The organism is Nocardioides sp. Soil796, from assembly GCF_001429525.1.
Classification (GTDB): Bacteria; Actinomycetota; Actinomycetes; order Propionibacteriales; family Nocardioidaceae; genus Nocardioides.
Map to the genome: position 1 here is coordinate 117,163 of NZ_LMSQ01000019.1, position 227,286 is coordinate 344,448.

Here is a 227,286-nt window from a genome sequence, read left to right on the forward strand (position 1 = left end):
CGAGAGCATCAGCAAGAGCAAGCTCAACCCGGGCAACTGGCATCTCTGACCGAGGAGGCAACGATGGCGACACGCATGACCGAAGAGGCGGCACGGGTGGTGCGCACCCGGTTCAGCTCGACCAGCCAGTCACTGAACGGCGCCGCGCTCGACCTGCGCGCGCTGCAGGAGGAGATCTCGTCCGGCGCCGGGGAGTTCCGCCCGGAGATCTCCGACGACGCGGGAAACTTCCAGCGGTCCTGGCGAAGCGTCCTGGAGATCCTGAGCGACAGCTCGGCGGTCATCGCCGGCAACACCAACGCCCAGTACCTCGACCTGACCGACGTCGACAACGGCAGTTGACCTGTCGCCAGTTCAAGTCGATCCGTCGCCAGTTCAAGTCGACCCGTCGCCAGTTCATCCCGAACAGGGAACATTCGCGACGGGTCGATCGAAACTCACGACGGGTCGACCGAAACTGGCGACAGGTCGACCGAAACTGGCGACGGGTCGATCGGAACTGGCGACGGGTCAGTGTTCGTCGTACGCGGCGAGGATGCGGTCGGCGGCCTCGGGCGCGGCCATGTCGCCGGCCAGCACCGCGGTGCGTACGTCGTCGCGCACGGCGGCCACACCCGGTGAGCGTCGCAGGCGCTCGGCGAGCTCATCGCGCACCAGTGCCCAGGTGAAGTCGAGCTGCTGGTCGGCACGCTTGCGGGCCAGGCCCTTCTCGCCGAGGTGCTCGCGGTGGTCGAGGATGCGCTGCCAGACGTCGTCGACGCCGATGTTCGTCAGGCCGGAGCAGGTCACCACCGGAGGCGCCCACTCCCCCTTGCCCTGCACCAGGCGCATCGCGCCGGCCAGCTCGCGGGCCGCGACCCGGGCCTCGCTCTCCCCCGCGTTGTGACCGCCCGCGTCGTCGGCCTTGTTGACCGCGATGACGTCCGCGATCTCGAGGATGCCCTTCTTGATGCCCTGCAGCTGGTCGCCGGTGCGGGCCAGGGTGAGGAACAGGAAGGTGTCGACCATGCCGGCCACGGTCACCTCGGACTGGCCGACACCGACGGTCTCGACGAGCACGACGTCGTGTCCAGCCGCCTCGAGGATGATCATCGCCTGCGTCGTCGCGCGGGCCACGCCACCGAGGGTGCCCGCCGACGGCGACGGACGGATGTAGGCGCCGGGGCTGGCCGAGAGCCGCGCCATCCGGGTCTTGTCGCCGAGCACCGAGCCGCCGGTGCGCACCGACGACGGGTCCACGGCGAGGACGCCGACCTTGCTCCCGGCCTCGACCAGGGTCATGCCGAGCGCCTCGATGAAGGTCGACTTGCCGACGCCGGGCACGCCAGAGATGCCGACCCGCACTGCGCCACCGGAGTCGGGGGTCAGCTCGGCGAGCAGCTCGCGCGCGGCCACCCGGTGGTCGGGGCGCGACGACTCGACCAGGGTGATCGCCCGCGACACCGCGGCACGCTGCCCCTCACGGACGCCTGCGACGAGCGCGGGTACGTCGACCTGCCGGCGAGACATCAGTGGGAGAGCTTCTCCAGCAGGTCGATCGCGGACTCCGCGATGACCGTGCCGGGGAGGAACACGGCGGCCGCGCCCATCTCCTTGAGGGTCTCCACGTCGTCGGGCGGGATGACCCCGCCGATGACGATCATGATGTCGGGACGCCCGAGGTCCGCCAGTGCCTGCTTGAGGGCAGGCAGCAGCGTGAGGTGGCCCGCGGCGAGCGAGGACACACCGACGATGTGCACGTCGGCGTCCACGGCCTGCTGCGCGACCTCCTCGGGCGTGGAGAACAGCGGGCCCACGTCGACGTCGAACCCCATGTCGGCGAAGGCGGTGACCACGACCTTCTGCCCGCGGTCGTGGCCATCCTGGCCCATCTTCGCGACGAGGATGCGGGGGCGACGGCCCTCGTCCTCCTCGAACTTCTCGGTCGCGGCGACGACCGCGTCGACCGCGGAGTTGCCGCCCTCGGAGGCTTCGGACCTGTACACACCGCTGATCGTACGGATCACGGCCTGGTGCCGGCCGTAGACCTTCTCGAGAGCCTCGGAGATCTCGCCCACGGTGGCCTTCGCACGAGCCGCGTCAACGGCCAGGGCGAGCAGGTTGCCGTCGAGCGAGCCCTTGCTGGCACCCCGCTCGGCCGAGTTCGTCAGGGCCTCCAGCGAACGGCGTACGTCGTCGTCGTTGCGCTCGGCACGGAGCCGCTCGAGCTTGGCGATCTGCTGCTTGTAGACGTCGTCGTTGTCGACCCTGAGGACGTCGAGCTGGTCCTCGGCGGCGAGCCGGTAGGTGTTGACCCCGATCAGCTTCTGCGCGCCCGAGTCGATGCGGGCCTGGGTGCGGGCCGCCGCCTCCTCGATGCGCATCTTCGGGATGCCCTGCTCGATCGCGGCCGCCATGCCACCGGCCTTCTCGGCCTCCTGGATGTGCTTCCAGGCGCGCTCGGCAAGGTCGTGCGTGAGCCGCTCGACGTAGTAGGAACCGGCCCACGGGTCGATGATCTCGGTGGTCCGCGACTCCTGCTGCAGCAGCAGCTGGGTGTTGCGGGCGATGCGGGCCGAGAAGTCGGTCGGCAGCGCGATCGCCTCGTCGAGGGCGTTGGTGTGCAGCGACTGGGTGTGGCCCTGGGTCGCGGCCATCGCCTCGATCGCGGTGCGCTGCACGTTGTTGAAGACGTCCTGTGCGGTCAGCGACCAGCCGGAGGTCTGCGAGTGCGTGCGCAGGCTCAGCGACTTCGGGTTGGCCGGGTCGAACTGGCGCACCAGGCGGGCCCACAGGGCACGCGCGGCACGCATCTTCGCGACCTCCATGAAGAAGTTCGTGCCGATCGCCCAGAAGAAGCTGAGCCGCGGCGCGAACTGGTCGATCGTCATACCGGTCTCGAGGCCCGCGCGGATGTATTCCACACCGTCGGCCAGCGTGTAGGCGAGCTCGAGGTCGTTCGTCGCCCCGGCTTCCTGGATGTGGTAGCCGGAGATGGAGATCGAGTTGAAGCGCGGCATCTTCGCCGAGGTGTAGCTGAAGATGTCGGAGATGATCCGCATCGACGGCGCCGGCGGGTAGATGTAGGTGTTGCGGACCATGAACTCCTTGAGGATGTCGTTCTGGATGGTCCCCGCGAGCTGTTCCGGCTTCACCCCCTGCTCCTCGGCGGCGGCGATGTAGAGCGCCAGCACGGGCAGCACGGCACCGTTCATGGTCATCGACACCGACATCGTGTCGAGCGGGATGCCGTCGAAGAGGGTGCGGGTGTCGTAGATCGAGTCGATCGCCACACCGGCCATGCCGACGTCGCCGCGCACCCGCGGGTGGTCGGAGTCGTAGCCGCGGTGCGTGGCCAGGTCGAACGCGACGCTGAGGCCCTTCTGCCCGGCCGCGAGGTTGCGGCGGTAGAACGCGTTGGACTCCTCGGCGGTCGAGAAGCCGGCGTACTGGCGGACCGTCCACGGCTGGGTGGTGTACATCGTCGGGTAGGGCCCGCGCAGGAACGGGCTCAGGCCGGGCCACGTGTCGAGGGCGTCGAGGCCCTCGAGGTGCTCGGGGCCGTAGACCGGCAGCACCGGGATGCCCTCGGGGCTCTGCCAGGGCTCGGCGGCGCTCTCGGTCCGTTGGTCTCGAGACGGTTGCTGCGCAACCTCCTCAACCAGCGGCAGGCCAGCGAAGCTCTTCGGGACGGTGCTCATGCGAGGTGCTCCCTCGTGGTGTTCAGGAAGGTGAGTGCGTCCACACCGACCGCGGCCGAATCGTCAACCAGGTCTGGGGAAACGGTCTTGTCGCCGGCCTTGCCGGCCAGCACCACGTGACGCGCACCGGCCTCGCGCAACTTGGCGACCAGGTCGGCACCCCACTCGGCGTACGTCGGGTCGGCGCCGGCCAGGCAGACCACCGGCTGGCCGTCGTACGCCGCGAGCACGGCGTCGACGCCGTCGGTGGCACCGGCCACGACCACACTGATGCCACCCGCGGCGAACAGGTTGCTGGCGAACGTGGCGCGGGCGGTGTGCGAGGCGACGCTGCCCATCGTGGCCAGGAAGACCGGAGTCGCGGCGGGCTCGTCGCGCAGGGCCTCGAACGGCGCACCGTAGCGGCGTACGGCGTCCATGGCCGGGTGCCCCGGACGCTCGGGCAGGGCCTCGCCGAGGTTCGGAAACTCGCTGATGCCGGTCAACGGGCGGGTGCGGTGGGCGATCTGGTCGTCACGCTCGGCCACCACCGCGTCGATCCGCGACTGGAACGAGCCGTCCTCGAGCGCGGCCAGGATTCCGCCCGCCTCCTCGATGCGGCCGAACTCCGCCCAGGCCGCCTCGGCCAGGTCGTCGGTCAGCTTCTCGACGGCGTAGGAGCCACCGGCCGGGTCGACGACCTTGGCGACGTGGGACTCGGAGATCAGCAGTGACCCGGTGTTGCGGGCGATCCGGCGACCGAACGCGTCGGGGATGCCGAGGGCGGAGTCGAACGGCAGCACCGTCACGGCGTCCGCGCCACCGACACCGGCGGCGAACGAGGCCACCGTGGTGCGCAGCATGTTCACCCACGGGTCGTACTTGCTCATCATCGGGCGCGAGGTGACGGCGTGCTGGCGCTGGCCGTCGCCTTGGTCGGCGGGGGCCAGGCCGCTCAGCTCCGCCACGCGCGACCAGAGGCGGCGAGCCGCCCGGAACTTCGCGATGGTCGGGAACTGCTCGTCGGTGGCCGCATAGCGGAACTCCACCAGGCGCAGCGCATCGGCCACCGAGCGGCCGTTCGCGGTCAGGTGGCGGAGGTAGGTCGCGCCGACGGCGAGGCTGTAGGCCAGCTCCTGCGCGTCGGAGGCACCGAGGTCGTGCACGGCGGTCGCGTCGACGACGACGCCCAGGGCACCGATCTCCTCGGCCTTGGCGGCCACCAGGTCGAGCACGTCGAGCGAGATGGCGCCTTCACCGCGCACCTGCGCGGCGATCGGGTCGGCGGCCAGGTTCGTGCCCTCGGCCGGGGTGACGCCGCGGTCGGCGTAGAGCGCGGCCAGCGCCTCCGCGGCGGCGAACGGGTCCTCGGCGGCGTCGAGCACCACGGGGGCCAGGTCGATGAACACGCCCTCCAGTGCGGCCTCGAGGTCCGCCGGCGCGAGCGTCGTACCGACCTCGAGCCACAGGGACGTCGAGCCGTTCTCCAGGTCGACCAGCGCCGCCTCGTTCAGGGCCTTCGCGTCCAGACCGAAGAGGTAGGGGCGGATGTCCCAGCCGATCTCGGGCCGTGCGGCCAGGCGGCCGCGGGTGAAGGGAGCCGCGCCGGGTACGCCGGTCGGGGCGAGGCCGGCGACCGAGTCGAGGGTGCCGATCGGTGCGACCGAGATGCCGTCGAGGGTCCGCCGCGCGAGCTTCTCCCAGACGGCGGCGTCGGGGGCGTCGTCGGCAAGCTTGCGGGTCTTGCGCAGCACGGCCGCGGTGCTCTTCTCCCAGTCCGCGGCGGAGTGCTGGTCCTCGGGACCAGCCAGGGCGAGGCGGTCCGGATCAGGGCCAGATGTCATGGTCCGCACAATAGGGAACCCACAGCCTGACGGCCACTCGATGTGAGATCTCCCATCAACTGGACAGTAACTGCCCTCGGGTACCTGGCCGACGTCCGCAGGCCACCCCGTGTTCGCGTCGCGTTGTCCAGGACCGGTCACGATCGACCCATGGAACCTCAGCGGATCTCCATCGTCACCGAGTCGTTCTACCCCGCCGTGGACGGCACGACGCGCACCACCAAGCAGGTGGTGGACCGGCTGGTCGACCTCGGTCACCAGGTTCAGATCATCGCGCCCGGCCCCGGGCTGGCCACCTACCGCTCGTCGCCGGTGGCCCGGATCCGCCCCCTCGACAAGCCCGGTCGCCAGGTGGCCGCCGCGCTCGCCGGCTTCGGCCCCGACCTGGTGCACGGGGCCTCCCCGGGCATCCTCGGCCGCAAGGCGCTCAAGCACGCCCAGCTCCAGGACCGGCCGACCATCGTCGTGCAGCAGTCGCCGGTGCCGGCCCTCACCGCGGAGCACTGGCTGCGTACCGTCCACGCCCGCGCCGACCAGGTGGTCGTGACCTGCGAGTGGATGCGCGCCCGCCTCGGCGTGCTCGGCGTCGAGGCCCCGGTGTGGGCGCCGGGCGTCGACGTGGCCGCGTGGAGTCCCACCCTGCGCGACTCCTACCTGCACGACCGCTGGTCGCGCCGCACGGTCGAGCCGGTCCCCCGGGTGGTCGTCGGGTACGTCGGCAGCCTGCACAAGCGCCACGGCGTACGCCGACTGGCCGAGCTGGCCTCCCTGCCCGGGATCCGGCTGGTCGTCATCGGCGACGGACCGCAACGCCACTGGCTGGAGACCCACCTGCCCGACGCGAAGTTCACCGGCGCCGTCGAGCCCGGCGACCTGGTCACCGCAATGGCTTCCCTCGACGTGCTGGTGCACCCCGGGGAGTTCGAGACCTGTTCCCACGCGTTGCGCGAGGCGGCCGCGTCCGGCGTACCGCTCGTCGCCCCTCGTTCCGGTGGCGCCCTCGACGTGCTGCGCCACCTCGAGACCGGCCTGTTCCACGACCCCACCTCCGCCACCGGATTCCGTGAGGCCGTCGCCAGCCTCGCCGCCGACACCCGACGCGGCCTGCTGGGAGCCCGTGGCCGCGAGCTCGCGGTGCAGCGCAGCTGGGTCGACGCGGTCGACGAGCTGCTGGCCGAGCAGTACGGGTGGTCTCGAGACGGTCGCCGCGCGACCTCCTCGACCAACGGGCGTGGGAGGGGCGTCCGCGTCGCCTGACCTGCACTCGGGCAGGATTCAGCCATGGCCGGTGCACACAGCTCTCACTCGAAACGCAGCTCCGGACCCGGACACGGGCACGGGCACTCGCACGGTGGCCCGGTGCCGGACGTCGCGGTGGGGGTGCTCCCCCGGCTGCTGCTCCTGGGCCTGCTCGGACTCGTGGCCCTGGGCACCGTGGCCGGGCTCTTCGCCCTGTGGCCCGGGGACGGCGACCGCCCCGAGGCCGTGCAGTACTCCGCGGCCGGCACCACGTTCCCGCAGGCGACGGTGGTCTCGGTCAGCGACCCGTGCCCCGTCATCGTGGCCGACCCCTCGTTGCCACCCGGCGAGAACGAGTCGTTCCCCGAGCACTGCAACGAGCTGACCGCCTCGGTCGACGGCGCCGACGTCGTGATCCAGGTGCCGCCGTACGTCGCGAAGTCCGGCCTCGAGAAGGGCGACAAGGTCAAGCTGGCCAAGACCCCGAGGGAGGGTGCCGAACCGACGTACGGCTGGGTCGGTGCCGAGCGCAACTTCCCGCTGGGCGCGATGGCGCTGGCCTTCGTGCTCGTGGTCGCGATCGTGGCCAGGCTGCGCGGAGTGATGGCCCTGCTCGGCCTGGTCTTCGCCGGGTTCGTGGTCGCCAAGTTCATGCTGCCCGCACTGCTCGAAGGCGGTTCCGGGATCGGGGTCGCGCTGGTCGGCTCGAGCGCGATCATGTTCGTCGTCCTCTACCTGACCCACGGGGTGTCGATCCGCACCAGCACCGCCCTGGCCGGCACGTTGAGCGGCATCGCGATCATCACGCTGCTCGGCCTGTGGGGCGTCGATGCGGCCCGGCTGAGCGGCGTCGCCGACGAGACGAACGCATACCTCATGCTCAACGCACCGGACTTGAACTTCCAGGGGCTGCTGACCTGCGCCGTGATCATCGCCGGCCTCGGCGTGCTCAACGACGTGACGATCACGCAGTCGTCCGCGGTGTGGGAGCTGCGGGCCGCGGCACCCGGCATGACGCGGACGCAGCTGTTCACCAGCGGCATGCGGATCGGCCGCGACCACATCGCCTCCACGATCTACACGATCGTGTTCGCCTACGCCGGCACGGCGCTGGCGGTGCTGATGCTGCTCTCGCTCTACGACCGGCCGCTGATGGACACGTTGTACGACGAGAGCATCGCCGCCGAGGTGGTCCGCACCCTGGCCTCGGCAATCGGTCTCGTGCTGGCCGTGCCCGCGACCACGGCGATCGCCGCGCTGACCGTGTCAGGCCCGGTCGACTCCGAGCCTGTTGAGCCCGGCTAGAGGGAAATGCTGATCAGGACAGTCGCCGTACGACGGCCGCGGAGCCCGGCTGGCTGCCCCAGGTCCGGGAGCCGGACACACCGGCTCGTTCCTCGCCGGCACTCGACCAACGAAGTGGGTTTCGGTGGTCGAGTAGCGAGCGTCAGCGAGCGTATCGAGACCCAACCCCTCAGGGCTCGACGCGGCCGTCGTTGTCCTTGTTGCGGAGGCCGATCTTGTCGCCCAGCCACACCAGCGGGTCGAACTTGCGGTCGACGACGCGCTCCTTCATCGGGATGATCGCGTTGTCGGTGATCTTGATGCCCTCGGGGCAGACCTCGGTGCAGCACTTGGTGATGTTGCACATGCCGATGCCGGCCGCCTCCTGGGCGAGGGCCCGCCGGTCGTGGGTGTCGAGCGGGTGCATGTCGAGCTCGGCGTACCGGAGGAAGAACCGCGGCCCGGCGAAGGCCTGCTTGTTGTCCTCGTGGTCACGAATGACGTGGCAGGTGTCCTGGCACAGGAAGCACTCGATGCACTTGCGGAACTCCTGGCCGCGCTCGACGTCGACCTGCATCATGCGGCGCTTGTTGTCTGCGTCGCGCGGGCCGAGCTCGACGCCGGGCAGCTCGCGGGCCTTCTCGTAGTTGAACGAGACGTCGGTGACCAGGTCGCGGATCACCGGGAACGCCCGCATCGGGGTGACCGTGATCGTCTCGGACTCGTCGAAGTCGGAGAGCCGGGTCATGCACATCAGCCGGGGGCGGCCGTTGATCTCGGCGCTGCAGGACCCGCACTTGCCGGCCTTGCAGTTCCACCGGACGGCGAGGTCGCCGGCCTGGGTCGCCTGCAGCCGGTGGATCGCGTCGAGCACGACCTCGCCGGTCTCGACGGAGACCGTGTAGTCCCCGAGGTCGCCGCCGCCGCTGTCGCCGCGCCACACGCGCATCTTGAGGTCGTAGCTCATGACTGCTTCCCTTCCTCGGGGGTCTCGACAGGTTCGACCGACGGAGCTTTGGGCTCCCCGGCAGCTGGCGGCTCCTCGAAGAACGTCCGCAGCTCTGCGGGCATCTCCGGCAACGGCTTCTCGTGCAGGTCGACCCCGGAACCGTCGGCGTCGAGCGTCACCACCAGGTTCTTCGTGCCCCACACGGGGTCGGGTCCGGGAAAGTCGTCGCGGGTGTGTCCGCCGCGGGACTCCTCCCTTGCCAGGGCCGCCTTGGCGATGGACTCGCTGACCAGCAGCATGTTGCGCAGGTCGAGCGAGAGGTGCCAGCCAGGGTTGTACTGGCGGTGTCCTTCGACGACCATCCGGCTGGCCCGCTGCTTGAACTCCTCGATCGCGCCGAGCGAGGCGCTCAGCTCCTCGGCGGTGCGGATGATGCCGACGAGGTCGTTCATCGACTGCTGCAGGTCGTGCTGGATGGTGTAGGGGTTCTCCCCGCCTCCCTGGGCGTCGGCGGCGACGTCGAACGGCGCCAGGGCGCTGGCCTCCGCGGCCTTCACGTCGACCGGGTCGATCGCGGGTGGTGCGCTGGCCGTCGAGACGGCGTACGCCGCAGCGCTCTCGCCGGCGCGCCGGCCGAAGACCAGCAGGTCGGAGAGCGAGTTGCCGCCGAGCCGGTTCGACCCGTGCATGCCACCGGAGCACTCGCCCACGGCGTACAGGCCGGTGACGGCGCTCAGCTCGGTGTCGGCGTCGACCTCCACACCGCCCATCACGTAGTGGCAGGTGGGCCCGATCTCCATCGGCTCTGCCGTGATGTCGACGTCGGCCAGCTCCTTGAACTGGTGGTACATCGACGGGAGCCGGCGGCGGATGAACTCAGGGCTGCGCCGCGACGCGATGTCGAGGTAGATGCCACCGTGCGGGGTGCCGCGGCCGGCCTTGATCTCGGAGTTGATCGCGCGGGCCACCTCGTCGCGTGGCAGGAGCTCGGGTGGGCGCCGGTTGTTCTTCTTGTCGTCGTACCAGCGATCGGCCTCCTCGATCGTGTCGGCCGTCTCCGCCCTGAAGAACTCGGGGATGTAGTCGAACATGAAGCGGGTGCCCTCGGAGTTCTTGAGGATGCCGCCGTCGCCGCGGACCGACTCGGTGACCAGCAGGCCCTTCACCGACGGCGGCCAGACCATGCCGGTCGGGTGGAACTGCACGAACTCCATGTTGATCAGGCTGGCGCCGGCCCGCAGCGCCAGGGCGTGGCCGTCGCCGGTGTACTCCCAGGAGTTCGAGGTGACCTTGAACGACTTGCCGATGCCCCCGGTCGCGAGGACCACGCTGGGTGCCTCGAAGGTGACGAAGCGGCCGGTCTCGCGCCAGTAGCCGAAGGCCCCGGCGACCCGGTCGCCGTCCTTGAGGATGTCGGTGACGGTGCACTCCATGAACACCTCGATGCCGAGGGCCACCGCTCGCTGCTGGAGGGTGCGGATCATCTCGAGGCCGGTGCGGTCCCCGACGTGCGCCAGGCGCGCGTACTTGTGGCCGCCGAAGTCGCGCTGGGAGATCAGCCCGTCGTCGGTGCGGTCGAAGAGTGCGCCCCAGTCCTCGAGCTCCATCACCCGCTCGGGTGCCTCCTGCGCGTGCAGCTGGGCCATCCGCCAGTTGTTGAGCATCTTGCCGCCGCGCATGGTGTCGCGGAAGTGCACCTGCCAGTTGTCGTCGGGGTAGACGTTGCCCATCGACGCGGCGATGCCGCCCTCGGCCATCACGGTGTGGGCCTTGCCGAGCAGCGACTTGCACACGATCGCCACCCTGGCGCCGGCGTCGTGGGCCGCGATGGCCGCCCGCAGCCCGGCGCCGCCCGCGCCGAGCACCACCACGTCGAAGGTGTGGTGCTCCATCCCCCCTCGGGAACTGCCCGACATCTCGTTGCCGGTCATCGGGTGCCGCGTTCCCTCGTGTGCCGAGCCCATCAGAAGAACCTCACGTCGTCGATCGTCCCGGTCGCCAGCAGGTAGACGTAGAGGTCCACCAGCGCGACCGAGAAGAGGGAGTACCACGCGAACTTCGCGTGACTGCCGTTCAACCGGGACACCCAGGTCCACAGCTTGTAGCGCACCGGATGCTTCGAGAAATGTCTCAACCGGCCGCCGACCGCGTGGCGGCACGAGTGGCACGACAGGGTGTAGAGCCAGATCAGCGCGACGTTCACGATCATCAGCAGGGTGCCGAGGCCCATGTGGCCCCACTCGTGGTCCTCGTTGCGGAACGCGAGCACCGTGTCGTAGGTGAGGACGACGGCGACCACCATGGCGGCGTACCAGAACCAACGGTGCAGGTTGTTGAGGATCAGCGGCAGCCGGGTCTCGCCGGAGTAGGACTTGTGCGGCTCGGCGACGGCGCACGCGGGCGGCGAGAGCCAGAACGCCCGGTAGTAGGCCTTGCGGTAGTAGTAGCAGGTCATCCGGAAGCCGAGCGGGAAGATCAGGATGATCAGGGCGGCCGAGAGCGGGAACGCCCGGAACGGCTGGCCGAAGTCGGACGCACCGTCGACGCAGTCACCCAGGCAGGGAGAGTAGAACGGCGAGAGGTACGGCGAGGCGTAGTAGTCGGAGCCCATGAACGCCCGCCAGGTGGCGTAGATGACGAACGCGGTGAACACGATGAACGTGGCCAGCGGGGCGAGCCACCATCTGTCCTCGCGCAGTGTCTTCTCTTCGATACGCGCCCTGGTGGGCCCAGTCACCCCTGCGTCGGTCGACGCCATCGCCACCTCCGAGTTCATGTTCTGAATGACCATGGCAGGAAGTCGCGTCGAGTGGAAGGGGCCGCGCGCAAAGAACGAACCGACCCGGCAAAAGTTCCAACCCACGAGTAACGGGGGGAATCTCACACCCGGTTAGGGCGGCCTCAACTCCCATGGCCCGATCTGGAGCGGTACCGTGCCACCGTGGCAATCCCGACTCTAGTAAAAGGCAGCCGGTCGACGCGATCGACGATCGCACTGAAGCTCCTGATGGCCGTCACCGGCCTGGTCTTCATCGGCTACGTGCTGCTGCACATGTACGGCAACCTCAAGGTCTTCGCCGGCCAGGAAGCCTTTGACGAGTACGCGCACCACTTGCGGACCTTCGGGGAGCCGATGCTCCCGCACGAGGGACTGCTGTGGATCATCCGCGCAGTACTCCTGCTGTCGATCATCGGCCACGCCTACGCGGCCTTCACGCTCTGGGGCCGTGCCAACAGGGCGCGCACCCAGAAGTACGTCGTGAAGAAGGCCGTCGCAGCGACGCTCAGCTCGAAGATGATGCGTTGGGGCGGGGTGACGCTGCTGCTGTTCGTGATCTTCCACCTGCTGCACTTCACGACCCGCACCATCAACGTCAACGGCGACAAGGACTCGCCGTACGAGCGCGTGGTGAGCTCGTTCCAGCCCGAGATGTGGTGGGTCACCGTGATCTACCTGCTCGCCATGGGCGCCCTGGCCATGCACCTGCGCCACGGCGTGTGGAGTGCCTGCCAGACCCTCGGCCTGACCAACAACGCCAAGAGCCGTGCCCGCGCGAACTTCGCCGGTGTATTCCTCGCAGTGGTGATCGCCGGCGGCTTCGCCCTGGTGCCGCTGTCCATCCTCCTCGGCATCGTCGACTAAGGACTGATCGCACAAATGACTGACTCTCATTCCGAGTTCTCCTCCGACGTCGACTCGCACGCGGACGCTCCCACGATCGACCCGGACCTGATCGACGACGCGATCGACTACTACACGCCGGGCGAGCCGATCGTCGACGCCAAGGCACCGACCGGCCCGATCGACCAGCGCTGGAGCACGCGCAAGTTCGAGGCCCGCCTGGTCAACCCGTCCAACCGTCGCAAGCTCGACGTGATCATCGTCGGCACCGGTCTGGCCGGCGCCTCGGCCGCGGCCACACTCGGCGAGGCCGGCTACAACGTGAAGTCCTTCTGCTACCAGGACTCCCCGCGTCGCGCGCACTCGATCGCGGCCCAGGGCGGCATCAACGCGGCCAAGAACTACAAGGAGGACGGCGACTCGGTCCACCGTCTCTTCTACGACACCGTCAAGGGCGGCGACTACCGCTCGCGCGAGTCGAACGTCTACCGCCTCGCCGAGGTCAGCACCAACATCATCGACCAGTGCGTCGCCCAGGGCGTCCCGTTCGCCCGCGAGTACGGCGGCCTGCTCGACAACCGCTCGTTCGGTGGCGTCCAGGTCTCCCGCACGTTCTACGCGCGCGGACAGACCGGACAGCAGCTGCTGATCGGCGCCTACCAGGCCCTCGAGCGCCAGGTTGCCGCCGGCACCGTCACGACGTACACCCGGCACGAGATGCTCGAGGTCATCGTCGCGGAGGACGAGGCCGGTCAGAGCCGGGCCCGCGGCATCATCGTGCGCGACATGGTGACCGGCGAGATCGAGACCCACCTCGCCGACGTCGTCGTACTCGCCTCCGGCGGCTACGGCAACGTCTTCTACCTGTCGACCAACGCGATGGGCTGCAACGTCACCGCCGCGTGGCGGGCACACCGCAAGGGCGCCTACATGGCCAACCCCTGCTACACGCAGATCCACCCGACCTGCATCCCGGTCTCGGGCCCGCACCAGTCGAAGCTGACCCTGATGTCGGAGTCGCTGCGCAACGACGGCCGGATCTGGGTCCCGAAGAACAAGGCCGACTGCGCCAAGGACCCGCGCGAGATCCCCGAGGAGGACCGCGACTACTACCTGGAGCGGATCTACCCGAGCTTCGGCAACCTGGTCCCCCGCGACATCGCCTCCCGCGCCGCGAAGTACCAGTGCGACGACGGCCGTGGTGTCGGTCCTGAGGTGGAGGGCGTACGCCGTGGCGTCTACCTCGACTTCGCCGACGCGATCGGCCGACTCGGCCGTGACGCGGTCGAGGAGAAGTACGGCAACCTCTTCGACATGTACGCCCGGATCACCGGCGAGGACCCGTACGAGACCCCGATGCGGATCTACCCGGCCGTGCACTACGTCATGGGCGGCCTGTGGGTCGACTACGACCTGCAGAGCTCGATCCCGGGCCTGTTCGTGACCGGCGAGGCGAACTTCTCCGACCACGGCGCCAACCGTCTCGGTGCCTCCGCACTGATGCAGGGCCTGGCCGACGGGTACTTCGTGCTCCCGCACACGATCCGCGACTACCTTGCCGACGGACCCTTCGAGAAGCTCGAGGAGTCGCACCCGGCCGTGGTCGAGGCGAAGGCCGCGGTGGAGGAGCGGATCAACCACTTCCTCACCGTGGGCGGCACCCGGAGCGTCGACTCCTACCACCGCGAGCTCGGCCACATCATGTGGGAGTACTGCGGCATGGAGCGGACCGAGGACGGCCTGAAGAAGGCGATCGACCTCATCCGCACCCTGAAGGACGACTTCTACCGCAACGTGAAGGTGCTCGGCACCGCCGACAGCCTCAACCAGAGCCTCGAGAAGGCCGGCCGGGTGGCCGACTTCATCGAGCTCGGTGAGCTGATGTGCATCGACGCGCTGAACCGCCGCGAATCCTGTGGTGGACACTTCCGTGCCGAGAGCCAGACCGAGGACGGCGAGGCGCTGCGTCACGACGACGCGTTCGCCTACGTCGCGGCCTGGGAGTTCGTCGCGGACGGCGAGAAGCCGATCCTGCACAAGGAAGACCTGACCTACACCGCCATCGAGATGAAGCAGCGGAGCTACAAGTGAGCGCGCCAGACGGAACGAAGACCGGTATGAAGCTGACCCTGAACATCTGGCGCCAGCCCGACGCCACGTCCCCCGGCAAGATGCACACCTATCAGGTCGAGGACGTCTCGGAGGACATGTCGTTCCTCGAGATGCTCGACGTGCTCAACGAGCAGCTCAACGCTGCCGGCGAGGACCCGGTCGCGTTCGACTCGGACTGTCGCGAGGGCATCTGCGGCATGTGTGGCCTGATGATCAACGGCCAGGCGCACGGACCCGTCACCACCACGACCTGCCAGCTGCACATGCGGTCGTTCAAGGACGGCGAGACGATCACCATCGAGCCGTGGCGTGCCGACGCGTTCCCGGTGCTCAAGGACCTCGTCGTCGACCGTGGCGCGTTCGACCGGATCATCCAGCAGGGTGGCTACATCTCGGTGAACACGGGTTCCGCACCCGAGGCGCACTCGGTCCAGGTGCCCAAGGAGGACGCGGACCGCGCGTTCGACATGGCCACCTGCATCGGCTGTGGCGCCTGCGTGGCCGCGTGCCCGAACGGCTCGGCCTCCCTGTTCATGGGTGCCAAGATCACCCACCTCGGCCAGCTCCCCCAGGGCCAGGCCGAGCGCGACAAGCGCGTCGTGAACATGGTCGCCCAGCACGACCACGAGGGCTTCGGTGGCTGCACCAACATCGGTGAGTGCACGTCGGCCTGCCCCAAGGAGATCCCGCTCGACGTGATCTCCCAGCTCAACAAGGACCTGCGCACCGCGATGAAGCACGGTCGCTGAGCAGTTCAGCATCGATCAACCAGGGCCATCCGGATCTCCGGATGGCCCTGTGTTGTCTACGGGCTCCGTGCTGTCTACGGGCCTTGTGCTGTCTGCCTGTTCGCGGGCCACTCGCGCGCGAGGGCATGCCGGTCTCCTACTACGTCTGCCGGGCCGATTGGCTCCTTCTGTCATGCGTAGTTGAGGCCAATCGGCCCATCAGACCGAGTGCACGCCCGACTGCTCCGGGGCCGAGCAGACCGCCGGCGCCGGTGTCGGTGTCGGTGTGGCTGTCGGTGGCCATGCCTAGCGTGTCGGGCCATGACAGCAGACGACGACTCGGCAACACCCCACGCATCCGAAAAAGCTTCAGATTCCGATGCCGTGATGATCAGCGAGCGGGAAGCAACGACGATGCTGGGTGCACTCGGCCTCGCCCGGGAGCCGGCCCGGCGCGCCCTCAAGGCCGGTCTGGCAGGAGACGCCCTGCGACTGCGGGGAAGCCTGCTCTATCGCGCTGCGGCCGTTCAGGCGCTCGTGCGGCCGCCCGTCCCCGAGTCCGCGCTACCGGCGGAGCTGCAGCAGGGATGCTTCGTCGCCCGCATCGACCCGTCGCGTGTTTCCGGACTCGTCACGGACTCCGAACGACGGGCGGCAGTCTGTGATGGGTGGCGGGTCTCTGCCATCACCCGGCTCTTCTTCCGGCTGCGCGCACAGCGTGTGGACCCGATGCCGTTCCTCGCCACGGTGAGTGGCTTCGTCGTGGTCGGAGGACTGGTCACGGCGGCCGTTCCGCACCGTGACGTGGCCGGAGCCGAGAGGACCCGGTTCTCCCTGGACCCACCGGGTCCGTGGTACCCCAGCCTGCACGGGCGGCTCGTCCCCACGCCCCCTGGCGGGCCATGGACGTTGATCCCTACGGCCGCAGGAGCCCTTCCCTGGCTCGGGTCGTCCCTGCCCGCCGGCTGAGCAACCTCGGGAGGCGGTGAGGGCGGCGGGGGTCGTGGGGCCGCGGGGGATCTGACGACTCAGCCCCGCTTGCGACGCACCACACCGATCACGGCGAGCATGGATCCCGCACCGGCGGCGAAGGCGGCCTTGGGACTGCGCACGAAGGACCTGGACCCGGTGGGTACGACGAACTGCCCGATGGGTCCCTCGGCCGCAGCCTCGATGGCCTCCTGCTCGCGGGCCTGGGCCTCCCTGATGGTCCGCGCTGCCGTCGAGGTGTAGGCCCAGGCGGCGGCGTACATGACGACTCGCGAGAAGTAGTTGATCCAGACCACCAGGATCAGCGCGATCCCGAACGCCTGGAACGCCGGCTGCGACTTGGTCGAGGCGATCAGGAACGTCGAGAGCTGCTTGAGCACCTCGAACCCGAGCGCACCGAGCAGGGCCCCGGACCACAGCGAGGGGCGCGGGACCTCCGGGTCCGCGAGCAGCTTGAAGATCGCGAAGAACAGCACCATGCTCGCGCCCACCCCGACCGCCACCGAGATCACCTGCAGCAACGGCGCGAGGCCGACACCGAGACCCACCAGATCCAGCAACTCCCTGGAGAACCGGGCGATCACACTCGAGACCGCCACGCTGAGGATCATCACCAGGCCGATCAGGGCGAGCGAGACGAGGTCGCGGAGCTTGCCGACGACGAAGTTCGGCTGTTCTCGCTGCGGCGTCTCGAACATCACCAACAGTGCCTCACGCATGCCGGACAACCAGCCGAGTCCGGCGTACAGCACACCGGCCAGACCGATCAGCCCGACGGCACCGGCCGAGTCCTGGATCGCCTTCAGCGAGATCTGGCCGTCGGCGTTGCCGATCATGCCGGGCAGCACACCGGTCAGGGCGTCGGTGAGGTTGTCCTGCGCGTCGGGGTAGACCTTCGCGACGTAGCCGACCACGAAGAACGCCAGGGCCAGGATCGGGAAGAAGGACAGGAACGCGAAGTAGGTCACCGCACCGGCCTGAAGGTTGCCCTTGACGTTGCCGAAGTGCTCCACCATCCGCATCAGGTGGTCGAAGATCGGACGTCGGGCCCGGAGTCGGGTGATGCGCTCGTCGAGGCGTTCTTTCAGTGAAGGCACGCGTTCAGGCGATCACGGCGGAGCCGCCCAGCGCAAACGATCTGTCCACCTGCCAGCCGATCTTGTCGTCGTGCACGTAGAGATGGAACTCGTCCGCGGGGAAGCGGCACTCGAAGCCGGCCAGCTCGGTGAACGCACGATCCAGCGTCTGGTCGTCGAGGTGGTGGGCGATCGTCACGTGCGGGTGGTAGGGGAACTCGAGCTCGCTGGCCAGCGGGCCACGGCGTACGGCGAACGCCAGCTGCTCGCACGCGGAGATGCCTTCCACGACACCGACGAAGACCACGGGAGACACCGGACGGAACGACCCGGTCCCGCGCAGGTGCACGGTGAACGGGGCCGCGGACCCGGCCACCGAGCGCAGGTGGTCCTCGACCAGGTCGAGGTCGTTGCACTCTGTCGGCGGCACCAGCGTGATGTGCGTCGGGATCATCGTGGCCGTGGCGTCGCCGATGGAGGTTCGGTAGTCCTGCAGCTGGGTGGCCCAGGGCTCCGGGATGGCGATCGCAACACCAATGGTCGACACGGAACGACCCTAACGCCTGCCGGGTGCCACGAAGCCCACCCGTTCATAGACGTCGGCGAGGGTCTTCTCCGCGACCGCGGACGCCTTCTCGGCACCCGAGGCGAGCACGTCGCTGAGGGTGTCCTTGTCCTCGAGCAGCTCGAGGGTCCGGTCCCGGAACGGCGTCACGAACTCGACCACGACGTCGGCCAGGTCCTTCTTGAAGTCGCCGTACCCCTTGCCGTCGTACGACCCCGCGATGTCGTCGATCGCGCGACCGGTCAGGGCCGAGTAGATCGTGAGCAGGTTGGAGACGCCCGGCTTCTCCTCGACGTCGAAGCGCACCTCCGACCCGGAGTCGGTGACCGCGGAGCGGATCTTCTTCGCGCTCACCTTGGGGTCGTCGAGCAGGTCGATGATGCCGCTGGGCGAGGACGCCGACTTCGACATCTTCGAGACCGGGTCCTGGAGGTCGGTGATCTTCGCGGTCGCCTTGAGGATGTAGGGCTCGGGCAGCCGGAACGTCTTCTTGTAGCGGTGGTTGAACCGCTGGGCGAGGTCGCGGGTCAGCTCGAGGTGCTGGCGCTGGTCCTCGCCGACCGGCACGTAGTGCGGCCGGTAGAGCAGGATGTCGGCGGCCTGGAGGATCGGGTAGGTGAACAGCCCGACGGACGCGGCGCCCTCTCCCCCCTTGGCTGACTTGTCCTTGAACTGGGTCATCCGTCGGGCCTCACCGAAGCCGGTCAGGCACTGCAGCACCCAGCTGAGCTGCGAGTGGGCGGGCACCTGGCTCTGGATGAAGATCGCCGCACGGGACGGGTCGATGCCCATCGCGATCAGCTGGGCGGCCGCACGAAGACACCGCTCACGCAGCACCTTCGGGTCCTGCTCCAACGTGATCGCGTGCTGGTCGGCGATGAAGAAGAACGGCTCGTAGTTCTCCTGCAGGTCCACCCACTGGCGCAGGGCACCGAGGTAGTTGCCGAAGTGGAACGAGTCAGCGGTGGGCTGGATGCCGGAGAGAACCCGCGGGCGAGCAGTGCCCGTCCCGGCGCCGGCCACAGCAACCTGAGGGGTGGTCGAGGTGGACATGCGGGCATTCTGTCAGGACTGCGGCAGTGCCTCGACGTGACCCTCGCGGCGGTGCAGGACGAGCGAGACCACCAGCACGACGAACCCGGCAACCGACAGCGCCACACCGACCAGCGCGGGCGAGCGATAGCCCCACCCGGCGGCGATGACCAGGCCGCCGAGCCAGGCGCCCAACGCGTTGGCCACGTTGAGCGAGGCGTGGTTCATCGCGGCACCGAGGGTCTGGGCGTCACCGGCCACCTCCATCAGCCGCAGCTGCAGGTTGACCACCAGCACCGAGCTGATCGCGGAGATCGCGAACGCGAACGGCAGGGCCCACCAGCCGTACGGCGTGACCGCGGCGAACAGCAGCAGCACCACACCCATGCCGAGGGCGGAGCCGAGCAGCGAGCCGAAGACCGACCAGTCGGCGAGCTCGCCGGCCAGCCAGGTCCCGAACGTCATGCCCAGGCCGAACATCAACAGGAAGATCGGCACCGCCGACTCGCGGAGCTCCCCCACCTCGGTGATCGTCGGCGAGATGTAGGAGTAGACCGCAAACATGCCGCCGAAGCCGACCGCACCGGCCAGCAGGGTCAGCCAGACCTGGACCCGGGAGAACGCCGCGAGCTCGCGCCGTCCGCTCGCCCCGGGGTCGGCCGGGATCGAGGGCACCGAGGCCAGGATCATCGAGATCGTCACGACGCCGAGCACGGAGACCGCGACGTACGCCGAGCGCCAGCCGAGGTTCTGCCCCATCCAGGTGGCCGCGGGCACCCCGATCACGTTGGCGATCGAGAGTCCGAGCATCACCAGGGCAACCGCGCGGCCCTTGCGGCCGGGGGCGGCCAGCTGGGCGGCGACCAGGGAGGCTACTCCGAAGTACGCGCCGTGCGGGAGCCCGGAGAGGAAGCGGGCCGCGGTCAGCAGCTCGTAGTTGGACGCCAGGGCGCTGAGCCCGTTGCCGATCGCGAAGGCAACCATCAGCGAGACCAGCAGCGCCCGACGCGGCAGCCTGGCACCGAAGAACGCCAGCAGCGGCGCGCCCACCACGACACCCAGGGCGTACGCCGAGATGACGTGGCCGCTGGTCGGGATGCTGACGTCGACGCCGTCGGCGATCTGCGGCAGCAGGCCCATCGTGACGAACTCGGTGGTGCCGATCGCGAACCCGCCCATGGCCAGGGCGAGCACGGCCAACCCGAAGTGGGTCGACGTCTCGGAGGACCGGGTCGGGGTGCGGGGTTCGGCGGCGGGGCGCTCTGTGGCTGGCATGCTCATCGCATTCTCCAACCGGCTCACGCCGACCGCCTATTCCGTGTCGCTGGGCACACACGCCACCACTACCACCGTTGGTTGAGGAGGTCGCGCCAGCGACCGTCTCGAAACCACGCTCAGCCCGCCAAGTGGTTGATCGTTGGTTGAGGAGGTCGCCCCAGCGACCGTCTCGAAACCGCCCGTGGTTGAGGTGGCCGTCTCGAAACCACGCTCACCCGGCCAGGTGACCCCACCGTGGAGCGAGCTCGCTCCACGGTCCGACCGCGGCGACCTCGCCGTCGACCAGCACGACCACCCGGTCGGCACGCGAGAGCGCGGCACGCTTGGCGGTCGCGCCGATCACCGTGGCCCCGCGGTCGCGCAGCGCCTGCCAGAGCTCGACCTCGGTGCTGGCGTCGAGCGCGCTGGAGACGTCGTCGGCGAGCATCAGCTCGGCGTCGGTGGCCAGGGCGCGGGCCAGGGCCAGACGCTGCACCTGTCCGCCGGAGAGCCGGACACCTCGGTGACCGACCAGGGCGTCCTTGCCGCCGGCCTCCTCGATGTCGGAGCCGAGCCGCGCCACCCCGACCGGGGCGTCGAAGGCGCGCTGGTGGCCGAGTCGCACGTTCTCGTCGAAGGTGCCCGACAGCACCCGCGGCACCTGGGCCACGTGGGAGACCTGGCCGGGGCGCAGGAACCTCTCCGGGTCGTCGACGTCGCGGTCGTTCCAGAGGATCTCGCCGCGATGCCCGATCAGCCCGGCCAATGCGGCGAGCAGGCTCGACTTGCCCGAGCCGACCTGACCGACCAGCAGCACCAGTTCTCCGGCCTCGACGGTGAGGTCGACCCCGGAGACACCGAGCGTGCCGTCGTCGTGCAAGGCCGAGAACCCCCGCAGCTCGAGCTGTTGCAGAGGAACCCGGCTCGACGGAGCGGGCTCGGGTGCGGCACCGGAGACGAGGTCGACGCCGGGCGGCAGGTCCATCAGGTCGACACCACCAGCGAACCGGCTGGTCTCGACCTGCCAGGCGCGGGTGCCCGGGGCCTCGGTGACGACCATGCCGGCGACGCGGCCGAACCAGTCGAAGCCGGCCACGGCGTTCGCGACGAGGAGCGCGGTGGCCAGGCTCCAGCCGCCGCCGAAGTAGATCGCCCAGGCGGTGACCACACCGCACTGCACCATCACGATCGGCACGCCGTCGAGGAACGCCTGGACCCGGTGCTCCTTCACCGCGGCGTTGACGCGTCCGGCGTCGACGTCGCGCAGGTGTCGGTGCACCGACGGGGTCGCTGCGGCGAGCTTGACGGTGCGGGCCGACTCGAGCGCCGAGACCAGCGCACGGCCGAACCGGGCGCGGGCCGCGGACGCCTCGGCTGCGGAGCGTCCGGCGATCGGCCGGCCGATCGAGGAGGCCAGGGCCGAGGTGACCATCACCGCGAGCAGCACGGCACCGGCCACCCATGTGCCGGCCAGCAGCGCGGTGAAGGCGGCGATCAGCATGCCGTTGATGAAGTCGACCCAGCGGTCGGCGTAGCGGGCGTAGCGGTCGGCGTCCATGGAACGCGCGACCACCTCACCGGGAGGCGTACGCACGAGGCGCTCCTGGGCGGTCTGGCCGTGCAGCACCGACATGCGGGTGCGCAGCATGACCTCGATCCACCAGCGCGGGTAGCGCCAGAACGCGTCGGCCAGCATGAACGGCATCGCCAGCAGGCAGGCGACCAGCGCCACGCTGAGCAGCCCGGGGGTGTCGCCGTCCTGGAGGTCCTCGACGATGTGGCCCCAGACCAGGCCGGTCACGGCTCCCTGGGCGCCGATCACCGACACCATGAGGAACAGCACGGCCCCGGCGATGCCCCAGGACGGGCGCACCAGCAGCGCGTGGAAGATGCCCTTGGCCAGCGACGGTCCGTTGCCGACCTCGCGCACCGGGGGCGGCGTACCGGTGCGGCGTCGGCCACCGACTGCGGCGGCCTCGGCGGCGCTCTGGGCCGCGTGGTCGAGGGTGGAGTGCTCGACCGGCGCGGGGGCGTCGTCGTCCTCGTGGTCGACCAGGTGCTGGATGCGGCTGTCGTGCAGCAGGTCGCGGAACGCCCCGGGCTCGAGGGCCAGGGTGGCGCGGAGCCCGTCCTGCACGACGCGACCGTGGTCGAGCACCGCCACGTGGGGTGCCCGCTCGATGGTGCTGAGCCGGTGCGCGATCAGCACGCCGGTGCGCCCGCGCAGCAGCCGGTCGGCGGCGGCGACGACGCGGTGCTCGGTGAGGGGGTCCATGCGGGCGGTCGCCTCGTCGAGTACGACGACGCGCACGTTGCGGATCAACAACCGGGCGAAGGCGACCAGCTGCTCCTCCCCCGCCGACAGCGAGGTGCCGCCCGGGCCGAGCAGGGTGTCGAGGCCAGCGGGGAGGCCCGCGACCCAGTCGTCGAGGCCGAGCTCGGCGACCGCACGCTCGATCTCGTCACGGGAGGTGTCGCCGAAGAGCGTGATGTTCTCGGCGAGGGTGCCGGCCAGGATCTCGGTGCGCTGGGTGACCACGCCGACCGCGGAGCGCAGCTGCTGGAGGTCGAGGTCGAGAACGTCGACGCCGCCGAGCAGCACCGCACCGCGCGGCGGCTCGACCGCACGCGAGATCAGCGAGGCCAGCGTCGACTTGCCCGAGCCGGTGCGGCCGACCAGCGCGATCGTGTCGCCGGCCGGGAGGAACAGGTTGATGTCGCGCAGGGCGAAGGTGCCCTCGTCGTACGCGAAGGTGAGCCCGCGGATCTCGAGCTCGAGCCGGTCGGCGGACGGGAGCGGCCGGCCACCTTCGGGCTCGGGCTCGGAGGCCAGCATCTGGCGCAGCCGGATGACGGCACCGAGGCCGGCCTGGAGGTCGGGCAGGTGGTTGGCCAGCATCGCGATCTGGCCGACGAAGGTCGACGTGACCAGGAAGAGGGTGACCAGCTTGGCGACGGACAGGTCGCCGTTGCCGGCCAGGGCGATGCCCGCGACGCCGATGCCGGCGAGGAGGGCGTGCAGCAACAGGCCGGCGCGCAGGGCCAGCCGGCGCTCGATGTCGAGCACCGCCCGGAACTTCGTGTGGACGGCGGAGGAGAGCTTGGCGACGCGTGCGATGACGTGGGCCTGGCCGAGGCTGGTGCGCAGGTCGTCGCGCCCGGCGATGCCCTCCTCGAGTGCGGCGGCGTGGTCGGTCCACGCCATCTCCTCGATCACCTTGCGACGGGAGATCTCGCCCAACAGTGGCTTGATCGCGAACCAGGTGACCACCCCGAGTGCCGGGAACAGCAGCCACGAAGGCCACCAGGTCACACCGGCCACGATCCACATCGGCACCACCCCGAAGACGGTGCGGGCGAACATCCACAGCTGCCAGCGCACGAGGTTGCCGACCTCGTGGGTGTCGTCGTCGACCCGGTCGAGGATCTCGCCCACGGCCTGCTCGGAGAGGGTGGCCAGCGGCTGGCGCATGGCCGCGCTGAGCAGGTCTTCACGGAGCCGGCCCTCGGCGCGGTCGGAGAGCCCGACCCACACGATCTTGCCGAACGTGTCGATGATCGAGGCCCCGATCACGCACGCCGCCAGCAGCCACACCAGGCCGCTCGTCGGGTGCTCGGCGAGCCGGCCGATGACGACCGTTCCGAAGGTGGTGGAGATCGCCGCGATGGCCGCGCACACCAGTGCCGCGGCGGCGATCGGCGACTTCATGCGACGCCAGTCGACCCGCCGCGCCCCGTCGACGGGTGCGGGTCGCGACGGGGCGACGGGCGGCCGGTCGGGGGCGGTGGTGAGGGTCTCGGTCATGACCTGTCGAGACTACGTCTCCGCACCGACAGACTCATCTGGTTTTCGGCACAGGTACGGCGTCCGCCAGGTCCACCGGCGGAGCCACCCGTCGGGTCAGATGCCCCAGTCAGATGCCGCAGTCAGATGCCGCAGTTCGGCGCGCTCCACGTGCGACCGGACCGGATGTCCACGTGCACGTGGTCGTTGTGGTCGGGATAGCCCGGACCGAAGATCGTGCCGTAGCCGATGTAGCGCGCATTCTGGGCGATCCGGCAGTACGTCGAGTTGCCGTTCTCTGGCACCAGGTCGAGGGCGCGACCATAGGTGTGCTGACCGGTGCCCGAACCGCCGACCTGGCGGTCACAGGCCTGGGAGCGGAAACCTGACGTGACGCGGATCGGGTTGTCGCCCATGCGGTGGCGGAGTGCCTCGGCGCGCCACATCGACCGCAACAGGTTGGTCTTGACCGTCGTCGCACTCACCGAGCCACCGCTGTAGCCGCCGGCCCCGCAGCCCCCGTCGACCTCGCTCCACGCGAAGTGGAGCGGGGAGCAGTCGGCGTCCTGCAGCGCATAGATCTTCGACTGGGTGGCCGGGCCGGCGACACCGTCGGGGCTCAGTCCGTAGGCGGCCTGGAAGTTCCTCACCGCCTGGGTGGTCTGCGGGCCGTAGCTGCCGTCGATGGCCATGTTGACGCCGTAGCCGGCCCATCCGGCGACGCGCTCCTGGAGCTCGGCGACGTCGGACCCGGTGGTGCCGGAGCGCAGCGTGCGACTCCACGTGTAGCAGGCGTCAGCACTGGCCGGTGCGGAGCCGAGGAGGACGAGGCTGGAGAGGGCCAGCACCAGGGCGGCGACGAGGCTGGACATGCGGATCGGCATGGTTCACTCCTGTTCCCGAGAACGGCCCGAAGGCCCGTGGCCGACAGTTCATCGTGCTCCGGGCCACTTGTGAAGAGCGCGGGGGTGAACAGTTCCGGGGCGGAGAACGAGAACGGTGTGGATCACAGTCACTGGGTGACTGCGATCCACACCGTTGGTGGCGCGTGGTGATCAGACGCTGAGCGAGCCGATCAGGTCGTTGAGCGTGGCCGAGGGACGCATCACGGCGTCCGTCTTGGCCTCGTCGACCTTGTAGTAGCCACCGATGTCCGCGGGCGAGCCCTGGACGCCGATCAGCTCGGAGTTGATCGCCTCCTCGTTGCTGCGCAGGTTGCCGGCCAGCTCCGCGAACGCCGCCGCGAGCTCGGCGTCCTCGGTCTGCTTGGCCAGCTCCTCGGCCCAGAACAGCGCGAGGTAGAAGTGCGAGCCACGGTTGTCGATCGAGCCGACCTTGCGCGACGGCGACTTGTTCTCCAGCAGGAACGTGCCGGTGGCGCGGTCGAGGGTGTCGGCCAGGATCTGCGCACGGGCGTTGTCGTTGACCTGCGCGAAGTGCTCGAAGCTGACCGCCAGCGCCAGGAACTCGCCGAGGCTGTCCCAGCGCAGGTAGTTCTCCTTGACCAGCTGCTGCACGTGCTTGGGCGCCGAGCCGCCGGCGCCGGTCTCGAAGAGCCCACCACCGTTGATCAGGGGGACGACGGAGAGCATCTTCGCCGACGTGCCGAGCTCGAGGATCGGGAAGAGGTCGGTGTTGTAATCACGCAGCACGTTGCCGGTCACCGAGATGGTGTCCTCGCCCTTGCGGATCCGCTCGATGGAGAACGCGGTGGCCTCGATCGGCGCGAGGATGCGGAGGTCGAGGCCCTCGGTGTCGTGGTCCTTGAGGTACTTCTCGACCAGGGAGATCAGGTTGCGGTCGTGGGCACGGGTCTCGTCGAGCCAGAACACGGCCGGCGTCTTCGAGGCACGGGCCCGGGTGACGGCGAGCTTGACCCAGTCGCGGATCGGCACGTCCTTGGTCTGGCAGGCGCGCCAGATGTCACCGGCCTCGACGTCGTGCTCGATCAGCACCTCGCCGGCCTTGTTCAGCACCTGCACCTTGCCGGCGGAGGCGACCTCGAAGGTCTTGTCGTGCGAGCCGTACTCCTCGGCCGCCTGGGCCATCAGGCCGACGTTGGGCACCGAGCCCATCGTGGTCGGGTCGTAGGCGCCGTTGGCCCGGCAGTCGTCGATCACGGCCTGGTAGATGCCGGCGTAGCTGCTGTCGGGGAGTACGGCGAGGGTGTCGGCCTCGTTGCCGTCGGGACCCCACATGTGGCCCGAGGTGCGGATCATCGCCGGCATGGAGGCGTCGACGATGACGTCGCTGGGCACGTGGAGGTTGGTGATGCCCTTGTCGGAGTCGACCATCGCCAGGCGCGGGCCGTCGGCGATGCCCTTCTCGAACGCGGCCTTGATCTCCGCACCGTTCTCGAGCTTGTCGAGGCCGGCCAGGATTCCGCCGAGTCCGTCGTTGGCGGACAGGCCGGCCTCGGCCAGCTGGTCGCCGTACTGCGCGAAGACGTCGGGGAAGAAGGCCTTGACGACGTGGCCGAAGACGATCGGGTCGGAGACCTTCATCATCGTGGCCTTGAGGTGCACCGAGAACAGGACGTCGTCAGCCTTGGCCCTGGCGATCTGCGCCTTGAGGAACTCCTGCAGCTTGGCGACGTGCATGACGGTGCCGTCGACGACCTCACCGGCGAGCACGGGGATCGACTCGCGCAGCACGGTCGTCGTACCGTCGGCGGCAACGTGCTGGATGCGGAGGTCGTCGTCGGCCTCGAGGATCACGGACTTCTCGTTGTGCCGGAAGTCGGCCTCGGCCATGGTGGCCACGTTGGTCTTCGAGTCGGCGCTCCAGGCGCCCATCGAGTGGGGGTTCTTGCGGGCGTAGGCCTTGACCGACGCGGGCGCGCGACGGTCGGAGTTGCCCTCGCGGAGCACCGGGTTGACCGCGGAGCCCTTGACCTTGTCGTAGCGGGCGCGGATGTCCTTCGCCTCGTCGGAGTCGGAGTCCTCCGGGTAGTCGGGCAGGTCGAAGCCGGCCGCCTGGAGCTCCTTGATCGCGGCCTTCAGCTGCGGGATCGAGGCGCTGACGTTGGGCAGCTTGATGATGTTGGCCTCGGGCGTCTTGGCCAGGGCCCCGAGCTCGCCGAGCGTGTCGGGGACCTGCTGCTCGGCGGGGAGGCGGTCGGTGAACTGCGCGAGGATCCGGGCGGCCAGCGAGATGTCGCGGGTCTCGACGTCGACGCCGGCGGTGGAGGCGTACGCCTGGATGATCGGGAGGAACGAGTGGGTCGCCAGCATCGGCGCCTCGTCGGTGTAGGTGTAGAGGATCTTGGCCATGGGTGCGGCGACTCCTGATCGGTCTGTGCCCCTGGGTGGGGTGTGCCTGTGCGGTCAGTGGGTTTCTTGACATCAAGATACCTGACACGGGGTCGCGTCCAGCCTCGCACCCGACACCTCATCGGTCTAGAGTTCTGGGTGCGCCCTGAAACGTCAGGGGTCAACGTCGTGCGACAAAGGGGTTCTCGGATGACCGACACACCAGCCACACCTGAACCGACACTGGTCCAGAAGCTCTCCGCCGAGGTCCTCGGCACATTCGTCCTCGTCTTCGTCGGCGTCGGCGCCGCGATGTCCCTCGCACCCGATCTGGAGGGTGGGGGGACCCTGGGCGTCGGCATCGCCGGTGTCGCCCTGGCCTTCGGCTTCGCGGTCCTCGTCATGGCGTACGCCGTCGGCCACATCTCCGGTGGCCACTTCAACCCGGCCGTCTCGGTCGGTGCCGCCATGGCCGGCCGGCTCTCGTGGGTCCAGGCCGGCTTCTACGCCGCCGCCCAGCTCGTGGGCGCGATCGTCGCGGCCGCCGCACTGTTCATCGTCTTCAAGGGCATCGACGGCTGGGACGCCGAGGGCGCCATGGGTCAGAACAACTACGGCGACGAGAGTGGCAGCGGCATCGCCCTGTGGTCGGCACTGCTGGTCGAGGTCATCGGCACCGCGATCTTCCTCTACGTGATCCTCGCCGCGACCGACAAGCGCAACCCGAGCACCGCTGCCGCTCCGGTCGCCATCGGCCTCGCCCTGACCGGCATTCACCTGGCCCTCATCCCGCTGACCGGCACGTCGGTCAACCCGGCCCGTTCGATCGGCCCGGCGCTCTTCGCCGGCACCGACTCACTGGTGCAGGTCTGGGTCTTCATCGTCGCCCCGCTCCTCGGTGCCGCGATCGCCGGCTTCACCTACGCCCTGATCTTCGGCAGCGACGGCGAGCCGGTCGCCGGCTCCGGCCTCAACTTCGGTGGCGGCAACGCCCAGGCCACCGGTTTCGCCGGCGGCTGGGACCCGAACGCCCAGCACCAGCAGGGCGGCTGGGACCAGAACGCGCAGCAGGGCTGGGACCCCAACCAGCAGCAGTGGGCCGGCCAGGCACCGCCCCAGCAGGGCGCCCCGGACCAGCAGTGGGGTCAGGGCGCACCCGAGCAGCAGTGGGGCCAGCCCGCTCCGGAGCAGCAGTGGGGCCAGCAGGCGCCCGAGCAGCAGTGGGGTGCCCCGCAGGCACCGCAGGCTCCCGAGCAGCAGTGGCCCGCGCCCCAGGCGCCGCAGGCACCGCAGGCGCCCGAGCAGCAGTCGTGGGGCCAGCCGGCTCCGGAGCCCGAGCCGTGGACTCCCCCGGAGGACGACGGCTCGCGGACCCAGATCCGCCAGCCCGACGACCCCAGTTGAGAAGACCCAGCTGATCCGGGTCAGCTGACACAGAACAGACGAGGGGCCCCGACATCGCAGCCGCGGTGTCGGGGCCTTCGTCATGTCGAGGACGGAGTCAGCGCTGCACGTCCACCAGCTCGAGTCCTTCGGCTCCGGTGCGGTCCACCTCGACCAGGCCGACGCCCTCGGCGTACGACGACACGTAGGGCTCCGCTCCCTCTTCGACTCCGGTCTCCTCGACCTCGACGACGTCGTCGAACTCGCCGTACGGCGTGTAGGTGGTCGCGTTCGTCGCACGCACCTCCGCGGCGCGGGTGATCGCTCCCCCGACGAACTCGGCGGCGTACCCGTCGCCGTGACGAGGCCCGTCGGCCATCGCCAGGGTGGCCTCCGCGCTGTCCTCACCGGCCCGCCAACCGTCGGGCCCGGTCGTCCCGAAGATCCAGACGTTCCCGTCGCGATCCTGGGCGTAGTAGGAGTCGGTCGTCTCGAGCACCCGACCGCGCCGCCCCAGCGTCTCGTGTCGTACGACGACCGTCCGCACGCCGGCGATCGTCGACGTCTGGTCGGTGACCGTGGTGGTCGCGGTGCTGGCCCGGGCGCTGCCGGTGACCTCGTAGGTCCACGTGGTGCCCGGAGCCAGCGGCAGCCAGCGGTTGTCGATGCGCACGGTGAAGTCGGACGGGTCCGGCGACGGGGTCGGGATGGTCAGGGAGTCGATGCCGGTGGGGTCGATCCGTTCCGGCGCCGAGCCGCAGCCGCACAGCAGGGCGAGGGCCAGGCCGGGGGCCACGACCGGGCCGACAACTCGGGCAACCAGGAGACGCATGGCGCACAGCATCCCATCCGTGAGACCCCGGCGGTCGGGGGCTCCCGCCCGCTGCTAGCGTCAGGAACGATCACCCGCATCTTCGAAGGAGACCCCCTGTGAGCACACCGCTCAAGGTGGCCGTGACCGGCGCAGCCGGCCAGATCGGCTACAGCCTGCTCTTCCGTCTCGCCAGTGGCGCCTTGGGCGACCGGCCCATCGAGCTGCGACTGCTCGAGATCACGCCCGCGCTCAAGGCACTCGAGGGTGTCGTCATGGAGCTCGACGACTGCGCCTTCCCGAACCTTGCCGGCGTCGAGATCGGCGACGACCCCAACAAGATCTTCGACGGCGTCAACCTCGCCCTGCTCGTCGGCGCGCGCCCGCGCGGACCGGGCATGGAGCGTTCCGACCTGCTCTCCGCCAACGGTGCGATCTTCACCGGCCAGGGCAAGGCGCTCAACGAGGTCGCCGCGGACGACGTACGCATCGGTGTGACCGGCAACCCGGCCAACACCAACGCACTGATCGCGATGACCAACGCGCCCGACATCCCGCAGGAGCGGTTCTCGGCGCTGACCCGTCTCGACCACAACCGCGCGATCTCGCAGCTCGCCGCGAAGACCGGTGCGTCGGTCAACGACATCAAGAAGATGACGATCTGGGGCAACCACTCGGCCACCCAGTACCCCGACATCTTCCACGCGGAGGTCGGTGGCAAGAACGCCGCCGAGGTCGTCAACGACCAGGCCTGGCTGGCCGACACGTTCATCCCGACCGTCGCCAAGCGTGGCGCCGCGATCATCGACGCCCGTGGCGCCTCCTCGGCCGCCTCGGCAGCCTCGGCGACCTGCGACGCCGCCCGCGACTGGCTGAACGGCTCCCCCGAGGGTGACTGGGTCTCGATGGCCGTGCGCTCCGACGGCTCCTACGGCGTGCCCGAGGGCCTCATCTCCTCGTTCCCCGTCACCACCAAGGACGGCAACTGGGAGATCGTCCAGGGCCTCGAGGTCAACGAGTTCTCGCAGACCCGCATCGACGCCACCGTCGCCGAGCTCGCCGAAGAGCGCGCCGCGGTGACCGAGCTCGGCCTGATCTGAGGCAGCACCCGCATCACGCACGAAGCCGGCACGAGTTGGAGACAACTCGTGCCGGCTTCCTGCATTTCAGCCGGGCTGCGGTTCAGCCGGGCTGGTCGGGGATCGAGGCGACCAGCACCAGCAGGGACACCGCCATCACCACCAGGATCGTGGCGTCCAGTCCCTTGCGGCGCACCCGCAGCATGCCGGCGTCGTCGTCGTTCAGCGCCAGACGGGCACCGGCGGCGACGAGCAGTGACAGGGCCAGCCAGCTGACCCCGGAGCGCCACGACCCCGTCGCGGCCACGACGACGCCGATCAGGGCACCGGCCAGCGCCACGAGGTAGATGATGCCGCCGAGCGTCGACGGCTTCTTGATCTCGGTGACCGCGCGCGGCGCCGGGGGTTCGGCGACAGGTCCCGCCACCGGGTCAGCCGCCGGATCTGCCACCGGTCCAGCCGGCTCCGCCGCCGGCTGGCCCGCCGGGTCTTCCTGTGGCGACACGTCCTCGGGCTGCTCGGCCACGATCAGGCCAGCGTGCTCTCGGCGATCGAGACCACGTTGGCCAGCAGCATCGCGCGGGTCATCGGGCCGACACCGCCGGGGTTCGGCGAGACCCATCCGGCGACATCCCAGACGTCGTCGGCCACGTCGCCGGCGATCTTGCCGTCGACCCGCGAGACCCCCACGTCGAGCACGGCGGCACCGGGCTTGACCATGTCCTTGCTGATGATGCCGGGCACGCCGGCGGCGGCCACCACGATGTCGGCATTGCGCACGTGGGCGGCCAGGTCGACGGTGCCGGTGTGGCACAGCGTGACCGTGGCATTCTCGGAGCGGCGGGTCAGCAGCAGGCCGAGTGGACGACCGACGGTGACACCTCGGCCGACCACGACCACGTCGGCGCCGGCGATCGGCACGTCGTGGCGACGCAGCAGCTCGACGATGCCGTGCGGCGTGCAGGGCAGCGGCGCCTCGTTGCCGAGCACCAGCCAGCCCAGATTGGTCGGGTGCAGGCCGTCGGCGTCCTTCGCGGGGTCGATCAGGCCGAGCACCCGGTTCTCGTCGCGGCCGCGGGGCAGCGGCAGCTGCACGATGTAGCCGGTGCAGGCGGGGTCCTCGTTGAGCGTGCGGACGGCGTCCTCGATCTCTGCCTGGGTGGCCACCTCGGGGAGGTCGACGCGGATCGACTCGATGCCGACCTCGGCGCAGTCCTTGTGCTTGCCGTTGACGTACCACCGGCTGCCGGGGTCGTCACCGACCAGCACCGTGCCGAGCCCGGGGGTGATGCCCCGTTCCTTGAGCGCGGCGACCCTGGAACGCAGTTCGTCCTTGATCGCCGCAGCAGTGGCCGTCCCGTCGAGCTTCTGTGCAGTCACGCCGACCATCCTAGGGAACGGCCCCGCACCCGCGGTCACGGGTCGAGCCGCCTGTCGATCTGGCCCGCGCCGGGCGCCACGGACAAGTCGTCCGGGCACTAGGTCTGCCGGGCCGATCGGCTCCTTCTGCTCTTGGTAGATGAGGCCAATCGACCCACCAGACCGAGCAGCCGTTGGGTTGTCCCGCGCCCAGGACGGCGAGCATGGGTCGGATCACACCAGGTCGAGGTACATCACGTGCAGGCCGACGTAGCCGTGCGCCTTCGAGTGGAACGCGCCCGGCACGGTGCCGATGATCTCGAAGCCGAGCGCCTGCCACAGCCCGACCGCCGCGGTGTTGGTCTCGACCACCGCGTTGAACTGGATGCCTCGGAAGCCTTGGTCGCGGTGCCACTGCACGACGTACTCCCCCAGCCGGCGCCCGACGCCCTTGCCGCGGGCCCGCGGCGAGACCATGAAGCTGGCGGTGCCGATGTGGGCTCCGTACGACGGCCGGTTGGGGCCCATCTTCGCGGTGCCGAGGATCGTGCCGGACTCCTCGAGCACGACGGTGTGGCCGGGCTCCGATTCGAGCCAGAGCGCCTGAGCCTGCTCGGAGGTGAGGTCGGTCGGGTAGGCGTAGGTCTCGCCGGCCCGGACGATCTCGTCGAAGACCGGCCAGATCTGCGGCCAGTCGGCGACGGTTGCGGGGCGGATCATCGTCGGCTCCGTGCCCGGGGCCAACCCGGATTGGGGATGTGCCGTCTCGTCGGCCGCGGAATCATGGGGACATCAGGAGGAGGTGCCCCATGGCCCTGGCAAAGAGCGCTGTCGCCGTGATGCTGCCCATCACGGACCCCGACCGTGCGCAGAAGTTCTACGGAGAGACCCTCGGGCTGCCCTACGAAGGGATGACCTCGGAGGGCGCACCGCGGTTCACGCTCGGCGGCGGATCCGAGCTGGTGCTGCTGCCGCGTCCGGCCGGAACGCAGTCGGAGAGCACCGCGATGAGTTGGGAGGTCCACGGGATCGAGTCGGAGGTCACCGGGCTCGCCGAGCGCGGCGTGGTCTTCGAGGACTACGACCTGCCCGACCTGAAGACCGTCGACCACATCTGCGTGATGGGAGCCGAGAAGGCCGCCTGGTTCAAGGACCCGGACGGCAACGTGCTGTGCATCCACGAGTCGACCTGAGCCGCTGACCGCCGTCCTCACTCGCCGGTGGCTCCGTCGATCGACTCCCGGAGCAGGTCGGCGTGGCCGTTGTGTCGTGCGTACTCCTCGACCATGTGCAGCAGGATCCAACGCAGGCTGAACTTCTCGCCGGTCCTCCGGTCGAGGCGCACCGACAGCAGGTCGAGACCGTGCTCGGGGATCACCCGGTCGAGGATCGCGTTCGAGGCGGCGATCGCGTCGTCGAAGAGCGTGCGGATCTGCTCGGGGGTGTCGTCGACGGCACTGTGCCAGTCCCAGTCGACGTCGGCCTCCCAGTCGACGCCCTGCCAGTAGTCGGCGTCCTCGTTGCCGAGCAGTCGCCCGGAGAACCAGCTGTCCTCGCACAGCGCGAGGTGCTTGAGCATGCCGCCGAGCGTCATCGTCGACGGCGCCAGCGTCTGGTTGAGCTGTTCGCTGTTCAGGCCGGCGGTCTTCGCACGCAGGGTGTCGCGGTGGTAGTCGAGGTAGGCGCGCACCATGGTGGCTTCGTCGGCGGCCAGGGGCGGATCCAGACGTTCAGTGGCTGTCATGCGGCTCACCGTAGCGTCGCTCGCTCGGGCCGGGACAGCGCTTTTCGGCTGGGCGGTTGCGCTGGATCCTCAACCACCGAGGTTCGGTCGGCGATCGGTGATGCAGTACGCCGACCCGGCGGGGTCGCGCATCACGGTCCACTCCGACTCTTCCCGCTCCAGCTGGCCGCCGAGCTGCGCGTGGCGGCGTACCTCCGCTGCCCGGTCCTCGGCGGCCAGGTCGAAGTGGGCCCGCACCGGACCGGAGCTCTCACCCAGCCGCTGGAGCAGCAGCCGCAGTGGTGAGCCCAGCGGGCGCTCCAGCGCGGAGAACTCGTCATGTCCCGGCGACGGCACGTGGGCCCAACCGGTGACTGCCGCCCAGAACGCGCACTCCTGGTCATGGCCTCGCGACGGGATGTCGAGACAGACTTGGTCGACCGCGCTCGACCTGTCGCCAGTCCCGCTCGGCCTGTCGCCAGTCCCGCGCGACCTGTCGTGAGTTCTGGTCGACCCGTCGTGAGTTCCGTGCTCCACGAAGCAGAAGACGAAGCCACCCGGCGAGCTCAGCACCAGGTAGCCCTCGGGCAGGATCCGGTCCGCCACCACGGTCGCACCGAGGGACACCGCCTCTGCCGCGGCCGCCTCCGGGTCGCCGACGTGGAGGTCGAGGTGCAGCCCGGGCGCACCCTCGTCGAGCCGCTGCACCTTGAGGTACGGCTCGCCGGTCGGCGGCACCAGCGTGGCGAACTCGCGGCGCGCGCCACGCGGGGCGGAGACGCGGCAGCCGGCCACCTCGCTCCAGAACATCACGCCTCGTTCGAAGGACGACCCTGGCAGGTCGAGGAACGCTGAGATCCACAACGGTGAGTCCATGCGGCTACCGTACGAGCATGTTCGGTGTCGATGCGTGTCCCTGCGGCTCCGGTGCGTTGTACGACGCGTGCTGCGGGCGTTTCCACCGCGGTGCGGAGCAGGCCTCGACCGCCGAGGAGTTGATGCGCTCGCGCTACGCGGCGTACGCCGTCGACGACCTCGACTACGTCTTCCGCACCTGGCATCCGCGGACGCGTCCGGCCGACCCCAAGCCGCAGCCCGGCACCACATGGACCGGCCTCGAGATCGTCGACGTCGTGGCCGGTGGCCCCGACGACGACTCGGGCATCGTCGAGTTCCGGGCGCACTTCACCACGCCCTCAGGGGTCGACGTGCTCCACGAACGCAGCACCTTCGAGCGCCGCGCAGGTCGTTGGTTCTACCTCACCGCCGTCTGACCCTCTCGGTGGTCGAGTGCCGCCGAGGATCCCCCTCGGTGGTCGAGTGCCGCCGAGGAACGCCCCCCTCGGTGGTCGAGTGCCGCCGAGGAACGAGGCGGTGTATCGAGACCACACCCACCCAGGTCTCGATACGCTCGCTGGCGCTCACTACTCGACCACCGAGAAAACTCGCCCGCGCTCACTGCTCGACCAACGAATCGACCCAGCGCGAGCCGACCTCGACGGGCTCCGAGGCTCCACCGGTCAGCTCGGCGACCAGCGGGACGAACGCGTCCGATGAGCCGGCAGGTACGCCGAGCAGCAGCGTCACCGAAGCGCCGTACGCGACGTCGAGCACCGTGATGCCACGGGCCCGCAGCTCGGTCTCGAGTCGACCGGCGGCAGCGTGCTCGACGACCAGCGAGTGCTCCACGACCAACGCGCGCTGCAGCGTGCCGACCGCGTCGAGGCCGGCGCGCACCGCGTCGCCGTACGCCCGGACCAGGCCGCCGGCGCCGAGCAGGACGCCGCCGAACCAGCGAGTCACCACGACCACGACGTCGGAGACCTCGCGCCCGCGGAGCACGTCGAGCATCGGGGCGCCCGCCGTACCGGCCGGCTCCCCGTCGTCGGAGGAGCGCTGCACGTCGGCGGCCGGCCCGAGGACGAACGCCGAGCAGTGGTGCCGGGCGTCCCAGTGCTCCTTGCGCAGCCGGTCGACCACGGCACGCGCGGCGGACTCGTCGGCCACCCGTTCGACCGTGCAGAGGAACCGCGACCGCTTGACCTCGATCTCGGCCGACCCGTCGCGGGCCACGGTGAGGTAGGAGTCAGGCACCCAGCATGCTCTCGCGTTCGGTGGCGCACTGGGCGAGTCCCTGGGTCACGGCGGCACGCCGGCGCTCGATCTCCTGGCCGACTCCCGCGACCGCGGCAAGGGCGCCACGCACCCGGGCGGTGGAGTCGACGATCCGGTCGCGCACCGCGAGGTCACTGAAGAAGTTGTCGAACCAGACGTCGAAGGTCTTCGTGAGGTCGGAGATGCCGACGTCACCGACCGGGGCGACGCCGACGTCGTTCAGCTCGGTCGCCAGCCGCCGCAGCGCGCCGTCCGCAGCGCGCAGCCGGTTGGTCGCGTCGTCGAGCCGTTGGTGCTTCTGCAGGTCGGAGATCAACCCGCCACCGAAGAACGTGTCGTACGTCGACCACGACTGCGCCGATCCCAGCAGCTCGGCGGCCTCGTTGAGCGCCCGGAACGCCTGCTGGCCGGCCTGGTCCGCCTCGGCGAGCTCACGCTCCTCGTTGCGCAGGGCGCCGACCCTGGTGGCGAGATCGGCGAGCGACGCCCCCACCTGCGGGTCGACGGTGGGGATCCACGCCTCCTTCTCGGCGAGCACGCGTTGCCAGTTCTCCTCGACGTCGCCCAGGCCCTGGAGCCGCTGTCGCACGTCGGCGCACTCGGCCTCCAGCTGTGACTCGCGTGCCTCGGCGGTGGCCGTGGCGTACTCGGCCTGCTGCTGCTCGGCCTTCTCACGTTCGAGCCGCTCGACCCGCTCACCCTTCAACCCGGCCAGGATCCGGGTCGGGCTGAACGACTCGAGCTTCGCGACGTCGGCCCGCTCGTCCTCGAGGCGGGCCCGCGCTTCGGCCACCGCCCGCGTCGCCACGGCGAGGTCCTGCTCCAGACCGGTCAGCCGCTCGCGCAGCGTGCGCCTCTCACTGCGGGCCTGTTCGGCGTCGGCCAGTCGCTTGGCGATCTCGTCCCCGTTGGTCATGTCGGCATCGTAGGCCGCGGGTCACCACACGCCGAGGACGTCGCCGCCGATCTTGACGATGAACGCGGAGACCACGACCACGAAGAAGACCCGCACGAACCCGGCACCCTTGTGGACCGCCACCCGGGCGCCGAGGTAGCCGCCGACCAGGTTCGCCACCCCCATGAACAGCCCGATCTTCCACATCACCGCACCCTGCGGAATGAAGATCACCAGCGAGGCGAGGTTCGTGGCCCAGTTGGCCAGCTTGGCCTTGGCCGAGGCCTCCAGGAAGTTGTAGCCGAGCAGGCCGACCAGGGTGAAGACGAAGAACGAGCCGGTGCCCGGCCCGAGCGCACCGTCGTAGAACCCGATCGCCAGGCCGGTCAGCGCGGCCAGGATCGTGTGCCGGTGCCCGGAGAACCGCAGCTCGGTCAGCTCCCCGGCCTCCGGCTTGAGCAGCACGTAGGCGCCGACCAGGATCAGCACGGCGAGGATGATCGGGTTGAACGCCGACTTGGGGATCAGCGTCGCCACCAGCGCCCCGCCCATGGCCCCGGCGAAGGCCGCCAGCATCAGCGGCAGGAACGTCTTCGGGTCGGGCTTGATCCGGCGGTAGAACGTGGCCGAGCTGACCGTCGTACCGCAGATCGAGGCGAGCTTGTTGGTGGCCAGGATGTGCACCGGCGCGGCCCCCGGCAGCCCGATCACGAGGGCCGGCAGCTGGATCAGTCCCCCGCCGCCGACGACCGCGTCCACGAAGCCCGCCGCCAGGGCCGCCAGCACGAGCAGGCTGATGACGGTCAGCGTCGGCTCGGGCACCACGCCACCCTAGACCGACCGGAGACCGGTGGAGTCTTGCGGATCTCTTGAGGATTCGCTGAAGGTACGCCGAGCCCGTGCTTGAGGTGCGACGACCAGAGTTCTGGTTGTCGCAGAAGAAAGACCAGCGGGGCTGGTCACTCACACGAAGGAACACACCATGCGCAGCATCTCCAAGCCGGGCCGCAAGCACTCCGTCAAGATCCTCGCCTCGGCCGGACTCGTGATCGCCGCGGCCGGTGTCGCGGGCCTGGGCACCTACGGTTCGTTCACCTCGACCACCAGCGCCAGCACCAACGTCGGCACCGGCACCGTGAAGCTCGACCTGGCCAACCAGGCCACCCGCGGTCTCGACATCGCGGTCACCAACATGGTGCCCGCCGACTACGCCCAGCGCGCCGTCCAGTTGACCCGCTCGGCCACCTCCGAGAGCTTCGGCAGCGTCACCCTCAAGACGAGTCTGACCACCGACAACCTGCTCAAGACCGGCGCCGACGGCCTCAAGCTGCAGATCGACGCGTGCTCGGCCCCGTGGGTCAAGGCCGCCGGCAGCAACGACCTGACCTGCTCGGGCACCACCACCGTCGTGCTCGCCTCGGGTGCCGCCACCCAGACGGACGTCGCACTGCCGAAGGCGCTGGCCGACCTCGACAGCGCCACCAGGGTCGCGAACCTGCGCATCCAGCTCTCGCTCCCCCAGACGGCGAACAACGACTACCAGGGCCTGAGCAACGCCGTGAACGTCGACTTCACCGCGACCCAGCGCGCCGGCCAGGCCCAGTGACGCAGGCCCGCTGACCCAGGCTCGACCAGACCACGAACAGGAGAAGACCATGACGCTCCACCGCCTGCGCCTCGCGCTCACCCGGTTGCTCAGCCTGGCCGTCTCCGCGGTCCTGGTCGGGTGCCTGTTGGTCTTCGGCCTGATCGCCCTGGGCCCGCACGTCTTCGGCTACCGGACGGCCACGATGCTGACCGGCAGCATGGACCCCGGCATCACGCCGGGCGACGTCGTGGTCTCGTTGCCGAAGCCGGCCGACGAGGTCGAGGTCGGCGACGTGATCAGCTACCACATCCCCGTCGAGGACCACCGGGTCGAGACGCACCGGGTCATCGAGGTGATCGGCAACGACGACGGCACGATCGCCGTCCGCACGCAGGGCGACGCCAACGCCGCCGCCGACCCGTGGGTTGCCACCCTCGACGGCGACACCGTCTGGGAGAAGAAGGCCGTCGTGCCGTGGATCGGCAACGGCATTCGTGCCCTGCGCAGTCCCTTCGTGCAACGACACGTCTTCTGGGGCGCACTCGCCCTCATGCTCCTCGTCGGCCTCAGCATGATCTGGAGCCGCGACGACGAGCAGCAGGAGCAGACGGAGCAGCCGGTGGTCGTGACGATCCTGGAGCCCGACCAGTGGAGCTACACCGCGGCCCTGGCCGCGCTCGCCGAGGACCTCGACGCCGACTACGCGCTGACGTACGCCGGGCAGTGGTCCGACCTGTTGCCCCGACGCATCGACCGGGTCCACGCCGCGGTCCGGGCACGGGACGCGCTGACCGCCAACGACGCCGTGCTCAGCCTCAAGGTGTCGTCGGCCAGCATCGGTGCCGTCGACCTGGCCGAGACCGCCGCACTGCTGGAGGAAGCGATCGCCGACTCCGCCTGGGAGCTCGCGGACGACCTGCTCACGGGACTTCCGCAACTGGCCGACCGAAGCCGCCACGACCTGCAGACCTGCATGGCCGCGTGAGGGTCAGGCCGGCGTCTCCATGCGATATCCGACTCCCCGCACCGTGCGGATGAACCGCCGATCCGGCTGCTCCCCGAGCTTCTTGCGCAGGTTGCCGACATGCACCTCGACAAGGTGGGTGTCGCTGGCCCACTCGTTGCCCCAGACCGTGCGCAGCAACGCCTCGCGGCTCCACACCCGGCCGGGGCGGCGGACCAGCTCGGTGAGCAGGTCGAACTCGATGCGGGTCAGCTCGGTCTCCACCTCGTCGACCCACACCTGGCGGGCGTCGACGTCGACCGCGATCACGCCGTGGCGCAGCACCTCGTTCTCGACGTCCGGCTGTGCCGCCGGCTCGGCAGTGGGCGTCTCCGTCGCGGGCGCCACCGGCGCGGCCTGCTCCGTACCGATCTGTGCCGTACCGATCTGCGCCGAGCCTGACTGCGTCGTACGGCGCGGACGCCGGAACAGCGCACTGACCCGGGCCCGCAGCTCGCGCGGGCTGAACGGCTTGACCATGAAGTCGTCGGCACCCGTCTCGAGGCCGATCAACTTGTCGATCTCGTCGCGGCGGGCCGAGATCATCACGACGTACGCGTCACTGTGCTGGCGGATCCGCCGACAGGCCTCGATCCCGTCGAAGCCGGGCAGGCCCAGGTCGAGCGTGATCAGGTCAGGGTCGAGGCTGAGTGCGGCTTCGACGCCGGCCGGCCCGTCCTCGGCCGTGCTGACGGTGAAGCCCTGGCTGGTCAGGGTGTGCTCGATCAGCCCGCGAATGTCCGAGTCATCCTCGATGACCAAAGCTGTCCGTTCCATTCCTCGATCCTGCCAGCATTCCTTGAGGAAACCTTGAGGCCCGACGCGCGTCGGCCTTGAAGTGCCGCCACCAGACTTGAACCCGAGCCACCCACCGAGATGACTGGAAACATGACTGCCTCCGACTTCGTACGCCGCGCACTCACCGTGCTCGCCGTCGCCGCCTGCCTGCTCGTGGTGAGCGGCGCCGCGGAAGCGAAGTTCACCGGCAGCAGCAGCGCCGCCGTCCAGGTCGGTACGGCGAGCATGGTCGCGCCGACCGCAGTGACCGGCAAGTGGGCCTGCCGTTCGTCGGTCCTGACCGAGGGCACCACCTTCACGGTCACGGGATTCGTCGACGCGGGCCCCGCCGGCGCGAGCTATCACTACCAGGTGTTCCGCAACCAGGGCACCACCGCGGTCTACACGATGACGTCGACGACGAGGTCGGCCACGGTCGCGACGCCGACGATGGGCGTGGACGGCGCGGCGACCACGTGGACGCTGACCGTGCACGCGGTGCTCGGCAACTGGACCAGCCAGGTGTGGAGCAAGACCATCACCTGTCCCGCACTCAGCGCGGCGAACGGCAACCTCTGACCACTGGTCACCTCTGAACCGCATGGCACATCCGGGGGGATGGCAAAAGGGTGGAAGGGCTCGATGAGCCCTTCCACCCTTTGTTCACTCAGGTCTTTCACTCAGGCGCGTGACCCGAGCAGGAGTCAGCCGACCTTGATCGCCGAGACGTCAGCGGTCACGGTGAACGAACCGCTGCCGGTCGAGCTCTGGTCGTCGTTGTAGCCGAAGCCGATGACCGTCAGCTCGGTGGCCTCGGTGACGGTGATGACGCGCACCGACTGGCAGGTGGCCTCACGGTCGCCGGCCGGGAAGGCCGAGGTGAAGCAGGTGCCGAAGTCCTGGCCGAAGGCGTCGGCCTCGGAGACCGGACCGCGGACGGCCAGCTGCAGGTGCGTGCCGTCGGTGCGGACCGAGTCGGCAGCGACGGTGTCGAAGAAGCCGAAGGCGTTGATCATGTAGGTGCCGGCCTCGGGCAGGTTGATCGTTCCGACCTCGGTCTTGCGGGTCTTGAACGAGCCACCGAGGTCAACGATCGTGCCGCCACCGGCGAAGGAATCGGCCAGCGCAGCGCCGTCCTTGCCGTCCTTGCCGTCAACGCCGTCGGTGCCGTTCTTGGCGCTGGCGTTGACCTTGGCCTTCAGGTCGGCGTTGAGGTCGGTCGCGGAGATCGTGCCGTTCTGGATCTTGGCCGAGGTCACCGAGCCGGACGCGAGGTCGGCGGAGGTGATCGAGAAGTTCTTGATGTCGGCGCCGGTGATGGCCTTGGCGGCGACGGCGCCCGTGGTGGTCGCGAAGCCGAGAACGGCGGTGCCGGCGACGACCGCGATGACGCGGTTCTTGAGAATCGACATGGAGTAGTACTCCCCCAAAATTAGGTATGAATGAATGCTGGGGAAGCAGAACACGCAGCGTCGCCGTGGCGCGCCTCGTACTCGCCAGTTCACGAGATCGACTACGGCAAATGACCCGGATGGTATCCGCGGTTGACCGATCGTCCGATGACAAAACGGACATCGCGTCGCCCCGGACGTCCCGGGGCGACGCGATGTCGAGTCCCTTCCAGCGGCCGGTTGCCATGGGCCGGAGTCAGAGGATCAAGGCACGGACGTCACAGGCCGCGGCACTGGTTCTCCTTGTTCCCCTCGACCCGGTTGTTGCCGCCGATGGGGCGCGGACTGTTCGACTTGCACTGCAGGTTGCCGTCGACGACGTTGCCGCGCACGGTGAACCGGCCCCGGTTGGAGAACAGCTGGATGTCGCCGTTGACCCTGGCTCCGGCGACGATGCCGCCGTACGTACCGCTCTTGAGCTGGATGTTGCCGTCGACACGTGAGCGCACCCCGTCACGCATCCGGACCACCACGCGCTTGGCATTTCCGGCCTGGATGTTGCCGCCGACCTTGACCCCGCTGGCGACCAGGCGGGCGTTGCGATAGACCTTCACGTCGCCGTCGACGCGCGTTCCGTTGAGCGCGCAGACCGCACCCCTGGGCACGATCACGTTGCCGTCGACGTACCGCGCCCCGATCGAGCCGCGACAGACACGGTCGTCGCCGGCCTGGGCCGGGCTTGCGGTGAGCGAGACGAACGAGGCGGACAGGGCGATCGGGAGTACGGCGGCGAGAGTGAGCATGCGCTTCATGACAGAACCTTTCGTCGAGGAATTGCCTTGATCCTCGACAGCCACCGTGAAGCAGTCATGAGACGGACCTGAGAGCCCTCTTACCCGCGCCGTCAGGTCACGCCTTCGCGAGGAAGGCCAGCAGGTCCTGCCGGGTGAGCACGCCCACCGGCTTGCCGTCCTCCTGCACCAGCAGCGCGTCGGCGTGCTCGAGCAGGGCCACCGAGTCCCGTGCGGCCTCGGTCGAGCCGATCGTCGGCAGGGCCGGCGACATGTGCTGCTCGACGGTGTCGGTGAGCTTGGCGTCGCCGGCGAAGAGCGCGTCGAGCAGGGTGCGCTCGGAGACCGACCCGGCCACCTCGGCGGCCACGATCGGCGGCTCGGCGCGCACCACGGGCATCTGCGAGACGCCGTACTCCTGGAGGATGTGCACCGCCTCGGCGATGGTCTCGTTGGGGTGGGTGTGCACCAGGTCGGGCAGCTGGCCCGACTTGCCGCGCAGCACCTCGCCGACGGTACGGCGGTCGGCGTCCTCGGAGCCCGACGCGAAGCCGTACTGCCCGAGCCACTCGTCGTTGAAGACCTTGGTCAGGTAGCCGCGGCCGGAGTCCGGGAGCAGTACGACGATCACCGCGTCGGTGCGGCCTTCGGCGGCCAGCTCGGCGGCCAGCTGCTTGGCGGCGAAGGCGGCCATCCCCGACGAGCCGCCGACCAGCAGCGCCTCCTCGCGGGCCAGGCGCCGGGTGAAGGCGAAGGAGTCGGCGTCGGAGACCTCGATGATGCGGTCGGCGATGTCGCGGTCGTAGGTCTCGGGCCAGAAGTCCTCACCCACGCCCTCGACCAGGTAGGGGCGGCCGGTGCCGCCGGAGTAGACCGAGCCGGCGGGGTCGGCGCCGACGATCTGCACCTCCGAGTTCTGTTCCTTCAGGTAGCGGCCGATGCCGCTGATCGTGCCTCCGGTGCCGACGCCCGCGACGAAGTGGGTGATCCTGCCCTCGGTCTGCTTCCAGATCTCGGGGCCGGTGGTCTCGTAGTGGGAGCGCGGGTTGTGCGGGTTGGAGTACTGGTCGGGCTTCCACGCCCCCGGCTGCGAGGCCAGCCTGTCGGAGACGTTGTAGTAGGAGTCGGGGTGCTCCGGTGCGACCGCGGTCGGGCAGACCACCACCTCGGCGCCGTACGCCTTGAGCACGTTGCGCTTGTCCTCACTGACCTTGTCGGGGCAGACGAAGATGCACTTGTAGCCCTTCGCCTGCGCCACCATCGCCAGCCCGACACCGGTGTTGCCCGACGTCGGCTCGACGATCGTGCCGCCGGGCTTCAGCTCGCCGGAGGCCTCGGCCGCCTCGATCATGCGCGTCGCGATGCGGTCCTTCACCGACCCGCCGGGGTTGAGGTATTCGACCTTTGCCAGCAGGAGAGGTCCTTCGTCGGTCGACGGGTCCAGGTCCAGCGAGCGGGAAAGCCTCAGCAGCGGGGTGTTGCCGATGAGGTCAAGGAGTGAGTTCACGTAGTCCACTCGCTCAGGCTAGCGCCGGTCGCTCTGCCACGGCGACCGCCGCCGGTTGAGGAGGCCCAACTAGACTCTCGCCGTGGGGAAGACAGCGGCAGCCAAGAAGCTCGCCTCTGCTGCGATGTACGGCGGCGGGGGCCTTTCTGCGTTGGGGGCCGGCCTGTACGGCGTCCTGCGCGCCGAGGCGAAGCTCGCCAGGAAGGCGATCGGCGACGCCCAGGGCGTTCCGCCGAACGCCACCGGCTGGTACGGCCGCGGCCGGCCCGGTCCCGCCCTCAAGGTGGCGCTGATCGGCGACTCCAGTGCCGCCGGGTACGGCGTCGGGCAGGTCGTCGAGACCCCGGGCGCCAACCTGGCCAGCAGCCTGGCCGCCCGCGCGGACCGCCGCGTCTACCTGCGCTCGTTCGCGGTCGTCGGCGCCCAGTCCAAGGACCTCGCCGCGCAGGTCGAGCAGGCGCTGCCGATCGAGCCCGATGTCGCGGTGATCCTGATCGGCGCCAACGACGTCACCCACACCGTGCGCCCGTCGCAGTCGGTGGCCTTCCTCTCCGAGGCGGTACGCCGACTGCTCGGCGCCGGCGTGGCAGTGGTGGTCGGCACGTGTCCCGACCTGGGCACCATCAAGCCGATCAACCCTCCGCTCAAGCAGGTCGCCCGCAACTGGTCACGCCGTCTGGCCGCGGCCCAGTCGATCGCGGTCGTCGAGGCCGGCGGCCGCACCGTCTCGCTCGGCTCGATCCTCGGTCCGGAGTTCGCGGCCGCACCCGCCCTGCTCTTCGGGCCCGACCAGTTCCACCCCTCCGCCGAGGGGTACGCCTCGCTCGCCGCCGTACTCCTGCCGTCGGTGATGGCCGCACTCGACCTGATCCCCGAGTCGGAGGCCTCCCCCGAGGCGCTGCGCGGCGAGGGCGTCCTGCCGATCGCCCGTGCCGCGGTCGAGGCAGCCCGCACGCCGGGCACCGAGCTCGACGGCACCGAGGTGGCCGGCTCGCGGCGCGGCGTACGCGGTCTCTGGGTCGAGCTGCGGCACCGTCGCCGTCACCCGACCACGACCACCGAAGAGCCCCACGAGGCTGAGGCGGCCCACGCCGAGAAGTAGGCAACACCAACGCTTTGCCGCGCCTACTCGGTCGGGTTCTCGCAGTGGAAGGCGTCGCGCGAACCGCCGGCGTGGTACTCGTACTCCCGACCACCGGCCGACAGCACCACGCGCTGCCCGTCGACGAGCGCCTGGGTGTACATCGAGCCCGGCTCCGCGCAGCCGATGCTGCCGTCGCGCCAGGTGACCTGCTCGACCCGGACGACGTCGACCTCGCTCGCGTCGACGCCCAGCATTCCGGCCAGGTCCGCGACCGCGTCCTGCGCGACCTGCGGCAGTGCGGGCCCGGACGACGACGCCGATCCGGACATGGACTGTGACGCCGAGTCCGAGGGATCTGTCGAGCTCATGGTGTCCTCCGCGGTGGTGTCGTCGGGCTCGGATGATTCGGTGCCACACCCGCCGAGGGCCAGCGTGACAGACACGGCAAGCACTGCCCCGGCGTACTGCCAGATCCTCATCGCGTCCTCCAGGTGTCGGTGAGCCAAGGGTAGGGCCGACGGGGTGAGGACCGAAGAGTAGGGATTTCCCTACCCCGGTTGGCGGTTTGCGACCATCGATCCGGAGCCACCGCGCAAATAGCGTCAGAGGCATGAACTCACAGACCCACGACACCCGGCCAGCACTCGACCCCCAACCCGCCCTCAGCGTCCACGACCTCACCCGCTCGTACGGCGACGCAGCCAACCCGGTCCGCGCCCTCAACGGCATCGACCTCACCATCCCGACCGGCAGCTTCATCGCCGTGATGGGCCCCTCCGGCTCCGGGAAGTCCACGTTCCTCAACTGCGCCGCCGGCCTCGAACGCCCCGACGGCGGCCGGGTGCTGATCGGCATGGACGACGTCACCGAATGGTCGGAGTCGCAGCGCACCAAGCTGCGCCGCGACCGCATCGGCATCGTCTTCCAGGACTTCCACCTGATGCCCTACCTGACCGCCGAGCAGAACGTCGGGCTCCCCCGGCGTCTGGCCGGCGGTCGGGTCGACAAGCAGCTCGTGCGTGACCTGCTCGGTCGCGTCGGGCTGGCCGAACGCCGTGACCACCTCCCCGGCCAGCTCTCCGGCGGCCAGCAGCAGCGCGTGGCGATCGCCCGTGCCCTGGTCAGCCGGCCCGCCGTGCTGCTCGCGGACGAACCGACCGGTGCCCTCGACTCCTCGAGTGCCCGCGAGATCCTCGAGCTGATGCGGCACAGTGTCGACGAGCTGGGCCAGACGGTCGTCATGGTCACCCACGACCCCGTCGCCGCGTCGTACGCCGACTCCGTGGTGTTCCTCGTCGACGGCCGCGTGGCCGGCCGGATGGACCGACCCAACGCCGACGCGGTGGCCAGCCAGATGGCCCACCTCGACGACCTGGTGATGGCAGGAGCGGCGTCATGATCGGCCTGGCAATGCGCTCGCTCAGCGCCCGACGTACGGCGTTCACCGCCACGTTCGCGTCGATCTTCTTCGGCACCGTGCTGATCGGATCGTTCGCGACCCTGCTCGAGACATCGTTCACCGACATGGCCAAGGTCGACCAGGACACGCTCTTCATCATGGGCGCCGTGGTCGGCAGCTGGGGCACGATCATCGTGCTCTTCTCCCTCGCCTCGACGCTCGGCATCGCGGTCCGCCAACGCGACGGCGAGATCGCCCTGCTCCGCACGATCGGCGCCTCGCCGCGCCAGGCCCGGCGGATGATCCGCATCGAGACCTTCGTGGTCGCCCTGGTCGCTTCGGCCCTCGGCGCCGGTGCCGCCTGGCTCGGCGGACGCGCGCTCTTCACGATGATCCGTGAGGGCGGCATGGTCGCCGACACCGTCGCCTACGCCGGCGGCCCGGCCTCCCTGGGCATCACGATGCTCGCCGTGCTCGCCACCAGCCTGGTCTCGGCGACGATCGCCGGACGCAAGGCGACCAGCGGTGCCGCCACGATCGCACTGACCGACGGCAACGCCGGCACGCAGAAGATGCGTTGGTGGCGCGTGCTCGTCGCCGTACTCCTGATCGGCTACGGCGTCACGATGGCGGTCATCACGATCACCGTCACCGCCCACTCCGACGACCCGTACGACGCGATGGCCACCTCGGGCTCCAGCTCGATCCTGGTCGCGGCCGGACTGGCCTGCATCGCTCCCCTGCTGCTGCGCTGGGCGGCCACGCTGATCCGTCCGCTCGTGGGTCGCGCGGGAAGCACCGGCCACCTCGCGGCGTACAACACCTCACGCCGGGCACCGCTGCTGGCGGGCGTGCTCGCCCCGGTGATCGTCTTCACCTCCGCCAGCATCGGCACCCTGATGGCGGTCGGCATCGACGGCCGCACCCTGGCCGAGTCGAATCCCGACTCCGACACGATCAACATGCTCAACAACGTCGTGGTCGGCATGATCTCGCTGTTCGCCGCGATCATGGTGGTCAACGCGTTCGCGGCCGTCGTCTCGCACCGCCGCGGCGAGCTGGCCCGGCTGCGCCTGCTGGGCGCCACTCCCGAGCAGGTGCGTGGATCCGTGGTCGCGGAGGCCGCCATCGTCGCGGTGGTCGGCGTCGTCCTCGGGGCCGTCGCCGCGCTCGCCACGGTCGTGCCGTTCGCGATCGCCCGCGACGAGGGCATCGTCCCCGACGGACAGCTGTGGTTGCCGCCGGTGCTGGCCGTCGTCGCCGTCGCCATCACGCTGTGCTCCGCCGCGGTCGCCGTACGCCGCACCACGGCACGCCAGGCCCTGGCCGTCGCGGGTGCAGGGCAATGAAGGCCGACGCAGTGACAGACTCAATCACCATGTCCCTGCCCTTGCCGCGGATCGAGTCGATCCTCCCGAAGCCGGTGAACCGCGAAGCGTTCATCGAGCGGCTCCGCCTGACCGCCGTCGCGCTCGGCCAGGCCCTGCTGATGGTGCCGGCACTGGTGCTCGGCATCCTCACCCTGCTGGCCTGGCCGCTGCTGCTGGTGCTGGTCGGCTTCGGGCTGGCCCACCTCGCGGTGCCGGCCACGGCCCAGCTGACCCGGCTGCACCGCTGGGTCTCCGGTCAGCTGCTGGGCGAGACGATCAGCAGCGGGTACGCCGACACCACCGGCACGAACCCGCTGACCCGGGCGTTCATCTGGCTGCGCGACCCGGCGCGGTGGCGTGACTTCGCGTTCCTCTGGTTCTCCGTCACCGGTGGCTTCGTGCTGTCGGTGGTGGTGGTCGGCCTGCTGGTCTCGCCGATCACCTACCTCTTCGGGCTGGTGCTCGACACGAGCGTGGCGTGGGCGCTGCTCCTGCTCCTCTCGGGTCCGATGCTGGTGGTGTGGTGGCTGGTCACGCCGGCCCTGGTGCGGGCCCGGGCGCTGGCCGAGCGGGGCATCCTCGGCCACTCCCGCGTCGAGCAGCTCGAGCGCCGGGTCGAGGAGGTCGCGGTCTCCCGCTCCGAGGCACTCGACCACTCCGCCGCGGAGGTACGCCGCATCGAGCGCGACCTGCACGACGGTGCCCAGGCCCGCATCGCCGCGGTCGGGATGAACGTCGGCCTGGCCGAGAAGCTGCTGGCCACCGATCCGGGCGCGGCCGCGGAGCTGCTCAAGGAGGCGCGTGAGACCACGGTCTCCGCCCTCGAGGACCTCCGCTCCGTGGTGCGCGGAATCCACCCGCCGGTGCTGGCCGACCGCGGACTGGCCGGTGCGGTCGAGGCGATCGCGATGGCGATCCCGTTGCCGGTGACGCTGGCTCTCGACATCGACGGCGAGCTCCCTCCGCCGGTCGAGTCGGCCGCCTACTTCGCGGTGACGGAGTGCCTGACCAACATCGTCAAGCACGCAGACGCCAGCAGGGCCTGGGTGACCGGCTCCTACGACGGCGCACTGCTGCGACTCGTCGTCGGCGACGACGGACGCGGCGGCGCCGACCCGGCCGGCTCCGGGCTCGCCGGAGTGTCGCGGCGACTGCTGGCCTTCGACGGCACAATGGACCTGACCAGCCCTCTCGGGGGACCCACAGTCGTGACCATGGAGCTGCCGTGCCCGACCGCCCACGGATCGTCCTCGCCGAGGACCAGGCCCTCCTCAGGGCCGGCCTGACCCGGATCCTGGAGGCCACCGGCTTCGAGATCGTCGCGGCGGTCGACAACGCCCCGGCACTCAGCGCGGCCCTCGCGGGCCCCGATGTGGATGCCGCCGTGGTCGACGTACGCATGCCGCCGTCGTTCACCAACGAGGGCCTGGTCGCCGCGATCTCCGCCCGGCAGGCCCGTCCCGGGTTCCCGGTGCTGGTGCTCAGCCAGTACGTCGAGCCGCTGTATGCCCGCGAGCTCCTCGCCAGCGGAGAGGGCGCGGTCGGCTACCTGCTCAAGGACCGGGTCGCCGACGTCGACAACTTCGTGGCCTCGGTGCAGCAGGTCGTCGACGGCGGCACCGTGCTCGACCCCGAGGTCGTGGCCGCCCTCGTCGGCGGTGTCTCGCGCGACCACCCGCTCGAACGGCTCACGGCCCGCGAGCGGGAGGCACTGACCCTGATGGCCGAGGGCCGGTCGAACGCCGCCATCGCCGCCCGCATGTTCGTCACCGAGAAGGCGGTCGGCAAGCACATCAACAGCATCTTCACGAAGCTGGATCTCCCCCAGGCCTCCGACGACAACCGCCGCGTCCTCGCCGTCCTCACCTTCCTCGGCGGCTGAGCCCAACCTCTGGTGGTCGAGCAGCTCGCCGGCCTCGCTGGTTGAGGAGGGCGCTCCGCGCCCGTCTCGAAACCACGCATCCCTCGAGTCGCAACAACCACATTTCTAGATGAACTGCCCCGGAGACTGAGCGTCGTCACCAGCGCGGCGATGAGTTCGAGATCGTCGGGTAGTGATTGGTGCTAGACAGCCGCACCGACAACTTCTTCTTGATGCGCTCCCGATCGAGCTCGGCGCTCCTTCAACCTCAAGAAGGGCTCTTCCACGCACCTCCAGGACAGGTGCGCGATACCCGCTGTGATAACCCCGGCCACTAGGAATCCAACCAAGGTCCAAGGCCACGCGACGGCTGCGGCCATGGAGAAGATCGGATAGTGCCATAGGTACACGGCATAGGAGCGTTGTCCCAGAATGCGCATCGGCCAAGTCGTCAGCAAGCCCTCGTGCGACTGCTGTACCAGAAGCAGGATCGAACAAGCAGTCAGCCAAGGAACCAGTGTGGTGACAAAGAGAAGTTCGCTTTTCAGCCCCACCAAGGACAACGTGCAAGCACCCACCAATGCCACGGAGGCCAGCACTGGCCGGTTTCTGCCTGGCGTTCGCCCGGTCATCCAAGCTGCTGCCAAGCAACCCACCAACAGACCATCCATCCGACTGTCCGTACTGAACGCCAGCCGGAAACCATCCGCACCAGCCAGGTAGAGGTAACCCCGAATCAAAACCGCAAGCGCTGCGCCGGCGCCGGCGATCCCGACCAGGAGCCGGCGTCCACCCCACCGCATCACCACGATCAGGATCAGTGGCCAGACAATGTAGAACTGCTCTTCCACCGCCAGCGACCAAGTATGGAAGATGAGGGTGTCGTGACCGTGTATCGCTGAGGTGTAGTTGCCTACATAGAACAGCGCACCGAGGAAGTCCGTCGTGCTGGGTACCACCGGGCTGTCCAACGATGTAGCCATTAGACCGATGGCCCCCAAGAACAGACAGAGCGCAGGGAGCAGTCGGAGTGCCCGACGCGCGTAGAACTTCCGAAGGGAGACACGGCCGTTGTGCTTACGCTCTTCCAACAGGAGCGCAGTAATCAGGAATCCGCTGAGTGTGAAGAACATAGTCACGCCGACAGTTCCGGCAGCGTGCACCTGTTCGATCCTGGTGTGGGCCAGCATCACCAGAAGGATTGCGGCCCCACGAACACCATCCAGGACAGGTCGGCGGCCCAATCGCCAGCAGTCGGATGGCAGGCCGTTCTGAATCATGAAGGCGCCTTCAAGAGCACGTAGCCCTCATCGGTACCGAGGACGTTCCAGGACAGGCGATCCTCAAGGGCAACCGCAAGTGGCGAGGACTCGAGAAGCAAGGCGTGTTGAGCTCGAGAGTCCTGAACCACCTGCTCCCAACCCTCCGCAACATCGGTGACCTTTCCGTAGTCACTCAGCTCTTGAAGCGTGTATGCCTCAGTCAGTCCGTCGATGAGTGGGTCGAGTTCCGGATGCGCCCATCGCAGCCAACCTCCAACTCCATAGTCATTGAGTATCGGCGTGCCGTCGGCCAGGGCACTCAATTGCGGATCGAACTCTGATGGAACTCCTGCGGGCTCGTCGGCAGTCCGAGACACTGCGAGGAATAGCCCGACCAGGCACACCGCCGCTGTTCCGAACACGAAGGGCTTCTCCCAGGCAGCCCGAAGTTCGGGCTTCCGCCGCAACCACGTCTGAACAGCGGCCGCCAACAATGGCGCTGCAATGATCGCGCCCAAGGTCACAGTCCGTGCGGCGAGCAAGGTCCACCCCGTGGCCATCAGCAACAGCAACAGCATCGTCCACGGAACACGCTTTTCGGTCCGCGACCACGTGATCACTACCAGTGCAAGAACCAGCATCGCGACGGCGGGACCGAGAGTGCGAAAAGAAGGCGGTTGCCACTCAGTGACATAGGCGCTGATCCCACCCACTGCAAACGGTGCGGCAAGGAGTTGAGGACCGACCGGTGTAGCTGCCGCAAGCAGAATGGATCCGATCGGGATCAGGCCCAACTTCCGGAACTCCCTGCCGGTGACGCGACCGTCGAGACGAAGCCCGGCAACCATCACAAGGCCAATGAGCGGGCCGGTGAACCACATGCCGTGCGAACACGCCCATAGCCATGTCATGGGCAGCAACCACCAGCGCGGTCGAAGATCCGCTCCGGTTGACAACCAAGCACCGACCGTCACCGCGAGCAGGATGTAGGTGACCATGTGTGGCCTCGGGGACAGGCTCGCGCTCATTGCAATCATGCTGAGTCCCGCCGCGAACGCGCTTGCGAGCAAGCCAGCTTGTCGACGACACGTGAAGAAGACCGCCACCACGAGAGCCAAAAGGCATGCCCCGAACAGCCAAGCAACGCCCGCCAGTCCGAACCAAGCCTCGAAGCGGGATGCAACCACTTCCGGCAGCCACTGGGTCAGAACCCAGGAACGATCATCTCCAGTGGACCAGTCCGGGGTTGCAAGGGAACGAGCGTTCCAAATCTGCTCTCCCAACCGCAAGTGCCAGAAGGTGTCTGAGTCGGAGAGTGGCCGAGATGCCTGTCGAACGACCATGACCATCAAGAGTCCGAATACGGTCATGGGCATCCAGACGGGCAGCCCACGCCTGGTCGCGGCGACCACTTCCTGCTCAGCCGAGGAGCCCGAGTCACGCACGGTTGTCATTCGAATTTCTCCCAATCATTCTTTCAATGCAATCTCGATCGGCGCTCATGCCAGGCTCCTCCCGAAGAGGCTCATGTCAGGCATCTCCCGCCTTCGCCCGAGACATTCAGTTACTCAGAAAGTGAGTACTGCAGTTGCCAATCGATCAAAGACATCATTCAGCGCAGTCCCGAACAGGGTCACGGCGATGACGATCACGGCGGCGATGAAACAGACGAGAAGCCCATATTCAGTCGCGGTCGCTCCACGCTCCGAGCGGTGTGAACTCGGGCGGACCGACGCCTGCCTGATCTGCTTCATGTGTCCCTCCAGACGATGACAGTTGGTTGTGAAAGCAAACCGGCCGCCGCGACGAACCCGTCGACGGCGGCCGGCCACACGCAGCGTCAGATCACCAGCTGTTGACCTCGGTGACCATGTCCTGGAAGAAGTTGTTCAGCGCGCTACCGAACAGGGTGACGGCCACGATGATGACGACGGCGATGAACGCGACGAGCAGGCCGTACTCCGTTGCGGTTGCACCCTTCTCTTCGTCCTTCTTGGCCGGGCCGACGAGCATGAGGGTGATGAACTTCTCGAGCATTGGATTTCTCCCTTTGGTTTGAGTCCTACGGAAACTGAGTCCGAGCCCCCACAGGACTCGTTCTGGATCCAATACTCTCGGGAATCCGATCCGCGCGGATCGGGTGATCCGCTCGCACCCCATGGTCATTTCGGACTACCCGCCAACCCACCAAGTGGTCTGGTCCACTGACCGTCAGGGCGTGACTGAGGAGAGCAGGCCGGTGCGCATAGCAGTCACCAGGGCCTGGGCACGGTTGGAGGCACCGAGCTTCTCGTAGATGCGGGTGATGTGAGTCTTCGCCGTCGACTCGCTCATGAACAGCTTGCCGGCGATAGCCGCGGTGCCCAAGCCCTCCGCGAGCAGCTCCAGGACTTCTTGCTCGCGACCGGTCAGCCTTGTCGGTTGAGGTCCCGAAGTGCGTCTGATCATCGCCGCAGTCAGGCCGGAGCATAGAAAGTTGCGTGGCGACACTGCGGCGTGGGCGGCTGCCTGAACCACTTCACTCGCCTTGCTGTCCTTGCCGACGAAGGCGGATGCGCCGGCCTCCATGGCAGCGAAGATCTGGTCGTCGCCGGCATGCATGGTGAGCATCACCAAGCCGACCTCCGCGCTCTCAGCGCGGAGCGCACGGATAACCTCCAGGCCGGTTCCGTCCGGCAATTGGAGGTCGGTCACCACGACGTCCGGATGGAGCGCGGACCAAGCAGCCCTGCCTTCGGCGACGCTCCCGGCTTGACCGACGACTGTCATTTCGCCGTGGCGTTCGAAGGCTCGGGCGAGGCCCTGTCGGATCAACTCATGGTCATCTATGAGCAGGACGCGTGTGGTCATCTTTCGAATCCTCCGGGCTTGCACTCGTGTTCCTGGACTGCACTGTCACCACAGTGCCACCATCCGGTCTCGGCGCGATGCTGAAATCTGCGTCAATTCGCTCCGCCCGCTCACGCATCGTGTGCAGTCCGTAGTGACCTTGGCGTGCAACCGCTGCCCCGACCCCGTCGTCCTCGATGACCAACCGGACGCACTTTCCGTCACTGGTGAGGGTGACCCAAAGGTTGATCGCACGGGCATGCTTGCGCACGTTGCCGATCGCCTCCTGTCCTATGCGCAACAACTCCTGCTCAACTCGCTGGGAGAGCCTTGGCCCGCGTTCGTCGAAGAGGAGGTGCACACGCAGGCCGCTCTGGTGGCTGACCTCGCGGACATACTCAGCTAATGCTCCCGAAACACTGCTGGCCTCATCGAGATCATGCCGCAGGTCAAAGATGGAGAAGCGCAATTCACTGACCACACGAGTGATCTCGGCGCGCAGGTCATCGGCCAACTGACGTGTGGAAGCGTCGCCGCTGGTGTCTGCAATCTCGTCGGCCAGGTAGCCGAGTGAGACGATCTCCTGTGCCACGCCGTCGTGGATGTCACGTGCGAGCCGGTTCCTCTCCTCGGAGGTCGCCATTGATCGCACGTCGTCGAACAGAAGAGCCGTGTCCAGACGAACGGCCTGAGTGTCCGCAAGCGCCTGGAGATCGGAGAGCTCCGCCTTTGACCACGTAGCCGTGCGAGCGAGCAGGAGAGCACCGAAACAGTGCTCGCCCACTCGCAGCGGCAAGGCCACCAGTCCCTTGCCCACACGCGGTCGACCGGTCCACACACAGATCGAGGCCGTCTTCTCGTCGGCGTCGGTGACTGGCCCCTCGGCCACCACGGTGTCGAAGGTGTCGTCGCCGGTCTTGAGGATCAGTGCGGACCGCTCCACCGTTACAGTTAGGCGGGCCTCGTCGTGGAGCGTCCGAGCGACCGACAGCGCATCCAGCCCCACCGGCATTCGCGTGGCCAGCGTGTGCAACTGGGAGACGAGGTGGTGGGCTGCGGCGTACGGCGCCTGCGAGTCCTCCATCTGCCGCACTGACCGGCCAAGCCAAGAGGCCATGAGACCGGCACCTAGACCGAACGCCAACCATGGCAGGGAGGCGGACATCTGTGAACCCTGGTTGCCCAAGGCGTCAGCAGCGCCCCAAGCTCCCAGCATGGCCGCACCGGAGGCCAATGCCGTATTGGCGGTGGTCACCCAGCCATGACGCAGGCCCGCGATCACCGGCGGGGCTACGAGGTAGATCAGCAACGGCACGACAGGTGCCTGTGTGGTGCCCATCAGGATGGCTGCCAGCACTCCCTCGGCCACCGGTGTCCATGGTGATTGCGCACCGACCGGATCAAGCTCGAAGACGCACGCAACCGACGCCACCAGCACCAGCGAGAGAAGCAGGATGCCGACTGAGTCGAGGCTCCCAACCGCGAGAACTTGGCCGGCGGCCACGGCAAGCACGAACACCCTCGTCGCGGTCGTGACGCGCCAGGTTCTTCCAAGCGCGGAGCCTGAGCGAGAGCCATTCGGTGTTTGCAGTCGCATCAGTCAAAGATTCCGCTTGCTTGTAGGACTACCGGTCCGATGACGACGATGAACAGGCACGGCAGAATGAAGAAGATCAGCGGAAAGAGAATCTTCACAGGCACCTTCTGGGCCGCTTCTTCGGCGCGCTGACGCCTCTTGGTGCGCATCTCAGCGCTCTGGATGCGAAGCACCCTCGCGATCGGGATGCCGAGCTGATCGGCTTGCACCATGGCCAAGCAGAAGGACTTGAGGTCTGCAATGGTGGTGCGTTCGCCCATGGCGCGCATCGCTTCCATGCGACCGACGCCGATCTGCATCTCCTGGAGGAGACGGGCGAACTCCTGGGCAAGTGGCCCGGTGGTGTTCTTGGCGACACGAGCCACTGCTGCGTCGAATCCCAGACCGGCCTCCACCGAAATGGTCAACAAGTCGAGCGCGTCAGGAAGCGAGTTGAGCATTTCCAACTCGCGCTTCTGGCCCGCATTGTGCAGAAGGATGTTCGGCATCAGGTAGCCCACTGCCCCGACGCCACCTGTGATAAGGACAACCTTTGCGAAACCGGCTTCCGTTCCGAGCATGTAGAGGAAAGCAAGCACACCGAGAACGCCCATTCCGAGAACTTTCAGCCCGATGATGCGGTTGACGTCCCATCCGGCCGGGTTTCCAGCGATGTCGAGCTTGTGCCGGATTCGGTCGGCAGCATCAGAGCGCGTCAACTTCTTGCCGACACCCACGAGCTTTTCCCCGAGCGGGGCAATGACACGCTCGGAAAAGGGGCGGTCCAGCTCTTCCTTCAGCACGTCGGGTGCACTGTCGATGGCCTTGATGGCAGCCAGCGAGCGACCGACTGATCGACGCTCCGCCGTGGCGACTCCGATCACTGAAAGGGACAGTGCGAAGGCCGCGAACAGCAACAATCCGCCGGCGAGGAGGAACATTCCAGAAGACACGGTCAAACCTCGATCTTTACGATCCGGGACATGGTGAAGAAGCCCAGGCCCAACAGGGTGATTGCCGCGGCGCTCAGGCCAAGGCCTGCTGGTTCTGAATAGAGAATTCGCGCCGAGTCGGGCCGAACCAGAAGTAGATAGAGGAACATCATGATCGGCAGCCCTCCGAGAACCCAGCCGGACATCCGGCCTTCTGCGCTCAAGACCTGGACCTGCCGACGGAGGTAGTCGCGCTCACGCAGTGTGTTGGCGACTGTGGTCAGCAACTCGGCCAGGTTGCCTCCGACCTCACGCTGGATGCGGATCGCCATCACCACCCACGCGAAGTCTTGGCTCTCCATCCGTTGGGCGATCGCATCGAGTGCTTCCTCGATCTGCACACCAAGACGCGCCTCTACCAATGCGCGGCGCAGTTCGCCAGCGATGGGCTCGTTTCCTTCACGCACCACCGAGTCAATCGCCTGCGGCATGGACAACCCGGCCGACAACCCACCCGCCATCAAGGTCAATGTCTCCGCCAACTGCCCGTTGAAGGCCGTCAAGCGCTTCTTGTGTCGACGCTTCAAATACAGCCAAGGCAAAATGGCGCCCAAGAGCGTCAGGACCAGCATCAGGGCACCGCCGCGCAATATGAAGCCGACGAACCCCGCACCGATTGCGATCCCCGCATGGATCAGCAGCCATTCGGCGGCGGTCAACTTCACGTCCGCGCCAGCCAGCCGCTGATTGAGACGCTGCTCAAAGTCTCCCTTGACGAAGTTCTCGGTCAGAGCGACCGCGGAATCCTTGAGGCTGCCAGACGACGGCTCGCCGGCTCGCTTCCCCGCCCCGGCGGGCTTCGCCTCACCGAGGTAGGCGGCCAGCCGCTTCTGGTTCGCAGTCTGTCCCCTGGCACCCATCATCACCGTCGCAAGGACGACCGCAAGACCTATGCCGAGCGCAAGTCCCCCGAGGAGCAAGGCCCCCCTGCCCACCTTGGCCTCGCCGTGCGAGACAGCCTTGGGGCCCTGGTCTGCCACGGCAATGGTGACCAACGCGCTGTCGACGTACGTCGCGCCTCCGGAGCTCACCTGGACCCCGAGATTCACCTCATCTGAGGATGTCTTGGGGGCTTCGAAGGTGACCAGCACCTGGCTAGCCAGCGCGTCGGCCTGTGCGGTGAAGACGCCCTTCAGCGCCCTAGGGTCGGCGTCGATGACGCTGCCACCACTCGCGTCAGAGATCTGGGCGAGCAGGGCCCGGTTCGCGGGTCGCTGGTCGAGGGAGACCACGTCGACGACGACCTCACTGTCGGTAGCCGCTGCGATCGCGTCCTCGATCGGAGCACCGCCCCCCTGGTCCTTGCCGTCGGAGAGCACCAGCACATTGCGGGCACCATCCTCGCCGGCGAGGTCGACGGCCTCCACCACGGCGTCGTAGACGCGGGTGCCGAGGGTCAACCCGATGTCGTCGATGGCAGCCGCCAGCGTGGCGTGATCAGTGGTCGGCTCGATGGAGCTCTGCACGGTTCCGGAGAAGGTCAACAGACCGATCTTGACGTCGGCGGGCGCCGCATCGACGAACGCTTTGGCCGCGGCCTTCGCGTCTTCTATCGGGGCGCCGCGCATGCTGCGACTGGTGTCGAGTACGAGGACAGTGGTCCGGTCGATCTCACCCGCTTCAACGGTCTTGGCTGTCGCCTCGACCGGGTCGCCATTGACGGTGATCGCCATCGCGTCCAGGTCGGGAGTGGCTCCACCGGGAAGTTTGTCGACCGCGACCAGCACGGAGACCTCGCCGTCCGCGGACTCTACGTGGTCGATGTTGATTTCGTCGGCCGCATGTGCCGGAGAGGAGAGCAGCATGATCCCCACTGCCCCGAGAGCGGCAGATGCCCGAACGAGATTGCGCATGATCACCGGTAGGCCCCCATCGCAAAGATTGCGGGGTCGACGTGCACGTTGTGGTCAGCCAAGCGGTCAATGAAGCGCGGACGCAAACCTGTCGACTTGAGGTGCCCGCGCGCACGCCCGTGCTCGTCGAATCCAGCCGCGTAGTCGAAGAGGAAGACATCTTGGAGGGTGATGATGTCGCCCTCCATGCCGACAATCTCGGTGATCGCGGTGATGCGACGGGTGCCGTCCTTGAGGCGGGTCTGCTGGATGATCAGGTCGATGGCACTCGAGGCTTGCTCGCGGATGGCGCGCACCGGGAGCTCCATCCCTGCCATCATCACCATGGTCTCCACGCGCGCCAGGGCGTCGCGGGGGGTGTTGGCGTGGACGGTCGAGATCGAGCCGTCGTGGCCGGTGTTCATCGCCTGCAACATGTCGAGCGCCGATGCGTCACGGATCTCGCCGACGACGATGCGGTCGGGACGCATGCGAAGCGAGTTGCGCACCAGGTCGCGGATGTGAACCGCGCCCTTGCCCTCGATGTTCGCCGGTCGGGACTCGAGCCGGAGCACGTGCTCCTGGTGGAGCCGAAGCTCAGCGGCGTCTTCGATGGTGACGATGCGCTCGTCCTCAGGAATGAAGGAGGAGAGCACGTTGAGGGTCGTAGTCTTGCCGGCGCCGGTTCCACCAGAGACGAGGATGTTGAGGCGTCCCTTGACGCAGGCTTCGAGCAGTGTCGCCGACTCGCGACTCAAGGTGTCGAAGGAGATCAGGTCCTCGACGGTGTACGGGTCCTCCGAGAATTTGCGGATGGTGAGCTTGGAACCGTCCAACGCCAAGGGCGGGATGATCGCGTTCACACGGCTGCCGTCGGGCAGTCGTGCATCGACCATTGGGCTGACTTCGTCGACGCGGCGGCCGATCTTGCCGACGATCTTGTCGATGGTGCGGCGCAGGTGTGCTTCATCGCTGAAGATGGCATCGACTCGAGTGAGTTTTCCGTTGCGCTCCACGAAGATGTCGGTGGCACTGTTGACCATGACCTCGGTGAGGTCAGGATCGCGCAGCAGCGGCTCGAGCGGGCCATAGCCGAGGATGTCGTCGGCGATCTCCTGCGTGATGCGGGTGCGGTCCGCACCTGACATCGGCTGGTCTGTCGTCGCAATCGCAGTCTGCAGTGCGGCTCGCACCTGCACCTCGAGCTCGCTCGCCGTCATGTTGACGTCGTAGAGCTTCGGACCGAGCGCGGTCACCAACTGGGCGTGGACGACCTTCTTCAGGTCGGCGAAAGGGTCACGCAGCGTCGGGCGCTTCGCTCGGCCCCCGGCCGGCACACCCGCCTCCGGGTCGCTGTTGACCAGGGTCATGCTGCGCTGTGCCGCCTGGATGCGGTCTGCAAGTGCCATCTCAGCTCACCTTCTTCATCCGGAGCTTGCGTCGGCTCCCCCGTCGGGACCCGGACGTCGCATCCTGGGCTGGCGCGGGTGCCGCGTCGGCGTACAACTGTCCGGCGAAGCCGGCCAGGGTCTTGCTGATCTGGTGCCCCGAGTTCGAGCGGACGATGGCCTCGCCGCGGTTGACGGCAGCGAGCACGTCGCGACTCGATGGGAGGCTGATCGTGGCGTTGACGCCAAGGGTCTCCTCGAACTCCTTGGCGGACAGACCCACCTTGGAGTCGGCCCTGTTGAGCACCAGACGCCAGCGTTCACGCGGGAAGTTGAGCAGGTCGAGCGTTCCCGCGGCGAGCTTGAGGCTCTTCAACGACGGAATGTCGAGCGTGCCCACCACGATCAACATGTCGCTGTGGTCGAGGGCGGCGAGGGCGTGGTCGTCGAAGGCACCGGAGGTGTCGACAACGACGGCGTCGAACATGGTCTTGAGCGTGGCCAACACGGAGGAGACCTGGTCGGGCTGCACATGGGTCTCGAGCTGCACGGGCGCAGCCAACACGCTCAGGCGCTCCGAGTGCTGGCTCAGCAGTGACTCAATGCCGCTCGGGTCGATGCGCCCGGACAACTGGGTCAGATCGGCCAGGGTGTGCATCGGGGTCAGCTGCAACATGATGGCCACGTCGCCGCACTGGACGTCGAGGTCGACGATGCAGACTCGGTGACCCTGGTCTGCCAGCGAGGCCGCAACGTTCGTGGCGACCATGCTCTTGCCGACACCACCCTTGGTGGAGAACACCGTGAACAAGGCGCCGTCCTTGGCCTCGGCCGCACGATCCGCGGTTCCACTCATTGCGTGGGCCAGCGTGCGAGCCCTACCGACCGCGCTTCCGAGGCCGACCAGGTCATCAGCCGCGAGCACGTCGCGCATGCCCGAGCGCAGCGCGGTGGCCAGGAGGTCGGTGTCGACGACCGCTCGAAGCATGATCACTCCGAGCGCGGGGCGCTGGATGCGGCTGGCCTCGGCGAAAACGCAGGCGGCACCAGTCTCGACCGACGTGCCGAGCACCACGGCGAATTCGTGGATGTGCTGGTCCAAGTGCTCCTGCAACTTGTCCAACGAGTCGACCACAGTCACGTCAGCACCCAGCTCTTCACGCACGAGGCGGATCATCTCCGGGTCCTGCTCGACCAGGGTGGTCATTGCCCGATCCCCGCGAAGACTTCGGGCATGATGTCGCGGACGACGACGCCCGGGCCGTCCTTGACCTTGGACTTTTCACTGAGCAATGCAAAGGCGAGGTCACCGTTGCGGTCGGCGAAGATCAACTTCTCAGCTTGCTCCTGGTCGACCGCGAGAGTGAGGATCGTGCGTGGAATCTCCTCGGTGGTCTCGCCCTCCTTGGTCTTGGTGGTCTTCGAGGTGATCGTGGTCGTGCCGACGCCGATCACCTGCACCTTGGAGACCAGCAGCCGCGTGTAGGTCGAAAGCTTCTGAGTGCTGCCGTCGGCCTTGATCGCCTCCGGGTCGCCGGAAGCGAAGATCGCCACCTCGGAGCCGGGGATCACGAAGCCGGCCACACGGGCTGGGTCAGTGAGGTCGACGCTGATGGCCAGCTTGTCGTCGGGGATCGTCAGCGCCGCCTCGGAGCCGGCAGCACCGAACTTCTTGCTGATGATTTGCTCACCGGGGTAGATCGCGCCGAGGGCAACGTCATTGGTGATTGAGTTGGTCGAAGTCAATGCGCCATCGACCATGTCGTCACGAACCACCTCGGTGGTCTCGAACTTGCCGGCCGACTGCGCGTCCTTCACGGACTCACCCGCATCGATGGTGTCCGTGACGGTGAGCACCTCGACCAGTTCCTGGCCTTCGGTGGCCCGGGCATCGATGCCCTGCACGTACATCACGATCATCGCGGTGCCGAGCGCTGCAATGAACAGCGCCGCCATCAGGAGGATTGAGCGTCTTGCCATGAGTGTTGTCCTTGTCGCTTGAAGTCGTGTTCGCCCCGAGTCGTCAGTCGACGAGGACGATTACCTTGGTGCCGACGCCGAGATACGTCATGACGGGCCCACCGGCCATGCTTTCCGGCAGAGCGTCGGGGTCGAAGAAGACGACCTTCAGACTTTCGATTCCGGCACTTGCGAAACTCAGCCCGTTGTCGGTGCCGGAGTCGAACACGCTGGCAGCCTTGGTCGATCCACCCAGCTCGCCAGTGATGAAGGCCGGTCGGAAGTCGACGATGGAGTAGTGGTTCGAGTTGCCAGTGCTGGGTTGCACATCGAAGACCGGCACCCAGAAGAAACGCGGAGACTTGAAGACGTCGGCGTTGATGACCTCGCCGCTGTTGTAACCCGGAGTGGCGATCGTGCTGATCGTCGTCGAGGAGTTCGTGAAGAAGCAGGTCAACGTGTCGTCGTTGATCATGTACTTCGTGCCCTGGATCTTGGGCGTCTCGAAGTCACTCGACCCGCCGTTCCGATCGCAGCCGCTCGCGGTCGGTGTCTTGTCGAGCCGGCCAGGCGTCCCATTGGTGGGGCCGGTGATCAGTCCTGCCGTGGCGGGATTGCCCGCGAAGCCCGTTTGCGCCTGGACGCAGTTGGTGCCGTCGTCGGTGGGATCGACGGCCCCTCCAACGCCGGGTGTGCAGTAGCCGTTGGTGCCCCCTAGCGTGGTCAGGTCGAAATCGACCTTCGTCGCTATGTTCCACGCGATCGCGTTGGTCGCATTGGCGCTCGGGTCGAGGTGCGGCAAGTCGATCGTGCCGAAGTTGCCCTCATTGCTCGCCCCCGCGCACTCCAGCAGGGGGTCACCGACCCTGAGCGGCAGTGCGGTCTGCGGAGAACTCCAGTGGGCTCCGTTGTCCCTGGAGACCCGCACCCACCACACCTTCTCGACGGTACGGACCGCAGAGGGGATCTCCGTAAGATGGAGCTGGCCGGCCGTCACGGTGAACGGCACCGGCGAGGCCGTGATCGGGACCTTCACGATCGCCCCGTCTTCGGTCGAGAACGAGATGACATTAACTCCAGCCAGACTCTTGTTCGCCGGGTTCGCGGACGCATAGATGTCGAGGGCGCTGAACTGATTGAGCGTGATGACGGCTGGGCTGACACCGTTCGGCGCTGAGTTCAGGTTCACGTCCGGGTACGGCGTAAAAGCCCCAGTGGACTCGGGGAGCGTCGGAATATAGACGGTCTCGTGACCGCCGGGCGGGTCGAGCAGCGTCTGCGGACCGTAGTCGCACCCCGTGACGGCGAACGCCGGCATCACTCCCGTGGCCGGAGAGAAGACGCCCGCCTCGGCATACGCGGGTACTTCCACGCTCGAGACGTTGGAAACTGCCTTGGCCAGCCCGAAGTTCACAGTCGCATCCGGCGCCCAGAGCTTCACGTTCCAGCCCGTGCACTTGATGAAGCCCGTCGGGTCTCCCGGAGATCCGGTGAGATCGACGTTGATCGGGTCGCCGGAGTCGTCGATCCAGTTGTCGCGAAGGTATTTGGTCGCGGCGTCGACGGCGGCCTGAGTGCAGATGTTCGTGCCGTCGAGCTCCGCTGCTGCGGCCAGCACGGCATGGTCGGCTGCACTCTGCAGTGACGACCGCTTCGCGTAGACCTGACCCATGTCGACTGCCACGGCGCTGACGCCCATCAGAGCCAGGGCCAGAATGGCAAAGAGGATTGCGGACGCACCGCGCTCGTCGCGCGGGCGGTCGAGGCCGAGGACGCGCCTCATGAACAGTCCTGGACGTCTTCGACACGTGCCGACGCGCTCTTGGTCACGGCAGGGAAGTCAGGGAGCAATCCCCCGATTGACGGCGTGCTGAAGGTCACCGTGACGGTCACTTCATCGCCAGTCTCAGGTGGCGTGGAGCCGCTGAAGACGTGAGTCACGCCAATCGTGCCCGACGCGGCACCGCCCACGAAGTCGCGAACCTTGGTGTCGTTGTCGGTCGCATCGGCATTGCACGGATCCACGGCGTACTGCCGTGCTCCCTCGCGCGCAGCGTTGGCACCGGTCTGGTAGCCCCAGAAGAAGATGGAGGCCTGGATGATCCCGATGAGCAGAGTCAGCAGGATGACCGAGATCAGCGCGAACTCGACCGCAGCCGCACCGCGCTCATCGCGCATGCGTGCTCGTTTGTGTTCCCCACACATGTGTCCACCCCTAGGTCCCTGGCCATCCCCCGGCCAAAATGGACATTAGGGCGATGCAGGACGCGCCATACGCGAAACCCGGTAAAACGGTCCCCTTGGGCGCAGAGACCACCCGTATGGACTAGACCGGGGTGGCCCGAAATGGGTAGGCCCACTAAATGCCACGAGGCGCCCCCCGAAATTGGGGAGCGCCTCGCGAAGTCCGCCGTGGCGGAACTGGGGTGTCAGAGGTGGGTCAGTCCTGGCTGAAGAAGGCCAGGATGCGCAGCAGGTTGGTGTAGATCCAGACCAGGCTCACGGTCATCGCGAAGGCCGCGCGCCACGACTCCTTCTCCGGGAGACCGGCGGCAACGCCCTTCTCTACGAAGTCGAAGTCCATGATCAGCATGAAGACACCGAGGATCAGGCCGGCGAAGGCGGTGATCATGCCGAGGCCACTGACGCCGAACAGGCCGATCTGGGCACCGAACATGCCCAGCACGAGCTCCATCAGCGAGAGCCCGATCATGCCGAAGACAGCTGCGATCACGAACTTCTGGAACTTCGCGCCAACCTTGATGTTGAAGAACTTGTAGGCAGCGAGCGTGCCGGCGAAGGCAGCGAAGGTGCCGATCACGGCACCGCTGACCACGCCCTGACCGAACTGGGCGTCGAACAGCTTGCTGAGGCCGCCGAGGGCGACACCCTCGAACGCACAGAAGAGCAGCACGAGGGCCGGGCTGACGCTGCGCTTGAAGGAGTTGACCATGGACAGCGCGAAGGCGCCAAGGCTACCGATCGTCACCGCAGCAATCAGCTGGTTGAGGTCGCTCTGCGTCAGGTTGGCGTTGTCCTTGATCTCGGGCGTGAGGATCCACGTCGCGAGCGCGGTCACGATGACCAGGCCCAACGAGATCGCGGTCTTCTGCACGACCGAGTCGATCGTCATGCGGCCCTGGTCGACCTGGCCCTGTCCGTAGCCGGTCTGGCCGGGAGCACCGGTGCCCCACTGCGACGGGTCGGAGACGGGCTGCTGGCCGTAGCCCGGGTACGTCTGGCCGTTGCCGGCGTAGGTCTGATTGCCATAGGCGTTGGCCTGCCCGTTGAACTCGGGCGAGCGGTTGAACACCGGGTTGTTGCTCTTCATGGTGGTCTCCTCCTTGGAGGCCGGGCGGTGCCGTCGCTCTGACGACTCCCACGTGCATCTTCAGTCTAGGGGCTGCCTGCATCAGTGAAAACGAATGGCCTGCGTCGAATGTTCCGGATGGGGCTGGTGTTCTGTTGGTATCACGCTTGGTCTCGAGACGGCGCTGGCGCGCCTCATCAACCAGCGGGGAGGATCGGGACATGCGCGTGCGGATCGAGGGCCACCACCTGCCGGGCCGGGCGTACGCCGAGCACACGAACGTGCACGTCGCGCTGCAGGTCGGCCGGCTCCCCCACGAGCCGGTGCGGGGTGACGCGCGCGAGGCGAGCTAGGAGTTCGACGTACGCGTCGTGCCCACGGACGACGGCCCGGACTGGCGCGGCGAGGCCGTGCACGGTCGCCGCGGCGAGCGCTTCCTCTACCTGACGTGGGGCGACGTGTCGGACGGCGAGTGGGGCATGTTCCGCCGGGCCAAGCTGATGGTCGACGACATCGATGCCGCGCTGGTCTCTGTCGCTGACAAGGACGCAGACCGCGTGCTCGTGGCCCGGGTCCACCTCACCGACAACTTTGGCTGCCCGCGTTGCGCACGCGTGCGGGCACCGGCGATCGAGTGGAGCGTGGAGTAGCTACCTCTTGCGGCGGGCCCACTCGCCGTACGCCTGGAAGGTGAGCCCCATGACGCCGAGAAACAGGGCGAATGTCAGCAACAGACCGAAGACTTCGCTCACGGCTGTCCTCCTTGTAGTAGACCCCCTGCCCACCCGAAAGACTCGTTACCCAGAGTACGCCGGCGCCAAACCCGAGCGCGTTTTGGTTTCGAGACGGTCGCAGAGCGACCTCCTCAACCAACGAAGGCGCGGCGACCTCCTCAACCAACGAAGGTGCGTCGACCTCCTCAACCAGCGAAGGCGCGGTGACCTCCTCAACCAACGAGGGCCCCAGGAGTAGGTTGGCCGGGATGCGGATCCTCTTCACGTTCATCGGCGGACAGGGCCACTTCTGGCCGCTCGTCCCGATCGCCCGCGCAGCCGAGGCGACCGGCCACACGGTGGCAGTCGCCGGGTCGGGCAAGCTGCTGGACGTCATCCATGGCGCCGGGTTCACCGCCTTCGGCACCAGCGATCCCCACCCACCGGGCGGAGACCCGAACGCCGGTTTGCGCGACGACTCTCCCCACGAGCCGGCCGACCGCGAGGCCGCCGAGCGCGAGTTGGCCGACAACTTCGCCGGTAGGGGCGCGCGGCGGCATGCGACCGCACTGCGCGAGATCATCGGCGAGTTCGTGCCCGATGTCGTGGTGCGTGACGAGGCCGACTTCGGCTCCGCGGTCGCCGCCGAGCGCTGCGGGGTGCCGTGCGCGACGGTGCTGGTGCTCGCCTCGGGCGCGCTGCTGCGCCGCGACCTGGTGGCGCCGGTGCTCGATGAGGTGCGTGCCGAGCACGGACTCCCCGCAGACCCCGGGCTCGAACGGCTTCACGGTGCGTTGGTGCTCTCCCCGTTCCTGCCGAGCCTGCGCCACCCCGGGCATCCGCTGCCGGCCGATGCCTTCCTCTACCGACCCGGCGATCCAGTGCGGGTACGAGCCCGTCACCCCAGGCCGCAGGTCTACTTCACCCTGGGCACGGTCATGGGTGGCGCGTCGGGCGACCTGATCGAGCGGGTGCTGGCCGGGCTGAGCAAGGTCGACGCCGACGTGGTCGTCACCGTCGGCAGCAAGCTCGACCCCGCTTCCTTCGGACCGCAGCCGCCCCATGTGCGGATCGAGCGGTTCGTGCCCCAAGCCACGTTGCTGCCGAGCTGCGACCTCATGATCTCGCACGGCGGATCCGGCAGCCTGATGGGCGCGCTCTCCCACGGGCTGCCGTCGGTGCTGTTGCCCCTGGGCGCCGACCAACCGCACAACGCCGACCAGGCGGTGGCGATGGGCGTGGCCGTCGAGCTGGACGCGGTCGAGGTCACGGCAGCCGACCTCGCAGACACGGTCGACGACGTGCTCAACGACGACCTGTTCCGCTCCGCCGCGCAGCGCGTCCAGGCCGAGGTCAACGCGTTGCCGCCGGCCACTGCCGTCGTACCGCTGCTCGAGGGCCTGCTGCACTGACCTCGGGCCGACGCGGTCGGCTGCTGAGCGACCACGATCATGCAGGTGGGCTGTTGTGACGCAGGAATTCGCGAAATCGTGGTCACAGCTCGACGTGTGCACGATCGTGGTCGGTCGGCGGCGCAAGCCGCGGCCGAGCGGGCCGGCCGGTCGATCTGACGTACCCCCGGTGGGGTTCGAACCCACACTGAAAGGTTTTTAAGACCTCTTCCTCTGCCAGTTGGGATACGGGGGCTCCCGGGTCCCGACTATAAGTAGGTCTTGCGGGCGTGGATGGCGTGCGCGCCGGCGGCCCGGTCCAGGAACAGCAGGCCGTCGCAGTGGTCGATCTCGTGCTGCAGCGCACGCGCCTCGAAGGCGTTGGCGCGCAGGGTCACGGTCTCGCCGGTCCCCGGCAGCTGCCCGCGTACGACGACCCGCGTCGCCCGCTTCACGTCACCGGTGAAGTCGGGGACGCTCATGCAGCCCTCCCGGGCCTTCTCGTTGCGGGAGGACTCGACGACCTCGGCGTTGCACAGCACGAAGGTGCCGTGGTGGTCGCGGGTCTTGGGGTGCTCGGAGACGTCGACGCAGAAGACCTTGACCGACTCCCCCACCTGGGGCGCGGCCAGGCCGACGCAGCCGGGCGAGACCCGCATCGTGGCGACCAGGTCGGCGGCCAGCTGCACGATCTCGGGCGAGGTCGGGTCGACGTCGGCGCCGACGGTGGAGAGCACGGACGCCGGGGCGGTGACCACCTCGAGGACGCGCCCCTCGACAGCCAGCGAGGACTCGGTCCACGCGGCGACTTCGTCGTTGAGGTCCGCCGAGCTCACAGCTCGTCGGCCTCGACCTCGTGCAGGCTCACGCCCACCCCGAGCTCGGCGGCGGTCTCCCGCAGCGACACCAGCAGTGCGTCGGAGTCGACGTCCTTCGGCAGGTCCACCTCGGCGACCAGGACGTAGAGGTCTCCGGCCAGTCGCGTGGTCAGGTCGGTGATGTTGCCGCCCACCTCGGCGACCCGGGACACCACCGACGACACGATGCCGGGGCGGTCTCCGCCGTGCACGCTCAGCACCCACGACGTACCAGCCAGGTCCGCGACCCTCTCCACCGGGAGCTCGCGCACCGACACCGTGAGGTCGCCGCCGGACGCCAGCGGAGCGAGCGCCGCCTCGACCGTGTCGACGTCGGCGTCGCCCGCGCTGATCAGCGTCATCGCGAAGTGGCCGCGCAGCAGGGTCATCGAGGAGTCCTCGAGGTTCAGCCCGAGTCCGCCGAGGACTGCGGTGGTCTCGGCGATGATGCCGGGGCGGTCGTGGCCGAGGACGGTGATGGCGTGGAGAGTCACGGCGCCCATTCTGCCGGACCCGAGCTCCGCCCACTCACTCGCCGGCCAGCTCCTTGGCCCGGGTCAGCACCGCGTCGGTCATCTCCTCGGTCAGCCGACCCGTGAACGTGTTCTGCTGGCTGGGGTGGAAGCAGCCCAGCAGGGTGACGCCGTCGCCGCGGGCGGACCCGGCGCCGAGAGTGGCTTCCGCACCGTGGCCGAACTTCGGCTTCGGCTTCGGTACGTCGAAGCCGGCCGCGCGGAACGACCGCAACGTCGCGTCCCAGCCGTAGCCGCCCAGCGCGACGACCACCTTGACCGTCGGCGCCAGGAGCTCGATCTCGCGCTCGATCCACGGCGAGCAGGTGGTGCGCTCCTGGGTGGTCGGCCGGTTCTGGGGCGGGGCGCACCGCACGGTCGCGACCATGCGCGCACCGATCAGCCGTTGTCCGTCGCCGGCGTGCTCGGAGGTGGCCTGGGCCGCGAGCCCGACCCGGTGCAGTGCGGCGAACAGCCAGTCCCCCGAACGGTCGCCGGTGAAGATGCGGCCGGTCCGGTTGCCGCCGTTGGCCGCCGGAGCCAGGCCGATGATCACGATCCCCGGGTGCTCCTCGCCCCATCCCGCGATCGGCCTGCCCCAGTAGGGCTGGTCGGCGAAGCTGGCCCGCTTGTCACGCGCGACGTCCTCACGCCAGGTGACCAGGCGCGGGCACGCCGCACACACCGAGACCCGCGCATCGAGCTCGGACAGCGACGCGTCGCGCGCGAGTCGAGGTACGTCGTCAGCGGTGTGGGCGACCTCCGTGTCCGGTGACGCGGGGTCGTCGGGCCAGCCGGTGCCGGGCGGCACCGGCGAGCCGAACGGTTGCCCGGTCAGCGGATGCGGCAGCAGCTCGGTCACGTGGGTGTCAGGAGCCGGTTCCGTTGGTGCCCAGACCGTTGGAGCCGGCGTCGGGCGCGAGGTGCGCGCCGCCGGGCTCGGAGTGTCCGAACGGCAGCTTCTCCGCCGCGGCGCTGGCGACGTGGGCCGCCTTCTCCTTCACGACCGGGGCCTGCGCCCGCACGGTCTCCTCCGCCTTGGCGACTCCGGCCTGCACCGGCGGACTCTGGCGAACCTTGCCCGCGGCCCGGGCGATCTGCTCGTAGCGTTCGTGACCGGCCTTGGCCCCGAGCACGTAGCCGATGGCGATCCAGAACAGCACCTTGATGAGCTTCAACATGTCGTCCTCCCTCGTGAGCGTGTGGTGCCTCGACCGTATCGCTCTAGCTGATCGACCAGGCAATGCCGTCGAGGATGTCCGCCTCGGAGACCACGAGCGTCTCGACCGTCGTACGCCGCAGCACCCGGTCGAGCACCAGCGCCCCGGCACCGATGACGTCGGCGCGGCCCGGGTGCATGTAGGGCAGCGCGAGCCGCTGCTCATGAGTCATCGCCAGCAGCCGCTCGGTGAACTCGTGCAGCCCGGCCACCGGGATCACCGACTGGTCGATGCGCTCGCGGTCGTACGTCGGCAGGTCCAGCACGCCGGCGGCGAGGGTGATGATCGTGCCCGCGACCCCGACGACGGTGGCCGCATCGCCTGCAGGGACAGGGCACCGGTCGAGATGCGCGTCGATGTCTTCCGTGGCGGCGGCGATCTCGGCGGCCGTCGGCGGGTCCGAGTGGAGGTGACGCTCGTGCATGCGCACCGAGCCCATGTCCATGCTGAACTCCTGCTCGGGCCGGTCGGCGCCGAGGATCAGCTCGGTCGACCCGCCGCCGATGTCGACCACCAGCACCGGCGTCTTGGGGGCCTCTCGCAGGTTGCGGACCGCGCCGTCGAAGGCCAGTCGGGCCTCCTCGTGGCCGGCGACCACCTCGGGCTCGATGCCGAGGCGCTCACGCACCCCGGCGACGAACACGTCGGCGTTGGACGCGTCGCGGCTGGCCGAGGTGGCGCAGAACCGGAGTCTCTTGACCGGGTGCTGCTCGATGAGTGCGGCGTACTCGTCGATCGCGGCGAACGTGCGGGCCAGCGCCTCGTCGGCCAGCCGGCCGGTGCGGTCGACGTCCTGGCCCAGGCGCACCATGCGGGTCTCGCGGACCAGCACGTCGGGCAGGTTCGCGATCATCAGCTTGATCGTGTTGGTGCCGCAGTCGATCGCCGCCACGGTGTTGGTCTGCTCGCCCTGGTTCGTCACGGGCGCCATCGTAGGCGGGTCAGGTCACGAGCGGATTGACCACGTTCAGCGCCGGGAACCACGAGAAGTCCCGGTCCGCGCTCAACAGGGTCTCGACACCGTGGCCCAGGCAGATGGCAGCGATGCACGCATCGTGCACCTTGGGGCCGACGACCGAGGTGTTGCCCAAGAGATCGGCGAGGATGGTGGCGTGGTCGCGCGACTCGGAGATCAGGTGAAGGTTGGGCAGATCCACCAACTGCCGGACAGCTGCCAAGGCGACGTCGGGCGCTGTGGCGGGCCGATAGATGCGCGGATGCGTGACGACTGCCAGGAACTCATGGACGCACGGCCAGGGAATCGCCCAAGCGGCCCGGCCCGTCGCGAGTCCGTGGAGGGCCGCAGCCGCCGGAGCGTGATGGGGGCTGTCCTCTCGGTGCGCGTAGACCAGGACGTTCGTGTCGACCGCGATCATGCGGGCAGGTCGTAGGACCGGGCGATCGCGTCAGCGGGTGTGATGCCAGCAAGCAGCCCTTCGCCCTTGACGGTCGGAAAGACGAAGTCAACACGCGGGCCGCTCTCGCTGCGGCGCTGCAGCTCGGCTCGCAGCCCGGCAACGATCAACTCGCGCAACGTGGTCCGCTGAGTGCGGGAGAGCGCCTTGGCCTCCGCCGCAAGCTCATCGGGAATCTCGATCGTCGTCTTCATACTGCTCACCATACCAGTGGACCCATACTCCCGTACTTCCGTGCGATCCGGTTCACTCCGTCAGACCGCTCGTTGGCGTTGAGTGCACGATTTGTGTCGCGGTCGGGCCGACTCTCGACAGAAATCGTGCACTCAACGCAGTAATCAGGTGGGCGCGTTGCGCACGCGGCGCGCGGCGGGCGCCAGTACGACGAGTCAGCGCGACGCAGGATCAGTCGGAGGCCGAGGTCGAGGAGGCCGAGACGCAGGGGCCCGACTTCCACCAGTCGCCCAGGACCTCCAGCACCTCGTCGCCGAGCGGGTTCACGCCCGGGCCCTGGGCCAGCGACTGGCCGGCCAGCACGTGGAGGCACTTGACCCGGTTGGGCATGCCGCCGGCGGAGATGCCGGCGATCTCGGGGACCTGCTGACCGGTCGACTCGGCGATCGCCTCACGCGCGGCGAGGTAGGCCTCGTGCGCGGCGGCGTACTGCTCGGCGAGAGCGGGGTCCTCGGAGAGACGCTGCTGCATCTCCTTCATCAGCCCGGAGGCCTCGAGGGTGCCGATGCGCGACGCGGCGCGCGGGCAGGTGAGGTAGTACGTCGTGGGGAACGGCGTGCCGTTGTCGAGGCGCGGCTCGGTGGTCACGACGTCGGGGTTGCCGCACGGGCAACGGTGGCCGATCTCGTGGATCGAGCGGGGTTCGCGGCCGAGCTGGGCGGCGATCGCGTCGACGTCAGCGGGTTCGATCATTTCGGCGGGGCGATCTTGTTCACCGGGGTGTCGGGCTTGTCCTTGTTGGGGAATCCGGCGGCCTCGACCGAGCCCCAGGCGGTGTCCCACCAGGCCGGCGGCTCTTCCTCGGGCAGGTCACTGGCGTCGGTGAGCTGGTCCTTGGAGTCGAGCGGGTCGCCGTTCTCGTCGAGCACCATGTAGCCGGTCTCGCCGGGCATGATGTAGTTCAGCCGCTCCCGGGCCTGGGCCTTCACGTAGGCCTCGTCGTCCCAGCGGCGCTTCTCGCGCTCGAGCTTGCCGATGTCTTGTGTCGTCTCGTCGATCTGCGCGTGCAGGTCGGAGATGTGGCTCTGCTGCTCGAGGTAGGCCCGCATCGACGAGGCGAACGACACCGTCAGCACCGCGAGCACGAGCACCAGCACGGTGCCGCGACCGGTCAGCTTCGGGCGGACCGGCGTACGGCGCGCGGCCGGACGGCGTGGCGACGTACCGGGCGTGGCGACCGCACCGGGGCGCGGCCGCGACCCCCGGGGGCTCGTGGGCCTCCGGGGGCCTCGGGGACCGCTGCCCCGGTTCGGTCGACGCTCAGCCATGGGCCAGTCAGCTCCGGACGTAGCGCGGGAACGCGGCGGCACCGGCGTAGCGGGCCGCCTCGCCGAGCTCTTCCTCGATGCGCAGGAGCTGGTTGTACTTCGCGACTCGCTCGGAACGCGCCGGGGCACCGGTCTTGATCTGGCCGCAGTTGGTGGCCACGGCGAGGTCGGCGATCGTGGTGTCCTCGGTCTCGCCGGAGCGGTGGCTCATCATGCAGCGGAAGCCGCTGCGGTGCGCGAGGTCGACGGAGTCGAGGGTCTCGGTGAGCGAGCCGATCTGGTTCACCTTGACCAGCAGGGCGTTGGCCTGGCCCCCGTCGATGCCGCGCTGCAGCCGCTCGACGTTGGTGACGAACAGGTCGTCGCCGACCAGCTGGGTCTTGGCGCCGAGCTCGTCGGTGATGGTCTTCCAGCCCTCCCAGTCGTCCTCGTCGAGGGGGTCCTCGATCGAGACGATGGGGTACGCCGCCACGAGCTCGGCGTAGTAGGCGGTCATCTCGGCGGCCGTCTTCGAGGCACCCTCGAACGTGTAGGTGCCGTCGGTGCAGAACTCGCTCGCCGCGACGTCGAGCGCCAGGGCGATGTCCTTGCCGAGCGTGAAGCCGGCCTTCTCGACCGCGGTGGCGATCAGGTCGAGCGCGGCCCGGTTGCTGTCGAGGTTGGGCGCGAAGCCGCCCTCGTCGCCGAGGCCGGTGGCCAGGCCCTTCTCCTTCAGCACGGACTTGAGGGCGTGGTAGACCTCGGTGCCCTGGCGGAGCGCCTCGCGGAAGGTGCTCGCACCGATCGGCGCGATCATGAACTCCTGGATGTCGACGTTGGAGTCGGCGTGGGAGCCACCGTTGAGGATGTTCATCATCGGCACCGGCAGCAGGTGGGCGTTGGGGCCGCCGACGTACCGGTAGAGCGGCAGCGCGGCCGAGTCGGCGGCGGCACGGGCCACGGCCAGCGAGACGCCGAGGATCGCGTTGGCGCCGATGTTGGCCTTGTTGGGGGTGCCGTCGAGGTCGAGCATCGTCTGGTCGACCAGGCGCTGGTCGTCGGCCTCGAGGCCCTCGATGGCGGGAGCGATCTGGTCGAGGACGGCCTTGACCGCCTTTTCGACGCCCTTGCCGGCGTAGCGGTCGCCGCCGTCGCGCAGCTCGACCGCCTCGAAGGCGCCGGTGGAGGCACCGGAGGGCACCGCCGCCCGGGAGAACGTGCCGTCGTCGAGCTGGACCTCGACCTCAACCGTGGGGTTGCCGCGCGAATCAAGGATCTCGCGGGCGCCGACTGCAGCAATGGAAGCCACTTGGGAATGCTCCTGGGGGTCGATGGATCGAGCGGCCCCAGCCTAACCGGGACGACTCCGGCATTCCGGCAGCACCCGCGCGTGTGGGACGGGTGTGCAACGGTCACCGCAGCACTGTCGGTGGTTCACCTGACGGCTACCTGCACGCCAGACGACCCCACGAGCATGCCCACGTCTCGTCTCGGGACCGTCCCTCGAAAGGCACACTCATGCTCGTACGCCGTGGACTGGCGCTCGCCGCCGTCGCCGCGTTGCCGTTCTCGCTCCTGTCGCTCGTCGACACGACCGCCTCCGCCGTACCGCCCGACGAGACCTCCTTCCACCGCCTCGCGACGTACCCGGTCTTCCAGAACGTGCCGGACGGCGTGGACCCCGCCGACCCGACGGTCGCGGAGATCTCGTCGGTCAGCGCGGACGGCAACACCCTGGCCTACACCGACGCGCTCGGCGGCCGGATCGGGTTCCTCGACATCGCCGACCCGTCGGCGCCGAAGGGCCTCGGCAGCCACGACGTGTCGGGGAGCAGCAAGGGCGGGCAGCCGACGTCGGTCGCGGTGACCGACTCCAGTGCCGGCGAGGTCGCGCTCGTCGTGGTCGACGAGAGCACCTACCCCGGTCTCGAGGACACCCCGTGGGAGGACGAGGACCCGGCGCCCGGCGTCCGCGAAGGACGCCTCGACGTGGTGGGCCTGGCGGCGCCGCACGACGCGATCGCCTCGATCGACCTGGGCGGCCAGCCCGACTCGATCGCCATCTCCCCCGACGGCAGGTACGCCGCGATCGCGATGGAGAACCAGCGCAACGAGGCGGTCACCCCCGAGGGCGGCGACGAGGGCGACCTGCCCCAGCTCCCGAGCGGGTTCGTCCAGATCATCGACCTCTCGAACCCCGACCCCACCACGTGGGAGCCCCGTCGCGTCGACCTGCCCGCCGAAGCCCTGGCCGGGCTCGACACCCCCGAGGACGCCGAGCCGGAGTACGTCGACATCAACGACGACAACAAGCTGGCGTTGACCCTGCAGGAGAACAACGGCGTCGTGGTGATCGACCTCGCCACCGCCACGATCGACCACGCCTTCAGCGCCGGGAACGCGCGGGTCGAGGGCGTCGACACCACCAAGAACGGCCTCTTCGACCCGACCGGCTCGATCGACGCACCGCGCGAGCCCGACGCGATCCAGTGGGTCGGCGACGGCCTGGTCGCCACCGCCAACGAGGGCGACTGGTTGGGTGGCACCCGCGGCTGGACGGTCTTCGACACGGCGACCGGCGACGTGGTCTGGGACGCCGGCAACACCTTCGAGCAGATCGCCACACGACTCGGCCTGCACAACAACGACCGGGCCGCGAAGAAGGGCGCCGAGCCCGAGGGCCTGGCGTTCGAGACCATCGGCGGTACGCCGTACGCGTTCGTCGGCTCGGAGCGCAGCAACTTCGTCGCGGTCTACGACATGACCGACCCGACCGCGCCGGTCTACACGCAGGCGCTCGCCACCACCAACGGACCCGAGGGCCTGCTGCCGATCCCGTCGCGTGACCTGCTGGTGGTCTCCTCCGAGGAGGACGACGCGGAGGCCGGGGTGCGGGCGTCTGTCGGGATCTTCAAGCTCGAGGACGGCGCCCCGGCGTTCCCCTCGGTGGTGTCCGGCGACGTCGACGGGCAGCCGATCGGTTGGGGCGCCCTCGGCGCGCTGAGCGAGGACCCGGCCGACGCCGACAAGCTGTGGGCGGCCAGCGACTCGGCGTACGCCACCGGCCGGATCTACCACCTCGACGTGAGCGCGAGCCCGGCCCGGATCGAGAGCGTCCTCGAGGTCACCGATGCCGACGGCGCCCGGGCCAAGGTCGACATCGAGGGCATCAGTGCCCGCCGGGGCGGCGGCTTCTGGGTCGCCTCCGAGGGTGCGACCGGGCCGCAGAACAAGGTGCTCCGCCTCGACCGCACCGGTCGTGTCGTCCAGACCCTGGCACTGCCGGCGACGGTCGCCGACGGCCTCGGCAAGTGGGGCCTCGAGGGCGTCTCGGCGGTCCGGAACGGCGTGAACGAGTACGTCTACGTCGCGCTGCAGCGGGCGGTCGCCGGTGAGTCGTTCGCCCGGATCGGTCGGTACGACGTGCGCGCCGGTCGCTGGACCTGGTTCGGCTACACGCTCGAGAAGACCGACGTCGAGGGTGACTGGGTCGGCCTGTCCGAGATCACCGCGATCGACGCCGACACCGTCGCGGTCATCGAACGCGACAAGCTCAACGGTCCGCGCGCCGCGTTGAAGGCGGTCTACACGGTCGACCTGCCGATGTCGCACAAGGTCGCCGTACGACCGGTGAGGAAGCGGCTCGCGGTCGACGTACTGCCCGCGATGCAGGCGCTGAACGGCTGGACCCAGGAGAAGCTCGAGGGTCTCGGCATCACCGGGGACGGCCGGGTCTTCGCAGTCACCGACAACGACGGGCTCAAGGACGCCACCGGCGAGACGCAGCTGCTCGAGCTCGGCTCCGCGAAGTCCCTCTTCCGCCGCTGAGCCTCGACACTCCCTGACGTTCCGGTCCTCCTTGGGGCCGAAACGTCAGGGACTATCGCAATTCTGGGGCCGAAACGTCAGGGACTATCCCGTTGAAAGATCAACCGTGAGGGAACGCACACCCCGAAATCGTGAGATCGGGGAATGTCGAGCGAGCGAGTGGACTTAAGGTCACGTCACCACTCATGCACCTCCGCCCCACCACCCCCGGGACGGACCGGAAAGGACGACGATGTCGACGCCCGACGTACCTCTGATCGAGGCCCCCAAGAAGAACCCGCTGTTCCTGATCCTGGGCGGCCTCGTCGCCCTCGCGCTGATCGCCGGTCTCGTGTACGCCGTGTTCCTGCGCGGCGACGAGAACGAGAAGGTGACCATCGGCGTCGTCGACTCCAGCGAGGCCTACTGGCAGACGTACGTCGACGAGGCGAAGAAGGAAGGCATCGACGTCGAGCTGGTCAACTTCACCGAGTACACCCAGCCCAACCCGGCGCTGACCAACAAGGACATCGACCTCAACGTCTTCCAGCACATCGTCTACCTGGCTGACTACAACGTCGCCAACGACCAGGACCTGACGCCGATCGGCTCGACCGCGATCTACCCGCTGGCGCTCTACTCCAAGAAGTACGACGACGTCGCCGACATCGAGGACGGCGAGACCGTGGCCGTGCCGAACGACCCGAGCAACCAGGCCCGCGGCCTGCTCGTGCTGCAGTCGGCCGGCCTGATCACGCTGAAGTCGGGTGGCTCGATCTTCTCCGACCTCTCCGACGTCGACGAGGCCAGCTCGAAGGTGAAGGTCAAGGCACTGAGCGCCGAGCTGACCGTCACCTCGCTGGAGGACCTGGCCGCCGCGATCGTCAACAACGACTTCGTCGCGGACGCCGGCCTCAAGCCCGAGGACGCCATCGCCCAGGACGACCCGTCCGACCCGAACGCCGTGCCCTACGTCAACGTGTTCGTGGCCCGCGCGGGCGACGCCGACGACGCGACGTACAAGAAGCTCGTGAAGATCTTCCAGGACAGCGACGCCGTGCAGAAGGAGCTCATCGAGGCCTCCGCCGGCACCGGAGTCTCGGTGAAGACCCCGGTCAAGGACCTGGCGTCGTCGCTCGAGAAGGTCGAAGCCGACACCGAGGCACAGAAGAAGTAGTCGTGGCCCTCATCGAGATCCGCGCCGCGTCCCGGGAGTTCCCGGGGCGCGGCCGCGGCAGTACGCCGGTGCTTGCGCTGGACCGGGTCGACCTCGACGTGCAGGAGTCGGAGATCCTCGGGATCGTCGGCTACTCCGGGGCCGGCAAGTCGACGCTGCTGCGGTTGATCAACGCCCTCGACCAGCCGACGTCCGGCACGGTCACGGTCGACGGCTCGGTGGTGAGCACGCTCAAGGAGCGCCAGCTGCTGCCGGTGCGGGCCGAGATCGGGATGATCTTCCAGCAGTTCAACCTGCTCTCCAGCCGCACCGTGTGGGGCAACATCGCCTACCCGCTGCAGGTTGCCAAGGTGCCGAAGGCCGAGCACCAGGGGCGCATCTCGGAGCTGTTGCACTTCGTCGGCCTGGCCGACAAGGCGCACGCCTACCCGAACGAGCTCTCGGGCGGCCAGAAGCAGCGGGTCGGCATCGCCCGCGCACTGGCCACGAACCCGAAGATCCTGCTGGCCGACGAGCCGACCAGCGCACTCGACCCGCAGACCACCGACGAGGTGCTCGCCCTGCTGCGCCGAGTCAACGAGGAGCTCGGCATCACGATCGTGCTGATCACCCACGAGATGGAGGTCGTGCGCACCCTGGCCCACACCGTCGCGGTGATGGAGGAAGGGCGCATCGTCGAGCAGGGTCCCGTCTTCGACCTGTTCGCCAACCCGCAGCACGAGGCGACGAAGCGGTTCGTCAGCACGCTGGTCGAGCAGGGCCCGCCCGAGCACGCGCGGGCCCGGTTACGTGAGCGACACGAGGGCCGGTTCATCACCCTCTCGCTGCGCGACGACTCGGTGACGCCGTCCGACGTGTTCGCCCAGCTCATCGACCGTGGTGTGCGCTTCGAGCTGATCCACGGCGGCATCGAGGACGTCAACGGCCGCACCTTCGGGCACCTCACGCTCTCGCTGACCGGCGACCGGGTCGACGAGGCCGTGACCGCGGTCTCCGCCATGGTCGAGACGACGGAGGTGCCGTGATGGAGCGGCTCAGCGAACTGCAGGACCTGTTCTGGGCGGCCACCGGCGAGACCCTCTACATCGTCTTCGCGGTGCTCGTGCTCGGCGGACTCGGCGGGCTCCTCCTCGGCATCCTGCTCTACGTGACCCGCGGTGGCGGCATCAAGCCCAACGCCCCGGTCTCGTTGGTCGCCAACATCGTCGTCAACGTCTTCCGGCCGATCCCGTTCATCATCTTCATCGCCGCGGCCCAACCACTGGCCCGCGCGGTGACCGGCACCGGCATCGGCAACAAGCCGGTGATCTTCGTGATGGCGATCGCGGCCACGTTCGGCATCAGCCGGATCGTCGAGCAGAACCTGCTCACCGTCGACCCCGGCGTGATCGAGGCGGCCCGCGCGATGGGCGCCAGCCGCACCCGCATCGTCTTCACGGTGCTGCTGCCCGAGGCCCTGGGCCCGCTGATCCTCGGCTACACGTTCGCCCTGGTGGCCCTGGTCGACATGTCGGCCGTGGCCGGCGTGGTCGGCGGTGGCGGACTCGGCAACTTCGCGATCGTCTACGGCTACCGCCAGTTCGACGAGGTCGTCACATGGGCCGCCGTACTCATGATCATCCTGATCGTGCAGCTCGCGCAGTTCCTCGGCAACACCCTGGCCCGCAAGGTCATGCGCCGCTGATCCGGGGGTGCCCGGCCCGGACCGCCACGTCATCGGATTCGGGTATCTCCACGCGGTACGACGCGCACCGCGCACCCGCCGTCATACGTTCGAGTTCCGAGACATGACTGGGGGCCGCACGGCCGTGCGACCTCGAGGGTCCATCAGGGACCGGGGGGACCATGCGGCGCACGCTCGTGAAACTGGCTGCAGGCCTGGCCGCCGTACCGCTCGCCCTGCTGGCCCCGGCCGGTCCGGTGACTGCCGACGAGACCCCGACAGCGGCTGGCCCCGACCAGATCGTGACGCCGGCCGACGACTCGATGATCCCCGCCGGCCCGGTGAGCTGGAGCGTCACGGCCGGAGACGTCGGCTACTTCGAGGTGACCCTCACGTGCAACGACGACCCGGTGAGCGAGTCCTCCTTCCGCAGCGACGCTCCGGGGAGCCTGCACACCGGAACGTTCCCCAGCGTGGCCGGGGGCTACTGCAACCTCGGCGTCTACAACTCGGGCACGGCAGTGACGACGTGGTCCTACTTCAACGTGTCTCCCCCGATGCCCACGGTCGTCGACCTGACGGCCGGACCCAGCACGTTCTACCCGCGGGTGCGTGACGGCTACCAGGACCACGTGGCCCTGACCTTCCAGAGCCGCCTCGACTCCGCCATCACGGTGAGGATCCGGGAGGACTCGACGGGCCGGACAGTCCGGACCCTCCAGTCCCCCGAGGACATCTGGTCACTGCACTACGGCCGGCGAACCCTCACGTGGGACGGGCTCACCGCCGGCGGCGCGATGCTCCCGGTCGGGCGCTACACCGCGTTCGTCACCTCGACGCTGGACGGCCACTCGAGCACGGAGCACGTCCCGGTCTGGATCGCGACCGGCCACCGCAACGTCAGCGTCACCCGGGTGAAGGACGGGCGGCGCGGCGCCAGCAACACGACGCGGGGCAACTGCCGCACCCGGGATGCCCATCCCGGCAACCGCCTGGAGTGCCGCGGCGGCACCTACGCCCAGGCGATCTACACCTTCACCGTCCCGAGCCACGCCCGCAACATCGCCTGGGCCGTCCGTGGCTCCAGCCTGTGCTGCGGCAGCGGCCGACTCGTCCGCGCCGGCACCCGGGTCGCGCCGACTCGCTTCCGCATCCGGGTCCGGGTGACCGATCACAGGTCGTACGTCGTCCGCCGGGCCCTGATCCGCTACACGGTGCGCCGCCAGATCTGAGCGCTTGTAGTCGGATCGAACCATGGCCCCATGGTCCGAAATGCACACCGAGGGACCCAAGTAGGCCATGTTCATCCGTTCCCCCACGGTGCAAGGGTGTCTGGCCCTACGCTCGGGTGCGTCCGCGGTCTTCTGCCCCGGACCGGGGGCCCGCGCGGTCTGGTGAGCCACGACGACGGACACAAACCGGCACGCGCATGTCCTCCAAGCCACGCCTCGGACAGGAACATGCATGCGTCTCGCAATCTCGGCACTCACGGCAGCTGTGCTGGCCGTTCCACTCAGCGCTCTCGTCGCCACCGGACCTGCGACGGCCGATGACTCGTCGCTGACCAACGACTCGGCACAGGTCGAGACGTCGGTCTCGGGCGACCCGGAGCCATCCGACTCGCCGGCCGAGTCGTCGTCGGAGGTGCCGGCAGACGAGACCGAGACCCCCTCGGAACCCGTCGCGCCAGCCGGGCCGGCGGATGACGACGCGGCCACACCCCAGCCAGAATCCACTGAGGGCGCGAAGACGACCCCGGGGATCACGGCGTCTGAGGCACCGTCCGCAGCGGCAGCGTACGCCGACAGGATCCTGGCGCCGGCGAACGGCGCCAACGTCCCTGCCGGCAATGTGAGCTACACGTTCGTTGCCGGCGACGCGGCCTCCTACTACGTGGAGCTGACCTGCGACGACACCTACGACTACGTGTCCCACTCCAGTTCGTACGCCGGTCAGCAGTTCAGCGGATCCCTGGGCCCGGCGAACGCGGGTGAGGACTGTCGTCTGGAGGTCTACAACTACGACACGGGCATGTCGACGTACAGCGACTTCACCGTCGCCCTGCCCGCACCCGAGGTCCGCAACCTGAGCGCCAGCCGGAGCACGTTCTATCCCAGGGTTCGCGACGGGTACCTCGACAAGACGGGCTTCACCTTCGGGAGCCGACTTGACTCGGCCATCACCGTGAGCATCCGCCGGAACGCGACGGGTCGAGTCGTGCGAACCCTCAAGTCATCGGCCAATTCCTGGGCCGACTACTACGGGCGACGCACGCTCGCGTGGAACGGCCTGAACGCTGCGGGCAGCAAGGTACCCGTCGGTCGCTACACCGCCATCGTCAAGTCCACGTTGGGCGGCCGATCGGCGACTGCCCACGTCGTCGTCCAGGTCGCGACGGGATACAAGACCTTCACGATCTCCAAGGTCAAGGACGGGTGGTACGACTCCCGGGACCAGACCCGCGGAAACTGCTACACCCGCGACTACGACCCGGGCAACCACCTCGACTGCTGGGGTGGCGCCTACGCCCAGGCCAGCTACAACTTCGCCATCCCGGCGAACGCCCGAAACATCCGCTGGGCAGTCGGCGGCTACAGCCTGTGCTGTGACAGCGGCCGCCTCATTCGCACCGGGACCCGAGTGTCCCCGACTCGCTTCATGGTCCGCGTGAAGGTGACCTACTGGCGCTCGTTCGTGGTCGAAAGGGTGCGTCTCCGCTACACGGCGCGCCGCCAGATCTGAGCCCAGCCTCTCGATACTCCCCAACGTCTGGCTCCTCCTCACGTCCGATCGAGGCGCCAGACGTTGGGGAGAATCTGTCAGGTGGAGGCGGAGGCGGCGGACTGGGCGGCGCGGGCGCGCATCAGGAACGCGATCCACAGCAGGAACACCGCGTCGGCCGCAGGCACGTCGTCAGGCACGTCGACCCACGGCTTGTTGCCCCAAAAGCTGCCCTTGCCGCTGGACCCGATCGCGGTGCCGTCACGGAACACGTCGTACGCACTGATGAACATGCCGGCCGGCTTGATCTCGTACGCCGTGCTGCCGGACGTGACCTGCCAGCCCTGGCGCCAGAAACTGGGCCGGGTGGCGCTGAGGCGCAGGGCCGGATCGGACTCGCAGATGCCCGTGCGGGCACCGCCGTCCTTGCCGAACGACCACGGGCGGCCCTCGATGACCACGCTCGCCCGCTCCGACCAGAACGACTTGTCGAGCTCGGCGATCGTCGTGCCGTCCGCGCGCGAGACGGACATCAGGCCCATGCTCTTCTCGAGCTGATATCTCATGACGAAGCGTCTTCCCCGTCCCGGACCCTGAGAAACCAAGGTCAACGGGACGCTTCCGAACGCACCACTCAAGCCCTCGGTCGACTTCGCTCAGTCGGCTCGACCACCGAGATGGCGTTCCGCGGTAGCCCAGGGCTCATGGCGAGGCTCATGCCGACGCTGGGCTACCGCTGGAGCCGCGCCCGACGTCCGACGTGTCTTCGAGACGGCGAGACGACGTACGGCGTCGGCGGCGCTCAGACTCCGGCAACCTCGGGTACGCCGGCGAGCGCGGCGGTGAGGTCGGCCTCGGAGAGCGGGTCGTCCTCGAGATGCCCCGCGAGGAACGAGTCGTAGGCGCCGAGCTCGAGCAGCCCGTGGCCGGACAGCAGGATCACGATCACCTTCTCCTGGCCCGACTCCTTGGCCTCCAGCGCCTCGCGGCGGGCCTGGGCCAGGGCATGGGCGGACTCGGGTGCCGGCACGATGCCCTCGGTGCGGGCGAACTCGACAGCGGCCTCGAAGCACTCGCTCTGGTGCAGCGCGGTGGCCTCGATCAGGCCCTCGTGCACGGCGTGGCTGACCAGCGGCGCCATGCCGTGGTAGCGGAGGCCCCCGGCGTGGATCGTGGACGGCACGAAGTCGTGGCCGAGGGTGTACATCTTCATCAGCGGGGTGAGGCCGGCGGTGTCGCCGAAGTCGTAGCGGTACTCACCACGGGTCAACGTCGGGCACGAGGTGGGCTCGACGGCCAGGATCCGCGGGCTCTGGTTGCCGGCCAGCTTCTCGCGCAGGAACGGGAACGCCAGCCCGGCGAAGTTGGAACCACCTCCGGCGCAGCCGACGACGAGGTCGGCACCGGACTCGCCGGCCTTGGCCAGCTGGAGCAGGGTCTCCTCGCCGCTGATCGTCTGGTGCAGGAGCACGTGGTTGAGCACCGACCCGAGGGCGTACTTCGCGTTCGGGTCCTGGCCGGCCAGCTCGACGGCCTCGGAGATCGCGATGCCGAGCGAGCCGGGGTGGCCCTCCGGGAACGCCTTGCCCGACTCGGTCATCCGGCTGGGTGAGCGGTGCACCTTGCCGCCGAAGACCTCGATCAGCGTGCGGCGCTGCGGCTTCGTGTCGTACGACGCCCCGACCTGCCAGACCTCGCAGGTCATGTCGAAGAGGGAGCAGGCGTAGGACAGGGCGGTGCCCCACTGCCCGGCACCGGTCTCGGTGGTGAGCCGGTTGATTCCGTTGATCTTGTTGTAGTAGGCCTGCGGCACGGCCGTGTTGACCTTGTGCGAACCGGCCGGCGAGACGCCTTCGTACTTGTAGTAGATCCGCGCCGGCGTGCCGAGCTTCCGCTCCAGCGACCGGGCCCTGAACAGCGGCGAGGGTCGGTACTGCGCGTAGACCTCGCGCACCGCCTCCGGGATCTCGATGAACCGTTCGGCACTGACCTCCTGGGCGATCAGCTCCGGCGGGAAGAGCGGCGCGAGGTCGTCGGGACCGACCGGCTGGTGGGTGCCGGGGTGCAGTGGCGGCGGAGGAGGCGTGGGCAGGTCGGCGACGATGTTGTACCAGTGCGTCGGCATCTCCGACTCGTCCAGCAGGTACTTGCGCGGCTCAGTCATCACGGCTCCTCCGGGTTGGTTGGCGCCAACCTACCGCCGGATCGGAGCCCGCTCAGGCGAACGGACTCAGAGGTTCACGTCCCGGCAGTGCGGCGTACGGCGTCACGCAGCGCCTGCTCGGGATCGACGCCGTCGCGGCGGGCCTCGTCGACGAGGGCCAGGAGGCGGTCACCGAGGTCGGCGTCGGCATCGGAGACGTCGACCAGGGCCGGCACGGTGCGTCCCTCGCGAGCCAGCCGGTCGAGCACCTTGTCGGCCAGCAGCAGCGCCGGCAGCGTCGGGGGCAGACCGTCGAAGACCGAGGTGCGTTGCTTCTCGTCGGCCTTGATCGCCTGCCAGATCTCGTTGATCTCGGCGGGATCGTCGGAGGAGGCGGCGTCACCGAAGACGTGCGGGTTGCGGCGCACCATCTTGGCGATCAGGTCGGCGGCGACGTCGTCGATCGTGAAGGCGCCGGTCTCGGCCGCGATCTCGGCGTGGAACCAGACCTGCAGGAGCAGGTCGCCCAACTCCTCACGCAGGTGCGCCAGGTCGCCGAGCTCGATCGCCTCGAGGGTCTCGTGCGTCTCCTCGAGGAGGAAGCGGGCCAACGACCGGTGCGTCTGCCCGGCCTTCCAGGCGCACTCGGTGCGCATCCGGGTCATCACCGCGGTCAGCTCGACCAGCCGCTCCCCCGGCACCGTGTCCGGGAACGAGTCCGACGCCGCGTCCGACGCCGCGTCCGACGAACCTGTCATGAGAGGGCCTCGCTCAGCCGCACTTCTGGGAGTCCGGCAACGACGCGAGGTAGGCCTTGCCCTCGGACTTGCCGTTGGCGAACTTCAACGCCTCGGCGGTGAGGTCACTGACCGCGACGGAGAGCTGCCCGGAGTCGCCCGTGAAGCGTGGGTCCGTGGTGATCTCGAGCTCCTGGCCCCAGGCCTGGACGACGGAACGGCCCCGATCGAGGGCCTTCTGGCCGGCGGGCAGGCCGGTGTCCATGCCGGCGGCCAGGTAGATCACGCTCGCGGTGGGCTTGAGGCTCAGGTCGACGTACTCGTCGATGGACTCCTCGCTCGCCGGCGGAGCACCCGCGTCCTTGGGATTCAGCGCGTCCTCGGCCTGCTTGCGCAGCACCGGCAGCAGGGTCGCCTTCGCCTCGGAGAGGTCGAGGTCGTGCGCCTCGGCGTACTGCTCCGCCACCTGCTCGGTGGCGAGGTCCTCGATCGCGGCGGACCGGGCCAGCGCCATCGGCACCTCGAGCTTCTGGGCGTGCAGGCTCTCGAGGTTGAAGTCGCAGAACTCCCTGGCGCGCGCGTCGACCTGGTCGATCGAGATCTCGTGGTCGCCGACCACGGCGGCCGCACCGGGGTGCACGTCGGGGCCGAGGTCGGACCCGCATCCGGAGAGCGCCAGCATCGACACTGTGCCCATCGAAATTGCGCTCAGGGCTACGGCGAGGCGGATCCTCACGGTCGGACTCCTTCGAGGTTTGCTGATCTTGCGTCCACCCACATTCAAGCAGGCGGCGTGACGCCGCTCACGCCCCGGGTTGTACGGCGACCGCCGGCGGGTCGATCACACCGTCGATCACCTGGCGTGCCCACGCGAGCAGGTCCTCGTCACGGATGTGGCCACCGGGCACGGTCGGCCGCGGCACGAGCACGGTCTTGCTGGTCGTCTTCACCAGCGACTTCGGGTAGACCCGTTGCAGCTTCAGGGTGCGCGACTCGGGCAGCTCGACGGGTGCGAAGCGCACGTTCTTGCCGGCCAGGGTCACCTCGCTGATGCCGGCCTGCCGGGCCCGCGCGCGGAACCGGGCTACCTCGAGCAGCGAGGCCACCGACTTCGGCGGGTTGCCGTAGCGGTCGAGCATCTCCTCGCGGAGCAGCTCGACGTCGGCGTCGGAGCGCACCTCGGCCAGCCGCTTGTACATCTCCAGGCGCAACCGCTCGGAGGGGATGTAGTCGTGGGGCAGGTGGGCGTCGATCGGCAGCTCGATGCGCACCTCGGCCAGCTCGGGCTCCTTGTCACCGCGGAACTCGGTGACCGCCTCGCCGACGAGTCGCACGTAGAGGTCGAACCCGACGTCGGCGATGTGTCCGGACTGTTCGCCGCCGAGCAGGTTGCCGGCGCCGCGGATCTCGAGGTCCTTCATCGCGATCGCCATGCCGCCGCCGAGGTCGGAGTGCTGGGCCAGCGTGGCCAGCCGCTCGTGGGCGGTCTCGGTCAGCGGCTTCTCGCTCGGGTAGAGGAAGTAGGCGTAGGCGCGCTCACGGGAACGCCCGACGCGGCCACGCAGCTGGTGCAGCTGCGAGAGGCCGAGGGTGTCGGAGCGCTCGATGATCATCGTGTTCGCGTTGGACACGTCGAGGCCCGACTCGACGAGCGTCGTACAGACCAGCACGTCGAAGCGCTTCTCCCAGAAGTCGAGCATCACCTGCTCGAGCTGGCGCTCGTTCATCTGGCCGTGCGCCGTGGCGACACGGGCCTCGGGCACGAGCTCCTTGATCTTCTGCGCGGCCTTCTCGATCGACTGCACCCGGTTGTGGATGTAGAAGACCTGGCCCTCGCGCAACAGCTCACGGCGGATCGCGGCGGTCACCTGGCGGTCCTCGTAGCCGCCGACGTAGGTCAGCACGGGGTGCCGCTCCTCCGGCGGGGTGGCGATCGTCGACATCTCGCGGATGCCGGTGATCGTCATCTCGAGCGTGCGCGGGATCGGGGTGGCGGACATGGAGAGCACGTCGACGCTGGTGCGCAGCGTCTTCATCTTCTCCTTGTGCTCGACGCCGAAGCGCTGCTCCTCGTCGACGACGATCAGGCCGAGGTCCTTGAACCTGACCTCGGCGTTGAAGAGCCGGTGGGTGCCGATGACGATGTCGACGGTGCCGTCGGACAGGCCCTCCATGACCTCCTTGGCCTCCTTGTCGCTCTGGAACCGCGACAGGGCGCGCAGGTTGACCGGGAAGCCGCTCATCCGCTCGGCGAACGTCGAGAAGTGCTGGGTCACCAGCAGCGTGGTCGGCACGAGGACGGCGACCTGCTTGCCGTCCTGCACCGCCTTGAACGCGGCACGGACGGCGATCTCGGTCTTGCCGTAGCCGACGTCGCCGCAGACCAGGCGGTCCATCGGCACCTGCTGCATCATGTCGCTCTTGACCTCGTCGACCGTGCTCAGCTGGTCGGCGGTCTCCTGGAACGGGAAGGCGTCCTCGAGCTCACGCTGCCACGGGGTGTCGGGTCCGAACGCGTGGCCCTTGGTGGCCTGGCGTGCGGCGTACAGCTTGATCAGCTCGGAGGCGATCTCGCGCACCGCCTTGCGGGCCTTGCCCTTGCGCTTGGCCCAGTCGGCGCCGCCGAGCCGGTCGAGGCTGGGCGCCTCGCCGCCGACGTAGCGGGTGACCTGGTCGAGGGTGTCGGCCGGCACGTAGAGGCGGTCGGGGGCCGCGCCACGCTTGGCCGCGCCGTACTCGAGCACGAGGTACTCGCGGGTCGCGCCCTGCACCTCGCGCTGCTTCATCTCGACGTAGCGGCCGACGCCGTGCTGCTCGTGCACCACGTAGTCGCCGGGCTTCAGCTCGAGCGGGTCGATCTGCTTCTTGCGTCGCGCGGGCAGCTTGCGCATGTCGCGGGTGCTGGACTTCTGCCCGGAGATGTCCTCACCGGTGAGGACGGCGAAGTGCTCGCCGACCATGCCCGCGATCAGCTGTGCCTGCAGCACGTTGACCACGCCGTCGACGTCTTTCGGTGGTCGAGTAGGGCGCTCTGCGCCCGTATCGAGGTCTTTCGGTGGTCGAGTAGGGCGCTCTGCGCCCGTATCCAGGTCTTTCGGTGGTCGAGTAGGGCGCTCTGCGCCCGTATCGAGACCGGGCGACTCGACCAGCCGGGCGGCGACCTCGTTCTCGCCCAGCACCTCGACGGTGCGCTCGGCCGGGCCGTGGCCCTCGCGGACCACGAAGACCTGCCTGCCGGCATCGAGCCAGCCCTTGATGTCCTGCACGGCCTGGGCGACGTCGCCGCGGTAGGCCTCGGCCGGGTTCAGCGCGATCACCCGGGTGGCGGGTACGTCGGGGTCGAGCGGTGAGCCCGGGCCGTCCAGGCCATCCTCGTCAAGTCCGAACGGGCTCACCGACCACCACGACAGGCCGCTGGCGATCGCGTGCTCGCGCACGTCGCCGAGCTCCTTGTAGGACGCGGCGCCGAGGTCGATCGGCGCCACACCGCCACTGGCGGCGGCGGCCCACGAGGCCCCGAGGAACTCCTCGCTCGTGGCGACCAGGTCGTGGGCCCGCGAGCGCACCCGCTCGGGGTCGAGCACCAGCACGTTGGTGGCCGCCGGCATCAGGTCGACCAGCAGCTCCATCTCGTCGACCAGCACGGGAGTCAGCGACTCCATGCCCTCGACCGCGATGCCGTGGGCGATCTTGTCGGTCAGCTCGAGCAGCTGCGGGTGGGCGGCACCGAGCTCGGCCGCGCGTCGGCGTACGTCGTCGGTCATCAGCAGCTCGCGACACGGCGGCGCCCAGAGCCGCTCGACGGTGTCGAGGGTGCGCTGGTCGGCGACCGCGAAGCTGCGGATCTCCTCGACGTCGTCGCCCCAGAACTCCACGCGCAGGGGGTGCTCCTCGGTCGGCGGGAAGACGTCGACGATGCCACCTCGGACGGCGTACTCGCCGCGCCTCTCGACCAGGTCGACACGGGAGTACGCCGCGTCGCTGAGCCGGCGGGCCACGTCGTCGAGGTCGACGGTGTCGCCCTTGACCAGCTCGACCGGGGCGAGGTCGCCGAGGCCCTTGACCTGGGGCTGCAGCACGCTGCGCACCGGTGCCACGATGACCTTGAGCTCGCCCTCCTCTGGGTGCACGATGCGACGCAGCACCGCCAGGCGCCGGCCGACCGTGTCACTGCGCGGGCTGAGCCGCTCGTGGGGAAGGGTCTCCCAGCTCGGGAAGTAGGCGACCAGGCTCGGCTCGATCAGGTCGGAGAGCGTGTCGACGAGGTCCTCGGCCTCGCGCTGGGTGGCGGTCACGACCAGCACGGTGCGGCCCTCGCGGACCAGCCCGGCCACGACGAACGGGCGTACGCCGGCCGGCCCGGTCAGGTCGAGCGCGTTGACGGTGCCGACGTCGGCCAGCGCCCCGGCCAGGGTCTTGTCGGCCAGCACGACATCGGCGAGCCCTTGCAGGCGCATTGCGTTCCTCCACACGACGACAGCCCCCGGTCAGGAATGACAGGGGGTGAACGTGGCCATCCTACGGGGCCCAGGCGACAGGTTTCTGTGGGCGGAGCTCGAGGACCAGCAGGGCGCAGCACAGCACACCCGCCCACAGCTCGGACCAAGGAACGAACGTGACCGCGACCAGGCCGACGATCACCAGGACCAGCGGCCCCCACGTGCGCACCGACGAGTCGTGCAGCCGCAGGTGGACCGCCCACAGGGCCATCAGGAACACCGCCGCCGGTCCGGTGACGAACGCCGAGCTGACCACGTCGCTGATCTCGGAGTGGTGGGAGTAGAAGTCGATCCGCGCCGCAAGACCGGCTCCGAGGGCAGCACCCGAGGCGAAGATGAAGTAGTGGCCGAAGCCCCACGCGAAGGGGTTCACGTCGTTGTCGCCGGAGAGCACGTCGCCGGTGTCGCGCGAGAAGTAGAGCCACCAGGTGCTGAAGACCACCAGGAGTCCCCCGACGACCACCAGGCCGGCCCGCCAGCCGATCGTCTCGTCGTCGATGGCGACCTGGATCGCCACCGTCGTCGACAGCACCGTCTCGCCGAGCACGATGATGAACATCAGCGAGTAGCGCTCGGCGATGTGGTGCGGGTGCCAGGGCGTCGGCCCGGACTGCTCGGCCCAGAACGGCACGGCCAGGTCGGCCAGGGCGAGCACCAGGAAGGCCGGCACGAGCAGGTCGTGCGGAACCCACAGGAACGCCACCCAGCCGAGCTGTACGGCGACCAGGCCCAGCACGTAGCGGCGGCAGGTGGCCCGACCTCCCGTGTGGCCCTTCGCGGCACGCAGCCACATTGAGACGAGGCCTATCCGCATGATCACGTAGCCGACGACGATGAGGGTGAAGTCCTCCTCGAAGAGCCGGGGCACACCGGCGGCGACCACCAGCGAGCCCGAGATCTGCAGCAGCGTCAGCACCCGGTTGAGCGGGTCGTCGCTGTCGAAGGCGGAGTTGAACCAGGCGAAGTTCAGCCACGCCCACCAGATCGCGAAGAAGGCGATGCCGAAGAACAGCACCCCGTGGGCCACGTGGTCCTCGCTGATCGCGTGGTGCAGCTGCAGCGCCGCCTGCGCGATCGCGACGACGTAACAGAGATCGGTGAAGAGCTCGAGCGGCGTCGCCGCCCGATGCTCTTCCTGGGGATCACGGGGGCGCAGGGCGAGTCGCGGCGAGACCATGGCGCAGAGTTTTCCACGTTCCCGGCCGGAATCGGGCGCGCCCGCGTGGTGATGCGGACGCGCCCGCCCGATCAGGCCGCGACGACCTGCTCGGCCTCGGGCACCAGGGCCCGCTCGAGGATCTCGGTGACCCGACCGACCGGGGTCACGGTCAGCGCCGCCAGGATCTCGGCCGGTACGTCGTCGAGGTCGGCGCGGTTGCGCTCCGGGATGAACACCTCGGTGACCCCCGCCCGTTGCGCCGCGAGCAGCTTCTGCTTCACCCCGCCGATCGGCAGCACCCGACCCGAGAGCGTGACCTCGCCGGTCATCGCGATGTCGGAGCGCACCGCCCGGCCCCTGAGCAGCGACACCAGTGCGGTCACCATCGTGACCCCCGCGGACGGTCCGTCCTTCGGTGTCGCCCCCGCCGGGAAGTGCACGTGCAGGGACTGCTCGAAGGCGCTCGCCGGGATGCCGAGCTCGGCCGCGTGCGAGCGCACCCAGGACAGGGCGATGTGGGCCGACTCCTTCATCACGTCGCCGAGCTGCCCGGTGACCGTGAGCCCGGCCTCCCCGTCTGCGGCCGACGTCTCGACGTAGAGGACGTCGCCGCCCATGCCGGTGACGGCCAGGCCGGTCGCGACCCCGGGCACCGACGTGCGCTCCTCGAGGTCCGGCGTGAACCGGGGCCGCCCCAGAAGGGCGGTCAGCTGCTCCACACCGATGTCGAGGCGCTCGACCTCGCCCGACGCGATCCGGGCGGTGGCCTTGCGGAACGCCTTGGCCAGCAGCCGCTCGACCTGCCGTACGCCGGCCTCGCGGGTGTAGTTGGCCGCGATCTCCCGCAGCGCCTCGTCGTCGATGGTGACCTCGTCGATGCCCAGCCCGGCCCGCTCGAGCTGCCGCGGGACGAGGAAGTCGCGGGCGATGGCGACCTTGTCCTCCTCGGTGTAGCCGTCGATCGAGACCAGCTCCATCCGGTCCAGCAGCGCGGCCGGGATCTGGCCGACCTCGTTGGCGGTCGCGATGAACAGCACGTCGGAGAGGTCCAGGTCCAGCTCGAGGTAGTGGTCGCGGAACGTGTGGTTCTGCGCGGGGTCCAGCACCTCCAGCAATGCCGCAGCCGGGTCACCCCTGTAGTCGGAGCCCACCTTGTCGACCTCGTCGAGCAGCACGACCGGGTTCATCGAGCCGGCCTCCTTGACGGCGCGCACGATGCGGCCGGGCAGGGCGCCGACGTACGTCCGCCGGTGGCCGCGGATCTCGGCCTCGTCGCGGACCCCGCCGAGTGCGACGCGGACGAACTTGCGGCCCAGGGTGCGCGCCACCGACTCGCCGAGCGACGTCTTGCCGACCCCGGGAGGGCCGGCGAGCAGGATCACCGCACCGGAGCCCCGGCCTCCCACGACGTCGAGACCACGCTCGGCGCGACGTGCGCGCACCGCGAGGTACTCGGTGATCCGGTCCTTGACCTCGTCGAGCCCGTGGTGGTCGGCGTCGAGCACCGCCCGGGCGGCGGCGACGTCGGTGTCGTCCTCGGTCCGCACCGACCAGGGCAGGTCGAGCACGGTGTCCAGCCAGGTCCGGATCCAGCCGGCCTCCGGGTTCTGGTCGCTGGCGCGCTCGAGCTTGTCGACCTCGCGCAGCAGCGCCTCCCGCACCGCCTCGGGCACGTCGGCCGCGTCGATCCGGGCCCGGTAGTCGTCGCCTCCGTCGGCGTCGCCCTCACCGAGCTCCTTGCGGATCGCGCTCAGCTGCTGGCGCAGCAGGAACTCGCGCTGCGACTTCTCCAGGGACTCGCGGACGTCGGACTCGATCTTGTCGCTGACCTCCGACTCCGCCACGAAGTCCCGCATCCAGCCGACCAGCAGTCGCAGCCGCTCGCCGACGAGCGGCGTCTCCAGGAGCTGCCACTTGCGGTCGTCGGAGAGGTACGGCGCGTAGCCGGCGGTGTCGGCGAGCACCGACGGGTCCTCGATGCGGGTCACCTGGTCGGCGACCTGCCACGCCTCGCGTCGCTGCAGCAGGCCTACCACGAGCTGGCGGTACTCCTCGGCGAGCGCGCGGACGTCGTCGTCCACGGCCTCGGCGTCGACCTGCTCGACCTCGACCCACAGGGCCGCACCCGGGCCGGTCACCCCGCTGCCGATGCGGGCCCGCCCGCCGGCCTTGAGCACGGCCGCGGGCTCGCCGCCCGAGAACCGTCCGACCTTCTCGACACTGGCCACCACACCGTACGACGCGTAGCGGTCCTCGAGGCGTGGTGCGACGAGGACCTGCGCGGGCCCACCGCTCTCGCGGGAGGCGATCTGTGCGGCGTCGATGGCGGCACGGGCGGGCTCGTCGAGCTCGACCCGCACCACCATCCCGGGGAGCACCACGACGTCGGAGAGGAACAGCACCGGAAGCTGAATGGGGTTCGTCATGCCGGTACAAGGCGTTCCCGGTCGGTGGTGTTCCGGCGTTCGCGGCCAGCGAACTCGGGAACACAGCGCGGCTTTCCGGGTCGGGAGTAGGTTCGGCCGGAGAGGAACAGATCGGCCGTCGACAGGAGGGTCCCGGATGATCGAGCTGACCAAGGGCGAGGAGCTCGCGCTCACCAGCGCGGACGGCACCCCGCTGGCCAAGGTGCTGATGGGCCTGGGTTGGGACAAGGAGAAGTCCGCCGGCTTCATCGGCTCCGGCGCCCCCGACGTCGACCTCGACGCCTCGGCAGTCGCCTTCGCCGGTGGGCAGTACGCCGACATGGTCTTCTACAACAACCTGCAGACCCGCGACGAGTCCGTCGTACATCTCGGCGACAACCAGAGCGGGCGCGGCGAAGGGGACGACGAGGTCATCACCGTCGACCTGGCCCGCGTGCACCCGAAGATCGACACGATCCTCTTCCAGGTCAGCAGCTACCAGGGCCACACGCTCGAGTGGGTGCGCAACGCCTACTGCCGTCTGGTCGACGAGCACGACACCGAACTGGCCCGCATCACCCTGACCAACGGGGTGAAGGAGACCGGTGCCGTGATGGCCCGCATCACGCGCGACGGCCCCCAGTGGAAGCTGAAGGCGATCGGTCAGGGCATCGCGGTCAAGGTCCCCTCTGAGTCCGTCGAGGCGCTGCGCCCCTTCGTCTGAGCGGCGTACGAGTCAGGCGGTCTTGCGGAACCACTCGCTCGCGTCCGGGCGGAACAGCACGACGATCACGGCGAGAGCGATCAGCGCAGCCAGCACGTTGAGGATCACGAACCAGCCGGGTGCGTCCTGGGCGAACGCGCTCAGGCCACCGATCACCGTCAGCACCGCCATCACGACGGCCACGATGCGCGCCCAGCCGGCGCCGGACTTGAACATGTAGGCGCTGAACGCGAGCAGTCCGCCGAAGATCACCAGCGAGATGATCGAGATGGCGACGTACGCCGGGGCGCCGTCCTCGGCCACCTCGCGGGGCAGGGATGAGTTCCGGGCCGCGAGGTAGTGATCGATGATGTCGTCCTTGAAGACGATCGTGAGCAGCGTGCGCAGCACCATGAAGCCGACCAGGCCGTAGATCAGCTTCTGACCCAGCGACACCGAGGGCGGCAGGGACGAGTTGGCCATCGTGCTCAAGGCAGGTTCCTTCCGAAGATCGCCCACCTGAATGGTCGGCGCATCGGGGTGACCCTACTCAGGGACCGCCGATCGCGATCTGTTGGGCGAGGTACTGCTGGAGGCCGACCCGCTCGATCGCGTCGAGCTGGCCCTCGAACCAGTCGGCGTGCTTCTCCTCGTCACGCACCATGTCCTCGAAGACCGCGGCCGTGCCGTGGTCGCCCAGGTCGTGGCACTCCTGGGCACCGGCATTGAACTCTGCGACCGCCGCGCGCTCGCTGGCCAGCGCCAGGGTCAGCATCTCCTCGGCGGTCTCGCCGATCTGGATCGCGTTGAGCTTCTGCACGTTGGGGTGGCCGTCGAAGAGCAGGATGCGGTTGATCAGCTCGTCGGCGTCCTTCATCTCGTCGATGGAGAGGTCGTAGAAGACCTTGCCGAGGTTGGAGAGTCCCCAGTTGTCGAGCATGCGCGCATGCAGGAAGTAGGTGTTCGTGACGGAGAGCTCGAAGGTGAGCGCCGAGTTCAGCAACTCCACGACTCGAGGGCTAACTGGCTGCACCTTCCACCTCCACAGGTGACGTCGGGGCCAACGCCTCATGCTGGCACACCACACGCTTCACTGTGAAGATGCAGGATCCGCAGTCCTGACCGGCTCCGGTGGAGCGGCACACCTGCGACACGGTGCGTGCGCCCTCGTCGTAGGCACGCCGAACCGCTCCGTCATTGACGGCGGCGCAGTGGCAGACGATCATCGGTGGTCCTCGGTCGGGTGGGAGAGTTAGGCAAGGCTAACCTAGAGTCTCCGGTGCTGTCACCGCGGCCGCCCACTGGGCGAGACGCCGCCCTCAGCGCCCGCGCCCGCCCTGCGCGTCGAGCGAGGCCTGCTGCAGGGCGGCGAGCACGTGCTGGACGGCCAGGCGTTCGGCCCGGTCGGGTCGCATCACCGCGAAGATGTGGCGGGCGGTCGAGATGCCGCGCAGTGGCCGCAGGACCACACCACTCCCCTGCGGCGAGGTGAACCGAGGCAGGATGGCGACCTTCCGACTGCTGGCGACGACCGCCTCGATCAGCCGGTTGTCACGCATCCTCTGGACCACGCGCAGCGGCCGGCCGGTCTTCTCCTCGACGGCGAGACGGACGGTGTCGAACGGGAACCCGACCGGCACCCCGACCCACTCCTGGTCGACCAGGTCGGCGGGGCGTACGTCGTCACGGGCGGCCAGTGGATGGTCCGACGCCATCGCCACGTCGAGTGGTTCGCGGACCAGCTCGACGGTGACCAGGTCCTCGGTGCCCTCCGGCGCGTGACGGGTCAGGCTGTGCGCGATGACGATGTCGTGCTCGACGACCAGGCCGGCGTACGCCCGCTCGGCGACGTCCTCGTCGGTGAAGACCAGCTCGATCGCACTGCCGTCGAGATCGGCGAAGACCCGCGGCAGGAGGTACGTCGCGGCGCTGGGCAGGCCGGCCACGGTGACGGTGCCGGACGGCTGGCCGCGGAACGCATCCCACCTGGCCCGAACGCGCTCGACCACCTGGGCGACGTCCTCACCTCCCTCCGCGAGCAGGCGACCGGCCGGCGTGAGCCGGAGACCCCGACCGGAGGGTTCGACGAGCACCGCACCGAGCTCGCGCTGGGCCGTGCGCAGCTGTTGGCTGACCGCCGACGGTGTGCGGTGCGTGGCCTTGGCCACGCCCGTGACGCTGCCCCTGACGGCGAGCTCGCGAAGCAGCTCGAGGTGTCGGACGTCCATGAAGGCAGCCTACAGAGACAGTGAAGAACTATTCGCTTGTCCTTCATCCTCGTTCGGGAAACGATGAGGCACATGCCATTGAACCACCGCCTTCTCGCCGTCTCCGTGGCAGTGATGTGGGGTCTCAACTTCGTCGCCATCCATGCGTCGCTGGAGCACTTCCCGCCGATGTTCCTGGTGGCGCTGCGATTCGCCCTGATGTCAATGGCCAGGTTGCGGTCCCCGCTGGTGGCCAACTAAGAGTCCCCACCCCTCGTTGAATGTCAGGTGGTCTTGAGTCGGGTTCCTCCGTTCGCTCGGGCCTGCTTCATTCGGTAGGAGTCGCCGTCGGTGACGACGGTGTGGCAGTGGTGCAGGAGCCGGTCGAGCATGCTGACCGCGGTGGTGTGCTCGGGTAGGAATCGGCCCCAGGACTCGAAGGGCCAGTGGGACGCGATGCCGAGCGAACGGCGTTCGTAGGCGGCCGCGACGAACCGGAACAGCAGCTGGGCGCCGGTGTCGTCCAGGGGCGCGAACCCGAGCTCGTCGACCAGCACGAGGTCGTTGCGCAGGAGGGTGTCGATGACCTTCCCGACGCTGTTGTCGGCCAGCCCGCGGTAGAGGGTCTCGACGAGCTCGGCGGCGGTGAAGTACCGGACCCGGTGCCCGTGCTCGACGGCGGCGATGCCGAGTGCGATGAGGGTGTGGGACTTGCCGGTGCCGGCCGGGCCGATCATGCACACGTTCTCGGCCGCGCGGACCCATTCCAGGGATGCGAGGTAGTCGAACGTCGAGGGCGGGACCGACGAGGCGGCGACGTCGAACTCCTCAAGCCGCTTCACGACGGGGAAGGCAGCTTGCCGCATCCTCGTGCGGGCATTCGACGCTTCACGTGAGGCGATCTCGGCCTCGACCAGCGTGCGGAGGAACTCCTCCGGCTTCCACCGCTGCGTCTTCGCGGTCACGAGCAGCTCGGGTGCCAGCCGGCGCATCGCGGCCATCTTCAACCGCCGCAAGCCGTCGTTCAGGTCCGCCGGCAGCGGTGGCGGTGTCGTCGCGGTCATGCGCCCTCACCACCCTCGGCGTCAGCGTCGATGCGGTAGGCGTCCAGCGACCTGGTCGGCACGGTCGGCACCGACGGCAAGGTCATCACCAGCGCCTGCCCCGCTGCGGTCGGTCGGGGTGCGTGCCCGTTGGTGGCCAGGATCGAGCGGACGTCGTCGGCCCGCCACCGACCGAACGCGACCGCCCGTTCCAATGCCGCGACCAATGCGGCGGTGCCGTGTGCGGCGCCCAGGGTGAGCAGGACACTGATCTCGGTGTTGAGCTTGGTGACCCCGGCCGCGGCGGCACCAACCAGGAACTGTTCAGCGACCGACCCCAACGCCAGGAACTCCTTCTCGGTCTCGGTGCGGCCACGGGCACCGCGTCGCGGCGTAGTCGGCCGGGGCCGGTCGTAGTGGGCGTCATCGATCGACGTCTCTCCCGGGGCGACGAGGGCGTGTTCGGCGTGGACTTCTCCGGTGACCGGCTCGACGACCCGCAGCAGCCGGTCGCGCTCGTCGACCAGGACGGTGACAACGATGCCGATCAGCCGGTTCGGGACCGAGTAGCGGGCCGATCCGAACCGGATGCAGGACAGCTTGTCGACCTTCCGGGTGATCGGCGCCGGGCCGACCTCGAGCCGCAGCGACGGCAGCTCACCCAGCAGCTCCCGCTCCGAGTCCAGCCGCTCGATCGGGACCGCGTGGGTCTCGCTGTGGCGACGGCCGTTGACCTCGACACCCCACGCCCGTGCTCGCTCGTTGAGTCCCGCGTAGCCCTCGGCCCAGGGGTCTTCGTCGAGCTCGAGCGGGACCAGGAGGTCGTCCTTGGCGTAGCCGACCAGGTTCTCCACGATGCCCTTGGACTCCGGGTCCGCGGCGTGACAGAAGTCGGGCCGGAACCGGTAGTGGCTGGCGAACCGGACGTAGTCGGGTGCTGGCACGACCACGTTCGCGACGACGTTGCCCTTCAAGCACGCCATCCGGTCGGCCAGCACGGTCCTCGGGACTCCGCCGAGCTCCTCGAAGCACTCCGCGAGCATCGCCAGTGTGGTGGCCTGTTGCTCGTCAGCGGCGAACCGGACGAACCGGAACCTGGACCAGGCCAGCACCGCACAGAACACGTGGGTCCGACGTCCCGCGACGACCTCGGTGCCCCAGTCGATCGCCAGCACCTCACCCGGCGTCCAGATCGCCGGCCGCCGACCGTTCGCGCGGGCCTGCCCGATGCGCCACTGGCGCTTCGCGTCCGCGACCAGTCGCCGGAAGTTCCGATCCGACCCCTCGTAGCCGGCCGCGCGCGCGGCCGGGAGCAGCCGCTTCGCGCTGATCCGCCCGGCGGTGTCGTTGACCTTCTCAACCACGAGCTGCGCGACTGAGTCGTAGTTGCGACCCCGCTCGTCCCGTGCGGCCGGTGGTTCGCCGCGGCTGGCGGCTTGGTGGGCCTCGATGACCCGCCGCACTGTCTTGTGGGTGGTGCCGCACATGACGGCTGCTCCCCGGTAGCTGCCCACCTCGCGGTAGGCCGAAATGATGTCCATCCGTTCTCTCTCGTTCTTCAATGGAGACCCCTGCGTGGTGACGATGGCTGACTAGACATCGCCACCGTCGCCACGCAGGGCCCTCACGAGCCGCTACGACACGCGAAGAACGAAGGGCGGGGACTTCTACATGGCCACCACCGGGGACCCGGCGTGGCCACCAGCGGGGACCGCTACCTGGCCACCAGTGGGGACTTTCTCATGGCCACGGACACCTGATCGCCGTCCCCACCTTGCTGCTGGTGCCGCGCCCTGACGTGGAGCTGCGCTGGCTGGTCGGCTACGGCATCGGGTTCGGAACCTTGCAGTTCCTGTTCCTCTACTGGGGCATGGCCGTCGGGATGCCCACCGGCCTGGCCTCGCTGGTGCTGCAGGCCTCCGCCCCGTTCACCGTGCTGCTCGGCGCGACCGTCGCCCGCGACCGGGTCAGTGGACGCAGGCTGGCCGGGATCCTGGTGGCCGTCGCCGGACTGGCCGTCGTCGGCTGGCAACGCGCCGAGTCGGCCGCACTCCTCCCGTTCCTGCTGGTGCTGGCCGGAGCGTTCGGCTGGGCGATCGGCAACATCTGCAACGCCCGAGCTCGCGCCTCCAACCCGCTGCACTTCACGCTGTGGATGTCGGTGGTGCCGCCGGTGCCGATGCTCGCCCTGGCGCTCGTCGTCGAGGGCCCCGACCGGATCGCCGACTCGTTGACCGGGCTGGGTGACCCCACGGCCGGACCGGCACTGCTGGGCCTGGCCTACACCGTGCTGATCGGGACGATCGCCGGGTCGGGCGTGTGGTCGTGGCTGATGGCCCGGCACCCGGCCGGCGTCGTCGCGCCGTTCTCGATGCTGGTGCCGGTCGTGGGCATGAGTGCCGCCTGGGTGATGCTCGGCGAGTCCGTCAGTCCCGGCGAGCTGGCCGGCGCGGCTCTGGTGGTGGGCGGCGTCCTCCTGGGCAGTCGCCTCCCGCGCGCCCGGGTCGCGCCTCCCGAAGCCGTCACCCAGCCGGCCAGTGCGTGACGCGGCTCCATCTGGTCCGCCACCGGCACCCACCCGAGCGCACCGAGAGCTGCAGTTCGTACCACTCACGGTCGAGTACGCGTACGAACTGCAACTCTCGAGGCCATGCCAGCGGGAGGCTCCTCCCGGCACTGCGATCACCGCCGCCGGAACGGGTCAGCGCGCGAGGATGACCGAGGAGCCGTGGCCGAACAGGCCCTGGTTGGCGGTGATCCCGACCCGGGCGCCCTCGACCTGACGACCCTCGGCCTGCCCACGCAGCTGCCACGTCAGCTCACAGACCTGGGCCAACGCCTGCGCCGGGACCGCCTCACCGAAGCAGGCCAACCCACCCGAGGGATTCACCGGGATGCGGCCACCGATCGTGGTGTCCCCGGCGCGTAGGAGCTGCTCGGCCTCCCCGCGCTTGCACAGCCCCAGGTCCTCCATCCAGTCCAGCTCGAGCGCGGTCGAGAGGTCATAGACCTCCGCCACGTCCACCTCATCGGGACCAAGACCGGCCTCGTCGTACGCGGCGTCGACCAGCGACTCCTTGAACGTCCGCTGCGGCGCACCCGTCACCCGGGTGGACTCTGTCGAGAACAACGGCATGTCGATCACCGTCTGCGGGAACACCGGCGTCAGCGTCGAGATCGCCTTGACCGTGACCGGGTCGGTGAGCCCGTGCCTGCGGGCGTACTCCCCCGAAGTGAGTACGACGGCCGCACCGCCGTCGCTGGTCGCGCAGATGTCCAACAGGTGCAACGGATCCGCCACCACCGCAGAGTTCAACACGTCCTCAGCGCTGACCTCCTTGCGATAGCGGGCATTCGGGTTCGCCAACCCGTGCCGTGCGTTCTTCACCTTGACGGCCGCGAAGTCGGCAGCCGTGGCGCCGTACAGGTCCATCCGGCGTCGGGCATAGAGCGCGAAGTACGCCGGGTTCGTCATGCCGAGCAACCGGAACCGCAACCAGTCCGGGTCGTCCCACCGCTCCCCCGCATTCGGTGCCAGGAACCCCTTCGGCGTCGTGTCCGCGCCCACCACGAGCGCCACCTCGACCTGGCCGGCCAATATCTGCGCACGGGCAGTGTCCAACGCCTGCGCACCGGTCGCACATGCGGCGTAGGAGGTGGCCACCTTCGCACCGTTCCAGCCCAACGCCTGCGCGAACGTCGCNACCCACGATCAGCTGCACGTCANGCCCACGGGATGCCCGCATCGGCCAACGCAGCACGGGCTGCGGCGACGCCGTACGACACGAACGAACGACCCCACTTCCCCCACGGATGCATGCCGACACCGGCGATCGCGACCTCGGTGCTCATGCGCCCTCCCCCTCGACCTCAGCCTCGACCACGGGACGCCACTTCCACATCGACCGCTCCCCGACCTCATCCGAGTAGACCGTCTCCACGACCAGCTCCACCGGCGACCCGACCCGCACGTCCGCGACCCCGAAGCCGGACGCGAGCTGCCCGAGCACCACGAGGCCTTCCGGCAGCTCCACCGCCGCCAACGCGAACGGCACGTACGGCTCACTCGCTGGGATGTACGGCGACGGCGGCTGGTACTGCGCGTCCGTGTAGGACCACACGGTTCCGCGCCTCGACAGCTCACTCAGCTCGAACGTCTCACCGGCACAGGCGGGGTTCCGGCAGAAGTCGCGCTCGGGCGGGAACGCGATGTTCCCGCACTCGGTGCACGTGCTGCCCAGCAGCGCCGGCTCGTGGCCGGTGGTGAACCAGCCCTCGATCGCAGGTGTGGTCATGTCTCCGCCCCTCGCCCAGAATTAGAACGTGTTCCATTATGCATGACCGGCACCGAGGCCCGGTCCGATGGTTGAGGAGCGAGGCACGGCCAGTCTGAGCAGACCTGCACAGAACCTTCACGAGTCGTCCGCGACTCCCGACCATCTCGGCTCCTACGCTCGTTCCATGCCCGAGAGCCCAACGCCCCGGATCCTTGTCGTCGAGGACGAACCGGTCATCAACCAGGCCGTCACCGACCGCCTGCGCGGCACCGGATACGACGTCGTCCAGGCGTACGACGGCCCCGGTGCCGTCGCACTGTTCCGCGAGTCGGCACCCGACCTGGTGCTGCTCGACGTGATGCTGCCGGGCTTCGACGGCCACGAGGTGTGCCGGCGGATCCAGGCCGAACGGCCGGTGCCGGTACTGATGCTGACCGCGCGCGACGACGAGGCCGACGTGCTGGTCGGGCTCGGTGTCGGCGCCGACGACTACCTCACCAAGCCGTTCCGCATGCGCGAGCTGGTGGCCCGGGTGGCCGCCCTGCTGCGACGGGTGGAGCGGGCGGCCGAGCTGGCCCGCCACACCAAGCCCGACCTCGGCGACCTGCGCATCGACTCCGACGCACGCCGTGCCTGGGTCTCCGACGCCGAGGTCCACCTGACGCCCACCGAGTTCGACCTCCTGATGCGCCTGGCCGGCAGCCCGGGCGTCGTACTCACCCGCGAGACGCTGTACGCCGACGTGTGGGGCTGGTCCGGCGCCTCGGGGACCCGCACGGTCGACAGCCATGTGAAGGCACTGCGCGCCAAGATCGGCGCCGACCGGGTGCGCACCGTGCACGGCGTCGGCTACGCGCTCGAACCGGTCGCGACGCCGTGAGCAGCCCGCTGCTCGACGTCGTCCCGTCGATCAAGGTCAAGCTCGGCCTGCTGGTCGCGGCCAGCGCGATCGTCGCCGCGGTGGTCGCCTCCATCGGCTCCGGCGGCGGCGTCCCGCTCTGGCTCGGCATCCCGGTCACCGTCGCCCTCGCCCTGGGCGTGACCCAGCTGCTCGCCTCCGGCATGACCTCTCCCCTGCGCGAGATGACCGCCGCCGCACGACGGATGGCCACCGGCGACTACTCCGTGCGGGTCACCGCCACCTCCCGCGACGAGGTCGGCGAGCTGGGCCGCGCGTTCAACACCATGGCCCAGGACCTCGCCGGCGTCGACCGCGAGCGTCGCGACCTGGTCGCCAACGTCAGCCACGAGATACGTACGCCGCTGGCCGCACTGTGCGCCGTGCTCGAGAACCTGGTCGACGGGGTCGCCGAGCCCGACCCGTCGACGTTGCGCAGCGCGTTGGCCCAGGCAGAACGACTGTCTGCCCTCGCCACGGACCTGCTCGACCTGGCCCGCGTCGACGCTGGGGAGGCCAGCCTCTCCACCACGCGGGTCGACGTGCGGGACCTCCTCGAACGCTCGGTCGCCGAGGCCGGCGTCACCGGCCGTCAGGTCTCGTACGACGTCTCGGTCGACCGAGCGCTCACGGTCGAGGCCGACCCCGCGCGGCTCCAGCAGCTCGTGGCCAACCTGCTCGACAACGCCTCGCGACACAGCCCGGCAGGCGGAGTCGTCGACATCTCGGCGAGGGCGACGACCAGCGGTTGGCGCCTCGAGGTGGCCGACCGGGGCCCGGGCATCCCGGCCGCCGACCGGGAGCGCGTCTTCGAACGATTCGGCACGCTCACCGAGACCGAGGGAGGTGGCGGCACCGGGCTCGGGCTCGCCATCGCCCGCTGGGTGACCGACCTCCACGGCGGCCGGATCGCCTTCGTCGACCCCGAGCCGGGCACCCGCGGCGCGCGGGTGCGCGTCGAGCTTCCCCGCAGTCCGGGGACCACCGTCCCACCGCCACTGCCCGCCCGACCCGTGGCCGCCCCGGCCGACACCTCCACGACCGCGACCGCGACCAGCCAGGAGAACACCGTGCCGACACCGCCCACGCCGTACCCCGTGCCGAAGGCGGCACCGACCGTCACTCCCGAGCCGGTGCTCGACGGCCTGTTCGGCAGGTTCTGGCCCGACGACCTGCCCGGCAACCTCCGTGCCCTGCTGGCCTGCCTGGGGGTCGGCCTCCTCGCCGCGATCGTGCTCCCGTTCCGCGACCTCGGCCTGGGCACGTTCGTGGTGCTGCTGGCCGCCGGCGGGGTGATCCTCGGGTTCAGCGTCAACCGCCGCTCACCGTTCACCCTGGCCTGCGCGGCCCTCTGCGCGCTGCTCGCCAGCACCGTCGTCCTCCGCGACGCGGAGTGGATCGCCGTCCTCAGCCTCCTCACCGGCGGCGCCCTGTGCGTGGCCGGACTGGTCAACGGGCGCACGCTGCCCGCGTTCGTGATCGCCGGTCTCGCGTGGCCGCTGGCTGGGCTGCGCGGCCTGCCCTGGCTGGGCCGTTCGGCCCGCGGCATCACCGGTCGAGCCACCAGTGCCGCGGCGATCCGCACGGTCGTCCTGTCCCTGGCCGGTGTGCTGGTCTTCGGACTGCTCTTCGCCTCCGCCGATGCGCTGTTCGCGGAGTGGGTCGGCGCGCTGGTCCCGGACCTCGAGCTCGACTCGTTCGTGCTGCGCGCCTTCCTCACCGTGGCCGTCGGCGGCGTCGTGCTGGCCGCGACGTACCTCGGCCTCAACCCTCCCGACGTCGCCGCGAGCGGTGCCCCGGCCCGCCCGGTCGCGAACCGCTACGAGTGGCTGGCGCCGGTCCTCCTCGTCGACGCCGTGTTCGTCGCCTTCCTGGTCGCGCAGGCCACCGTCATCTTCGGCGGCCACGACTACCTCGAGCGCACCACCGGCCTGACCTACGCCGACTACGTCCACCAGGGCTTCGGCCAGCTCACCGTCGCCACCGCCCTGACGCTGTTGGTGGTGTGGGCCGCCGCGCGAAAGGCACGTCGTACGACGACCGCGGACCTGGCCTGGCTACGCGGATCACTCGGACTGCTCTGTGCGCTGACCCTGGTCGTGGTCGCCTCCGCGCTCTACCGGATGCACGTCTACCAGGAGGCCTACGGCTTCACCGAGCTCCGCCTGCTGGTCGACGTCTTCGAGGGCTGGCTCGGCCTTCTGGTCCTCGGCGTGATGGTCGCCGGCGTGACGCTCCGGGCCACCTGGCTGCCGCGGGCGGCGCTGCTCAGCGGCGCCACGCTGATTCTCGGCCTCGCAGCGATCAACCCCGACGCGTGGATCGCGCAGCAGAACATCGACCGCTACGAGGAGACCGGCAAGGTCGACTGGTTCTACCTGGAGGGGCTCTCGGACGACGCCGTACCCGTGCTCGCCACGCTCCCCGACGACGTCGTCGAGTGCGCACTGATGGGTCACGGCTTCGGGAGCGACGACGACTGGCTGGAGTGGAACCTCGGCCGTCACCGCGCGGCGCCGGTGTGGCACGAGGCCGAGGCCGACTGGTCCTACGACGACGCGCTCTGCCGCAGCGCCCAACCCGACTGACCCGTCGCCAGTTCTCGCTGACCCGTCGCCAGTTCTGGCTGACCCGTCGCCAGTTCGACGCTGATCAGCTCCCGGAGGCGGCCTCGGCCTCCGATCGGAGGATGCAGAACTCGTTCCCCTCGGGATCGGCCAGGACGACCCATCCGGTGCCGGGGCCGTACTTCCCACGCTGGTCGTCGACCTGCGTGGCGCCGAGGCCCAGCACCCGCACGACCTCGTCGTCGCGGGTGCCCTCGACCGGACGCAGGTCGAAGTGGATCCGGTTCTTGACCTGTTTCTCGTCGGGCACCTCGATGAACAGCAGCAGGTGACCGGTCTCGGGGTGCCGGATCATGCACTCCTCGTGACCGGGCAGGTTGGGGTCGCCGTCCAGGTCGACGTACCCGAGGAGGGGTTTCCACCACTCGGAGAGCTCGTAGGCGTTGTGGCAGTCGATCGTCGTGTGCGAGATGAAGGACGTCATGAGGGCAGTCTTGCGCTCGCGAACCAGCCGGTCGACCCGTTTTGGGCCGCCCGGCAGGAGGCCCTCCGGCGGATTCCGGAGAAATTTTCCTGAGAACGTGCCTTCATCCCGAGGAATGCCGCGAAAGTTGCCCGCGATTGCCTCCGACGAGTCACAATCATCAGATGGACGCTCACCAGGCCGCGCTTCTCGGACGACTCGACCCCCACGTCCTCGGGAAGCGGCTCCGCGCCGCTCGGGTGGCGAAGGGAATGACCCAGTCCGACCTGGCCGGTGGCAACGTCTCGACCGGCTACATCTCGCGCATCGAATCGGGTCAGCGGCGTCCCAACGGCTCGGTCCTGACCGATCTGGCCGCCCGCATGGGCATCGGCCTCGAGCAGCTGCTCGGCGGGGTCGCACCCGCGGAGTACGACGAGATCCGGCTGACCCTCGACTTCGCTGAGCTGTCGCTGGAGTCGGGCCAGGCCAGCGAGGCCCGCGACCAGGCCGAGAACGCCCTCGCCCGGGCGGAGGCGAACTCGCTCGCCGAGCACGCCGAGCGGGCTCGCTACCTGCGGGCCCGGGCACTCGAGGCGACCGGCGAGCTCGACGACTCGATCCTCGAGCTCGAGTCACTGGTCGCCCAGGACGGCGGCACCCTGCTGCGCATCAAGGCCGGCATCGCGCTGACCCGCGGCTACCGCGACTCAGGCGACCTCACCACCGCGATCGAGACCGGCCAGAGCCTGCTCGACCAGATCACCGAAGCCGGGCTCGACAAGTCCGACGAGGCCGTGCAGCTGGCGGTGACCCTCGCCTCGGCGTACTTCGAGCGTGGCGACACCGGTCACGCGATCCGGGTCTGCCGCACCGCCGTGTCGAAGGCCGAGCTGCTCGGTTCGCCGACCGCCCGCGCGTCGGCGTACTGGAACGCCTCGATGATGGAGGCGCACCGCGGCAACGTGAGCTCGGCCATCCCGCTGGCCGAACGCGCCCTCGCCCTGCTCGGCGAGGGCCAGGACACCCGCAACCTGGCCCGGCTGCGTACGCAGCTGGAGTCCATGCGGCTGACCGAGGAGTATCCCGACCTGGAGAAGGTCCGGCTGAACCTCGAACAGGCCGCCCTCGAGTTCTCGTGGTCGAGTGCGGCCCCGGTCGACCTGGCCCGCAACGACCTCACCATGGCCCGCGCCCTGCTGCTGGCCGGTGACGTCACCGAGGCGCGCCAGCTGAGCGCGAGCGTCCACGCGACCGCGCTCGAGACCGCACCGCTCATCGCGGCCGACGCGAAGTCCGTCGAAGGACAGGCGATGGCAGTGTTGGGCGAGCCCGAGGCCGCCAAGGCGCGCTACCTCGAGGCCGTGCAGATCCTGACCGGCCTCGGCGCTGACCGCAGCGCTGCCCAGCTCTGGTTCGAGCTGGCCTGTCAGCTGGAGGACATCGGGGACACCGATGCAGCCCGCGATGCCTACCGCAGTGCGGCGGCATCCACGGGCCTGCGCAACCGGGCGCGCAGCGTCCAGGTCAAGGTCCGAGTGGATTCCTGACCTACTGGAACGCTGCGCCCGGGCTCACCCGAGGCGAAGAGCGTTCAGCAGCACCAACCGTCGCCGATACGCATGGTGGTGTTGCCGCCCCTTGCGTCGTTGTCGGACTTGGCCATAGCCGGACCTGCCACGCCGAGTGCTGCGACAGCGGTGACGACCAGTGTGATGAGTGCCTTCTTCATGATGCTCTTCCTCCCAGAAGTGATTCCCTGATTGATCAGCCTCCCCCGAAGGCTGAGACCGACACTGGTCCAGACCAGCGCCGGCGAGATCCGGCCCTTGTGGGCCTGATCTTGCTCCCGAAATCGTCGTGATTGACGTTCTCAGCACGACTTCTTTCGAATTCTCGCAAAAGGAGGACAACTTCGGGGACTTATGGGTAAATTTCAGTCAAGTCCAGTTGGCAACAATCCCCCCGGTGCCAACTGGAAGGCACACCCCGGCCCACCCCCACGGGCACGGCGGAAATAGCGTTCAGGTCCCCCCCTGCGCTGCGAAACCCCCCGATTCCCGTCGGGGGGTTTCTTCATTTCCGGCCGCTCATCCGCCCCGGAGGGCCGGTGTCACTCGGTGCCGTTGCGCTTGACGAAGTCGACGATCTGCGCGGCAAGCTCGGGGCGGCAGACGATCAGGTCGGGCAGGGAGACGTCGTCCTGGTTGTAGGCCAGCTCGGACCCGTCGACCCGCGAGCAGAAGAGGCCGGCGGCACGCGCCACGGCGACCGGTGCCGCGTTGTCCCATTCGTACTGGCCGCCGGCGTGCACGTAGGCGTCGGCGAGGTCGCGTACGACGGACATCACCTTCACGCCGGCCGAGCCCATCGGCACGAGCTCGGCGTCGATCTCCTCGGCCAGTGCCTGCACGAACGCCGGCGGACGGGTGCGCGAGACGGCGATGCGGGGCCGGGTCGACGTACGGGCCGGAACCACCGAGGGCGTGCCGGTGTTGAAGGTCTCGCCAAGGGCGGGCTGCGCGACCGCACCGACAGTGAGGTCGCCGTCCTGCCAGAGCGCGACGTGGACCGCCCAGTCGTCGCGCGGGGGCTCGGAGAACTCGCGGGTGCCGTCGAGCGGGTCGATGATCCAGACCCGCGAGGCGTCGAGGCGCGACTTGTCGTCGGCGGCCTCCTCGGAGAGCACCGCGTCGTCGGGCCGGTGCTCGGCGAGCAGCTCGGCGATCAACGCCTGGGCGGCGGCGTCACCGGCGTCCTTGAGTTCGCGGCCCTCGAGGCCCTGGGTGCGCACCTCGAGGAGTCGCTCACCGGCAACGGTGGCCAGCCAGGTGGCGAAGATGTGGTCGTCGGTGGCCGCTGCGGCGGGGATCTCTGTAGTCACGGTCAGAGCCTACTGAAGTCACACCCGGTCAACATTCCTTGTCCTAGTGGCTGACTTTTCGGCGCCCATCCGCCACTCTGGTTCTCACGCGCCCCAGTCCGTCCCCAAATCTGGGGATGAGCTGGACACTCGTCAAGAAAATCGCCGTAGCGTTGCGGCGGCCTCGGGAAGCAAGCCGGCCCAGTCTCGACAACCGGAGAGAGCTCCTCATGTCACACGTTCGCACGCGCCTCGCCCTGACAGCGGCCACGACCGGGCTGGCCCTCGCGGCCACCACCGTGGCCTGGTCCCCCGCCTCGGGATCGCCGGTCCCCCTCGCCTCGAGCGCGACCACGGCCACCACTGCCACCGCCCTGACCCCCGTGAACCGGCACATCCTCGACACCCGCGTCACGGAGTCGAGTGGGCTGGCCCGCAGCACCTACGCCCGCGACACCCTGTTCACCCACAACGACAGCGGCGACCGCCCCCGGGTGTTCGCCGTCGGCGCGAACGGCAGGACCCGCGCCGTGCTGACCTTGCGCGGTGCCAAGTCCTACGACTGGGAGGACATGTCGTCGGGCCCGAACCACACGCTCTGGGTCGGCGACACGGGCGACAACAGCCGGTCCCGCTCGCGCATCCAGGTCTACCGGTTCCGCGAGCCCGCACGGCTCTACAGCCGCACGGTCAGGGCCACCAGGTTCACCTTCGCCTATCCCGACGGTGCCCACGACTCCGAGGGCATGATGGTCAACCCCCGCACGGGTCGCGTGTTCATCGTGTCCAAGCAGGTGAGGGGCGCCGTGTACGTCGGCCCCCGGACCCTCTCCGCCACGTCGGTGAACCGGCTGCGGAAGCTGCGCCGCGCACCGTCGACGGTGACGAGTGCGTCCTTCCGGCCGGGCGGGTGGGGCTACGTGCTCGGCACCTACGGGTCGGCGTACACCTATGCCTCGCTCAGTGCGGGGGCCCACCGGGTGTTGCTGCCGTCGCGCCAGCAGGGCGAGTCGATCGAGTTCAACCGCGCCGGCGGCCGCCTGTTCGCCGGGAGCGAGGGCGTTCGGAGCCCCGTCTACCAGGTGGCGGTGCGCTAGCCCGCGACAAGGCTCAGGGGCGGAACCTGACCCAGCCCCTGACCTGTTCGCCGTCGACGGTGTTGAAGTCGCCGCCCGCGACCACACCCAGGCGCGACACGGAGATCGCCTTCACCCCCCAGAACCCGTCGAACCGGGGTCGGAAGTTGCGGTCGAGGGCGCCGGTGAACGCCGACGCCGCCAGCATCTTGATCCGCTTGTTGCCCCGGAACCCGTCGTGGAAGCCGAAGTAGACCCGGCCCCGGTAGTACTCGATCGCCTGGATGTCGCCCATCGCGGCGACGCGCCAGAGCCGAGTTCCGGAGCGGGTGCTCCACGCCGAGGCAGTGTTCGCCCCGGACCCTCCGGCGCCGTACAGCCGCGAGCCGGTGGCGTTGACCGCGAGGCCGAGCGTGGGCTTGGTGGCGCGGGCGAAGGCCGGCCCGGTCGTGGCACCGGTGGTCGACCGCACCGCACCGACACCGTTGCGCCACGCACGGTTGACCTTGCTGAACGGGCCGGCCACGTAGACCGTCGACGAGGAGCGGGCCTTGGCCAGTCCCCAGACGACATTGTTGACGCGGGGCCGGAAGCGACCGTCGAGGGCGCCTCGCCTCGAAAACTTGGCGAGGCGCCACCGGGTCCTCCCGTTGACGTCGGTGAACTTGCCACCGACGTACACCGAGGTGCGGTCGACCGCGATGGCCCTGACGGTGTTGTTGAAACGGGGCCGGAAGCCGGAGTCCAGCCGTCCCGAGGTGACCGAGACCTTGGCCATCCGGAGCCGGGCCCGGCCCGCGACCTGGGTGAAGGAGCCACCCACGTAGACGAAGCTCCCGTCGGCCTCGAGGGCGCGCACGGTGCCCACGGTGTCGGCGGTCCAGTTCATCCGCAGGGCACCGGTGGTCATGCTGAACGCGGCGAGGTTGCGGCGGGGAACCACCGCGCCCGTGGGGCTGATCGCCGTGCGGAAGGCTCCTCCGACGATGACGGTGTCACCGATGATGGCAGTGGCGAACACGGGACCGTTCACCTGCCAGGAGCCCTCGGGAACCCGGTACGGCACCGCTTCGACCGACGCGACTGCCGGGCTGTCCACCGACACCAGGCTGATCGCCGCCGCGACCGCACCGGCCACCAGCAGCCGAACCGCGGCCCTGTACCCGGTCACTGGTCCGCCACCCTGAGCACGAGAGCGGGTCCGAGGCCGCCGGGGTACTCCGAGGACGCGTAGTCGGCGCCGTTCGTCGACATCGGCGTGATCCGCAGGCTCAGTGCTCCGTCGCCGGTGACGAGATCAGTCACGTCCACCTCGTACCAGCTGCCCGCCTGGATGCTCGGCAGGGTGGCCACGGGTGGGCCGGCGGCCGGCGCCGTGTTCCAGGTGACCGTCTGCTCGCTCCACGTCGTGTCACTCGTCCCGGACACCGCGCCTCCTGCCTCCGTGGGGTCCAGGACGTAGAGGCGAAGCGTCGCCCGCTGCACCTGACGACCTGCGACGCCCGTGACCGAGAACCGCACCAGGCTGTTGAGCACCGCGGGTGACGAGTCGACCAGGAGCCGGTCGGCCCCGCCGAAGTTCGTCGTCGGCTGGCCCTGGTGGATGGTGGCATCGTCCGTGGCCGCGAACGTCACCTCCTCGGTGCCCGGGTCGGGCGGGCCGTCCGGTGGGAACCTGACCCACCCCTGGGCGGCCACTCCAGTGACGCTGGTGAAGTCGCCACCGGCCACCAGGCCGAGCGGGGAGATGTCGATCGCCATCACGCCCATGAACCGGTTGAACCGCGGCCGGAACGTGGGGTCGACCGCGCCGGTCACGGCGTCGGCCGCGAGCAGCTTGAGCTCGTGGTTGGTCTGGTAGCCGTCGTGGAAGCCGAAGTAGACCGTGCCCTGGTAGTACTCGATGGCCTGGATGTCGCCCATGGTGACGACTCGCCACACCCGGGTCCCGGTCGCCGTGCTCCACGCCGCCGCCGTGTTGTTGGCGCCGGCGCCGTACAGCCGGGTCCCGTCAGGATTGATCGCCAGACCCAGGGTGGGCCGGGCGGAGGACCCGAACGACGGTCCGGTGGTCGACCCGTTGGTGGCGCTCAGGGCGCCCACCCCGTTCCGGTTCACCCCGTTCAGCTGGGTGAACAGGCCGGACACGTACACCACCGACGAGGTCGGCGTCTTCACGATCCCCCACACGTAGCCGTTGGCGTTGGGACGGAAGTCCGGGTCGAGTGCCCCGTTGAAGGTGAGCTTGGCGATGCGCTGCCTGGTCGCGCCGTTCACGGTGGTGAACTGACCGCCCACGTAGACGGCGGACGCGTCGGTCTCGATCGCCCTGACCGTGCTGTTGAGATTGGGCCGGAACTGCGCGTCCACGGCGCCGGTGGCCACACCGAGTTTCGCGATCCGCTGACGGGCCTGCCCGGCGATCGTGGTGAAGCTTCCACCCACATAGATGGAACTGCCGTCCGTCTCGAGGGCCCGGACGTCAGCGCTCGCGTCAGCCCGCCAGTCCGTGCGCAGGGCTCCCGTGGTCAGGCTGAAGGCGGCCAGGTTCCGCCTCGCCACCGACTGGCCGTTGGGGCTGACCGCCGTGGTGAACGACCCGCCCACGACCACCGTGTCTCCGACGATGACCGTGGCCCGCACGACTCCGTTGACCCGCCATGACGCCGCTGGCCTCTGGTCCACGAACACGTCCGCCGACGCGGTGGACAAGCTTCCCTGCGCCACGATGCTCAAGGAGGCGCCGAGCAGGCCACCCACCAGCAGGCGCCGTGCACCGCCGAGGGACCACACCTTCCCCTTCATGTCCTGCTCCCCTGCATCCGCGTCCGTTGCCATTGACTCGGTTCGAGGGGTCGCGGCAGGCGAGGTCGTCGCCACTGCCCCCCAAGGCGCCCCACTGGTCGAGCACGCTCGACCGGGCGGCCCCCGAGAACTTCCCCTCAACTCTGGACGCAGGAGGGTCGGCGATGGCCGAGTGCGCCGGGATATACCGCAACTTGGTGAACCTCGCGGCCGACTGTTCGCCCGGCACCCCGTCTCACGGCGGACCGAGCGTGAGCTCGAGGACGGGGCCGGGTGCGGTCGTGGACTCCGATGATGCGTAGTCCGCGCCGTCGGGTGCCGACGACGCCACCCTCAACGCGTAGCTGCCGTCACCCGTGACGTAGCCGGTGAGGTCGACGTCGTAGTCCTGACCCACCGTCACCCTGCCGAGCGTGTCCAGCGCCGGACCGGTGGCAGGCGGCGCGGTGTTCCAGGTGACCGAACCCTCGTCCCATCCGGTGCCCATGGCGAAGAAGGACCCGCCGTTGTTGGAGGGGTCGACGCAGTGGACGTGGAGGGTCGCGGAGAGCACCTGGCGATCGCCGACCCCGGCCACGTCGACCCGGAGGAGCCCGTCCTTGACGGTGTTGCCGTCGACCAGCCAGGTTGCGGCGGCGCCGAAGTTGCGTGTCGGCAGGTCTGCACGGGCGGTGGAGTCCTGCTCGAGCGGGATGACGATCGTGTCGGAGGGCACCGACGTCGTGGCGGTCGCCGGTTCGCTCCAGGCCGACCAGTTGCCTCCGCCATCGCGGGCCCGCACGCGATACGTGTAGGCGCGACCAGCGACCAGCCCCGTGTCGCTGTAGGCCAGCAGGTCGCCCACCGTCGCGACAGCCGTGGCGTCCCGCTCGATCTGGTAGCCGAGCACGGCCTGGTTGTCGCTCGCCGCGGCCCATGCCAGGTCGATCCGGTCCTGGCCCGCCTGCGTGGCGATCAGGCCCGTGGGGGCGGTCGGCGGCTCGGTGTCTTCCGGTGGCGCCGGGTGCACCGCGCTGATGCCCGAGTCGGTGAAGCCCGATCCCGGCACCGGGAGGAACTCCCATTCATAGCTGTCCTCGTGCAGGGTCACCTTCAGGACACCGAAGGCCTGGCCCTGGACCACGCTGTGGGTGGCCGGCGTCGGGAGCGGATACAGGCTTCGCCCGCCGGTGCCGACCACGAAGCTGCGCATTCCGAACGACGGGTCCGGTTGGGCGAGTGCGTCGAGGGGCGCGAACCGTTCATAGAAATGCTCGTGCCCGGCCACCACGAACTCCGCGCCGTGCTGGTGGAGGACGCCCCAGAGGTCTCCCATCTCAGTCCCGTCCTGGCGCGTTCCCGAGACCTGCCAGGGATGATGCCAATAGGCGGCGATGTTGTCCCGGGTGGTCTGCTCCAGGTCGGCACGCAGCCACTGCTCCTGCGGCGACCCTGTCCCGCAGCCACCGACGCGGGCACAGTTGCTGTTGAGCACCACGATGTGCCAGGTCCCGACGTCGTAGCTGTACCAGCCCTGGTCCGGCTGGCCTGCCGCCGACCCGAAGTACGCGAAGTAGGGCGCCGCGTCGGGCGACTGGTACTCGTGGTTGCCGACGGCGGGTCTGGTGCGGTCCAGGTGCCGACCCCAGCTGGGGCCGTAGCAATCGGCGAACTGCTGTGCCGTGGCGTCGGGGTAGACGGTGTCGCCGAGCGCCATGACCGTCCCTTCGACGTCATCGAGCAACGCAGCAGTGGCTTCGTCGTCCGTGGTCTCGCACGCGGCGATGTCCCCGGCACCCACCAGCACCGGGTCGTCGGTCGGCGGGTCGGGCGGATCCGGCTCCCCGGCGACGGTCACCTCGAGACGAGGCGCAAGGGCAGCACCGGCCTCCTTGGACCCGTAGTCGGCGCCGTTCGCGGACTGCGGCTGGAGGCGCAGACTCACGTCACCGTCCGCCGTGACCAGGCTGGTCACGTCCACGTCGTAGCGCACCCCAGCGTTGACCCGGGGCAGCGTGGCGACAGGTGCCGCGGCAGCAGGGGCCGTGTTCCAGGTGACGGTGTCCTCGTCCCAGGAGGCCTCGCCCGTGGGCGCCACGGTGCCGCCCGCCTCGGACTGGTCGACGGCGGCCAGCGACAGCACCGCCCGCTCCACGTCACGGCCGGCGACTCCGTCGACCTCGAAACGGATCAGGCTGTGCTGGACGGCGGGGCTGAGGTCGACCGACAGCCGCTGGGTGCCGCCGAAGTTCCCCTGCGGTTGGTCCTGCCGGACCGTGGCGTCGTCGGACGGGCCGAAGACCAGCTCCTCGGGCTCAGGCCCCAGCTCCGGCGTGGTGACCAACAGCTCCGCGGAGTACGCCGACTCGTTGCCGGCGGCGTCGCGCGCTCGGACGGCGTACCGGTAGGTGCTCTCCGGCTGGAGTGCCGTGTCGTTGAACGTGAGGGTGGTGCCACCCACCGCAGCGACGGGCACACCGTCGCGAGTCACGTCGTAGCCCGCGACGCCCCGATCGTCGCTCGCGGCGCTCCAGGACAGGGCGACCGAGGTCGGCTGGACGGACGTCGTGTGCAGGCCGGTCGGAGGCGACGGTGCCGTCTCGTCGGGCGTCCCCGAGCCCGGGAACCTGGCCCACCCCTGCGCCGCGACCCCGGAGACCTGGGTGAAGTCACCGCCGACCACCACGCCGTCGGCGGTCACGTCGATGGCGTCCACGCCCCAGAAGAGGTTGAACGTCGGGCGGAAGTCGGGGTCGAGGGCCCCGGTCAGGTCGTCGGCCGCGAGGATCCTCAGCCCGGTGTTGCCCTGAAACCCCTCGTGGAAGCCGAAGTAGACCGTGCCATCGTAGTGCTCGATCGCCTGGATGTCCCCCATGGCGCGATGGGTCCAGACCCGGACGCCCGTGCTCGAGTTCCATGCGGAGACGGCGTTGAGCCCGCTGCCACCAGCGCCGTACAGCATCGTCCCGTCCTCGTTGACCGTCAGGCCGAGGGTGGGGCGGGCCGAGGAGCCGAACGACGGACCCGTGGTGGCGCCTGTGACGGCGTTCAGGCCACCCACACCGTTGCGGTTGACGCCGTTCAGCTGGCCGAACGGGCCTGACACGTAGACCACGGGGGACGAAGGCGCCTTGGTGATGCCGAAGACGTTGCCGTTGGCCTCCGGCGTGAACTGGCCGTCCAGCTGACCGGTCGTCGACAGGCGCGCCACCCGGAGCCGGGAGGCCCCGTCCACGCTGGTGAAGTGGCCACCGGCGTAGAGCGACGACCCGTCGAGGACCAGCGCGCGGACGGTCGAGTTGACGTTCGGCGCGAAGCCCGGGTCCAGGTCACCGCTCCCGACGCCCACCTTGGCCAGACGCCGCCGGGTCTGTCCGTCCACGTTGGTGAAGGAGCCGCCCACGTACAGCCAGGAGCCGTCGGAGTCGAGGGCCTGCACCGTGGAATCGACGTCGGCCCGCCAGTCGGTCAGGAGGGCACCAGTGGTCAGGTCGAAGGCGGCCAGGTTGCGTCGTGGCACGGACTGTCCGGTGGGGCTGACGGCGGCAGTGAACGTGCCTCCGACGAAGACTGTGTCGCCCACGATCTTGGTGGCGTAGGTGCGTCCGTTCAGCCGCCAGGAGGGCGCCGGGGTGTCGTCGACGTGGACGTCCGCCATGACCGGGGCCAGGACACCCTGGCCCGCCAGGCTCAGCGCCAGGCCGACGAGCGCGGCCAGCAGCAACCGCACGAGCCCTGGACAGTTCCCGCTGTCGCTCCTCATCACGCCACCCACCTGACCGCTCATCCCGGGATGCCCCTCCCCGGGACGAACTGAGCAGACCCGCCCATCGTGCCACCAGAACGCGCGCGGACCCGGGTCGAGTGGGTCTATCGCCCATTTTGGAGATGGTCCGTGGAGATGGTCCCGGCGAGCCGTCGTACGACGCTCAGCTGTTGAAGCGCGACTGCGTCTTCGCGAGGCCCTCGGTGGTCAGGCACTCGATCGCGTCTGCGGCGTCGAAGACCTGGAACGGGAGCTCCTTCTTCTCCTTCGCGGAGTAGTTCGAGAGCACGAAGTCGGCGACGTCCTGGCGGCCCGGGGGGCGGCCGATGCCGGCCCGCACCCGGTAGAAGTCGCCGGTGCCGAGCGAGGAGCGCATCGAGCGCAGGCCGTTGTGACCGTTGTCGCCACCGCCGAGCTTGACCCGCAGGGTTCCGAAGCCGATGTCGAGCTCGTCGTGCACGGCGATGATGCGCTCGGGCGGCACCTTGTAGAACTTGGCCACTGCCGAGACCGGCCCGCCGGACTCGTTCATGTAGCCGCGCCCGCGCATCAGCACGACGCGGGGTCCGGGCGTGCCGGCAGGGGTCAGCCTGCCCTCGACCACGTCGGCGCGCCCGGTCTTGTGCGCACGCCAGGACGCACTCATCCGCGCGGCCAGCTCGTCCGTGACGAGGTAGCCGACGTTGTGCCGGTGCCCGGAATACGAAGGACCGGGATTCCCCAGGCCGACGACGAGCCACACGTCCTGTGGTTCGGTCATGCCTGAAGTATCCCGGTCCTTGCGCGAAACGATCAAACGGGTTCGGCGGAAGATCACTCCTCGGAGGAACCCTCGGCAGCCTCTTCGCCGACCTCGGGCACCTCGGGCTCGTCCTTCTCGATGCCGGCCTCGGCCTCGGCCTCTTCGAGCTCGGCCTCGACCTCTTCGGTCGTGGGCGCCTCGACGATGTTGACGATGAGGAGCTCGTCGTCGGAGAGCAGCGTGCTGCCCGACGGGAGCGTGATCGCGTTGGCCAGGATCTGGGTGCCCGCCTCGAGTCCCTCGATGGAGACCTCGAAGTACTCGGGGATGTGCGTCGCCTCGGCCTCGACCTGGAGGGTGGTGTTCTCGGTCATCACCAGGGTCTCCTTGGCGGCCTCGCCGACCAGGTGGACGGGGACGTCGACGGTGACCTTCTCGCCCTTGCGGACGGCGACGAAGTCGATGTGCTCGATCAGGCGGCGGACCGAGTCGACCTGGACGGCCTTGGTCAGCGCGAGCTGGGTCTTGCCGTCGATGTCGAGCTCGAGCAGCGCGTTGGCGCCACCGTGGCGCAGCGCCATGGTGGTGGCGTGCGTCGGCACGGTCACGTGGATCGGGTCGTTGCCGTGGCCGTAGATGACCGCGGGGATCTGGTTGGCACGACGGGCCCGGCGGGCGGCGCCCTTGCCGAACTCGGTGCGGGTCTCGGCCTTGATCTTCTCGGCTGACATGTTCTTCTCCTGGCGTGGTTCGCGGATGCGTGCTTCTCAGATGAGGGCAGTGGATGCCGGAGACGAGAAACGCCGCGTCTTCCGGATCGGAAAGCGCGGCGTGGTGGATCTACCGGCCCTGTCGATCACGGAGTCCCTGCGGATGTGCAGCGCTCCCTCGCCGAGGCAACTGGACGATCTTACGGCCGGGTCCCCCCGGTTGACCAATTCACGCCTTCCCGGTGCCCAGTAACGTCGACGCGTGACCTCCCTCTCGCTCTCCGAGTCCCGTCAGCGCGCCACCCTCCTCGACGTCACGTCGTACGACGTACACCTCGACCTGACCGGCATGGAGCACTTCGGCTCACGCTCCACGATCCGGTTCACCGCACGGGAGACCGGGGCGGAGACGTTCGTCGAGATCGCCGACGCACTCTCGGTGCGGGCCACCCTCAACGGCGTGGAGCTGCCGGCGGGCGCGTGGGCCGACGGCCGCGTCACGCTCACGGATCTCGCCGAGCACAACGAGCTCGTCGTCGACGCGACGCTGCCCTACGTCACCAACGGCGACGGCATGCACCGGTTCGTCGACCCGGCCGACGGGGAGACCTACGTGTCGGCGTACTGCGGGATGGACATCGCCTCACGGGTCTTCGCCTGCTTCGACCAGCCCGACCTGAAGGCGACGGTCACGCTGACCGTGGACGCCGACCCGCGGTGGACCGTGCTGGCCAACGGTCAGTGCAGGCTCTCGGGCGAGGGCCACTGGTCCTTCGCCACCACGCCGCCCATCTCGCCGTACCTCTTCGTGGTGTGCGCCGGTCCCTGGCACTCGGTGGCGTTCGAGCACCGCGGGCTGCCGTTCGGGTGGCACGCGCGCCAGTCGCTGGCCACCGAGCTCGATCGGGACGCCGACGAGCTGCGCCGGATCACCACCTCCTGCTTCGACCACTTCACCGCGACCTTCGACGAGCCCTACGCGTTCGACTCCTACGACCAGGTGATGGTCCCGGGCCTGAACTGGGGCGCCATGGAGATGCCCGGCTGCATCACCTTCGACGACGGACTGCTCTTCCGCGGCACTCCGAGCGCCATGCAGGCGCAGCACCGCGCCATGGTGATCGCGCACGAGATGGCACACATGTGGTTCGGCGACCTGGTCACCATGAAGTGGTGGGAGGACTCCTGGCTCTCCGAGTCGTTCGCCGACTACATGGGCTACCAGGTGGCCGGCGCCGCCGCCGGCTTCACCGACGGCTGGATCGCGTGTGCGGTCAACAGCAAGCCGAGCGGCTACCGGGCCGACGAGCGTCGCTCCACCCACCCGGTGGCCGAGGACGCCGAGGCGATGGTCGACGTCGACACCGCCTTCGGGAACTTCGACATGATCACCTACGCCAAGGGCAACGCCGTGCTGCGCCAGCTGGTCACCTGGCTCGGCGAGGACACGTTCGTGGCCGGGGCCAACGCCTACCTGACCCGCCACGGCTTCGGGAACGCGGAGCTCGCCGACTTCCTCGAGGCCCTGGACTCGGTCAGCGATCGCGACGTCCGCGCCTGGGCGCAGGTGTGGCTGCGGCAGAGCGGGTTCGACACGATCCTCGTCAGCCGCGACGGCGGCGTGCCGGTGCTCACCTGTGAGGGCGGGCGGCCGCACCGCCTCACCGTCACCGGGTACGCCGACTCCGGCGAGGTGGTCGGCTCGCGACTCGTCGATCTCGCCGACGAGCCCGTGCCGCTGCCCGAGTTCGCCGGTCTGGCCGTGGTCGCCAACAGCGGCGACGAGACCTTCGCCCGGGTGCGGCTCGACCCGCAGTCGTGGGCGTTCGTTGTCGACCGGCTGAGCCACCTCGAGGACCCGCTGACCCGGGCCGTGCTCTGGCACACCGCGGTCGACATGACGCGCACGGGCGACCTTCCGGTGCCCGACGTGTTCGCCCTGGTCGCGGCCCACCTGGCCGCGGAGCCGCACCCGATGGTCTTCGAGGGCGCGCTGGTTCTCGTGCGCGAGCAGGTGCTCGCGCGTCTCGTCGCACCCGCGCAACTGGAGGAGGCGGCCGGGGTCGTCTCCTCGGTCGCGACGATGGTGCTGGCCGACGGCTGGGACGGGCCCCGCGCCGTCGCCGCCGCTCAGGCCCTGGCCGCCACGACGACCGACGTCGCCCTGCTCGAGGAGTGGTTGTCCTCCGGCGAGACCGCTCCGGGCCACCCGCTCGACCCCGACCTGCGGTGGTCCGCCGTACGCCGACTCGTCGAGCTTGGCGCCGACCCCTCGGTGATCGACCACACGCTGGAGCAGGACTCCTCGGCGAGCGGGGAGATCGGTGCGCTCCGAGCCCGCGCCGCCGTACCCACGCCCGAGGCGAAGGCCGCGGCCTGGGCGCTGGCCTACGAGGGCGAGCCGTCGAACCGCGAGTTCCGCGCGGTCAACGACGGCTTCTGGACCGCCGGGCAGCACGATCTCGTCGACGCCTACCTCGACCGCTACGTGGAAGCCGGGCCCAAGGTGGCCCGCCGTCGGGGCCAGGCCTTCTCGAAGGGCGTCGGCCACTCGTTCCCCGTGCTGCCGCTGCCGCTGCCGGCGATGGAGCGCCTGCGCGACGGCGTGACGGGCGCCTTGGCCGACTCCACCGACGGTGTCCCCACCGCTGCCGGCGTCCCCACCGCTGCCGGCGTCCCGACCGTGCTGCACCGCGAGTGGTCCGACCGCCTCGACGACCTCACCCTCGCCCTCCACGTCAGGTCGCGAACCGTGGATTCTTGATGCGCGAACCGCGTGCTTTCGATGCGCGAACCGGGGATTTTTGCGCCCCGGTCTGTGCTCACGCCCAGGGGTCGGTGATCTCGCGCAGGTCCTCGAGCGCCCGGCGTAGCTGGCGCATCTTCGCGGCGCCCAGGTGCTGCTCCCACTCCGACTCGATCAGGTGCTCCGTCTCGCGGGCAGCCTGCTGCGCACGCCGACCTCGCTCGGCCAGGCTGACCAGCCGGGCCCGGGCGTCGGTCGGGTCGGGTTCGCGAGTGACATAGCCGGCCTTCTCGAGCTGGTCGACCAGCGACCCGGCGCTCTGCTTGGTGACCTGCGCCTGCTCGGCGAGGTCGGTGAGGCGGGTCCCGTCCGGACCGATGCGGGCGGCCACCCTCGCCTGCGCCAGGGTCAGGTCGCCGAACCCCTCTGCGGCCAGGTGCTCGAGGATGCGCGTCTCGGCGTACCGGGACGACACGAACATCAGCAGCGCCGGGTTCATCGGCTCCTCGTCGACCATCTGCTCCCCCTTGAGGATTGACCCTTGACAGAACTGGTCAGGCAGGCTGACCATATTGGTCAGGCAATCTTACTACTTATCGGTGGGCGTGATGGACCTCGACACGTTGTGGAGCCACATCCACGCGGAACGCCGCTCACTCGCGGCGACCTTGGCCGGTCTCTCCGCCGCCGAGTGGCAGACCGAGTCACTGTGCCCGGGCTGGACCGTCAAGGACGTCGCCGCCCATGTCATCTCGAACCCACAGATCGGCTGGCGCGCCATGCCGGGCATGACGCTGCGCAACCTCGGCCGCGGCTACAACGCGATGATCTTCCGCGAGGTCAGGAGGCTCTCCGCCGCCCGGTCCCCCGACGAGGTGCTCGCCGACTTCACGACGTACGCCGACTCACGCCGGCACGTGCCGGTCACGACGACCGTCGAGCCGCTGATCGACGCACTTGTGCACCACCAGGACATCGTGCGTCCGCTGGGCCTCTCCCACACAATGGACCCCGAGGCCGCGTCGCTCGCGGCCGACCGGGTCCGCAGACTGGCCTTCCTGATGGGCACCCGCAAGGTGGTCCGCAGCGTGCGAATGGAGGCGACCGACGTCGACTGGGTGCGCGGGTCCGGGCCGACGGTGCGCGGCCCGATGCAGGAGCTGCTGATGGTCTGCGCCGGGCGGGCCCGCGTCGCGACCGGGCTCAGCGGCGAGGGGCTGGCGCTGGTGGGGTGACGAGCGGACCGTTCGACATGCAGTTCGCGCCGACGGCCCGGACGCTGAGCGTGAACCGTCGCGACCATGAGCCGAACTGCATGTTCTACGGTCCGCCAGCGTGCGTGCCGGGCGTGCGTGCCGGGCGGTTCTCGTTCACGCGGGCGTCGACACTGCTCGACCTCCCCGCATGACGTGGGTCTCGACACGGCCGACGCCGCTTCGCAAGCTCAGCGGCGGGCCTGCTCGACCTCCCGCGTCACGGACCCTGGCTCGTTCCTCGCCAGGCTCCTACGCGTGACCGTCGAACATGGAGGTGACGGAACCATCCTCGAAGACCGCGCGGATCGCACTGGAGAGCAGCGGGGCGATCGAGAGCTCGGTCAGCTTGTCGAACTTCTGCTCGTCGGAGAGCGGCAGCGTGTTGGTCACCACGACCTCGGTCGCCGAGCAGTTCTTCAGCCGGTCGACCGCCGGGCCGGAGAGGATCGGGTGGGTGGCCGCGATGATCACGCCGGCCGCGCCCTCCTCCATGAGGGCCTCGGCGGCCTTCACGATCGTGCCGCCGGTGTCGATGATGTCGTCGGTCAGCACGCAGTAGCGGCCCTTGACGTCACCGACGACGCGGTTGGCGACGGTCTCGTTGGGCCGGTCGGTGCGGCGGGTCTTGTGGATGAAGGCCAGCGGCACACCGCCGAGGCGGGCGGACCAGCGCTCGGCGACCTTGATCCGGCCGGCGTCGGGCGAGACCACGGCGAGCGGCTGGTCGCCGTACTTCTCCTTGACGTAGTCGGCCAGGATCGGCAGCGCCATCAGGTGGTCGACCGGGCCGTCGAAGAAGCCCTGCAGCTGGTCGGCGTGCAGGTCGACGGTGATGAGGCGGTCGGCGCCGGCGGTCTTGAAGAGGTCGGCGATCAGGCGGGCCGAGATCGGCTCGCGGCCGCGGTGCTTCTTGTCCTGGCGGCTGTAGCCGTAGAACGGCATGACCACCGTGATGCGCTTGGCGGAGGCGCGCTTGAGCGCGTCGACCATGATCAGGTGCTCCATGATCCACTCGTTGATCGGAGCCGTGTGGCTCTGGATCACGAAGGCGTCACACCCGCGGACGGACTCCTCGTAGCGGACGTAGATCTCGGAGTTGGCGAACTCGTACGCCTGGGTCGGCACGAGGCCGGTGCCGAGGTGCTCGGCGACCGCCTGCGCGAGATCCGGGTGGGCCCTTCCGCTGAACACCATCAGGTTCTTCTCGGTGGTCCGCTTCATTCCGCTCACGCCGGGGGCTCCTCAAGTTCGCGTGGTTGTGCGCCGGTGTTCCTGATTCTGCCCCCAGATTTCACTCGCCGCTAATCCGGCTCAGTCCTCGGATGACCCCGCGGCGTCCTGTACGGCGGCGCGACGTTCCTTCCACCGCTCCAGATTGCGCTGCGGACCCGCCGACACCGCCAGGGCACCGTCAGGAACATCACGTCGCACGGTGGTCCCGCCGCCCGTCATCGCGTCGTCGCCGATCTCGATCGGAGCCACGAACGTGTTGTTGGAACCGGTCTTGGTGCGGTTGCCGATCTTGGTGCGGTGCTTGTTGGTGCCGTCGTAGTTGGCGAAGATCGTGCCGGCCCCGATGTTGGACTCCTCGCCGATCTCGGCGTCCCCGACGTACGACAGGTGCGGCACCTTCGACCCGTTGCCGATCTGCGCGTTCTTGGTCTCGACGAACGCCCCGATCTTGCCGCGCGCGCCGAGGTTGGTGCCGGGACGCAGGTAGGAGAACGGGCCGACATTGGCCTCGTCGCCGATGACGGCGAGCTCGCCGTGCGTGCGTACGACGCGGGCACCCTGGCCGATCTCGCAGTCCTTGAGGGTCGTGTCCGGACCGACGACGGCGTCCTCACCGATCACGGTGGCACCCAGCAGCTGGGTGCCGGGCAGGATCGTCACGTCGCGGTTGAGCACCACGTCGGCGTCGATCCACGTGGTCTCGGGGTCCATCACCGTCACGCCGTCCTTCATCCACTGCGTGACGATGCGCCGGTTGAGCTCGCGGCCCAGGGCGGCCAGCTGGGCGCGGTCGTTGGCGCCCTCGGTCTGGCTGACGTCGTCGATCGCGTAGGCGCCGACGGTCAGGCCGGCCTCACGCGCGATGCCGACCGTGTCGGTCAGGTAGAACTCGGCGTTCGCGTTGTTGTTGCCGATCTTGGTCAGCGCCTCCGCCAGGAAGGACGCGTCGAAGGCCAGGATGCCGGAGTTGATCTCGCCGATGTCGCGCTGAAGCGGCGTCGCGTCCTTCTCCTCGACGATCGCCTCGACGTCGCCTTCCTTGTTGCGCACGATGCGGCCGTAGCCGAAGGGGTTGGGCACGATGCCGGACAGGATGCTGACCGCGCGCTCCGCGGCTTCGTGCTCCTCGGCGAAGGCGCGGAGGCTGTCGCCGCGCAGCAGCGGGGTGTCGCCGGTGACCACCACGACGGTGCCCTCGAGCGGGCCGTCGAGGGCGTCGATCGCCACGCGCACCGCGTGGCCGGTGCCGTCCTGGGACTCCTGGACGGCGAGGATCGCCTCCGGCACCAGCTGCTGGATGTGCGGCCCGACCTGCTCACGCTGGGTGCCGATGACCGCGACGATCCGCTGCGGCTCCATCGCCTGTACGGCGTTGAGCACGTGGCCGATCATGCTGCGCCCGCCCACCTCGTGGAGCACCTTCATGGTCTTCGACTTCATGCGGGTGCCCCCGCCGGCAGCGAGGACGACGACGGTCAGGTTGTGCGGCACAGGTGCTCCTCCGTTGTGTGACTGCTGGTGCGCTGGGCAGCGTCGGCCTCCGAGTGTGCCATGTCAGGCGCGCTCGGGCCGCCCCGGGAAATCGCTTCGCCGGCCCTTCGAGGACTCGCTACTCTCGCGACATGCCCTCAGATTCGGGAACCCGGACGGACGAACGCATCGAGGTGCAGCGCACCGTCGCAGCCACGCCGGAAGACATCTTCGCCGTGCTGTGCGACCCGCTCGGCCACGTCGACATCGACTCCTCCGGCATGTTGATGGACGCCACCGGCGATCCGGTGACGAGCGTCGGCGACCGGTTCGTCGTACACATGGACCGTGAGGCGCTGGGCGACGTCCCGATGGGTGAGTACGACGTCGAGGTGGTCATCGAGCGCTTCGACGCGGGCCGTGAGATCGGGTGGAGCATCGTCGGCACGATCAAGCCGCCGATCGGCCACGTCTACGGCTACCGGCTCGACCCCACCGAGCCGGCCGAGGACGGCACCGTGCGCACGCTGGTGACCAGCTACTACGACTGGTCGACCGCGCTACCTGAGTGGAAGGCGATCTTCCCGGTGATCTCCGAGGCGAACCTGAAGGGGACGCTCGGCATCCTGGCCCGCACCGTCAAGCGACGAGGTCGCGTCTAGGGCGCTGCGATGACGGCGAACTCGTTGCCGTCGGGGTCGGTCATCGCCACGGAGCCATCACCGACATCTGCGCCCCGGGCAGCACCGAGGGCGACCAGGCGGTCGACCTCGGCCCGCTGGTCACCGTCGGCCACGAGCTCGAAGCGCATGCGGTCCCGGCCGTGCCTGGGCATCAGTGGCGGACCGCTCCACGTCACCTTCGAGCCACCTCGGGGCGACTGGATCGCGGTCTCCTCGTCCTGGTCCCAGACCAGCGGCCAGCCCAGCGCCTCGCTCCAGAAGTAGCCGACCTGCTGCGAGCCGTCGCAGTTGATCGCGCCGATGAAACCGGTGTCGGCCAGGAAGTTGTTGCCCGGCTCGATGACGCAGAACTCGTTGCCCTCGGGATCGGCGAGCACGACGTGCCCGTCGTCGGGGGTCTGGCCGATGTCGATGTGCTGCCCGCCCAGCTCGAGGGCCCGGGCCACCGTCTGCTGCATGGCGTCGTCAGAAGCGCTGGTCAGGTCGAAGTGGATCCGGCCCTGGCCGACCTTCTTCTCCTCCGTCGCGACGAACCGGAGCCTGACTCCCGGCTCGTCGTCCGGCAACAGGGTGAGCCCGCCGTCGACACTCTCCCAGCCCAGGACTTCGCCCCAGAAGCGGGCCAGCCCGACGGGGTCGTTGGCATCGAAGGTCAGCGCGTGCAGACGTGCGGTCATTGCACCGACGCTAGGACGGTGACCGTTGCGCCGCAACGGAATTTGCTCCCCGGGTAGGAGTCGAACCTACGTCGCTAGTCCTGATTCAAAGTCAGGCGGGCCCTGCCGGCAGACCAACCGGGGAATGCCCCCGTCCCGCCTGGCGGGGCTGGAGGCCACGCCCGGCAGACCAACCGGGGATCGATCCCCGTCCCGCCTGGCGGGGCTGGCAGCCACGCCCGGCAGACCAACCGGGGAACGCCCTCGCTCTGGGCGAGGTGTGGCCACAGGTTACTGGCCTCCTGCGGGCGGGCGACAATCTGCCCTAGTGTCGAGCCATGGACCTGCCCGTCATGCCACCCGTGCAACCGATGCTGGCCAAGCCGGTCAAGGGCATCCCCGACCCGGCGAAGCACGACGGCCTCTCGTTCGAGCCCAAGTGGGACGGCTTCCGCTGCCTGGTCTTCAAGGACGGCGACGAGGTCGAGCTCGCCTCACGCAACACGAAGCCGCTGACCCGCTACTTCCCCGAGGTGGTGGCCGCCGCGCGCGAGCAGCTGCCCGACCGCTGCGTGCTCGACGGCGAGCTCTTCGTCGCGGTGGGCGACCGGCTGGAGTTCGAGGTCCTCCAGGAACGCATCCATCCAGCCGCCTCGCGCATCGAGATGCTGTCGGAGAAGACACCGGCCGGCTTCGTCGCCTTCGACCTGCTCGCCCTCGGCGACACGTCGTACGTCGACCGCCCGTTCGCCGAGCGACGTACCGCCCTCGAGGAAGCACTCGTCGGCCTGGCCGGGCCGTGCTACCTCACCCGCACCACGACCGATCCGACCGAGGCCGAAGACTGGTTCGAGCAGTTCGAGGGTGCCGGACTCGACGGCGTGATCGCCAAGCCACTCGGTGCGACGTACCAGCCGAACGCGCGCGCCATGCTGAAGATCAAGCACTCCCGCACCGCCGACGTGGTGCTGGCCGGCTACCGCGAGCACAAGACGTCGACCCCCGAGGCACCGCTGCTCGGCTCCCTCCTCCTCGGGCTGTACGCCGACGGCGAGCTGCAGCACATCGGGGTCTCCGCCTCGTTCACCGCGGCCCGTCGCGCCGAGCTGATCGCCGAGCTGCAGCCGCTGGTCTGCGACATCGCCGACCACCCGTGGGGGCGCTGGAACGAGTTCCTCACCGCCAACCCGGATCGGGTGCCGGGCACCCAGTCGAGATGGAGTGCAGGCAAGGACCTGTCCTTCACTCCCCTGCGTCCGGAGCGGGTCCTGGAGGTCGGCTACGACCACATGGAGGGCCGTCGTTTCCGGCACACGGCACAGTTCAAGAGATGGCGTCCGGACCGTGATCCGGAGTCGTGCGGATATGACCAGCTCGAGGAGCCGGTTTCCTACGACCTGGGTAGAATTCTCTCTATCAGCTGACGATCCGGAGGCATGATCATGGCTACTCATTACGACGTCGTTCTCCTGTGCGAACAGGCGCTCTCCGACGAAGACGCAACGCAGGTCACCTCACTGCACAACGAGCTCGAGGAGCCGGTCGTCTACCACGTGCTGATGCCCGTCGAGGACGCCGCGGCCCGGGTCGAAGCGGCGATGGGCTCACTGGCCGCGGGCGAGGTGATGGCTGCCCCGGCGATGGCAATCGGCGAGGTCGACCTGGCCGAGGTCCGCAAGGAGTGCCTCGACCACTCCGAGCGCGAGCTCGCCCTCACCCTGGCTGCGCTGAAGAAGGCCGGAGCCACGGCCGACGGCAAGGTCGTCCACGAGCACCCGATCGACGCGCTCTCCGCGGCGGTCACCGAGCACGACGGTCGCGAGGCGATCATCCTGACCCGGCCGCACGTGGTGGCCGAGTTCTTCCACGTCGACTGGACCTCACGTGCCCGCCGCAAGATCGGCGTTCCGGTGCTCCACCTGCTCGAGCGCGAGACCTTCGACGAGCAGGCCGAGGGCTACGGCGAGGGCATCACGGGCGTCTGAGCCGAACGAGCTGACCGGCCACAGCGTCCCACCATTTCGGCCCGGTTGCGTCTACATTCGAGTGGTACGCCGTGCAACGTCGCGCGGCATGAACCGGTAGGAGTGAGCATGCAGATCCTCGGACTCATCGTCATCGGCATCATCATCGGCGTCGTGGCCCGCCTTCTCAAGCCCGGCCGGCAGAACATCAGCCTCGTGATGACCTTCGTGCTCGGCATCGCCGGCGCCCTGATCGGCGGCATCATCGCCTCGCTGATCGGCACCGGAGAGATCTTCGAGCTGAACGTGATCGGCACCATCGTCGGCGTCATCGCGGCCATCGTGCTGATCGGCGTGGCCGAAGGAACGATGGGCAAGAAGAAGGTCTGAGCAACGACCTTGCCGGGAGGACCTCCCGGCCGAAACATGAACTCCCCGGGCGAAATTTCGGCCGGGGAGTTCATGTTTCCCCGGTGCACCGGGGAAACCGACGAGGGAGGCGCACGGTCACTCGATGCGGTTGCCGTCCTCGTCCCAGTGCTCGGCGACCTTCTTCGACGGCTGCACCCGCGGCGGCTCTCCCGGCATCTTCGGGTGGTCGGGCGGATAGTTCATCTCGCCCAGCCCCGAGCTCTCGTAGAAGTCGATCAGCGGGGTCAGGTCGTGGTGCACGTCGTCGATCGTCGCCCAGGGGTCACCGTCGGCGAGCCGGTCCGGCACGGTGAACAGGTTGAACGCCCGCGGGTCCCTCAGGTCGGCCAGCTCCGACCAGGTCACCGGTGTCGAGACGGTTGCACCGGGCAACGGCCGCAGGGAGTACGCCGAGGCGATCGTGCGGTCGCGACAGTTCTGGTTGAAGTCGACGAAGATCCGCTCGCCCCGCTCCTCCTTCCACCACGCGGTGGTGACGCCGTCGTCGCGCTTCTCCAGCTCGCGCCCGAAGCCGATCGCGGCATGGCGTACGTCGACGAAGTCCCAGCGCGGCTCGATGCGCACGAAGATGTGCACGCCACGGTTGCCGCTGGTCTTCACGAAGCCCGTGATGCCGACGTCCTCGAGCAGCTCGCGGGCCACCCCCGCGACTCGCACGGCGTCGGCGAACGTCGTACCGGGCTGGGGGTCGAGGTCGATGCGCAGCTCGTCGGGGTGGTCGACGTCGGTGCGGCGAACCGGCCAGGGGTGGAAGGTCAGCGTGCCCATGTGCGCACACCAGACCGGGACCGCCGGCTCGGTCGGGCAGATCTCGTCGGCGGTGCGGCCGGACGGGAACGTGACCTGCACGGTCTCGAGGTAGTCGGGAGCCCCCTTGGGCACCCGCTTCTGGTAGAACGCGTCGGCGTTCCTGTCCTGCGGACCGGTCGCCAGCTTCATGCCCTCACGCACGCCGGAGGGCCAGCGCTCCAGCGCGGTCGGCCGGTCCCGCAACGCCCGCATCAGCCCGTCTCCGGCGGACGCGAAGAACTCCGCGACCATCAGCTTGGTGACCTCGGGGGTGTGCTCGGTGGCCTCGTAGATCACCCGGTCCGGGCTCGAGACGCGCACCGCGCGCCCGTCCACGTCGACCTCTGCGGCTGTTGCCTTCGCCATGGCCGTCACGCTACCGCCCGGGGAGTTGAGGCACCGGAATAGACTCGGCGCCATGGGTTACCAGGTCGAGAAGACGGACGAGCAGTGGCGTGAAGAGCTGACCCCCGAGGAGTACGCCGTGCTCCGGCAGGCCGGCACCGAGCGCCCGTTCGTCGGCAAGTACACCGACACCGAGGACACCGGTGTCTACCGCTGCAAGGCGTGCCGGGCCGAGCTGTTCACCAGCGACACCAAGTTCCACTCCGGCTGCGGCTGGCCGTCGTTCTACCAGCCGATGACCGACACGGTGGAATACATCGACGACTCCTCCCTCGGCATGAAGCGCACCGAGGTGCGCTGCGCCAACTGCGGCTCGCACCTCGGCCACGTCTTCCCCGACGGGTTCGGCACCCCCACGGGTGACCGCTACTGCATCAACTCGATCTCCCTCACGCTGGAGCCCAAGGCCCAGGCCTGACCCAGCCCGAGGCCCAGGTCTGACCCAGCCCGAGGCCGGGCCTGGCCGGGCCTGACCGCACCCACTCGCACGGCATACCGTCCTGCGAGGCGTTCCGCATCCCCCACGGCGCCACACCCACACCCCCCGAACGGGCCATCTGCGCGCCCGACCACGCCGAGGGACCGCTCGGCCACGGGCCGATCTCAGCGCGCCGGCCCAATTTTCATCAACGTTGGGCAGGCGCCGACGCCCAGATCTCAGCAGAGTTGCACTCATCCGTAGACGCCGACGGCTCAGGGACGCGGCTACAGGCGGGCTTACGTCATGGGGGGTGCATCTCGTACCCCCTCGAGCCAAGGGGTGTAGAGATGCGAAGGTCTGCAAGGTTTGGTGTGGGGTTGGGGGTGGCTGCCCTCGTGCTCACGGCGTTGTCCGCCACGAGCCCGAGTACGGCGGGTGAGGACCACGACAGGGTGGTCGCCAGGGTGCCCGCGACCTGGACTCCCATCGTCGAGGACGGTGGTGGAGTGTGGGGAACGGCCACGGTAGGCAACGTCACGGTCGTCGGTGGATCCTTCACCAGGGTCCGGGCACGGGGCGCGGCAAACGCCGTCACCCGCAACAACATCTTCGCCTTCAACTCCAACGGCACCATCAGCAACACCTTCGTGCCGACCATCGGCTCCCGGGTCTGGGACATCGTCCCCGCCGGCGACGGGGTGAGCGTGTTCGTCGCCGGCCAGTTCGGCTCGGTGAACCGGGTCTCCCGGACCAACCGGATCGCCCGCATCAACGTCAACACCGGCGCGGTGATGACCACCTTCCGGTCGCCCGGGTTCGACGGCAAGGTCATGGACGTGGAGCTGAAGAACGGCCGGCTCTACGTCGGTGGCTACTTCAGCGTGGTCGGAGGCCAGCCGCACACGGCGCTGGTCGCCCTCGACCCCAACACCGGCGCCCTCACCAACCACGTCGACCTGACCTTCACGGACGTCTTCCGGAGCTCCACGACGGCGACCATCCCGTCCGGCTTCTCCGGCGTCGGCATCGAGCGCTTCGCGATGACTCCGGACGGCTCGCGGCTGATCGCGGTCGGCAACTTCCGCAACGTCAACGGCCAGAGCCGGATCCAGGTCGCGATGGTCGACACCAGCGGCGCCACGGCGGCGCTGACCGACTGGTCGACCACGCGCTACTCGACGACGTGCTCCGGCAACTTCCCGACGTACACGACCGGCGTCGACACCTCCCCGGACGGCAGCTACTTCGCCATCTCCACGGGCGGTGCCTTCAACGGCGGGGCGAACTCCGGCACCCTCTGCGACTCGATCGCACGATGGGAGACCGCCCGCAGCGGCGCCGGCCAGCAGCCGACCTGGGTCGACTACCTCGGCGGTGACTCCGGCACGGCCGTCCACATCACCGGCTCCGCGGTCTACATCGGCGGCCACTTCCGGTGGACGAACAACGCCTACTGCGGTGACTGCATCGGTCCCGGCACGGTCAAGCGCTCGGGCATGGCCGCACTCGACGTGCGCAACGGGCTCCCGCTGACCTGGAACGCCGGCAAGCTGCCGCTCCGCTGGGGAGTCATGCGCTTCAACTCCACAGCCGAAGGCCTCTGGATCGGCCACGACGGCACCACCCTCGGTGGACAGCCGGCCGGCCGAGTCGGGCTGATGCCGCTCGTCGACGGGAAGATCCTCCCCGACGACGACACCGGCAGCCTTCCCGGTGATGCCTTCCAGCTGGGCCGGGTCGTCGCACCCACCGGTCCCAGTCCGATCGTCTACCGCGTCAACGCGGGCGGCCCCGAGGTTCCCTCCACGGACGGCTACGCCAACTGGGCAGCCGACCAGGACGCCAGCTCGGCGTACCGCAACAGCGGCAGCAACGCGGCCAGCTGGACGCAGGGCTTCGGCCGCAACGCCAGCGTTCCCACGGCCACGCCGACCGAGGTCTTCGCCGACGAGCGCTGGGACCCCAACGGTGACCCGGAGATGCAGTGGGACTTCCCGGTGACCACGGGTGTGCCGCTGCAGGTGCGCCTCTACTTCGCCAACGGGTACGACGGCACACAGTTCCCGGGACAGCGGGTCTTCGACGTCAGCGTCGAGGGCCAGACGGTGCTCGACAACTACGACATCGCGGCCGATGTCGGCCACTCGACGGGGACGATGAAGTCCTTCAACATCTCCGCCGCGGCCAATGACGGCAACGTCGACATCGACCTGGGCCACGTGGTGGAGAACCCGCTGATCAGTGCCATCGAGATTGTCCGGCCCGACATCGTCCCGCCGCCTCCCGTGGGTGACGACGACGTCTACCGGACGGGACTGACCGAGACCGCGGCCGGCACGACCACCCAGGTCGGCAACGGCAACGTCGACTGGAGCAGCGCGCACGGTGCGTTCATGGCCGACGGCAGGCTCTACAACGGCTGGGCCGACGGCACCTTCACCTGGCGCCCGTTCAACGGCACCACGTTCGGCACGCCGAGGGACATCAACCTCAACGGGCTGACCGCGTTCGCCTCCGAGCTGACGCAGATGCGGGCGATGTGGTTCGACCGGACCACCGGCCGTCTCTACTTCACGCTCAACGGCCAGAACACGCTCTACTACCGGTACTTCACCCCGGAGAGCCTCGTCGTCGGAGGCGTGCGGTTCACCGCACCGAACACCGGATCGGGCATCAACTGGAGCACCGTCAGGGGCGGATTCCTGGCCAACGGCAAGCTCCACTTCAGCAACAGCGACGGAACGCTGCAGACCGTGCAGTGGCAGAGCGGGGCGGTGCCGGGAACGGTCCAGACCCTCAGCGGCCCTTCCGTCGACGGCCACGACTGGAGCACTGGGGCCCTGTTCCTCAGGGCTCCGTGAGAGGACGCACACGGTCATGACCATGACGACACAACCCGTACGCGGCGTGGAGATGCCTCGGGCTCTCCAGGTCCTGCGCCGCAGGACTCCTCGGCCCGCCCAACTGGCTGTTCGTTCCCTGGTCCGGCGGTACGGCGAGCAGACCGCTGCTCGCCGTCCGCTGCCGGACTACCTGATCATCGGGTCCAAGAAGGGGGGAACGTCCTCATTGACGAACTGGCTCATCCAGCACCCCGACAACCTCAGGATGTTCCCCTCCTTCCAGCCGTTGAAGAGCGCCCACTTCTTCGACATCAGCTTCCACGAGGGCGTCGACTGGTACCGGGGCCACTTCCCGACCGAACGGTTCCGGGCCGGGCACCCCGGGGCCGTCGTGGGCGAGGCCAGTCCCTACTACATGTTCCACCCCGCGGCAGCGGGCCGGGCCCACTCGGTCGTGCCGGACGCGAAGATCATCGCCGTCCTGCGCAACCCGGTGAGCCGGGCCTACTCGAACTACTGGGACAGGGTCGCGGCCGGCACCGAGACCCTGCCCACGTTCGAGGCGGCGATCGACGCGGAGGAGGGCCGCCTGGCCGGGGTCGACCACGATCGCCTGCGGAGCGACCCGGCGTACTACTCCCTCGAGCACGACCAGTTCACCTACCTGGCCCGGGGCCGGTACGTCGAGCACCTGCCGACCTGGCTCGACGTGTATCCGGAGGAGCAGACCCTAGTCCTGCGGGCCGAGGACATGTACGACGACCCGGCAGGCGTCTTCGCCCGGGTCCAGGAGTTCCTGGGCCTGCGGGTGTGCCCGGACATCGACCTCAAGACCTACAACGAGCGTTCCAAGCCGCCGATCGACCCACGCACCCGCGACCGGTTGCGGGAGTACTACCGGCCCTGGAACCAGGCCCTCTACGAGCGGCTCGGCCGCGACCTGCACTGGAGCTGACATGCGAATCACCAGACCTCGGGTGGCGATCGCCCACGACTACCTCACCCAGCGGGGCGGCGCCGAGCGCGTCGTGCTCTCCCTGGCCAAGGGGTTCCCGGACGCGCCGATCTACACGTCGCTCTACGAGCCGGAGACCACCTTCCCCGAGTTCAAGGGACTGGACATCCGCACCTCGTCGCTGAACCGGGTCAGGGCCTTCCGCTCCGACCACCGCAAGGCGCTGCCGTTCCTGGCCCACGCGATGTCCCAGATGACCATCGACGCGGACGTCGTGATCGCCAGCAGCAGCGGGTGGGCCCACGGGGTCGGTGGCGACCACAAGAAGCTGGTCTACTGCTACTCCCCCGCACGCTGGCTCTACCAGTCCGGCGTCTACCTCTCGGGCGAGTCGGCCGTGCTCACCCGGCTGGGGCTGCGCGCGGTCTCCACGCCGCTGAGGGAGTGGGACCGGCGCCATGCACGCGCCGCCGACCGGTACCTCGCGATCTCCACCGTCGTGCAGGCCCGGATCCGCGACGCCTACGGGCTCGACTCGACCATCGTCCCGGCGCCCTCGTGCGCGCCCCTGCTCGACATCGCCGTCGAAGCGATCGACGAGCCGGCGGTCGATCGGGGCGGCTACGTCCTGTGCGTGTCCCGGCTGCTGCCCTACAAGAACGTCGACAAGGTGGTGGCGGCCTTCCGGGAGCTCCCCGACCGCCACCTCGTCGTGGTCGGGCGCGGTCCGGAGTGGGACACCCTCACCCGCGACCTGCCCGCCAACGTCACCTTCCTCCGCGACCTCACCGACGGCCAGATGCGCACGGTCTACGAGCGGTCCGCGGCGCTGGTCGCGGCCAGCCACGAGGACTTCGGGCTCACCCCGCTGGAGGCCGCGGCGTTCGGCAAGCCGAGCGTCGTGCTGGCCGCGGGAGGCTTCCTGGACACCATGGTCGAGGACCGGACGGCGGTCTTCTTCGATGCCCCCGAGCCGGCCAGGATCGCCGACGGCATCCGGCGGCTGTTCGCACGCACGTGGTCGACCGGCGAGATCATGGCGCACGGCGAGCGGTTCTCCGAGTCGGAGTTCCTCTCCACCATCGAGCAGCACGTGCTCGACCTCGCACGACCGGCAGAGCACACCCGCACCGCGGGTCGACACATCAGGGGGATCGCATGACCGAGCCGCGAAAGGCACTCATCACCGGCATCACCGGCCAGGACGGGCAACACCTCTCCGAGCACCTGCACGACCAGGGCTACGAGGTGTTCGGGCTGATCCGCGGCCAGCGGAACGCCCGGCGGGAGGAGTTCGTCGCCGAGTTCCCCTACGTCCGGCTGCTCGAGGCCGACCTGATCGATCCGACCTCGATGCTGGCGTCGGTCCTCACCTCCGAGGCGGACGAGATCTACAACCTGGGTGCGATCAGCCATGTGGGCTACTCGTTCCGCAACCCGCAGCTGACCGCCGACGTGACGGCCAAGGGCGTGCTCAACCTCCTCGAGGCGGTGCGCACCTCGGGGCGTGCGGACGAGATCCGCATCTACCAGGCCTCCACCTCCGAGATGTTCGGCGGACTGGACTACAACCGTCCGGGCACCGGCTACAACGAGAACTCCCTGTTCCACCCGCGCAGCCCGTACGGCGTTGCCAAGCTCTACGCCCACTGGATCGCGAAGACGTACCGCGAGAGCTACGGGATGTTCGTGACCTGCGGGATCCTCTTCAACCACGAGGGCGAGCGGCGTGGGCGTGAGTTCGTCACCCGCAAGATCAGCGACGGCGTCGCACGGATCCATCACGGACTCCAGGCCGACATCGTGCTCGGCGACCTGTGGCCGAAGCGGGACTGGGGCTACGCCGGCGACTACGTGCGCGGCATGTGGCAGATGCTCCAGCACGACGCACCGGACGACTTCGTCCTCGCCACCGGTGAGACCCACTCGATCGAGGACTTCCTCGCGTTGGCCTTCCTCGAGATCGGCATCGAGGACTGGCGGCCCTACGTGCGTCAGGATCCTGAGTTCATGCGGCCTGCCGAGGTCGACATCCTCCTCGGCGACCCCTCGAAGGCCGAGGAGGTCCTCGGCTGGAAGCGCGAGGTGGACTTCCCCGCGCTGGTCAGCCGCATGGTGCAGCACGACATCAGGCTGACCGCACCGCGCGCCTGATGAACGACACGGCGCTGGTCACCGGGGTCAACGGATTCGTCGGGCCCCACCTCGTGCGCGAGCTGCGCGCGCACGGCTACGACGTCGTCGGCCTGTCGCAGGAGCCCGGGCCCCGGACAGAGCTCGCGACGGACCTCGCCGACTACCTTGCCGTCGACCTGGTCGCGGGCCCGCCGTCGCTGCCGGACGTCGACGCCGTCGTGCACCTCGCGGGCCTGTCCGCCGTGGGGCCGTCCTTCGAGGATCCGCAGGGCTACATCACGGCCAACACCGCGATGACCACGTCACTGTGCGCCGCACTGCAGGAGCGTGGCAGCCGGGCCCGCGTGCTGGTCGTGAGCACCGGGGCCGTCTACGACCCCGCACAGTCGATGCCGATCGATGAACGTGGCCGCACCACCCCGACGTCGCCGTACGTCGTGAGCAAGCTGGCCGTCGAGTCGATCGCGGCGTACTACGCCCTCCGTGGGCTCTCCACGGTCGTCGGCCGCCCGTTCAACCACGTCGGTCCGGGACAAGGCAGTGGCTTCCTGGTGCCGGACCTGTTCACCGCGGTCGCACACGCCAGGGACACGGGAGCCGCGGTGCCTGTGGGCAACCTCGCCACGAGCCGTGACTACACCGACGTCCGGGACGTCGCCGCGGCGTACCGCCTGCTCCTGGAGGCCGACGTCGAGCCGGGCAGCGTCTTCAACGTCTGCAGTGGCCGGGCAGTGTCGGGCGAGATCCTGCTCAAGCTGGTCACCGAGCTGCTGGGCAGCCCCTCGGTGCGCGTCGAGCTCGACACCGACCGGGTCCGTCCCAACGATCCGCCGCTGGTCGAGGGCGATCCCTCGGCCCTGCGCCGGGCCACCGGCTGGACGGCGACGCGCTCGCTGGAGTCGACCCTCGCCGACATCCTGGTCTCACGGTCGGACGGATGACGACTGGGCCAGGACGTGCTCGAGCACGCCCTGTACTTGTGCCCGCCACGAGAACCGCGCTGCGTTGTCCAGACCGGCGGCCTGGAGCTCGGCCCACAGTGCGTCGTCCTCGACCACGCGTCGCACCTGGGCGCTGATCGAGCCGACGTCGGCCGGGTCGCAGTAGAGCACCGCTTCGCCGCAGCGTTCGCGAAGACTCGGGATGTCGGCCGCCACGACCGGAGTGCCGAACCGCATTGCCTCGACCGGAGGGAGCGGCGACGCCTCGTAGAAGGACGGGAACACGAAGACGCTGGCGCGCCTGTACTCGGCCTCGATCAGCTCGGGCTGGTTGATCTGGCCGAGGAAGTGGATGCGCCCCTCGAGCTCGGGTGGGATCGCGAAGCCGATCTGCTCGAAGCTCGCTCCGCCGGCCCCGACGAACACGAAGTCCAGGTCGGTGGTGCGGACCAGGTCGACGGCGACACGGGCCAGCCCCTCGGCGTTCTTGCGCTTGGTCAGCGAGCCGACGTACAGGCAGCGACGCTCGCGTGCCCGGAGGGTCGGCACCTCCGGCGCCCCGGGCTCCAGGGAAGCCGGCCGGTCACTGGGGTGGGCCTCGACGGCGCCCTCGCCGCCGCCGTTCTGCACGGCGACCAGGCGATGAGCGGGGACGAGGCGCCGGTAGTGGTGGCGGATGGCCGCGGCCTCGCTCCGGGACACGGTGTAGACCCGCTCGGACCGGGCCAGCACGACCGGGATGACGAGGCTGTAGAGGAGCCGGAAGCCGCGGCTGTAGGCGCTGGGGAAGTACTTGTAGGACAGGTCGTGGACCATCGTGTGGACCCGGCGCCGACGACGCAGCAACAGGGCGAGCGGGGCGAGATTTCCCAGGCAGAGCAAGGGATCCGAACCCGCCAGCCGGGGCAGCTCCAGCTGCTCCCAGGCGTGCGAGTTCAACCTTCCCGCTCTCCGGAGCCGGATCGCCTTGAAGTCCGGCGTGGTCACGAGCGACCCCCTCGCCGGCGCCAGCAGCTCCACCTCCAGGCCGGGGAGGAGACCCTCGTCCAGCATGGCGTCCAGAGCCTGCACGAACTCGATGGCCACCTTCTGCACGCCGGTGACGTCCTGCAGCAGGAATCGTCCGTTGATCGCCAGTCGCATCGTCATCGCCCCCCGGTCCGCGTCCTCAACGGAGGTGGGCCCGGCTCCTCGGCTCCAGCCACGCGGGCAGGTCGACGTCGTCGGCGAGGAAGTCGTGCAGGCGCAGGAGATCCGCTTCGAAGAGCGGGGCCAGGCTGCGCGTGATCTCGGCGGGCAACGGGTCCCGGCGGATGATCCGGCTCTTGACCGCTTCCCGGAACCGCCAGCTGGTCAGAAGTCGGGCGGTACGACGGAGTCCGGGACTGGCCGATGCCTTCCAGAGTGCCTGCTGGACGTGTCGGAAGCGCGGTGTCCCGGAGATGTTCACCCGCGGCATCCGCTCCCCCAGCCCGGGCACCTCGGGGAGCTCGAGGAAGCGGAGCACCTCGGCCAGCGTCGCGGCGTAGTCGCGTTCGAGGTCGTCGTAGAACCAGATCCCCAGGTTGTCGCGCGGCAGCAGCTCCCGGAAGGCGCCGATCGCGTCGGCGTACATGCTCATCGCGGTGTAATGCCACAGGTGGTGCCAGTTCGCGGCCCGTCGCTCGGGCTCGGCCCGGACCGCCGCGAGGAAGTCCTCCTCCGGCTCACGGCCCTGGGAGCGCAGGTACTGGAAGCTCGAGTACGCCCGCGCGACCGGGTCGCGCAGGAGGACGACGACCCGGACGTCCGGGTTCATCCGCAGCAGCTCGGGCAGGGCGTGCTGGTAGTAGTACAACGTCGACACGGAGCCCTCGCCCAGGGCGAGACCCGAGTCCCGCGGGTAGAGCGCAAGGTAGTCGTCACGGTCCGTGACCGCGGCCCGGTTGATGGAGAGCTGGTCGCCCGGCCCACGGAAGTCGGGCCGGGTGCCGTGCATCGCGAAGTAGTGGGGTTCCTTGGGATCGGTGACGAAGACCCGAGGATGGGCGCGCAGTCCCTCGATCAGGGCGGTGGTCCCTGCCCGTGCCGAACCCGCGACAACGAAGTCAGGGCCGGTTGGGGTCATGTGGTCGATGCTCTCCCGGTGCCCGACCGGTTTCATCACCTCAATTGGTCAAAGGATGCGGGTCACGGGACCGGCAGAGCCTCCGTGGCCCGGGCGAGCAGGTCCAGCCCCCAGCCGGAACGCTCGGTCGCGCTCGCCGGGGTGGCCTGCCGGTCCAGGACGAACCGCAGGTTGACCTCGAGCAGGTAGGCCACGGCCACCGCGTCGGCCTGGGCCCGGCCGAGCCCGATCTCGCCGGAGAGCAGGGCGGCCGCTTGCGCCTGCCAGGCTTGCTCCTCGGCCCGACCGACGCCAGACTCCACCCGGAGCTGCTGGGCGAGGTAGTGGATCTGGTCGAAGCCCACCGGGACGTCCTCGGCGAAGTGCTCCCAGTCCCACAGCAGGACGCGACCGCCGTCCCACGCCATGTTCCAGGCGGTCCAGTCTCCGTGCCAGCATCCCAGCGGCAGGCTGACGTCGCCGGCACGGGCCTCCAGGGTGTGCAGGCTCGCTCCGAGACGCGACCGCCGACCGGCGTCGTCGACCTCACCGACCCGTTGCCGGACGCTGTCCATCCAGCGGCTGTCGGCCAGCCGGTCGACACGAGGCGAGTCGGCGTGGGCGAGCTCCGCCATGGCGGTCAGCGGCATCCCCACCCCCGACGACGATCGCGCCGGCGCGACCAGCGGTGAGACCAGCAGCATCTCCAGGCCGTGCCAGGAACCCTGGTGCAGCAGCCCCGGCAGGACGACCTCCTGCAGGCCGAACCGCGACACCCGCTCCAACGCGGCAGACTCGGCGTGCACGGCTGCGCGACCGTGGGCGTCGATCCCGACCTTGCCGAAGGCCACGGTGGTGCCACGACGGTCGAGGACCCGGACGACGAAGCTGCGGGCGTGTGTCCAGTTGCCGATCCTGATCGCGATGCCGGTCTCCCGCCCGACCACACCTTCGAGCACGGTGATCAGCGACTCGGCCTCCCCCGGCTCGACCCGGAGGCGCGGCACCGGCACCAGACGGGTGAGGCCGGAGGTGTGCGCCAGGGCCAGGAGACGTCGTCCGGCGGACGTGAGCCCACGGGACTCCCCGGCTCCCAGCGCGACCGCGGTCGACGGCGCGTCGGTGGGCAGCAGCCAGTGGGGAGAGCGCACGTGCGGCAGCACGGCGTACAACCTCTGTCCGGGATCGGCACGCATCGCCCGGGTGAGGTCGATGCGCACGGCGTCCGGCCAGATCGCCCTGGCCGTGTCCAGCAGGAGCGCGGACTCGGACGCTCGCCCCATCAGGCACCCCTCCCGGAGACTCGGTCTGGCCGTCGGCTTCCTTGGCAGGCTAGGTGATCGCAGGTCGCTCGACACCAGAACTGGGGACATTCTCCAATCCGAAACGGGGACCGCCGAGCCTGTGCGATGCTGGATGAATGGTCAGGATCCGGCTCTCATGTGCAGTCGGCCTGCTGGTGCTCGGCGTGACGACGGCCTGTCAGGACGCGGAGCCGGCGAAGCATCCACTCGAGATGAACGACACGTCCTCGGCCTCGTCGACCACCTCGCAGACACACCCGCCCGACGCCAGCCAAGAGGCCACCTCGATCGACGACCCGCGCGTGGCTCAGTCGAGCGGCCTGGCCCGCAGCTACCTCCACCCCGGTGTGCTCTACACGCACAACGACCGGAGCACGTCGGCGCCCCAGATCTTCGCCATCGACGCCAGTGGCACGCGCGCCGTCCTCACTCTCGAGGCGCAGGCAGTGGACTGGGAGGACATCGCCAGCACACCCGACGGACGCCTGTGGGTGGCCGACACCGGTGACAACGACGGTGCCCGTTCCTCGATCGCGGTGTACGTCGTGACCGAGCCGGACGTGCTCACCAGCAGCACGCTGGCCACCACGACGTACCGCTTCACCTACCCGGACGGGTCGCACAACGCGGAGGCGCTCCTCGTGCACCCGACCACGCACCGCCTCTACCTGGTGACCAAGGACCCCGTCGCAGGCACGGTCTTCGTGGCGCCGAGTGAGCTCGACCCGGAAGGCGTCAACGTCCTCGAGCCGGTGGCCGATGCCCCCGCGAACGTGACGGCCGGCGACTTCTCCCCGGACGGCTCGATGCTGGTCCTGCGCAACCAGGGTCGCGCGTACTTCTACCGCGGCTTCGAGGACGATCCCGTGGGCGTCACCCTGCCGAAGCAGCCCCAGGGCGAGGCGATCACCTTCGAGGCTGACGGCGCCCACGTGCTCCTGGGGAGCGAGGGGCCGCAGAGCCAGATCCTTCGGTTGACCGTTCCGACCCTGCCGAGCTGACCGCCGGATCGACGACGGCCGACTCCTCAGCCTTCTCGACCGGCTCCCTGGTCGCCCGCCCGCGCACGTCATGGGCGTACGCCGCCCGCGGCGAGTCGCCGAGGGCGTTGCACACGATGCCGACGGCACCGACCTTGAGGTGGCGCAGGGTCTCTCGTACGGCAACCAGCTGCCGACGTCGCGAGACCCGGTCACGGGTCACCACGATCACCACGTCGGCCAGGGTCGCCAGCTCGAGCGAGTCCGCCCCGGTCAGCACCGGGGGGCTGTCGAGGATGACCAGGTCCGCCTCCGCGGCCAGCTCGGAGAGCACCAGGCGCATCCGGCCGGAGCTGAGCAGCGCCGCGGGGTTCGGCGGCGCCGTTCCGGCGGCGAGCACGTCGAGGTTGTCCACCCCGACGTCGATCAGGTAGGACGATGCCTTGTCCTCGCTGACCAGCAGGTCGGACAGGCCGGGAGGATCGTCGAGGCCGAAGCGCGCCGACACCGCCCCGCGCCGGAGGTCGCCGTCGACCATGACCACGCGAAGTCCGAGGCGGGCTGCGGCGACCGCGAGGTTGCAGCTCGTGATGGTCTTGCCCTCGCCCTCCTGGCCCGACGTGGTCAGCACGACCGCGCCGTGGGTGTCGGCGGCCCGCGCGGTCGCGGCCATGAACCGCACGTTGACGGCGAGGCGTTGGTACTCCTCGCTGGCGGGTGCGTGCGGGTTCTCCACGGTGACGAGGTCGTCGCGGTAGGCCCGCTCCGGCCATGCCGGGACCCGACCCACCACCACCGCGCCGACCGCCTGGCGGACCGACTCCTCACCGTGCACGGCGTCGTCGAACCGGTCCCGCAGGATGGCCGCACCCAGGCCCAGCAGCAGCCCGAAGAGGGCTCCGAGGATCACGTTGAGCAGGGTCTGCGGTGAGACCGGATCGTGGTCGGCCTCGGCGGAGCGCAGCAGCTCGCCACCCGATCCGACCGAGGTCAACTGGTCGGTCAGGGACTCCATCTGGGTGGCGATCTGGCCGAGCTTGGTGAGCACGTTGCGCCGCTCCGCCTGGAGCTCCGCCTTGCCCGAGCCGTCCTTGGCGAGCAGCCGGTCGATCTCCTTGAGCCGGCGGTCGACCTCCGTCTCCTCCTGCGTGAGGCGGTCCCGGGCGCGTTCGTAGCGGGAGATCGACTCCTGCTGGCGGAACTGCAGGTAGGCCGTGGCCACGGTGTTCGCGGTGTCGGCGGCCCGGTCGGGAGAGGTGTCCTCGGCGGTGACCCGCAGGATGCGGCTCGTGTTGAGCGCCTGCACGGTCACCAGCTTCGTCAGGTCGGGCGTCTTGTCCAGGGAGAGCTGTGTCTGCACCAGGCGCGCGACGGGCAGGGACGTGACCACCTGAGTCTGCGTGGCCACCTCCTCGGCGGCGATGTCAGTGGCCAGCTCGGTGCCCGAGGGTTCGATGAGGACGTCGGCGGTGGAGACGTACTGCGGAGTCGCGGCCAGCGAATAGGCGAGGGCCAGCGCCACCGCGGCCACGAGAACGACCAGCACCAGACGCCACCGGCGCCGCAGGGCACGGGCGTAGTCACTGAAGTTCTTTCGGTCCGGCACGTCCGCGACATCTTCGGTCATCAGCAAAACGGCCCCCATCGGTCCTTTTTCATGCAGTCTAGAGCGAGTGAAGCAATCTGGGTCGGGAATGTCTGTCAGCGGAGCCATGGTCTGGTTCGCTGTCTCCTACGCCGGAGCGGTCGTCGGATTCCTGGGTGTGAATGCGGTCGCCGCACGGTGGCTCGGACCTGCCGACTTCGGCCTGTTCGTCGCGGCCATCGCGGCGACCGGACTGCTCGGACAGATCGGACTCGTGGGTTCCCACCGGTCGGGTCTCCGCGAGGTGGCCCGTCTCCGGGACGTCGATGACCCCCTGGCCATGGGCGCCCTGCGCAACGGCGTCCGCGCGGTGAACCTGACCACGTTGCCCGCACTCGGGCTGCTCGGCGGAGCAGCGGCCTGGGTCCTCGCCTCCGACGAGAGTGCGACCACGCGTGCCCTGCTGGCCGTCACCGTGGTCGCCCTCGTCGTCCTGTGCGGCCAGCAGCAGCTGTGGGCGAACTACGTGCGCGGCCTCGGCCACGTCCGCTTCGCCAGCCTGCTGGAGGGACGATCCGGCGGCGCACTCGTCGCGGCGCTGCAGGCCGTCTTCGTGCTCCTCGCGTGGCTGCTCTGGTCGGGGGCCGGCCTGGCCGGCGCGCTGTTGGCTGTCGCCGCAGGATTCCTCCTCCCCGTCGTCGCGGCCCGGTGGACCGTCCATCGGCGGTGGCGCGGGGTGACCGATCCGCAACCCCAGCTGTGGCGTGACCTCCGGCAGACCATCCGGCGGGACTGGCGATTCCTCAGCGCCCAGGTGGCGACGTACCTCAATGTCAGCACCGAGATCTGGATCGGGGCGCTGCTGCTCGCCAAGGTCGACGCCTCGATGTTCTCCGCCGGTCAACGCCTGGCCCTGCTCCTCGTGCTGCCGCTGACCGCACTCCAGGTCGTGCTGGCTCCGGTGATCGCCCGCGCCGCCAACGCCGGGCGTGAGGACCAGTCCCTCGAGCCCCTGCTCCGCACCGCCGCCACCGTGGCCACCGGGTTGAGCGTCGTGCTCGCGCTGCCGTTCCTGGTCGCCCCGGGCCGCGTGGTCGACCTCGTCTACGGGTCCGGTTTCGAGGAGTCCGTCCCCGTGCTGTTGCTGCTGGCCCTGGGGTCCATCGGGAACGTGGCCACGGGTACGGCGGGCACCACCTTGTCGATGCTCGGACGCGAGGGGGTGTCGGCACAGGTCCAGTGGTCGGGCGCGCTGCTCCGGATCGGGCTCGGGGTGCCGGCGGCCCTGTTCGGCGGTCTGATGGGCCTCACCCTCTCCGCCCTGGCCGTCTCGATCTTCGTGTTCACGGTGATGTGGTGGCGGGCTCACCAGGCGGTCGGCTTGTTCACCCATGCCACGCTTCGTCCAGAGATGTCCCTGCTCCGCAGGACTCCGGGCTAGGAGGGACACGTGGAGATCACCCTGTCCGTGCTGCTGGCCACGTTCCTGTTCTTCGGCCTGCTGGTCACCTGCGCCGCCCTCTTCACCTCCGGGCCGAGCGACGTGGTGCTGCTGTTCGTCCTGGTGTTCTGCCTCTTCTACGGGTTCCGCCCACTCCTCTTCGTCCTGGGACTCGACGGGCCCCACCCGGGAGAGCTGTTCCCGCCGGCGGGGTTCTCGCACGTCCTCACCCGGACGCTGCTGGGCCTGACGCTCTATCTCTTCTTCGTCCTCGTCGGCATCGCCGCCGTACTCCGGTCGGGGGTGCGTGGCTGGGGCCCGTTCTTCGCCGACCACGAGGTCGACCTGCGCCGCTCGCTCAACGTCACCCTGATCCTGACCGCACTCGGCCTGGTCATCTCGGTGTACCTCGTCGCACGCTACGGCGGGGTGGGCGGCGTGATCCGCGCGGGCAAGTACGACAAGGAGCTGGCCGGCCTCTACATCCTCCGCTCGTTCTCGGCGGTCGGTGCGGTGGTGGCCGCGACGACGTTCATCGACTTCCGCCGGCAGGGCTCCAACTCGAGGCTGCTCACCCTGGTCCCCCTGGTCTGCGCGTTCGCGAACGCGTTCTTCGTGTTCATCTGGGGTGGCCGGAGCACGCTGATCGTGGTCGGCGCGACCCTCGTGCTGGGCATGCAGGCCCGGCGTCGTCGGGACAGGCCGGTCCACCGGCAGCGCGTGCTGGTTCGGCTGCTGATCGCGGTCGTGCTGGTGATCGTCGGGGCGAGCGGGATGCGGATGGCCCGCGACACCCTGACCCACGGCGAGGTGCAGGCCGGCTATGCCTCCTCGAGTGTCTGGCGCCAGGCCTCCGTCGGCACCAACTCGATCTACTTCGACGCCGCCATGCTGTCCTTCCGGGACTGGCCGAGCCGCCAGCAGTTCCGCGGCGGTGACGACTTCTACAAGGGCCTGGTCGGCGTCGTCCCACGAGCGGCCTGGCGCGACAAGCCGGTCGGCATCCCACCCGGAAAGTGGTTCCGACAGGTCTACGAGCCCCGCAAGATCAACGGCTGGCCCATGGGCGCGGGCGCCCTGTGGTACCTCAACTTCGGGTGGCTCGGCCTGCCGTTGGGTGGGCTCATCTCCGGGTTGATCGTCGGTCTCGTGGCCGCGGCCCAGCGGCGCCGGCCCAGGAGCGGCTTCAACACGGGTGTCGCGGTGATCGCCGCCGTGTTCGTGCTGCCCCTGGGCTGGGACAACCAGACCCTGATGAAGTTCATCATCTGGTTGGTGCCGATGTGGGTGCTCGCGCGCTACATCGCCCCTCGACGAGCCCGCAGGTCCCTGGTGACCGGCATCCCCGCCGCGCGCCAGGCCGCGAACCCACCGACCACGTCCGTGGCCCGGTGGACTCCCAGCTGGCGCAACGAGTCGGCGGCCAAGGACGACGTGTAGCCCTCCTGGCACAGCACCAGCACGCGTGCGTCGTACGACGCCAGCGGCAGGCGGGTCTCACTACGCGGGTCGAGACGCCACTCGAGCACGTTGCGATCGATGACCAGCACACCCGGGAGCGGTTCGACCTCGCCCTCGGCGGCGCGCTGTGCGTCGGGGCGGATGTCGACCAGGATCGCCCGACCGCCGATCAGCTCCTGGTACGCCGCACGCGCGCTGGCCCGGTCCAGGTGGGAACGGGCCTCGGCGAGCATGTCGTCGATGCCGTTGAAGTAGATCTCCTCGAAGCGCGGGGCCGTCACTGCCTCGGCGGTCACCACTGCTCACGTCCTTCCACACCGGTGGCCTCGAGTCGGCCGTCGACCAGGACGTAGCGGGTCATCGCCGCCAGCCGGGGCGAGTAGGCGTGCACCGAGAGCGCCGGACGGTCGCCGAGGTTGACGACGTCGTGGACGTGGTTGGCCGAGAAGGCCCAGGCCTCGCCGATGCCGAGTCGCCGTACCTCCTGGCCGCTCTTGCCGAGGCCGTGCTCGATGACGCTGTGCTCGGTGAGTTCGCCGGAGATCGTGGTGAAGGCGCCGGAGGCGTCACCGTGGTCGTGCCAGCCGGTGCGGGAACCGGGTGGCCACGAGATCAGCCAGAGCTGGAAGTCGTCGGTGGAGACCAGCTCGGTCCACTGGCGCTCGGTCGCGTTCGGGTCGTGCAGGTGGAGCAGGTCGGGGTCGTCTGCGTAGTCACGCAGGGTCTGCAGCAGGGGCAGGACGGTCAGGACGGTCATGGCTTCTCCTGTGTCGGAGGTGGATCTGGGTGGATGTCGGGGCGCGGGAGGACATCCACGGACACAGGTCACTGGCCGTGCGGAGCAGGTCGACGTGCAGACGGCGGTACGCCGGGTAGGACATGGGGACTTCTCTCGGAGGGCGCACGGAGACGGTGCGCGGGGTTTCGGCTGAGCGAGTGTCAGGCGAAACGACAACACTCGACGGACGCGCCGCAGCGCATTCCGTGAATGTCGAGTACCGAGGTCATGAATCAAGTGTGCGGGGTGGGGCCCAGCGGATCAAGGCTGGTCTCACGGTGTGGTCAGGTGCGACCCATGAACAACAGCAGGAGCGCCAGGACGGCGAGGACGCTCAGCAGCGGCCAGACATTGGCCGAGCCCGTGAAGCGGGCAAGAGACAGCTTCATACCCCTATAGACGCACGAGCGGCCGGATCGGTTGCGTTGCTCGTCCGGGGTGCGCCCACGGCGCGGCGATCAGGGCAGGCGGTCGAGCAGGTCCGCGGGGGTGGCCCGGGTGCCGGTGTAGAACGGCACCTCCTCACGCACGTGGCGGCGGGTCTCGGAGCCGCGCAGGTGACGCATCAGGTCGACGATGCGGTACATCTCGTCACCCTCGAAAGCGAGGATCCACTCGTAGTCGCCGAGCGCGAACGACGGCACCGTGTTGGCCCGCACGTCGGGGAAGTCGCGGGCCATGCCGCCGTGCTCGGCGAGCAGGCGGCGGCGCTCGGCGTCCTCGAGGAGGTACCACTCGAAGGAGCGCACGAACGGGTAGACCGCGACGTGCGTGCGGGGCTCCTCGGACAGGAAGGCCGGCAGGTGGCTCTTGTTGAACTCGGCCGGACGGTGCAACGCCATCTGCGACCAGACCGGTGCGACGCGTCGCCCGAACGCCGTACGCCGGAACGCGTTGTAGGCGGCCTGGAGCGTCTCGGACTCCTCCGCGTGCCACCAGATCATCACGTCGGCGTCGGCCCGGAAGCCGGACACGTCGTAGGTGCCGCGCACGACCACGTCGTCGGCGGCGAGCTTCTCGTAGAACGCCTCGAGCTCCTGCGCCTCGGCGGCCCGGTCTTCAGCGGTGGCGTCGCCGAAGGTCGTGTCGAGCCTGAAGACCGACCACATCGTGTAGCGGATCTTGTCGTTCAGCTCGCGGATCTGCGCAGCGTTCGTGGGAGCAGGGTTGGACATGCCCCCATTGTGCCGCGCCGTTGCCCCGCCCCCTCCCCCGGGTAGTCCCTGACGTTTCGTTCCTCCAGTTGGGATAGTCCCTGACGTTTCGGTCCTTCGGTACGGCGATTCGGGGCGCGAACGTCAGGGAGTATCCAGGTGGAGGAGGTCGGCCACGGCGCGCTCGGCCGAGGCGATCACGGCCGGGATCCCGATGCCGTCGTACGCCGCACCGCACACGGCCAGGCCGGGCACCTCGGCCACGGCGGCCCTGATCCGCGCGACCCGGTCGAGGTGGCCGACGGTGTACTGCGGCAGGCCGCCGCCCCAGCGCTGCACGAGGGAGTCGACCGGCCGGGCACGGATCCCGGTGGCCAGCGCCAGGTCCGCCAGTGACTGCTCGACCAGCTCCTCGTCGGGGAACTGCAACGCCGCCTCCTCGTGGTGACGCCCGATCGAGGTGCGCAGCAGCAACAGGTTGTCGCCGGCCTCGCGGACCCAGTCCCACTTGTTGAAGCTGAACGTGGCCGCCTTGATCCGGCGCCCGTCGACCGGCGGCACGAGGAAGCCGGAGCCCTCGAGGCCGGCCAGGTCGGCGGCGCGGAAGGCGAGGGTGACGATCGCCATCGACGCGTAGTCGATCTCGGCCAGGGCACGCGCGGCGTTCGGAGCAAGGTCGCCGAGCAGCCGACCAGCGGGGGTGCCCGGGAGGGCGAGCACCACCTCGTCCGCCTCGATCAGCTCCGGGTGTGTCGTCGGGCCGACGGTCACCTCGAAGCGAGAGATGTCTCCTCGCGCCTCGCCCACCGGCCGGCTGCGTAGTGCGCGCACGGTGGTCGACGTGCGCACCTCGAAACCGCCTGCAGCGACCACCTCGAGCGGCAGTCGACCCACGCCGCCGACGAGACCGGCGAAGACCGGCACGTCGGACGGGGCCGGCGTGGCTCGCGCGGCCTCGAGCAACGAGGGCGAGAGAGCCAGGAGCCCCACCACCTGCGGGATCGTGGCCCGCGCGGAGAGCTCTGTGGCGTGTCCGGCGTAGACCCCGCCGAGCAGCGGCTCGACCAGACGATCGACGACCTCCACGCCGAGGCGCCGGGCCACGAAGTCGGCCACCGACACGTCGTCGGCCTCCGGCGCCAGGACCTGCTCGGCGCGCGCCCGGGCCACGCCGTCGTCGGAGAGCACTCCGGACGCGGCCAATTGTTCGAGGTCTGCCGGGACCCCCATCACCGAACGCGGCAGGGGGCGCAGCGCGTCACGCGTCCAGAGCCGTGAAGAGAGTGTGCCGGGGTGCACGAGGTCGAGCCCGAGCTCGCGGGCCAGGCCGGTCGCCTCGGGCCGGCGGTTCAGCATCGCCTCGGCACCGACGTCGACCTGCACTCCCCCGACCTCGGCCAGCCGGAGCTTGCCACCCACCTGCGGCGACGACTCGAGCACGGTCACGTCGCGTCCGGTGGCGGCCAGCCTGCGGGCTGCGGTGAGGCCGGCAATGCCTGCGCCGACAACGACGGTTCGAGTCACCCGGCCAGCCTGCCAGACGCCGATTCGGCTCATCGTGGTGGATCGCCTGCACCTCGTGGGTGTTGCGGTTTCACAAGGGAGCACCCTCCGACACGCCCTCACGGATCAGCGCGGCGGAGCCGGCGGACCGTACGACATGCCGGCCACCGGGCCAAGGCGCTCATTTCAACATGCAGTTCGCTCGCCGCGACGCCCACGTCACGCTCAAGAAGCGCACCCGTGGCGTGAACTGTATGTCGAAATGAGCAGACGCCGTCTCACTGGACGTTGTCAGGCGGCATCACGGGACTTGTGCACCGCAGGGCGGTCACCGGGTGGCAAGTCCACCACGTTGGCCGCGGGAGGGGTCACACGGCTGCGCGGAGGCGGGCCTCGATCTCCATCCGGCGAAAACCGCTGCGGTGGAAGACCAGCGGGTCACCGAAGCCGGCCCCGTCGACGGCGTGCAGGCGCAGCAGCACGATGGTGTGGTCGCCGGCCTCGACCTCCCGGTGGATCGTGCAGTCGAAGCGGGCCAGTCCGTCGTCGAGGGTGGCTGCCTCGTCGGCGGTGACCGAGACCGACAGGCCGTCGAAGCGGCTCTCGACGGGCCCGGCGAGCTGGCGGCACACGGACCCGTGGTGCTCGGCGAGGATGCTCACGCCCAGGTGTCGCGCACGTCGCAGGTCGGGCCAGGTCTTCGACGTGTTCGCGATCGAGAACGACACCAGCGGCGGGTCGAGGCTGACGGAGGTGAACGAGCTCGCGGCCAGGCCGGTGAGCTGTCCGTCGACCTCGGCGGCGACGGCGACGACTCCGCTCGGGAAGACGCCGAACGCCTCGCGCAGCGCGGCGGGGTCGAGGTCCTGGTTGGTGGTGAGCGTGGTCATGCGGAGGCTCCTTCCGTGGAGGCGAGCAGGGCTGCGACCAGCGGACGGTTCACGGCGAGCCAGTCGGTGAACGCGTCGGGGTCGTCGTACGCACCGTCGAGCAGGTAGAGCGCCGAGGTGGGGACCGAGGCGCCGATCTCGACGAGCACCGGTCGCAGCGTCAGCTCGGGCGCCAGCGCGTGGCCGGGACCGGCCCCGAGCATCAGGGGTACGGCGACGGTCCCCCGCAGCGCGTCGGGCGCGAAGCGGTCGAGGAACACCTTGAGCAGGCCGGTGTAGGTCGCCTTGTACGTCGGGCTGGCGACGACCACCACGTCCGCGGACGACACCTCGTCGACCAGGCCGGAGACGGTGGAGTCCGACCAGTCGAGGAGCGCCGGCCCGAGCGTGGCGAGGTCGACGACCAGCGGGTCGACGGCGCCCAGCTCGCCGGCCAGGCGCACCGCCGCGTCGTACGTGCGCGAACGCGGCTTGGGGTTGCCCACCACCACGGCAACCCGGGTCATGAGGCGGCCTTGCGGGCAGCGAACGGAACACTCGCCACGGACGAGACCGGTGCGGGGGCCGGGTTGGTCCAGCGGCCGCGTTCGGCCAGCACCGGCAGCACACCCTCGCCGAACGAGTAGGCCTCCTCGAGGTGCGGGTAGCCGGAGAGCACGAACTCGCTGATGCCGAGGTCGGCGTACTCCTCGATGCGGTCGGCGACCTCCTCGTGACTGCCGACGAAGGCGGTGCCGGCGCCACCACGAACCAGGCCGACGCCGGCCCAGACGTTGGGGTGGATCTCGAGGTCGTCGCGGTTGCCCTGGTTGAGCTCGAGCATGCGGCGCTGCCCCTCGGACTCGCTCTGCTTGAGCCCGGACTGCACGCGCTCGATGGTCTCGTCGTCGATCGAGTCGAGCAGGCGCTGCGCCTCGGCCCAGGCCAGCTCGGAGGTGTCGCGGGCGATCACGTGCATGCGGATTCCGAAGCGGATCTCGCGACCCTGCGCCTGCGCCAGGCCACGGATCCAGGCGATCTTCTCCGCCACGGCGGCCGGCGGCTCGCCCCAGGTCAGGTACACGTCGGCGTACTTCGCGGCCACGTCACCCGCCGCCGGCGAGGATCCGCCGAAGTAGATCTCCGGAGTCTCGTGCGGCAGCGCGGCCAGCTGGGCGCCCTCGACCTTGAGGTGCTCGCCCTCGAAGTCGACGGTCTCGCCGGTCCAGAGCCGGGTGACGACCTCGAGGAACTCACCGCACCTGGCGTAGCGCGCCTCCTTGTCGAGGAAGTCACCGAACCCGCGCTGCTCCGCACTCTCGCCCCCGGTCACCACGTTGAGCAGCAGGCGCCCGCCGGACATGTTGGTGAAGGTGGTGGCCATCTGCGCGGCCAGCGTCGGCGAGAGCAGCCCCGGGCGGAAGGCGACGAGGAACTTCAGCCGCTCCGACAGCGACGCGAGCATCGCGGTGGAGATCCACGCGTCCTCGCACCACGCGCCGGTCGGGGTCAGCGCCGCCTCGAAGCCGAGCTGCTCGGCACTGCGCGCGATCTGGCCCAGGTAGGGCACCGAGGCCGGCCGGCCCTGGGGCCCCGCGTCGGCCGAGACGCCGTGGCCGCCGCTGAGCACGTAGCGGCTGTCGCCGCCGTTGGTCGGCAGGAACCAGTGGAACTTGAGGTCGGTCATGTCGCTCCTATGTCGGTGATCGAGTAGTCGTCGTGAGGCACGAGCGACGGCGTACCCGGCTTTCGGTGATCGAGTAGTCGTCGTGAGGCACGAGCGACGGCGTATCGAGATTCAGATCTGTCCGTGGTTGGGCGGGAGGGTGCCGTCGACCGCGAAGTGGCCGAGGTGCTGCACCTTCCACGCCGCGGGGTCGTGCAGCGTGTGCGTGCGGGCGTTGCGCCAGTGCCGGTCGAGGTTGAGGCCGGCCAGCGCGGAGCGGGTGCCGGAGACCTCGAAGAGCCGGCTCGCCACGTCGACGGAGGCCGCGGTGGTCGAGGCCCGGGCCGCAGCGACGGCGAGACTCGCCGCACCCGCCGACTCCGCGGTGAGTACGGCGTTCGCCCGGTCGATCGCACGACCGGCCTCGGCGACCAACGCCTCCGCGCCGCGCACCTGCAGCTCGAGCTCGCCGAAGGCGTGCACGACCAACGGGTCGTCGGCTGCGCGCTCGACCCCGGCGTCCGGGTAGGGCCGGCTCTTGGTGCGCACGAACGAGGCGGCCTCGACCAGTGCGGCCCGCGCGATGCCGGCGTCGATGGCGGCATGCAGCACCTGCGCGAACGCGCCGTACGTCTGGGGCGCCTCGAAGGTGAGGTGGAACGGCGTGATGCGCTCATGGCGCACGTCGACACCCTCGAGCTCGACGGTGCCGCTGGCCGTGGTCCGTTGGCCGAGGCCGTCCCAGTCGTCGGTCACGGTGACTCCGGGTGCGTGGCGTTCGACCCACGCGACATGGAGCGGGCCGTCGACGCCGAGGTGGGTCAGCACCGGGATCCAGTCGGCGAACAGCGCGCCCGTGCAGTAGCCCTTCTTCCCGTCGAGGCGGTAGCCGCCGTCGTACGTCGTGAGGGTGGTGCGGATGTCGCGCACGTGCTTGGTGCCGATCTCGGACTGGGCGTTGCCGAAGCGCTTGCCGCGCAGCACCTCGCCGAAGAAGAACTCCTTCTGTGAAGCCGTCGCGTGGTGGCGCAGCGCGTTGACGTAGACGAAGTGGCTGTGCGGGACCTGGGCCACCGACGGGTCGCCCTGGGCGAGCGCCCGGAAGACCTCGACGACGGTCTCGGTGGAGAGGTCCGCGCCGCCGTACTCCGCCGGAACGGTGATCGCCAGGAGTCCGCTGGCCGAGAGGCGGTCGAGCTCGGCGGTCGGCAGGATGCGCTCGGCATCGCGCTGCGCCGCACCCTCGGCGAGCTCGGCGCCGATCTCGCGCGCGACCCGGACGGCCCGGTCGGCGGTGAGGACGGGTGGTTTCGCCCTTGGTTTCGAGACAGGCGCTGGCGCGCCTTCCTCAACCAGCGACCAGGGCCCCTGCGACTGCGCGACGGACGAGGTGCTCATGCGGCACGCTCCGCCTCGGCCTGCTCCATCTCGCGCACGATCGGGAGCACGTGCTGGCCGAAGTACTCCACCTCTTCGTGGAAGTGCAGGTAGCCGAGGAGGAACAGGTTGACCCCACGGCGCTTGAACTCGATCATCCGCTCGGCGATCTGCTCGGGCGTGCCGATCAGGTTGGTGCGGAAGCCGTCGTTGTACTGCACGAGGTCCTCGAAGGAGGAGTCCTGCCACATGCCCTTCTTGTCCGACGTCGACTGCCCGGCCTGCTTGACCGCGGAGCCGAAGCCCTCGACGGCCTCGGTGTCGGCCTTGGCGACGATCTCGCGCAGGGTCTCGCGGGCCTCCTTCTCGGAGTCGCGGGCGATCATGAAGCCGTTGAGGCCGAACCGCACCGCGCGGCCGTGCTCCCGGGCCTCACCCGAGACGTCGGCGATCTGCTCCGAGATGCCGTCGGGGTTGTTGCCGTTGGAGAAGTACCAGTCCGAGACCCGGCCGGCCATCTTGCGGGCGTCGGCGGAGTTGCCGCCCTGGAAGATCTCGGGGTGCGGGCGGCCCTCACTGGCGAGCGGCTTCGGCTTCAGGTCGAAGTCGTGCAGGCGGTAGAAGTCGCCGTTGAACTCGGCGTGCTCGGAGGTCCAGATCTCGCGCACGTAGCGGATGAACTCCTCCGAGCGGCGGTAGCGCTCACCGTGCTCGAGCCACGGCTCGCCCATCTTGGTGAACTCGTCCTTGAACCAGCCGCTGACCACGTTGATCGCGGCCCGGCCGCCGGAGAGGTGGTCGGCGGTGGCGATGTACTTGGCCAGCACGCCGGGCTGCCACATGCCGGGATGGACGGCCGCGATCACCTTCAGTCGCTCGGTCGCCAACAGCAGCGCCAGGCTGAAGCTGGTCGACTCGTGCTGGTACGCCGCGCCGTACGACGCCATGTAGCGGACCTGCGAGAGCGCGTAGTCGAAGCCGTTGTTCTCGGCCAGCTGGGCCAGCTTCTTGTTGTACTCGAAACCCCAGTCGGTGCGCTGCTCGATCTTGCTGACGACCAGGCCGCCACTGACGTTGGGCACCCAGTAGGCGAACTTCAGCGGGTCGGTGCTTGGTGCGATCGCGCTCATCGAAACTCCTTAATGATGTTTATGTCTATTAGATTGCTTGATTTACGTGGCGAGATCAAGGCGGGGCCGCCCACCACGCGGACGCGTCTCGCTATGTGGTGATCGGTCACGCCTTGCACGGGTGGGTCAGTCGCGCTTGGTCGTCCCGATCGCCCAGGCGTACGGCGGCGGCGTGCCGTTGACCTCGTAGGCCCCGACCACACGCGCCTTGAGGATGCGCGGGTTGTGCGACGACACGGTCCGAGCGTTGCGCCAGTGCCGATCGAGCGCCTTGGCCCGAGAGGTGGCCGAGGCGCCCAGCGTGTCGAAGAGGTCACTGGTGGCCTTGAGGATCAGGTCGGTCACCACGACCTGGGCCGCAGCGGACTCGATCTCGGCCGCCTCGTTGATCGCCAGCACCCGGTCATGCTCGGCCCCCGACGCCTCGAAGGCCGCCTGCACCGCGTCGGCCACTCGCAGGGTGGTCGCCTCGGCGGCGTAGACCGCCGCAGAGATCTCCCCGATGCGGGCCAGCACCTGGGCGTCGTCACGCACGCGGGCCGCGTTCGCGTGGGAGTAGTTGCGCTCGCGTCGTCGTACCTCGGCGACCGCGTCGCGGAGCGCCGCCCGGCCGATGCCGCTCAGCGTGGCAAGGAGGTTCAGCTGATAGACCGCGGTCTGGTAGGGGAAGCGCTCGGAGAAGACCAGCACGTTTGCCGCCTCGACCCACACGTTGTCGAAGATGGCCGTGCCACTGCCGGTCCCCCGCTGCCCGAAGCCGTCCCAGTCGTCAGTGACGCTGAAACCCGGCTCATCGGTGCGCACCAGGGCGATCACGAAGGTGCCGTCCTCGCGCAGGGCATAGACATCGGCCCACTCGGCGAAGATCGTGCCGGTCGTGTAGTACTTCGTGCCGTTCAGCCGGAAGCCCTCGCCGTCGGCGCTGAGCACGGTCTGCTGGGTGTCGATCGCCGTCGACCCGACCTCCGACCAGGCATTCCCACCGATCTCACCGGCCACGAAACGGGCGAACCAGGTCGTCTGGTCGACACCGATCACGTGCTGGTGGAGCCGGTCCTCGGCCAACGCGAAGTGACCTCGCAGGGCCTGCGGCAGGTTGTTGTCGACCGCGGCCAGGTCGATCCACAGCTGGGTGAGCTCGGGCCAGCCCAACCCGGCCCCGCCATGCTCGACCGGCACGCGCAGTGCGCCGTACCCGGCCTCCTTCAGCCAGTCGACCTGCTCGCTCGGCAAGGTGCCGTCGCGCTCGCGCTCGATCACCCCGCCGGAGATCTTCTCGAACAGCGGCTGGTACGACGTCCGCACCTCGGCGAGCTTCGTGTTCAGCGCCGGCGCGTTCAGCGCGCCTTCATGCGGAGCCGTTTCGTTCAGGGCCGTTTCATTCAGGGTCATGCGGTTCACCTCGGAGGTAGTGAAGGGAAGTAGTGGTGGGACGGGAGACGGAGAACGGCCGGACGACCGCCGGGAGCGCACCCGCCGATCGTCCGGCCGCAGCTCAGGAGGACGGTCCGATCACGTGTACCAAGTCGGCTCGGGGATCTCGCCGAGCAACGCGTGACGTCCGACCTCGGCGCGCTTGTGGGCGACCGGGTCGTGGAGGCTGTGGGTGCGGATGTTGCGCCAGAACACGTCGAGGCCGACCGAGTTCGCGGTCGCCCGGGCCCCGGTGACCTCGAAGATGCGGTTCGTGACCTCGAGGCCGGTGTCGATCGCCACCTGCTTCGCGGCGGCGATCACGACGGCCGCCTCACCGCGCTCCTGCTCAGTCACCGTGTCGGCGTGGGCGTTGATCCGCTCGATCAGCACGGCGGCACGCTCGGTGATCGCCTCCGCGGCCCACAGCTTGGACTGCAGGTCGCCGTACGTCTCGAGGATGTAGAACTCCTCGTGAGCACTGGCCTTCACGTCCGTCGCGTAGGGCCAGGCGCGAGTCTTGTCCCGGGTGTAGGTCGTCGCGGTCGACAACGCGCCCTGGGCGATGCCGACATAGATGTTGGCGAAGATCAGCTGGATCAGCGGCACGTTCAAGGTGTTGTAGACCCTCGGCCGGAACACCCGGTCGACGTAGCCCGCAGCGGCCTCCCACGGCACGTGGACGTCGACGATCTCGACACCGCCGCTCTCGGTGAGGCGTTGGCCGAGGTTGTCCCAGTCGCCCAGGAAGCGGATGCCGTCCTGGTCGGTGGGCACGATCGCGAAGACGTGGTTGTCGGTGCCGTCCAGCACGCCTTCGAGCACGGTGACGTCGGAGACCTGCCCACCGGTCGAGAAGGACTTCTTGCCGTTGTAGACGAGCTCGCCGTCGACTTCCGTGATGACCAGATCACTGTCGCGCGGGTTGACCGCACCACCGAAGAACCACCGGTTCTCGACGGCCTGCTGCTCGACGGCCGCGACCTGCTCGGGGGTGCCGACCAGACGGACCGCCCAGAACCACAGGTAGTGGTACCCGATCAGCTGGCCGATGGAGCCGTCCCCGGCGGAGATCGCCCGAATCACCCGATTCGCCGTGGTCCAGTCCTGCCCGCCTCCGCCGTGCTCGACCGGTCCGAGGAGGGTGACCAGACCCGAGTCCTTCAGCAGTTGGACCTCGGCGTGCGGCGTGGCGTTCGCGCGGTCACGCTCCACGGCGTCGATGGCCAGTTGAGTGGCCACGGCTTCGGCACGAGCCACCCACTGCGCGGGGCTGCTGGGCAGTGGGTCGGCCCAGGTGGCGGTGGCCGGTGTGGTGATCGACATGTGTTCGCCTCTCAGAAGGTACGCAATTTGAATTATGTCTAGTGAACTAGTCTACAATTCTGAATGCAAGGAAAAGGCACGCACGGCCGGTCAGCGAATCTCCGAGGGGGTGAGCGGCGCGGCCTTCCACCGGTCGGTTGTCCAGAAGGAGTCACAGGGTGCGGATCGAACAGCTGCAGTACATCGCGGCAGTGACCCAGCACGGGTCCCTCCGCAAGGCCAGTGAGTCACTGCACCTCTCCCAGCCGGCCCTCAGCGAAGCCGTGAGCAAGCTGGAACGCGAGCTCGGCGTCACCCTCCTCGACCGACGCCGCTCGGGCTCGAAGATCAGTCGCCAGGGACGGGACCTCCTGCAGAACATGGTCGAGGTTCTCGAGGCTGTCGGCCGCCTGCGCACCGCCGCCGGCGACCAGAACCTCACCACCCGGATGGTGCGCATGGGCACGGTCAACGCCGCCACGTCCACCCTGCTCGTGCCGGCCGTCCGCGACTTCCAGCAGGCCAACCCGGCCACCACCGTCGAGGTGGTCAACACCCAGCAGGCCGAGATCCACCAGGGCCTCGCCGAGGGCGCGCTAGACCTCGGCCTGATCAACGTGCTCGAGGGCGACGACGTTCCGGTCGACCTCGACGGCACCCGGCTGATCCACGGCCGGCCGGTCCTCATCTGTCGCCACGACCACCCGTTGGCGGCGTACGACGAAGTCACCGTCGGCCAGCTGCGCGAGCACCAGTTCGTCGTGATGCGCGCCGGCTACCTGATGCACCGGTTCGTGCACCGGCTCTTCGGCAGCGACATGCCGCCGGTGGCGTTCAGCACCGACGGGGCCGAGATGGGCAAGGTGATGGTCGCCGAGGGGCTCGGCGTCACCGTGCTGCCCGACTACAGCGTGATCGGCGACCCGATGGAACGTGCCGGCCTGATCACCCACCGGCCGATCACCGGCGACTCCACCGGTGTCGCCCTGATGATGCTGCAGCGCCGGGGCGAGCACCTGCCCCAGGCCGTGCGCGACCTGCAGGCCAGCCTGGTCGCGCACTCCCGCGGGTACCACCGCGCCAGCTGAGCCCACCCTGCCCGAGGGAACCGGTGGTACGCCGCGGGCGTCCCATCCTCATGAAGACCTCTCCCACGAAGTTCGCGGTGGCCCTGCTGGCCGCCGGACTGATTGCACTCACGGGTTGCTCCTCGGGCGACTCCGACTCCTCCGACGACTCCGGCTCCTCCGGCGACACCAGCCGGAATGCGGTCGCGGCCGATGGCCTGGCCGCCGAGGACGCGCCGAGCGAGGGCGACGGCGAGGCGACCCTGAAGACGCAGTCCGATTCCGGCTCGGACGCCGGCGGCACCCGCGACAACGGCGGCGCCAACCGACCGGCGCCGGCCACCAAGGCCATGATCAACACCGGCACCGTCTCGCTGGCCAGCCCCGACACCGAGAAGGCGCGTTTCGACCTCCAGAAGGTGGTCGACAGCCATGGCGGCACCATCGCCGAGGAGGAGACCTCGACCGAGGACGACGGCACCATCCGTCGCTCACGCGTGGTCGTTCGCGTGCCGGCGAGGGAGTTCGCCGACGCAATGAAGGAGCTGAAGAAGGTCGCCGAGCTCACCGGTTCCAGCCAGGGCTCGGAGGACGTCACCACCCAGGTGATCGACACCGAGGTGCGGGTCCGCGCCCAGGAGAAGAGTCTCAAGCGCATCGAGCTGTTGCTGGCCCGGGCCGAGAGCATCGCCGACATCGTCTCGATCGAGGCCCAGCTGACCTCACGCCAGGCCGAGCTCGACTCCCTCAAGTCACAGCAGGCCTACCTCGAGGACCAGACCAGCCTCTCCACGATCACGGTCCACCTCGAGCACCAGACCGCGGCGGCGGCCAAGGAGAAGAAGGACGACGAGCACAACGCGTTCGTCGGCGGCCTGCTCGACGGGTGGCACGCGCTCACCGGCGTCGGTGCCGGCCTCGCCACGGTGGTCGGGGCGCTGCTGCCCTTCGCCGTGGTGCTCGGCATCCTGGGCTACCCGGTGCTGGTGCTGGCACGCCGACTGCGCACCCGTCAGCAGGTCGCCCCGCAGGTCGCGAACGCCGAGTAGGTCAGAGCGGGTACGCCTGGACGAACTCCGTCAGCGCCTTCAGCTGGTCGGGGTTCGTCGAGGGGATGACCCCGTGGCCGAGGTTGAAGATGTGGCCCTTGGCGGCCCGGCCGGCCTCGATGATCTCGGCGGCACGCGCGGTCATCACGTCGGTCGGTGCGAAGACCAGGGTCGGGTCGAGGTTGCCCTGGACGGCCCGGTCACCGACCGCCCTGATGCCGTCCGCGAGCGGCGTACGCCAGTCGACACCGACCACGTCGGCGCCGGCCTCACCCATCAGCGGCAGCAGGTTCGACGTACCGACGCCGAAGTGGATGCGCGGGACGCCGAGCTCGCCGGCAGCGGCGAGCACCTTCGCGGAGTGCGGCATGACGTGCTCGCGGTAGTCGCCCGGGGTGAGCGCGCCGGCCCACGAGTCGAAGAGCTGTACGGCGGACGCACCGGCCTCGACCTGCACCTCGAGGTACGCCGCGGCGATGCCACCGATCTTGCGCATCAGCGCGTCCCACACGTCGGGGGCGCCGAACATCATCGCCTTGGTCTTCGCGTGCTCCTTCGACGGACCGCCCTCGACCAAGTAGGACGCCACCGTGAACGGGGCGCCGGCGAAGCCGATCAGTGGAGTGGCGCCGAGCTCGGCGACCAGGTTCTGCACGGCCTTGGTGATGAAGGGGACGTGCTCGGGAGTGAGGTCGGGGATCGCGGCGACGTCGGCCAGCGTCTCGACCGGCTTCGCGACCACCGGGCCGATGCCGGGCAAGATGTCGAGGTCGACACCCACCGCCTTGAGCGGCAGCACGATGTCGGAGAAGAAGATGGCCGCGTCGACGCCGTACCGGCGGACCGGCTGGAGGGTGATCTCGGTGACCAGGTCGGCGTCCATGCACGACTCGAGCATGCCGATGCCCTCGCGGACCTTGAGGTACTCCGGCAGGGAGCGCCCCGCCTGCCGCATGAACCACACCGGGGTGTGCGGAACGGGCTCGCCGCGGGCGGCCCGGAGGAAGGCGTAGTCGTGCAGGTCGGTGGAGGCAGTCACACCGCGAATCTTCGCAGGTCAGGCGGCGTGGCACACAACGGACCCTTCGGACTCGCCCTACTGTGGAGGGCATGGTGGTCCGTCAAGAGGCGCACCCCGGGTCGGGTGCGGGCCTACCCCCCGAGGATTTCCGGGTTGCGGTCGAGAGCATGCGAGCAGCCCGGCTGCGTCCCGAGGTGCTGTGTGAGTCAATGCCCGCGCCCCAACGCATCGCTCCCTACGCCAGCGCACTCTCCGCAGACGTCACCGTCGACGACGCCGACATCGGCACCGGGCGCATCATCTTGTTGCACGACCCGGCCGGCAACGACGCCTGGGCGGGCACGTTCCGCTTCGTGGCCTACGCCCGCGCCGAGATCGACCCCGAGATGGTCACCGACCCGATGCTCGGAGCAGTCGGCTGGTCCTGGCTGACCGAGGCCCTCGAGGCCCACGGCGCCGAGTTCGTCGCCCCCTCCGGCACCGTCACCCGCGTCGCGACCGAGAGCTTCGGCTCGATGGCCGACGAGGACGCCACCGCACAGCTCGAGGTGCGCGCCTCATGGACGCCGGCCGGTCCCGACAACGGCAACTTCGACGTCTCGGCCCACGTCGAGGCGTGGGGCGAGCTGCTCTGCACGGCGGTCGGGCTCGAGCCCGTGCCCGAGGGAGTGACCGCCATCCCGAGCCGTCGCGGCCAGCGCGGTCCCGCCCAGTGAGCGATCCGGGCGACACACCTGACGAGGCCTCCGCCGAGGCGGCTCCGGAGGGCACCACCGACGCGGCCCCGGAGCCCGAGCCGGCTCCCCTGCTGACCCTGCGTGACGGACTTCCTCCGGTGATCGACACCGACGCCGGGCTGGCCGACGTGGTGGCCCGCTTCGCCGCAGGCACCGGGCCGGTGGCGATCGACGCCGAGCGGGCCTCCGGCTACCGCTACTCCGCCCGCGCCTACCTGATCCAGCTGCGGCGCGAGGGCTCGGGCACCGCACTGGTCGACCCGATCGCGTTCGACAACCTCGACGACCTGCAGGTCGCCCTCGAGGGCGTGGAGTGGATCCTGCACGCCGCCACACAGGACCTCGCCTGCCTGGCCGAGGTCGGCCTGCGCCCGTCGTCGCTCTTCGACACCGAGCTCGCCGGCCGGCTGCTCGGCTATCCCCGCGTCGGGCTGGCCACCCTCGTCGAGACCACGCTCGGCATGCACCTGCGCAAGGAGCACTCCGCGGCCGACTGGTCGAGGCGCCCGCTGCCCGAGTCGTGGCTCGAGTACGCCGCACTCGACGTCGAGCCGCTCATCGAGCTGCGGGCCGTGATGGCCTCCGAGCTCGACGAGTCGGGCAAGGCCGGCTGGGCCCGCGAGGAGTTCGACCACCTACTCGACTTCACCCCGGCCGTGCGCGCCGAACCCTGGCGCCGTACGTCGCAGCTGCACCGGGTGCGTGGACGTCGCGCGCTGGCCGCCGTACGCGCGCTCTGGGAGACCCGCAACCGCATCGCCGAGCAGCGCGACGTCACGCCCGGCCGCATCCTGCCCGACTCGGCGATCATCGCCGCCGCGCTGGCACTGCCCGTCGACAAGGCCGCCCTGCTGGGCACCAGCGGCTTCCACGGCCGCGGCGCCGACCGCTACTCCTCACAGTGGGTGGCCGCGCTGGCCGAGGCCCGCGGGCTGTCCGAGAGCGAGCTGCCGCAACGCGGACCGCGCGGCGACGGGCCGCCGGTGCCGCGCACCTGGATCGACAAGGACCCGGTGGCCGCACGCCGGCTCACCGCGGCACGCGCCGGGATGGCCACGCTCGCGGAGACCAACAACCTGCCGGTGGAGAACCTGCTGACCCCCGACACGCTGCGACGCGTGCTCTGGACCCCGCCCGGGACCCGCGAGCCGGCTGCGCTGGCGCAGGCCGTGCAGGAACAGCTCGCCGGTCACGGCGCGCGGCCGTGGCAGATCGGGCTCGTCGAGCCGGTCCTCACCGCCGCCATCCTGGCTGCCGACGAGGAACCCGAGGACGCAGACACGCCAACCGACGCCCCGTCCTCCGACGGATAGTCCCCAACGCCTGGCTCCCGGGAGGGGTCAGACGTTGGGGACTGTCGGTCAGTTGGTGGCGGTCTCGGAGGGTTCGTCCTGGTTCTCCAGGATCGACTTGGAGGCCTCGTCGATCGCCTCGGTCAGCTCCTCGAGGTTGAGCACCCGGTTGAAGAACAGCTTGTAGATCGGGGCGTGCACGGCCTCTTCGAGGTCGTCCCACGAGTCGAGCAGCGGCGGCTGGACGATGTTGCGGACGGTCTGGTTGAAGACCGCGGCGTGGGCCGGCAGCTGGTCGGGCTGGAGGAACGCCTCGCCCTCGGCGACCTCGTTGTTCGACGGCACGAGGTAGCCGGCCTCGGCGACCCGCTCGACCGCCTCGGTCGAGATGATGTCGACGATGAAGTCGGCCGCCGCGGAGACGCTGGAGGGTTCAGCGCTGATGCAGAGACCGCTCACATCGCCCACCGTCGTCTGGCTGTCGAGCACCGGCATCGGCATCACGTCGAAGCTGAGGCTCGGCGTCTTGCGCAGCTCGGGCACCATGTTGCGGTAGCCAGCGATCATGCCGAGCTTGCCGGTCTTGAAGCGGTCGAGCGCCGACTCCTTGCGCAGCTGGCGCGGGGTCAGGTTCACCTTCGACGGGCGCAGCACCCGCAGCGTGCGCGACAGTGCGTCACGGCTCGCGTCGTCGGAGAGGGTCAGCGTGGTGGGGTCGGCCGGGTCGTCGAACAGCTGGCCGTCACCGGAGTAGACGAACGGGGCCAGGCCCTCGAGCGTCGGGTCGATGTAGACACCCTTCGCACCGGGGCGGCTGGCGGCGAACTCGGCGGCCGCGTTGAACTGGTCGAGGGTCCAGGCGGCGTGCGAGGCCGGGGAGTCGAGGCCCTGCTCCTTCATCGCATCCCAGTCGATCAGGTTGGTGTTGTAGTAGATGACCATCGGCGAGACGCCGTACGGCATGCACTGCAGGCGACTGTCGAGGGAGAACGAGTCGATCGCGTCGCGCTTGTAGTAGTCGCCGAAGTCGACGCCGCGCGAGTCGAGCAGCTCCTCGAGGGGCTGGTTGAGGCCCTGCTTGGCCACCTCGGCCAGGTCTCGCTGGGAGAGCAGGTAGACGTCCGGAGGGTTCTTCGCGTTGAGTCGGTCGATGACCTCGTCGGCGTCCGCGGCGTGCTGCAGGGTCACCTTCATGGTCGGGTGGTCGACGTTGAACTGGTCGACGGTCGACTGCATCGCCTCGACCTCTTCGTCGGCTCCATAAGCCATGAAGCTCAGCTTGACCGGGTTCTTCACGGTCCCGACCGGGTCCTGCTGGGGCTCACCCGTCTCGGTGTCGCACGCTCCCGCCAGCATCGCCAACAGAACCGCTCCACACACCATTGCCGCACGAGTCTTCACGCCCGAACGCCCTTTCCTCGCTGCACCATGTCCCGACACGATATCGGGACACACCGAAGCGTCGACCTGCAGCACATGCATTCACCCCTACGCTGACCGCATGGCATCCCTTCCCCGCCCCCTGTCCCGCGTGGCAGTCGGTCTCTTCGCCGCGCTGGTGCTGACCTCCTGTGGCAGCGAATCGGGCCCCGACGACACCTCGGGTGCGGACCCTTCCGACACCGCATCGGTCGAGGCCTCCGACGTGCCCAGTGAGAGCGCCCCGACCGAGACCGAGTCCTCCCCACCGCCGAGCTCGTCGAGCGCCTCGTCCGCACCGAGTACGACGACCGAGGCTCCGGTGACCTCTCCCGTCGACGACCTGTTCCTCACCGCCGACGAGATGCCCGGGCTCAACGACATCACCGTCTGGACCGACGCCGGAACGAAGCCCGAAGGCAGTGACCCGTTCGGCGACTGCGCGAAGTTCTCGCTGGTCGACTCGGGTGCCGACGAGGCCTGGATCCGCACCTTCAAGGCCGACGGCAACCAGCGCGCCGCCCAGCTGATCGCCACCTTCGCCGATGACAAGTCGGCCTGGCGGGTGGAGCAGGTGCTACGCGGGTGGCACCGTGACTGCGCCGCCCAGCTGAACGCCGACGTCGAGCAGGTCAACCCGCTGCAGGCCGCGCAGGTGTCGGCCGGCAAGTCGTTCACCTACCTGCTCCAGTTCGGTCAGAAGGACGCCCAGGACCACCACTTCAACGGCGTCGCGGTGAACCGGGTCGGCTCACGCCTCTCGATCGTGCTGATCGACAACCAGGGCCAGGACTACAACTACGAGCCCGGCCAGGAGCCGGCCCAGCAGGCCGCCCGCGCGGTCGCGGAGAAGCTCGGCTGACGTCCACGAGCGGGTCAGGCGTTCAGGCGGGCCAGCTCGTCGGCGCTGAGCTCGAGGTGGGTGGCCTCCGCCGTGTCGCGGATCGACGCGGGGCGGCTGGCCCCGGGGATCGGGATGATGCTCGGCGAGCGGGCCAGCAGCCAGGCGATGCAGGCCTGCTGCGGGCTCACGCCGTGGGCCTCCCCCACCTCGGCGAACGCCTTGAAGTCGTCGGCCAGGTCGGCCGCGTGGCGCATGCCGCCCATCGGGCTCCACGGCAGGAACGCCAGCCCGAGCTCCTCGCAGAGCTCCAGCTCCGGCTCGCTGCTGCGGAAGCTGGGGCTGTACTGGTTCTGCACGCTGACCAGCGCGTCACCGAGGATGCCGTGCGCCTCCCTGATCTGGTCGGGGTCGGCGTTGGACAGCCCGACGCGCTGCACCAGCCCGTCGTCGTACAACTCCTTGAAGGCGCCGATGGTCTCGGCGTACGGCACCGCCGGGTCGGGGCGGTGGTGCTGGTAGAGGTCGATCGACTCGACGCCGAGCCGCTTGAGCGAGCCCTGCACGGCCTCGCGGATCCATTCGGGTCGCCCGTCGACCGGCCAGTCGGCACCGTCGCGGCGGATGCCGCCCTTGGTGGCGATGAGTACGTCGGGTGAGCCGGCGGCGCGCAACGCCTCGGCGATCAGCTCCTCGTTGTGGCCCAGCCCGGGGCCGTCGGGCGCGTAGCAGTCGGCGGTGTCGATGAACGTCACGCCGACCTCGAGCGCCGCGTGCACGGTCGCGATCGCCTCGTCGCGCGGCGGCAGCTCACCGGTCGCGAAGCGGACGCGGGACAGCGGCATCCCGCCCAGTCCGATGGCACTGACGGAGCGGTCACCCAGCTGTCGTGTCTGCATGCCTCCAGACGCTACCCGTCGAGCGTGCCGTGGGCCCGTGCGCCTTCGACGACCCGCTCGAAGACCTCGCGGTCGAGGGCGGCACCCTCGCGACGGAGGCCGCTGTCGGGAAGCCGCAGGAGACGGTTGAGGCGCACCTCGCTCGGCCGGCCCTCGCGGTCCCAGCCGCCGGTGCCGACGTCCATCCAGAACCGACCCTCCTCGGCCTCCTGGACCTCGTCGCGGTCGTGGTCCTTGGAGGTGAGCTGCAGGGCCAGCCAGGTGTCGCCGTCCTTGCCGAGCAGCACGACCGGACGGTCCTTGCCCTGACTGGCGTCCTCCTCGTAGGGAACCCAGGCCCACACCACTTCACCCGGATCCGGCTCGCCGTTCTCGACCGGTGCGTACGTCGCGTCCATGCGAGCGACCCTAACTTCCCGGTAACCGGCGAAGTTGCCGCGGATGGTTGGTGCGGCGATTACAATTGCCGAAGTACGCCGGACCGCGGCAGCCCCGGGTCCCAAAATTAGCCGCTTAGAGCGGCCACGCGCCGTGAGGCGCTCCCGGTCCGGCGTACTCAGACCACGTTGCTGAACAGCGCGGAAGATCCCAGTCACCTGATGATCGGGATCTTCCGCGTTGTCCGGAATACCGCGATCAGGCCAGGCCGACGGCCAGCTCCTGATGGGCGGCCGTCTCGAGCTGTTCGGAGAGCACCAGCATCTGCCGCGCATCGGGACTGTGCAGGTGGGCGCGACCGACCGCCACCACGCGGGCGAAGGCCGAGGCCCGCAGGAGCACGTCGGCGAAGGCGCTCTCGGAGATGCCGGTCAGCACGGTGTCGATCATCGTGCGGACCTGGTCGGGCCCGGGCGGGTCGGCGACCCCGGCCACGACGCGGGCGACCTGGGCGGCGGCGCGTCCGGCCTCGAACTGGGACGACGCCAGCTGCGGCGAGGCGTGCACCCAGGCCCGCAAGACGTAGAGACGCCAGAGGCACCCCGCCAGCGAGTCGGACGGCGCACCGGCCCACAGGTCGGCCAGCGTCTCGAGTCCCTCGGTCTCGGCCAGCCGCAACAGGCGCTGCGCCACCTCGCGGTCGTCGCTGTCCCGGGCACCTCGCACGAGCAGGAACGCGGCGCGGTCGGCCGCCTCGGAGACCAGCGCCGGATCAGTGCCGCCGACCATGCCGTCGAAGAAGTCGGAGGTCTGCATGGTCGGGCGGTGGTGCGGGCGTTCAGTCACCCGACCACATTACCCACGAGACGTTCGGCCCACGGCTCGCCGGCACTTGTGCGCCCCTGCTGTCACTTTGCACCCGGTGGGCGGGGTGCAAAGTGACCTGGACGGCGCGTTACTTGGGCAGGGCGGGGTTCAGCCGAGGGCCTTGCGGATCCGGGCGTCGCTGACGGTCTGCGCGGTGCCGAGGTGCTGCGCCCACAGCGAGACGCGGTACTCCTCCAGCATCCAGCGCACCTTGCGCAGCGCAGCACCCGGCGGGCGCCCCTGGGGCAACGCCTCCACGCGGTGCAGCCACGCGTTCTGCATCTCGCTCATCTGGTCCATCACCTGCCGGTCCTTGGCGACCTGCGAGTCGAGCCGCTCCCGTCGTACGTCGATCGCGGCGAGGTAGCGCGGCAGCTCACGCAGCTGCGGCAGCCCGGCGTCGGCGACGAAGCCCCGGTGCACCAGCCGGTCGAGCTGGGCCCGCATGTCCGTGATCGCGGAGAGCGTGGACATGTCGGCCCGGCCGCTGAGCGTCTTGTCGGTGCGCCGCCACGCCTCCAGCACCCGGAACACGTCGTGCATGACGCCACGCACGTGGGCGGGCAGGTCCGTCGCCACGACCGCGGCGAGGGCGGCGTACTCCTCCGGTGTGCGAACCGGGGGTCGGGCGTCGATGGCCTGCTGCAGCACGGCCGCGCGGCAGTCCTCGAGCAGCTCGGTGACGTTCGGGTACGGCGACCCGGCCAGTGCCAGCTTCTCGGCATTGCCCAGCGAGTCGAGGATCTCCTTGACCGGCGACGGGGTGCCGAGCAGCAACAGGCGGCGTACGCCGAGGCGGTGCCGGGCCTCCTGCTCGTCGGCGGAGCCGAAGACCTGCAGGCCCACGGTCGAACCCTCGTCGACCAGCGCCGGGTAGCCGCGCACCTCGTGGCCGGCGCGCACCTGGGTGAACGACGACTCGATGACGCCGAAGGTCCAGGAGGTCTGGCCGGTGACGGTGATCCCCGAGTCGGCGGCGACCTCGGCCATCGCGGCCGCGAACTTCGGGAGCAGCGGTTCCTTGAGCGCCTCGAGGTCCTTGCCACGGGCCTGCTCGCGACCCGACTCGTCGACCACGCGGAACGTCGGCCGCAGGTGCTCGGGGACCTTGTCCCAGTCCCACGCGTCGCGGGGCACGACCACGCCCGTGGTGGCGCGGAACCAGCGTTCGAGCGCCTCGAGCAGCGGTTCGTCACCGGCGGGTACGGCGGCCAGGAACTCGCGGGCCTTGTTGGGTGCGGGGACGAAGTTGACCCGCAGGTTCTTCGGAAGGCTACGGATCAGCGCGGTGACCAGCTCTTCGCGCAGGCCGGGCACGTTCCAGCTGAACTGGTCGGCCTCGACCCGGTTGAGGGTGGCCACCGGGACATCGATGGTCAGGCCGTCGTCGACCGAGCCGGGCTCGAAGTGGTAGCCGATGTCGAACGTCAGGCCCTCGGCGTGCCACAGCTCGGGGTAGTCGTCGGCCTGCACCTCGTCGGCCGTGTCGTGGGTGAGCATGCGTGGGTCGAAGGTGAGCAGGTTTCCGTTGCGCTGCCGCTCCTTCTTCCACCAGGTGTCGAAGTGCGCGCCGCTGACCACGTCGGCGCCGATCCGCGCGTCATAGAAGTCGAACAGCGTGTGCTCGTCGACCACGATGTCGCGGCGACGGGCGCGGTGCTCGAGCTCCTCGGCCTCCTTCAGCAGGGCCAGGTTCTTCGCGTAGAACTTGTGGTGCGTCGACCACTCGCCATAGACCAAGGCGTGCCGGATGAAGAGCTCGCGGGCCAGCTCGCGGTCGACGTTGCCATAGTTGATCAGTCGATCAGCGACGAGCGGTACGCCGTACAACAGGACCCGCTCGCGGGCCATCACGGCGGCCCGCTTGGCCGACCAGTGCGGCTCGGAGTAGTTGCGCTTGACCAGGTGGGCGCCAAGGCGTTCGGCCCACTCAGGGTTGATCGCGGCGTTCTGCCGGGCCCACAACCGGCTGGTCTCGACGAGCTCGGCGGCCATCAGGAACTGCGGGTTCTTCCGGGCCAGGCCGGAGCCGGGGAAGATCGCGAAGCGGGCACCGCGGGCACCGAGGTACTCGCGCATCGGACGACGTCCGGCACTCGACTTCGTGTCGCGTTCTTCCAACGCACCGATGTGCGAGAGCAGCCCGGAGAGCAGGGCCTGGTGGATGCCGTCGGAGTCGGGAGTATCGGCAGTCGAGTCTTTTTCGGTGGTCGAGTGGCGAGCGCCAGCGAGCGTATCGAGACCCATCTCCCTGCACACCTGGCGCAACTGGGACTCGAAGTCCTGCCATTCGCGCACGCGCAGGTAGTTGAGGAACTCCTTCTTGCACATGCGGCGGAACGCGCTGGACGACAGGTCCTTCTGCTGCTTCTTGAGATAGCGCCAGAGGTTGAGCCACGACATGAAGTCGGACTCAGGATCCTTGAAGCGGGCGTGCTGCTGGTCGGCCTGGGCCTGGAGGTCGGCCGGACGCTCGCGCGGGTCCTGCAACGACAGTGCGGCCGCGATGACGACCACCTCGCGCACGCAGCCGAGTCTTTCGGCCTCGAGGATCATCCGACCCAGGCGCGGATCGATCGGCAGTCTGGCCAGGCGTCCGCCCAGCCTGGTCAGCTTGGGGCCGGTCACGGCGCCGAGCTCTTCGAGAAGCTGGGTGCCGGCCTGCACGTTGCGCTTGTCGGGCGGCTCGACGAACGGGAAGCGGCCGACCTCACCCAGGCCGAGCGAGGTCATCTGGAGGATCACCGAGGCCAGGTTGGTGCGCAGGATCTCGGGCTCGGTGAACTCGGGACGCGCCTCGAAGTCCTCCTCGGAGTAGAGCCGGATCGCCACACCCGCTGCGACACGACCGCAGCGGCCTGAGCGCTGGTTGGCTGAGGCCTGGCTGATCGCCTCGATCGGCAGCCGCTGAACCTTCGTGCGCACCGAGAACCTGGAGATGCGGGCGACGCCGGAGTCGACGACGTAGCGGATGCCGGGCACGGTCAGCGAGGTCTCGGCGACGTTGGTGGCGAGTACGACGCGGCGCCCGCGGCCCGACCTGGGCGCCTCGAAGACCCGGTGCTGCTCGGCGGAGGAGAGCCGCGAGTAGAGCGGCACGACCTCGAGCCTGTCGCGGAGGTTGAGGTCGCCCAGCACGTCGGCGGTGTCGCGGATCTCGCGCTCGCCCGGCAGGAAGACCAGGATGTCGCCGGGGCCCTCGGCGGAGAGCTCCTTGACCGCCTCGACGATCGCCTCGGTCTGGTCGCGTACGACGACCTCGCCCTCGTCGTCGACGCCGTCCTCGTCGGTCGTGCCCGCCTGGATCAGCGGCCGGTAGCGCACCTCGACGGGGTAGGTACGGCCGGAGACCTCGATGATCGGCGCGGGGGTCTCGATACGCTCGCTGGCGCTCGCTACTCGACCACCGGAATCGAGTCCGAAGTGCTTCGCGAAGCGCTCGGGGTCGATCGTCGCCGAGGTGATGATCAGCTTGAGGTCGGGGCGCTTGGGCAGCAGGCGCTTGAGGTAGCCGAGGATGAAGTCGATGTTGAGGCTGCGCTCGTGGGCCTCGTCGATGATGAGGGTGTCGTACTTCAACAGCTTCCTGTCGCGCTGGAGCTCGGCGAGCAGGATGCCGTCGGTCATCAGCTTCACCCGGCTGTCCCGGCTGGTGCGGTCGGTGAACCTGACCTGGTAGCCGATCACGTCACCGAGCTCGGTGCCGAGCTCTTCGGCGATGCGCTCGGCCACCGAACGCGCGGCGATCCGCCGGGGCTGGGTGTGCCCGATCAGCTTGCCCTCGCGGCCGCCCAGACCACGGCCCAGCTCGAGGCAGATCTTGGGCAGCTGGGTGGTCTTCCCGGAGCCGGTCTCGCCGGCCACGATCACCACCTGGTGGTCGCGAATGGCCGCAGCGATGTCCTCGCGACGGTCGCTGACGGGGAGGTCGGGGTAGGTGATCTTCAGGTCTGGCTGCACAACGTCGACCATTATCCCGGTCGACGCCACCGGGTTTCCCGGCGCCTTGCTCGAGATCCGGTTCGGGCATGAACTGAGTGCTTCGGGTCTCACCGCTGCCAGCGGTGATCGGTGAGCAGGCCTGCCAGGGCCTCCATCTTGATCACGGGTGCGCCGGTGCCGGGCCTGCCCGAATAGGGAACCCGGACCCAGACCCGTTGTTTCGTGCCGTTGAACTGCACCACGACGTTGGCGCCCTCGGCGGCGTACTCCCACATGAGGTGCACCTTGTGGCCGCCCACCGTGCGGTCGCCGCAGGTCGTGTAGTCCTCGGGGTTGCACGAGGAGTCGTCCTCGGAAGAGATCGACCGCCGCGCGACGAATCCGACACCGACCGTGGTGGAGACGTCGCCGCGGACCAGGCGGCCGACCAGTTCACCGTCGTCGACCTCAAGGCCCCTCAGAGCGGCACCGTCGACTTCGAGATGATCTCTGGTGATCTTCAGGGCCCGCGACTCCGCGGAGGTCAAGGGCTTCTGCGGCGTCAGATCCTGGTCGGGAAGGTCGAGATCAGCAAGCGCCTCGACGAACCTCGCGGGGCTGATCGCGTCGGGCAGGAAACCCGGTTCGAACATGACGTATTCGCCGTCTTCTTGCCGGAACCCCCAGATGGGCGCTGCGTCGTCGCTGATCGTCACCCGCTGTCCGGCGACGGTCTTCTCCTGGCAACCGCCATCTGCGCAGAACCAAGGAATCTCTTTCCTGGCTGCGGCCTTCGAGGCACTGAGCCGGAACCAGACGTCGTCGGTGGCGCCGTCCCAGCCGAACGCCGGCACCACATGAACAGGCACACCAGCCTTGACCGTGGACTCCGTCGACGAGCCGGGCGGTCGGACGTGCTCGCCGTGTGGATCAAGGTCGTTGATCACCTCGTGCAGCAGCGGCACCGAGTTTGCGTCGAGCTCAACCTGCAACGGGCGATCGCCGGGAAACACCGAATTGACGTAGCCCGGTTGAAGTGAGTCCCAGGTGAGCGGTTCGAGCACCGACGCGGTGCCCGCCGGCTGCGGGTCGTCGCGACCGACGAGAAGTGCCGTGCCGGTGCCCACGATCGCGACGGCAACGGCCACGGCCCCGACCTGCGCCGTCCGGTGCCGACGCAGTGCCTTGTGCCCGCGTCGTACGTCGTCTGCGGGGGCGACCCCGATCTGGCCGACCGGGTCGGAGAGGCGGTCGAGCCGGCCCTCGAGCTCGTCGATGTTCATGGCAGCTCTGCCTCTCGCTCATCGGAACGCTCCGGCGTCAGGGTGACCCGCAATCGGGCCAGGGCGTCAGAGGTCTGGCTCTTGACCGTGCCGGCGCTGATGCCCAGGTCGGCCGCGGTCTCGTCGACCGACATTCCCCAGTAGTGACGCAGCACCACGACGCGACGTTGTCCTGGTGGTAGCGCACCCAGCGCCGTCCAGAGGTCGTCGTCGGACTCACGCTCGGCGCCGACCCCGGTCCTGGACTCCGAGCGCGACCCGGCCTCGGTCTCGGGCTCGAGCCCCGGGCGCTCCCGCTGCCAGGGGCGGGTCACTTCGGTCAGGTGGGCGTTGACCACGGCCCGCCGTACGTAGGCGTCGACCGAGTCGGCCCTGCGCACCCGCGACCACGCGACGTAGACCTTGGTGAGCGCGGCCTGCACGATGTCCTCGGCCCGACTGTCATCACCGCACAGCAGGTACGCCAACCGGCGCAGGCGGTCACGTCGGCTGGCCACGAAGTCGCTGAACTCCGCGTCGCGCCGCGCCTTGCTCGAGGTCATCCCCGTCCTCCCCGTCGAACGTTGTCACCCCTATGACCGAGCGCAGGCCACATCGGTTGGGTGGATCGCGAGAGATCCTGCCTCTTTTCAGGTGTGGGGGCTGGCAACGACTCGGCCCGGGCCCGCCGAGAGGCACATCCGGCACGGTTCGGCGTCGGAATCGGCGTCGGAATCGGTGCCGGATGTGCCGCTCAGGAGTCGGTGCTGTCCTGGCCGCCGGAGTCCTGGGTCTGATCGGGCGGTGCCAGCCGGTCGGACCCGTCATCCTGCCCGGTGCCCTGCTGGTTCCGTTGGTTCTGGCCGTCCTGGCTGCCCTGGCCGTTCTGGCTGCCCTGGCCGTTCTTGCCGGGCATCTGCTGGAAGGTGCCGGGGCCATTGCCGCCCGGACCGCGCATCCCTCCGCGTCCGTCGTCGGATCCGTTGCTGATCGCACCGAGCGCCGCACCGCCCGCGCCACCGAGGATCACGCTGGCCAGGGCCACCGCCGCCACGCCCCGGTAGCCGAGCACGCGGTCGTTCCACGGCCTCCGCTCGGCGGGTACGGCGGCCGACCCGGACACATCGGGGTTCTGGTTCTCGTCAGTCATGTCTCCGAGCGTGCGCCGGGCACCTGTGCGGAGGCTGTGTGGGCGATGAAGCCAACCTGTGTCGGTGGTTTCGAGACGGTTGCTGCGCAACCTCCTCAACCAGCGACAGGCCGGCAGGTTGTCGGAGCGCTCACAGGGAGCTCACAGGAACCTGACAGACTCTGCCCATCGGCGCGCGAGAGGTTGGGCACCATGGAGCTCACCAGACCTGACGGATCCCCCTTGCGCGTGCTCGTCGTCGACGACGAGGTCAACATCGCCGAGCTGCTCGCGATGGCGCTGCGCTACGAGGGATTCGACGTACGCCAGGCCCACACCGGCAGCAAGGCGGTGGCCGAGTCGAAGGCCTTCCGCCCCGACGCGGTGGTGCTCGACATGATGCTGCCCGACTTCGACGGCCTCGAGGTGCTCAAACGGATGCGCGGCACCGATCCCGACGTACCGGTGCTGTTCCTGACCGCGCGCGACGCCGTCGAGGACCGCATCGCCGGCCTGACCGCGGGCGGCGACGACTACGTCACCAAGCCGTTCTCCCTCGAGGAGGTGGTGGCCCGGCTGCGTGCCCTGATGCGGCGGGCCGGGGCACTGAACGCGCAGCAGGACAACGTGCTCACCGTCGGCGACCTCACCCTCGACGAGGACAGCCACGAGGTACGCCGCGGCAAGGACGAGGTCTCGTTGACCGCGACGGAGTTCGAGCTGCTGCGCTTCCTGATGCGCAACCCACGCAGGGTGCTGAGCAAGGCGCAGATCCTGGACCGGGTGTGGAACTACGACTTCGGCGGCCAGGCCAACGTGGTCGAGCTCTACATCTCCTACCTGCGCAAGAAGATCGACGCCGGCCGGGAGCCGATGATCCACACCATGCGCGGCGCCGGCTACGTCCTGAAGCCGGCATGATGCGCTGGCGCAGCCTGACCTGGCGACTGGTCGGCATCGCGGTGCTGCTGGTCGCGGTGACCAGCATCCTGATCGCCACGGCGACGACGCTGGCGATGCGGGCAAACCTCAACGCCCAACTGGACAAGGAGATCCGGACCACGTTGGACCGCGTGTCCGACGCGCCCCGAGTCCCGGCCGGCCAGACTGCGGGCCCCCTCCCCGACGGGGAAAGAATCGGTCCCCCGCTCGGCACGATCACCCTGCAGGGCACCGAGGCCGGGTGGACGCGCGGAACCGTGGTCGTCGAGGTGAACGGCGCAACCTTCGGTGCGGCCGTCACCCTGTCCGACGAGCAGCTCGCCGCGTTCGCCGATATCACCGACGACTCCCCCGAAACCCTGAACGTGCCCGACCTGCCCCGCTACCGCGTACTCGCGAAGACCACCAGGGACGGCGAGCGCGTGCTGGTCGGGATGACGACGGAGGAGGTGGACGGCACCCTGAGCGACCTGGTGCAGTGGGAGATGCTGGCCACCGTGCTCGGCGTACTCCTCGCGGCGACAGCCGGCAGCTTCGTCGTACGCCGGCAGCTGCAGCCACTCAACGACGTCGCCGACACCGCCCACCGGGTGGCCGAGCAGCCGCTGGCATCCGGCGAGATCGACCTCACCGACCGGGTGCCCGAGCACCTGACCGACGAGCGCACCGAGGTAGGCCGCGTGGGAGCAGCCCTGAACACGCTGCTCGCCCACGTGGAGTCGAGCCTCGATGCCCGGCACCGCAGCGAGCAGCAGGTCCGCCAGTTCGTCGGCGACGCCTCGCACGAGCTGCGCACGCCACTGGCCACCATCAAGGGGTACGCCGAGCTGGCCCGGCGCCGACCGGACGACGCGGCGGGTGTGCTCGCCGCGCTCGACAAGGTGGAGGCCGAGTCCGGCCGGATGACCACGCTGGTCGAGGACCTCCTGCTGCTGGCCCGACTCGACTCGGGACGCCCGCTCGACTCCGCCCCGGTCGACCTGACCCGCCTGCTGCTCGAGGCGGTGGCCGATGCCCGCGTGCTCTCCCCCACCCATCAGTGGCGGCTCGACCTTCCCGCCGAGAGCGTCACCGTGCTGGGCGACGAGCAGCGGCTGCACCAGGTGGTGACCAACCTGCTCACCAACGCCCGCAAGTACACCCCCGCCGACACGACGGTCACGGCCCGCGCCCGGCCCGGTGAGATCACGATCATGGACGACGGCCCGGGGTTCGCGCCGGAGCTGGCCGACACCGCGTTCGAGCGTTTCGTCCGCGGCGACGAGGCCCGCAACCGCGCGGGCGGCGTGGGCCTCGGCCTCTCGCTGGTCAAGGCGATCATGGAGGCCCACGGCGGCACGGTCGAGCTGTCCAGCCGGCCCGGCGAGACCCGGTTCACGTTGAGGTTCCCGACTCACAGGTGAGGGACAGGTTCCACCCACGGCTGACCCAGCCGAGCCGCCGAATGTTGCGGCATGGACACCCAGACCCTGCTGCCCGTCGTACGACCACCTGACCCGGGGACACCAGCCAGGCCAGGACCGCCCGCTCCCCGCGCCGTCCCCCGAGCCGTGTGGGAGCGGGCGGCCCTGGCCGGGTTGCTGCTCGGCACGGCCGTGCTCTACCTGTGGGGCCTGTCGGAGTCCGGGTGGGCGAACTCGTTCTACGCCGCCGCGGCGCAGGCCGGCTCGGAGTCGTGGAAGGCGTTCTTCTTCGGCTCCTCCGACGCCGCCAACTCGATCACCGTCGACAAGACGCCCCTGTCCCTGTGGCCGATGGCACTCTCCATCCGCATCTTCGGGCTGTCGTCGTGGAGCCTGCTGGTTCCCCAGGCGCTGATCGGCGTCGGCTCCGTGGCCCTGCTGCACGCCACCGTGCGCCGTACGACGGGATCGGTGGGGGCCGGACTGCTGGCCGGGGCGATCCTGGCGTTGACCCCGGTGGCGGTGCTGATGTTCCGCTTCGACAACCCCGACGCGATGCTCGTGCTCCTGCTGATCGGCTCGGTCCACGCAACCGTCCGAGCCCTCGAATCACCGCGCGCCATGCGGTGGTTGGCCCTCGGCGGGGCACTGGTCGGGCTCGCCTTCCTCACCAAGATGCTGCAGGCCTTCCTGGTGCTGCCGGCACTTGCGGCGGCGTACGCGCTCTTCGCCGTGGTGCCGTGGCGCCGTCGCATCGGCCACCTGCTGGTCGCCCTCGGGTCGATGATCCTCGCCGCCGGCTGGTGGATCGCGGTCGTCGAGCTCTGGCCGGCGTCGTCGCGGCCCTACATCGGCGGCTCGCAGGACAACTCGATCCTCGAGCTGACCCTGGGCTACAACGGCTTCGGCCGGCTGACCGGCGACGAGACCGGTTCGGTCGGCGGCGGCAACGGCTGGGGAGAGACCGGCTTCTGGCGGATGTTCAACTCCGAGATCGGCGGCCAGGCCTCCTGGCTGCTGCCGGCCGCGCTCGTCCTGGGCATCGCCGGGCTCTGGTTCTCCCGGAAGAACGGAGTCGCCGGACGCCGGGCCCGGGCCGGTCTCACCCTCTGGATGGGCTGGCTCGTGGTCACCTGGCTGACGTTCAGCTACATGGCCGGCATCTTCCACGCCTACTACACGGTCGCCCTGGCCCCGGCGGTCGCGGCAGTCGTCGCCATCGCCCTGCACGGGCTGTGGCAGAAGCGCGAGTCGCTCGTCGTCTCGGGGGTCCTCGCCTTCGTCACCGCCCTCACCAGCGCCTGGGCGTTCGTGCTGCTCGACCGGGCCGGCGACTGGCACCCCTGGTTGAAGTACGTCGTGGTCACCGTCGGCCTGGCCTGCGCGCTGATGCTGGGCGTCGTACGCATCCTCCCGCAAAGGGTGGCCGTCGTGGTCGCGGCCGGTGCACTGGTCGCCGTCCTCGCCGGGCCGTTCGCGTTCTCCCTCGCCACCGCGGCGACGCCGCACACCGGCTCGATCCCGAGCGCCGGGCCGAGCGGCACGGGCGGTATGGCTGGCATGGGCGGCATGGGTGGCGCACGCCCGGGCGGGGCGGGTGGCCCGGGCGGCACCGGCACCGGCACCGGCACCGGCAGCCTGCTCAACGGCAGCGACCCCTCGACCGCGCTGACCGAGCTGCTGCTGCAGAACTCCGACGCCTTCACCTGGGTGGCCGCGGCGTCCGGATCCAACGCGGCCTCCGGCTACCAGCTGGCCACGGAGGAACCGGTGATGGCGATCGGCGGCTTCAACGGCAGCGACCCGAGCCCGACACTGGCGCGGTTCCAGGAGTACGTCGCCGACGGCGAGGTCCACTGGTACATCGCCGGCGGAGGCATGGGCGGCATGGGCGGTGGCATGCGCGGTTCCGGCGCGTCGTCCGAGATCTCGCAGTGGGTGCAGGAGAACTTCACCGCGCAGACCGTCGACGGGGTCACGCTCTACGACCTCTCCGAAGGCGTCGCGTGAGTGCCGTCGAAGCCCTCGAGCCGGCACCCGTGCTCGAGGTGGTGATCCCGGTCCACAACGAGGAGGTCGCCCTCCCCCGGGCCGTCGCCATGCTGACCCGCCACCTGGCCGAGCTGCCGTGGACGTGGCAGGTCACCATCGCCGACAACGCCTCCACCGACGCCACTCCCCTGGTGGCCCGCCGACTCGCCCATGATTACGACGGCGTGCGGGTCGTGACGCTCGCCGAGAAGGGCCGCGGCCGTGCGCTCAAGCAGGTCTGGCGCGAGTCGCAGGCCGACGTGCTCGCCTACATGGACGTCGACCTCTCGACCGACCTCAACGCCGTGCTGCCGCTGGTGGCCCCGTTGATCAGCGGGCACTCCGACGTCGCGATCGGCTCCCGACTCTCCCGCGGGGCACGGGTCACAAGGGGGCCGCGGCGGGAGCTGGTCTCCCGCTCCTACAACGTGATCCTGCGCTCCACGCTGCGGGCCCGGTTCCGCGACGCGCAGTGCGGCTTCAAGGCTCTGCGGCGCGACGTCGCCGAGGTGCTGCTGCCGTTGGTGGAGGACGACACGTGGTTCTTCGACACCGAGCTGCTGGTGCTGGCTGAGCGCTCGGGGCTGCGCATCCACGAGGTGCCGGTCGACTGGGTCGACGACCCGGACTCGCGCGTGGACGTCGTACGCACGGCGCTCGACGACCTGCGCGGCATCCGGCGGTTGGCGTGGTCGCTGGCGACCGGCCGACTGCCGATGGAGGCGGTGCGCGCCCAGCTCGGCACGGCCCGCGCGCAGGGTCGACCGGGCACCCAGCTCGCGCTGTTCGCCTGCGTGGGCGTGCTCAGCACCGCGGCGTACGCCGTGCTCTACCTGCTGTTCCGGCAGCTGATGCCGGGGCTCTGGGCGAACGCCCTGGCCCTGCTGGTCACCGCGATCGGCAACACGGCCGCCAACCGTCGCTTCACGTTCGCGGTCAGCGGCGGCGGACACCTGCGGCACCATGCCCAGGGGCTCGCGGTGTTCGGCGTCGGGCTGGCGATGACCAGTGGGTCGCTGTGGCTGCTCGAGGCGGTGGAGCCGACCGCGTCGCATCGCGCCGAGGTCGTCGTACTCACGATCGCGAACCTCGTGGTGACCGTGATGCGCTTCCTGGCGATGCGCCTGTGGATGTTCGCGCCGCGACTCAGGACTGCTGGACGACCTCGACCAGGGCCGGCAGCGAACCGGCCAGCAGTTCGAGCACCTCGTCGCGACTGACCCCGTCGGGGTTCTCCGCCCAGGTGAGTGCCACGTCTTCGGCGAAGGCCGACCAGGCGTGCACCATCAGACGCGTCGCGGGAGTGTCGGGCAGGATCATGCCCTCGGCGTCCTCGTCGAAGAGCCGGTCGGTCAGCGCCCTGCGCGCCTCGTCGTAGATCGCGCGGATCGACGCGGTGCCGGCGGCCGCACCCTTGACCAGCGAGAGGTAGCCCTCGTAGTTGGCCACGACATAGTCGAGGTAGGCCGCCATCGAGGCCAACAGTCGTTCGAGCGGCTCCCCTTCACCCGGCGGCGCGGTCTGGGCGATCAGCTCGTCGGCGGCACGGCGTACGACGGCCTCGTGGAAGTCGTGCTTGTTGCCGAAGTAGTGGTAGAGCAGCCCGCGCGAGATGCCGGCCTCCTCGGCGAGGATCTCGATCGAGAGCTCATCGAGCGAACGTGTCGCGAGCAGGGTGACCCCGAGGTCGAGCAGCTGCTCGCGGCGGGTCTCCGGGTTGAGCCGGATCCGCGGGGTGCTGGTCATGCGCCCCACCCTACTGAATTCTTTTCAACAGGGCTATTGACGGTTGTTCAGTAAGCCGCGTACCGTCACTTGGCATGACCACGACCACCGTCAAGCACCTCGTCGTCGGCGCCGGCTTCGCCGGCCTCGGCATGGCCGTCAAGCTCGACGAGGACAACGAATCCGACTTCCTCGTCGTCGAGAAGGGCTCCGACGTCGGCGGCACCTGGCGTGCCAACGACTACCCCGGCGCCGCGTGCGACGTACCGAGCCAGCTCTACAGCTACTCGTTCGCGCCCAACCCCGACTGGTCGATGTCCTTCTCGCCGCAGCCCGAGATCCAGGCCTACATCCGGCGGGTGGCCGACGAGTCCGGCGTGCTCGACCGCTTCCGCTTCGAGGTCGCCGTCGAGAAGGCCGTGTGGGACGACGACGCCCAGCAGTGGCAGGTCACGCTCTCCGACGGCAGCGAGGTCACGGCGACCAACCTGATCTCCGGCGCCGGCGGCCTCTCCGAACCCCGACTCCCCGACATCGACGGCATCGAGGGCTTCCAGGGCGAGGTCTTCCACTCGGCCCAGTGGAACCACGACATCGACCTGACCGGCAAGCGCGTCGCGGTCATCGGCACCGGCGCCTCGGCGATCCAGATCGTCCCCGAGCTGCAGAAGGTCGTGGGCCACCTCGACGTCTACCAGCGCACCGCGCCGTACGTCATCCCGCGCAACGACCGGCGCTACACCGGCCTCGAGAAGCTCGCCTTCCGGCATCTGCCGCTCGTGCAGAAGGCCTACCGCACGGCGATCTACTGGGGTCGCGAGCTCTACGTGCCCGGCTTCACCCTCGAGCCCAAGCTGGCCTGGCCCGCGAAGCAGATGGCCCTCACCAACATCGCCCGCGGGATCAAGGACCCCGAGCTGCGCGCCAAGGTGACGCCCGACTACGAGATCGGCTGCAAGCGCATCCTGATCTCCAACACCTACTACCCCGCCCTGGCCTCCGACAACGTCGAGGTGGTCACCGACGGCATCTCCAAGATCACCGGCGACGCCGTCGTCACCTCGGACGGCGTCGAGCGCCCCATCGACGTACTCATCGTGGCCACCGGGTTCTTCACCACCGAGCAGCCGATCGCCGAGGCCATCACCGGTCGCACCGGCGCGACGCTCGCCGAGACCTGGCGCGACACCGGCATGGTCGCCTACAAGGGCACCACCGTGCACGGCTTCCCCAACCTGTTCCAGATCGTCGGGCCCAACACCGGCCTCGGCCACTCGAGCATGGTGTTCGTCATCGAGTCGCAGATCGCCTACATCCGCGATGCGATCCGCACGATGGAGCGCGAGGGCTACGCCAGCGTCGAGCCCCGCACCGACGTGCAGGACGAGTGGAACGACGACCTCCAGCGGCGCCTGAAGAAGACGGTGTGGAACACCGGCGGCTGCGCCAGCTGGTACCTCGACGACGAAGGCCGCAACACCACCCTCTGGCCACGCACCACGTTCACCTTCCGTCGACTGCTCGCGCGGTTCGACGTAGCGTCGTACGACGTGACCGCCTCCTCGCCCACCCCCTCCAAGAAGAAGGTGTCCGCATGAAGTCGCTCGAGAACAAGGTCGTCGTGATCAGTGGGGCCGGGTCCGGCATGGGCCGCGAGCTCGCGCTGCTGGCTGCCGGCAAGGGCGCCAGGGTCGCCGTCTCCGACTGGAACCCCGACGGCCTCGAGGGCACGGTCCAGCTGCTGAAGGAGCAGGGCGCCACCGACCTGCGCTCCGACGTGGTCGACGTGTCCGACCGCGCCGCGATGGCCACCTGGGCCGCGGCCGTCGTCGAGCAGTTCGGCGTCGTGAACGTCGTGGTCAACAACGCCGGCGTCACGATGACCGGCGACTTCGAGGACATGACCTACGAGGAGTTCGACTGGATCGTCGGGGTCAACTTCAACGGCGTCGTCAACGGCACCAAGGAGTTCCTCCCCCACCTGATCGCCTCGGGCGACGGCGCGCTGATCAACATCTCCAGCCTGTTCGGCCTGATCTCGATGCCCGGCCAGTCGGCGTACAACGCGACCAAGTACGCCGTCCGCGGCTTCACCGAGGCACTGCGCGAGGAGATGCTGGTCAACAAGCACCCGGTCACGGTGACCTGCATCCACCCCGGAGGGATCAAGACCGGCATCTCGCGCAACGGTCGCAAGACCGCCGGCCAGGACGGCAGCACGATCGACCGCCTCTTCGAGGAGAAGCTGGCCCGGATGCCGGCCGACAAGGCCGCCGCGATCATCCTCGCCGCGGGCATGAAGGGGAAGGCGCGCCAGCTCGTCGGCATCGACGCGCACCTCCTGCACCACTTCGCCAAGGTCACCGGGTCGCGCTACCAGGACATCGTGGCGCTGACGTCGAAGCGCGTGATCCCCGCCAAGAAGTAACGCTCGATCTTCACGACGTCCTGCGTTCCGGTTGCTCCGACAGCCGGAACGCAGGACGTCGTGCGTGCTAGGAATGGCGGATGGAGTTCGGGGACCCGGTCGATGTCGCGATGACCAAGTGGCGCGACCGTCCGCACTGGGCCTACCGAGCGCACTACCTCGGTCGCGACGAGCACGGTGACTGGCTGGGCGTCCCGGCCGGCACCCGCATGGCCCGGCCGGGCGTCGAGATGCTGTCGGCCGTCGACCAGGTCTGCCTTGCCCCGACCACCGGCGATCTCTCGCAGAGCGGTTGGTTCGCGACGTTCCACGCACGTCGCGCCGACGGCACCGGCGCCGGGTTCGAGCCCGCCTTCCCGGTCGAGGTGTACGTCGACATCGCCACCCAGCCGGTCTGGGACGGTACGACGGTCCGCTCGGTCGACCTCGACCTCGACGTGGTGCGGGCGTTCAGCGGTCGCACGTGGATCGACGACGAGGACGAGTTCGCCGAGCACCGGGTGGCACTGGGCTATCCCGACGAGGTCATCGAGCTGGCGCTGGCCAACTGTGCCGCCGTACACGCCGCAGTGCTCGGGCAGGTGGCGCCGTACGACGGCCCGACCGCCGCAGCCTGGCGGGCCATGTTGGACGGCCTGTCGTGAGTTCGGATCGACCCGTCGTGAATTCTGGTTGGCCACCGAACTGACGACGGGTCAGCAAGAACTCACGACAGGTCGGCACGAACTGGCGACAGGTCAGCGCTTGCTGCGGGCGCGGAAGGGACCGACCAGGCGCGGGCCGGAGAGACGACCCTCGAGCTTGCGGGCCTCACGCTTGAGCGGCTGGGCGATGTATTCGCCCAGGATCACGCCGGAGGCCAGGGCGATCGCCACCGAGGCCGCGGTGATGATCGCCACCAGTCCCCGCGAGGTCTCGCCGCCCTCGGCCATCAGTGAGAGTCCGCGGTAGATCGAGAGGCCGGGCAGCAGCGGCACGATCGCCGAGACCACCACGACCAGCGGTGGCACCTTGACCCGACCCGAGACCGAGTAGCTGACGAGACCGATGAACAGGGCGGCCGCCGCCACCGACCACGTGCGCCCGAAGCCGGCACCCTCGATGCCATAGGTGATCGCGAGCGCGACGCCGGCGATGAGGCCGATCGGGGCGAGGATGCGCTTGGGCGAATAGGCACTGAACGCGAAGGCCGCAGCTGCGACGGCTGCCCCGACGGACATCGTCGCGAGAGTGGTGAGGCCGCCGCGACCGGGCTCGAGGCGTCCGATGTCGACGCCGACCACGTCACCCAGCGCCAGGCCGCCACTGACCCCCGCGATGATGCCGGCGGTGGAGAGCAACGCCTCGGTCATCCGGGCGTTGCTCGTGACGTAGAAGCCGGAGAGTGCGTCCTGGAGTCCGCCCATGAAGCCGATGCCGGAGAGCAGCATGATGATGTTGGCGGTCACCACGACCGACGGGTCGACGTCGAGCTCCGCGGCGGCTGCCGCCAGCGCGAGCAGGGTCGCGACGGCCCCACCGGCCACCTGGAGGTAGAACGTCGGCAGCCGCTGGCGCGACAGGAGCATCTGGGTGCGGTCGATGAGGACCGCGGCGATGAAGGCGATCAGCACCACCAGTGTGTTGCCGCCGAGCATCATGCCGACGCCGGCCGACATCACACCGGTGCCCGCGGTCACCGCCCAACGATGCCGTGCGTGGCCCGACGAGCTGATCCGGGCAACCGTCGCTCGGGCCTCGACCAGGTCGATGCGGTCGGCCAGCAGGTCACGCACCAGGTGGTCGATGCGGGTGAGGTCCTCGTAGTCGATGTCGCGTTGCTTGACCTGCCGCATCATCACCAGGGGTACGTCGCCGGGCTCGGGCTGGTAGCTCATCGACAGGCTGGTGAAGGTCACGTCGACGATCGGGTTGCGCAGGCCCAGGTGGTAGGCCACTGACTGCATGGTGGCGGTGACGTCGGCCGCACCCGCGCCGTTGGAGAGCAACATCTCGCCGATGCGCAGGCTCAGGTCGACAGTGAGAGCGATCTCGCGTGGCTCCGCCATGGTCGACATGCTTTCACGGGGGTCGGACTGTGGTTCGCTTGAGTCGTGCACATCGACTTCCACGGCTCACCCCGGCCCACACTCGGCGTCGAGTGGGAGTTCGCGCTCGTCGACAAGACCTCCCGCGATCTCGTCAACTCCGCCGCGGACCTCTTCACCGCGGTGGGTCCCGAGCTCGCCGACGCGCGCAAGTTGCACAAGGAGCTGCTGCGCAACACGGTCGAGGTCGTCACCGGCATCTGCACGACGGTCGACGAGGCGATGGCCGACCTGCGCAGCACCTTGGACGTCGTACTGCCGGTGGCCGACGAGCTGGGCGTCGACCTGTTCGGCGCCGGCACGCACCCGTTCGCGAACTGGTCGGCCCAGCAGCTGACCGAGGGGCACCGCTACGAGGAGCTGATCAACCGCACCCAGTGGTGGGGCCGGCAGATGCTCATCTGGGGCGTGCACGTGCACGTCGGTCTGCCCGAACGCGACAGGGTGCTGCCGGTGATGTCGGCGCTGCTCAACCAGTACCCCCACCTGCAGGCGCTCTCGGCCTCCTCCCCCGTCTGGGCGGGCACCGACACCGGCTACGCGTCCAACCGGGCGCTGATGTTCCAGCAGCTGCCGACCGCCGGACTGCCCTTCCAGTTCGAGACGTGGCCGGAGTTCGAGGTCTTCGCCCAGGACCAACTGACCACCGGGGTGATCGACGAGCTGTCCGAGATCCGGTGGGACGTCCGGCCGGTGCCACGGCTCGGCACGCTCGAGAACCGGGTCTGCGACGGCGTCTCGACGATCGACGAGATGGCCGCACTGGTCGCCCTGATGCACTGCCTCGTCGTCGACCTCGACACCCGGTTGGCCGCCGGGGAGAGGCTTCCGGTGATGCCGCCGTGGCACGTGCAGGAGAACAAGTGGCGGGCCGCCCGGTACGGCCTCGACGCGATCATCATCCTCGACGCGGCGTCCAACGAACGCCTGATCACCGACGACCTCGACGACCTGCTCGATCGCCTCACACCGGTGTCCAAGCGCCTCGGCTGCGAGGACGAGCTGCGGTCCGTCGCGGAGATCCCGCGGCGCGGTGCGTCGTACCAGCGCCAGCGCGCGGTCGCCGCCGACACCGGGGGCGACCTGGTCGCGGTGGTCGACTCGGTGGTCGGCGAGCTCCGGGCCTCACTGCATCCCTGAGCGCGCACCACCGCAAGAATCCACGGTTCGCGGCGCAAGAACCCACGGCTCGCGCATCAACAATCCACGGTTCGCGTCAGTAGCCGCCTTCGGGAGGGACCATCTCGGCGCGTACGCCGAGCAACCGGATCGCCCGGTCGTCCTCCAGTGCGGCGAGCAGGTCGAGGGCGGTGCGGGCGATGACGTCCACGTCGTACGTCGGCTCGGCGAGCTTGCGCACCTTGGTGAACGTGAAGAACGGCACGAACCGCACCTTCAGGTGCACGCGTTGGCAGGGTCGGCCCTCACGACGGATGTCGGCGACGACCTGGACGGCCAGCGCGTGGACCGCCGCGGCGATCTCGTCGGGGGTGGTGAGGTCCTGCTGGTACGTGGTCTCGCGGCCGTGGGCCCGCGGCACCCACGGGGTGTCGTCGACCACGGCGCTCCCGGCGCCGGTGCCGAGCCGGTGCACGTGCACGCCGGTGTTGGGCCCGAACTCCGCGGTCAGCACGTCGACCGGTGCCGCGGCGAGCTCACGCACCGTGGTGATGCCCAGGTCGGCCAGCCGTGCGGAGGTGCGTGGTCCGACGCCCCAGAGGTCCTTGGTCGGATGGTCGCCGAGCACCTCGAGCCAGTTGTCGCGGGTCAGCCGGAAGGTGCCCCGTGGCTTGCCGAAGTCGGTGGCGTTCTTCGCCCTGATCAGCGTGTCGCCCATGCCCACGGAGCAGTGCAGCTCGGTGGCCGCCAGCACGCGGGCCTGGAGGTCGTGGGCGGTGGCCAGGACATCCTCGGTCTCGATGCCGACGAAGGCCTCGTCCCAGCCGAGCACCTGCACCACGGCGCCGGGCGTCTCGCGCAGCGCCTGCATCACCCGCTCGGAGGCAGCCTCGTAGACCGGGAAGTCGACCGGCAGGAACACCGCGTCGGGGATCTTGCGCCGCGCCACCCGCAACGGCATACCGGAACGGACGCCGTACGCCCGCGCCTCGTAGGACGCCGTCGACACCACCGCGCGCTCGGTCGGGTCGCCCCGGCCGCCGACGACGACCGGCTTGCCGGCCAGCTCGGGGTTGCGCAGGATCTCCACGGCGGCCAGGAACTGGTCCATGTCGACGTGCAGCACCCAGCGCATGATCAGCGCTTCGTCGGCGGCAGCGCGTCGGTCGACTCCAGGGTGCCCATGCCGGTCAGCACCAGCAGGTCGGCGATCACCGACCGGATCTGGGCCAGCACCACCTCGACGGACAGGTCGTCGGTGCGCTCGACGGTGCCGGTCGCCTTGCCGACGGCGAGCAGGGCGCCCTGTGCGTCGGCGGCCATCCGGTTGGCGGAGAGCTCACCAGCCACGACCTTGCACGCATCGGCCAGGTCGCGGCACAGCAGTGGGTACGACGCGGGCACGGGGCGTCGTCGGTACGCCGCCACCGCCGTACGCCGGACCAGCACACGGGTGCTGCGCAGGGCCCGGTCGAGGGGCTCGACGAGGTCGGCCATCCGTCGGACGGAGCCCTTGTGCCGCACCCGGAACGGCGAGCTGGCCACCACCGAGAGCCCTTCGTCGGCGGCCGCCTGGAGCTCACGGATCAGGTAGTCGGTGGCGCGGGCGTCGGCGAGCAGGTCGAGCGCCGGCTCCACCTCGCCGTCGACCATCACGTCGGCGGCGGCGCGGAGCAGTGTCGCGATCTTGTGCACGACCTCCGCAGCCTGCTCGCGTGGCCGCCGCAAGGGCGCGGCCGGCACCGCCGTGGCCGCCACCAGCGCCACCGCACCACCGATCAGGGCGTCGGTCCAACGGGTGAGCGCCTGCCCCGAGGACGGGACCAGGGTCGCCACCACGATCGACTGCACGCCCGCCTGGGTGACCAGCAACGGTCCACCGTCGAGCAGGAAGGCGCTCGACATGGCCAGCGCGACGATGAAGGTGAGCTGCCACCAGCCGGTGCCCACGGCATAGACCAGCAGGTCGGCGATCAGCACCCCGACAGCGACACCGATGCACACCTCGACCACGCGCCGCAGGCGCTGCCCGAACGACGTGCCCAGGCAGACCAGGGCAGCGATCGGTGCGAAGAACGGCGTGGGGTGCCCGAACACGTCGCTGGCCAGGAACCAGGCGACGCCGGCCGCGATCGAGCACTGCGCGATCGCGAACGACTTGGTCCGCAACCGGCGCAGGCGGGTCCGGGCCGACGTGCGACCGCGTTGCCAGGCGCGATCGAGCGGGTGGACCTCCATGCGCTGATCGTGTCAGATGCCGCCCCTAGGGGTGGTGGGCATACCGCAGGGCGAGCTTGAGCTGGCCGAGGTCGCGGTACCAGATGCGCACCTCGGTGCGGCATCGCACGCGGGCCACGCGGGTGTCGTACTCACCGCACTCGGCGAGGGCCTCGGAGTCGGTCGGCGGGTAGATCGAGCTGCCGTCGTAGTAGTGGATGCCGAAGCCGTTGGCCTTGTCGCCCTCGACGGCCACGATGGTGTGCGCCGGGGGCTCCCAGGCGGCGGGCGCCCGGGTCTCGGCGTGTCCGGCGCCGACGGTCAGGCCCATCAGCAGGCCGCACCCGATGCCGAGCGTCAGGGCGAGCAGGTGGAAGGTTCGTGTCATGCAGGTCTCCGTGGGTCACGGGCCGGCTGCTCCGGCCCTTCACCACGAGACGCTAGGGACGACCAGCGCCACCCGGAGCCGGGCGCGGGCCGACCTGTGGAGAACCGGTACGCGAACTCACCTGTGCACGATCAGCGGCCCGGATCAGCGAGCCAGCGTCACCGTGATCGTGGTGTTGGTGCAGGTGCCGGCGAGCGTGGTCATCGCCGACTTCTCGCCGCTGTCGACGCTCAGCCGCCACCGGTGCTTGACCGCCACGAACTCCCGCAGGTAGCGGCACTTGTCGTACGTCGGCAGCCACTCCCGCACGTCCTGGTCGCCCTTGGCCTGGTTGACGTTGTCGGTGACACCGACCAACGACCGCGAGTCGCCGAGGTCGTTGGCATAGCCCTCGCGCTCGGCCGCACTCCACGTGCGGGCGCCGGAGTCCCAGGCCTCGGCCAACGGCACCATGTGGTCGATGTCGATGTCGGACGGGGCGTACCAGGAGACCCGGTCGTAGTAGCTGTACCAACGCCCACCGCTCAGCGTGCACGTGCCGGTGCGGGTGGGCGGGTCGTCGGCCTCCGCGAGGAGCACCTCGTTGCGGGTGTTGCAGCCGTCGCCGTCGGCGTCGATCCAGTGGTTGAACTTCGACCGGTCGTAGCCGGTGCGGACCTCGGTGGCGACGGGCAGGTCCGAGACGGCGGTCTGCAGTGGTGCCGAGTAGTCGTCGGCGTACGCCGTGACCGGCAGGCCGATCAGCAGTGCGGTGAAGGTGAGGACGGTGGCAAGGCGAGGCAGCATGAGGACGTCTCCCGAGTGAGATGCGTGGTCGACCTCCAGACAACACCGAATCGGTCCGCGCCGGAACCCCCTGCCCCCGGACCTCGGCCCGGACCGGGCAGCTGCCTCGTCACGGTTGCTGCTGCTCGAAGTCGGGAAGGTCGATGTCCGCTGCCTTGCCGGCCTGGCGTTCCATGATCCCGCGCATCGGCCAACGCAGCATCGACCGCATCGAGGCGGCCTGGAGACGGATTCCGGTGCGGGTCATCGGCGCGAAGCTGCGGACTCCCCCGGGAGGCAGCTGCTGGCAGGCGTCCGCATAGGGGCGCAGCCGCGACTCGTACTGACGGAACGCGCGGGCATGGTCGCCGCCGGCCGCGGCCAGCTCTGCGGCCAGCAGGTAGCCGCCGACCAGGGCCAGGCTGGTGCCGAGGCCGGTCAGGGGTGTGGGGCAGTAGCCGGCATCCCCGACCAAGGCGGTCCGTCCGCGCGTCCAGTGCGGCATCCGCACCTGGCCGAGTGGGCTGAAGGCGAGGTCGGGAGCCTCCTGCGACGCCTCGACCAGTAGGCGCACCCGACCCTCGAGGTCACCGAAACGGTCCCCCAGCTCGCGACGCTGGTCGGCGAGGTCGAGCCGCTGCCACGGCAACGGGGCCGACCGGAAGCTCAGCGACGCCTTCGACTCGACGGCATCGCGGCCCGGCCGGACCGACGCGACGCGGCCACCGGGTGCGTTGTGCATCTGGTACCACCCGTCGAGCTCGGGGATGCCCGGCGCGGTGAACCAGGCCGTGTAGCAACCCAGCGGCACGACGGTGCCCGAGTCGTCGCCGAAGGCCAGTCGGCGCACCCTCGAGTGCAGTCCGTCGGCTCCGACGACCAGCCCGAACGACTCCTCGGTGCCGGACCGGAACCGGACGTGGACGGCGTCGTCGCGATCGTCCATCGCCTCGATCGAGTCGCCGAACCGGTAGTCCACGTGGGGCGAGGTGGCCTCGAAGAGCAGGTGGACGAGGTCGCCCCGGAGGATCTCGACCTCGGAGATGAGGCCCTCCCCACCGAAGGCGTCGGCCGGCATCCTGACGGTGACCTTGCCCTCGGCGTCGACCCATTCGATGCCGCGCTGGTCGAGCGAGAGCTCGCGAGCCCGGTCGAGCAGGCCCATCCGCTCGATCACGGTCCGGCCGGCGCCGCGCAGGTCGACGGCCTGACCACCCGGTCGTACGTCGGGGGCGAGCTCGACGACCGTGACGTCGTACCCGGACCGGTGCAACCAGTGGGCCAGCGCCGGGCCGGCGATGCTGGCCCCCGAGATCAGTACCCGCCCGTTCGCCGTGCTCACCATCTGACCCTCCTCGACGCGACGATAGACCCGGCCCCGGGGGCGTCCAAGGTATTTTCCGCCGCCCGGAACGCAGGGCCGGGCGCGGCGGGACGCGACCGGCGTACGCTGGAAATTCCCCGTCAGCGAGGAGTCCCGCGGATGCCCCACGAGCGAGTGAAGAGGTTCCATCGCCTGCACGCCTCGGGCTGTTTCGTGATGCCGAACCCGTGGGACGCCGGCAGTGCCCGGGTCCTCGAGGAGATGGGCTTCGAGGCACTCGCCACGACCAGCGCCGGCTTCGCCTGGACCACGGGCGTGGGCGACAACCAGGTCGGGCTCGAGGCGTCCCTCGAACACCTGCGCATGATCGCGGACTCCGTGGACGTGCCCGTCAACGCCGACTTCCAGGGCGGGTTCGCGGTGGACCCGCAAGGCGTCCACGACCATGTGCTGCTCGCCGCTGCCACCGGCATCGCCGGCCTCTCGATCGAGGACTCGACCGGGGACCAGTCAGACCCGCTGCACGAGTTCGACCTCTCGGTGGAGCGGGTGCGGGCCGCACGAGCCGCCATCGACGACAGCGGCACCGGCGTGCTGCTCACCGCGCGGTCCGAGGGGTTCGTGGTCGGCCGCCCCGACATCGACGAGACGGTCCGCCGGCTCGAGGCCTACTCCGCGGCCGGTGCCGACTGCCTCTACGCACCCCGCATCACCACCGTCGCCGAGGTGGCGGCGGTGCTCGCGGCGGTGTCCCCCAAGCCGGTGAACCTGCTGATCAACGCGCCGTTCCTGAGCGTCACCGAGGCAGCCGCACTCGGCGTACGCCGGATCAGTGTCGGCGGCACCCTGGCCCGCGCCGCGTGGCGAGGATTCCTGGACGCCGCGCAGGAGATCAAGGACGACGGAACGTTCACCGGGTTCACCCAGCTGCCCGACGTCGAGGGGCTGCTCTCGGCCCCGAGACCGGGGCGAGCGGGACGTCACACGTAACCCGCGGCCCCGCCGCTGCGTTGGCACGTTGTCGATGCCCTCGACAAGCAGTTCCGCTCACGCAAGGATCGAACTTCCGGTGCAGTCCGGGAGAAAGCAGAGGTACACAGAAGTGGCCACGCCGATTGACCCGACTTCGACCGCCTTCCTCGTGGCGGAGAACCGCAACATGCCCATGCACGTCGGCGGGCTGCAGCTGTTCGAGAAGCCGGAGGGCGCCGGCCCCGACTACATCAAGGACCTCTACGAGCAGATGCGCTCCCCGGAGGCGATCGCACCCCTGTTCCTCAAGCACCCCCGCAGGTCCCTGGCCACGGCCGGCCAGTACGTCTGGGCGGAGGACGAGCTCTTCGACATCGAGCACCACGTGCGCCACAGCGCGCTCCCCCAGCCCGGGCGCGTGCGTGAGCTCCTCGACCTCTGCTCGCGCCTGCACAGCACCCGCCTGGCCCACGAGCGCCCGCTGTGGGAGGCCCACGTCATCGAGGGCCTCAAGGACGGGCGCGTCGGTCTCTACACCAAGATCCACCACTCGCTGGTCGACGGCGTCTCGGCAATGCGCCTGACGCAGAGCGTGCTGTCCGGCGACCCCGACAAGCGCGACATGCCGGCCCCGTGGGCCCAACGGCCCCGCCCGCCCAAGGCCGTGCAGACGGCTGCCGAGGCGGAGCGCAACCTCGCCGTCGTACCCATGAAGGCACTGCGTAGCGCGCTCGGGATGAGCGCCGAGGCAGCGGGCCTCCCGAGAGCCCTGCTGCGCACCCTCAACAGCGGCGTGCGCAACGAGACGTCGGCGGTGTCTCTCTACGCCCCGCGCACGATCTTCAACCAGACCATCACCGGGTCACGCCGTTTCGCCGCCCAGGACTGGCCGATCGAGCGCATGCGGGCGATCGGCAAGGCGACCGGCACCACGATCAACGACGTCGTCCTCGCCATGTGCAGCGGGGCGGTGCGCGCCTATCTCGTCGAGCTCGACGCGCTGCCCGACACCACGCTGGTCTCGATGGTGCCGGTGGGCCTGAACGCCAAGCAGGCACAGGTCGCCTCGGCCGAGGGCGGCAACGCGATCGGCACCGTGATGGTCAAGCTCGGCACCGACCTGGCCGATCCCGCCGACCGCCTCCGCAGCATCCACAAGTCGATGCTCGAGGGCAAGCGCGCGCTGTCGTCGATGAGCCCGATGCAGATCCTGGCGATGTCCGCGATCGGAATGGCCCCGGCGATGCTCACCCCGATGCTGCGCATGCAGGGCGTGATCCGGCCGCCGTTCAACCTGATCATCTCCAACGTGCCCGGCCCGCGGACGACGCAGTACTTCAACGGCGCCAAGCTCGTCGGCATGTACCCGCTGTCCATCCCGATCCACGGCATGGCGCTCAACATCACCTGCACGTCGTACGACGGCCAGATGGGCTTCGGGCTCACCGGGTGCCGCCGGACCGTGCCGCACCTGCAGCGGCTGCTGACGCACCTCGACAACGAGCTGTCCGCGCTCGAGAAGGCCGCCGGCGTCCAGTAGGCCGGTCAGCGGACGGCGTTCGCCACCCCGGTGTACGTCGATCCGTCGGCCAACAGGCCCAGGTGACCCACGCAGCCGGTCTGGGTGTTGGTCGCGCCGCTGAGGATCACCGACGTGTCGGGGTTGATGATCTCGTCGCACGGCGACCAGAAGGTCCGGTAGTTCATCGAGCCGGGCGTCTCGTCCCCGGAGTTGAGCGCGGTGAGGAACGTCGATCCCGGTCGCATGTCTCCGCAGGACGTGGTCCAGCAACCCCACGCGAAGTTCGTGCCGTGGTTGGGGCCGCCGATGCTCACCCAGTCGTCGACCTTGGCGGTGCCGCCGAGGTTCTTCAGGTAGTAGCGCGAGGACAGCCCGCCCATCGAGTGGGTGACGATGTCGACCTTCGACGCGCCGGTGCGGGCCAACACCTCGTCGACGTACGCGCGCAGCTGGCCAGCCGTGGTCACGTTGGACTGCGTGAAGTCGTAGTCCCAGGCGTAGAGCTCGTCGGCCGACCAGCCGTCGGCCTCGAAGCGGCCGACGTAGTAGTCCCAGTTCCACGAGGCGCCGCTCCAGCCGTGGACGAAGATGACGGGGTCGTGCCCGGCCGCCGTTGCCGTCGAGCGTGGCGCCGCCTGCGAGGCGGTCGGTCCGAGCACTGTCAGGAACAGGGCGAGGGTGGCGATGACGGCAAGAGCGATCCGACGCATGGGACCTCCGAGATGAGTGAGTGAGCCGTCGCCGAACCTAGTGTGACGGCAGTCACTACGACAAGGGTCGGCGTACGTCGAGTCCGCCGCCGAGCGTCTCGGCGACGGCCCGCAGCCTCGCCTCGGTGATCGCGCTGACCGTCTCGAGTCCGGCCAGCTGCGCGTTGGACCCGGGCCGAGTGGGCTCGGGCGAGTTGATCGAGATGCACGTGCGGCTGCCGCCGTCGTCGGCGTTGGCCAGCGCCGTGGCGTGCCCCGTCGTACCGCTGCCGGCGAAGAAGTCGAGCACGACCGCGTCGTCGGGGAAGCACTCCAGGATCCGGCGGACCAGCCCGGTCGGCTTCGGCGACTCGAAGACGTGGCCCACGATCGCCTTCAGCTCGGCCACCGCGGTGTCGGTCGAGCCGACCTCCTCGGCCAGCCAGATCGTCTTCAGCTTCTTGCGCCGACCGTCGTGCAGCCAGTCGCGCTGGAAGATGTCGACCCGCTCCCCCAGCCGGCCGCGGATCTCGCGACACACCAGGTCGTCGGGGCGGGCCTCGATGCGCGGCACCGACCAGCGCCAGACCGCCGGGGTGCCGTCGCCGAACACCGGCAGCACCTCGACGGCTCCCTCGAACGGCGCGGTCGCCACCTCGCCGGTCACCGGCGAGCCCCACAACGGGAAGTGCAGCGTGCGCGCGGTCGCCGGGTTGAACTTCTTGTTGGTGTTGCGCAACGGGAGGTGCCGGAACCGGCGGCCGTCGACGGCCTCCTGGGGGAAGTCGGCCGGGTCGACGTGGTGCGTCGAGGTCGCGTCGAGCACACACGCGTCGACGTCGCGGGCGTAGACCAGCAGGTACTCGTGGGAGGTGGCGAAGAAGTTGCCGAGCTGCCTGCCCTTGGGGTTGAGGTTCACCACGATCTGGGCGATGAAGTTGCGTTCGTCGTACACCTCGTCCATGAGCAGGCGCAGGTGGGCGACCTCGTTGTCGTCGATGGAGACGAAGATCGCGCCGCCGTCGGAGAGCAGGTCGCGCGCGGCCTCGAGGCGCGGCCGCATCATGTCGGTCCAGGCGCGGTGCCGGTCGCGGCCGGTGCCGTGGCGGTCGTTGTAGGCGAAGTCGTTGCCGGTGTTGTACGGCGGATCGATGTAGACCACGTCGATGCTGCCCGGCTCGAGAGTGGGCAGCACGTCGAGGTTGTCGCCCTCGACGAAGACGTTGGTCAACGCCGTCCTCGCGGCAGCACCCGACGGGCCGGCTTCGGCTCCGGGTGGATCCGCTTGGCGAGGTCGGTGTGCGCCAGCAGCACCTCGAACGGCAGCTCCGACGGCGGGTACGTCGCGATCGGCTGGTCGCCGGTGAACACGACGTACGACGTGGTGCCCGACGGCGCCACCTTGAGGATCGAGCCGTCGACCACCGTGGCGGCATGGGCCAGCGCCTTGCGTCGTGCGGTGAGGCTGCGGGCGCGTTTCGTGGCCGAGGCCGCGGCCTTCCTGCCGCCGTTGTCCCAGGCGATCTTGGCCTGCGGGCCGTACTTGACGGCGACCTTCACGCCGGCGCCGATCACGACGACAGCGGTCTTGGCCTTCTTGCCCATCGGAATCCCCTCTGCTCGACTGGGGCAACCCTAACGGGGTCTCCCGCGGCGGGCGTCCGCGTGCCAGTCTGGGGACATGAGTGACGCACCCCCTTCCCTGAGCCCCCTGGACGAGACCTGGGAGCGTGCGCTGTGCATCGTGGCGCACCCCGACGACATGGAGTTCTGTGCGGCCGCGGCGGTGGCCCGATGGACCGGCCAGGGGAAGCAGGTCGTCTACTGCATGGTGACCAGCGGCGAGGCCGGCATCGACGGCCTGCACCCCGACGAGTGCCGCAGCGTCCGTGAGGCCGAGCAGGTCGAGTCGGCGCGCATCGTCGGCGTCGACGAGGTGGAGTTCCTCGGCCTCCAGGACGGCGTCATCGAGTACGGCGTCGCGTTGCGGCGGGTGCTCGCCGAGGTGGTGCGGCGGCATCGTCCGGAGATCGTGGTCACCGGCAACTTCCACGACACGTTCGGCGGCCGGAACCTCAACCAGGCCGACCACATCGCCGTCGGACGTGCCGTGCTGGACGCCGTACGCGACGCGGGCAACCGGTGGATCTTCGCCGAGCAGCTGACCGACGGACTCGAGCCGTGGGGCGGCGTACGCGAGGTCTGGGCGGCGGGCTCACCTCTGGCCGAGCACGGCGTCGACACCACCGCCACGTTCGAGGCGGGCGTCGACTCGCTGCGCGCACATGGCGCCTACATCGACGGCCTGGGCTGGGAGAACTTCGACCCGGCCGAGATGCTCGAGGGCTTCGGGCGGGCCACCGGCACCCGCATGGGCGTCACCTTCGCCGCCCCCTTCGAGGTCTTCCCCATGGGCTGGGGCGACTGACCCACCGATACTCCCTGACGTTTCGGCCCTTCCGTGGGGATACTCCCTGACGTTTCGGCCCTTCCGTGGGGATACTCCCTGACGTTTCGGCCCCTCTGTCGGGATACTCCCTGACGTTTCGGCCCCCTGGGACGGAAGTTTCAAGGGCCGGAACGTCAGGGAGTATCGAGACTTGAGGGCCCGAACGTCAGGGAGTATCGGGAAGGTTCAGGCGAGGAGGGTGCGGTAGGTGGCGTCGACGATGGACGTGACGTGGCGCCAGTCGCGGTTCTCCAGCACCCATTCACGAGCCGCACCACCGAGGCGGTCCCGCAGCGCCGGCGACTCGAGGAGCCGTTCGAGCGTGTCCGCCAGGGAACGCGCGCACCCCTTGTCGAAGACCAGTCCGGTGCGGCCGTCGTCGACGATCTCGGTCAGCGCGGCCACCGACGAGGTCACCACGGCCTTGCCCATCGCCATCGACTCGAACGGCTTGATCGGCGAGATCGCCTCACACACCGGCAGCGGCAGCCGCGGGAACGGCGTGATGTCGAAGAGCGAGAGGTACGACGCCACCTGGTCGTGGGGCACGCGTCCGGTGAAGGTGACCACGTCATCGAGACCGAGCGAGGTCGAGAGCGCGTGCAGCTGCGACTCGAAGTGACCGTCGCCGACGACGACCAGGTGGAAGTCCGGACCCGATGAGCCCGCGCGCTCCTTGAGCAGCGCCACCGCCTCGAGCAGCAGGTCGAGCCCCTCGTAGTCGACCAGCCCGCCGGCGTAGCCGATGACGGTCTTGCCGGTCAGCCCCAACGAGGCGGCCAGGTCGGCGTCGCGTGGCCGGGGCGTGAACTGGTCGGTGTGCACGCCGTTGGGCAGCACGACCAGCTTCTCCGCGTCGACCCCACGCTCGATCATCAACGCACGCAGGGCTTCGGTGATCACGAAGACCCGGTCGGCGGCGTGGCAGATCGTGGTCTCGAGACCCGCGGTGAACCGGTGGCGGTCCGAGGACTCGAAGGCGGGGTCGCGCGAGACCTTCATCAGCTCCTCGAGCCCCCGCATCTCGTAGACGAACGGCAGCCCGAGCCGCGCCGCCGCCTGCTGCGCGGCCAGCCCGTTGACGTGGAACGACGACGCGTGGATCAACGAGGCACGATGACGCCGCGCATGGGCTTCGATCGCGGCGGCGTACTTGCCGACGTACGACGTCAGCGGGTACTGCCGGTAGACGCGGGCGTCGGTGAGCACCCGGTGGTAGCGGATGCCGTCGACCTCGTCGACCGGCGGCACGACGCGGGTGTCGTGCTTGGACCAGCGGTCGTAGGGAAAGCCCGGGCGGGTCACCGCCTCGACCGACCACCCGTCGGCGACCAGACCGGTGAGGACGCCGTGGGTGCGGGTCGCGTAGCCGCCGGAGAGGTGCGGCAACGACTGGGCCAGCACCGACAGCACGTGCCGCGGGGCGGCGTCGAGGCGCAGCTCCCCGCGCGGCGTCGGCGTCCAGCCCTCACGCACGACCCGCAGCTGGTCGGTGGCGTTGGACCAGGTGTCGCGCGCCCAGAGGTCGTCGGGGCGCAGCGCGAGCGAGTGGTTGACCAGCGTCTCGGCGGCGGAGGTGTAGCCGGCGGTCAGCGCCCGCGCGGCGGCCTTGCGCAGCTCGAGGGCGGCCTCCTTCATCAACGCCGGTACGTCGTCCGCGGCCGGCGGGTGCGCGCTCACCTGGGCGGCCAGGCGGTCCCAGTCGCGCCGCCGGTCGAGGGCGCGTGCCACGGCGGGCGTGGGCCGGCGCAACTGTTCCCACCAGTGGGCGAGCACCGGGTCGAGCGGGTCGGCCCCCACCAGCGCGATCTCGGCCTCCACCTCGGCCAGCCGCTCGTCGAGACCGTCGATGCCCCAGCGTGCCAGGTGGGTGCGCCAAGCCTCGACCGACTCACGATCTGCGGAGCGGAGCGCCTCCACCACCAGGGCGATCTGCGCGCGGTTCCGCGGCCGTTGGCCCAACGCGCGGGCCAGGGCCGTCGCCGCCTCGTCCGGAGAGGTGGACTGCGCCAGGCGTCGATGGATCAACGAGGTCTCGACGTCGTCGTCCAGCGCGGCCGCCGTACGGGCCGCCTCCAGGGCGGAGCCGTGCTGTCCGGCGGCGGACCTGGCCTCCGCGACCAGCGCCCACGCCCGGCCACGGACCCTCGAGTCGGTGTCGGCGTCGGCGTCGAGGAGTGGCGCGACCACCGCCTCGGCGTCACCACCGGCCTTGAACACCCGCCTGGCCTCGGCGACGCGGGCCCGGCCCACGAGCTGGCCGGCGCGGCCCGGGGCGGCCGGCAGCTTGCCCAGCGCGGTGGCGCCCCGGGTGCGGAGCGCGCGCCTGGCGCGGCCCCTCATCTGGACGAACGGAGTCACGGACATGTCAGACCTCCACGTGCTGGCGGGGATCGCCATAGAACTCGAGCCGCCCGTGGGCGGTCATGAAGGACGCGTCGTCGACGGTCCAGGTGTGCGCGTGCCGGTCGAGGCCGCGCACGGAGACGAAGTTGAACCGGTCCGCCGACCAGATCTTCACGCCGTCGGAGATGGCCCGGTCGAGGATGTCGCTGTCGACCGCGCGTGGGATGTCGGAGAACCGCAGGCCGCGCACCACGTCGCCGTCGAAGAGCATCGAGCCGCCCTGGATGCGGCGTACGTAGCTGTGCTCGGTCTCCGGATAGCGCAGCACCACGGCCCCGGTCGACCGCAACCACACGTAGTGCGCCCACTTGCCCACGATGCCGGCACCACTGCTCACCCCGGCGTCCAGCAGGTCGACGAGGTAGTGCGTGCCGTAGTGGTTGTCGTCGTCCATCTTCGCCACGAACGCCCCGCTCGAGGCCTCGAGACCGAGGTTCATGCAGGTGCCCAGCGTGGCGGTGCGCGGCGCGTCGACCACGGTCAGGTGGGGTACGCCGGCCGCCTCCGCGCGCACCACGAGGTCGGCCCGGTCGAGGTCGATGCCGTGGAGGACGAGCACGAGCTCGACGTCGCGGTGGGACTGGCGACCGACGTTGGCCAGCACGTTGTCGATCTCGTGGGGCCGGTTGGTCGGCACGATGGCCGAAACGGAGCGGACGGTCAGCCGCGGTGGCGCGATGCCGTCCAGCAGCAGGTCGACGCGGTCGTCGAGGCGATGGCCGGCCTGCACCGCGCGGTGCAGCGCCAGCCCTTCACGGTCACGGAGCTCCGGCTGCTCGACGCGGGCGATGATCTCGCTGCGCAGGGCACGGGCGTCACGGGCGCGGACGACGTGTGCCTCGAGGTCGGCGGGCACGGGCAGCCGGTCGAGGGTGACCACCGGCGTGCGGAGGGCGCCTGCGTCGAGCAGCGTCGAGACGTCCTCGACGCGGTGACGTGGTGCGTCGACGAGCAGGGCCGCCTCGTCGAGCGGCACCGGGTGCGGCGCCCGGCCACGCAGCACCTTGCTCACCGGGGCGTCCGGGTCGCGCAGGTGCACCGCGACACCGTCGAGGGGCCGGACCGCCTTCACCACGTCGGTCGCCACAGCCCCGGCGACGCGAGGGTCGACGGGTCCGTCGACGACGAGGACCGCACCGCTGCGGTCGACACCCGCCGCGGTGCGGCGTACGTCGACACCGACCGGCAGCTCGGTCACCTCGTCGGACACCGACTTCCACGCGTCGAGGTGCGCCGGGTCGGCGACGCAGACGCGGGCACCGGCCTCGACCAGCGCGGTGACGTGTGCGGGTGGTCCGCCGGCGGTCGCCCAGGCCACGACCGGTACGCCGGCCCGGGTCGCCGAACGCAGGGCCGCCGAGACGACGAGGTCCTCGTGCTCGGGCACCGCACCGCCGACGTACTCGACGAGGAGGAGGTCGGCGTCCGTGAGCTCCTGCCCACCCACGGCGCCGACCAGATCAGGTAGCACGCTCTGGCGCCACTGGGCGGCCAGCCCGTCGGTCAGGCGACGACCCGCCAGCACCACCGCGTGCACGTCGGGCCGCAGCGGCCCGCGCTCCGGCGGCAGCGCCCACGCCTCGCTGGTCGCGGATTCAGCGGGGCGAGGCCGGAGGCCTGAGGCCACGTCCCGGAGGCGGGCGAGGCGGCTCATCGCACACCCGCCTTCGCCAGCGCCTCTTCGACCCGTGGGGCGAGCGTCTCGATGTAGGTCTTGGTGATGTGCGAGCCCTGGCGGTAGACCAGCACGTTGCCGATCACCGGCGCGCACTCGTCGGTCGGGCAGATCGCGTCGACCAGGTCGAGGAAGTAGAGACCCGTGTCGCCGGCACCGCTGTCGGACGCTGCGCCCGGAGAGATGTCGACCGCGCCGAGCTCGTCGGCGGCCGCCTTCTGCACCCCGACCCCGCTGGCCTCGACGCCGTGGTCGCGGTCGTAGGTGCACCGGGTGAGGTCGTCCTGGTGCTCGGAGACGCAGGCGTAGACGTCGCTGCCGGTCTGCGGGGTGTCGGCGAGTACGACGACCTCGATGCCGGCGTCACGCAGCTGGGTCCAGGCATCCTCCAACCCGGCCTGCATGGTGTCCTCGCTCATGTCGTCGCCGTCGCCGGTCAACGCGGAGTCGCGCTGGCCCGCGGTCACCACGACGTCTGGCTTCTCGTCGCCCGTGAGCCGGTCGAGGACGTCGCCACCCCATTCACGGCAGGTGTCGTAGGGCTCGCCGTCCAGCACGGAGGTGGCCGTCGAGAACTGGCAGGCCGACTTCGTGTAGGTCACGATCCGCCAGTCGTGGGTCTTCGCGAGCACCTGGAAGGCCGGCACCCACTGGGCGGCCTTCGAGTCACCGACGATCGCGATGGTGGTCTTCGCGTCGGCCGCGCCGTACTCGCAGGTGGCGACCTCGGCCACATCGGAGTCGACCTGGCAGCCCTCGGCGTACAGGTCGGGCACGTCCTTGGGCGCCTCGAGCGGGTTCGGCGTGATGCCGCCCTGCACCGAGTCGACCGGTTCGCCGGCCGGGTCGTCCTTCGGTGAGCTGGCCGAGAGCGCCATCGAGCCCTTGACGTTCGCCGGGTCGATGGTGGGCCCGGCGGCCTTGCCGAAGAGCGCCACCAGCATCAGCCCGGCGACGACCGCGATGAGGGTGCAGTTGACCCCGAGGGACAGGGACACCTTGGTGTTGCCGACGAACTTCGAGTTCCGAAGCGGGTTCTCGACGAGGTGGAAGGTCAGCCAGGCCGGGATCACCGACGCCGTGACGATGACCAGTCCGGTCAGCACCGAGATGCCGCCGAAGTGCTCGCGGGCCACGATCAGCAGCGGCCAGTGCCACAGGTAGAGCGAATAGGTGAGGTAGCCGATGAACAGCATGAACCGGTTGCCCAGGATCGCCACCGGCCCCTTCGGACCGGCCGCGACACCGGCGGCGATCATCAGGCCCGCGCCCACCGTCGGCAGCACGGCGTAGTAGCCGGGCCAGGTGATCTCGGAGGTGTAGATGCGCCCGGCCAGCAGGATCATGCCGAGGCCGGCCCAGGCCAGCACGATGGCCAGGCCCTTCGGGATCCGGTCGAGGCGGGTGGCCAGGATCGCCACGAAGGCGCCGATCGTGAACTCCCACATGCGTGTGGTGGTGATGAAGTAGGCCCGCTCGCTGGCGAAGAACGACTGGTGCACCGCCCAGGCGAAGGACGGCAGGGCGACCAGGGCGAGACCGACCAGCAGCGCCGGCTTGCGTCGTACGCCGAGTCGCGCGGCGAGCACCACGGCGCCGAGCAGCAGGATCGGCCACACGAAGTAGAACTGCTCCTCGACCGACAACGACCAGTAGTGCTGCACGGCCGACGGAGTGATGTCCTCGGCGAGGTAGTCGACCGAGCGGTCGGCCAGGCGCCAGTTCACGAAGTAGAGCGCGGACGCGACGATGTCGCCGCCGGTGGTCTCCCACCTGATCTTCGGCACCCACAGCCAGGTCATCACGGCGGTCGCGCCGAGCACCACGGAGGCGGCCGGTAGCAGGCGCTTGGCCCGGCGCGCGTAGAAGCCGAGGAGTCCGACGCGTCCGGTGCGGTCGACCTCCTTCATCAGCTGACCGGTGATCACGAACCCGGAGATGACGAAGAAGACGTCGACGCCGACGAAGCCGCCGGGGAAGAGCATCAGCCCTGCGTGGTAGGGCAGGACGAGGAAGGTGGCGACGGCGCGCAGGCCCTCGATGTCGCGGCGGATCCGGCTGTTGCCCTTGGCCGCCTTCGTCGTGTCGTTCCTGCCGGCTCGGCGCTTGGGGCCGTCGGCGCGGTCAGGGCTGTCGTTCGGGTCTACCTTCAGACCGTCAGCGATGAGCGTCATCATGCCTCCGCATGCGGGTAGGGGTTGCCGTAGAACAGGAGCCGCGACGAGCGCGCCATCAACTGCTTCTCGGTGATCGGCCAGGTGTGGCTGCCGGGGTCGACCCGGCGCACGGACACGAAGTTGAAGCGGTCCGCGGGGTAGGTGGTCAGGCCGCGCGCCTTGACCTTCTCGAGGAACGTGGTGTCGACCCGGCGCGGCAGGTCCTCGAAACGCACGTCGCGGGCCAGCTCGCGACGGGTCAGCAGGGTGCCGCCCTGCACCAGGTCGGTGAACCGGTGCTCGGCGTGCTCGAAGCGCAGCAGCGTGGCGCCGCTGGACTCGAGGTGCACCAGGTGCGCCCACTTGCCGGTCACGTCGGCGCCGGAGTAGTCCAGCGCCCGCACCAGGTCGGTCAGGTAGTGCCGGCCGTAGAAGTTGTCGTCGTCGACCTTGGCGACGAGCTCACCGTCGGCCGCGTCGACGCCGAGGTTCATGCAGGCGCCGAGGGTGAGCGGCGCGTCGGCGTACCTGGTGACCACGTTGTCGAGCCCGGCGCGTGCCGCGCGCACGGCCAGGTCGGCCGGCGCCTCGAAGCCGTGGGTGACCAGCACCAGCTGGAGGTCGCGGTGGCTCTGGCTGCCGAGCATGGCGAGCACGTGGTCGAGCTGCTCGGGCCGCATCGTCGGGACGACCGCACTGACCTGCGTGGTGGTCGAACCAGTCGAGACCACCTCGCCGGGTCTCGAGACGCTCGCTGACGCTCGCTCCTCGACCAACGGAAGATCGAGACCGAGGGAGCGCAGCACGGTGTCCACGCGGTGCGTGCAGAGGTGCTCGTCGAACACCCGACGGTGCGCCTTGAGCGCCTGGCGGTCGCGGTACTCGTCCTGGCCGAGCAGCACGTCGATCGCGGCGCGCGCCTCGTCGGCGTCGCGGACCACCTCGAGGTCGGAGCCGAAGAACGGCTCGATGCTGGCCGCCGGCGTGGTGATCACGGCGGTCTGCGCGGCAGAGAGCTCGAAGAGCCGGCGGCTGCACATCGTCTTGGAGCCGGTCACCGAGTTCACGTTCAGGAAGACCTTGTACGCCGAGTAGGCCGCGAGCATCTTCGGATAGGGCAACGACCCGACGACGTGGCTGCGGTAGGGCGCCGGGAACCGGTAACGCTTGTCGCCACGCTGCATGCGCGACCAGATGTGGAGTCCGCGGTCGAGCGCCGGGCGCAGCAGCTGCTCCATCTGCTCGCGGCGCTCCGGATGCTTCTCGGCGAACCAGGTGCCGGCGAACGCGATCGGCAGCACCCGGCCCCTGCCGCGGCGTACCGGGTTGTGCAGCCGCGGCTGGGCCGAGAAGGGCAGCAGGTCGATGCGCTCGTGGCCGAGGTCGCGCTGGTAGACCGGGATCCGGTCGGCGTCGACGGTGAAGACCTGGTCGAAGAGCCGGGCGGTCTCGAGGAAGACGTCGTAGTTGGGCGGGTCCTCCTTGTTCCAGAACACGGTCGGGATGCCCTCGTCGCGGCACCACGCCACCAGGGCGCGCAGCTCCGGCGACGGCTGGTGGTCGCGGGTCATGTGCAGCCGCCAGGCACCGTCGTTGCCGTTCCACGCCGACTCGACGAAGAGCAGGTCGGGGCGCTGCTCCGTCAGGACCGCCCGCCAGTCGGTCGGCGTCACCTTCACCTGGTGCCACTCGTAGCCGAAGGCCAGCTCGGAGAACGGGTCGAGGATCACCGCCGCCTTCGTCGTCCGGGCCGGGTGCACCTCGGGCAGCTCGAACGCCGGCAGGCGGGGTCGGCGTACCCGGCGCAGCAACCGGCTCACAGGAACTCCTGGAGCACGGCGGCGATGCGGGCACCGGCCTGGCCGTCCCACAGCGGCGGCACCCGGTGGGCCGTCGCAACAGGCGCAGCGAGCACGTCGGCGAGGACGAACGGGACGTCCTCGCGGGTGACCAGCTGGTTGGTGCCGTGGGTGATCGTCACCGGGCGTTCGGTGTTGGGTCGCAGGGTCAGGCAGGGGATGCCGAGGATCGTGGTCTCCTCCTGGACGCCGCCGGAGTCGGTGACGACTGCCCGGGCGCCGCGGACCAGGCCGAGGAACTCGACGTACCCCTGGGGGTCGAGCACGACCACGCGCGGGTGGTCGAAGAGGCCGACCGCCTCGAAGGCCGCACAGCCGCGCGGGTGCAGGGGCAGCACGAGGTCGACCTGGTCGGCCACCGCGTGCAGTGCCTTGACCAGTGCCGATGCGTCGGCCGGGTCGTCGACGTTCGCCGGACGGTGCAGGGTGGCGACGGCGTAGTCACCCTCGAGGCCGTGTCGCGCGCGGGCGGCGGCGACGTCGAACCGGTCGAGGTTGGCCAGCAGGGTGTCGATCATCGGGTTGCCGACCAGGTGGATCCGGTCGGCGGCCACACCCTCGTTGCCGAGGTGGGCGACCGCGTCGGGGCTGGTCGCGAAGAGCAGGTCGGAGAGCCGGTCGGTGACCAGGCGGTTGACCTCCTCGGGCATGGTGCGGTCGAAGGAGCGCAGGCCGGCCTCGACGTGGGCGATCGGGATCTGCAGCTTCGCGGCGACCAGAGCGGCGGCGACGGTCGAGTTCACGTCGCCGTAGACGACCACGATGTCGGGCCGCTGGGCGAGGAACAGCTCCTCGAGGCCGGTCATGATGCGGGCGGTCTGGGTGGCATGGCTGCCCGAGCCGACGCCGAGGTCGACGTCCGGGGTGGGCAGGCCGAGCTGGCGGAAGAACACCTCCGACATCGCCTCGTCGTAGTGCTGGCCGGTGTGCACCAGCGTCTGCTCGAGGCCGAGCTCGCCGGCGGCCGCGATCACCGGAGCCGCCTTCGGGAAGTTGGGGCGGGCTCCGGCCACATGGGTGAGCTTCGTGGTCATGGGGGCCTCTCCTGGTGGATCTACGACGTGGGACCTGGGCGGCGACACGACTCGATTCGCCCCTTCGTTACTATATCTAGTAAGTTACTGTACTTAGTAATCGAGGGACGCCACGGCGCGCCCGTCACCACACGAGAGGAGCAGCCATGACCGCGTCACGCACGACGGCCCGACTGCTCCTCGCCGCCCGCAACCTCCCGATCGCCGCCTCGGTGGTCCGGAGGCATCTGGCCCGCGGGCGCGGACACACCGCCTCGATCGGCGCACGTGTCCTGCCCGGCGTCGCCGGCCCGCTCACCCGCCTGGTCACCACCTCCGGGCGCGGGCCGGCGTACGCCGAGGCACAGTCGGCGTACGCCGCGGGCGAGCTGAGCAGGGCCCATGAACACGCCACCCACGCCGGTCGATCCGGCGCCCGCCTGCGCGAGCACCTCGCCGGCGAGCTGTCGGTGCTGACCGACCCCCAGACGTCGGCTCCGGAGCGCCCCCTGCACCCGGGCACTCCGGAGCCGACTCCCTCCGTCCTGCACCTGGTGACGAACTCGCTCCCCCACTCCGTCGCCGGCTACACGACCCGCACCCAGGGCCTGCTGGCCGCCCAGCGCGCCGCGGGCACCGACGCGCGTGCGGCCACCCGCATCGGCTACCCGGTGACCCGCGGCCACCTCGCCGTCCCGGCGGTGGAGTACGTCGACGACGTCCCCTACCACCGCATCCTCACCACCGTGCCGTTGCGCGCCGACCGGGCGCTGGCCAAGGACGTCGAGCGCACCGCCCGCCTCGTGGAGCGGATGCGGCCCGCCGTACTGCACGCGCACAGCAACCACCTCAACGCCAGGGTCGCCCTGGCCCTGCGCGAGCGGTTCGACCTGCCCGTGGTCTACGAGGTGCGCGGCTTCCTGGAGGAGACCGAGCGCTCCCGCCGCGGGCCCGACGCGTTGCCCAACGAACACCAGCGGCTGACCCGGGCGGTCGAGACGCACTGCATGCGCGAGGCCGACGCCGTGCTCACGATCAGCGAGGTGATGCGCGAGGCGATCGTGGCCCGCGGCATCCCGGCCGCCAAGGTGCACGTGGTTCCCAACTCGGTCGGCGACCAGTTCGTGGCGCCGGGTCTCGATACGCTCGCTGGCGCTCGCTACTCGACCACCGAAAAGCAGGAGGCTCGGTGGTCGAGTGCCGCCGAGGCACGAGGCGGTGTATCGAGACCGGTCACCGTCGGCGCGGTCGGCACCCTCAACGACTACGAGGGCCTCGACGTCCTCATCGACGCGGTGGCCCTGCTGCCCCCGGGCACCGCGCGCCTGCTCCTGGTCGGCGACGGGCCGGCCAGAACCGCGCTCCAGGCCCGGGCACGTGCCGCAGGCATCGACGCCGAGTTCACCGGGCGGGTCAGCCCCGACCGGGTCGTCGCGCAGCACCAGCGCATCGACATCTACGCCACGCCCCGCCTCGACCTCCCGGTGACCCGACTGGTGCCGCCGATCAAGCCGGTCGAGGCACTGGCGCTGGGTCGTCCGGTGGTGGCCAGCGACCTGCCGCCGCTGCGCGAGCTGGTCCGCGACGGACACAACGGCCGGCTGGTCCGCGCCGGAGACGCGCACGCCCTGGCCGACGTGCTCGCCGAGCTGGCCGCCGCCCCCGACGTACGACGACGGCTCGGCGCCAACGGCCGGGCCGACGTGCTCGCCCACCGCACCTGGGAACGGGCCGCACAGACCTGCGCCCGCCTCTACGACGAGATCCGCACCGGCACCTGCCTGATCGAAGGAGTCACCTCATGACCCGGACCACTGACCTCGACCTGGTGGTCGTCGGCCTCGGCTACGTCGGGCTGCCGCTGGCCCAGGCCGCCACCGCCGCGGGCCTGCGCGTCGCCGGCCTCGACCTGAACCGCGCCGCCGTCGACGGCCTCAACGCCGGCGTCTCCCACGTCGACGACCTGAGCGACGACGACGTCGCTGCCATGGTGTCCACCGGGTTCCGGGCCACCGACGACCCGGCCGTCCTCGCCGACGCCGACGTCACCGTCATCTGCGTGCCCACCCCGCTCAGCCCCGACGGCGGCCCGGACCTCGGCGCGGTCACGTCCGCCGTGCACGCCATCGCCGAGCACCTACTGCCCGGCCGGCTCGTGGTGCTGGAGTCGACCACCTACCCCGGCACCACCGACGAGCTGGTCCGCCCGATCCTCGAGGAGGCCTCCGGACTGGTCGCCGGCGAGGACTTCGCGCTGGCCTTCTCCCCCGAGCGGATCGACCCGGGCAACCCGACGTACGGCCTGGTCAACACGCCCAAGGTCGTCGGCGGCCACACGGCGTCGTGCACCGCGCGGGCCGCGGCGTTCTACGGCAAGTTCGTGCACACGATCGTCGAGACCGCCGGCACCCGCGAGGCCGAGACCGCCAAGCTGCTGGAGAACACCTACCGGCACATCAACATCGCGCTGGTCAACGAGATGGCCCGCTTCTGCCACGAGCTCAAGATCGACCTGTGGGACGTCATCCGCGCCGCGTCCACGAAGCCGTTCGGCTTCCAGGCCTTCCACCCCGGGCCCGGCGTCGGCGGGCACTGCATCCCGATCGACCCGAACTACCTCTCCCACAACGTGCGCGCCAAGCTCGGCTACCCGTTCCGGTTCGTGGAGCTGGCCGAGGAGATCAACGCCACCATGCCGTCGTACGTCGCACACCGCGCGCAGAACCTGCTCAACGACCACGCCAAGGCGATCCACGGCTCCACCGTGCTGCTGCTCGGCGTGACCTACAAGCCCAACATCGCCGACCAGCGGGAGTCCCCGGCGGTGCCGCTGGCCAAGGCGCTCGACACCCTCGGCGCCCGCGTGGTCTACCACGACCCGCGCGTCGAGGAGTGGGACGCCGGCGTGCCGGTCACCCGCACCGACGACCTGGCCACCGCGATCGCGTTCGCCGACCTTGTCATCCTCGTGCAGGCCCACGACGAGTACGACGTCCCGTCGCTGGCCGCCGACGCGCGCCTGTTCTTCGACACCCGTGGCGTGACCACCGGGCCCGAGGTGAACAGGTTGTGAGCACGGCGCCCAGCCCGCTGGCCGCGCTGGCCGCCGAGCACGGCCTCCATCGGGTCGGCGTACGCCCGCCCCTGCGCCGCTACCTGGCCACGATGTGGCAGCGGCGGCACTTCGCGGCGTCCCTTGCCGGGTCGAAGGCCTACGCGCGCAACCAGGGCAACTACCTCGGCCAGGTCTGGGCGCTGCTCAACCCGGTGCTGTGGGCGCTGGTCTACCTGCTGGTCTTCGGCGTGCTGCTCGACACCAGCCGCGGCGTGGAGAACTTCATCGGCTTCCTGGTGGTCGGCGTCTTCATGTTCCACTTCAGCTCGGCCAGCATCACCACCGGCTCGAACGCGATCGTCGGCAACCAGGGCCTGATCACCTCCCTCCAGTTCCCGCGGGCACTCCTGCCGATCGCGTCGGTGCTGGCCGAGCTGGTCACGCTGGTCCCCGCGCTCGTCGTGCTGCTGGTCCTGGTGCCGCTGACCGGCGAGCCATTCGCCTGGACCTGGCTGCTGCTCCCCCTCGCGGTGGGCCTGCAGTGGGTCTTCGGCACCGGGGTCGCCCTGGTCTGCGCGCGGCTCGTCTCGCAGTGGCGCGACGTGAAGCAGCTGATCCCGTTCGTGCTGCGCGCGCTGATGTACGTCTCCGGGGTCTTCTTCTCCATCGACCACTACGTCGGCAGCGGCACCGCGGCCGCCGTGCTCTCGCACCAGCCGGTCGCGGTCTACCTCGAGCTGGTGCGCGGCACGTTGCTCTCCGAGGTCCCTCTCACCCCTGCCCTGTGGGCCTGGGCTGCCGGGTGGGCCCTGGTCACCCTCGTGCTGGGCTTCGTCTTCTTCTGGCACGCCGAGGAGAGGTACGGCCGTGGCTGACCGCCCCTCCCTCATCGTCGACGACGTGCACGTCACCTATCGCACGTACGGCGGACGCCGACTGACCGCGCGACAGCAGAAGACCTGGCACACGATCGGCCGCCACGTCGGGGCGGTCGACAAGGTCCGCGCAGTCCGCGGCATCTCGTTCGTGGCCGACCACGGCGAGTCGATCGGCGTGATCGGCCACAACGGCTCCGGCAAGAGCACGTTGCTGCGCGCCATCGCCGGCGTCCTGCCGACCGAGTCCGGCGCCGTGTACGCCGACGGCACGGCCTCGCTGCTCGGGGTCAACGCGGCCCTGATGCGCGACCTGACCGGTGAGCGCAACATCGTGCTCGGCGGCCTCGCCCTCGGGCAGACGCCAGCCCAGGTTGAGGAACGCTTCGACGAGGTCGTCGACTTCGCCGGCATCGGCGACTTCCTGCAGCTGCCGATGCGGGCCTACTCGTCCGGCATGGGATCGCGACTCCGGTTCGCGATCTCGTCGGCGGCCCGCCCCGACATCCTGATGATCGACGAGGCGCTCTCGACGGGTGACGCGGAGTTCCGCCGGCGCAGTCGCGAACGCGTCGACCAGATCCGCTCGGAGGCCGGCACGGTGCTGCTGGTCAGCCACTCGATGTCCACGATCCGCTCCATGTGCGACCGGGTGCTGTGGGTCGACGGTGGAAGACTCCGCCTGGACGGCGAGGTCGACGAGGTGCTCGAGGCCTATGCCGAGGCCACCGGCCGACCCGTTGCCCGCCGTACTCCTGCCCGGTCCCGGGCCGACGGCCGTTCGTCGGAGCAGGCGGTCGCGGGATGACGCTGCCCGCACGCGCCCTGGTGGTCACGGTCGTCCACCACCCGGAGGACGCTCGCATCCGGCACCGCCAGATCGCCTCGCTGCTCGAGGCCGGTTGGCAGGTGACCTATGCGGCGCCCTTCTCCGGCTACGGACTTCCGGTGCCGCCTCCGACTGCGCAGCTGACCACGGTCGACGTGCCGCGCGCCCTGGGCACGTCACGGCTCGCCTCGATGCGCGCGGCCAGGGCGCTCCTCGACCGACTCGGTGACGACCACGACATCGTGCTGCTGCACGATCCCGAGCTGCTCCTCGCGGTCGGCAGCTTCCACCACCCGCATGTCGTGTGGGACGTGCACGAGGACACCGCCGCCGCGATCTCGCTGAAGCCGTGGCTGCCCGCCGGGCTCGGTCGGCCCGCGGCCTGGGCGGTCCGCCGGATCGAGCGCCGTGCCGAGCGCCGCCACCATCTCCTGCTCGCCGAGGAGGCCTACCAGCTCCGCTTCCGCAAGCGGCATCCCGTCGTGCCCAACACCACGCGCGTGCCGCAGGACCCGGCTCCGCCCGATGACCCGCGAGTGGTCTACGTCGGCCATCTCTCGCGGGCCCGTGGCGTGCACGAGCTGGTCGAGCTGGCGCGCTTGCTGGCGCCGACCGGCATCATGGTGCAGGCCGTCGGCCATGCCGACCAGGAGGCCACCGCGGCGCTGACCGAGGCGTCCTCACGGGTCGACTGGCTCGGCTTCCTGCCGCACGACGAGGCGATGAAGCATGTCGACGGCGCCCTGGCCGGGCTCTCCCTGCTGCACGACGAGCCGAACTACCGGCACTCCCAGCCGACCAAGGTCGTCGAGTACATGGCGCACGGCGTCCCGGTCATCACGACTCCGCTCCCCCGGGCCGAGCACCTGGTCACGTCGGTCGGGTCGGGCGTCGTCGTACCGTTCGGCAAGCCGTCCGCCGGGTCATCCGTGACGGCGGCTTCCGCCGCAGCGTCGCAGGTGGCCTCGGCCGTCGCGGACGCCGTACTGGCCCTGCACGCGGAACCCGCTGCACGCCTGCGGATGGGCACCCTCGGCCACCGCCACGCCGCCGACCACCTCGACTGGGCCCGCCGATCCGGCGAGTTCGTCAGCCGGCTCGGCGCCATCGCCAACGCCCCGGATCGATAGTCCCTGACGTTTCGGCCCCCAGAACTGGATACTCCCTGACGTTTCGGTCCCCCCATCACGGTGGAGAAGGGCCGAAACGTCAGGGAGTATCCCGAGATCAGGACCGAAACGTCAGGGAGTATCGGGATCAGCGGCGGGAGGAACGGGGGATGGAGCGGAGGAATCCACTGCCCCACGAGAGGTGCATGGTGGCCACCACGAACGGCAGCAGCACCCGCGCCCGCCAGGGCAGCCGACGCCGGCGCCCCATCTCGTACGTCGCACCCAGCACTCCGAACGCGTAGCCGAACGGCGCGAGGAACCCGAGGGTGAGCCAGGCGGAGCCGGGGACGTGCAGCCCCGGGACCAGTGCGAGCACGAGACCGACCAGTCCCAGGAGGGAGCCGAGGGCGACCAGGCCGGTGACGACGGGCGCGGCCAGGTAGCGGAACGAGGCCGTGTCGGGGTGCTCGTCGACGATCTGGCGGCGCCACTGCCCGGACCCGAAGAACTGCCGGCGCAGGGCGTTGAAGTCGCGCCGCGGACGGTAGACCACGGCCAGGTCGGGGGTGAACCAGATGGTCTCGCCGGCCTGCCGCAGCCGGTAGTTGAGCTCCCAGTCCTGGGCGCGCAGGAAGTGCTCGTCGAAGCCGCCGACCTTGACCAGCGCGTCGCGCCGGAACGAGCCGAGGTAGACGGTGCGGGCCGGACCGGGCTCACCACCGACGTGGAACTTCGACCCGCCGATGCCCAGCGGCGAGGACATCGCCGCCGCGACCGCGTGGCCGAACGACGTGTCGCCCTCGACCCGCATCATGCCGCCGACGTTGGCCGCACCGGTGGACTCGAGGAGGTCGACGACGTCCTCGAGGTAGCCGTCGGGCAGGAAGCCGTGTGCATCGACGCGGACGACGAACGGATGGCTGGTCGCCGCGATCGCCGCATTCAGGGCGTGCGGCGTGAAGCCCGTCGGGTTCTCGACCACGGCGACGCGCGGGTGGGTCTCGGCCAGCGTGCGCGCGATCTCCATGGTGCGGTCCTTGCTGGGCCCGACCGCGAGCACGAGCTCGACCTCGCCGTCGTAGTGCTGGTCGAGCACCCGGCGTACGGACTCCTCGAGGTAGCGCTCCTCGTTGAGCACCGGCATCACCACGGAGACTGCCGTGCGGACCCGGGTCAGCGTCGGCGCCTGCGGGCCGATCGACGGTCCGGCCAGCGGGCTGGTCACGACGTCCGTCATGCGACACCGAGTCCGCGGTAGGTCCAGCCGGCGCCGCGCCAGCGGTCCCGGTCGAGGCAGTTGCGGGCGTCGATGACGTTGAGCTCGCGGACCACCTCGGCCAGGGCAGCCGGGTCGACGGCGCGGAACTCCGGCCACTCGGTCAGGTGCAGCACGACGTCCGCACCGCGGCAGGCCTCGAAGGCGCTGCGGTCGAACGACAGCTGCGGCGCGGCGGCCGCGGCCACGCCGTTGGCGACCGGGTCGTAGACGTGCACGTCGGCACCGACCAGGGCGAGCTGGGTGGCCACGTCGAGCGCCGGCGAGTCGCGGACGTCGTCCGAGTGCGGCTTGAACGACGCGCCGAGCACGGCGATCCGGCGTCCGCGGACGTCGCCGCCGACCAGCTCGTGGGCGAGCCCGACGACCTTGTCGCGCCGGCGCAGGTTGATCTGGTCGACCTCGTCGAGGAACCGGAAGGAGGCTCCCGCGCCGAGCTCTTCGGCGCGGGTGCGGAACGCCCGCACGTCCTTGGGCAGGCAGCCGCCCCCGAACCCGAGGCCGGCGTTGAGAAAGCGGCGTCCGATGCGGGAGTCGAGCCCGATCGCGTCGGCCAGGGTGGTGACGTCGGCGCCGGTGACGTCGCACAGGTCCGAGACGGCGTTGATGAACGAGATCTTGGTGGCCAGGAACGCATTGGCGCTGGTCTTGACCAGCTCGGCGGTGGCGTAGCCGGTGACGATGACCGGGGTGCCCGACTCGATCGTCTCGGCGTACACGCGCCGCAGGGTGGCCTCCGCGTCCGGCGAACGGACTCCGAAGACGAGGCGGTCGGGGCGCAGCGTGTCTTCCACGGCGTAGCCCTCGCGCAGGAACTCGGGGTTCCAGGCGAGCTCGACGCCCGGCCCGGCGAGCTCGGTGAGCCTGGCCTGCAGCACGTCAGCGGTGCCGACCGGCACGGTCGACTTGCCGACGACCACCGCGGTGCGCCCGGCCAGCAGCGTGCCGAGGGTCTCGACGGCGGCCTCGAGGTAGCTGAGGTCGGCGGCGGTCGAACCGCTGCGCTGGGGCGTGCCGATGCACAGGAAGTGCACGTCGGCGTCGCGCACGGCGGCGAAGTCGGTCGAGAAGCGGAGCCGGCCGCTGGAGCCCATGTGCTTGCGCAGCAGCGGCTCGAGGTCGGGCTCGTAGAACGGCGCGCGGCCCTCCTGGAGCGTGGCGACCCTGCTCTCGTCGACGTCGACACCGACGACGTCGAAGCCCAGCTCGGCCATTCCGGCCGCGTGGACTGCACCGAGATATCCGGTCCCGATCACGGAGACACGCATGTCTACCCCTCTGGATGCACCCGGGTGGGCGGGGTCTGCGACACCCGCGATCGGGCCACTTCGACCCAACTGAGAGTTAGTCTACTGATTTTATCAACTTAAACCCAAAACCAGCGTGTCGCGCGCGTCCTTCACGGCCACGCCGGCACGTGCCGGGCCAGCAGGTCCTCCAGCCGGGCATCGAGCTCTCCCAGCCGCCACAGGCCCTCGCGGGTCAGGTCGGGCAACGACGGCGGGCCGGTGTCGTCGACCAGGGCCTCCGGGTGCCCCGAGGCGATCGCGGCCAGGTTGTGCTGGCTGGTCGACCCGTCGTCGAAGTACGACGAGTGTCCGCGCCCGCCCGACGTGCCCCACTCGGCACTCGCCTCCGTCGAGAGATGGCGCATGTCCTCGAGGAACGACGGGTCCCGGCCGAACAGCCCGGCGTCGCCGATCAGGTCACCACTGGCCTCGAGGTGGAACGCATGGCCGCGCGGCAGGTCGAGGTCCCCGAGGTCGTCGGTGCCCGTGCCGGGAGACCCCAGGAAGGCGCCCTCGTCGACACCGGTCGAGTGCCGCAGGGCGAGACCCGTGACCAGCGATCCGTAGGAGTGGCCGGCCACCCCCAGGTGCGGGTCATCGGCGCGTGATCCGTCGACCCCGTCGAGGAAACCGGCCAGGTCGTCCGCCGCCGAGCGGGCCGCGTCGTCGCGCAGCACGGTGCGGCCGGGCACCAGCGTGTCGTCGAGCTGCGGCGGTGCGTGGCCGAGCCACAGCACCGCCGCGTGGTCGGAGGCCGGCCCGCCGTCGAGCGCCCGGGACCTGGCCAGCAGGTCGACCAACCGGTCGTCCCAGGCATCGAGATCGCCGGCGACGGTGGTGCCGAAGCCGGGCGTCACCACCAGCACGTGGCGGGCCCGGTCGAGGTCTCCGACGCCGAGCACCACCCGCAGGTCCCGACCCGTGGTGTCAAGGGCCAGCAGCTGCCGCTCGTCCGGGTGGGCGGCCAGCAGCCGTTGCAGGGCGCGCAGGCCGGCGGTCGGCGTACCCCACCGGGCAAGAAGGCGCAGGTTGGCCAGGTGTCGGGCCCGGGCCGGGATGCCGTCGGTGTTGCCGATCCACTCCGGGTGCAGGGCGATGATGCGGCGCTGCTCACCGTCGGTGAGCCCCCACCACCACGCGTTCCAGTCGCCGACGCGACCGCCGACCGGAGGCGTGAGCAGGGTGCGCTCGCCCTCCCGGGTGCCCAGGGTCGCGGCGCCCGACAAGCGCCCGGAGCCACCGTCGACCAAACCCAGGGCCACCACGCCCAGCAGACCGGCGAGCTCCTCGTCGGTGTGCCGGGCCGCGACCAGCGCCTGCTCGACGTGGTCGCTGATCTCGTGGTGCCGACGCAGCCGGTCGGCCACCGCGTGCGGGTCCGGCGACGGCGGGCGTACGTCGAGCACGGCTCCCGCCAGGTCGACCGCGAAACCCTCGGCGCGGGCCCACTCCATCGCCTCCACGAGCACCCGTCGCGCATGGGCCGCCCCCTCGGCCGCCACGTCGAGGCCCCGCACGACACACGCCATCGAGGCCACGAGGTCGTTCATGGCGTGCACGAGCCGAAGCCGATCGGCCTCTGCGGAGGCACCGGCGGACCCGGTCCAGAGGCCGATGACCGAGGCGTCGTCGAGCTCGTCCTGGAGGGCGCGCAGGGAGGCGCCGGTGCCGGCCAGGGCATCGGCCGCGGCCGCCAGGTTGTGGGGCAGCCACGCCAGCAGGTCACCGGTCGAGAGGGTCACGGCTCCCCCTCGACTCGAGACGAGCAGCGGCCCGTGCGTCGACGGCCTCGTAGTCGTCGGCCCCGGCCCGCAACGCGACGCCGTGGCGCCGTGCGGCCGCCTCCCACTCCGCGTACCCCCTGCGCCAGACCCGGGCCAGGTCGCGGGCCGCCGCAGCGCTCGCGGAGCCCGGCAGCCCCCGCTCGATCCGGCTCAGAGCCGAGGCGGGCGCGAGGGCGCCCAGCTGCTCGGCGGCGCCCGCAATCGCCCCTGCCGCGTCACGCAGCGCCGGTGGTCGTACGCCGAATCCGGCGTCGTTCGACATTGAACATCCTCCCCGTCGATGAAGGGAACCAAGTCTGGCGCGATCTCCCGACCGGTCATCCGGTTCTCCACAGGCCACTCGTGGGAGGATCCGGGCATGTCCTCCGAGCGCAACGTGAACGGCGGCGAGCTCGAGCCGTGCGGCGATGATCCGGTGACCGGTTTCTACCGCGACGGACTGTGCTCCTGCGGGCCCGAAGACGTCGGACTGCACGCGGTCTGTGCGGTGATGACCACGGAGTTCCTCGAGCACCAGAAGTCGGTCGGCAACGACCTCACCACGCCACGTCCCGAGTGGCACTTCCCAGGCCTGGTGCCGGGCGATCGCTGGTGCGTCGTCGCGCCACGGTGGCTCCAGTCCTACGAGGCCGGCGCCGCAGCACCCGTCGTACTCGCGGCCACGAACGAGCGCGCCCTCGAGGCGATCCCCCGCGAGCTGCTCGAGGAGCACTCGGTCGACGTACCCGCCGACCCGAGCTCGCTCGAGTGAAGCTCACTCGGAGCCGGGAAGGCTCCGCGTGCGCAGACACGCCACAGACCTGAGGAGACCGTCGAACGTGCGCGGGTCCCACCCGGTCAGCTGCGCCCAACGCTCGAGGCGGTAGGTCACCGAGTTGGCATGCAGGTGCAACGCCCGCGCGGCCGCACTCACCGAGAAGCCGTTCTCGGCGTACGCCGTCACAGCGTCGGCCAGGTGGGTCTGCTCGCGTGCCGCAGCGTCCCCCGCAGCCAGGAGTGGGCGGCACTGCGCCGGGTGGGCCGCCAGCAGCGCGGCGATCCAGTCATCCTCGAAGTACGCGACGGACCCGGCCGGGGCGGCGCGTGCCGCGAGCCGGGCGTCCTCGATGCTGGCGGCGGCGCCGGCCAGGCCCGAGCGCGGCATCCCGACCCCCACGGAGACCGCGCCGCGATGCCCACGCAGGGACTCGACCAGCCTCCCGGACGCGCTGTGCTGCGTGAGGGTGATGACGAGATCACCCACCCGGCTGCACTGGACGAGACCTCGGTGGCCGTCAGTGCCGCGATGCGTTCGCTCCAGGACCGCCTGGACGGACTCGACGTCCACCTCACTCCATTCCGCGGCGGACGTGACGATCGCCGCGAAGGGGCCACTCACGTCAAAGCCGAGGCGGTTCGCCAGCCCCTCCAGGTCCGCGCCCACCGACCCCGACCCTTGGGCGAGTGCCTCGAGGAGGCGGTAGCGCAGTCCGACCCTGACGGCTTGGGCACTGCGCGTGGCCTCACCATGACCCACCGCGACGGCCGAGGTCAGCACGTGCACGTTGTCCCAGAGGTAGCTGGACGCGTCGAGCAGCGCCGGGCCGGCGTCCCCGCCCTGCTCCACCAGGGACGACCAGATCTCCTTGAGCCCGAGGTGGTAGCTCTGGACGACGTCCTGCAGGGTCATGCCCTGCTGCGCGCGTCGCTTCCCGACCTCGCGGGTCTTCTCGACCAGGTCAGCAGGGAGCGCCGCGCCCCGGGCCAGGCAGTCCAGCATGGTGGCGAACTCGCTGCGGATGTAGTCGAACTGCTCCTGGTAGGCCACGACCGAGTACGCCGGAACCACGGAACGTATTCGGGAGACGACGCGTCCGACGAGCCCGTCGAGGTCCTCGGCGACCCGGGCGCATGCCCGGGCGAGGGTGTCGTCCGCGGCCACGGTTCCTCCTTGGTGAATTTCACGAAATCCGACGCACAGGATCGTGCATTCGCAGTGGCCCGTCCGGCGTGACCGGGGACACACTGAAATCAGTTTCCCCCACTCACCTGGAGCACACCATGTCCAACGAGCTCAAGAGCGTCCTGCTCTCCATCGGGGTGCCCTCCGTGGGCGTCCTCGGTGGAATTCTCATGTTCGCCGACTCGACAGCCCAGGTTGCGGGCTTCCCGGTCCTCTTCGCCTGGCTCTTCCTCTGGATGCCGTTGACCGCCCTGTGCATCCACGTCGCGTGGAAGTGCTACGACGAGGCCGAGTACGTCGAGCGCGAGCTGCAGGACGCGGAGGAGCTCGCATGATCCTCCTGACGTTCAGCCTCGTCCTCGGCCTGGCGCTCGCCGCCGGCATCATGTCCCGGCGCGCCAGCAGTGCCGACATCGACGACTACCTGGTCGGCGGCCGGTCGTTCGGCCCGATCCTGATCTTCGTGCTCGGTGCCGGTGAGGCCTACAGCATCGGCACGCTGCTCGGCTTCCCCGGCGGCGTCTACGCCTTCGGGGCCAACTACGGCGTGTGGTTCATCGCCTACATCCTGCTGGCCTACCCGATCGGCTACTGGCTGGCGCCCTACCTGTGGCAGGCCGGCAAGCGCTACGGCGCGATGACGCTGCCCGACGCCGCCGGCTCCCACTTCCGCTCGCGTCCGCTCGAGCTCACCATCGCGATCTCGTCGGTCATCTTCCTGATCCCGTGGGGCCAGTTGCAGCTGACCGGCCTCCAGGTGGCGATGAGCGCGCTCGGCATCCGGATCGACCCGACCGCCGCGGTTCTCGCCGGCGCGGGACTCACCATGGTCTTCCTGCTGCTCTCGGGGGTCCGCGCGCCCGCGTTCGTCTCGTTCGTCAAGGACGGCGCCCTGCTCCTCGGCGCGATCCTCGTGGGCCTGGCCGCCGTCGCCAAGTCGGACGGCACGACCGCGCTGTTCGACAAGGCGGCCGATGCCGGCGCCGTACCGTCGACCCACTACACGCTCACGGGCTCGTCGCTGACGTTCACGATGACGACCGTGGTCTTCCAGGCGATGGGGTTCTTCGTCTTCCCGTTCATCGCCCAGGCCATCTTCGCCGCCAAGTCCGAGGGCACTCTCAAGCGTGCGGCGCGATTCAACCCGCTCTACATGCTGATGTACCCGTTCCTGGTCGCGGCAGCGTTCGCCGCCGTCGTACTCCTGCCGCACCGGCTGGAGGGTCCGGCCTCCAACCAGGCGCTGCTGCAGCTCTCACGCCAGGTGCTGCCGGACTGGCTGACCGGCCTGGTCGCCGGTGGCGCAGCGCTCTGCGCGATCGTCGTCCTGTGCGGCTCGGCCCTCGGCATCGGCTCACTGGTGTCCCGCAACATCATCCGCGGCATCCCCGCCGAGAAGCAGCGCAGTTGGGTGCGAGTCGTGATCTTCGCCTACCTGATCGTCTCGCTGGTGCTGACCCTGGAGCTGCCGTCGCTGCTGCTCACGCTGGTCAACACCTCGTACTACGGCGTCACCCAGGCGCTCATCGTCTTCCTCGCCATGATCTTCGGCTGGAAGGTCCGCCCCGCCGCGCTGGCGCTCGGCGTGATCGTCGGCGACGTCCTCGTCCTGGCCATGTTCATGGTCCAGGAGGGCGCGGACACTCCGCCCTGGTGGGCCGAGCACGGTCTCAACATCGGGTTCCTGGCCCTGCTGGTCAACGCGACCGTGGTGATCGTCAGCCGCATCGTGTGGCCGGCCGAGAATCCCGTGCCCGGCCTGCGTGCCCTTCGCCCTCGCTCGCACTCGACGCGTTCGCCCCGCCCCACGGCGAAGGTGGTGGAGGCTCGATGAGCGACCTGCTACTCGTCGGCGCCGACGTCGTGACCATGGATCCCGATCGGCCGGGGGTCGAGGCGATCCTGGTCCGGGACGGGGTCGTGGTGGCCGTCGGCACGGAGTCGGAGGTGGCCACTCTGGCCTCCGCGCACGTCGAACGCCTCGACCTCGAGGGCGCCACCGTGCTGCCGGGCCTCATCGAGTCCCACGTGCACCCGGCGTACACCGGACTGACCGACCTGTGGGCCGACTGTCGCTCGCCCGGTGTCGGCACCATCCCCGACCTGCAGGCGGCGCTGGCCGCCCTGCCCGTCGAGAGCGGGGCCTGGATCCGCGGGTGGGGGTACGACGACACCCTGCTGGCCGAGGGACGCCACCCGACCCGCGACGACCTGGACGCCGTCAGCAGCACCGACCCGGTGATCGTCTCGCACATCTCCGGTCACTTCCTGGTCGCCAACACGGTCGCTCTGGCGTTGGCGCGGGTCGATGAGGAGACCGTCGCGATCGACGACCCTCGGTTCCCGCGGGACGCATCGGGGCGACTGACCGGCATGGCTTGGGAGATCGACGCGGTGAGCCGGGTGCTCGCGGCGGTGCCGGCACTCTCGGACACGGACCTGGAGGACGCCCTGCTCCGCGCACTGTCCCGGGCTCGTGAACGCGGCATCACCACCGTGCACGACCTCGGTGTCGGCCTGATCGGCGGCCCCGAGGAGCTGGACGCCTACCGTCGGCTGGACGCCGAGGGCCGGCTGCCGGTCCGCGTCGTGGGCTTCCTGCGGGGAGACCTGCCCCTCGACGGCGACACGGTCTTCGAAGCGGCGGGACAGTCCGTCGGCCGCTTCCGCCTCGCCGGCGCCAAGTTCTGGGCCGACGGTTCGATCCAGGGGCTGTCCGCGGCCCTGCGCGCGCCGTACCTCTGCGACCCGGGGCACCACGGCGAGCTCCTGCAGCCCCAGGAGGTGCTGGACGCGATGGTGGCACCCGTCGCCGCCGCCGGAGGGCAGCTGGCCGTGCATGCGAACGGCGACGCCGCGGTCGGCGCTGCGCTGACCGCGATCAACCGCGCCGGGCAGGGCACGCACGACCCGCGGCACCGCATCGAGCACTGCCAGGTGACGAGCACGGCCGACCTCGACGCGTTGAAGGAGGCGGGTGTGGGGGTGAGCTTCTTCGTCAACCACGTCTACTTCTGGGGTGACCGGCACCGCGAGAGGTTCCTGGGTGACGTGCGCAGCGACTTCCTCGACCCGCTCGCCTCGGCGGCTGCTGCGGGCCTGCGGTTCGGGCTGCACTCCGACTGCCCCATCACGCCGATGGATCCGCTCGCGACCCTGCGCACCGCCGTCAACCGCCTCACCAGCGGCGGCTCGGTGCTCGGCGCGGCCGAGCGCATCGACGTGCACCGTGCGGTTCAGGCAATGACAGTCGACAGCGCCTACCTGGTGCACGAGGAGCAGTACGTCGGCACCCTCGCACCCGGGATGCGTGCCGACCTGGTCGTCCTCGACGGTGACCTGTCCCAGGTCGCCGACGCCGCCGCGCCCATGCCCAAGCCGGTTCGTGTCATGGTCGGTGGCAGCTGGGAGTGAGGTCCTAGCGCCAGGCCTGGTGGCTGCGCTGCGGCACCGGCTGCGGTGGGCGGGCCAGCTCGGACGGCGCGTAGACCTCGCGGCCGAAGTAGTCGGCCACCCTGGTCATCGCGCGCGACGAACGGCTCATGATCACGTAGCGCTTGCGCATCGCCTGGCCCACGAGCGGCGCGCGGAAGTCGAGGTGCACGCCGGCCCGGTCGGCCACCAGCCGCAGCGCCTGCGGGGAGTAGTACGAGGTGTGGTCGGGATAGAAGATGTAGCGGTCGGCCGCGAGCTTGCCGCCGTCGTGGATGTTGGTGCCGCAGATCAGCAGCCCGTCACGCCGCACGAGCCCGAGCAGCCGGGCGAAGTCCTCGTGCGGGTCGCGGAAGTGCTCGATCACCTCACTGGCCACGACCACGGAGAACTTCCGCTTCGGCGGGTCGTTGGCGTCGATGAACTCGGCGTCGTCGCGCACCTTCATGATGTCGCTGATCGCCACGCGCTCGACCTCGGGAAGCTTGGCCACGTGGTGGTTGTCCATGCTGCGCCCGGCGCCGAAGATCAGCGCCTCGTGGCCGGTGCCGCCGAGGATGTCGACGCCCATCTTGACCATGTGGAACTCGCGCCCGGGCACCTCGAGGTCGCCGAGGCGCCCGTGACCGGCCGGCAGCTGCTCGATGTCGGTCTTGGCTGCGTAGCGGCTTTCGATGTGGCCCGGCATGTGCACGAACCCGCAGTGCTGGCAGACGCGTACGTCGCACGTCTTGGCCGGCTCACGCGTGTAGGCCACCGTGCGCTCGACGTACTTCTTCGAGCCGCAGACCAGGCACGTCGGCGAGTCACCGCGGGCGGTCAGGGTGCGTAGTCGGGGACCGAGCCGGGCACGGGCCCGGGCGCGGAGCTGGTCGAACGCAGGTGCAGGCATGCCGGGGACGCTAGCACCCGCTCATGACGTGACAGGGATGTCCTTGTGCCACGACTCGGTGACGTATTTCGTCTTCCAGCCCATGCCGACGTACAGCTGGTCGGCGCCGGTCGAGGAGTCGGCGTCGACCTCGAGGCCGACACGGTCGCGACCCCTCGCCGCGGCGTCGGCGATGATCGTCTTGAGCAGCCCCTTGGCCACTCCGCGGCCGCGGGCGGACTCGAGCACGCCGAGGTAGGACACGTAGGAGCCGTCGGGTCCGGTCGAGCTCTCCGACACCGTGCCGACCAGCGCACCGGCCGGTTCGGGCTCTCCCTCGCCGTCGACGATCTCGGCCAGCCACCAGTGGTCCCAGCGGTGGCCCGGGTCCTCACGCACCCGGTGCACGAACTCCGCGAAGGTCTCCTCGGAGGAGTTGAAGTGGTCGGTGAAGGCGCTCTCGAGAATCTCGTGCACGGCCCTCAGATCGTTGACGTCGGGCATGCCGCCGCCCTCGCGACGCACCTGCCGGAAGACCACGCCCTTGCGCTCCCAGTGCTCGGGATCGGGCACCAGGCCGGCCTCGTCGGCGGTGACCGGGCGGCTCATCTGCCACCAGGTGCGGACCCGGTTGAAGTTCGCCTCCTCGAGCATCTTGTGCTGGCGCTCGTCGTCGGCGAAGGCTCCCGTGTCGATCTGTTGCACGTCGAGCCCACGGGCCGCGCCGACCTCGCGCGCCTGGCCCTCGGCCCAGGTGAAGAGCACGTCGGAGCAGCGCTCTGCCGCGCCGGGCGAGAGCGACCGGTCGAGGATGTGGACGTAGAGCATGCGGTTGAGCGAACGGTCGTGCACGCTGGCCCAGGCGCGGATCGTGCCGGACTTGTCACGGATGACGAGGTTCTCGCGCATGCGCAGCCCGTGCTCGGAGACCTCGACCAGGACGTCGTCCTCGGAGGCACCGGCCCAGCCGCGGCCGGAGTCCTCGTGGGCGCGCAGCAACTCGGTGAGCCGGAGCACGTCCTCGGAGTTGTCCGGGTCGGGGATTCCCGCCTCCCAACCCACCGGCAGACCGGGGTCATCGGGAAGAACCTCCTCGGGATCGCTCTCGAAACGGTTGTCTTCGGGCAGTGCGTAGTCAGGGGTCATCGGCACTCATTCTGCCGCATCGCGCGCTGGGCGCCCGATCGTCGGTCTCAGGTGACCGCGTCGGAGTCGACCAGCACCAGCGCCACGGTGGTCACCGGGGCGAGGCACTCGGGCAGCGGTGAGGCCACCTTCTTCGGGGTGATCGTGAGGCTGTCGGCGGCGCTGACGGTCACCCCGGGGGGCACGTCGCAGCCGATCGAGACGACGCTGCCGACCATCGTCCTGCCGTCGGGCACCTTCGTCGCGACGTACGTCGTCTGCACCTGCTGGCCGAGGTCGCCCCTGGTGAACGGGGCCACGAAGTCGGCCACCGCGGCGTCCGAGTCGAGTACGACGGGCGCCGCGCTCGTCTCACCCCCGGCAGCGGTGGCGTGCAGGATCGCCACCTCGTCGAAGTCGACGCCTCCCCCACCCGTTGAAGTACTGGGCGACGTACTGCCCGGGTCGGTGGAGGGAGTCGTCTGTGTCGTGTCCTCCGCGCGGGTGTCATCGTCGCCGTCCGACTCCGAGCCGCAGGCGCCGAGGGTGAGCGCGAGCAGGGTGGTCGGCACGGCGAGCAGGAGGCTGGTCCGTCGAGCAACAAGTGAACGCATCATGGTGATCCGACGATAGGGGCTCCGGAACGGTTCCCTCACCAGGAGCACCGCTCAGACGACCAGGCCGAGGGCAAGCACGAAGACCAGGCCGGTCACCGAGAGCAGCGTCTCCATGAGGGACCACGACTTGAGGGTCTGCGTGACGGACATCCCGAAGTACTCCTTCACCAGCCAGAACCCGGCGTCGTTGACGTGGGAGAAGAACACCGACCCGGAGCCGATCGCCAGCACCATCAGGGAGATCTCGGGCTGGGACAGCCCGGCCGTCAGCGGGGTCAGCAGGCCGGCCGCGGTCACCGTCGCGACGGTCGCCGAGCCGGTGGCCAGGCGGATGAGTACGGCGACGAACCAGGCCAGCAGCAGCACCGAGACACCGCTGTCGGCCACCCACCGGGCGACCAGGGTGCCGACGCCGGTGTCGACGAGCGAGGTCTTGAAGCCGCCGCCGGCGGCCACGATCAGCACGATGCCGGCGATACCGGGAAGCGAGCTCTCGACCGACTTCGAAATCTGGTCGCGGCTCATCCCCGACGCACGCCCCAGGGTGAACATGCCGACGATGACGGCGATCAGGAGGGCCACGATCGGCGTGCCGAGCGCGTCGAGCACCTTCTGCACGGCGTTCGACTCGTCGTTGATGATGATCTCGGCCAGGGCGCGGGCCATCATCAGCACGACCGGGAGCAGCACCGAGAAGAGCGTCAGCGCGAAGCTCGGACGGTGGTCGGCGATGCCGGCGCCGGCGTCCGCGTCGTCACTGTCACCGAAGCGGCCCTCGGGCACGAACACGTCGCCCACCCAGCGGTCGGCCACCTTCGCGAAGACAGGTCCGGCCAGGACCACGGTCGGGATGGCGATCGCGACTCCGAAGGCCAGGGTGATGCCCAGGTCGGCGTCGAGGTAGTTGATGGCGGTCAGCGGCCCGGGGTGCGGGGGCACGAGGCCGTGCATGGCCGAGAGCCCAGCCAGGGCAGGGATTCCGACCGCGATCAGGGACAGCTGCGCCCGCCGCGCCACGAGGTAGATCACCGGCATCAGCAGCACGAGGCCGATCTCGAAGAACATCGGCAGCCCGATGATCGCGCCGACTCCGGCCATCGCCCACGGCAGGGCCCGCGTCGAGGCCCGGCCGATGATCGTGTCGACGATCTGGTCGGCACCACCCGAGTCGGCGAGCAGCTTGCCGAAGATCGCGCCCAGCGCGATCAGCGTGCCGACGCCGGCAGTTGTCTCGCCGAAGCCCTTGGTGAAGCTCGCGATGCCGTCGGCGAGGGGTACGCCGGCCACGATGCCGACGGTGAGCCCGCCGAAGGTCAGGGACAGGAAGGGGTGCAGCTTGGCCCAGGTGATCAGCACGACGATCACCGCGATGCCGAGGCCGGTGGCGGCCATCAGCTGGCCCGAGGAGGCGACCGGCTCGATGATGTCGTCGGTGGCGAGGGGAAGGATCAGGTTCATCGGGTGCTCCCGGTCTGGTCGACGTACTCCTGGACGATGGCGTCGATGCTCTGGTCGATGTCGATGACGAGGCCGCCCTCGTCGGGGCTGAGGCGTTCGAGGGTCTGCAGCTGCGAGGTGAGCAGCGAGGCCGGCATGAAGTGGCCCGGGCGACTGGCCTGCCGGGCGGCGATGACGTCGCGCTTGCCGTCGAGGTGCACGAAGCCGACCCGGTGACTGTGGTGGCGCAGCTGGTCGCGGTACTTGCGCTTCAGGGCCGAGCAGGCCACCACGCCACCGCCCGACTCATGCTCGGCCAGCCACGCGCCGATCGTCTCCAGCCACGGGTGCCTGTCACGGTCGTCGAGGGGGTGACCCGCGGACATCTTGGCGATGTTCGCCGCCGGGTGCAGGTCGTCGGCGTCGACGAACGGGACCCGGATTCGTTGCGCCAGGGCCGCGCCCACCACGGACTTCCCCGACCCGGAGATGCCCATCACCACCAGCAGTGGTTTCCGGTCTGTGCTCATCTGCGGTTCCTCCCGCGGGTCCGAATTCGTGGGGACGTGTTGTGCCCCGCGTCACAGCATGCAACGATTGATCTGCTCTTATCAAGACCTTGTGGCATTAAATCTGATCTTTGGGGATGACCATGGACGACCCGGGCGGCCTGCACTCCACGGTGCTGGAGGCCCTCGGCCTGCGCATCGTCTCCGGCGACCTCACCCCCGGGCAGGTGCTGACCCTCGACTCCGTCGACACCGAGTACGCCGTGTCGCGCTCGGTCTCCCGCGAGGCGGTGCGGGTGCTCCAGTCGATGGGGCTGGTCACCTCTCGCCGCCGCGTCGGCGTGACCGTCTGCCCCCGCGACAACTGGCACGTCTTCGATCCGCGCGTGATCCGCTGGCGCCTGGCCGGCGACGATCGCACGAACCAGCTGCTCTCACTGAGCGAGCTGCGCTCGGGCTTCGAGCCGGTGGCCGCTGCCCTGGCCGCCGAACGTGCGACGCCGCAGCAGTGCTCGGCGCTCTCCGGCGCGGTGATGGACATGGTGGCCCACCGGCACTCGGGTGACCTGGAGGCCTACCTGGTCGCCGACACGATCTTCCACCGCACGATGCTCGAGGCCTCGGGCAACGAGATGCTGCGCGCCCTCGGGGACGTCGTCGCCGAGGTGCTGGCCGGCCGGACCCACCACCACCTCATGCCCGCCACCCCGCGAGCTGACGCCGTCGCGCTGCACGAGCGGGTGGCGAACGCGATCCGCACCGGTGACGCGGACGACGCCCGCACGGCCATGCAGGCGATCATCGACGAAGCAGCTGCCGCCCTCGCCGACCCGTCGTGAGTTCCGATCGACCCGTCGTCAATACCAATCGACCCGTCGTGAGTTCCGATCGACCCGTCGTGAGTTCACGCCATGCGCCAGAACTGGCGACGGGTCGACAGGAACTGGCGACGGGTCAGAGGACGAACCAGGCGCCGATCAGGGCCGGGACGGGACCGAGCAGCAACCAGGGCGTGAGCATCGAGCGCTGGTGGATGACCCGGCCGACGGCGACCGAGAGGACGCCGAAGATTCCGGCGATGACCAGCAGGCCGATCTGGGCGTCGAGGCGGTCGTCCTCGACCATCGCGGCGGCGAGGACAAGTCCGACCACGAGGTGCAGGATCGTGGTCACCGCGAGCACCGACATGACCCACTTCTGCACGTGCGAGACGTGCATCGCGTCCTTGCGAACGGACGGACGCGGGTTGTTCGGGTCCATCAGGTGCTTGGCGCGCTTGACGGGCTTGGTCTCGGACATGCACTGATTGTCTCACCCGCCCCGGCGCCCGGGTTCCACACCCACGTCCCGCGATACGCCGAGTTCCCCAAGTTGGCCGATGACAGCCCGGACTCCTGCTGCTTGTCTGGGTGCGCGGCGGGAAGACAAGGCTGGGAGGCCTCAATGCTTCACTCGAAAGCACGAACCGCGGCGGTGGGCCTGGGAGTGGTCGCACTCGTCGCTGCCGGCGTGACACCGGCCCAAGCCGGACACCGGCACGACAGGATCTCCACCGTGGTCGACCTCTCGGGGCCTCGTGGCGTCGAGTCGATCAGACCGGGAATCACCCTGGTGACCGAGGACGACGGCAGCTTCAGCCTCGTCGTCGAGCGCCGCAACCGACCGGCCCGGGTGATCCGGCTCGGCGGGATCGACGAGGCCGCAGGGTTCGCGTCGGACGCCTCGCAGTCGCGGGGCAGGTTCTACTTCCTCACCGGTGGCGGCGGGGCGGCCGAGGAGCTGCCGCCCGGTGCGGCCACGCTCTACAAGCTGCGTCACGGTGAGCTGCAGCCGTTCGCGGACATCAAGGGCCACCAGGCCACCGACCCCGACCCCGACGACCAGGAAGGCGTGCCCACGGACACCAACCCGTACGGCGTGCTCGCCCTCAAGGACGGCACGGTCCTGGTCGCCGACGCCGGCGGCAACGACCTGCTCCGGGTCTGGCCGGACGGCACCGTCAAGACCGTGGCCCGGTTCAGGCCGCGCATGGTCGAGGTGCCCGAAGGCCTCCCCGACGTCGACATGGAGGGCAACCCCACCGGCCTGCCGCCGGCCGGCACCCCGATCAACTCGGAGGCCGTGCCCACGTCGGTCACGGTCGGACCGGACGGTTACTGGTACGTCGGCGAGCTGCGCGGCTTCCCGGCCAACCCCGGCACCTCGCAGATCTGGCGGATCAAGCCGGGCTCGCTCGACGCGGTGTGCGACCCGGAGGCGCCCGACACGGGCACCTGCACGCGGTACGCCGACGGCCTGACGTCGATCGTGGACCTCACCGCCGACAGCAGGTCGGTCTACGCGGTGAGCCTGTCGAAGATGAGCTGGCTCGCCATGGAGCTCGGACTTCCCGGCTCCGAGGTCGGCGGCCTGTTCAAGGTCAGGCGGAGCGGCAACCACGCCGAGATCGCCAAGGACAAGCTGATCATGCCCGGCGGCGCCGACGTGGCGAGGAACGGGACGATCTACGCGGTCGGCCCGGTCTTCGGTCCGGGAGCGTTGGTCAAGATCCGCTGACCCGGACCTGCGCGGCGGCTCGGAGTCACGAGCCGCCGTGCAGGTTCTTCGCGGTCGCCGACGCCGGCACGCTCGCCGGGTCCGGGTAGGTCCCGAACAGGCGGTCGGCGGTGTTCGTGGTGGTGACCGTGAACCAGTAGTGCTCGTTGCGGTAGTGGTGCAGCCGGTGGTTGCGCCACACCGCCTTGTAGGCGCGCGAGACCGGCCGGTAGTCGCTGTGGATCAGGTAGTGGGTCCACTCGTAGGCCAGCCCCACGACGGCGACCGAGACGGTGAAGGTGAGCGCTTGGCCCAGCCGCGGGAACGCCAGCAGCGCAATCGCGTGGTAGCCGACGATCACCCACACCAGCGCGCGCCACGGGATGAAGACCAGCGGCACATCACGGGGGTCGGCGTGGTGCTCACGGTGCTTGCGGGCCAGCAGGGTGTCGATCGTGACACCGGCCACCTGCCGGGGGCGCCAGTGCAGGACGAAGACGTGGATCAGCCACTCGAGCACCGGGAAGAGCGCGACCAGCACCACCGGTGCCCACAGGTCACCCGAGCGCCAGTCCCCGACCAGAGCGCGCGCGGTCACCCCGGCCACGAGCACGGCCATGATCATCCACGGCGAGGGGTGGGCCCAGAACGCGCGGAAGCTCGAGCCGAGGGAGACCTTCGGCCGGCGGGAGACCCGCGCCTCGTCGGCCGCCAGGCGCTGCTCGCCCACGTCGGGTCGGTCCGTGCTCATTCGACGCCGCCCTCGAAGTCGTCGATGGCCGCGTTGACCGCATCGGTCGCCACCGTCAGCAGGGCGGCGGCCCGGCGCTCCGCGAGCCTCGCATTGCCTCCGGCCACAGCCTTCGCGACGGCCCGATAGGCCTCGACCCGGTCGACCTCGGAGGACAGCACCACCGCCAGCGCCTCGAGGGCCGGCTCGTAGGCCGCGCGCATGCTGTTGAACATCAGCCGGAAGGTGATCGACTCCGCGCCGTCGACCAGGAGGTCCCAGAACACGAGCGCGCAGCGTTGGCGGGCGACCGGGTCGGACTCGGCGGCCAGTGACGCCACGGCGGCGTCGAGGGCGTCGGCCAGATCGGCACCGCCCCGCTCGGCCGCCAACGCGGCGATCCGCGGGCCCACGTGCAGCCGTGCCTCGAGGATGCTCCGCGCCACGGAGAGGTCGAGGTTGCCGCCGGCGAACAGCAACCGGGGCAGCAGCTCCAGCCCGCCGACCTGCCGGAAGTCGCGGACCGTGGTCGCGCCGCCCTGGCGTACGTCGACCAGCCCGGCCTGCGCCAGGCGCTGCAACGCCTCCCGGACCGCCGGCCTCGAGACGCCCAGCACCTCGGCCAGGCGTCGTTCGCTGGGCAGGCTCTGGCCCGGGCCGAGCTCGCCGCCGGTGAGCTCGCCGACCAGCTGGTCGAACACCTCGTCGGGCACGGACCTGCGGTTGACCGGTTGCAGTGGCATGCCGGCAACGCTAGGCCGACGGGCGGCAGGTGGTCAAGTGGTCAGACCAGTTGGGAGACGTATGACCTGAGCCGCGCGAACCTGGGCCCGACATGCCGCCCGCACCTGCTTCGCGATGACAGCGGCTCGTTCGTCCGGCGGAAGACCGCCCTCGGTGGGATCCGCCAGGGAGGCCAGGCACTCAATCGCCTCCGTGAGCCAACCCGCGGCCAGTCCTCTCTCGGGATGATCGTCAGGCAGTGCTGCCAGGCGGGCCGATGCAGCATCGACCCGCCGCCGCGCCTCGTCCTCGGCGTCCTTCAGCAACAGTTCGGAACTCTCCATGAGCCGCAGCCTCCAGAACTCTCCGGTCTCGTCGAAGTAGTAGTGCCCGTGGCTGGGCTCGCGGATCTGCAGGTGACGATCGGCGGGCCCGA

General features: G+C 69.7%; 208 protein-coding genes, 2 tRNA genes and 1 pseudogene (2 of these 211 cut by a window edge). 77 read left to right on the top strand and 134 right to left on the bottom strand.

The window, feature by feature from the left end:
- Together ASH02_RS17840 and ASH02_RS17845 are read left to right on the top strand one after the other, a co-directional pair.
- Positions 1-49, top strand: partial view of an alpha/beta hydrolase gene (locus tag ASH02_RS17840; protein WP_056678828.1) — the final stretch only. The gene continues 2,687 nt to the left of window position 1, outside the view; the window shows 49 of its 2,736 coding nt (coding positions 2,688-2,736); its start codon lies beyond the left edge, outside the window; it ends in the stop codon at positions 47-49.
- A 14-nt stretch (positions 50-63) separates the two neighbouring features.
- The gene (locus tag ASH02_RS17845; RefSeq protein WP_056678831.1) at positions 64-342 is read left to right on the top strand and encodes a hypothetical protein; all 279 of its coding nucleotides are present in this window, start codon (positions 64-66) and stop codon (positions 340-342) included.
- 168 nt (positions 343-510) lie between these two features.
- Here the strand turns inward: ASH02_RS17845 and meaB are convergent, their stop codons facing one another.
- The 3 genes from meaB to ASH02_RS17860 are packed head-to-tail and all read right to left on the bottom strand — an operon-like array spanning position 511 to position 5,503.
- Positions 511-1,509 (bottom strand): methylmalonyl Co-A mutase-associated GTPase MeaB, encoded by a 999-nt coding sequence (meaB, locus tag ASH02_RS17850; protein ID WP_056678834.1) that lies wholly within the window; start codon positions 1,507-1,509, stop codon positions 511-513.
- Positions 1,509-3,680: a methylmalonyl-CoA mutase gene (scpA, locus tag ASH02_RS17855; RefSeq protein ID WP_082563609.1), complete on the bottom strand. Its 2,172-nt coding sequence runs from the start codon at positions 3,678-3,680 to the stop codon at positions 1,509-1,511. Before scpA ends, meaB begins: the two co-directional genes overlap by 1 nt.
- A complete protein-coding gene (locus ASH02_RS17860; RefSeq protein WP_056678837.1) occupies positions 3,677-5,503 on the bottom strand; it encodes a methylmalonyl-CoA mutase subunit beta in 1,827 nt (608 codons plus the stop codon). Before ASH02_RS17860 ends, scpA begins: the two co-directional genes overlap by 4 nt.
- Positions 5,504-5,653: 150 nt before the next feature.
- On the opposite strand from ASH02_RS17860, the gene ASH02_RS17865 reads away from it, so the two are divergent.
- Together ASH02_RS17865 and ASH02_RS17870 are read left to right on the top strand one after the other, a co-directional pair.
- A complete protein-coding gene (locus ASH02_RS17865) occupies positions 5,654-6,760 on the top strand; it encodes a glycosyltransferase (RefSeq protein ID WP_082563610.1) in 1,107 nt (368 codons plus the stop codon).
- Between the two features lie 102 nt (positions 6,761-6,862).
- Entirely contained in the window at positions 6,863-8,047 is a 1,185-nt protein-coding gene (locus ASH02_RS17870) for a YibE/F family protein (RefSeq protein WP_235530187.1), read from the top strand.
- A gap of 169 nt (positions 8,048-8,216) precedes the next feature.
- On the opposite strand, the gene ASH02_RS17875 is transcribed toward ASH02_RS17870, so the two are convergent.
- The 3 genes from ASH02_RS17875 to ASH02_RS17885 are packed head-to-tail and all read right to left on the bottom strand — an operon-like array spanning position 8,217 to position 11,766.
- On the bottom strand, positions 8,217-8,993 hold the full coding sequence (locus tag ASH02_RS17875; protein ID WP_056678840.1) for a succinate dehydrogenase/fumarate reductase iron-sulfur subunit: 777 nt from the start codon (positions 8,991-8,993) through the stop codon (positions 8,217-8,219).
- Positions 8,990-10,939, bottom strand: coding sequence for a fumarate reductase/succinate dehydrogenase flavoprotein subunit (locus ASH02_RS17880; RefSeq protein ID WP_235532526.1), 1,950 nt, complete (start codon positions 10,937-10,939; stop codon positions 8,990-8,992). Before ASH02_RS17880 ends, ASH02_RS17875 begins: the two co-directional genes overlap by 4 nt.
- On the bottom strand, positions 10,939-11,766 hold the full coding sequence (locus tag ASH02_RS17885) for a hypothetical protein (RefSeq protein ID WP_235530185.1): 828 nt from the start codon (positions 11,764-11,766) through the stop codon (positions 10,939-10,941). The genes ASH02_RS17880 and ASH02_RS17885 overlap by 1 nt, the downstream gene beginning before the upstream one ends.
- Positions 11,767-11,916: 150 nt before the next feature.
- Here ASH02_RS17885 and ASH02_RS17890 point away from each other — a divergent pair, with 150 nt between their 5' ends.
- From ASH02_RS17890 to ASH02_RS17905, 4 genes are all read left to right on the top strand, one after another.
- Positions 11,917-12,618 carry a succinate dehydrogenase cytochrome b subunit gene (locus tag ASH02_RS17890; RefSeq protein ID WP_056678843.1) on the top strand — a complete coding sequence of 234 codons (702 nt, stop codon included), beginning with the start codon at positions 11,917-11,919 and terminating at the stop codon, positions 12,616-12,618.
- Positions 12,619-12,633: 15 nt separating this feature from the next.
- A complete protein-coding gene (locus tag ASH02_RS17895; RefSeq protein WP_082563613.1) occupies positions 12,634-14,688 on the top strand; it encodes a fumarate reductase/succinate dehydrogenase flavoprotein subunit in 2,055 nt (684 codons plus the stop codon).
- Positions 14,689-14,714: 26 nt separating this feature from the next.
- Positions 14,715-15,458: a succinate dehydrogenase/fumarate reductase iron-sulfur subunit gene (locus tag ASH02_RS17900; RefSeq protein ID WP_056678846.1), complete on the top strand. Its 744-nt coding sequence runs from the start codon at positions 14,715-14,717 to the stop codon at positions 15,456-15,458.
- A gap of 366 nt (positions 15,459-15,824) precedes the next feature.
- Complete coding sequence (locus ASH02_RS17905) at positions 15,825-16,406, top strand: hypothetical protein (protein ID WP_056678849.1); 582 nt, start codon at positions 15,825-15,827, stop codon at positions 16,404-16,406.
- 59 nt (positions 16,407-16,465) lie between these two features.
- On the opposite strand, the gene ASH02_RS17910 is transcribed toward ASH02_RS17905, so the two are convergent.
- The 7 genes from ASH02_RS17910 to ASH02_RS17940 all read right to left on the bottom strand — a co-directional run bounded on the left by ASH02_RS17910 (position 16,466) and on the right by ASH02_RS17940 (position 27,413).
- Positions 16,466-17,524, bottom strand: coding sequence for a YihY/virulence factor BrkB family protein (locus ASH02_RS17910; protein WP_056678852.1), 1,059 nt, complete (start codon positions 17,522-17,524; stop codon positions 16,466-16,468).
- A gap of 4 nt (positions 17,525-17,528) precedes the next feature.
- The gene (locus tag ASH02_RS17915; protein WP_056678855.1) at positions 17,529-18,050 is read right to left on the bottom strand and encodes a 2'-5' RNA ligase family protein; all 522 of its coding nucleotides are present in this window, start codon (positions 18,048-18,050) and stop codon (positions 17,529-17,531) included.
- Positions 18,051-18,059: 9 nt separating this feature from the next.
- Entirely contained in the window at positions 18,060-19,121 is a 1,062-nt protein-coding gene (gene trpS / locus ASH02_RS17920; RefSeq protein ID WP_056678858.1) for a tryptophan--tRNA ligase, read from the bottom strand.
- 12 nt (positions 19,122-19,133) lie between these two features.
- On the bottom strand, positions 19,134-20,381 hold the full coding sequence (locus ASH02_RS17925) for an MFS transporter (RefSeq protein ID WP_082563614.1): 1,248 nt from the start codon (positions 20,379-20,381) through the stop codon (positions 19,134-19,136).
- A gap of 208 nt (positions 20,382-20,589) precedes the next feature.
- A complete protein-coding gene (locus tag ASH02_RS17930) occupies positions 20,590-24,162 on the bottom strand; it encodes an ATP-binding cassette domain-containing protein (protein WP_056678861.1) in 3,573 nt (1,190 codons plus the stop codon).
- A 122-nt stretch (positions 24,163-24,284) separates the two neighbouring features.
- On the bottom strand, positions 24,285-25,025 hold the full coding sequence (locus ASH02_RS17935) for a D-Ala-D-Ala carboxypeptidase family metallohydrolase (RefSeq protein ID WP_056678864.1): 741 nt from the start codon (positions 25,023-25,025) through the stop codon (positions 24,285-24,287).
- A 171-nt stretch (positions 25,026-25,196) separates the two neighbouring features.
- Positions 25,197-27,413 carry an NADP-dependent isocitrate dehydrogenase gene (locus ASH02_RS17940; protein WP_056678868.1) on the bottom strand — a complete coding sequence of 739 codons (2,217 nt, stop codon included), beginning with the start codon at positions 27,411-27,413 and terminating at the stop codon, positions 25,197-25,199.
- 189 nt (positions 27,414-27,602) lie between these two features.
- Between ASH02_RS17940 and ASH02_RS25730 the strand changes: the two genes are divergently transcribed.
- The gene (locus ASH02_RS25730) at positions 27,603-28,796 is read left to right on the top strand and encodes an MIP family channel protein (RefSeq protein ID WP_082563615.1); all 1,194 of its coding nucleotides are present in this window, start codon (positions 27,603-27,605) and stop codon (positions 28,794-28,796) included.
- Between the two features lie 97 nt (positions 28,797-28,893).
- Here the strand turns inward: ASH02_RS25730 and ASH02_RS17950 are convergent, their stop codons facing one another.
- Entirely contained in the window at positions 28,894-29,607 is a 714-nt protein-coding gene (locus ASH02_RS17950; protein WP_156393535.1) for a hypothetical protein, read from the bottom strand.
- Positions 29,608-29,705: 98 nt separating this feature from the next.
- Between ASH02_RS17950 and ASH02_RS17955 the strand changes: the two genes are divergently transcribed.
- Positions 29,706-30,686: a malate dehydrogenase gene (locus tag ASH02_RS17955; RefSeq protein ID WP_056678874.1), complete on the top strand. Its 981-nt coding sequence runs from the start codon at positions 29,706-29,708 to the stop codon at positions 30,684-30,686.
- Between the two features lie 82 nt (positions 30,687-30,768).
- On the opposite strand, the gene ASH02_RS17960 is transcribed toward ASH02_RS17955, so the two are convergent.
- From ASH02_RS17960 to ASH02_RS17970, 3 genes are all read right to left on the bottom strand, one after another.
- Complete coding sequence (locus ASH02_RS17960; RefSeq protein ID WP_056678877.1) at positions 30,769-31,191, bottom strand: DUF3017 domain-containing protein; 423 nt, start codon at positions 31,189-31,191, stop codon at positions 30,769-30,771.
- A 2-nt stretch (positions 31,192-31,193) separates the two neighbouring features.
- Positions 31,194-32,045 carry a bifunctional methylenetetrahydrofolate dehydrogenase/methenyltetrahydrofolate cyclohydrolase gene (locus tag ASH02_RS17965; RefSeq protein WP_056679502.1) on the bottom strand — a complete coding sequence of 284 codons (852 nt, stop codon included), beginning with the start codon at positions 32,043-32,045 and terminating at the stop codon, positions 31,194-31,196.
- Between the two features lie 213 nt (positions 32,046-32,258).
- Positions 32,259-32,744: a GNAT family N-acetyltransferase gene (locus tag ASH02_RS17970; protein ID WP_056679506.1), complete on the bottom strand. Its 486-nt coding sequence runs from the start codon at positions 32,742-32,744 to the stop codon at positions 32,259-32,261.
- An 89-nt stretch (positions 32,745-32,833) separates the two neighbouring features.
- Here ASH02_RS17970 and ASH02_RS17975 point away from each other — a divergent pair, with 89 nt between their 5' ends.
- A complete protein-coding gene (locus tag ASH02_RS17975) occupies positions 32,834-33,217 on the top strand; it encodes a VOC family protein (RefSeq protein ID WP_056678880.1) in 384 nt (127 codons plus the stop codon).
- Between the two features lie 17 nt (positions 33,218-33,234).
- Here ASH02_RS17975 and ASH02_RS17980 read toward each other — a convergent pair whose 3' ends face one another.
- Positions 33,235-33,768, bottom strand: coding sequence for a DinB family protein (locus tag ASH02_RS17980; RefSeq protein ID WP_056678883.1), 534 nt, complete (start codon positions 33,766-33,768; stop codon positions 33,235-33,237).
- 69 nt (positions 33,769-33,837) lie between these two features.
- Positions 33,838-34,623, bottom strand: coding sequence for a VOC family protein (locus ASH02_RS17985; RefSeq protein WP_056678886.1), 786 nt, complete (start codon positions 34,621-34,623; stop codon positions 33,838-33,840).
- Between the two features lie 17 nt (positions 34,624-34,640).
- On the opposite strand from ASH02_RS17985, the gene ASH02_RS17990 reads away from it, so the two are divergent.
- The gene (locus ASH02_RS17990; protein WP_056678888.1) at positions 34,641-35,021 is read left to right on the top strand and encodes a YchJ family protein; all 381 of its coding nucleotides are present in this window, start codon (positions 34,641-34,643) and stop codon (positions 35,019-35,021) included.
- 181 nt (positions 35,022-35,202) lie between these two features.
- On the opposite strand, the gene ASH02_RS17995 is transcribed toward ASH02_RS17990, so the two are convergent.
- The 3 genes from ASH02_RS17995 to ASH02_RS18005 are packed head-to-tail and all read right to left on the bottom strand — an operon-like array spanning position 35,203 to position 37,579.
- Positions 35,203-35,841 (bottom strand): YigZ family protein, encoded by a 639-nt coding sequence (locus ASH02_RS17995; RefSeq protein ID WP_056678892.1) that lies wholly within the window; start codon positions 35,839-35,841, stop codon positions 35,203-35,205.
- Complete coding sequence (locus tag ASH02_RS18000; RefSeq protein WP_056678895.1) at positions 35,834-36,778, bottom strand: hypothetical protein; 945 nt, start codon at positions 36,776-36,778, stop codon at positions 35,834-35,836. The genes ASH02_RS17995 and ASH02_RS18000 overlap by 8 nt, the downstream gene beginning before the upstream one ends.
- A gap of 21 nt (positions 36,779-36,799) precedes the next feature.
- Positions 36,800-37,579, bottom strand: coding sequence for a sulfite exporter TauE/SafE family protein (locus ASH02_RS18005; protein ID WP_056679509.1), 780 nt, complete (start codon positions 37,577-37,579; stop codon positions 36,800-36,802).
- A gap of 160 nt (positions 37,580-37,739) precedes the next feature.
- Here ASH02_RS18005 and ASH02_RS18010 point away from each other — a divergent pair, with 160 nt between their 5' ends.
- Together ASH02_RS18010 and ASH02_RS25735 are read left to right on the top strand one after the other, a co-directional pair.
- Positions 37,740-38,363 carry a TasA family protein gene (locus tag ASH02_RS18010; RefSeq protein WP_056892096.1) on the top strand — a complete coding sequence of 208 codons (624 nt, stop codon included), beginning with the start codon at positions 37,740-37,742 and terminating at the stop codon, positions 38,361-38,363.
- A 49-nt stretch (positions 38,364-38,412) separates the two neighbouring features.
- A complete protein-coding gene (locus tag ASH02_RS25735) occupies positions 38,413-39,330 on the top strand; it encodes a signal peptidase I (RefSeq protein WP_082599642.1) in 918 nt (305 codons plus the stop codon).
- A gap of 3 nt (positions 39,331-39,333) precedes the next feature.
- Here the strand turns inward: ASH02_RS25735 and ASH02_RS18020 are convergent, their stop codons facing one another.
- Positions 39,334-40,125 (bottom strand): response regulator transcription factor, encoded by a 792-nt coding sequence (locus tag ASH02_RS18020; protein WP_056892095.1) that lies wholly within the window; start codon positions 40,123-40,125, stop codon positions 39,334-39,336.
- A gap of 111 nt (positions 40,126-40,236) precedes the next feature.
- Between ASH02_RS18020 and ASH02_RS18025 the strand changes: the two genes are divergently transcribed.
- Complete coding sequence (locus ASH02_RS18025) at positions 40,237-40,704, top strand: hypothetical protein (protein WP_056892094.1); 468 nt, start codon at positions 40,237-40,239, stop codon at positions 40,702-40,704.
- A 125-nt stretch (positions 40,705-40,829) separates the two neighbouring features.
- Here ASH02_RS18025 and ASH02_RS18030 read toward each other — a convergent pair whose 3' ends face one another.
- The 3 genes from ASH02_RS18030 to ASH02_RS18040 all read right to left on the bottom strand — a co-directional run bounded on the left by ASH02_RS18030 (position 40,830) and on the right by ASH02_RS18040 (position 43,823).
- A complete protein-coding gene (locus ASH02_RS18030; protein WP_057295192.1) occupies positions 40,830-41,537 on the bottom strand; it encodes a hypothetical protein in 708 nt (235 codons plus the stop codon).
- Between the two features lie 257 nt (positions 41,538-41,794).
- Complete coding sequence (locus tag ASH02_RS18035) at positions 41,795-42,328, bottom strand: hypothetical protein (protein ID WP_056678910.1); 534 nt, start codon at positions 42,326-42,328, stop codon at positions 41,795-41,797.
- 97 nt (positions 42,329-42,425) lie between these two features.
- Positions 42,426-43,823: a cystathionine beta-synthase gene (locus ASH02_RS18040; protein ID WP_056678913.1), complete on the bottom strand. Its 1,398-nt coding sequence runs from the start codon at positions 43,821-43,823 to the stop codon at positions 42,426-42,428.
- 73 nt (positions 43,824-43,896) lie between these two features.
- Here ASH02_RS18040 and ASH02_RS18045 point away from each other — a divergent pair, with 73 nt between their 5' ends.
- On the top strand, positions 43,897-44,916 hold the full coding sequence (locus ASH02_RS18045) for an SGNH/GDSL hydrolase family protein (protein WP_056892092.1): 1,020 nt from the start codon (positions 43,897-43,899) through the stop codon (positions 44,914-44,916).
- 23 nt (positions 44,917-44,939) lie between these two features.
- Here ASH02_RS18045 and ASH02_RS18050 read toward each other — a convergent pair whose 3' ends face one another.
- Positions 44,940-45,377 carry a hypothetical protein gene (locus ASH02_RS18050; RefSeq protein ID WP_057295193.1) on the bottom strand — a complete coding sequence of 146 codons (438 nt, stop codon included), beginning with the start codon at positions 45,375-45,377 and terminating at the stop codon, positions 44,940-44,942.
- Positions 45,378-45,508: 131 nt separating this feature from the next.
- Between ASH02_RS18050 and ASH02_RS18055 the strand changes: the two genes are divergently transcribed.
- Genes ASH02_RS18055 through ASH02_RS18070 form a run of 4 tightly spaced genes read left to right on the top strand, consistent with a single transcriptional unit; the run spans position 45,509 to position 49,549 of the window.
- On the top strand, positions 45,509-46,297 hold the full coding sequence (locus ASH02_RS18055; RefSeq protein WP_082620933.1) for an ABC transporter ATP-binding protein: 789 nt from the start codon (positions 45,509-45,511) through the stop codon (positions 46,295-46,297).
- A complete protein-coding gene (locus ASH02_RS18060) occupies positions 46,294-47,646 on the top strand; it encodes an ABC transporter permease (protein WP_057295194.1) in 1,353 nt (450 codons plus the stop codon). Before ASH02_RS18055 ends, ASH02_RS18060 begins: the two co-directional genes overlap by 4 nt.
- A 29-nt stretch (positions 47,647-47,675) precedes the next feature.
- Complete coding sequence (locus ASH02_RS18065) at positions 47,676-48,953, top strand: sensor histidine kinase (RefSeq protein ID WP_057295195.1); 1,278 nt, start codon at positions 47,676-47,678, stop codon at positions 48,951-48,953.
- Entirely contained in the window at positions 48,893-49,549 is a 657-nt protein-coding gene (locus tag ASH02_RS18070) for a LuxR C-terminal-related transcriptional regulator (protein WP_057295196.1), read from the top strand. Before ASH02_RS18065 ends, ASH02_RS18070 begins: the two co-directional genes overlap by 61 nt.
- Positions 49,550-49,731: 182 nt before the next feature.
- Here ASH02_RS18070 and ASH02_RS18075 read toward each other — a convergent pair whose 3' ends face one another.
- The 14 genes from ASH02_RS18075 to ASH02_RS18140 all read right to left on the bottom strand — a co-directional run bounded on the left by ASH02_RS18075 (position 49,732) and on the right by ASH02_RS18140 (position 64,697).
- Complete coding sequence (locus ASH02_RS18075) at positions 49,732-50,808, bottom strand: acyltransferase family protein (protein WP_082620934.1); 1,077 nt, start codon at positions 50,806-50,808, stop codon at positions 49,732-49,734.
- The gene (locus tag ASH02_RS18080) at positions 50,805-52,160 is read right to left on the bottom strand and encodes a hypothetical protein (protein ID WP_156409795.1); all 1,356 of its coding nucleotides are present in this window, start codon (positions 52,158-52,160) and stop codon (positions 50,805-50,807) included. Before ASH02_RS18080 ends, ASH02_RS18075 begins: the two co-directional genes overlap by 4 nt.
- Before the next feature lie 198 nt (positions 52,161-52,358).
- A complete protein-coding gene (locus ASH02_RS18085; protein WP_057295199.1) occupies positions 52,359-52,544 on the bottom strand; it encodes a Flp family type IVb pilin in 186 nt (61 codons plus the stop codon).
- Positions 52,545-52,635: 91 nt separating this feature from the next.
- Entirely contained in the window at positions 52,636-52,827 is a 192-nt protein-coding gene (locus tag ASH02_RS18090) for a Flp family type IVb pilin (RefSeq protein WP_057295200.1), read from the bottom strand.
- A 174-nt stretch (positions 52,828-53,001) separates the two neighbouring features.
- Entirely contained in the window at positions 53,002-53,640 is a 639-nt protein-coding gene (locus ASH02_RS18095) for a response regulator transcription factor (protein WP_057295201.1), read from the bottom strand.
- Positions 53,612-55,132, bottom strand: coding sequence for a sensor histidine kinase (locus ASH02_RS18100; RefSeq protein ID WP_156409796.1), 1,521 nt, complete (start codon positions 55,130-55,132; stop codon positions 53,612-53,614). The genes ASH02_RS18095 and ASH02_RS18100 overlap by 29 nt, the downstream gene beginning before the upstream one ends.
- Before the next feature lie 83 nt (positions 55,133-55,215).
- Positions 55,216-56,148, bottom strand: coding sequence for a type II secretion system F family protein (locus ASH02_RS18105; protein ID WP_156409797.1), 933 nt, complete (start codon positions 56,146-56,148; stop codon positions 55,216-55,218).
- Between the two features lie 2 nt (positions 56,149-56,150).
- Positions 56,151-57,992, bottom strand: coding sequence for a type II secretion system F family protein (locus tag ASH02_RS18110; protein WP_235539089.1), 1,842 nt, complete (start codon positions 57,990-57,992; stop codon positions 56,151-56,153).
- A 50-nt stretch (positions 57,993-58,042) separates the two neighbouring features.
- A complete protein-coding gene (locus tag ASH02_RS18115; RefSeq protein ID WP_057295205.1) occupies positions 58,043-59,428 on the bottom strand; it encodes a CpaF family protein in 1,386 nt (461 codons plus the stop codon).
- 1 nt (position 59,429) lies between these two features.
- A complete protein-coding gene (locus ASH02_RS18120) occupies positions 59,430-60,614 on the bottom strand; it encodes an AAA family ATPase (protein ID WP_057295206.1) in 1,185 nt (394 codons plus the stop codon).
- On the bottom strand, positions 60,611-61,387 hold the full coding sequence (gene cpaB, locus ASH02_RS18125) for a Flp pilus assembly protein CpaB (RefSeq protein WP_082620936.1): 777 nt from the start codon (positions 61,385-61,387) through the stop codon (positions 60,611-60,613). Before cpaB ends, ASH02_RS18120 begins: the two co-directional genes overlap by 4 nt.
- A 43-nt stretch (positions 61,388-61,430) precedes the next feature.
- The gene (locus tag ASH02_RS18130; RefSeq protein ID WP_057295208.1) at positions 61,431-63,149 is read right to left on the bottom strand and encodes a TadE/TadG family type IV pilus assembly protein; all 1,719 of its coding nucleotides are present in this window, start codon (positions 63,147-63,149) and stop codon (positions 61,431-61,433) included.
- On the bottom strand, positions 63,146-63,544 hold the full coding sequence (locus ASH02_RS18135; RefSeq protein ID WP_057295209.1) for a TadE/TadG family type IV pilus assembly protein: 399 nt from the start codon (positions 63,542-63,544) through the stop codon (positions 63,146-63,148). Before ASH02_RS18135 ends, ASH02_RS18130 begins: the two co-directional genes overlap by 4 nt.
- Positions 63,545-63,806: 262 nt before the next feature.
- Positions 63,807-64,697: a Bax inhibitor-1/YccA family protein gene (locus ASH02_RS18140; RefSeq protein ID WP_056678965.1), complete on the bottom strand. Its 891-nt coding sequence runs from the start codon at positions 64,695-64,697 to the stop codon at positions 63,807-63,809.
- A gap of 200 nt (positions 64,698-64,897) precedes the next feature.
- Here ASH02_RS18140 and ASH02_RS27105 point away from each other — a divergent pair, with 200 nt between their 5' ends.
- The 3 genes and pseudogenes from ASH02_RS27105 (at position 64,898) to ASH02_RS18150 (ending at position 66,801) form a co-directional block, all read left to right on the top strand.
- Positions 64,898-65,029 carry a DUF5990 family protein gene (locus ASH02_RS27105; RefSeq protein ID WP_235539076.1) on the top strand — a complete coding sequence of 44 codons (132 nt, stop codon included), beginning with the start codon at positions 64,898-64,900 and terminating at the stop codon, positions 65,027-65,029.
- A 12-nt stretch (positions 65,030-65,041) separates the two neighbouring features.
- Positions 65,042-65,326: pseudogene (locus tag ASH02_RS18145) on the top strand (DUF5990 family protein); the annotation flags it as partial.
- A 332-nt stretch (positions 65,327-65,658) separates the two neighbouring features.
- Positions 65,659-66,801 carry a glycosyltransferase gene (locus ASH02_RS18150; protein WP_057295211.1) on the top strand — a complete coding sequence of 381 codons (1,143 nt, stop codon included), beginning with the start codon at positions 65,659-65,661 and terminating at the stop codon, positions 66,799-66,801.
- 161 nt (positions 66,802-66,962) lie between these two features.
- On the opposite strand, the gene ASH02_RS18155 is transcribed toward ASH02_RS18150, so the two are convergent.
- The 11 genes from ASH02_RS18155 to eno all read right to left on the bottom strand — a co-directional run bounded on the left by ASH02_RS18155 (position 66,963) and on the right by eno (position 73,574).
- Positions 66,963-67,036 (bottom strand) — tRNA-Leu (locus ASH02_RS18155).
- Between the two features lie 13 nt (positions 67,037-67,049).
- Positions 67,050-67,616, bottom strand: coding sequence for a peptide deformylase (def, locus tag ASH02_RS18160; RefSeq protein ID WP_082599636.1), 567 nt, complete (start codon positions 67,614-67,616; stop codon positions 67,050-67,052).
- On the bottom strand, positions 67,613-68,131 hold the full coding sequence (locus ASH02_RS18165; RefSeq protein WP_156409798.1) for a glycine cleavage system protein R: 519 nt from the start codon (positions 68,129-68,131) through the stop codon (positions 67,613-67,615). Before ASH02_RS18165 ends, def begins: the two co-directional genes overlap by 4 nt.
- A 34-nt stretch (positions 68,132-68,165) precedes the next feature.
- Positions 68,166-69,011, bottom strand: a complete 846-nt coding sequence (locus ASH02_RS18170) for a uracil-DNA glycosylase (protein ID WP_057295213.1) — start codon at positions 69,009-69,011, stop codon at positions 68,166-68,168.
- 7 nt (positions 69,012-69,018) lie between these two features.
- Positions 69,019-69,330, bottom strand: coding sequence for a hypothetical protein (locus ASH02_RS18175; RefSeq protein WP_056892067.1), 312 nt, complete (start codon positions 69,328-69,330; stop codon positions 69,019-69,021).
- A gap of 43 nt (positions 69,331-69,373) precedes the next feature.
- Positions 69,374-70,300 (bottom strand): Ppx/GppA phosphatase family protein, encoded by a 927-nt coding sequence (locus ASH02_RS18180; protein ID WP_057295214.1) that lies wholly within the window; start codon positions 70,298-70,300, stop codon positions 69,374-69,376.
- Positions 70,301-70,310: 10 nt separating this feature from the next.
- On the bottom strand, positions 70,311-70,745 hold the full coding sequence (locus ASH02_RS18185) for a type II toxin-antitoxin system VapC family toxin (protein ID WP_057295215.1): 435 nt from the start codon (positions 70,743-70,745) through the stop codon (positions 70,311-70,313).
- Positions 70,742-70,978, bottom strand: coding sequence for a type II toxin-antitoxin system VapB family antitoxin (locus ASH02_RS18190; protein WP_056686033.1), 237 nt, complete (start codon positions 70,976-70,978; stop codon positions 70,742-70,744). Before ASH02_RS18190 ends, ASH02_RS18185 begins: the two co-directional genes overlap by 4 nt.
- A gap of 211 nt (positions 70,979-71,189) precedes the next feature.
- A complete protein-coding gene (locus tag ASH02_RS18195; protein ID WP_057295216.1) occupies positions 71,190-71,711 on the bottom strand; it encodes a DUF501 domain-containing protein in 522 nt (173 codons plus the stop codon).
- A complete protein-coding gene (locus ASH02_RS18200) occupies positions 71,708-72,286 on the bottom strand; it encodes an FtsB family cell division protein (protein WP_057295217.1) in 579 nt (192 codons plus the stop codon). Before ASH02_RS18200 ends, ASH02_RS18195 begins: the two co-directional genes overlap by 4 nt.
- A 7-nt stretch (positions 72,287-72,293) precedes the next feature.
- Positions 72,294-73,574, bottom strand: coding sequence for a phosphopyruvate hydratase (eno, locus tag ASH02_RS18205; protein ID WP_056686024.1), 1,281 nt, complete (start codon positions 73,572-73,574; stop codon positions 72,294-72,296).
- A gap of 209 nt (positions 73,575-73,783) precedes the next feature.
- On the opposite strand from eno, the gene ASH02_RS18210 reads away from it, so the two are divergent.
- From ASH02_RS18210 to ASH02_RS18235, 6 genes are all read left to right on the top strand, one after another.
- Entirely contained in the window at positions 73,784-76,093 is a 2,310-nt protein-coding gene (locus tag ASH02_RS18210; protein ID WP_057295218.1) for an esterase-like activity of phytase family protein, read from the top strand.
- A gap of 232 nt (positions 76,094-76,325) precedes the next feature.
- Entirely contained in the window at positions 76,326-77,249 is a 924-nt protein-coding gene (locus ASH02_RS18215; protein WP_057295219.1) for a MetQ/NlpA family ABC transporter substrate-binding protein, read from the top strand.
- A gap of 2 nt (positions 77,250-77,251) precedes the next feature.
- Complete coding sequence (locus tag ASH02_RS18220; RefSeq protein ID WP_057295220.1) at positions 77,252-78,274, top strand: methionine ABC transporter ATP-binding protein; 1,023 nt, start codon at positions 77,252-77,254, stop codon at positions 78,272-78,274.
- Positions 78,274-78,933, top strand: coding sequence for a methionine ABC transporter permease (locus tag ASH02_RS18225; protein ID WP_056686012.1), 660 nt, complete (start codon positions 78,274-78,276; stop codon positions 78,931-78,933). Before ASH02_RS18220 ends, ASH02_RS18225 begins: the two co-directional genes overlap by 1 nt.
- Positions 78,934-79,109: 176 nt before the next feature.
- Positions 79,110-80,144, top strand: a complete 1,035-nt coding sequence (locus ASH02_RS18230) for a FlgD immunoglobulin-like domain containing protein (RefSeq protein ID WP_235539077.1) — start codon at positions 79,110-79,112, stop codon at positions 80,142-80,144.
- A 232-nt stretch (positions 80,145-80,376) separates the two neighbouring features.
- The gene (locus ASH02_RS18235) at positions 80,377-81,654 is read left to right on the top strand and encodes a hypothetical protein (RefSeq protein WP_056686006.1); all 1,278 of its coding nucleotides are present in this window, start codon (positions 80,377-80,379) and stop codon (positions 81,652-81,654) included.
- A 77-nt stretch (positions 81,655-81,731) separates the two neighbouring features.
- On the opposite strand, the gene ASH02_RS18240 is transcribed toward ASH02_RS18235, so the two are convergent.
- The 7 genes from ASH02_RS18240 to lon all read right to left on the bottom strand — a co-directional run bounded on the left by ASH02_RS18240 (position 81,732) and on the right by lon (position 92,597).
- Positions 81,732-82,199 (bottom strand): hypothetical protein, encoded by a 468-nt coding sequence (locus tag ASH02_RS18240; protein WP_156409799.1) that lies wholly within the window; start codon positions 82,197-82,199, stop codon positions 81,732-81,734.
- A 236-nt stretch (positions 82,200-82,435) separates the two neighbouring features.
- Complete coding sequence (locus ASH02_RS18245; RefSeq protein WP_056685999.1) at positions 82,436-83,797, bottom strand: TrpB-like pyridoxal phosphate-dependent enzyme; 1,362 nt, start codon at positions 83,795-83,797, stop codon at positions 82,436-82,438.
- Between the two features lie 74 nt (positions 83,798-83,871).
- Entirely contained in the window at positions 83,872-84,534 is a 663-nt protein-coding gene (locus ASH02_RS18250; RefSeq protein ID WP_057295223.1) for a MazG family protein, read from the bottom strand.
- A 13-nt stretch (positions 84,535-84,547) separates the two neighbouring features.
- The gene (locus ASH02_RS18255; protein ID WP_156409800.1) at positions 84,548-85,249 is read right to left on the bottom strand and encodes a hypothetical protein; all 702 of its coding nucleotides are present in this window, start codon (positions 85,247-85,249) and stop codon (positions 84,548-84,550) included.
- Between the two features lie 67 nt (positions 85,250-85,316).
- Positions 85,317-88,970, bottom strand: a complete 3,654-nt coding sequence (gene mfd / locus ASH02_RS18260; protein WP_056685990.1) for a transcription-repair coupling factor — start codon at positions 88,968-88,970, stop codon at positions 85,317-85,319.
- Between the two features lie 61 nt (positions 88,971-89,031).
- Positions 89,032-90,189 carry a low temperature requirement protein A gene (locus ASH02_RS18265; RefSeq protein WP_056685987.1) on the bottom strand — a complete coding sequence of 386 codons (1,158 nt, stop codon included), beginning with the start codon at positions 90,187-90,189 and terminating at the stop codon, positions 89,032-89,034.
- A gap of 71 nt (positions 90,190-90,260) precedes the next feature.
- Complete coding sequence (gene lon, locus ASH02_RS18270; protein WP_056685983.1) at positions 90,261-92,597, bottom strand: endopeptidase La; 2,337 nt, start codon at positions 92,595-92,597, stop codon at positions 90,261-90,263.
- A 136-nt stretch (positions 92,598-92,733) separates the two neighbouring features.
- On the opposite strand from lon, the gene ASH02_RS18275 reads away from it, so the two are divergent.
- The gene (locus ASH02_RS18275) at positions 92,734-93,300 is read left to right on the top strand and encodes a TerD family protein (RefSeq protein WP_056685980.1); all 567 of its coding nucleotides are present in this window, start codon (positions 92,734-92,736) and stop codon (positions 93,298-93,300) included.
- Positions 93,301-93,312: 12 nt separating this feature from the next.
- Here ASH02_RS18275 and ASH02_RS18280 read toward each other — a convergent pair whose 3' ends face one another.
- From ASH02_RS18280 to ASH02_RS18290, 4 genes are all read right to left on the bottom strand, one after another.
- Positions 93,313-93,771, bottom strand: coding sequence for a hypothetical protein (locus ASH02_RS18280; RefSeq protein WP_056685977.1), 459 nt, complete (start codon positions 93,769-93,771; stop codon positions 93,313-93,315).
- A gap of 58 nt (positions 93,772-93,829) precedes the next feature.
- On the bottom strand, positions 93,830-94,288 hold the full coding sequence (bfr, locus tag ASH02_RS18285; protein ID WP_235532640.1) for a bacterioferritin: 459 nt from the start codon (positions 94,286-94,288) through the stop codon (positions 93,830-93,832).
- 10 nt (positions 94,289-94,298) lie between these two features.
- Positions 94,299-94,505 carry a (2Fe-2S)-binding protein gene (locus ASH02_RS25740; protein WP_056685971.1) on the bottom strand — a complete coding sequence of 69 codons (207 nt, stop codon included), beginning with the start codon at positions 94,503-94,505 and terminating at the stop codon, positions 94,299-94,301.
- 93 nt (positions 94,506-94,598) lie between these two features.
- Complete coding sequence (locus ASH02_RS18290; RefSeq protein ID WP_056685968.1) at positions 94,599-95,507, bottom strand: LysR family transcriptional regulator; 909 nt, start codon at positions 95,505-95,507, stop codon at positions 94,599-94,601.
- 72 nt (positions 95,508-95,579) lie between these two features.
- Here ASH02_RS18290 and ASH02_RS18295 point away from each other — a divergent pair, with 72 nt between their 5' ends.
- Positions 95,580-95,747 carry a hypothetical protein gene (locus ASH02_RS18295; RefSeq protein ID WP_200959190.1) on the top strand — a complete coding sequence of 56 codons (168 nt, stop codon included), beginning with the start codon at positions 95,580-95,582 and terminating at the stop codon, positions 95,745-95,747.
- Positions 95,748-95,770: 23 nt separating this feature from the next.
- Here the strand turns inward: ASH02_RS18295 and istB are convergent, their stop codons facing one another.
- Together istB and istA are read right to left on the bottom strand one after the other, a co-directional pair.
- Entirely contained in the window at positions 95,771-96,550 is a 780-nt protein-coding gene (gene istB / locus ASH02_RS18300; protein ID WP_057295226.1) for an IS21-like element helper ATPase IstB, read from the bottom strand.
- Positions 96,547-98,091, bottom strand: a complete 1,545-nt coding sequence (gene istA / locus ASH02_RS18305) for an IS21 family transposase (RefSeq protein ID WP_156409801.1) — start codon at positions 98,089-98,091, stop codon at positions 96,547-96,549. The genes istB and istA overlap by 4 nt, the downstream gene beginning before the upstream one ends.
- 221 nt (positions 98,092-98,312) lie before the next feature.
- On the opposite strand from istA, the gene ASH02_RS18310 reads away from it, so the two are divergent.
- Positions 98,313-99,074: an EamA family transporter gene (locus ASH02_RS18310; RefSeq protein ID WP_235539078.1), complete on the top strand. Its 762-nt coding sequence runs from the start codon at positions 98,313-98,315 to the stop codon at positions 99,072-99,074.
- A 156-nt stretch (positions 99,075-99,230) separates the two neighbouring features.
- Here ASH02_RS18310 and ASH02_RS18315 read toward each other — a convergent pair.
- Both ASH02_RS18315 and ASH02_RS18320 read right to left on the bottom strand, forming a co-directional pair.
- A partial coding sequence (locus tag ASH02_RS18315; protein WP_235539079.1) for a lipid-transfer protein occupies positions 99,231-100,232 on the bottom strand: 1,002 nt, incomplete at its 5' end.
- A 145-nt stretch (positions 100,233-100,377) separates the two neighbouring features.
- On the bottom strand, positions 100,378-100,824 hold the full coding sequence (locus tag ASH02_RS18320) for a Zn-ribbon domain-containing OB-fold protein (RefSeq protein WP_057295228.1): 447 nt from the start codon (positions 100,822-100,824) through the stop codon (positions 100,378-100,380).
- A 166-nt stretch (positions 100,825-100,990) separates the two neighbouring features.
- Between ASH02_RS18320 and ASH02_RS18325 the strand changes: the two genes are divergently transcribed.
- Complete coding sequence (locus ASH02_RS18325; protein ID WP_056685959.1) at positions 100,991-101,686, top strand: response regulator transcription factor; 696 nt, start codon at positions 100,991-100,993, stop codon at positions 101,684-101,686.
- Positions 101,683-104,292, top strand: coding sequence for a DUF4153 domain-containing protein (locus tag ASH02_RS18330; protein ID WP_082620940.1), 2,610 nt, complete (start codon positions 101,683-101,685; stop codon positions 104,290-104,292). The genes ASH02_RS18325 and ASH02_RS18330 overlap by 4 nt, the downstream gene beginning before the upstream one ends.
- 64 nt (positions 104,293-104,356) lie before the next feature.
- On the opposite strand, the gene ASH02_RS18335 is transcribed toward ASH02_RS18330, so the two are convergent.
- A complete protein-coding gene (locus ASH02_RS18335; protein WP_057295229.1) occupies positions 104,357-104,755 on the bottom strand; it encodes a VOC family protein in 399 nt (132 codons plus the stop codon).
- 164 nt (positions 104,756-104,919) lie between these two features.
- Between ASH02_RS18335 and ASH02_RS18340 the strand changes: the two genes are divergently transcribed.
- The gene (locus ASH02_RS18340) at positions 104,920-106,284 is read left to right on the top strand and encodes a helix-turn-helix domain-containing protein (RefSeq protein ID WP_057295230.1); all 1,365 of its coding nucleotides are present in this window, start codon (positions 104,920-104,922) and stop codon (positions 106,282-106,284) included.
- A 44-nt stretch (positions 106,285-106,328) separates the two neighbouring features.
- Here the strand turns inward: ASH02_RS18340 and ASH02_RS26185 are convergent, their stop codons facing one another.
- On the bottom strand, positions 106,329-106,466 hold the full coding sequence (locus ASH02_RS26185; RefSeq protein WP_156409802.1) for a hypothetical protein: 138 nt from the start codon (positions 106,464-106,466) through the stop codon (positions 106,329-106,331).
- A gap of 381 nt (positions 106,467-106,847) precedes the next feature.
- A complete protein-coding gene (locus ASH02_RS18345) occupies positions 106,848-107,618 on the bottom strand; it encodes a 3'(2'),5'-bisphosphate nucleotidase CysQ (protein WP_235539080.1) in 771 nt (256 codons plus the stop codon).
- A gap of 209 nt (positions 107,619-107,827) precedes the next feature.
- Between ASH02_RS18345 and ASH02_RS18350 the strand changes: the two genes are divergently transcribed.
- A complete protein-coding gene (locus ASH02_RS18350) occupies positions 107,828-108,694 on the top strand; it encodes a hypothetical protein (protein WP_057295231.1) in 867 nt (288 codons plus the stop codon).
- Positions 108,695-108,707: 13 nt separating this feature from the next.
- Here ASH02_RS18350 and ASH02_RS18355 read toward each other — a convergent pair whose 3' ends face one another.
- The 5 genes from ASH02_RS18355 to ASH02_RS18375 form a co-directional block, all read right to left on the bottom strand.
- Positions 108,708-109,844: a hypothetical protein gene (locus ASH02_RS18355; protein ID WP_057295232.1), complete on the bottom strand. Its 1,137-nt coding sequence runs from the start codon at positions 109,842-109,844 to the stop codon at positions 108,708-108,710.
- On the bottom strand, positions 109,841-111,478 hold the full coding sequence (locus ASH02_RS18360) for a CBM96 family carbohydrate-binding protein (RefSeq protein WP_057295233.1): 1,638 nt from the start codon (positions 111,476-111,478) through the stop codon (positions 109,841-109,843). The genes ASH02_RS18355 and ASH02_RS18360 overlap by 4 nt, the downstream gene beginning before the upstream one ends.
- Positions 111,479-111,713: 235 nt before the next feature.
- Positions 111,714-115,220 (bottom strand): CBM96 family carbohydrate-binding protein, encoded by a 3,507-nt coding sequence (locus ASH02_RS18365; RefSeq protein WP_156409803.1) that lies wholly within the window; start codon positions 115,218-115,220, stop codon positions 111,714-111,716.
- A 166-nt stretch (positions 115,221-115,386) separates the two neighbouring features.
- On the bottom strand, positions 115,387-115,983 hold the full coding sequence (gene pth, locus ASH02_RS18370) for an aminoacyl-tRNA hydrolase (protein WP_056685938.1): 597 nt from the start codon (positions 115,981-115,983) through the stop codon (positions 115,387-115,389).
- Positions 115,984-116,036: 53 nt separating this feature from the next.
- A complete protein-coding gene (locus ASH02_RS18375; RefSeq protein ID WP_056685935.1) occupies positions 116,037-116,696 on the bottom strand; it encodes a 50S ribosomal protein L25/general stress protein Ctc in 660 nt (219 codons plus the stop codon).
- 241 nt (positions 116,697-116,937) lie between these two features.
- On the opposite strand from ASH02_RS18375, the gene pepN reads away from it, so the two are divergent.
- Positions 116,938-119,439 carry an aminopeptidase N gene (gene pepN, locus ASH02_RS18380; protein ID WP_057295234.1) on the top strand — a complete coding sequence of 834 codons (2,502 nt, stop codon included), beginning with the start codon at positions 116,938-116,940 and terminating at the stop codon, positions 119,437-119,439.
- A gap of 58 nt (positions 119,440-119,497) precedes the next feature.
- Here pepN and ASH02_RS18385 read toward each other — a convergent pair whose 3' ends face one another.
- Positions 119,498-119,938 carry a MarR family winged helix-turn-helix transcriptional regulator gene (locus ASH02_RS18385; protein ID WP_056685926.1) on the bottom strand — a complete coding sequence of 147 codons (441 nt, stop codon included), beginning with the start codon at positions 119,936-119,938 and terminating at the stop codon, positions 119,498-119,500.
- A 91-nt stretch (positions 119,939-120,029) separates the two neighbouring features.
- Here ASH02_RS18385 and ASH02_RS18390 point away from each other — a divergent pair, with 91 nt between their 5' ends.
- Positions 120,030-120,656, top strand: a complete 627-nt coding sequence (locus tag ASH02_RS18390; RefSeq protein WP_056685923.1) for a maleylpyruvate isomerase family mycothiol-dependent enzyme — start codon at positions 120,030-120,032, stop codon at positions 120,654-120,656.
- Positions 120,657-120,926: 270 nt separating this feature from the next.
- Here the strand turns inward: ASH02_RS18390 and ASH02_RS18395 are convergent, their stop codons facing one another.
- Together ASH02_RS18395 and glmU are read right to left on the bottom strand one after the other, a co-directional pair.
- Positions 120,927-121,898 (bottom strand): ribose-phosphate diphosphokinase, encoded by a 972-nt coding sequence (locus ASH02_RS18395; protein ID WP_056685920.1) that lies wholly within the window; start codon positions 121,896-121,898, stop codon positions 120,927-120,929.
- 90 nt (positions 121,899-121,988) lie between these two features.
- On the bottom strand, positions 121,989-123,401 hold the full coding sequence (gene glmU / locus ASH02_RS18400; RefSeq protein ID WP_200950135.1) for a bifunctional UDP-N-acetylglucosamine diphosphorylase/glucosamine-1-phosphate N-acetyltransferase GlmU: 1,413 nt from the start codon (positions 123,399-123,401) through the stop codon (positions 121,989-121,991).
- A gap of 131 nt (positions 123,402-123,532) precedes the next feature.
- On the opposite strand from glmU, the gene ASH02_RS18405 reads away from it, so the two are divergent.
- A complete protein-coding gene (locus ASH02_RS18405) occupies positions 123,533-124,042 on the top strand; it encodes a polyketide cyclase (protein WP_056685917.1) in 510 nt (169 codons plus the stop codon).
- On the opposite strand, the gene ASH02_RS18410 is transcribed toward ASH02_RS18405, so the two are convergent.
- Entirely contained in the window at positions 124,039-124,740 is a 702-nt protein-coding gene (locus ASH02_RS18410) for a VOC family protein (RefSeq protein WP_056685915.1), read from the bottom strand. The genes ASH02_RS18405 and ASH02_RS18410 overlap by 4 nt on opposite strands.
- 45 nt (positions 124,741-124,785) lie before the next feature.
- Positions 124,786-124,864, bottom strand: a tRNA-Gln gene (locus ASH02_RS18415).
- Between the two features lie 193 nt (positions 124,865-125,057).
- Here ASH02_RS18415 and ASH02_RS18420 point away from each other — a divergent pair.
- From ASH02_RS18420 to ASH02_RS18430, 3 genes are all read left to right on the top strand, one after another.
- Positions 125,058-126,143, top strand: a complete 1,086-nt coding sequence (locus ASH02_RS18420; RefSeq protein ID WP_057295235.1) for an ATP-dependent DNA ligase — start codon at positions 125,058-125,060, stop codon at positions 126,141-126,143.
- Positions 126,144-126,161: 18 nt separating this feature from the next.
- Positions 126,162-126,704, top strand: coding sequence for a hypothetical protein (locus tag ASH02_RS18425; RefSeq protein ID WP_056686115.1), 543 nt, complete (start codon positions 126,162-126,164; stop codon positions 126,702-126,704).
- Positions 126,705-126,812: 108 nt separating this feature from the next.
- The gene (locus tag ASH02_RS18430; RefSeq protein ID WP_235530178.1) at positions 126,813-127,073 is read left to right on the top strand and encodes a GlsB/YeaQ/YmgE family stress response membrane protein; all 261 of its coding nucleotides are present in this window, start codon (positions 126,813-126,815) and stop codon (positions 127,071-127,073) included.
- A 117-nt stretch (positions 127,074-127,190) separates the two neighbouring features.
- Here ASH02_RS18430 and ASH02_RS18435 read toward each other — a convergent pair whose 3' ends face one another.
- Positions 127,191-128,270, bottom strand: coding sequence for a DNA polymerase domain-containing protein (locus ASH02_RS18435; RefSeq protein ID WP_056685908.1), 1,080 nt, complete (start codon positions 128,268-128,270; stop codon positions 127,191-127,193).
- A 52-nt stretch (positions 128,271-128,322) separates the two neighbouring features.
- Here ASH02_RS18435 and msrB point away from each other — a divergent pair, with 52 nt between their 5' ends.
- The 6 genes from msrB to ASH02_RS18465 all read left to right on the top strand — a co-directional run bounded on the left by msrB (position 128,323) and on the right by ASH02_RS18465 (position 135,605).
- Positions 128,323-128,727 (top strand): peptide-methionine (R)-S-oxide reductase MsrB, encoded by a 405-nt coding sequence (gene msrB / locus ASH02_RS18440; RefSeq protein ID WP_056685905.1) that lies wholly within the window; start codon positions 128,323-128,325, stop codon positions 128,725-128,727.
- A 386-nt stretch (positions 128,728-129,113) separates the two neighbouring features.
- Positions 129,114-131,591, top strand: coding sequence for a malectin domain-containing carbohydrate-binding protein (locus tag ASH02_RS18445; protein ID WP_057295236.1), 2,478 nt, complete (start codon positions 129,114-129,116; stop codon positions 131,589-131,591).
- 22 nt (positions 131,592-131,613) lie between these two features.
- A complete protein-coding gene (locus ASH02_RS18450; RefSeq protein ID WP_162262600.1) occupies positions 131,614-132,528 on the top strand; it encodes a sulfotransferase domain-containing protein in 915 nt (304 codons plus the stop codon).
- 1 nt (position 132,529) lies between these two features.
- The gene (locus tag ASH02_RS18455; protein ID WP_057295238.1) at positions 132,530-133,690 is read left to right on the top strand and encodes a glycosyltransferase; all 1,161 of its coding nucleotides are present in this window, start codon (positions 132,530-132,532) and stop codon (positions 133,688-133,690) included.
- Positions 133,687-134,682, top strand: coding sequence for a GDP-mannose 4,6-dehydratase (locus tag ASH02_RS18460; RefSeq protein WP_056685893.1), 996 nt, complete (start codon positions 133,687-133,689; stop codon positions 134,680-134,682). The genes ASH02_RS18455 and ASH02_RS18460 overlap by 4 nt, the downstream gene beginning before the upstream one ends.
- On the top strand, positions 134,682-135,605 hold the full coding sequence (locus tag ASH02_RS18465) for an NAD-dependent epimerase/dehydratase family protein (RefSeq protein ID WP_056892042.1): 924 nt from the start codon (positions 134,682-134,684) through the stop codon (positions 135,603-135,605). The genes ASH02_RS18460 and ASH02_RS18465 overlap by 1 nt, the downstream gene beginning before the upstream one ends.
- Here the strand turns inward: ASH02_RS18465 and ASH02_RS18470 are convergent.
- The 3 genes from ASH02_RS18470 to ASH02_RS18480 all read right to left on the bottom strand — a co-directional run bounded on the left by ASH02_RS18470 (position 135,588) and on the right by ASH02_RS18480 (position 138,974).
- On the bottom strand, positions 135,588-136,754 hold the full coding sequence (locus ASH02_RS18470; RefSeq protein ID WP_056685887.1) for a glycosyltransferase family 4 protein: 1,167 nt from the start codon (positions 136,752-136,754) through the stop codon (positions 135,588-135,590). The genes ASH02_RS18465 and ASH02_RS18470 overlap by 18 nt on opposite strands.
- A gap of 19 nt (positions 136,755-136,773) precedes the next feature.
- Positions 136,774-137,712, bottom strand: a complete 939-nt coding sequence (locus ASH02_RS18475) for a sulfotransferase (protein WP_162251027.1) — start codon at positions 137,710-137,712, stop codon at positions 136,774-136,776.
- 62 nt (positions 137,713-137,774) lie between these two features.
- Positions 137,775-138,974, bottom strand: a complete 1,200-nt coding sequence (locus ASH02_RS18480; protein WP_056685881.1) for a hypothetical protein — start codon at positions 138,972-138,974, stop codon at positions 137,775-137,777.
- Between the two features lie 233 nt (positions 138,975-139,207).
- Here ASH02_RS18480 and ASH02_RS18485 point away from each other — a divergent pair, with 233 nt between their 5' ends.
- Positions 139,208-139,996 (top strand): hypothetical protein, encoded by a 789-nt coding sequence (locus ASH02_RS18485; RefSeq protein ID WP_156409804.1) that lies wholly within the window; start codon positions 139,208-139,210, stop codon positions 139,994-139,996.
- On the opposite strand, the gene ASH02_RS18490 is transcribed toward ASH02_RS18485, so the two are convergent.
- A complete protein-coding gene (locus ASH02_RS18490; RefSeq protein WP_162262601.1) occupies positions 139,902-141,581 on the bottom strand; it encodes a polysaccharide biosynthesis tyrosine autokinase in 1,680 nt (559 codons plus the stop codon). The two genes, ASH02_RS18485 and ASH02_RS18490, sit on opposite strands and share 95 nt — an antisense overlap.
- A gap of 88 nt (positions 141,582-141,669) precedes the next feature.
- Here ASH02_RS18490 and ASH02_RS18495 point away from each other — a divergent pair, with 88 nt between their 5' ends.
- Complete coding sequence (locus ASH02_RS18495; RefSeq protein WP_082620945.1) at positions 141,670-143,001, top strand: lipopolysaccharide biosynthesis protein; 1,332 nt, start codon at positions 141,670-141,672, stop codon at positions 142,999-143,001.
- A gap of 1,298 nt (positions 143,002-144,299) precedes the next feature.
- On the opposite strand, the gene ASH02_RS25745 is transcribed toward ASH02_RS18495, so the two are convergent.
- The 11 genes from ASH02_RS25745 to ASH02_RS18550 all read right to left on the bottom strand — a co-directional run bounded on the left by ASH02_RS25745 (position 144,300) and on the right by ASH02_RS18550 (position 155,678).
- Positions 144,300-144,758: a rhodanese-like domain-containing protein gene (locus tag ASH02_RS25745; protein WP_235530176.1), complete on the bottom strand. Its 459-nt coding sequence runs from the start codon at positions 144,756-144,758 to the stop codon at positions 144,300-144,302.
- Complete coding sequence (locus tag ASH02_RS18505) at positions 144,755-145,219, bottom strand: cysteine dioxygenase (protein WP_057295243.1); 465 nt, start codon at positions 145,217-145,219, stop codon at positions 144,755-144,757. Before ASH02_RS18505 ends, ASH02_RS25745 begins: the two co-directional genes overlap by 4 nt.
- A gap of 479 nt (positions 145,220-145,698) precedes the next feature.
- Positions 145,699-146,415 (bottom strand): hydrogen peroxide-dependent heme synthase, encoded by a 717-nt coding sequence (hemQ, locus tag ASH02_RS18510; RefSeq protein WP_057295244.1) that lies wholly within the window; start codon positions 146,413-146,415, stop codon positions 145,699-145,701.
- Positions 146,416-146,538: 123 nt separating this feature from the next.
- A complete protein-coding gene (hemG, locus tag ASH02_RS18515; protein ID WP_082620967.1) occupies positions 146,539-147,918 on the bottom strand; it encodes a protoporphyrinogen oxidase in 1,380 nt (459 codons plus the stop codon).
- Between the two features lie 347 nt (positions 147,919-148,265).
- Positions 148,266-148,787 (bottom strand): flavin reductase family protein, encoded by a 522-nt coding sequence (locus tag ASH02_RS18520; RefSeq protein WP_056685858.1) that lies wholly within the window; start codon positions 148,785-148,787, stop codon positions 148,266-148,268.
- Positions 148,784-149,293 (bottom strand): NAD(P)H-dependent oxidoreductase, encoded by a 510-nt coding sequence (locus ASH02_RS18525; RefSeq protein WP_057295246.1) that lies wholly within the window; start codon positions 149,291-149,293, stop codon positions 148,784-148,786. The genes ASH02_RS18520 and ASH02_RS18525 overlap by 4 nt, the downstream gene beginning before the upstream one ends.
- The gene (locus tag ASH02_RS18530) at positions 149,290-150,453 is read right to left on the bottom strand and encodes an LLM class flavin-dependent oxidoreductase (RefSeq protein WP_057295247.1); all 1,164 of its coding nucleotides are present in this window, start codon (positions 150,451-150,453) and stop codon (positions 149,290-149,292) included. Before ASH02_RS18530 ends, ASH02_RS18525 begins: the two co-directional genes overlap by 4 nt.
- 111 nt (positions 150,454-150,564) lie before the next feature.
- Positions 150,565-151,830, bottom strand: a complete 1,266-nt coding sequence (locus ASH02_RS18535; RefSeq protein WP_082620946.1) for an SfnB family sulfur acquisition oxidoreductase — start codon at positions 151,828-151,830, stop codon at positions 150,565-150,567.
- The gene (gene sfnG / locus ASH02_RS18540; protein WP_057295248.1) at positions 151,827-152,939 is read right to left on the bottom strand and encodes a dimethylsulfone monooxygenase SfnG; all 1,113 of its coding nucleotides are present in this window, start codon (positions 152,937-152,939) and stop codon (positions 151,827-151,829) included. Before sfnG ends, ASH02_RS18535 begins: the two co-directional genes overlap by 4 nt.
- A 126-nt stretch (positions 152,940-153,065) precedes the next feature.
- Entirely contained in the window at positions 153,066-154,331 is a 1,266-nt protein-coding gene (locus ASH02_RS18545) for an acyl-CoA dehydrogenase family protein (RefSeq protein WP_082620947.1), read from the bottom strand.
- A gap of 120 nt (positions 154,332-154,451) precedes the next feature.
- Positions 154,452-155,678 carry an acyl-CoA dehydrogenase family protein gene (locus ASH02_RS18550; protein ID WP_057295249.1) on the bottom strand — a complete coding sequence of 409 codons (1,227 nt, stop codon included), beginning with the start codon at positions 155,676-155,678 and terminating at the stop codon, positions 154,452-154,454.
- Between the two features lie 158 nt (positions 155,679-155,836).
- Here ASH02_RS18550 and ASH02_RS18555 point away from each other — a divergent pair, with 158 nt between their 5' ends.
- Together ASH02_RS18555 and ASH02_RS18560 are read left to right on the top strand one after the other, a co-directional pair.
- Positions 155,837-156,745, top strand: a complete 909-nt coding sequence (locus ASH02_RS18555) for a LysR family transcriptional regulator (RefSeq protein WP_056892035.1) — start codon at positions 155,837-155,839, stop codon at positions 156,743-156,745.
- Between the two features lie 50 nt (positions 156,746-156,795).
- Positions 156,796-157,773, top strand: a complete 978-nt coding sequence (locus tag ASH02_RS18560; RefSeq protein WP_057295250.1) for a DUF4349 domain-containing protein — start codon at positions 156,796-156,798, stop codon at positions 157,771-157,773.
- Position 157,774: 1 nt separating this feature from the next.
- Here ASH02_RS18560 and hemE read toward each other — a convergent pair whose 3' ends face one another.
- Positions 157,775-158,812, bottom strand: a complete 1,038-nt coding sequence (hemE, locus tag ASH02_RS18565) for a uroporphyrinogen decarboxylase (RefSeq protein ID WP_235539081.1) — start codon at positions 158,810-158,812, stop codon at positions 157,775-157,777.
- A 71-nt stretch (positions 158,813-158,883) separates the two neighbouring features.
- Between hemE and ASH02_RS18570 the strand changes: the two genes are divergently transcribed.
- Complete coding sequence (locus ASH02_RS18570) at positions 158,884-159,510, top strand: DUF3000 domain-containing protein (RefSeq protein ID WP_056892033.1); 627 nt, start codon at positions 158,884-158,886, stop codon at positions 159,508-159,510.
- A complete protein-coding gene (locus ASH02_RS18575; protein ID WP_056892032.1) occupies positions 159,507-160,844 on the top strand; it encodes an HRDC domain-containing protein in 1,338 nt (445 codons plus the stop codon). Before ASH02_RS18570 ends, ASH02_RS18575 begins: the two co-directional genes overlap by 4 nt.
- A 48-nt stretch (positions 160,845-160,892) precedes the next feature.
- Here the strand turns inward: ASH02_RS18575 and ASH02_RS18580 are convergent, their stop codons facing one another.
- Positions 160,893-162,224: an ABC transporter substrate-binding protein gene (locus tag ASH02_RS18580; protein WP_156393725.1), complete on the bottom strand. Its 1,332-nt coding sequence runs from the start codon at positions 162,222-162,224 to the stop codon at positions 160,893-160,895.
- 100 nt (positions 162,225-162,324) lie between these two features.
- Between ASH02_RS18580 and ASH02_RS18585 the strand changes: the two genes are divergently transcribed.
- Entirely contained in the window at positions 162,325-163,104 is a 780-nt protein-coding gene (locus ASH02_RS18585; protein ID WP_156388814.1) for a hypothetical protein, read from the top strand.
- Between the two features lie 14 nt (positions 163,105-163,118).
- On the opposite strand, the gene ASH02_RS18590 is transcribed toward ASH02_RS18585, so the two are convergent.
- The 7 genes from ASH02_RS18590 to ASH02_RS26195 all read right to left on the bottom strand — a co-directional run bounded on the left by ASH02_RS18590 (position 163,119) and on the right by ASH02_RS26195 (position 171,560).
- The gene (locus ASH02_RS18590) at positions 163,119-163,982 is read right to left on the bottom strand and encodes an aldo/keto reductase (protein WP_057295251.1); all 864 of its coding nucleotides are present in this window, start codon (positions 163,980-163,982) and stop codon (positions 163,119-163,121) included.
- 11 nt (positions 163,983-163,993) lie between these two features.
- Positions 163,994-164,380 (bottom strand): type II toxin-antitoxin system PemK/MazF family toxin, encoded by a 387-nt coding sequence (locus ASH02_RS26705; protein WP_056892030.1) that lies wholly within the window; start codon positions 164,378-164,380, stop codon positions 163,994-163,996.
- A gap of 238 nt (positions 164,381-164,618) precedes the next feature.
- Positions 164,619-165,206 (bottom strand): hypothetical protein, encoded by a 588-nt coding sequence (locus ASH02_RS18600; protein WP_235532637.1) that lies wholly within the window; start codon positions 165,204-165,206, stop codon positions 164,619-164,621.
- Between the two features lie 129 nt (positions 165,207-165,335).
- On the bottom strand, positions 165,336-169,199 hold the full coding sequence (gene hrpA / locus ASH02_RS18605) for an ATP-dependent RNA helicase HrpA (protein ID WP_057295252.1): 3,864 nt from the start codon (positions 169,197-169,199) through the stop codon (positions 165,336-165,338).
- A 77-nt stretch (positions 169,200-169,276) separates the two neighbouring features.
- Entirely contained in the window at positions 169,277-170,431 is a 1,155-nt protein-coding gene (locus ASH02_RS18610; RefSeq protein WP_057295253.1) for a hypothetical protein, read from the bottom strand.
- Positions 170,428-170,973, bottom strand: a complete 546-nt coding sequence (locus ASH02_RS18615) for a SigE family RNA polymerase sigma factor (protein WP_056685814.1) — start codon at positions 170,971-170,973, stop codon at positions 170,428-170,430. The genes ASH02_RS18610 and ASH02_RS18615 overlap by 4 nt, the downstream gene beginning before the upstream one ends.
- 191 nt (positions 170,974-171,164) lie before the next feature.
- Positions 171,165-171,560 (bottom strand): hypothetical protein, encoded by a 396-nt coding sequence (locus ASH02_RS26195; RefSeq protein WP_057295254.1) that lies wholly within the window; start codon positions 171,558-171,560, stop codon positions 171,165-171,167.
- A gap of 192 nt (positions 171,561-171,752) precedes the next feature.
- On the opposite strand from ASH02_RS26195, the gene ASH02_RS18625 reads away from it, so the two are divergent.
- From ASH02_RS18625 to ASH02_RS18640, 4 genes are read left to right on the top strand one after another with little or no spacing between them, the layout of a single operon-like run.
- On the top strand, positions 171,753-172,460 hold the full coding sequence (locus ASH02_RS18625) for a response regulator transcription factor (protein WP_057295255.1): 708 nt from the start codon (positions 171,753-171,755) through the stop codon (positions 172,458-172,460).
- On the top strand, positions 172,457-173,884 hold the full coding sequence (locus ASH02_RS18630) for a sensor histidine kinase (protein ID WP_057295256.1): 1,428 nt from the start codon (positions 172,457-172,459) through the stop codon (positions 173,882-173,884). Before ASH02_RS18625 ends, ASH02_RS18630 begins: the two co-directional genes overlap by 4 nt.
- Before the next feature lie 51 nt (positions 173,885-173,935).
- Positions 173,936-175,894 carry an ArnT family glycosyltransferase gene (locus tag ASH02_RS18635; protein ID WP_057295257.1) on the top strand — a complete coding sequence of 653 codons (1,959 nt, stop codon included), beginning with the start codon at positions 173,936-173,938 and terminating at the stop codon, positions 175,892-175,894.
- Positions 175,891-177,135 (top strand): bifunctional glycosyltransferase family 2/GtrA family protein, encoded by a 1,245-nt coding sequence (locus tag ASH02_RS18640; RefSeq protein ID WP_057295258.1) that lies wholly within the window; start codon positions 175,891-175,893, stop codon positions 177,133-177,135. Before ASH02_RS18635 ends, ASH02_RS18640 begins: the two co-directional genes overlap by 4 nt.
- Here ASH02_RS18640 and ASH02_RS18645 read toward each other — a convergent pair.
- Complete coding sequence (locus ASH02_RS18645) at positions 177,062-177,661, bottom strand: TetR/AcrR family transcriptional regulator (protein ID WP_057295259.1); 600 nt, start codon at positions 177,659-177,661, stop codon at positions 177,062-177,064. The genes ASH02_RS18640 and ASH02_RS18645 overlap by 74 nt on opposite strands.
- A gap of 74 nt (positions 177,662-177,735) precedes the next feature.
- Between ASH02_RS18645 and ASH02_RS18650 the strand changes: the two genes are divergently transcribed.
- From ASH02_RS18650 to ASH02_RS18660, 3 genes are all read left to right on the top strand, one after another.
- Positions 177,736-179,238, top strand: coding sequence for a flavin-containing monooxygenase (locus ASH02_RS18650; RefSeq protein ID WP_057295260.1), 1,503 nt, complete (start codon positions 177,736-177,738; stop codon positions 179,236-179,238).
- Positions 179,235-180,068, top strand: a complete 834-nt coding sequence (locus ASH02_RS18655; RefSeq protein WP_057295261.1) for an SDR family NAD(P)-dependent oxidoreductase — start codon at positions 179,235-179,237, stop codon at positions 180,066-180,068. The genes ASH02_RS18650 and ASH02_RS18655 overlap by 4 nt, the downstream gene beginning before the upstream one ends.
- An 80-nt stretch (positions 180,069-180,148) precedes the next feature.
- Positions 180,149-180,712: a DUF402 domain-containing protein gene (locus ASH02_RS18660; RefSeq protein ID WP_057295262.1), complete on the top strand. Its 564-nt coding sequence runs from the start codon at positions 180,149-180,151 to the stop codon at positions 180,710-180,712.
- 93 nt (positions 180,713-180,805) lie between these two features.
- On the opposite strand, the gene ASH02_RS18665 is transcribed toward ASH02_RS18660, so the two are convergent.
- Positions 180,806-182,116, bottom strand: a complete 1,311-nt coding sequence (locus ASH02_RS18665; protein ID WP_056686099.1) for a threonine/serine ThrE exporter family protein — start codon at positions 182,114-182,116, stop codon at positions 180,806-180,808.
- A 45-nt stretch (positions 182,117-182,161) separates the two neighbouring features.
- On the opposite strand from ASH02_RS18665, the gene ASH02_RS18670 reads away from it, so the two are divergent.
- The gene (locus tag ASH02_RS18670) at positions 182,162-183,295 is read left to right on the top strand and encodes a glutamate--cysteine ligase (RefSeq protein ID WP_056685784.1); all 1,134 of its coding nucleotides are present in this window, start codon (positions 182,162-182,164) and stop codon (positions 183,293-183,295) included.
- A gap of 76 nt (positions 183,296-183,371) precedes the next feature.
- On the opposite strand, the gene ASH02_RS18675 is transcribed toward ASH02_RS18670, so the two are convergent.
- The 5 genes from ASH02_RS18675 to ASH02_RS18695 form a co-directional block, all read right to left on the bottom strand.
- Positions 183,372-184,409 carry a DNA polymerase IV gene (locus ASH02_RS18675; RefSeq protein ID WP_056892020.1) on the bottom strand — a complete coding sequence of 346 codons (1,038 nt, stop codon included), beginning with the start codon at positions 184,407-184,409 and terminating at the stop codon, positions 183,372-183,374.
- A gap of 2 nt (positions 184,410-184,411) precedes the next feature.
- The gene (locus ASH02_RS18680) at positions 184,412-185,512 is read right to left on the bottom strand and encodes an FUSC family protein (protein WP_056685778.1); all 1,101 of its coding nucleotides are present in this window, start codon (positions 185,510-185,512) and stop codon (positions 184,412-184,414) included.
- 25 nt (positions 185,513-185,537) lie between these two features.
- Positions 185,538-185,879 carry a hypothetical protein gene (locus ASH02_RS18685; RefSeq protein WP_200950134.1) on the bottom strand — a complete coding sequence of 114 codons (342 nt, stop codon included), beginning with the start codon at positions 185,877-185,879 and terminating at the stop codon, positions 185,538-185,540.
- A 144-nt stretch (positions 185,880-186,023) separates the two neighbouring features.
- Positions 186,024-186,665 carry an HNH endonuclease family protein gene (locus tag ASH02_RS18690; protein WP_056685775.1) on the bottom strand — a complete coding sequence of 214 codons (642 nt, stop codon included), beginning with the start codon at positions 186,663-186,665 and terminating at the stop codon, positions 186,024-186,026.
- 109 nt (positions 186,666-186,774) lie between these two features.
- On the bottom strand, positions 186,775-187,989 hold the full coding sequence (locus ASH02_RS18695) for an FAD-dependent monooxygenase (RefSeq protein ID WP_056892019.1): 1,215 nt from the start codon (positions 187,987-187,989) through the stop codon (positions 186,775-186,777).
- A gap of 138 nt (positions 187,990-188,127) precedes the next feature.
- Here ASH02_RS18695 and ASH02_RS18700 point away from each other — a divergent pair, with 138 nt between their 5' ends.
- Together ASH02_RS18700 and ASH02_RS18705 are read left to right on the top strand one after the other, a co-directional pair.
- The gene (locus ASH02_RS18700; protein ID WP_056685768.1) at positions 188,128-188,958 is read left to right on the top strand and encodes an isocitrate lyase/PEP mutase family protein; all 831 of its coding nucleotides are present in this window, start codon (positions 188,128-188,130) and stop codon (positions 188,956-188,958) included.
- 112 nt (positions 188,959-189,070) lie between these two features.
- Entirely contained in the window at positions 189,071-190,480 is a 1,410-nt protein-coding gene (locus ASH02_RS18705) for a WS/DGAT/MGAT family O-acyltransferase (RefSeq protein WP_082564010.1), read from the top strand.
- A gap of 5 nt (positions 190,481-190,485) precedes the next feature.
- Here ASH02_RS18705 and ASH02_RS27110 read toward each other — a convergent pair whose 3' ends face one another.
- Genes ASH02_RS27110 through ASH02_RS27120 form a run of 3 tightly spaced genes read right to left on the bottom strand, consistent with a single transcriptional unit; the run spans position 190,486 to position 192,756 of the window.
- Complete coding sequence (locus tag ASH02_RS27110; protein ID WP_056685765.1) at positions 190,486-191,172, bottom strand: esterase/lipase family protein; 687 nt, start codon at positions 191,170-191,172, stop codon at positions 190,486-190,488.
- Between the two features lie 55 nt (positions 191,173-191,227).
- Positions 191,228-192,382 carry a site-specific DNA-methyltransferase gene (locus ASH02_RS27115; RefSeq protein WP_056685762.1) on the bottom strand — a complete coding sequence of 385 codons (1,155 nt, stop codon included), beginning with the start codon at positions 192,380-192,382 and terminating at the stop codon, positions 191,228-191,230.
- On the bottom strand, positions 192,379-192,756 hold the full coding sequence (locus ASH02_RS27120; RefSeq protein WP_056685759.1) for a hypothetical protein: 378 nt from the start codon (positions 192,754-192,756) through the stop codon (positions 192,379-192,381). Before ASH02_RS27120 ends, ASH02_RS27115 begins: the two co-directional genes overlap by 4 nt.
- Positions 192,757-192,832: 76 nt before the next feature.
- Here ASH02_RS27120 and ASH02_RS18725 point away from each other — a divergent pair, with 76 nt between their 5' ends.
- On the top strand, positions 192,833-193,579 hold the full coding sequence (locus ASH02_RS18725) for a PIG-L deacetylase family protein (RefSeq protein WP_057295263.1): 747 nt from the start codon (positions 192,833-192,835) through the stop codon (positions 193,577-193,579).
- Positions 193,580-193,786: 207 nt separating this feature from the next.
- Here ASH02_RS18725 and ASH02_RS18730 read toward each other — a convergent pair whose 3' ends face one another.
- From ASH02_RS18730 to wecB, 5 genes are read right to left on the bottom strand one after another with little or no spacing between them, the layout of a single operon-like run.
- On the bottom strand, positions 193,787-195,967 hold the full coding sequence (locus ASH02_RS18730; protein WP_057295264.1) for a glycosyltransferase family 4 protein: 2,181 nt from the start codon (positions 195,965-195,967) through the stop codon (positions 193,787-193,789).
- A 1-nt stretch (position 195,968) separates the two neighbouring features.
- Entirely contained in the window at positions 195,969-197,660 is a 1,692-nt protein-coding gene (locus ASH02_RS18735) for a glycosyltransferase family 2 protein (RefSeq protein WP_057295265.1), read from the bottom strand.
- Complete coding sequence (locus ASH02_RS18740) at positions 197,657-199,855, bottom strand: acyltransferase family protein (RefSeq protein WP_162262603.1); 2,199 nt, start codon at positions 199,853-199,855, stop codon at positions 197,657-197,659. The genes ASH02_RS18735 and ASH02_RS18740 overlap by 4 nt, the downstream gene beginning before the upstream one ends.
- On the bottom strand, positions 199,855-201,657 hold the full coding sequence (locus ASH02_RS18745) for a glycosyltransferase family protein (RefSeq protein ID WP_200959194.1): 1,803 nt from the start codon (positions 201,655-201,657) through the stop codon (positions 199,855-199,857). The genes ASH02_RS18740 and ASH02_RS18745 overlap by 1 nt, the downstream gene beginning before the upstream one ends.
- Positions 201,654-202,730 (bottom strand): non-hydrolyzing UDP-N-acetylglucosamine 2-epimerase, encoded by a 1,077-nt coding sequence (gene wecB / locus ASH02_RS18750; RefSeq protein ID WP_057295266.1) that lies wholly within the window; start codon positions 202,728-202,730, stop codon positions 201,654-201,656. The genes ASH02_RS18745 and wecB overlap by 4 nt, the downstream gene beginning before the upstream one ends.
- 146 nt (positions 202,731-202,876) lie before the next feature.
- Here wecB and ASH02_RS18755 point away from each other — a divergent pair, with 146 nt between their 5' ends.
- Genes ASH02_RS18755 through ASH02_RS18775 form a run of 5 tightly spaced genes read left to right on the top strand, consistent with a single transcriptional unit; the run spans position 202,877 to position 208,598 of the window.
- Complete coding sequence (locus tag ASH02_RS18755) at positions 202,877-204,514, top strand: glycosyltransferase family 4 protein (RefSeq protein WP_057295267.1); 1,638 nt, start codon at positions 202,877-202,879, stop codon at positions 204,512-204,514.
- A complete protein-coding gene (locus ASH02_RS18760; protein ID WP_057295268.1) occupies positions 204,511-205,782 on the top strand; it encodes a nucleotide sugar dehydrogenase in 1,272 nt (423 codons plus the stop codon). Before ASH02_RS18755 ends, ASH02_RS18760 begins: the two co-directional genes overlap by 4 nt.
- Positions 205,779-206,639, top strand: a complete 861-nt coding sequence (locus tag ASH02_RS18765) for an ABC transporter permease (RefSeq protein ID WP_057295269.1) — start codon at positions 205,779-205,781, stop codon at positions 206,637-206,639. Before ASH02_RS18760 ends, ASH02_RS18765 begins: the two co-directional genes overlap by 4 nt.
- Positions 206,632-207,447, top strand: coding sequence for an ABC transporter ATP-binding protein (locus ASH02_RS18770; RefSeq protein WP_200959196.1), 816 nt, complete (start codon positions 206,632-206,634; stop codon positions 207,445-207,447). Before ASH02_RS18765 ends, ASH02_RS18770 begins: the two co-directional genes overlap by 8 nt.
- Positions 207,444-208,598 carry a glycosyltransferase gene (locus ASH02_RS18775; RefSeq protein WP_057295270.1) on the top strand — a complete coding sequence of 385 codons (1,155 nt, stop codon included), beginning with the start codon at positions 207,444-207,446 and terminating at the stop codon, positions 208,596-208,598. Before ASH02_RS18770 ends, ASH02_RS18775 begins: the two co-directional genes overlap by 4 nt.
- A gap of 127 nt (positions 208,599-208,725) precedes the next feature.
- Here ASH02_RS18775 and ASH02_RS18780 read toward each other — a convergent pair whose 3' ends face one another.
- The 4 genes from ASH02_RS18780 to ASH02_RS18795 all read right to left on the bottom strand — a co-directional run bounded on the left by ASH02_RS18780 (position 208,726) and on the right by ASH02_RS18795 (position 213,191).
- Complete coding sequence (locus ASH02_RS18780; protein WP_056686087.1) at positions 208,726-209,724, bottom strand: glycosyltransferase family 2 protein; 999 nt, start codon at positions 209,722-209,724, stop codon at positions 208,726-208,728.
- 89 nt (positions 209,725-209,813) lie between these two features.
- Complete coding sequence (locus ASH02_RS18785) at positions 209,814-211,124, bottom strand: UDP-glucose dehydrogenase family protein (protein ID WP_057295271.1); 1,311 nt, start codon at positions 211,122-211,124, stop codon at positions 209,814-209,816.
- A 131-nt stretch (positions 211,125-211,255) separates the two neighbouring features.
- Positions 211,256-212,887, bottom strand: coding sequence for an alpha/beta hydrolase (locus tag ASH02_RS18790; protein ID WP_056685725.1), 1,632 nt, complete (start codon positions 212,885-212,887; stop codon positions 211,256-211,258).
- Complete coding sequence (locus ASH02_RS18795; protein ID WP_056685722.1) at positions 212,868-213,191, bottom strand: hypothetical protein; 324 nt, start codon at positions 213,189-213,191, stop codon at positions 212,868-212,870. The genes ASH02_RS18790 and ASH02_RS18795 overlap by 20 nt, the downstream gene beginning before the upstream one ends.
- A gap of 96 nt (positions 213,192-213,287) precedes the next feature.
- Between ASH02_RS18795 and ASH02_RS18800 the strand changes: the two genes are divergently transcribed.
- The gene (locus ASH02_RS18800; protein WP_056686084.1) at positions 213,288-213,680 is read left to right on the top strand and encodes a DUF2237 family protein; all 393 of its coding nucleotides are present in this window, start codon (positions 213,288-213,290) and stop codon (positions 213,678-213,680) included.
- 3 nt (positions 213,681-213,683) lie between these two features.
- Here the strand turns inward: ASH02_RS18800 and ASH02_RS18805 are convergent, their stop codons facing one another.
- Positions 213,684-214,850 (bottom strand): PucR family transcriptional regulator, encoded by a 1,167-nt coding sequence (locus tag ASH02_RS18805; protein ID WP_056685719.1) that lies wholly within the window; start codon positions 214,848-214,850, stop codon positions 213,684-213,686.
- Between the two features lie 119 nt (positions 214,851-214,969).
- On the opposite strand from ASH02_RS18805, the gene ASH02_RS18810 reads away from it, so the two are divergent.
- From ASH02_RS18810 to ASH02_RS18820, 3 genes are read left to right on the top strand one after another with little or no spacing between them, the layout of a single operon-like run.
- Positions 214,970-215,206, top strand: coding sequence for a DUF3311 domain-containing protein (locus tag ASH02_RS18810; protein WP_056685716.1), 237 nt, complete (start codon positions 214,970-214,972; stop codon positions 215,204-215,206).
- On the top strand, positions 215,203-216,705 hold the full coding sequence (locus tag ASH02_RS18815; protein ID WP_056685713.1) for a sodium:solute symporter family protein: 1,503 nt from the start codon (positions 215,203-215,205) through the stop codon (positions 216,703-216,705). Before ASH02_RS18810 ends, ASH02_RS18815 begins: the two co-directional genes overlap by 4 nt.
- Positions 216,702-218,285: an amidohydrolase gene (locus ASH02_RS18820; protein WP_056685710.1), complete on the top strand. Its 1,584-nt coding sequence runs from the start codon at positions 216,702-216,704 to the stop codon at positions 218,283-218,285. The genes ASH02_RS18815 and ASH02_RS18820 overlap by 4 nt, the downstream gene beginning before the upstream one ends.
- A 4-nt stretch (positions 218,286-218,289) precedes the next feature.
- On the opposite strand, the gene ASH02_RS18825 is transcribed toward ASH02_RS18820, so the two are convergent.
- The 5 genes from ASH02_RS18825 to ASH02_RS18845 are packed head-to-tail and all read right to left on the bottom strand — an operon-like array spanning position 218,290 to position 222,883.
- A complete protein-coding gene (locus ASH02_RS18825) occupies positions 218,290-219,195 on the bottom strand; it encodes a methyltransferase domain-containing protein (protein WP_056685706.1) in 906 nt (301 codons plus the stop codon).
- 21 nt (positions 219,196-219,216) lie between these two features.
- Positions 219,217-220,320, bottom strand: coding sequence for a GNAT family N-acetyltransferase (locus ASH02_RS18830; protein WP_082564006.1), 1,104 nt, complete (start codon positions 220,318-220,320; stop codon positions 219,217-219,219).
- Positions 220,321-220,367: 47 nt separating this feature from the next.
- Positions 220,368-220,913: a hypothetical protein gene (locus ASH02_RS18835; RefSeq protein ID WP_162262604.1), complete on the bottom strand. Its 546-nt coding sequence runs from the start codon at positions 220,911-220,913 to the stop codon at positions 220,368-220,370.
- A 54-nt stretch (positions 220,914-220,967) separates the two neighbouring features.
- On the bottom strand, positions 220,968-222,374 hold the full coding sequence (locus ASH02_RS18840) for a GntP family permease (RefSeq protein WP_056685700.1): 1,407 nt from the start codon (positions 222,372-222,374) through the stop codon (positions 220,968-220,970).
- A complete protein-coding gene (locus ASH02_RS18845) occupies positions 222,371-222,883 on the bottom strand; it encodes a gluconokinase (protein WP_056685697.1) in 513 nt (170 codons plus the stop codon). The genes ASH02_RS18840 and ASH02_RS18845 overlap by 4 nt, the downstream gene beginning before the upstream one ends.
- A 122-nt stretch (positions 222,884-223,005) precedes the next feature.
- Between ASH02_RS18845 and ASH02_RS18850 the strand changes: the two genes are divergently transcribed.
- Positions 223,006-223,701: a FadR/GntR family transcriptional regulator gene (locus tag ASH02_RS18850; RefSeq protein WP_235532636.1), complete on the top strand. Its 696-nt coding sequence runs from the start codon at positions 223,006-223,008 to the stop codon at positions 223,699-223,701.
- 115 nt (positions 223,702-223,816) lie between these two features.
- On the opposite strand, the gene ASH02_RS18855 is transcribed toward ASH02_RS18850, so the two are convergent.
- On the bottom strand, positions 223,817-224,161 hold the full coding sequence (locus ASH02_RS18855) for a hypothetical protein (protein ID WP_056685692.1): 345 nt from the start codon (positions 224,159-224,161) through the stop codon (positions 223,817-223,819).
- 144 nt (positions 224,162-224,305) lie between these two features.
- On the opposite strand from ASH02_RS18855, the gene ASH02_RS18860 reads away from it, so the two are divergent.
- Positions 224,306-225,418, top strand: a complete 1,113-nt coding sequence (locus ASH02_RS18860; RefSeq protein WP_156393720.1) for a ScyD/ScyE family protein — start codon at positions 224,306-224,308, stop codon at positions 225,416-225,418.
- A gap of 25 nt (positions 225,419-225,443) precedes the next feature.
- Here ASH02_RS18860 and ASH02_RS18865 read toward each other — a convergent pair whose 3' ends face one another.
- The 3 genes in view from ASH02_RS18865 to ASH02_RS18875 are tightly spaced (at most 33 nt apart) and all read right to left on the bottom strand, a layout consistent with a single transcriptional unit that may run on beyond the window.
- The gene (locus ASH02_RS18865; RefSeq protein ID WP_082564005.1) at positions 225,444-226,148 is read right to left on the bottom strand and encodes a sterol desaturase family protein; all 705 of its coding nucleotides are present in this window, start codon (positions 226,146-226,148) and stop codon (positions 225,444-225,446) included.
- On the bottom strand, positions 226,145-226,870 hold the full coding sequence (locus ASH02_RS18870) for a FadR/GntR family transcriptional regulator (protein ID WP_056685686.1): 726 nt from the start codon (positions 226,868-226,870) through the stop codon (positions 226,145-226,147). Before ASH02_RS18870 ends, ASH02_RS18865 begins: the two co-directional genes overlap by 4 nt.
- A 33-nt stretch (positions 226,871-226,903) precedes the next feature.
- Positions 226,904-227,286 carry the end of a hypothetical protein gene (locus ASH02_RS18875; RefSeq protein ID WP_056685683.1) on the bottom strand. It continues 1,798 nt past the right edge of the window, so 383 of the gene's 2,181 nt are visible here — the last part of the coding sequence; its start codon lies off the right edge, out of view; it ends in the stop codon at positions 226,904-226,906.

Excerpts from the sequence above, each read along its gene's own strand:
- ASH02_RS17845 (WP_056678831.1), top strand. The coding sequence starts at position 64 with ATGGCGACACGCATGACCGAAGAGGCGGCACGGGTGGTGCGCACCCGG.
- meaB (WP_056678834.1), bottom strand. The coding sequence starts at position 1,509 with ATGTCTCGCCGGCAGGTCGACGTACCCGCGCTCGTCGCAGGCGTCCGT.
- scpA (WP_082563609.1), bottom strand. The coding sequence starts at position 3,680 with ATGAGCACCGTCCCGAAGAGCTTCGCTGGCCTGCCGCTGGTTGAGGAG.
- ASH02_RS17860 (WP_056678837.1), bottom strand. The coding sequence starts at position 5,503 with ATGACATCTGGCCCTGATCCGGACCGCCTCGCCCTGGCTGGTCCCGAG.
- ASH02_RS17865 (WP_082563610.1), top strand. The coding sequence starts at position 5,654 with ATGGAACCTCAGCGGATCTCCATCGTCACCGAGTCGTTCTACCCCGCC.
- ASH02_RS17875 (WP_056678840.1), bottom strand. The coding sequence starts at position 8,993 with ATGAGCTACGACCTCAAGATGCGCGTGTGGCGCGGCGACAGCGGCGGC.
- ASH02_RS17880 (WP_235532526.1), bottom strand. The coding sequence starts at position 10,939 with ATGGGCTCGGCACACGAGGGAACGCGGCACCCGATGACCGGCAACGAG.
- ASH02_RS17885 (WP_235530185.1), bottom strand. The coding sequence starts at position 11,766 with ATGGTCATTCAGAACATGAACTCGGAGGTGGCGATGGCGTCGACCGAC.
- ASH02_RS17895 (WP_082563613.1), top strand. The coding sequence starts at position 12,634 with ATGACTGACTCTCATTCCGAGTTCTCCTCCGACGTCGACTCGCACGCG.
- ASH02_RS17900 (WP_056678846.1), top strand. The coding sequence starts at position 14,715 with ATGAAGCTGACCCTGAACATCTGGCGCCAGCCCGACGCCACGTCCCCC.
- ASH02_RS17905 (WP_056678849.1), top strand. The coding sequence starts at position 15,825 with ATGATCAGCGAGCGGGAAGCAACGACGATGCTGGGTGCACTCGGCCTC.
- trpS (WP_056678858.1), bottom strand. The coding sequence starts at position 19,121 with ATGTCCACCTCGACCACCCCTCAGGTTGCTGTGGCCGGCGCCGGGACG.
- ASH02_RS17925 (WP_082563614.1), bottom strand. The coding sequence starts at position 20,381 with ATGAGCATGCCAGCCACAGAGCGCCCCGCCGCCGAACCCCGCACCCCG.
- ASH02_RS17930 (WP_056678861.1), bottom strand. The coding sequence starts at position 24,162 with ATGACCGAGACCCTCACCACCGCCCCCGACCGGCCGCCCGTCGCCCCG.
- ASH02_RS17935 (WP_056678864.1), bottom strand. The coding sequence starts at position 25,025 with ATGCCGATCCGCATGTCCAGCCTCGTCGCCGCCCTGGTGCTGGCCCTC.
- ASH02_RS17940 (WP_056678868.1), bottom strand. The coding sequence starts at position 27,413 with ATGGCCAAGATCCTCTACACCTACACCGACGAGGCGCCGATGCTGGCG.
- ASH02_RS25730 (WP_082563615.1), top strand. The coding sequence starts at position 27,603 with ATGACCGACACACCAGCCACACCTGAACCGACACTGGTCCAGAAGCTC.
- ASH02_RS17950 (WP_156393535.1), bottom strand. The coding sequence starts at position 29,607 with ATGCGTCTCCTGGTTGCCCGAGTTGTCGGCCCGGTCGTGGCCCCCGGC.
- ASH02_RS17970 (WP_056679506.1), bottom strand. The coding sequence starts at position 32,744 with ATGATCCGCCCCGCAACCGTCGCCGACTGGCCGCAGATCTGGCCGGTC.
- ASH02_RS17975 (WP_056678880.1), top strand. The coding sequence starts at position 32,834 with ATGGCCCTGGCAAAGAGCGCTGTCGCCGTGATGCTGCCCATCACGGAC.
- ASH02_RS17980 (WP_056678883.1), bottom strand. The coding sequence starts at position 33,768 with ATGACAGCCACTGAACGTCTGGATCCGCCCCTGGCCGCCGACGAAGCC.
- ASH02_RS17985 (WP_056678886.1), bottom strand. The coding sequence starts at position 34,623 with ATGGACTCACCGTTGTGGATCTCAGCGTTCCTCGACCTGCCAGGGTCG.
- ASH02_RS17990 (WP_056678888.1), top strand. The coding sequence starts at position 34,641 with ATGTTCGGTGTCGATGCGTGTCCCTGCGGCTCCGGTGCGTTGTACGAC.
- ASH02_RS18000 (WP_056678895.1), bottom strand. The coding sequence starts at position 36,778 with ATGACCAACGGGGACGAGATCGCCAAGCGACTGGCCGACGCCGAACAG.
- ASH02_RS18010 (WP_056892096.1), top strand. The coding sequence starts at position 37,740 with ATGCGCAGCATCTCCAAGCCGGGCCGCAAGCACTCCGTCAAGATCCTC.
- ASH02_RS25735 (WP_082599642.1), top strand. The coding sequence starts at position 38,413 with ATGACGCTCCACCGCCTGCGCCTCGCGCTCACCCGGTTGCTCAGCCTG.
- ASH02_RS18020 (WP_056892095.1), bottom strand. The coding sequence starts at position 40,125 with ATGGAACGGACAGCTTTGGTCATCGAGGATGACTCGGACATTCGCGGG.
- ASH02_RS18025 (WP_056892094.1), top strand. The coding sequence starts at position 40,237 with ATGACTGCCTCCGACTTCGTACGCCGCGCACTCACCGTGCTCGCCGTC.
- ASH02_RS18030 (WP_057295192.1), bottom strand. The coding sequence starts at position 41,537 with ATGTCGATTCTCAAGAACCGCGTCATCGCGGTCGTCGCCGGCACCGCC.
- ASH02_RS18035 (WP_056678910.1), bottom strand. The coding sequence starts at position 42,328 with ATGAAGCGCATGCTCACTCTCGCCGCCGTACTCCCGATCGCCCTGTCC.
- ASH02_RS18050 (WP_057295193.1), bottom strand. The coding sequence starts at position 45,377 with ATGAGGATCTGGCAGTACGCCGGGGCAGTGCTTGCCGTGTCTGTCACG.
- ASH02_RS18055 (WP_082620933.1), top strand. The coding sequence starts at position 45,509 with ATGAACTCACAGACCCACGACACCCGGCCAGCACTCGACCCCCAACCC.
- ASH02_RS18060 (WP_057295194.1), top strand. The coding sequence starts at position 46,294 with ATGATCGGCCTGGCAATGCGCTCGCTCAGCGCCCGACGTACGGCGTTC.
- ASH02_RS18065 (WP_057295195.1), top strand. The coding sequence starts at position 47,676 with ATGTCCCTGCCCTTGCCGCGGATCGAGTCGATCCTCCCGAAGCCGGTG.
- ASH02_RS18075 (WP_082620934.1), bottom strand. The coding sequence starts at position 50,808 with ATGATTCAGAACGGCCTGCCATCCGACTGCTGGCGATTGGGCCGCCGA.
- ASH02_RS18080 (WP_156409795.1), bottom strand. The coding sequence starts at position 52,160 with ATGACCGTATTCGGACTCTTGATGGTCATGGTCGTTCGACAGGCATCT.
- ASH02_RS18085 (WP_057295199.1), bottom strand. The coding sequence starts at position 52,544 with ATGAAGCAGATCAGGCAGGCGTCGGTCCGCCCGAGTTCACACCGCTCG.
- ASH02_RS18090 (WP_057295200.1), bottom strand. The coding sequence starts at position 52,827 with ATGCTCGAGAAGTTCATCACCCTCATGCTCGTCGGCCCGGCCAAGAAG.
- ASH02_RS18095 (WP_057295201.1), bottom strand. The coding sequence starts at position 53,640 with ATGACCACACGCGTCCTGCTCATAGATGACCATGAGTTGATCCGACAG.
- ASH02_RS18110 (WP_235539089.1), bottom strand. The coding sequence starts at position 57,992 with ATGCTGCTCTCCTCTCCGGCACATGCGGCCGACGAAATCAACATCGAC.
- ASH02_RS18115 (WP_057295205.1), bottom strand. The coding sequence starts at position 59,428 with ATGGCACTTGCAGACCGCATCCAGGCGGCACAGCGCAGCATGACCCTG.
- ASH02_RS18120 (WP_057295206.1), bottom strand. The coding sequence starts at position 60,614 with ATGACCACCCTGGTCGAGCAGGACCCGGAGATGATCCGCCTCGTGCGT.
- cpaB (WP_082620936.1), bottom strand. The coding sequence starts at position 61,387 with ATGGCAAGACGCTCAATCCTCCTGATGGCGGCGCTGTTCATTGCAGCG.
- ASH02_RS18130 (WP_057295208.1), bottom strand. The coding sequence starts at position 63,149 with ATGAGGCGCGTCCTCGGCCTCGACCGCCCGCGCGACGAGCGCGGTGCG.
- ASH02_RS18135 (WP_057295209.1), bottom strand. The coding sequence starts at position 63,544 with ATGCGCGATGAGCGCGGTGCGGCTGCGGTCGAGTTCGCGCTGATCTCG.
- ASH02_RS18140 (WP_056678965.1), bottom strand. The coding sequence starts at position 64,697 with ATGAAGAGCAACAACCCGGTGTTCAACCGCTCGCCCGAGTTCAACGGG.
- ASH02_RS27105 (WP_235539076.1), top strand. The coding sequence starts at position 64,898 with ATGCGCGTGCGGATCGAGGGCCACCACCTGCCGGGCCGGGCGTACGCC.
- ASH02_RS18150 (WP_057295211.1), top strand. The coding sequence starts at position 65,659 with ATGCGGATCCTCTTCACGTTCATCGGCGGACAGGGCCACTTCTGGCCG.
- ASH02_RS18175 (WP_056892067.1), bottom strand. The coding sequence starts at position 69,330 with ATGTTGAAGCTCATCAAGGTGCTGTTCTGGATCGCCATCGGCTACGTG.
- ASH02_RS18180 (WP_057295214.1), bottom strand. The coding sequence starts at position 70,300 with ATGGCGCCCGTGACGAACCAGGGCGAGCAGACCAACACCGTGGCGGCG.
- ASH02_RS18185 (WP_057295215.1), bottom strand. The coding sequence starts at position 70,745 with ATGATCGCGGTCGACACGAACGTCCTGGTCTACGCGCACCGAGAGGAC.
- ASH02_RS18190 (WP_056686033.1), bottom strand. The coding sequence starts at position 70,978 with ATGAAGACGACGATCGAGATTCCCGATGAGCTTGCGGCGGAGGCCAAG.
- ASH02_RS18195 (WP_057295216.1), bottom strand. The coding sequence starts at position 71,711 with ATGATCGAACCCGCTGACGTCGACGCGATCGCCGCCCAGCTCGGCCGC.
- ASH02_RS18200 (WP_057295217.1), bottom strand. The coding sequence starts at position 72,286 with ATGGCTGAGCGTCGACCGAACCGGGGCAGCGGTCCCCGAGGCCCCCGG.
- ASH02_RS18210 (WP_057295218.1), top strand. The coding sequence starts at position 73,784 with ATGCTCGTACGCCGTGGACTGGCGCTCGCCGCCGTCGCCGCGTTGCCG.
- ASH02_RS18215 (WP_057295219.1), top strand. The coding sequence starts at position 76,326 with ATGTCGACGCCCGACGTACCTCTGATCGAGGCCCCCAAGAAGAACCCG.
- ASH02_RS18225 (WP_056686012.1), top strand. The coding sequence starts at position 78,274 with ATGGAGCGGCTCAGCGAACTGCAGGACCTGTTCTGGGCGGCCACCGGC.
- ASH02_RS18235 (WP_056686006.1), top strand. The coding sequence starts at position 80,377 with ATGCGTCTCGCAATCTCGGCACTCACGGCAGCTGTGCTGGCCGTTCCA.
- ASH02_RS18240 (WP_156409799.1), bottom strand. The coding sequence starts at position 82,199 with ATGAGATATCAGCTCGAGAAGAGCATGGGCCTGATGTCCGTCTCGCGC.
- ASH02_RS18245 (WP_056685999.1), bottom strand. The coding sequence starts at position 83,797 with ATGACTGAGCCGCGCAAGTACCTGCTGGACGAGTCGGAGATGCCGACG.
- ASH02_RS18250 (WP_057295223.1), bottom strand. The coding sequence starts at position 84,534 with ATGACAGGTTCGTCGGACGCGGCGTCGGACGCGGCGTCGGACTCGTTC.
- mfd (WP_056685990.1), bottom strand. The coding sequence starts at position 88,970 with ATGCGCCTGCAAGGGCTCGCCGATGTCGTGCTGGCCGACAAGACCCTG.
- ASH02_RS18265 (WP_056685987.1), bottom strand. The coding sequence starts at position 90,189 with ATGGTCTCGCCGCGACTCGCCCTGCGCCCCCGTGATCCCCAGGAAGAG.
- lon (WP_056685983.1), bottom strand. The coding sequence starts at position 92,597 with ATGACGAACCCCATTCAGCTTCCGGTGCTGTTCCTCTCCGACGTCGTG.
- ASH02_RS18275 (WP_056685980.1), top strand. The coding sequence starts at position 92,734 with ATGATCGAGCTGACCAAGGGCGAGGAGCTCGCGCTCACCAGCGCGGAC.
- ASH02_RS25740 (WP_056685971.1), bottom strand. The coding sequence starts at position 94,505 with ATGATCGTCTGCCACTGCGCCGCCGTCAATGACGGAGCGGTTCGGCGT.
- ASH02_RS18290 (WP_056685968.1), bottom strand. The coding sequence starts at position 95,507 with ATGGACGTCCGACACCTCGAGCTGCTTCGCGAGCTCGCCGTCAGGGGC.
- ASH02_RS18295 (WP_200959190.1), top strand. The coding sequence starts at position 95,580 with ATGCCATTGAACCACCGCCTTCTCGCCGTCTCCGTGGCAGTGATGTGG.
- istB (WP_057295226.1), bottom strand. The coding sequence starts at position 96,550 with ATGACCGCGACGACACCGCCACCGCTGCCGGCGGACCTGAACGACGGC.
- ASH02_RS18320 (WP_057295228.1), bottom strand. The coding sequence starts at position 100,824 with ATGACCACACCTGCGATCGAGGGCTGGTTCACCACCGGCCACGAGCCG.
- ASH02_RS18325 (WP_056685959.1), top strand. The coding sequence starts at position 100,991 with ATGCCCGAGAGCCCAACGCCCCGGATCCTTGTCGTCGAGGACGAACCG.
- ASH02_RS18335 (WP_057295229.1), bottom strand. The coding sequence starts at position 104,755 with ATGACGTCCTTCATCTCGCACACGACGATCGACTGCCACAACGCCTAC.
- ASH02_RS18340 (WP_057295230.1), top strand. The coding sequence starts at position 104,920 with ATGGACGCTCACCAGGCCGCGCTTCTCGGACGACTCGACCCCCACGTC.
- ASH02_RS26185 (WP_156409802.1), bottom strand. The coding sequence starts at position 106,466 with ATGAAGAAGGCACTCATCACACTGGTCGTCACCGCTGTCGCAGCACTC.
- ASH02_RS18350 (WP_057295231.1), top strand. The coding sequence starts at position 107,828 with ATGTCACACGTTCGCACGCGCCTCGCCCTGACAGCGGCCACGACCGGG.
- ASH02_RS18360 (WP_057295233.1), bottom strand. The coding sequence starts at position 111,478 with ATGAAGGGGAAGGTGTGGTCCCTCGGCGGTGCACGGCGCCTGCTGGTG.
- ASH02_RS18365 (WP_156409803.1), bottom strand. The coding sequence starts at position 115,220 with ATGAGGAGCGACAGCGGGAACTGTCCAGGGCTCGTGCGGTTGCTGCTG.
- pth (WP_056685938.1), bottom strand. The coding sequence starts at position 115,983 with ATGACCGAACCACAGGACGTGTGGCTCGTCGTCGGCCTGGGGAATCCC.
- ASH02_RS18375 (WP_056685935.1), bottom strand. The coding sequence starts at position 116,696 with ATGTCAGCCGAGAAGATCAAGGCCGAGACCCGCACCGAGTTCGGCAAG.
- ASH02_RS18385 (WP_056685926.1), bottom strand. The coding sequence starts at position 119,938 with ATGGTCGACGAGGAGCCGATGAACCCGGCGCTGCTGATGTTCGTGTCG.
- ASH02_RS18390 (WP_056685923.1), top strand. The coding sequence starts at position 120,030 with ATGGACCTCGACACGTTGTGGAGCCACATCCACGCGGAACGCCGCTCA.
- ASH02_RS18395 (WP_056685920.1), bottom strand. The coding sequence starts at position 121,898 with ATGAAGCGGACCACCGAGAAGAACCTGATGGTGTTCAGCGGAAGGGCC.
- ASH02_RS18405 (WP_056685917.1), top strand. The coding sequence starts at position 123,533 with ATGCCCTCAGATTCGGGAACCCGGACGGACGAACGCATCGAGGTGCAG.
- ASH02_RS18410 (WP_056685915.1), bottom strand. The coding sequence starts at position 124,740 with ATGACCGCACGTCTGCACGCGCTGACCTTCGATGCCAACGACCCCGTC.
- ASH02_RS18420 (WP_057295235.1), top strand. The coding sequence starts at position 125,058 with ATGGACCTGCCCGTCATGCCACCCGTGCAACCGATGCTGGCCAAGCCG.
- ASH02_RS18425 (WP_056686115.1), top strand. The coding sequence starts at position 126,162 with ATGGCTACTCATTACGACGTCGTTCTCCTGTGCGAACAGGCGCTCTCC.
- ASH02_RS18430 (WP_235530178.1), top strand. The coding sequence starts at position 126,813 with ATGCAGATCCTCGGACTCATCGTCATCGGCATCATCATCGGCGTCGTG.
- ASH02_RS18435 (WP_056685908.1), bottom strand. The coding sequence starts at position 128,270 with ATGGCGAAGGCAACAGCCGCAGAGGTCGACGTGGACGGGCGCGCGGTG.
- msrB (WP_056685905.1), top strand. The coding sequence starts at position 128,323 with ATGGGTTACCAGGTCGAGAAGACGGACGAGCAGTGGCGTGAAGAGCTG.
- ASH02_RS18450 (WP_162262600.1), top strand. The coding sequence starts at position 131,614 with ATGACGACACAACCCGTACGCGGCGTGGAGATGCCTCGGGCTCTCCAG.
- ASH02_RS18455 (WP_057295238.1), top strand. The coding sequence starts at position 132,530 with ATGCGAATCACCAGACCTCGGGTGGCGATCGCCCACGACTACCTCACC.
- ASH02_RS18460 (WP_056685893.1), top strand. The coding sequence starts at position 133,687 with ATGACCGAGCCGCGAAAGGCACTCATCACCGGCATCACCGGCCAGGAC.
- ASH02_RS18465 (WP_056892042.1), top strand. The coding sequence starts at position 134,682 with ATGAACGACACGGCGCTGGTCACCGGGGTCAACGGATTCGTCGGGCCC.
- ASH02_RS18470 (WP_056685887.1), bottom strand. The coding sequence starts at position 136,754 with ATGACGATGCGACTGGCGATCAACGGACGATTCCTGCTGCAGGACGTC.
- ASH02_RS18475 (WP_162251027.1), bottom strand. The coding sequence starts at position 137,712 with ATGACCCCAACCGGCCCTGACTTCGTTGTCGCGGGTTCGGCACGGGCA.
- ASH02_RS18480 (WP_056685881.1), bottom strand. The coding sequence starts at position 138,974 with ATGGGGCGAGCGTCCGAGTCCGCGCTCCTGCTGGACACGGCCAGGGCG.
- ASH02_RS18485 (WP_156409804.1), top strand. The coding sequence starts at position 139,208 with ATGAACGACACGTCCTCGGCCTCGTCGACCACCTCGCAGACACACCCG.
- ASH02_RS18495 (WP_082620945.1), top strand. The coding sequence starts at position 141,670 with ATGTCTGTCAGCGGAGCCATGGTCTGGTTCGCTGTCTCCTACGCCGGA.
- ASH02_RS18505 (WP_057295243.1), bottom strand. The coding sequence starts at position 145,219 with ATGACCGTCCTGACCGTCCTGCCCCTGCTGCAGACCCTGCGTGACTAC.
- hemQ (WP_057295244.1), bottom strand. The coding sequence starts at position 146,415 with ATGTCCAACCCTGCTCCCACGAACGCTGCGCAGATCCGCGAGCTGAAC.
- ASH02_RS18520 (WP_056685858.1), bottom strand. The coding sequence starts at position 148,787 with ATGACCACGCTCACCACCAACCAGGACCTCGACCCCGCCGCGCTGCGC.
- ASH02_RS18525 (WP_057295246.1), bottom strand. The coding sequence starts at position 149,293 with ATGACCCGGGTTGCCGTGGTGGTGGGCAACCCCAAGCCGCGTTCGCGC.
- ASH02_RS18530 (WP_057295247.1), bottom strand. The coding sequence starts at position 150,453 with ATGACCGACCTCAAGTTCCACTGGTTCCTGCCGACCAACGGCGGCGAC.
- ASH02_RS18535 (WP_082620946.1), bottom strand. The coding sequence starts at position 151,830 with ATGAGCACCTCGTCCGTCGCGCAGTCGCAGGGGCCCTGGTCGCTGGTT.
- sfnG (WP_057295248.1), bottom strand. The coding sequence starts at position 152,939 with ATGAGCGCGATCGCACCAAGCACCGACCCGCTGAAGTTCGCCTACTGG.
- ASH02_RS18545 (WP_082620947.1), bottom strand. The coding sequence starts at position 154,331 with ATGACCCTGAATGAAACGGCCCTGAACGAAACGGCTCCGCATGAAGGC.
- ASH02_RS18550 (WP_057295249.1), bottom strand. The coding sequence starts at position 155,678 with ATGTCGATCACCACACCGGCCACCGCCACCTGGGCCGACCCACTGCCC.
- ASH02_RS18560 (WP_057295250.1), top strand. The coding sequence starts at position 156,796 with ATGAAGACCTCTCCCACGAAGTTCGCGGTGGCCCTGCTGGCCGCCGGA.
- ASH02_RS18570 (WP_056892033.1), top strand. The coding sequence starts at position 158,884 with ATGGTGGTCCGTCAAGAGGCGCACCCCGGGTCGGGTGCGGGCCTACCC.
- ASH02_RS18585 (WP_156388814.1), top strand. The coding sequence starts at position 162,325 with ATGGCATCCCTTCCCCGCCCCCTGTCCCGCGTGGCAGTCGGTCTCTTC.
- ASH02_RS18590 (WP_057295251.1), bottom strand. The coding sequence starts at position 163,982 with ATGCAGACACGACAGCTGGGTGACCGCTCCGTCAGTGCCATCGGACTG.
- ASH02_RS26705 (WP_056892030.1), bottom strand. The coding sequence starts at position 164,380 with ATGGACGCGACGTACGCACCGGTCGAGAACGGCGAGCCGGATCCGGGT.
- hrpA (WP_057295252.1), bottom strand. The coding sequence starts at position 169,199 with ATGGTCGACGTTGTGCAGCCAGACCTGAAGATCACCTACCCCGACCTC.
- ASH02_RS18610 (WP_057295253.1), bottom strand. The coding sequence starts at position 170,431 with ATGAACATCGACGAGCTCGAGGGCCGGCTCGACCGCCTCTCCGACCCG.
- ASH02_RS18615 (WP_056685814.1), bottom strand. The coding sequence starts at position 170,973 with ATGACCTCGAGCAAGGCGCGGCGCGACGCGGAGTTCAGCGACTTCGTG.
- ASH02_RS26195 (WP_057295254.1), bottom strand. The coding sequence starts at position 171,560 with ATGACTGACGAGAACCAGAACCCCGATGTGTCCGGGTCGGCCGCCGTA.
- ASH02_RS18625 (WP_057295255.1), top strand. The coding sequence starts at position 171,753 with ATGGAGCTCACCAGACCTGACGGATCCCCCTTGCGCGTGCTCGTCGTC.
- ASH02_RS18630 (WP_057295256.1), top strand. The coding sequence starts at position 172,457 with ATGATGCGCTGGCGCAGCCTGACCTGGCGACTGGTCGGCATCGCGGTG.
- ASH02_RS18635 (WP_057295257.1), top strand. The coding sequence starts at position 173,936 with ATGGACACCCAGACCCTGCTGCCCGTCGTACGACCACCTGACCCGGGG.
- ASH02_RS18645 (WP_057295259.1), bottom strand. The coding sequence starts at position 177,661 with ATGACCAGCACCCCGCGGATCCGGCTCAACCCGGAGACCCGCCGCGAG.
- ASH02_RS18650 (WP_057295260.1), top strand. The coding sequence starts at position 177,736 with ATGACCACGACCACCGTCAAGCACCTCGTCGTCGGCGCCGGCTTCGCC.
- ASH02_RS18655 (WP_057295261.1), top strand. The coding sequence starts at position 179,235 with ATGAAGTCGCTCGAGAACAAGGTCGTCGTGATCAGTGGGGCCGGGTCC.
- ASH02_RS18660 (WP_057295262.1), top strand. The coding sequence starts at position 180,149 with ATGGAGTTCGGGGACCCGGTCGATGTCGCGATGACCAAGTGGCGCGAC.
- ASH02_RS18665 (WP_056686099.1), bottom strand. The coding sequence starts at position 182,116 with ATGGCGGAGCCACGCGAGATCGCTCTCACTGTCGACCTGAGCCTGCGC.
- ASH02_RS18675 (WP_056892020.1), bottom strand. The coding sequence starts at position 184,409 with ATGCGCTGGGTGCTGCACGTCGACATGGACCAGTTCCTGGCCGCCGTG.
- ASH02_RS18680 (WP_056685778.1), bottom strand. The coding sequence starts at position 185,512 with ATGGAGGTCCACCCGCTCGATCGCGCCTGGCAACGCGGTCGCACGTCG.
- ASH02_RS18685 (WP_200950134.1), bottom strand. The coding sequence starts at position 185,879 with ATGACACGAACCTTCCACCTGCTCGCCCTGACGCTCGGCATCGGGTGC.
- ASH02_RS18690 (WP_056685775.1), bottom strand. The coding sequence starts at position 186,665 with ATGCTGCCTCGCCTTGCCACCGTCCTCACCTTCACCGCACTGCTGATC.
- ASH02_RS18695 (WP_056892019.1), bottom strand. The coding sequence starts at position 187,989 with ATGGTGAGCACGGCGAACGGGCGGGTACTGATCTCGGGGGCCAGCATC.
- ASH02_RS18700 (WP_056685768.1), top strand. The coding sequence starts at position 188,128 with ATGCCCCACGAGCGAGTGAAGAGGTTCCATCGCCTGCACGCCTCGGGC.
- ASH02_RS27110 (WP_056685765.1), bottom strand. The coding sequence starts at position 191,172 with ATGCGTCGGATCGCTCTTGCCGTCATCGCCACCCTCGCCCTGTTCCTG.
- ASH02_RS27120 (WP_056685759.1), bottom strand. The coding sequence starts at position 192,756 with ATGGGCAAGAAGGCCAAGACCGCTGTCGTCGTGATCGGCGCCGGCGTG.
- ASH02_RS18725 (WP_057295263.1), top strand. The coding sequence starts at position 192,833 with ATGAGTGACGCACCCCCTTCCCTGAGCCCCCTGGACGAGACCTGGGAG.
- ASH02_RS18730 (WP_057295264.1), bottom strand. The coding sequence starts at position 195,967 with ATGTCCGTGACTCCGTTCGTCCAGATGAGGGGCCGCGCCAGGCGCGCG.
- ASH02_RS18735 (WP_057295265.1), bottom strand. The coding sequence starts at position 197,660 with ATGAGCCGCCTCGCCCGCCTCCGGGACGTGGCCTCAGGCCTCCGGCCT.
- ASH02_RS18740 (WP_162262603.1), bottom strand. The coding sequence starts at position 199,855 with ATGACGCTCATCGCTGACGGTCTGAAGGTAGACCCGAACGACAGCCCT.
- wecB (WP_057295266.1), bottom strand. The coding sequence starts at position 202,730 with ATGACCACGAAGCTCACCCATGTGGCCGGAGCCCGCCCCAACTTCCCG.
- ASH02_RS18755 (WP_057295267.1), top strand. The coding sequence starts at position 202,877 with ATGACCGCGTCACGCACGACGGCCCGACTGCTCCTCGCCGCCCGCAAC.
- ASH02_RS18760 (WP_057295268.1), top strand. The coding sequence starts at position 204,511 with ATGACCCGGACCACTGACCTCGACCTGGTGGTCGTCGGCCTCGGCTAC.
- ASH02_RS18775 (WP_057295270.1), top strand. The coding sequence starts at position 207,444 with ATGACGCTGCCCGCACGCGCCCTGGTGGTCACGGTCGTCCACCACCCG.
- ASH02_RS18780 (WP_056686087.1), bottom strand. The coding sequence starts at position 209,724 with ATGCCGGTGCTCAACGAGGAGCGCTACCTCGAGGAGTCCGTACGCCGG.
- ASH02_RS18785 (WP_057295271.1), bottom strand. The coding sequence starts at position 211,124 with ATGCGTGTCTCCGTGATCGGGACCGGATATCTCGGTGCAGTCCACGCG.
- ASH02_RS18795 (WP_056685722.1), bottom strand. The coding sequence starts at position 213,191 with ATGTCGAACGACGCCGGATTCGGCGTACGACCACCGGCGCTGCGTGAC.
- ASH02_RS18800 (WP_056686084.1), top strand. The coding sequence starts at position 213,288 with ATGTCCTCCGAGCGCAACGTGAACGGCGGCGAGCTCGAGCCGTGCGGC.
- ASH02_RS18810 (WP_056685716.1), top strand. The coding sequence starts at position 214,970 with ATGTCCAACGAGCTCAAGAGCGTCCTGCTCTCCATCGGGGTGCCCTCC.
- ASH02_RS18815 (WP_056685713.1), top strand. The coding sequence starts at position 215,203 with ATGATCCTCCTGACGTTCAGCCTCGTCCTCGGCCTGGCGCTCGCCGCC.
- ASH02_RS18820 (WP_056685710.1), top strand. The coding sequence starts at position 216,702 with ATGAGCGACCTGCTACTCGTCGGCGCCGACGTCGTGACCATGGATCCC.
- ASH02_RS18825 (WP_056685706.1), bottom strand. The coding sequence starts at position 219,195 with ATGCCTGCACCTGCGTTCGACCAGCTCCGCGCCCGGGCCCGTGCCCGG.
- ASH02_RS18830 (WP_082564006.1), bottom strand. The coding sequence starts at position 220,320 with ATGACCCCTGACTACGCACTGCCCGAAGACAACCGTTTCGAGAGCGAT.
- ASH02_RS18835 (WP_162262604.1), bottom strand. The coding sequence starts at position 220,913 with ATGCGTTCACTTGTTGCTCGACGGACCAGCCTCCTGCTCGCCGTGCCG.
- ASH02_RS18840 (WP_056685700.1), bottom strand. The coding sequence starts at position 222,374 with ATGAACCTGATCCTTCCCCTCGCCACCGACGACATCATCGAGCCGGTC.
- ASH02_RS18845 (WP_056685697.1), bottom strand. The coding sequence starts at position 222,883 with ATGAGCACAGACCGGAAACCACTGCTGGTGGTGATGGGCATCTCCGGG.
- ASH02_RS18850 (WP_235532636.1), top strand. The coding sequence starts at position 223,006 with ATGGACGACCCGGGCGGCCTGCACTCCACGGTGCTGGAGGCCCTCGGC.
- ASH02_RS18855 (WP_056685692.1), bottom strand. The coding sequence starts at position 224,161 with ATGTCCGAGACCAAGCCCGTCAAGCGCGCCAAGCACCTGATGGACCCG.
- ASH02_RS18860 (WP_156393720.1), top strand. The coding sequence starts at position 224,306 with ATGCTTCACTCGAAAGCACGAACCGCGGCGGTGGGCCTGGGAGTGGTC.
- ASH02_RS18865 (WP_082564005.1), bottom strand. The coding sequence starts at position 226,148 with ATGAGCACGGACCGACCCGACGTGGGCGAGCAGCGCCTGGCGGCCGAC.
- ASH02_RS18870 (WP_056685686.1), bottom strand. The coding sequence starts at position 226,870 with ATGCCACTGCAACCGGTCAACCGCAGGTCCGTGCCCGACGAGGTGTTC.